Source organism: bacterium (assembly GCA_023150945.1).
Taxonomy (GTDB): Bacteria; Zhuqueibacterota; Zhuqueibacteria; order Zhuqueibacterales; family Zhuqueibacteraceae; genus Coneutiohabitans.
In genome coordinates, this window is sequence record JAKLJX010000010.1 from 57,672 (window position 1) to 235,695 (window position 178,024).

At 59.1% G+C, this 178,024-nt stretch carries 132 protein-coding genes, 1 tRNA gene and 1 pseudogene (1 of these 134 running past the window's edge); 53 read left to right on the forward strand and 81 right to left on the reverse strand.

Annotation, left to right across the window (positions count from 1 at the left end):
• Both L6R21_14290 and L6R21_14295 read right to left on the reverse strand, forming a co-directional pair.
• A protein-coding gene (locus tag L6R21_14290) for a glycosidase (protein MCK6560361.1) crosses the window boundary here: on the reverse strand, positions 1–2,536 show its 5' portion. It extends 635 nt beyond the left edge of the window; only the first 2,536 of its 3,171 coding nucleotides appear in the window; it begins with the start codon at positions 2,534–2,536; its stop codon lies beyond the left edge, outside the window.
• 346 nt (positions 2,537–2,882) lie between these two features.
• Entirely contained in the window at positions 2,883–5,627 is a 2,745-nt protein-coding gene (locus L6R21_14295) for an ATP-binding protein (protein MCK6560362.1), read from the reverse strand.
• A gap of 180 nt (positions 5,628–5,807) precedes the next feature.
• Between L6R21_14295 and L6R21_14300 the strand changes: the two genes are divergently transcribed.
• The 5 genes from L6R21_14300 to L6R21_14320 all read left to right on the forward strand — a co-directional run bounded on the left by L6R21_14300 (position 5,808) and on the right by L6R21_14320 (position 14,538).
• Positions 5,808–6,230: a hypothetical protein gene (locus L6R21_14300; protein ID MCK6560363.1), complete on the forward strand. Its 423-nt coding sequence runs from the start codon at positions 5,808–5,810 to the stop codon at positions 6,228–6,230.
• Between the two features lie 9 nt (positions 6,231–6,239).
• A complete protein-coding gene (locus L6R21_14305; GenBank protein MCK6560364.1) occupies positions 6,240–7,088 on the forward strand; it encodes a hypothetical protein in 849 nt (282 codons plus the stop codon).
• 550 nt (positions 7,089–7,638) lie between these two features.
• Positions 7,639–8,652 carry a medium chain dehydrogenase/reductase family protein gene (locus L6R21_14310; GenBank protein ID MCK6560365.1) on the forward strand — a complete coding sequence of 338 codons (1,014 nt, stop codon included), beginning with the start codon at positions 7,639–7,641 and terminating at the stop codon, positions 8,650–8,652.
• A 92-nt stretch (positions 8,653–8,744) separates the two neighbouring features.
• Positions 8,745–10,883: a T9SS type A sorting domain-containing protein gene (locus L6R21_14315; GenBank protein MCK6560366.1), complete on the forward strand. Its 2,139-nt coding sequence runs from the start codon at positions 8,745–8,747 to the stop codon at positions 10,881–10,883.
• A gap of 349 nt (positions 10,884–11,232) precedes the next feature.
• Positions 11,233–14,538 carry a carboxypeptidase regulatory-like domain-containing protein gene (locus tag L6R21_14320; protein MCK6560367.1) on the forward strand — a complete coding sequence of 1,102 codons (3,306 nt, stop codon included), beginning with the start codon at positions 11,233–11,235 and terminating at the stop codon, positions 14,536–14,538.
• A 510-nt stretch (positions 14,539–15,048) separates the two neighbouring features.
• Here L6R21_14320 and L6R21_14325 read toward each other — a convergent pair.
• Positions 15,049–18,018 carry an Ig-like domain-containing protein gene (locus L6R21_14325; protein MCK6560368.1) on the reverse strand — a complete coding sequence of 990 codons (2,970 nt, stop codon included), beginning with the start codon at positions 18,016–18,018 and terminating at the stop codon, positions 15,049–15,051.
• A gap of 618 nt (positions 18,019–18,636) precedes the next feature.
• On the opposite strand from L6R21_14325, the gene L6R21_14330 reads away from it, so the two are divergent.
• The 7 genes from L6R21_14330 to L6R21_14360 all read left to right on the forward strand — a co-directional run bounded on the left by L6R21_14330 (position 18,637) and on the right by L6R21_14360 (position 27,141).
• Positions 18,637–19,773: a P1 family peptidase gene (locus L6R21_14330; protein MCK6560369.1), complete on the forward strand. Its 1,137-nt coding sequence runs from the start codon at positions 18,637–18,639 to the stop codon at positions 19,771–19,773.
• A complete protein-coding gene (locus L6R21_14335; protein ID MCK6560370.1) occupies positions 19,763–20,788 on the forward strand; it encodes a P1 family peptidase in 1,026 nt (341 codons plus the stop codon). Before L6R21_14330 ends, L6R21_14335 begins: the two co-directional genes overlap by 11 nt.
• Positions 20,789–21,036: 248 nt before the next feature.
• Positions 21,037–22,194: a M20/M25/M40 family metallo-hydrolase gene (locus tag L6R21_14340; GenBank protein MCK6560371.1), complete on the forward strand. Its 1,158-nt coding sequence runs from the start codon at positions 21,037–21,039 to the stop codon at positions 22,192–22,194.
• A 73-nt stretch (positions 22,195–22,267) separates the two neighbouring features.
• Complete coding sequence (locus L6R21_14345; GenBank protein MCK6560372.1) at positions 22,268–23,629, forward strand: aspartate aminotransferase family protein; 1,362 nt, start codon at positions 22,268–22,270, stop codon at positions 23,627–23,629.
• A gap of 223 nt (positions 23,630–23,852) precedes the next feature.
• Positions 23,853–25,424 (forward strand): aldehyde dehydrogenase family protein, encoded by a 1,572-nt coding sequence (locus L6R21_14350; GenBank protein MCK6560373.1) that lies wholly within the window; start codon positions 23,853–23,855, stop codon positions 25,422–25,424.
• A gap of 147 nt (positions 25,425–25,571) precedes the next feature.
• A complete protein-coding gene (locus tag L6R21_14355) occupies positions 25,572–26,492 on the forward strand; it encodes a CoA transferase subunit A (GenBank protein MCK6560374.1) in 921 nt (306 codons plus the stop codon).
• A 160-nt stretch (positions 26,493–26,652) separates the two neighbouring features.
• The gene (locus L6R21_14360; protein ID MCK6560375.1) at positions 26,653–27,141 is read left to right on the forward strand and encodes an SRPBCC family protein; all 489 of its coding nucleotides are present in this window, start codon (positions 26,653–26,655) and stop codon (positions 27,139–27,141) included.
• Here L6R21_14360 and L6R21_14365 read toward each other — a convergent pair.
• On the reverse strand, positions 27,138–28,100 hold the full coding sequence (locus tag L6R21_14365) for a phosphatase PAP2 family protein (GenBank protein MCK6560376.1): 963 nt from the start codon (positions 28,098–28,100) through the stop codon (positions 27,138–27,140). The two genes, L6R21_14360 and L6R21_14365, sit on opposite strands and share 4 nt — an antisense overlap.
• A gap of 155 nt (positions 28,101–28,255) precedes the next feature.
• Between L6R21_14365 and L6R21_14370 the strand changes: the two genes are divergently transcribed.
• The 11 genes and pseudogenes from L6R21_14370 to L6R21_14420 all read left to right on the forward strand — a co-directional run bounded on the left by L6R21_14370 (position 28,256) and on the right by L6R21_14420 (position 40,573).
• Positions 28,256–29,362, forward strand: coding sequence for a tryptophan 2,3-dioxygenase (locus tag L6R21_14370; GenBank protein MCK6560377.1), 1,107 nt, complete (start codon positions 28,256–28,258; stop codon positions 29,360–29,362).
• A gap of 99 nt (positions 29,363–29,461) precedes the next feature.
• Complete coding sequence (locus tag L6R21_14375) at positions 29,462–30,916, forward strand: aldehyde dehydrogenase (GenBank protein MCK6560378.1); 1,455 nt, start codon at positions 29,462–29,464, stop codon at positions 30,914–30,916.
• A 19-nt stretch (positions 30,917–30,935) separates the two neighbouring features.
• Positions 30,936–31,352 (forward strand): Rid family detoxifying hydrolase, encoded by a 417-nt coding sequence (locus L6R21_14380; GenBank protein MCK6560379.1) that lies wholly within the window; start codon positions 30,936–30,938, stop codon positions 31,350–31,352.
• 81 nt (positions 31,353–31,433) lie between these two features.
• Positions 31,434–31,958 (forward strand): annotated as a pseudogene (locus tag L6R21_14385) (3-hydroxyanthranilate 3,4-dioxygenase).
• 186 nt (positions 31,959–32,144) lie between these two features.
• Positions 32,145–34,565 (forward strand): prolyl oligopeptidase family serine peptidase, encoded by a 2,421-nt coding sequence (locus L6R21_14390; protein MCK6560380.1) that lies wholly within the window; start codon positions 32,145–32,147, stop codon positions 34,563–34,565.
• 51 nt (positions 34,566–34,616) lie between these two features.
• The gene (locus tag L6R21_14395) at positions 34,617–35,648 is read left to right on the forward strand and encodes an amidohydrolase (protein ID MCK6560381.1); all 1,032 of its coding nucleotides are present in this window, start codon (positions 34,617–34,619) and stop codon (positions 35,646–35,648) included.
• On the forward strand, positions 35,645–36,463 hold the full coding sequence (locus L6R21_14400) for a cyclase family protein (protein MCK6560382.1): 819 nt from the start codon (positions 35,645–35,647) through the stop codon (positions 36,461–36,463). Before L6R21_14395 ends, L6R21_14400 begins: the two co-directional genes overlap by 4 nt.
• 123 nt (positions 36,464–36,586) lie before the next feature.
• Positions 36,587–37,855, forward strand: a complete 1,269-nt coding sequence (gene kynU / locus L6R21_14405) for a kynureninase (GenBank protein ID MCK6560383.1) — start codon at positions 36,587–36,589, stop codon at positions 37,853–37,855.
• A gap of 24 nt (positions 37,856–37,879) precedes the next feature.
• Positions 37,880–39,247 carry an FAD-dependent monooxygenase gene (locus tag L6R21_14410; protein ID MCK6560384.1) on the forward strand — a complete coding sequence of 456 codons (1,368 nt, stop codon included), beginning with the start codon at positions 37,880–37,882 and terminating at the stop codon, positions 39,245–39,247.
• 6 nt (positions 39,248–39,253) lie between these two features.
• Positions 39,254–40,108 carry a carboxylating nicotinate-nucleotide diphosphorylase gene (nadC, locus tag L6R21_14415; GenBank protein ID MCK6560385.1) on the forward strand — a complete coding sequence of 285 codons (855 nt, stop codon included), beginning with the start codon at positions 39,254–39,256 and terminating at the stop codon, positions 40,106–40,108.
• Between the two features lie 24 nt (positions 40,109–40,132).
• Positions 40,133–40,573: a membrane dipeptidase gene (locus L6R21_14420; protein MCK6560386.1), complete on the forward strand. Its 441-nt coding sequence runs from the start codon at positions 40,133–40,135 to the stop codon at positions 40,571–40,573.
• A gap of 38 nt (positions 40,574–40,611) precedes the next feature.
• Here the strand turns inward: L6R21_14420 and L6R21_14425 are convergent, their stop codons facing one another.
• The 4 genes from L6R21_14425 to L6R21_14440 form a co-directional block, all read right to left on the reverse strand.
• Positions 40,612–41,886: a GWxTD domain-containing protein gene (locus L6R21_14425; protein MCK6560387.1), complete on the reverse strand. Its 1,275-nt coding sequence runs from the start codon at positions 41,884–41,886 to the stop codon at positions 40,612–40,614.
• 15 nt (positions 41,887–41,901) lie between these two features.
• Complete coding sequence (locus L6R21_14430) at positions 41,902–44,976, reverse strand: BamA/TamA family outer membrane protein (protein ID MCK6560388.1); 3,075 nt, start codon at positions 44,974–44,976, stop codon at positions 41,902–41,904.
• A 249-nt stretch (positions 44,977–45,225) separates the two neighbouring features.
• Positions 45,226–46,701, reverse strand: a complete 1,476-nt coding sequence (locus L6R21_14435) for an HU family DNA-binding protein (GenBank protein MCK6560389.1) — start codon at positions 46,699–46,701, stop codon at positions 45,226–45,228.
• Positions 46,698–46,988, reverse strand: a complete 291-nt coding sequence (locus tag L6R21_14440) for an HU family DNA-binding protein (GenBank protein MCK6560390.1) — start codon at positions 46,986–46,988, stop codon at positions 46,698–46,700. The genes L6R21_14435 and L6R21_14440 overlap by 4 nt, the downstream gene beginning before the upstream one ends.
• 194 nt (positions 46,989–47,182) lie before the next feature.
• Between L6R21_14440 and L6R21_14445 the strand changes: the two genes are divergently transcribed.
• The 5 genes from L6R21_14445 (at position 47,183) to L6R21_14465 (ending at position 53,458) form a co-directional block, all read left to right on the forward strand.
• The gene (locus L6R21_14445) at positions 47,183–48,790 is read left to right on the forward strand and encodes an AMP-binding protein (protein ID MCK6560391.1); all 1,608 of its coding nucleotides are present in this window, start codon (positions 47,183–47,185) and stop codon (positions 48,788–48,790) included.
• Between the two features lie 69 nt (positions 48,791–48,859).
• Positions 48,860–50,992 carry an elongation factor G gene (locus tag L6R21_14450; protein ID MCK6560392.1) on the forward strand — a complete coding sequence of 711 codons (2,133 nt, stop codon included), beginning with the start codon at positions 48,860–48,862 and terminating at the stop codon, positions 50,990–50,992.
• Between the two features lie 8 nt (positions 50,993–51,000).
• Complete coding sequence (locus L6R21_14455; protein MCK6560393.1) at positions 51,001–51,501, forward strand: HIT domain-containing protein; 501 nt, start codon at positions 51,001–51,003, stop codon at positions 51,499–51,501.
• Positions 51,502–51,603: 102 nt separating this feature from the next.
• Positions 51,604–52,314: a site-2 protease family protein gene (locus tag L6R21_14460; GenBank protein ID MCK6560394.1), complete on the forward strand. Its 711-nt coding sequence runs from the start codon at positions 51,604–51,606 to the stop codon at positions 52,312–52,314.
• A gap of 175 nt (positions 52,315–52,489) precedes the next feature.
• Entirely contained in the window at positions 52,490–53,458 is a 969-nt protein-coding gene (locus tag L6R21_14465) for a 2Fe-2S iron-sulfur cluster-binding protein (protein MCK6560395.1), read from the forward strand.
• A 1-nt stretch (position 53,459) separates the two neighbouring features.
• Here L6R21_14465 and L6R21_14470 read toward each other — a convergent pair whose 3' ends face one another.
• Positions 53,460–53,825 carry a hypothetical protein gene (locus tag L6R21_14470; protein ID MCK6560396.1) on the reverse strand — a complete coding sequence of 122 codons (366 nt, stop codon included), beginning with the start codon at positions 53,823–53,825 and terminating at the stop codon, positions 53,460–53,462.
• A 28-nt stretch (positions 53,826–53,853) separates the two neighbouring features.
• Complete coding sequence (locus tag L6R21_14475) at positions 53,854–54,126, reverse strand: hypothetical protein (GenBank protein MCK6560397.1); 273 nt, start codon at positions 54,124–54,126, stop codon at positions 53,854–53,856.
• Between L6R21_14475 and L6R21_14480 the strand changes: the two genes are divergently transcribed.
• Complete coding sequence (locus L6R21_14480; protein MCK6560398.1) at positions 54,109–54,681, forward strand: sigma-70 family RNA polymerase sigma factor; 573 nt, start codon at positions 54,109–54,111, stop codon at positions 54,679–54,681. The genes L6R21_14475 and L6R21_14480 overlap by 18 nt on opposite strands.
• A 17-nt stretch (positions 54,682–54,698) precedes the next feature.
• Positions 54,699–55,247, forward strand: coding sequence for a hypothetical protein (locus L6R21_14485; GenBank protein ID MCK6560399.1), 549 nt, complete (start codon positions 54,699–54,701; stop codon positions 55,245–55,247).
• A 192-nt stretch (positions 55,248–55,439) separates the two neighbouring features.
• Here L6R21_14485 and L6R21_14490 read toward each other — a convergent pair whose 3' ends face one another.
• The 19 genes from L6R21_14490 to L6R21_14580 form a co-directional block, all read right to left on the reverse strand.
• Positions 55,440–55,901, reverse strand: coding sequence for a dTDP-4-dehydrorhamnose 3,5-epimerase family protein (locus L6R21_14490; protein MCK6560400.1), 462 nt, complete (start codon positions 55,899–55,901; stop codon positions 55,440–55,442).
• Between the two features lie 216 nt (positions 55,902–56,117).
• Entirely contained in the window at positions 56,118–58,247 is a 2,130-nt protein-coding gene (locus tag L6R21_14495) for a GWxTD domain-containing protein (protein ID MCK6560401.1), read from the reverse strand.
• A 271-nt stretch (positions 58,248–58,518) separates the two neighbouring features.
• Positions 58,519–59,418: a hypothetical protein gene (locus tag L6R21_14500; GenBank protein ID MCK6560402.1), complete on the reverse strand. Its 900-nt coding sequence runs from the start codon at positions 59,416–59,418 to the stop codon at positions 58,519–58,521.
• Positions 59,419–59,775: 357 nt separating this feature from the next.
• Positions 59,776–62,487, reverse strand: a complete 2,712-nt coding sequence (locus L6R21_14505; GenBank protein ID MCK6560403.1) for a hypothetical protein — start codon at positions 62,485–62,487, stop codon at positions 59,776–59,778.
• A gap of 583 nt (positions 62,488–63,070) precedes the next feature.
• Positions 63,071–66,064, reverse strand: a complete 2,994-nt coding sequence (locus L6R21_14510; GenBank protein ID MCK6560404.1) for an IPT/TIG domain-containing protein — start codon at positions 66,062–66,064, stop codon at positions 63,071–63,073.
• Positions 66,065–66,172: 108 nt separating this feature from the next.
• Positions 66,173–71,038, reverse strand: coding sequence for a VWA domain-containing protein (locus L6R21_14515; protein ID MCK6560405.1), 4,866 nt, complete (start codon positions 71,036–71,038; stop codon positions 66,173–66,175).
• Between the two features lie 136 nt (positions 71,039–71,174).
• A complete protein-coding gene (locus tag L6R21_14520; GenBank protein MCK6560406.1) occupies positions 71,175–71,540 on the reverse strand; it encodes a hypothetical protein in 366 nt (121 codons plus the stop codon).
• Between the two features lie 493 nt (positions 71,541–72,033).
• On the reverse strand, positions 72,034–72,291 hold the full coding sequence (locus L6R21_14525) for a hypothetical protein (protein MCK6560407.1): 258 nt from the start codon (positions 72,289–72,291) through the stop codon (positions 72,034–72,036).
• Between the two features lie 163 nt (positions 72,292–72,454).
• On the reverse strand, positions 72,455–72,907 hold the full coding sequence (locus L6R21_14530; protein ID MCK6560408.1) for a hypothetical protein: 453 nt from the start codon (positions 72,905–72,907) through the stop codon (positions 72,455–72,457).
• Positions 72,908–73,069: 162 nt separating this feature from the next.
• Positions 73,070–73,477, reverse strand: coding sequence for a YbjN domain-containing protein (locus L6R21_14535; GenBank protein ID MCK6560409.1), 408 nt, complete (start codon positions 73,475–73,477; stop codon positions 73,070–73,072).
• A gap of 146 nt (positions 73,478–73,623) precedes the next feature.
• Positions 73,624–73,929 (reverse strand): hypothetical protein, encoded by a 306-nt coding sequence (locus tag L6R21_14540; protein ID MCK6560410.1) that lies wholly within the window; start codon positions 73,927–73,929, stop codon positions 73,624–73,626.
• 466 nt (positions 73,930–74,395) lie between these two features.
• Positions 74,396–74,620 carry a hypothetical protein gene (locus L6R21_14545; GenBank protein MCK6560411.1) on the reverse strand — a complete coding sequence of 75 codons (225 nt, stop codon included), beginning with the start codon at positions 74,618–74,620 and terminating at the stop codon, positions 74,396–74,398.
• A gap of 19 nt (positions 74,621–74,639) precedes the next feature.
• The gene (yidD, locus tag L6R21_14550) at positions 74,640–74,969 is read right to left on the reverse strand and encodes a membrane protein insertion efficiency factor YidD (protein MCK6560412.1); all 330 of its coding nucleotides are present in this window, start codon (positions 74,967–74,969) and stop codon (positions 74,640–74,642) included.
• 26 nt (positions 74,970–74,995) lie between these two features.
• Complete coding sequence (locus L6R21_14555) at positions 74,996–75,277, reverse strand: hypothetical protein (GenBank protein ID MCK6560413.1); 282 nt, start codon at positions 75,275–75,277, stop codon at positions 74,996–74,998.
• A 51-nt stretch (positions 75,278–75,328) separates the two neighbouring features.
• Positions 75,329–75,655, reverse strand: coding sequence for a hypothetical protein (locus L6R21_14560; GenBank protein ID MCK6560414.1), 327 nt, complete (start codon positions 75,653–75,655; stop codon positions 75,329–75,331).
• A 75-nt stretch (positions 75,656–75,730) separates the two neighbouring features.
• Positions 75,731–76,228, reverse strand: a complete 498-nt coding sequence (locus L6R21_14565; protein ID MCK6560415.1) for a hypothetical protein — start codon at positions 76,226–76,228, stop codon at positions 75,731–75,733.
• Complete coding sequence (locus tag L6R21_14570; GenBank protein ID MCK6560416.1) at positions 76,209–76,652, reverse strand: hypothetical protein; 444 nt, start codon at positions 76,650–76,652, stop codon at positions 76,209–76,211. Before L6R21_14570 ends, L6R21_14565 begins: the two co-directional genes overlap by 20 nt.
• A 341-nt stretch (positions 76,653–76,993) precedes the next feature.
• On the reverse strand, positions 76,994–78,367 hold the full coding sequence (locus L6R21_14575; GenBank protein MCK6560417.1) for a sigma-54 dependent transcriptional regulator: 1,374 nt from the start codon (positions 78,365–78,367) through the stop codon (positions 76,994–76,996).
• Between the two features lie 169 nt (positions 78,368–78,536).
• Entirely contained in the window at positions 78,537–80,882 is a 2,346-nt protein-coding gene (locus tag L6R21_14580; protein ID MCK6560418.1) for a RecQ family ATP-dependent DNA helicase, read from the reverse strand.
• A 252-nt stretch (positions 80,883–81,134) separates the two neighbouring features.
• Between L6R21_14580 and hflK the strand changes: the two genes are divergently transcribed.
• Positions 81,135–82,124 carry an FtsH protease activity modulator HflK gene (gene hflK, locus L6R21_14585; protein MCK6560419.1) on the forward strand — a complete coding sequence of 330 codons (990 nt, stop codon included), beginning with the start codon at positions 81,135–81,137 and terminating at the stop codon, positions 82,122–82,124.
• Positions 82,121–83,077 carry a protease modulator HflC gene (hflC, locus tag L6R21_14590; GenBank protein MCK6560420.1) on the forward strand — a complete coding sequence of 319 codons (957 nt, stop codon included), beginning with the start codon at positions 82,121–82,123 and terminating at the stop codon, positions 83,075–83,077. Before hflK ends, hflC begins: the two co-directional genes overlap by 4 nt.
• A 702-nt stretch (positions 83,078–83,779) precedes the next feature.
• Here hflC and L6R21_14595 read toward each other — a convergent pair.
• The 16 genes from L6R21_14595 to L6R21_14670 all read right to left on the reverse strand — a co-directional run bounded on the left by L6R21_14595 (position 83,780) and on the right by L6R21_14670 (position 104,817).
• Positions 83,780–84,841, reverse strand: a complete 1,062-nt coding sequence (locus L6R21_14595; GenBank protein ID MCK6560421.1) for a N(4)-(beta-N-acetylglucosaminyl)-L-asparaginase — start codon at positions 84,839–84,841, stop codon at positions 83,780–83,782.
• Positions 84,842–84,932: 91 nt separating this feature from the next.
• Entirely contained in the window at positions 84,933–85,355 is a 423-nt protein-coding gene (locus tag L6R21_14600) for a GNAT family N-acetyltransferase (protein MCK6560422.1), read from the reverse strand.
• Entirely contained in the window at positions 85,352–86,752 is a 1,401-nt protein-coding gene (locus L6R21_14605) for an aminopeptidase P N-terminal domain-containing protein (protein MCK6560423.1), read from the reverse strand. Before L6R21_14605 ends, L6R21_14600 begins: the two co-directional genes overlap by 4 nt.
• A 129-nt stretch (positions 86,753–86,881) precedes the next feature.
• A complete protein-coding gene (locus L6R21_14610; GenBank protein MCK6560424.1) occupies positions 86,882–88,882 on the reverse strand; it encodes a S9 family peptidase in 2,001 nt (666 codons plus the stop codon).
• 81 nt (positions 88,883–88,963) lie between these two features.
• Positions 88,964–90,256 carry an amidohydrolase family protein gene (locus tag L6R21_14615; protein MCK6560425.1) on the reverse strand — a complete coding sequence of 431 codons (1,293 nt, stop codon included), beginning with the start codon at positions 90,254–90,256 and terminating at the stop codon, positions 88,964–88,966.
• A 30-nt stretch (positions 90,257–90,286) separates the two neighbouring features.
• A complete protein-coding gene (locus tag L6R21_14620; protein ID MCK6560426.1) occupies positions 90,287–91,705 on the reverse strand; it encodes a DUF6029 family protein in 1,419 nt (472 codons plus the stop codon).
• Positions 91,706–91,708: 3 nt separating this feature from the next.
• Positions 91,709–92,197, reverse strand: coding sequence for a TlpA family protein disulfide reductase (locus L6R21_14625; protein MCK6560427.1), 489 nt, complete (start codon positions 92,195–92,197; stop codon positions 91,709–91,711).
• Positions 92,198–92,228: 31 nt separating this feature from the next.
• Positions 92,229–93,446, reverse strand: coding sequence for a PEGA domain-containing protein (locus L6R21_14630; protein MCK6560428.1), 1,218 nt, complete (start codon positions 93,444–93,446; stop codon positions 92,229–92,231).
• A 38-nt stretch (positions 93,447–93,484) separates the two neighbouring features.
• Positions 93,485–95,641, reverse strand: a complete 2,157-nt coding sequence (locus L6R21_14635) for an Omp28-related outer membrane protein (protein ID MCK6560429.1) — start codon at positions 95,639–95,641, stop codon at positions 93,485–93,487.
• A gap of 59 nt (positions 95,642–95,700) precedes the next feature.
• Entirely contained in the window at positions 95,701–96,459 is a 759-nt protein-coding gene (locus L6R21_14640) for a hypothetical protein (GenBank protein ID MCK6560430.1), read from the reverse strand.
• Positions 96,460–96,517: 58 nt separating this feature from the next.
• Positions 96,518–98,218 (reverse strand): transglutaminase-like domain-containing protein, encoded by a 1,701-nt coding sequence (locus L6R21_14645; GenBank protein MCK6560431.1) that lies wholly within the window; start codon positions 98,216–98,218, stop codon positions 96,518–96,520.
• Between the two features lie 38 nt (positions 98,219–98,256).
• Positions 98,257–98,475, reverse strand: a complete 219-nt coding sequence (locus tag L6R21_14650) for a type II toxin-antitoxin system HicA family toxin (protein ID MCK6560432.1) — start codon at positions 98,473–98,475, stop codon at positions 98,257–98,259.
• Positions 98,475–98,717 (reverse strand): type II toxin-antitoxin system HicB family antitoxin, encoded by a 243-nt coding sequence (locus L6R21_14655; protein MCK6560433.1) that lies wholly within the window; start codon positions 98,715–98,717, stop codon positions 98,475–98,477. The genes L6R21_14650 and L6R21_14655 overlap by 1 nt, the downstream gene beginning before the upstream one ends.
• Positions 98,718–98,742: 25 nt before the next feature.
• Positions 98,743–100,128 carry a cysteine--tRNA ligase gene (gene cysS, locus L6R21_14660; GenBank protein MCK6560434.1) on the reverse strand — a complete coding sequence of 462 codons (1,386 nt, stop codon included), beginning with the start codon at positions 100,126–100,128 and terminating at the stop codon, positions 98,743–98,745.
• Between the two features lie 270 nt (positions 100,129–100,398).
• On the reverse strand, positions 100,399–103,224 hold the full coding sequence (locus L6R21_14665; protein MCK6560435.1) for a phosphoesterase: 2,826 nt from the start codon (positions 103,222–103,224) through the stop codon (positions 100,399–100,401).
• Between the two features lie 267 nt (positions 103,225–103,491).
• Positions 103,492–104,817, reverse strand: a complete 1,326-nt coding sequence (locus L6R21_14670) for a cytochrome c family protein (GenBank protein ID MCK6560436.1) — start codon at positions 104,815–104,817, stop codon at positions 103,492–103,494.
• A 482-nt stretch (positions 104,818–105,299) separates the two neighbouring features.
• Between L6R21_14670 and msrB the strand changes: the two genes are divergently transcribed.
• The 10 genes from msrB (at position 105,300) to L6R21_14720 (ending at position 119,370) form a co-directional block, all read left to right on the forward strand.
• Positions 105,300–105,758 (forward strand): peptide-methionine (R)-S-oxide reductase MsrB, encoded by a 459-nt coding sequence (gene msrB / locus L6R21_14675; protein MCK6560437.1) that lies wholly within the window; start codon positions 105,300–105,302, stop codon positions 105,756–105,758.
• 185 nt (positions 105,759–105,943) lie between these two features.
• Positions 105,944–106,543 (forward strand): peptide-methionine (S)-S-oxide reductase MsrA, encoded by a 600-nt coding sequence (gene msrA / locus L6R21_14680; protein MCK6560438.1) that lies wholly within the window; start codon positions 105,944–105,946, stop codon positions 106,541–106,543.
• Positions 106,544–106,608: 65 nt separating this feature from the next.
• Positions 106,609–107,577, forward strand: coding sequence for a glucokinase (gene glk, locus L6R21_14685; protein MCK6560439.1), 969 nt, complete (start codon positions 106,609–106,611; stop codon positions 107,575–107,577).
• A gap of 119 nt (positions 107,578–107,696) precedes the next feature.
• Positions 107,697–108,887, forward strand: a complete 1,191-nt coding sequence (locus tag L6R21_14690) for an MFS transporter (GenBank protein ID MCK6560440.1) — start codon at positions 107,697–107,699, stop codon at positions 108,885–108,887.
• A 698-nt stretch (positions 108,888–109,585) separates the two neighbouring features.
• Positions 109,586–110,260: a PorT family protein gene (locus L6R21_14695; protein ID MCK6560441.1), complete on the forward strand. Its 675-nt coding sequence runs from the start codon at positions 109,586–109,588 to the stop codon at positions 110,258–110,260.
• Positions 110,261–110,465: 205 nt separating this feature from the next.
• Positions 110,466–111,083, forward strand: coding sequence for a hypothetical protein (locus tag L6R21_14700; protein ID MCK6560442.1), 618 nt, complete (start codon positions 110,466–110,468; stop codon positions 111,081–111,083).
• A 345-nt stretch (positions 111,084–111,428) separates the two neighbouring features.
• A complete protein-coding gene (locus L6R21_14705) occupies positions 111,429–114,257 on the forward strand; it encodes an FAD-binding oxidoreductase (protein MCK6560443.1) in 2,829 nt (942 codons plus the stop codon).
• A gap of 76 nt (positions 114,258–114,333) precedes the next feature.
• A complete protein-coding gene (gene gltS / locus L6R21_14710; protein MCK6560444.1) occupies positions 114,334–115,545 on the forward strand; it encodes a sodium/glutamate symporter in 1,212 nt (403 codons plus the stop codon).
• 90 nt (positions 115,546–115,635) lie between these two features.
• Positions 115,636–118,443: a bifunctional transaldolase/phosoglucose isomerase gene (locus L6R21_14715; protein MCK6560445.1), complete on the forward strand. Its 2,808-nt coding sequence runs from the start codon at positions 115,636–115,638 to the stop codon at positions 118,441–118,443.
• Positions 118,444–118,494: 51 nt separating this feature from the next.
• Positions 118,495–119,370, forward strand: coding sequence for an SDR family oxidoreductase (locus L6R21_14720; protein ID MCK6560446.1), 876 nt, complete (start codon positions 118,495–118,497; stop codon positions 119,368–119,370).
• A gap of 101 nt (positions 119,371–119,471) precedes the next feature.
• Here L6R21_14720 and L6R21_14725 read toward each other — a convergent pair whose 3' ends face one another.
• Positions 119,472–119,894, reverse strand: a complete 423-nt coding sequence (locus L6R21_14725; GenBank protein ID MCK6560447.1) for an Hsp20/alpha crystallin family protein — start codon at positions 119,892–119,894, stop codon at positions 119,472–119,474.
• Between the two features lie 792 nt (positions 119,895–120,686).
• Between L6R21_14725 and L6R21_14730 the strand changes: the two genes are divergently transcribed.
• Positions 120,687–121,049 (forward strand): DUF971 domain-containing protein, encoded by a 363-nt coding sequence (locus L6R21_14730; protein ID MCK6560448.1) that lies wholly within the window; start codon positions 120,687–120,689, stop codon positions 121,047–121,049.
• Positions 121,050–121,171: 122 nt separating this feature from the next.
• Here L6R21_14730 and L6R21_14735 read toward each other — a convergent pair whose 3' ends face one another.
• On the reverse strand, positions 121,172–124,636 hold the full coding sequence (locus L6R21_14735) for a T9SS type A sorting domain-containing protein (protein MCK6560449.1): 3,465 nt from the start codon (positions 124,634–124,636) through the stop codon (positions 121,172–121,174).
• Positions 124,637–124,984: 348 nt separating this feature from the next.
• Positions 124,985–128,371, reverse strand: a complete 3,387-nt coding sequence (locus tag L6R21_14740) for a T9SS type A sorting domain-containing protein (GenBank protein MCK6560450.1) — start codon at positions 128,369–128,371, stop codon at positions 124,985–124,987.
• A gap of 484 nt (positions 128,372–128,855) precedes the next feature.
• Between L6R21_14740 and thiI the strand changes: the two genes are divergently transcribed.
• The 4 genes from thiI to L6R21_14760 are packed head-to-tail and all read left to right on the forward strand — an operon-like array spanning position 128,856 to position 132,662.
• Positions 128,856–130,106 carry a tRNA 4-thiouridine(8) synthase ThiI gene (gene thiI, locus L6R21_14745; protein MCK6560451.1) on the forward strand — a complete coding sequence of 417 codons (1,251 nt, stop codon included), beginning with the start codon at positions 128,856–128,858 and terminating at the stop codon, positions 130,104–130,106.
• Positions 130,103–130,999, forward strand: a complete 897-nt coding sequence (locus L6R21_14750; protein MCK6560452.1) for a tRNA (adenine-N1)-methyltransferase — start codon at positions 130,103–130,105, stop codon at positions 130,997–130,999. Before thiI ends, L6R21_14750 begins: the two co-directional genes overlap by 4 nt.
• Complete coding sequence (gene speY, locus L6R21_14755) at positions 130,983–132,092, forward strand: deoxyhypusine synthase (GenBank protein ID MCK6560453.1); 1,110 nt, start codon at positions 130,983–130,985, stop codon at positions 132,090–132,092. Before L6R21_14750 ends, speY begins: the two co-directional genes overlap by 17 nt.
• A 6-nt stretch (positions 132,093–132,098) precedes the next feature.
• Positions 132,099–132,662, forward strand: a complete 564-nt coding sequence (locus tag L6R21_14760) for a DinB family protein (GenBank protein MCK6560454.1) — start codon at positions 132,099–132,101, stop codon at positions 132,660–132,662.
• Between the two features lie 109 nt (positions 132,663–132,771).
• On the opposite strand, the gene L6R21_14765 is transcribed toward L6R21_14760, so the two are convergent.
• The 5 genes from L6R21_14765 to L6R21_14785 all read right to left on the reverse strand — a co-directional run bounded on the left by L6R21_14765 (position 132,772) and on the right by L6R21_14785 (position 139,839).
• A tRNA-Pro gene (locus tag L6R21_14765) sits at positions 132,772–132,846 on the reverse strand.
• A gap of 30 nt (positions 132,847–132,876) precedes the next feature.
• Positions 132,877–133,554 carry a glycosyltransferase family 2 protein gene (locus L6R21_14770; GenBank protein ID MCK6560455.1) on the reverse strand — a complete coding sequence of 226 codons (678 nt, stop codon included), beginning with the start codon at positions 133,552–133,554 and terminating at the stop codon, positions 132,877–132,879.
• A gap of 102 nt (positions 133,555–133,656) precedes the next feature.
• Complete coding sequence (locus L6R21_14775; protein MCK6560456.1) at positions 133,657–135,804, reverse strand: OmpA family protein; 2,148 nt, start codon at positions 135,802–135,804, stop codon at positions 133,657–133,659.
• Positions 135,804–136,172, reverse strand: coding sequence for a hypothetical protein (locus L6R21_14780; protein ID MCK6560457.1), 369 nt, complete (start codon positions 136,170–136,172; stop codon positions 135,804–135,806). The genes L6R21_14775 and L6R21_14780 overlap by 1 nt, the downstream gene beginning before the upstream one ends.
• 184 nt (positions 136,173–136,356) lie before the next feature.
• The gene (locus L6R21_14785; protein ID MCK6560458.1) at positions 136,357–139,839 is read right to left on the reverse strand and encodes a DNA polymerase III subunit alpha; all 3,483 of its coding nucleotides are present in this window, start codon (positions 139,837–139,839) and stop codon (positions 136,357–136,359) included.
• Between the two features lie 204 nt (positions 139,840–140,043).
• Here L6R21_14785 and L6R21_14790 point away from each other — a divergent pair, with 204 nt between their 5' ends.
• Both L6R21_14790 and L6R21_14795 read left to right on the forward strand, forming a co-directional pair.
• Complete coding sequence (locus L6R21_14790; GenBank protein MCK6560459.1) at positions 140,044–140,208, forward strand: hypothetical protein; 165 nt, start codon at positions 140,044–140,046, stop codon at positions 140,206–140,208.
• A 513-nt stretch (positions 140,209–140,721) separates the two neighbouring features.
• Complete coding sequence (locus L6R21_14795; protein ID MCK6560460.1) at positions 140,722–142,896, forward strand: TonB-dependent receptor; 2,175 nt, start codon at positions 140,722–140,724, stop codon at positions 142,894–142,896.
• Positions 142,897–143,242: 346 nt separating this feature from the next.
• Here the strand turns inward: L6R21_14795 and L6R21_14800 are convergent, their stop codons facing one another.
• The 7 genes from L6R21_14800 to ribD form a co-directional block, all read right to left on the reverse strand.
• Positions 143,243–144,187, reverse strand: coding sequence for a tetratricopeptide repeat protein (locus tag L6R21_14800; GenBank protein MCK6560461.1), 945 nt, complete (start codon positions 144,185–144,187; stop codon positions 143,243–143,245).
• 92 nt (positions 144,188–144,279) lie between these two features.
• Complete coding sequence (gene recN / locus L6R21_14805; protein MCK6560462.1) at positions 144,280–146,004, reverse strand: DNA repair protein RecN; 1,725 nt, start codon at positions 146,002–146,004, stop codon at positions 144,280–144,282.
• A gap of 416 nt (positions 146,005–146,420) precedes the next feature.
• Complete coding sequence (locus tag L6R21_14810; GenBank protein MCK6560463.1) at positions 146,421–148,733, reverse strand: hypothetical protein; 2,313 nt, start codon at positions 148,731–148,733, stop codon at positions 146,421–146,423.
• A 106-nt stretch (positions 148,734–148,839) separates the two neighbouring features.
• Positions 148,840–149,313 carry a 6,7-dimethyl-8-ribityllumazine synthase gene (gene ribE / locus L6R21_14815; protein MCK6560464.1) on the reverse strand — a complete coding sequence of 158 codons (474 nt, stop codon included), beginning with the start codon at positions 149,311–149,313 and terminating at the stop codon, positions 148,840–148,842.
• 112 nt (positions 149,314–149,425) lie between these two features.
• Positions 149,426–150,682 carry a bifunctional 3,4-dihydroxy-2-butanone-4-phosphate synthase/GTP cyclohydrolase II gene (locus L6R21_14820; protein ID MCK6560465.1) on the reverse strand — a complete coding sequence of 419 codons (1,257 nt, stop codon included), beginning with the start codon at positions 150,680–150,682 and terminating at the stop codon, positions 149,426–149,428.
• Between the two features lie 99 nt (positions 150,683–150,781).
• Positions 150,782–151,447, reverse strand: coding sequence for a riboflavin synthase (locus L6R21_14825; GenBank protein MCK6560466.1), 666 nt, complete (start codon positions 151,445–151,447; stop codon positions 150,782–150,784).
• Between the two features lie 56 nt (positions 151,448–151,503).
• Positions 151,504–152,625 carry a bifunctional diaminohydroxyphosphoribosylaminopyrimidine deaminase/5-amino-6-(5-phosphoribosylamino)uracil reductase RibD gene (gene ribD, locus L6R21_14830; GenBank protein ID MCK6560467.1) on the reverse strand — a complete coding sequence of 374 codons (1,122 nt, stop codon included), beginning with the start codon at positions 152,623–152,625 and terminating at the stop codon, positions 151,504–151,506.
• Positions 152,626–153,393: 768 nt separating this feature from the next.
• On the opposite strand from ribD, the gene L6R21_14835 reads away from it, so the two are divergent.
• From L6R21_14835 to L6R21_14850, 4 genes are all read left to right on the forward strand, one after another.
• Positions 153,394–156,240, forward strand: a complete 2,847-nt coding sequence (locus L6R21_14835) for a vitamin B12-dependent ribonucleotide reductase (protein ID MCK6560468.1) — start codon at positions 153,394–153,396, stop codon at positions 156,238–156,240.
• Positions 156,241–156,323: 83 nt separating this feature from the next.
• A complete protein-coding gene (locus L6R21_14840) occupies positions 156,324–156,860 on the forward strand; it encodes a hypothetical protein (protein MCK6560469.1) in 537 nt (178 codons plus the stop codon).
• Entirely contained in the window at positions 156,847–157,866 is a 1,020-nt protein-coding gene (locus L6R21_14845; GenBank protein MCK6560470.1) for a hypothetical protein, read from the forward strand. Before L6R21_14840 ends, L6R21_14845 begins: the two co-directional genes overlap by 14 nt.
• A gap of 6 nt (positions 157,867–157,872) precedes the next feature.
• Positions 157,873–158,631 carry a hypothetical protein gene (locus L6R21_14850; GenBank protein ID MCK6560471.1) on the forward strand — a complete coding sequence of 253 codons (759 nt, stop codon included), beginning with the start codon at positions 157,873–157,875 and terminating at the stop codon, positions 158,629–158,631.
• Positions 158,632–158,923: 292 nt separating this feature from the next.
• Here the strand turns inward: L6R21_14850 and L6R21_14855 are convergent, their stop codons facing one another.
• The 21 genes from L6R21_14855 to L6R21_14955 all read right to left on the reverse strand — a co-directional run bounded on the left by L6R21_14855 (position 158,924) and on the right by L6R21_14955 (position 177,940).
• Positions 158,924–159,346: a HEPN domain-containing protein gene (locus L6R21_14855; GenBank protein ID MCK6560472.1), complete on the reverse strand. Its 423-nt coding sequence runs from the start codon at positions 159,344–159,346 to the stop codon at positions 158,924–158,926.
• The gene (locus L6R21_14860) at positions 159,339–159,656 is read right to left on the reverse strand and encodes a nucleotidyltransferase domain-containing protein (GenBank protein MCK6560473.1); all 318 of its coding nucleotides are present in this window, start codon (positions 159,654–159,656) and stop codon (positions 159,339–159,341) included. Before L6R21_14860 ends, L6R21_14855 begins: the two co-directional genes overlap by 8 nt.
• A 480-nt stretch (positions 159,657–160,136) precedes the next feature.
• Positions 160,137–160,643 (reverse strand): biotin/lipoyl-binding protein, encoded by a 507-nt coding sequence (locus L6R21_14865; GenBank protein MCK6560474.1) that lies wholly within the window; start codon positions 160,641–160,643, stop codon positions 160,137–160,139.
• A gap of 125 nt (positions 160,644–160,768) precedes the next feature.
• Positions 160,769–161,323: a hypothetical protein gene (locus L6R21_14870; protein MCK6560475.1), complete on the reverse strand. Its 555-nt coding sequence runs from the start codon at positions 161,321–161,323 to the stop codon at positions 160,769–160,771.
• 63 nt (positions 161,324–161,386) lie between these two features.
• Positions 161,387–162,502 (reverse strand): glycosyltransferase family 4 protein, encoded by a 1,116-nt coding sequence (locus L6R21_14875; protein ID MCK6560476.1) that lies wholly within the window; start codon positions 162,500–162,502, stop codon positions 161,387–161,389.
• 139 nt (positions 162,503–162,641) lie between these two features.
• On the reverse strand, positions 162,642–163,226 hold the full coding sequence (gene nadD / locus L6R21_14880) for a nicotinate-nucleotide adenylyltransferase (GenBank protein MCK6560477.1): 585 nt from the start codon (positions 163,224–163,226) through the stop codon (positions 162,642–162,644).
• Between the two features lie 8 nt (positions 163,227–163,234).
• A complete protein-coding gene (bamD, locus tag L6R21_14885; protein MCK6560478.1) occupies positions 163,235–164,086 on the reverse strand; it encodes an outer membrane protein assembly factor BamD in 852 nt (283 codons plus the stop codon).
• A gap of 32 nt (positions 164,087–164,118) precedes the next feature.
• Positions 164,119–164,757, reverse strand: a complete 639-nt coding sequence (locus tag L6R21_14890) for a hypothetical protein (GenBank protein ID MCK6560479.1) — start codon at positions 164,755–164,757, stop codon at positions 164,119–164,121.
• Between the two features lie 17 nt (positions 164,758–164,774).
• Positions 164,775–165,875, reverse strand: coding sequence for a hypothetical protein (locus tag L6R21_14895; protein MCK6560480.1), 1,101 nt, complete (start codon positions 165,873–165,875; stop codon positions 164,775–164,777).
• Positions 165,814–166,548: a hypothetical protein gene (locus tag L6R21_14900; GenBank protein ID MCK6560481.1), complete on the reverse strand. Its 735-nt coding sequence runs from the start codon at positions 166,546–166,548 to the stop codon at positions 165,814–165,816. Before L6R21_14900 ends, L6R21_14895 begins: the two co-directional genes overlap by 62 nt.
• Positions 166,545–167,555: a Gfo/Idh/MocA family oxidoreductase gene (locus L6R21_14905; GenBank protein MCK6560482.1), complete on the reverse strand. Its 1,011-nt coding sequence runs from the start codon at positions 167,553–167,555 to the stop codon at positions 166,545–166,547. Before L6R21_14905 ends, L6R21_14900 begins: the two co-directional genes overlap by 4 nt.
• Positions 167,556–167,565: 10 nt before the next feature.
• On the reverse strand, positions 167,566–168,012 hold the full coding sequence (gene ruvX / locus L6R21_14910; protein ID MCK6560483.1) for a Holliday junction resolvase RuvX: 447 nt from the start codon (positions 168,010–168,012) through the stop codon (positions 167,566–167,568).
• Between the two features lie 52 nt (positions 168,013–168,064).
• Entirely contained in the window at positions 168,065–168,508 is a 444-nt protein-coding gene (locus tag L6R21_14915; GenBank protein ID MCK6560484.1) for an integration host factor subunit beta, read from the reverse strand.
• Between the two features lie 46 nt (positions 168,509–168,554).
• Complete coding sequence (locus L6R21_14920) at positions 168,555–170,738, reverse strand: bifunctional (p)ppGpp synthetase/guanosine-3',5'-bis(diphosphate) 3'-pyrophosphohydrolase (GenBank protein ID MCK6560485.1); 2,184 nt, start codon at positions 170,736–170,738, stop codon at positions 168,555–168,557.
• Between the two features lie 199 nt (positions 170,739–170,937).
• On the reverse strand, positions 170,938–172,362 hold the full coding sequence (dnaB, locus tag L6R21_14925) for a replicative DNA helicase (GenBank protein ID MCK6560486.1): 1,425 nt from the start codon (positions 172,360–172,362) through the stop codon (positions 170,938–170,940).
• Between the two features lie 78 nt (positions 172,363–172,440).
• Positions 172,441–173,643, reverse strand: a complete 1,203-nt coding sequence (gene coaBC / locus L6R21_14930; protein MCK6560487.1) for a bifunctional phosphopantothenoylcysteine decarboxylase/phosphopantothenate--cysteine ligase CoaBC — start codon at positions 173,641–173,643, stop codon at positions 172,441–172,443.
• 35 nt (positions 173,644–173,678) lie between these two features.
• Entirely contained in the window at positions 173,679–174,002 is a 324-nt protein-coding gene (locus L6R21_14935; protein MCK6560488.1) for a DNA-directed RNA polymerase subunit omega, read from the reverse strand.
• Between the two features lie 72 nt (positions 174,003–174,074).
• On the reverse strand, positions 174,075–174,707 hold the full coding sequence (gmk, locus tag L6R21_14940) for a guanylate kinase (protein MCK6560489.1): 633 nt from the start codon (positions 174,705–174,707) through the stop codon (positions 174,075–174,077).
• A gap of 4 nt (positions 174,708–174,711) precedes the next feature.
• The gene (locus L6R21_14945) at positions 174,712–175,578 is read right to left on the reverse strand and encodes a YicC family protein (protein ID MCK6560490.1); all 867 of its coding nucleotides are present in this window, start codon (positions 175,576–175,578) and stop codon (positions 174,712–174,714) included.
• Between the two features lie 348 nt (positions 175,579–175,926).
• On the reverse strand, positions 175,927–177,198 hold the full coding sequence (locus L6R21_14950; protein MCK6560491.1) for a DNRLRE domain-containing protein: 1,272 nt from the start codon (positions 177,196–177,198) through the stop codon (positions 175,927–175,929).
• Positions 177,199–177,385: 187 nt separating this feature from the next.
• Positions 177,386–177,940 carry a hypothetical protein gene (locus tag L6R21_14955; protein MCK6560492.1) on the reverse strand — a complete coding sequence of 185 codons (555 nt, stop codon included), beginning with the start codon at positions 177,938–177,940 and terminating at the stop codon, positions 177,386–177,388.
• Positions 177,941–178,024: the final 84 nt, after the last annotated feature.

Consider the following 178,024-nt stretch of genomic DNA (forward strand, 5'->3'; position numbering starts at 1 on the left):
CCGGCGTTGGATCGTAATTGATCAGCAACTCGCCGGCAGTGGTCTCGCGATTGCCGCGGACCGCAAAGGGATCATCGAGAATGTTGCGCGGCCTGCCCGGCGCGGGCACCTCTCTCGGCACCGGCCCTTCAACCGGCTTCTGCCAGAGAAAGTTGGGCGCGATCTGCCAGTTGCCCAGCGTGACGGCCAGGCCCGTGAGGGCATTCCACTGGTTACCGCTGCCACTGTCCTTGAGCCGCCAGCCGGTGAAGGTAAGGGCAGAACTTGGACCGCCATCTGCCACCAGGCCCATTGCCGCGCCTTGCGCGTACCAGTTCCAGCGGCCTTTGGTCAGGGTGACTTTGATTTTGCCGCCGTAGGTGTCGGAAGGTTTGATGCGGTCCTGCAAAATGCGATAGTTGCCCGGCGATCCATCAACGATTAGGAAACTCTCATCGATCTTGGTGTTGCCGGACCAGATGCCGCCGAGCTCCACGCCGAGCAGCCCGCGGCTGGCCGCGAGATGGAGGGTGGCTTTTCGGGTGGGTGGCGCCGGCACCGCAAACGAGCTCACCGTTGCAGCCAGCCTGTCGATGTCTTCTTGATAAATCGCGGTGGCCTGGAAGGGACCGACATGCCGACGATACTTCACCAACACGGCAGGGTTGGCGCCCCACCACAGCTCCGGCCCGAATGCGACCTTGAGGCCGTTGAGAGATTTCTTGCCCGCCAGTTCGAGACCCAACGGGGCATCGGCGTTGTAGAGATCAATGTTGGGTCCGTAGTTCGCTTCCCGATAGAGTCCGAAGAAGTCGCCTTCATATCCCCAGTGATAATGGCCGGTGCGATAGAATCCATCCAGCTTGAACCAGCGATCATCCCAAGACAGTTGAGCGCCATAAACCTTCAGCCGTTCGATGCCGCCCAGTTGCAGAGGCCCATCATCCGTCAGCACCGTGCGCGTGCGGCCACGATTCTCATAGAAAATTTCGTTGATGGGATTTTCCGGGACATGCCCGAGATAGTTGAGCGAAAGGGTGCCGGAGACATTTTCGGCGGGGCGAGCTTCGAGAGTGGCATAGTATGACTGCAGGTGATCAAAGCCGCGAAAAGCCGGCCTGGTGGTGGTGCCGGGGATCAGGTCTTTCGGCGTACTGATGCGGTTGCCGCCCGTGCTGTACGTCTCCAATTCGACTCGCATCCCGCTCACCCGCACGCGCTGGAGCGTTTCGGCCTGCAGGGCCGCTTGGTCGCCGCGCGCGATCAGCGCAACCGCCATCGGCTCGATCTTGCCGAAGTGCGCCCGGATGGCGGCGCGATCGGTTCCCGCGGCATATGGTTCGAGTGTGTATGCCCGTTGCAGCGCATAGTAGGCGGCGCGCGGATAGAGTTCGTAAAGCCCACGTTGATCGGTCGGGCCTTTGGCGCAGATGCCAAACCACTCTTCGTTCATATTGTTTTCCCCCTGCTTGAAGTCTTCCAGGTATCCGCCGTTGGCCCATGAGGCATTGATGTCATGGACGTCGAGGTTGGATTCCTGGCCGAACTTCCACCAGCCATCGCTGAACTGAAATGTGAAACCGCCGATGGCATTGCCCACCTGGCCTTTGCCGCTCGATTGCTCGTAAATCTCCTGCCAATTGCCGAGCACGTAGCGCGCCTGCGCGATCTGATCTTCCCGCATGTCCCTGGCATTGAAGGCATCCGCGCCAAATTCGGTGATCATGAGCGGCAGGCCGAGTTTTTCCTTGACCTGCGCAAAAGCGTCACCGAAGGAAATGCCACGGTACATGTTGGTCCCAAACACGTCGAGGCCATGGATTTCTTTGGCAATGATGTCGATGAACAGCAGGTCGCCGTTGCACATGGCAACCGGATGGTTCGCGTCACGCGCCTTGATGGCTTGAATGGCTTCATTGAAGAGGGAATACATGTGCCGGGCGCGAACCGATTCCTTTGTTTCACCAACAGGAATGTCCTCGGTTTCGGCGCCGCCCCAGAAGAGACCGTAGTTGTTTTCATTCCCCAACAGCCACATCAACACGCCGGGGACATTGCGAAACTCGTCCACCATTTTTTCGACTTCGGCAATGAGCACCTTGCGCGCGCGCGGATCGGCGTAATTCGTATTCTGGACGTAGACCCCGTCCAGCGTGACGCCGTAACGGCCGAACGAGTGGTTGAGCACGGTATAGATGCCATGGCGTTCGTAAATGTACTGCACCCAGCGCGGCGGAACGCCGACGTATTGGCGGATCGCATTCACGCCCAGGATCTTGAGCAGCGGCATTTCCCGGTCGAGCGCCGCCTTGATGACCTCGTCGGACTGCTGCCAGAGGCTGTAAGTGTAGGTTGTGCCGATTGGGAAGTAGTCCCAATTCATTCCGAGGATCATGAAGTCCCTGCCCTCCACCTGCAGCCGAGCGCCGGCGTCATCAGAAACGACTTTGACTTTGGCGACCTGCGCTGTTGACGGGGCGAGCGGAGCCAGCGCCATCATCGCAGCAAGCCAAAGCCCGGCAGCGAACCGGAAGGACTGGATTTGGATCAAAGTCATACGAGCCTCCTTGAATTTCATTGGTGCAAAGCGTGAAAGCGCGGCCCTGGGGACTCAACGTCAGGCGACGTTGTGTACAATGGCCATTTTGGCATACGTCGCGCTTCTGTTCAGAGCAATCACCTGCACGAACCAAATCACCCGGCAAAAATATAAACATTCGTCCTGGTTTGCTCGGCTGCCAGTAACAAAACATCGGATTAGAGTAACACCAGGCCGCAAGTTGCTTGGTCGCGTTGGGAGTCTGGCTGGCCCGCGCTGGTGGGGCAGGCAGGCGTGTCCGGCAGGGGAGAGAGTCCGGCGGGCGGGAACGGCCCAAAGGAAAGGGTGAGACTTCTTTGGCTGCTCAGTTGATGGTGGAGATGTATTCCGAAGGTGATTTCTTGTACAGTTTTCGGAAGCAACGTGCGAAATAGGTCAGGTCGCTAAAACCGACTTCATATGCCACTTGCGTTATGGTCATCCGTCTCGCTTCGAGAAGCTGCACGGCTCGCTTCAGGCGAATGCTCCGGATGAACTCATGAACGGTCTGGTCGGTCAAGCCGCGGAGTTTGCGATACAACTGCATCCGGCTAATCCCCACTTTTTGGCTCAAGGCTTCGGCGTTGAATTTGTCATCAGAAATGTGCTGCTCGATCGTCTCCATGATCCGCTGCAAAAGCTTTTCATCGATATCGCTAATCGCGATTTTCTTGGGTCCCAGCAGGACTTCGCGACTGAACTTCTCGCGCAGTTTTCTTCTGGATTCCAATAGATTGACGATATGCGCTTCCAACAAATCGAGGCTGAACGGCTTGGCCAGATAGGCATCGGCGCCCCGGACCAACCCTTCCAAGATGTTCTCCCGGGAAGAATAGGCGGTCAGCAGTATGATGGGAATATGACTGGTCTTTTCATCTTCCTTGAGTTGGTTGCAGAGTTGAATCCCGCTGATTTCAGAGATTCCAACGTCGGCAACCACCAAGTCCGGGATCATCCGCACCGCTTTCCTGAAGCCTTCCTGCCCGTTTTCGGCAACCAGAACGCGATACCTTGTCTCCAGTGTGCTTTTCAAGTAATCCCGCAATTCCCTGTCGTCTTCGACAATCAGGATAACTGGAACATTTGCGTCCGGTTGCTGGAGCTCGGCGGCGCCGGCCACGTCAGACTCTTCAAATGCCAGGCCGCGGTTGACGGAGTTGGCCGGGGAAGCAGCCCGGAATTCGCCGACCAGTTGGTTTTCTTCCAGGTATTGTTCATCAATGGGAATTTGTATGGTGAAGGTGGAACCCTGCCCGGCGGTGCTGTGAACGGAAATTTCACCGTGGTAAAGCTGGACCAATTCGTGTACAAACGCCAGCCCGACACCGCTGCCCTCGTCATGATGCCCCTCAGGATCTTCCAGGCGGTTATAGCGCTGAAAGATATGTTCGATTTTATCCTGCGGAATACCGATGCCACTGTCCTGCACGCGGATTTCGAGGTACCGGCTCGCCCGGTCTTTGCGTTGCTGGGAGTCCGCGGACTGTTCGACAGACAATATCGCCACCGCCACCGTGATGTCGCCTTCATCCGGCGTAAATTTGAAGGCATTGGACAGCAAATTGTAGACGATCTTATCCAGCTTGTCGGGATCAAACCAGACGAGCGCCTCCTCCGGGTTCGCGCGAAACTGCAAACGGATGCGATGTTCTGTGGCATAATCTTGAAAGGAATGCACGATCTCATTCACAAAATGCACCACGTTTCCGTGCGAGAGGCTGAGCTGCAAATCACCGGTCTCGAGATTCTGGAAATCTTTCAACTGGTTGGTCATGCGCTGCAGCCGTTTGGCGTTGCGCTGTATCAGCAGCAACGTGTTTCTGATTTTCTCTTCCACGGCGGCAGAAGTAATCAACTTCTCCAGGGGGCTCAGGATAAGCGTCAGCGGTGAATGAAATTCGTGCGCGATATTGGCAAAGAAGCGAGTTTTTGACTGATCCAGCTCGTACATCTTTTCCAATTGCAGATGCTCGATTTTCAACGCACTGCGCAGGCGTTGCCGGCCGATAAAATGGTTCAGCACGAAGGAGACCACGGCAATCACCACGAGCGCTTCAAGCAGATACGCCCACCACGTCCTCCAAAACGGCGGAGTGATGGTGATTTTCATCGAGGCGCCGGCTTCATTCCAGAGACCGTCATTGTTCGAGGCTTTGACCCTGAAAACATAATCTCCCGGATCCAGGTTGGTGTAGGTCGCGGTTCTCTTGGAGCCGACATAATTCCATGCGGACTCGAAACCCTCCAGCAGGTAGGCATATTGGTTCTTTTCCGCCGAGACGTAGCTCAATGCCACAAATTCAAAAGAGAAAACCGCGTCGCGGTGGGAGAGTACAAGCTTCGGCATCCCCTCGCCTTGTTCTTGCAAGCGGGAATGCTCGCCGCCGATCGCAATCGACTTGTTGAAGATCTTGATATCCGTGATGACAACCGGAGGAACATGGGGGTTGTCCTGCAAATCACGTGGCTGAAAAATATTGAATCCGCTGTTCCCGCCGAAAGCGATTTCACCACGCGCCGTCCGGCACCCGCTGCGGGCATTGAACTCGTTCCCCTGCAAGCCGTCGGCAACGTCGTAGTTCTTGCAGGTGGCGGATTTCGTATCGAACCGCGCTATGCCTTTGTTCGTGCTCAACCACAAGATGCCCGGTTCGCCTTCAACAATACACTTGATCTCGTCATTCGGCAGGCCCTCGCGTGTGGTGTAACGGATGAACGCATTCGCTGTGCGATCGAATCGGTTCAGCCCGCAGGTGGTACCAACCCAGATCGTCGCATCGCTGGTCTGGATGATGGAATGAACAAACCCCTTGCTCAAGCTGCTTTCATCCTGCGCCTCATGCTGGTAGCTGGTGAAGGTTTGGGTTTGTGGATTGAAGCAGTCCAGCCCGACATCCGTTCCGATCCAGAGCAGACCGTCATCGTCTTGCCACACGACGCGGACGTCGTTGTCGCTCAATCCGCTGTTTCCCTTGTCATAGACGCGCACCGTCCGATCGTCGGGATTGAAATACGTCAAACCGCCCCAGAACGTGCACAGCCACAAGCCCCCGGCTCGATCTTCCAGCATGTGCAAAATTCTGTTGCTCCCCAGGCCATGCTTTTCTTTGGAGTAGCGCGTGAACCTCCGTGCCTGCCGGTCGAACAGATACAATCCGTCCGCCCAGGTTCCGACCCAGAAACGGCCGCGGCTGTCTTCGAAGAGACTGACGATGACGTCCGTGCCGAGGTTGCTGTTGCGGCGATTGAAATGGAAAAACTCGCGGCTTTGCTGCTCGACCAGACTGATCCCGCCACCATCCGTGGCAATCCACAAATTGTCGTTTTTGTCGGCAATGATTGCGTTGACCATGTTATGGCTCAGCCCGCCGACGTTTCCGGGATGATGGGCGTAGTGTTGAAAACGGGGCTTGCGGTAGGCCAGAAAATTGACGCCGTAGGCATAGGTTCCCACCCAGATATTCTCGGTCCGGTCCTCATAGATCGACCAAATGGAATTATGATTCAGACTGGATCGATTGAAGGGATCATGCTGACAGTGCTGCCAGGTGCCGGTGGCGAGGTCGAGTATATCGATGCCGGCATCCTCGCTGCCGATCCACAGGCGATTCTGGCTGTCGAGCAGGAGACTCAAGATGGTATTGCTGCTGAGTTGGTTTTGGGCAGCGGCTGAACTCGAATAATGCGCGCGCGCAAGCACCTCGCCGTTTTCATGTTCGAGCCGGTAGAGTCCGTCACCCTGGGTGGCGACCCAGATGATGTTCTCCGGAGATTCGACCATGGCGGTGATGGGGGAATCCGTCAATTTTTTCCCCTGAATGGACAACTGCCGGAAGGCATTGCGGCTTTCATCGCTGAGGTCCAGCGCGCCGTTCCAGTGCGCGATCCACAGATTCTGGTTGCTGTCTTCAAAAAGCACGCGGATGAAATTGCTGCTCAAGCTCTGCGGGTCATTTTGCTCATGCACCCGGTGAGTGAATGTTTCCGTTTCCGGATCAAACAATTCGAGTCCGCCTTTGCGCGTGCCGATCCAGAGGCGGCCTTGGCGGTCTTCCAGAATGGTTTCGATCTGATTGTCGCTGATGCTGTGCGGGTCGTCAGCCTGATGGAGAAAACGTTGAAATGCATTGCTCTCATGATTGTAGCGATTCAGCCCGTCGCTCGTCCCGACCCACAGATCGCCGCGTTGATCTTGACACAGCGCCGAGATGTAATTGTCGCTGAGGCGTTGCGCCTCACTCGCGCGATCATGGAACACCTCGAAGCCATAGCCATTATATCGATTGAGGCCATTGAAGGTGCCAAACCACATGAATCCCTTGCTGTCCTGCAGAATACAAATCACATTGGATTGGGACAGGCCGTTGTCCGTGGTGAGATGGGTGAAGCGAAAATCGTGGTTCTGGGAGTGGGCGGGAGCAGAGCAGAAAGCAAGACACGCAAAAACGGCTGCGCGATTGGCAGTCTTCAAAATCATAAACGATCAGTCGATGATTCCATGCCGGCTAGATTCGCATCCGTGCTGCTTTGAGTGCTCAATATAGCCGTGCAAAACCAAGAAGCAATCGTTTTCTGAGCAACGCCGCCAGGTCGGCCGCGGTTTGCGCCTGCAGGGCTTTGCGGCGATCCCCCTTGCGCTTGCAGGCCATCGCGTTAGGCGACGATGCGGCGTTGTTCGGCGCGAGCAGGAAGAGAAATCGGTTGAGTGCTGATTCGTTTCTGGCTCACGACCGGCCGGGCGGCGGGCTTGGCCTGTTGAGGCAAATCAAGGTGGGTTGGAGTCTCCACGGTCCCAAAGGCCTTCCGACTCGACGGCGCAAGCCCTGAGAGAATCAGACAGGATTGACACGATCAACTGTATTGATGCAATTTGGATTTATTTTGCGAAGATGGCCCATTTGCACACCAACTGTTTTTTGGGCTTTTGTCGCCGCTGCCGCCGTCATTGGGGTCCTTCTGTCAGCCTCATTTCCCGTCCCGGGCCACTCCGCGAAATCACCGCTTGATTTTTGCCAATACTTTCCTATGCTTGCGGGCGGCGCTTGTGCACGAGTCCAAAAGCAAATGATCAGGGAGCCAACTTGAAACAAGTTTTCATTACCAAAGCCGGCAGCTGTGAGGTGCTCAGGGTGCTGGAACGTGAAGCGCCTGCGCCCAAGCGCGGCGAGGTGTCGATTCGCGTGAAGGCGGCGGGCATCAATTTCGCCGACCTCATGGCGCGCAAGGGCATCTACCCCGATGCCCCCAAGCCGCCGTGCGTGATCGGCTATGAAGTTTGCGGAACCATTGAAGCCGTGGGTGAGGGCGTCGATTCCAACGACGTGGGCCGCGAAGTAATTGCGCTGACGCGCTTCGGCGGATACTCGGAGAAAGTGAGCGTGCCCCGCAGCCAGACGTTCGCCCAACCCCGCCGGCTGAGCAGTGCAGAAGCCGCGGCGCTGCCGGTGGCTTATCTCACTGCCTATCAAGCGGTGGTGGTGATGGGTTCGCTGCAAGCCGGTGAAGCCATTCTCATTCACAATGTCGGCGGCGGGGTGGGGCTGGCGGCTCTGGATTTCGCCCGGAAAATCGGCGCGACCGTTTACGGCACCGCGAGCGCGGGCAAGCACGAGTTTCTCAAACAGCGCGGGTGCGATTATCTCATCGACTATCGCACGCAGGACTGGCAGAAGGAGCTGCAACGATTGACCGGCGGCCGCGGCGTCGAGTTGATCATCGATCCTTTCGGCGGCCGGCATTGGAAAAAAAGCTACGACGCGCTGCGCGCCACCGGCCGGCTGGGCATGTTTGGCATTTCGATCGCGACTGAATCGCGCGTGGGCGTGTTTGGCCTGCTCAAGCTGGTTACCAAGATGCCGTGGTTCAATCCGGTCTCATTGATGAACAGCAACAAAGCCGTGTTCGGCACCAATCTCGGTCACATGTGGCATGAAGGCGAGAAGGTCACGGGCTGGATGCAGAAAATTCTCGCGGGCGTGGAGGAAGGTTGGGTGCGGCCATTTGTGGGCAAGACTTTTCCCCTGGAACAGGCTGCGGAGGCGCATCGCTACATCGAAGAGAGGAGGAATATTGGGAAGGTGGTGCTGGTGATGTAGGCAAGGGGCAGGGGGCAAGGCGGCAAGGAGACAGAGTCGGTGGGCGAGTGAGGGTGATGCGGTTGTTCATTGCGGCTTGGGAGAGCGTGCTCATGCGTGTACATGCCCGCGGGCTGGGCTGGATGGCGTTTTCGCCGGCATACTGCGTGTCGGCCGGATTGCTTGTGCTGCTGCTGCTGCTGGGTGGCCAGTCAGCGGGGCGGGCGCAGCAATTCGAGCGCGTGGTGACATTGCCGGTGGAAGTGAGCGGGCAGCCGTTGGAATTCCCCTTTCTCGGCGGGCTGGATTTTTTCATTCCGCAATTCGTGGATATCGACGCGGATCGCGATTTCGATCTTTTCTACTTCACGCCCACGGAAAAGCGTCTGCTCTTTCTGGAAAACATCGGCGATGCTCAGGTCCGCCGATTCCGCCTGGCAAACGATCGCTACGGCGATTTCGAGATTCGCAGTTGGTTCTGCCTGGTCGATATCGATGCCGACGGTGATTTCGATTTCTACCAGGACAACAATCAGGGCGGCTTGGCGTTTTATCGCAACATCGGTTCGGCGCAAGTCGCGCGTTTCACCCTGGAAACAGAGGCGGTGACGCAAGTCAGCGGGGAGGAGGTGCGCATCGATTACACCAGCGCGCCTGCCTTCGCAGACATTGATGCGGACGGCGATTATGATTTCTTCAGCGGCAATATTCTGGGCTACATCGAATTCTATCAGAACGTCGGCAATCCTGCGTCGCCGGTGTTCCAATTCGAAACCAGCACCTGGCAAAACCTGCGTATCATCTCGGGCGGTGCAGTGGCGCCGGCACGGGGCTTGGCGGCCTCCCGGCACGGTGCCAACGGCATCGATTTTGTCGATTTCGATGGCGACGCCGATCGCGATCTTTTCTATGGCGATTTTTTCCACCCCGGCGTTTATTTTCTGCGCAATCAGGGCACGCCGGCCAGCGCCCGCATCGTGATTGCCGACAGCGCCTTCCCGGCCGGCCGGCCGGTGCACACGCTGGGCTACAACATTCCGCGCTTCGCGGATATCGACGGCAACGGCGCGGTGGATTTTTTCGTCGCCTGCCAGAATCAGAATCTCAACAATTTCATCTTTTACCAAAACACCGGCACCGCCACGTTGCCGCAGCTCAAAATCGCGGCGAACAATTTCCTCACGCAAATCGACGTGGGCAGCAACAGCGCGCCGGCGCTGGCAGACCTCGACCGCGACGGTGATCTCGATCTGTTCCTGGGCGATCTCAACGGCCGGTTGCACTTGTTCGAAAACACCGGCTCGGCGTCCGCGCCGGCATTCCGCTGGGTGACCGACAACTTTCAGAACATCAAGCTCAATGCCGTGTCGGCGCCGGCGTTTGCCGATCTTGACGGCGATGCGGATTTGGATCTGGTGATCGGCACCGTGACGGGGAGCGATTTGGTGCTGTTCGAAAATATCGGAACGCCCCAAGTGCCGAACTTCGTGCTCGCCGACCCGAATTTTCAGAATATCGATCTCGGCAGCTACAGCTCACCCTGTTTTGCCGATGCGGATTTTGATGGCGACCTTGATTTGTTCCTGGGCGAATATGCCGGCGCGGCAGTGGCGATTTTCGAAAACACCGGCAACGCGCGCCAGCCGGTGATGCAATTCCGGAAAAAGCTTCGTCCGCCGCTGGTACGCGACTATGCCGCACCCTGCCTGCACGACGTAAACCGTGACGGTTTTCTCGACCTGCTGGTGGGCACGCTGGAGGGCGAGATGCTGCATTTTCAGGGCACCGCTGCGCTCGATTCGTTTGTCCTGGTTGATGCCAGATTCGCCGGCCTCGGCATCGGCGCGTACAGCAAACCCGTGCTGGCGGACTTGAATGGCGACGGGGCGGTCGATTTGCTGGTGGGTGAAGGCGACGGCGGCCTCAATTATTTTCAGGGCACGGCCGCCAATGACGTGACCCAGCCGGCCCGGCTTCCTGAGGGATTTGAACTGCAGACTCATCCGAATCCGTTTTCCGGGTCTGTGCAAATCTCGTTGCGCGCACCAGGCGGCCGGGGAGAGTCGCCGAGAGTGATGCTCTTCAACTTGATGGGCGCACGGATCGCAGAGATGGCCATGCAAACGGTGGCGCCGGGCCAGTGGGTGATTGACTGGTCACCCGCGGCGCTCGATTTGGCGCCCGGGGTCTACTTTGTGATGGTGAAAATGAAAGGAATTCAACTAGTGCGCAAGATCTTGCATGTAAAATAGAGAGATAGCATTGAGATACGAATGTGTCATCTCTGAAAAAACTGTTGCCTTTTCGAATTAAATTTTCCATATTCGCCCCGCGATTTCAGGTCGAGGAGAGGAAAAATGTCCAAGCATTGTCTGACCTTTACTGAGATTTCCAGAACTCCAGGCGTCGCAGCTTGCGCTGATGACGCCTTTTTCTTTTGCAGTGATCTCGGGGCGGCAGAGTTGATCCATTGCTAAGAATAAACTAACCCTTTCTTAACATTACCTGACTATCTTCCCGAGGAGTGCGAGGAATACCTTTGTACGGCAGAGGCGAACAACTTTCAATCACTGTTCAATTAACTTAACGGAGGGTTTCAGGATGCATCGCAACAGATTCGTGCAGACTGTGAGCCTGTCTGCTCTGGCGTTGCTGCTGGTTTTCGGTTTTACCGGGTCAGCGTACAGCCAGGGCGTGACGACCGCGGCTTTGAATGGCGTGGTTGTCGATCAGAACGGCCAGCCGCTGGTGGGCTGCAGTGTCGTGGCAGTTCACACCGCGAGCGGCACGATATTCGGCGCGGCGACGCGCAACGATGGCCGCTTCAACATTCCGGGCGTGCGGGTTGGTGGCCCCTACACGATTACGGCGACTTTGATCGGCTACCGCAAGGAGAACGTCGAGAACATCTTTCTGGGTTTGGGCGAAGACCGCCGCTTGACGTTTACGCTGGTCGAGGAGGCTCTGCAGGCGGCCGAGGTGACGGTGGTCGCGGAGCGGGATGCGATTTTGAGCGCCTCGCGCACCGGAGCGGCCACGGCGGTGAGCAGCGCGGCCATTCAGATGCTGCCGACCATCACCCGCAACATCAGCGATTTCTCCCGTTTGACGCCGCAGGCGAGTGGCAACTCGTTTGTCGGCCAGGACAACCGCTTGAACAACGTCACGGTCGATGGCTCTTATTTCAACAACTCCTTCGGCCTGGCCGGCAGCCCCGGCGAACGGACGGGTGTGGCACCGATTTCCCTGGATGCCATCGAACAGATTCAGGTCAACATTGCGCCGTATGACGTGCGCCAGGGCAATTTTGTCGGCGCGGGCGTCAACACGGTGACCAAGAGCGGCACCAACGAATTCACCGGCTCGGCCTATTACATCTTCCGCAATGACGGCCTGTATGGTGAGGAAGCCGGCGACGCGAAGTACAACCCCGGCAAGTTTGACTACAAGCAAATCGGTTTGCGCCTGGGCGGTCCGCTGATCAAGAACAAACTTTTCTTCTTCGGCAGTTTCGAGGATGATGAACTCACCAAGCCGGGCACGGATTTCACCGCCAATCTCGGGGGTGAAGCGGTGACCGGCAACAAGACGCGCGTGCTGGCGACTGACTTGAGCCAGCTCAGCAGCTTCGTGAGCTCGAAGTTTGGCTACCAAGCCGGCGGCTTTCAAGGCTATGACTTCAAGACGCCGGCGCTGCGGTTCATCGGCAAGTTGGATTACAACCTCAATGACCGCAACAAGCTGAGCTTGCGTTACAACCATTTGGACTCGGACACGGATGTCTTGATCTCCAACTCCTCCTCGCTGGGCTTCGGCAACCGCAGAACCAACACCAATGCCTTGAATTTCCAGAATTCGAACTACAAGATTCTGGAGAACATTCGCTCGATCGTCGGTGAGTGGAACTCGATCCTGAGCGACAACATGTCCAACAACCTGCTCGTCGGCTACACCCACAACGATGAAAGCCGCGAAAGCGTCGGCACCTTCTTTCCGTTCGTCGACATTCTCAAGGACGGCTCCACCTACACCTCCTTCGGCTTCGAGCCTTTCACGCCGAACAATGAGCTGCGCTACTGGAGCTTCCAGGTGCAGAACAACTTCACCTATTACCGCGGCGATCACAACTTCACCTTCGGCTTGAGCGGCGAGCGCTACGAGTCCGAGAACGTCTTCTTCCCCGGTTCGCAGAGCGTCTATGTGTACAATTCGCTGGATGATTTCTATGCCGATGCCAACGACTACTTTGCGAACCCCGGCCGGACCACCTCGCCGGTCACGCTGCGCCGCTTCCAGGTGCGCTGGGCGAATATCCCGGGCCAGATCAAGCCCATCCAGCCGCTGGAAGTGCTGTTCGCCGGCTTGTACGGCCAGGATGAATGGCAGGTTAACAAGAATCTGAGATTGACGCTCGGCTTGCGGGTGGACGTGCCGTTCTTTGGCGACACCGGCTTCAAGAATGCGCAAGTGAACGGCCTCAGCTTCCGGGAAGAGTCGGGCAGCACCGTGAAATACGCCACCGACAAGCTGCCGGATGCCAACCTGCTGTGGTCACCGCGCTTGGGCTTCAACTGGGATGTCTCCGGCGATCGCACCACCCAGGTGCGCGGCGGCACGGGCATTTTCACCGGCCGTCCGGCTTACGTGTGGATTTCCAACCAGATCGGCAACAATGGCGTGTTGACCGGCTTCGAGCAATTGGACAACACCACGGCCCGGCCGTTCCACCCAGATCCCAATCACTACAAACCCACCAACGTGACCGGCGCGCCGGCCGCCAGCTATGAATTGGCCTTCACCGATCCCAATTTCAAGTTTCCGCAGCTCTGGCGCAGCAACTTGGGCGTGGATCGCAAGCTGCCGTGGTGGGGCCTGATTGGCACCGCCGAGTTCATCTACGGGCGTGATGTGAACGGCATCTACTACATCAACGCCAACCTGGCACCGGCCAACACCAACTTCGTTGGTCCCGACAACCGTCCACGCTGGACCACCGGCAACCGGATCAACAGCAACATCTCCAGTGCGATCGTTTTGAAGAACCAGAACGACGGCTACTCCTGGAATTTGGCGGCGGCATTGGAAAAGCCGATGCAAGACGGCCTGTACGGCAAAGTGGCGTATAGCTACGGCGTTTCGAGGAACACGGTTGATCCCGGCTCCATCGCCTTTGGTTCCTGGAACAACAACCAACATTCCGGCGACCCCAATAATCCCGGCGTGGCATTCTCGATCAACTCCCCCGGCCATCGCGTCTTCGCGGCGCTGTCCTACCGCAAGGAGTATTTCGACTTCGGCGCCACCACCGTCTCCGTGTTCTGGGAAGGTGCGCGCAACTGGCCGGCTGACCCCTTCGCCTTTGCCTCCCGCACGGCCAGCTACACCTTTAGCGGCGATTTGAACGGCGACGGCGGCACCAGCAATGATTTGATCTACATCCCGCGCAACAAGTCGGAGATGAACTTCGAAGAGTTCACCTCCTCGGGCAAGACCTTCACCGTGGCCGAGCAGCAAGACGCTTGGGAAACTTTCATTCAGCAGGATCCCTACCTGAGCAAGCATCGCGGTGAATACGCCGAGCGCGGCGCCATTTACTTGCCGATGGTTTACCGGGCTGACCTCAGCATTACGCAGGATCTGTTTACCAACGTCAGCGGCAAGCGCAATGGCCTGCAGTTCCGCGTCGATTTGCTCAATGTCGGCAATCTGATCAACAAGAACTGGGGCGTGGGCCAGCGCCTGGTCACCACCCAGCCGTTGATCGCCCGCGGCGCCGATGCCGAAGGCAAAGCGCGTTACCGTCTGCGTAACATCGGCACCTCGTTGATCTCCAAGACCTACGAGCCGACTGCCACGGAGTATGACGTGTTCAGAATTCAGTTCAGCTTGCGTTACAGCTTCAACTGATATCACCTCAACGTTGTGAGAGCCGCCTCCGGCGACGGGGGCGGCTTTTTTTGTTTTCCGTCAGAAAGCATGACCTTTCGCTGAAAGTGTTCCCGCAACGGCTGGGCCGTTGCCTCAGGAACCTCAGCGTTTCCGCGGAGCCCGCAGGATTGGAAACCTCGGCTCAGCCGAGGTTGGAACACTCTGAAAAATGTTCTCGCAACGGCTGGGCCGTTGCCTCAGGAACCTCAGTGTTTCCACGGGGTCTGAAGGATTGGAAATCTCGGCTCAGCCGGGGTTGGGACATTTTTCTGTTTTTCGTCCTGTACACCCGCAAAGAAAAAGGCCGATGCTGCGCGCATCGGCCTTTCGTTTTCTGCCAATCTGAACTGAGACACCCGAGTACACCCTGCAGGAATCACCCCAGAGTCGCAGAGTTCGCCGCGTGAGACCGTCGCTATGCTCGGCGGATTCCGCAGTGAGCCTGACCCCCTCGAATCGTCTGCCTGCCGAGCGCTGCGGCAAGCGCTGTCACCGCTGCAGGATCATGCGCTTCACCTTCACTTGACCGCCGGACTGCAACCGCATGAAATACACGCCGGTCGGCACCTCGTTGCCGAATTTGTCCCGGCCATTCCAGCTTATTTGTCGAAAACCCGCCGGCTGCAATCCGTCAACCAGCTTGCGCACCACCTGGCCGGTGAGATTGTAGATGATCAAGCTGGCCGGCGCGGCTTCCGGCAGGGCAAACGTGATGTTCGTGTGCGAATAAAACGGATTGGGATGATTGCCCACGAGTTGCAGGCTGGCGGGCGGCCGCTGGGCAGTGGCCGCTGCCAGCGTTTGAGTCGTCGTGCCGGTTGCAGTGTTTGCCCGCGGCAGCGCGCTGCTGCCGAATTCGACGATGAGCTGCGGCGGATTTGCGCCTTCGCGGCTGCTGCCTGCGCCCATGACAGGCGTGGTGTTCAAGATGCCGAAACTCACTGTGCCGTTGCCGCCCACTGCCGCAGTGACCTCCCATTCCCGCCAGACATTGCTGGCCAACGGGCCTTGCGTAGCGAGCGCGCCGCCACTGCGATCAGCGTTATTCCAGGTCAGGCCGGACTCGGTCCACGGCGTGCTGGTCCCGGCGTAGTTGTTGGAAGCGGAATAGACCGTGACGTTGTCATTGCTGCCGGTGGTGACATACACCCTCAGCTTGGCGCTTTGCACGCTGCCGGTGATGCCCGTGACTTCGAACTTGAGGTAGCTGATCAACGTCAAGCTGCTGTAGCGGAACCGCAATTCCGTGTCGCTGCCGTAATTGTTGTCCGGCTTTTCCGCTGAGGTGAAAGCATCTGCAATGGGCGTGAACGTGAGGCTCGAAACGGTGCTGCCGGTGACTGTGATCGCCACGGTGGCGAGGTTGGAAACCGCGCCTTGATTATCAGTCACGGTGTATCCAAAGCTGTCATTTCCTGAGAAACCGGCATTGGGCGTGTAGGTGATGGCCCCATTGCTGGTGTTCACCGAAGTGGTGCCGTGACCGGCAGCAGTTGCCACAGTGACGCTGGCGGGATTGAGCGAGCCGTCGGCATCCGAGTCATTCGCCAAAACGTTGATGACCACAGCAGTTCCGGCGGTAGTGGTCGCGGCGTCGTTGTTGGCAACGGGCGCCGCGTTGGCCGCGGTCACCGTGATGTTTACCGTCGCGGCATTGGAGGTGGCGCCGGCATTGTCTTTCACCGTGTAAGTGAAGCTGTCATTTCCTGAGAAACCGGCATTGGGCGTGTAGGTGATGGCGCCATTGCTGGTGTTCACCGAAGTGGTGCCGTGACCGGCAGCAGTTGCCACGGTCACGCTGGTGGGATTGAGCGAGCCGTCGGCATCCGAGTCATTCGCCAAAACGTTGATGACCACGGCAGTTCCGGCGGCGGTGGTCGCGGCGTCGTTGTTGGCAACGGGCGCCGCGTTGGCCGCGGTCACCGTGATGTTTACCGTCGCGGCATTGGAGGTGGCGCCGGCATTGTCTTTCACCGTGTAGGTGAAACTGTCATTTCCTGAGAAACCGGCATTGGGCGTGTAGGTGATGGCGCCATTGCTGGTGTTCACCGAGGTAGTGCCATGCGCAGCAGCAGTTGCCACAGTGACGCTGGTGGGATTGAGCGAGCCGTCGGCATCCGAGTCATTCGCCAGGACGTTGATGACCACGGCAGTTCCGGCGGCGGTGGTCGCGGCATCGTTGTTGGCAACGGGCGCCGCGTTACTGCCGGCCGGCAAATACTCTATCACAAGCTGGGGCGGATTGGCACCTTCCCGGCTGCTGAGATACCCGCTCTCCGAAGTCTCATTCAGAAACGAAAAGCTGTATGTGCCGTTCCCACTGATACCCGCTGCGACATTCACTTCCAACCATGAGTTGGTGATCACCGGCCCATTGGTGCCCAGCAATCTGCCGCCGCGATCGGCATTGTTCCACGTCAGGCCTGTTTCCGTCCACGGCTCCGTGCCGCCGGCGTAGGTGTTGGATGCCGCATACGCCGAGGCGTTGTCATTCGTGCCTTCGGTGATAAAAAGCCGCAGTTTCGCACCTTGGAGGGCGCCATTGAGACCGTTCACCTCGAATTTGAAGTAGCTGGCATAGCCGGAAGTCGGACTGTTGCGGTAGCGCATGGCGCTGGCCGTGCCGTAGTTGTTCGTGGGCTTGGATTGCACGATGTGGGCATCTGCCAGCGGCGCGAAGGTCAGGATAACCGTGCCGGCCGGTGTGGTCACCAGAAAGTCGCTGGCGCTGAAGGCGGTAGCGCTGGCGTTGCTGACTGTGATCTTGCCGGTGGAGGCGCCTGGCGGCACCGTGGCTCGAATTTGCGTGTTGGAATCAATCACAAGACTTGCAGCCGCCTGGCCGTTGAACGCGACTTGGGTGACTTGGGAGAAATTACTTCCGGTAATGGTCACTTCCGTTCCAACCGGCCCGCTGGCCGGCGTGAAGGAAGTCAGCACCGGCGGCGGCAGCACGGCCAGACTCGCCAATGTGCCGGCCGCGATCTGCGTTGCGTTGTCGTCACTGAAAACGTTGACGGCATTGGGTGACACCGTCCGCCATCTCAGGGTGTCGGCCACGTTGGGGTCGTTGATGGTGAAGCGAATGGTCACCACGTCCGTGAAGGAGGTGCCCACGCTCGTGCCGCTGCCCGCACTGCTGTTGTATTCGAAATTGGCAGAAACCCGTCCGCTGGCCGGCTCGGTCACGGTCGGCGCAGTATACCGGCTGCCGTTGAAAGTGTGCGCGGTCAGCAGAGTCGGCTGGGAGAGCCACGCGGGATTGTAGGTGAAGACAAGATTGCCTGAGCCCATCCGGAAACCCGTACCGTTGGCTTTCATCTGCACCTTGAGATCCACGTTGCCGCCGGCGACGCCGTCATTTTTGACTCTGACAAGCTGCACTTCGAAGATCTGCGCCCAAGTCGAAGTCGCGATGAGAGCCGTCGCGATGGTGAAAGCCAGGGCCTGCTTGCGCATCCGTCACCTTTCTGAATTTATCCGCCTGGAGAGACGATGGTTGTGAACGGCCGCTCGCACTTCAGCGTGAACGGCCTGTTTTGAGATCGGGGATTAGCGATGAAAACGTGCAGGTGTGCGGCCCAGCCGCGTCACCGGGCGAGAGTCCGTCCTCACAATTGAGGTGGCTGCAGAGTCGAAGAGAGTAGGAGGGATTCCTTTCCCGCAGAAGAGCAGTCCGATCCGCGGGCACGGGCTGCTCGCTGATCTTGAGACGAGCACATATACCGGCAAATCCTCCAGTTCGCAGACGCCGCGGCCGTGAAGTCGGCGGAAGCGAAAGCAGTCCCGCGGAAAGCGACGACCTGTTGCGGCGAAACGAAATCGCTGCCGTTTGGGTTGCAATGCCGTCGCGGCAGCGGCACGCCGTATCATCATCGCGCCCGAGCTGTGCGGCGTGGCGTGCAGGTCTCAGCCAAAAACACCTTGACACACCGCAGCGGCCATGCTATATTGCGTCGCATCATTTTAACGAATGCGCGGCTGCCTGCGAGTACTCGCTCTTCGATCCTGATGATCTCCAGCTCAACTGCTTACCTGCCCATCTCACGCCGCAGGTTTTGCCGGCAGATCGCCGGCTTGGCCCTGCTCACTGCCTGTTCTCCCTCGCATAAATATCTGGCGGCACCGCCGCAGCACCGGCGTCGCCTGCGCGATTTGGGCATCGTCATCGGTGCGCTGCCTACCGGCGCCGGTAATGCCATCACGGATGTGGCCGGCGTAAAAGTCGGGCACTGCACTCTCATTGCCGGCACCGGCGCCTTGATCGTGGGCCAAGGCCCGATCCGCACCGGCGTGACCGTCATCATGCCAGGTGATGAAGTTGTGGTTGAGCATGTCACGGCGGCGCGCTTTGTGATGAACGGCAATGGGGAAATGACCGGCCTCGGCGCGGTCGATCAAACTGGATTGCTGCAAACCCCGATCTTTCTCACCGATACTTCGAACGTTGGCCGCGTGATGAACGGTGCGCTCACCTGGCTGCTGCAAGCCTATCCTGAAATCGGCGATACTGCTCCCGTGCCGGTGCCGGTGGTGGCGGAGACCTGGGCCGCGTTTCTGCATGATGCCGAAGGCCGGCATCTCGAAGAGGAACACGTGCAGGCGGCCATCGCGGCGGCAAAGTCCGGCCCGGTGGCTGAAGGCGCGGTGGGCGGCGGTGTCGGCATGGTGAGCTTCGATTTCAAAGGCGGCATTGGCACTGCCTCGCGCGTGTTGCCGGCGGCGCTCGGTGGTTACACGATCGGCGTGCTGGTGCAGGCTAATTTCGGCGAGCGCGAGCAGCTCACCATCAACGGCGTGCCGGTGGGCAAAGAAATCACTGATCTCATGCCGATGGTCGGCCGCAAAGCAAAATCCCTGATCTTGATCGGCGCCACGGATGCGCCGATGATTCCGGCGCAATTGCAGCGCTTGTGCAAGCGCATGATTCTGGGCATGGCACGCACCGGCGGCCAGTCGAGTCATGGCTCGGGAGATCTCGCGCTTTTCTTTTCCACCGGCATCAAGATTCGTGCGGGCGCAGCCTTCACCGACATTCACATTTTCAATGATGAATGGCTGAGCCGCGCGCATCAGGCAGCCGGCGAGGCCGCGGAAGAGGCGATCTTGAACGCGTTGTGCGGCGCCGAAACCACGGTGGGCATCAACGACAACACTGCATTTGCCCTGCCGCTGGCAAGATTGCCGGCCATCATGAGGAAATATGGGCGCTGATTCGCATCCCGACTCGCACCGTTCTCCCGGCAAGGAGACGGCGTGGGCCGGCGCGCAGGAAAGCCGGCGGAGTTCCATCACTGCGGTGCCCGGCGTCAGCGTCGGCCACTTGACCCTCGCCGAAGGCGAAGTGCAAACCGGCGTCACGGTGATCCTGCCCTATCCGCTGGCCGTCAGAAATCGCAAGCTCTTCATCGGCAGCTTTGCCGGCAATAATTGGAATGAATGGACCGGCTTGCACGTCGCGCAGGATTTTGGCACGTTCTCTTCTCCGATTGTGCTGTGCAACGCGACAGCGGTGGGAACGGCCTACGATGCGCTGATCACGTTCGGACATCAGCGCCATTTCGAGCTTCCCATCGACAACGCCTGGCCGCCCATCGTCATCGGCGTGGATGATGGCTACCTCAACAATCTGCGCGAGCGCCGCCTCACCGGCGAGCAGGTACTTGCGACGATTCACGCCGCCGCGCCGGCGCCGGCGTGCGGCAGCGTCGGCATCGGCCGCGGGTTGTGCGCTTTTGGTGGAAAGGGAGGGGTTGGTGAGGCGGCACGCTCTCTGGTTGTGGCGGACGAGCAGTTGATCGTGGGCGCGCTGCTGGTCGCGAACGGCGGCCGGTTTTTGCATCAATGTGAAGCCGAGTTGCCGTCCTCGCTGACGCCAAGCTTCGTGCTGATCCTGGCCACCAGTGCGCCGCTGCTGCCGCAGCAGTTGCGCCAACTCGCGGAAGCCGGCATGCGGGGCTTGGACCGCCTCGGCCTGTGCCTGCAAAACGAACAGCGGCTGGCGCTGGCTTTTTCCACCACCAACACGGTGGATGGCGCATTCGAGGAGAAACTCCAACTTTTCCGCGAACGCTGGTATGGCGCGGAAACCATTGCGCTGCTGTGTCAGGCCGCAGCCGAAGCTGCGACGCAAGCCTTGCAACGGGCGCTCCAGCAGACCGAAGTGATCACCGGCAGAAAGGGCCGGCAGCTCCGGCCGGTTGATTTGACACATCTTGTCGTGGAGTGAGCGCGCTGCTTGCGGTTGAAAATATCAGCTTGGCAGAAAGACACTCCGCTTTTGGCAAAACCGAGTGTCTATAATGCCGCCCCTGCAGAGCTAGAAGCGATAGATTTTTTCGATTCCCTGGGCGCTGCCCGTGGGCGAATACATGCGACCCTGTTTGGAGCCAAGCTGGCCTTCCAAATGATGAGAGTGTATGCTTATCGTTGCAGTACTAAAATTCCGCCGGCAGTGAAATCACGGGGAACGGTTCGATGCAGAGAAAAGAAGCGCACGCGGCCTGGCAGAGACTGCTCGCGGCGATGGTGTTGATCACTCCGCTCGCGATCTTCGGTCAGGAGCTGGATGCTACGGAACACATGCTGCGCGATCTCAGCGAAGCGCCAGGCGTGTCCGGCTATGAAGAGCCGGCCGCGCAAGTGTTCATGAAATACCTCGCCCCGCACGTGGACCGTTTGCAGCGCGATCATCTCGGCGGCGTGATCGGCAGCAAGCAGGGTAGCGCGCCCTCGCCCCGCGTGCTGCTGGACGCGCATCTCGATGAAATCGGCTTCATGGTCAAGCGCGTGGATGAAAACGGCTTTGTCAAGTTTTTCCCGCTCGGCTGGAACTTCCCCCAGCAGTTGCTCGATCGGCGCGTCCTCATTCACACGCGCAGCGGCACCGTTCTCGGTGTGCTCAACACCGGTCCCGATATTCAAGAGGACAAGCTCATTCCCCGCGAAGAGATGTGGATCGATGTCGGTGTCGCCAGCCGCGCCGAAGCTGAAGCCCTGGGCATTCAGCCGGGCGATCCCATCACTCACCAGAGCAGCTTTGCGCGCATGGCGAATCCGAAGTTTTTGCTGGGCAAGGCCTGGGATGATCGCGTCGGCCTGGGCGTCCTCATTGGCGTGATGAAAAACCTGGCGCAGTCGCCGCATCCCAACACCGTCTTTGCCACCGGCGCCGTGCAGGAAGAGATCACGCTCGCGGGCGCGCGGACCCTGGTGGCGGCGGTGCAGCCGGACATTGCCATCACACTCGACATCGACGTCACCAGCGATTTGCCCGCGAACACCAGCGCGGACTATGCCCAGCCCGTGCTCGGCAAGGGCGTGGTCATCATTCTCCACACCGCGGAAATGCTGCCGCATGTCAAACTGCGGCAGTGGGTGCAGAGTGTTGCGGATGAGCTTGAAATTCCTTATCAATTCATGCTGGAAGAAGGCGGCGGCACTGATGCCGGCCCGATTCACAAGTGGAATTTGGGTGTGCCCACGCTCGATCTGGTGATCCCGCAGCGGTACTATCACAGCGCCAACGGCATCATTCACCGCGATGATATCGACAGCGCCGTGCAGTTGATTACGGCAGTGATCAAAAGGCTGGATCGCAAGAAGGTGGAGGAGTTGAGTTTCAAAGCGCGCTAGCGCGCAAGAGCGCTCGAAGAAATCAAATCCGCTCGAGCAGACTGCTTGCTTCTATAGTTGGAGCCGACAGAGCATGAATTCCAATCTTCGGTTTTCCCATCCGCACGGCAACGTGCTTTACCGCAAGCTGCGCTATGAATTCCCAATGATGGTACGCGGCGAGGGCGTCTATCTCTATGATGCCGGCGGCAAACGTTATCTCGATGCTTCCGGCGGCGCGATTGTCGCCAACCTCGGCCATGGCAATCAAACTGTCGCCGAGGCCATCGGCCGGCAAGCAGCCCGATTGGGTTATGTCAGCGGCCTGCAATTCACCCATGAACCGGTGGAAGAGCTTGCCCGCGCCTTGTGCAGTGTTGCGCCCCCAGGATTGACCAAGGCGTTTTTTCTCTCCGGCGGCACGGAAGCCACCGAGGCCGCCATGAAGCTGGCCCGGCAGTACTGGATGGCCAGGGGCGTCACCACGAAGTATAAAATCATCAGCCGCCTGCCCAGCTATCACGGCAACACCTTCGGCTCGATGGGCGTAAGCGGCCGGCAAGCCTATCGCGTGCAGTTTCAGCACATGTACGTCGATCACCCCAAGATTCCGCCGCCCATTTGCTACCGCTGCGCTTGGGGCAAAATTTTTCCGCACTGCGACTATGAATGCGCGTCCGAGTTGGAGTTGGTGATTCAACGCGAGGGGCCGGATACGGTCGCGGCATTTCTGGCGGAGCCGGTGCTGGGCACCACCGGCAGCGGCATGGTGCCGCCGGCAGAATATTATCCGCGTGTGGTCGAGATTTGCCGCAAGTATAACCTGCTGTTCATCGCCGATGAAATCCTGTGCGGCATGGGTCGCACCGGCGATTGGTTTGCGATCACGGCCACCGGCGTCACGCCCGACATCATGCTCGCCGGCAAAGGCCTTACCGGCGGTTATGTTCCGCTTTCCGCCATGCTGGCGCGCGGCGAGCTGGTCGAGGCGATCTACGCCAGCGGCAGTGATTTCCTGCACGCTCAGACTTTTGCTCATCATCCGGTGGCCTGCGCCGCTGCGCTGGCAACGATTCGCTATTTGCAGGAACATCAACTCGTCGAGCGCTGCCGCGAGATGGGCGTCGTTTTGCATGCGCGGCTGCAACGCCTGCGCGCTCATCCTTTGGTTGGTGATCTTCGCGGCCGAGGCTTGCTGGCGGGAATCGAGCTGGCCGCCGACAAGAGCACGCGCGCGCCCTTTGCTCGCAGCCTGAAGATCGTCGAGAAGATCGCCGCAGAAGCGCTCAATCGCGGCTTGATCATTTGGACCAACGCCGGCCACGTGGACGGCAGCAATGGCGACGGCATTCTACTCGCGCCGCCGTTCATCGTGAGTCAGGAACAGATCGAAACGATCGTGACGCTGCTGGAGCAGAGTCTGGATGCCGTGGCCGCGGCTTTACGTTCGCCATGAATAGACACTTGATAACGCCGCTCGCGTTGTTAAGCCGCTTGGTCTTGTGGAGAGCAATTCTCCCGAGCGAGTGCTCCCGTATGAAAACTGTCTTGACGCAAAACTGCGCCAATTTTCCGGCGCAGCTTGCAACCGACAATGCGTCCGCCGCAGGTTGCAGCGCCTTGCCGGCGCCGGCGCGCAAACAAATCCCATGAAATTCATTTGAGAGAGGAGAGTGGGCATGGCAGCGAAGAAGCAGTTCAAAATCACCTACGCCACCCTGGGCGCGGACATGGACAAGTTTCATCGCGATTTTGATCGCGCGCTCGCACAGGTGCGCCAGAAAATCGGCCAGACGCATCCACATGTGATCAACAACCAGCATGTGCCGGGCGCCGGCGAAACGTATGCCAGCTTCAGTCCGGTGGACACGCGCATGGCCTTGGCCTATTTCAAAGCTGCGACCAATGATGAAATCGATGCGGCCGTGACCGCGGCTCGAGAAGCTTTCCCCAAATGGGCGGCCACCGATTACCGCAAGCGCGCGAAGATCCTGCAAAAGGCTGCCGGCCTGGTGCGCAAGAATCGCTTCGAGCTGGCCGCCATCATGTCGCTGGAGGTGGGCAAGAATCGTCTCGAATCCATGGGCGACGTTGAAGAATCAGCCGACCTGATGGATTATTATGCCAAGCAATTGCTCGATGCCAAAGGCTTCACGGTGCCGCTCGCCCGGCTGTCGCGTAAGGAAGACACGCGCTCGGTGCTGCGGCCTTATGGCGTGTGGGCCATGATCGCGCCCTTCAACTTTCCGCTGGCCCTGCCCTCGGGCATGAGCGCCGGCGCCATTCTCGCCGGCAACACGCTGGTGTTCAAGCCCTCGGTGGATACGCCGTGGACCACCAGCCGGCTGCAGGAAGTTTACGTGCAGGCCGGCATGCCGCCCGGCGTGGTGAATTTTCTCGCCGGCGACCGCCGCATGGGCGATGTCCTGATCCATCACCCGCAACTGGACGGCATCGTCTTCACCGGCTCCAAAGGCGTGGGGATGAAAATCTTCCGGGAATTCAGCCAGGACTTCATCAAGCCCGTGATTCTCGAAATGGGTGGGAAGAATCCCGCCCTCGTCATGCCGAGCGCGGATCTGGAGACCGCTGCCGAAGGCGTCATGCGTTCCGCCTTCGGATTGCAGGGCCAGAAATGCAGCGCTTGCTCGCGGGTTTATGTTCATCGCCAGGTGAAGGACAAATTCATCGATCTGTTGCTGCGCAAGACGGCAGCCCTGCGCATCGGCGACCCCGTCGAAAAGGACGTCTTCATGGGGCCGGTCATCAACCGCAAAGCTTATGACAAATTCCAGGCGGTGGTGGAGGAAGCGCGGCGCGACGGCACCGTCTTGACCGGCGGCAATATCCTGCGCGAGGGCGATTTTGCCAACGGCTATTTTGTTGCACCCACGATTGTCACCGGCCTGCCGGCCTCGCATCGTCTGGTGAAAGAGGAACTCTTCCTGCCGATCCTCATCGTGGACGTGGCTGATTCTCTGGAAGAAGCGGTTCGGCTCGGCAACAACGTCGAGTACGGTCTGACGGCCGGCATTTACACCAAACGCAAGCGCGAGTTGGATTACTTTTTCGATCACATCGAAGCGGGCGTCACTTATGCCAATCGCCGCAGCGGTGCGACCACCGGCGCCTGGCCTGGGGTGAATTCGTTCTGCGGCTGGAAAGGCTCGGGCAGCAGCGGCAAAGGCGGGTGCGGGCCTTATTACGTGCAGCAATTCATGCGCGAGCAAAGCCGGACGATCATGCAGTAGCTCGCGGCTGCCGCCTGCGGGAATTTTCATGCCTCACAATCGGCCGCGTGGTTGCTGGTTGCCTGCCGGTCATCGGCAAGGCGGCGGCAATCGGCAACGCGCGGCTGGCGGTCGATTTTCTCTTCACGCTTGGAAAGCGCATTCGCTATGACCACATCCACTTCCAAAGTCATGACCATGGCCGAGGCCATTCGGCAGAACGTCCGCCCCGGCGATACCATCACCATCGAAGGCTTCACCCATTTGATTTGTTTTGCCGCCGGCCACGAGATCATCCGGCAGGGACTCACCGATTTGACGGTTTGCCGATTGACGCCGGATTTGATCTACGATCAAATGATCGCGGCCGGCTGCGTCAAGAAAATGATCTTCTCCTGGGCGGGTAATCCCGGCGTCGGGCCGTTGCATGCCTTGCGCCGCGCCGTGGAAAAGGGCAGACCCCAACCCCTCGCGCTGGAAGAGTATTCGCACTTCGGCATGGCGCAGCGATTGGCCGCCGGTGCCTCTCATCTTCCTTTCCTGCCGCTGCGCAGTTACAAGGGAACGGATTTGCCCAAGGTCAATCCCCTGATCCGCACCGTGACGTGTCCTTACACCGGCGAGGAGCTTTATGTCGTGCCTGCGCTCAATCCCGATGTCGCCATCGTGCATGCGCAGCGCGCCGATGCCGAGGGCAACGCGCAAATCTGGGGTTTGTATGGTGTCCAAAAAGAAGCGGCTTTTGCCTCGCGCCGCGTGATCGTGGTGGTGGAGGAGCTGGTCGATGAAAGCATCATTCGCCGCGATCCCAACCGCACCGCGATCCCCGGCATGATTGTGTCGGCGGTGGTGGTCGAGCCGTACGGCGCGCACCCCAGTTTTGCCCAGGGCTATTACGATCGCGACAATGATTTCTATTTGGCGTGGGAGCAAATCTCGAAGGAGGAAGCGCGGCTGGCGGATTATCTGAAGGAATGGATCTATGATTTGCCCGATCGTGCTGCATACTGGCAGAAGCTCGGTCCGGAAGTGCATGCGCGGCTGGACGTGCGGCAACGCCTGAGCGGGGAAGTCAACTACGGCTTTTAGAACCGGGAAGAACAGCCCGGGAGTCCTGTGCTGTCGAACCCACCGATTGCAGCCACCCAACCGGAATCACGAGAGTGCGGGATTTTCGGAAGTGGCATGAAACCCGCATAAACACAGGCCGAAATGGCATTCATCGAACGAGTCTCTGCCCGAGGTGCATGTGAACGTTGACCGTCATCTGCATGTTTTGAAAACGGCGATGCGCCTGCCGTTGCCCGTTGCCAGCGTGTTTCCCTTTTTCGCGGAGGCCGCCAATCTCGGTCGCATCACCCCGCCGGAGATGCACTTCCACATTCTCACGCCCCAGCCCATTGTCATGCAAGCAGGCACGATCATTGATTATCGCATCCGGCTGTTCGGCATTCCCATGCGCTGGCAATCGCTGATCTCGGAATGGCATCCGCCGCACGTTTTTATCGATGAGCAACTGCGCGGCCCGTACGCGGTGTGGATTCACACGCATCGCTTCCGCGAGCAGGCCGGGGAGACCATCATCGCAGACGAGGTGCAGTACCGCCTGCCGTTGGCGCCCTTCGGCGAAGTGGCGCTGCCGCTGGTGAAGCGGCAGCTTGCCAGAATTTTTCAGTATCGCCAGCAGGTCGTGGAGCGGATTCTGATGGCCGGGGCTGCGCAGCCCGCGCAGCACTAACCTTCGGCTATCGGCGCAAGGCGCTTGGCAGAATTCGTGTGCTGCCGAGACAGGGGATCCTCGCCGCGGCGCTTGAGAATGGCCAAACCCGCGGCATAGGCGGCAAACGCCAGCAGAATGCCCACCAGCGGATCAAGCGCATGATGATAGCCCAGATAAACCGTGGCCGCGGCAACGCCGAGCGCCAGCGGCAGCAGGACGTAACTCACGCGGCGGTTGAAGCGCCAGGTGGTGAGCGCCCAGGCCATCGCGCCGGAGACATGCGTGGAAGGAAAACAGCCGCCGGCAATCGCGCCTTGCGACTGCAAATGTTGCGTGATCGGTCCGAAGAAGTAGCCGGTGTACTCCGTGGTGCGCAGGGCATTGAGGGAATCGATCATGCGCGGGCAAAGAGAAGGGAAGGCATAGAACAGCACAAAGTTGGCGCAATAGGTCAAGGTCACGATCGCAAAGGCCGCCATCGTTTCCGCCCATTTACCGCGCAGGAAAAGCGGCAGCGTGGCCAGCGGCAGAAACAGGTAGTACGAGACATAAAACACATTCATCAGCTCGTCCAGCCAGGGACGGTAGAACTGTTGCGCCCAAATCGTGGGGTGTACGCCGAACAGCAGCTTGTCGAGCTGCACCAGCGGATCCATGGCCCAATAGTTTCCCGTGAACATGCGATTCATGTGATTCATCTCGAAGTAGCCATAGAACATCACCACCAGGGGGTAGAACGTGCGCAAAAACCAGAGCGCGGGCCGGCGCGGATGTTTTTCACCGGCGCGAATGATCTCCAGAAAGAGCGCCGCCAGCACGAGATGAATGGCAACATCTTGCGGCCAGTTGGGAACATGATGATGGAAGAAGGGGAGCAACACAGCCAGGAGGGCGAGATAGCCAATTGCCAGCACATCCATGAGCCGAAAGTGGAGGCCGCCGTAGCGCTGCCGCCACCAACGCCTGAGCGAGGTCATAACGGACACGTTGTCTCCTTGAGCAAGTAATTTGACGCGGCAATATAGCGAATCGCCCGCTCACTTTCAAATCGAAGCTTGACTTTGGAAACGATTTCTTTATCTTCTGCCCATTCGAACGGCATCCACAACCAACTTCCTGCCATTTGAGGGACATGGCTGAGAATCCCAAGCCCGTCTACTATTCCGATTACTTGCAACTCGACCGGTTGCTCACCAGCCAGTCACCCAAAAGCGTCGAGTCCGGCGCGCCGGCGCATGATGAGATGCTGTTCATCATCGTGCATCAAGTCTTTGAGCTGTGGTTCAAGCAAATCCTGCACGAGCTGGATGCCGTGCTCACCCAGTTCAGAAACGAGTACGTCGATGAACGGCAGATCGGCGTGGTCACCTCGCGGCTGTTGCGCATCACCGAAATCCAGAAACTCATCAATGATCAGTTCCGCGTGCTCGAAACCATGACGCCGCTGGATTTCCTGGAGTTTCGCGGTAAATTGGCGCCGGCCTCGGGTTTTCAAAGCGTGCAGTTTCGTCTCATTGAAAACAAGCTCGGCTTGCCGCCGCAGCGCCGCATGCAGTTCGACAAAGAGGCCTACACCTCGCATGTCTCGCCCGAGCATCGCGAGCTCATTCTCGCCGCTGAAGCCGAGCCTGCCCTGGTGCTGCTCGTCGAGCGCTGGCTGGAACGGACGCCCTTCCTCGACTTCAACGGATTCAACTTCTGGGCCGCTTATCGCCAGGCCGTCGAGCGCATGTTGCAGCACGATCGCGAAAACATCCAAAACAATCCCCACCTCTCTGCCGCGGAGAAAGCGAAACAGCTTGAAAGTTTGACGGCCAACGTTGAAAGTTTCAACGCGCTGTTCGATGAGACCATGCACCGCCAGCTCATGGCCAAAGGCAAACGCCAGTTTTCCTACCAGGCGACCCAGGCGGTGCTGCTGATTCAACTCTACCGCGATGAGCCGATCTTGCATTTACCCTTTCGCCTGCTCACCGCGCTGGTGGAAATCGATGAGCTGTTCACCACCTGGCGCTACCAGCATGCGCTGATGGTGCATCGCATGATTGGCACCAAGATCGGCACCGGCGGTTCCGCGGGCTATCACTACTTGAAGGCGACGGTGGACAAGCACAAGCTCTTCCCTGATTTGTTCGACTTGTCCACGTTTCTGATTCCCCGCTCTGAACTGCCGGAGTTGCCCGAAGAAATCCGCAGGAATTTGGGATTCTATTACTCCGCCCACTCGCAGTTGCCGTGACGAGCAGCTCCATCGCCGCGATCGTTCTGCCCGCGTTCAGTCAGGGCTTGGGCGGCGCGCCAGATGCTTCACAAGATTTTTCCGCAAACACTGCGTGGCATGGAAGAAATCAAAAACTACATCAACGGGGAATTGCTGCCAGCCGTGAGCGGCCGCCGGCTCGACAACTTCGCTCCGGCAACCGGTGAAGTCTATTCCCACCTGCCGGATTCCGGAGAGCAGGAGGTTGCGGCGGCGATTGTCGCTGCGCAAACCGTCTTTCCGCAATGGTCGAGCCTGGCGGCGGAAGAGCGCAGCCGCTGCTTGTTCCGCCTCGCTGATCTGATCGAACAGCGCGTCGAGGAACTGGCGCTGGCGGAGTCCATCGATACCGGCAAGCCCGTTGCATTGGCACGAGCTGTCGACATTCCGCGCGCGGTGAGCAACTTTCGTTTCTTTGCAGCGGCGGCCACGCAATTTGCCAGTGAGAGTCACGCCACCGGCGTGCAAGCGATCAACTACACCTTGCGCCAACCGGTGGGCCTTGCCGGCTGCATCTCGCCGTGGAATTTGCCGCTTTACCTGTTCACGTGGAAAATCGCGCCTGCGCTGGCCGCGGGCAATTGTGTCGTGGGCAAGCCTTCGGAGCTTGCGCCCATGACGGCCTATCGGTTGGCCGAGATTTGCCGCGCGGCGGAATTGCCGCCGGGCGTGTTGAACATCATTCACGGCACGGGCGAGCGCGCCGGCGCCGCGCTTGTCGCTGCACCGCAAATTCCCGCGATTTCCTTTACCGGCGGCACCAAAACCGGCGCCGCGATCGCGGCGGTGGCGGCGCCCCGGTTCAAGAAACTCTCGCTGGAGCTGGGCGGCAAGAATCCCGTGCTGATCTTCGCTGATTGCGATTATCCCGCCATGTTGCGCACCACACTGCATTCGTCTTTTTCCAATCAGGGCGAGATTTGTTTGTGCGGGGCGCGGTTGCTGGTGGAGGCTGCGCTCTACGACCAGTTCCAGAAAGATTTTGTCGCGGCTGCCGGCGCATTGCGGGTGGGCGATCCACTGCTGGCGGAATCACACCTCGGCGCCGTGATTTCGCGCCAGCACCTGGAGAAAATTCTCTCCTACGTTGATCTCGCGCGGCGAGAGGGCGGCCGCGTGTTGTGCGGCGGCCATTCCGTGAAAGTGGCAGGGCGATGCGCGCACGGTTGGTTCATGGCGCCGACGGTCATCGCAGACCTGCCGCCGGCGTGCCGCACGAATCAGGAGGAAATCTTCGGACCGGTGGTGAGCTTGGCGCCGTTCGAATCGGAGGAGGAAGCGCGGCAGCTCGCCAACAATGTGCCCTACGGCTTGGCCGCGGTCGTTTGGACCGAGAATTTGACGCGCGCGCATCGTCTGGCGCACGGCCTGCAAGCGGGAATTGTGTGGATCAATTGCTGGATGCTGCGCGATTTGCGCACGCCCTTTGGCGGCATGAAAAATTCGGGGGTGGGCCGCGAAGGCGGCTGGGAGGCGCTGCGCTTTTTCACTGAACCCAAAAACATCTGCGTGAAATTGCGTGAATCGCCCTAGTCAGGGAATTTTCCGAACCATGACTGACGCCATTATTTCGTCGCGCGCGCCCGCGCCGGTTGGTCCGTATCCCCACGCCCGCCGTGCCGGCCAGTTGCTGTTTCTCTCCGGCATCGGGCCGCGCCAGGCCGGCAGCTCGGAGATTCCCGGCGTCGAGCTGGATGAACGCGGTGAAGTCGTCTCCTACGATTTCGCGCTGCAATGCCACGCCGTCTTCCGCAACATCAAAGCCGTTCTCGCAGAGGCGGGCACGAGCTGGAATCGGATCGTCGACGTCACGGTGTTCCTGACCGATATGAAGAAAGACTTCGCGACTTTCAACCGCATCTATGCCGAGTATTTCACTGAGCACCAGCCTTGCCGCACCACGGTCGAAGTCAATCGCCTGCCCACGCCGATTGCCATTGAATTGAAAGTGATTGCCACGATTGAGTGAAGCGGGCGCCGCCCGGCAGGGAGGAAGGTGCCGTCGCAAACCAGAGCAGCAGTCGTGAACCCCAATCACCGGGAGGGTGCCATGGACATTCGCGCAGCGCAGAAGCCGCTCGAGCCGTTTAGCTTGATGGGTTGGATCGAGAAGAACAAGGATCGCTTACTGCCGCCGGTCGCCAACGAAACCATCTTCAAAGGCAATGACAACTTCATCGTCATGGTTTCGGGCGGGCCGAATGCGCGCAAGGATTACCATTATAATGAAAGCGAAGAACTCTTTCTGCAGCTCAAGGGTGACATCAAAATCAAACTCTATCAAGAGGGCCGGCATTGGGAGGTGACGCTGCGGGAAGGTGAAATGCTGCTCATTCCGCCGAAGGTGCCGCATTCGCCGCAGCGCTTTGCCGGCACCTACGGCCTGATCATCGAGAAGCACCGGGTGCAAGGCGAGCAGGACGGCTTCTTGTATTTCTGCGAGAAGTGCGGCAATCTGCTGTATGCCGAGTATTTCTTCCTGGAGGACATCGTCAAGCAATTTCCCATGGTCATGCGCAATTTCTACTCTTCGCTCGAGCGCCGCACCTGCAAGAAATGCGGCCACCTCATGGAGCTGCCGCCCAATTGGGAAGACAGCATTACCCGCCGCAGCGCAAACAATGAATATGCCGAAGATCCCTATGCGCAAGTGCACGGCAAATCCTGGTGAGCGGCGAACCAACGGCAAACAGGCGGCCCGGCGCGCGGGCACAGCAGTCTGGAGCGGCCGCGGCCATTCGTCAACCTACAGGCATTTGAGATGAAGAACGCGATTGTTGTTGTGGCAGTTTTGGTGCTCGCTTCGCTCGGTTTTGGACAGATAACCTACAAAACACCGCCGCGCGAAGTGGTTGACATTCTCGATGCGCCGCCGACGCCCACCGTGGTGATGAGTCCGCGCCAGGAGGCGCTGTTGCTGGTGGATTTCCGGCCGCATCCTGCGCTCGAGTTGCTGGCGCAGCCAATCTTGAAGCTGGCAGGTGTGCGTCTCAATCCCAACCTCGGCAACCGCCAGCGGCTGTCGCAATACACCCGGCTTTCCGTGAATTGGCTGCAACGTGGCAGGACGGTAGTGATCGACGCGCCCGCGGACGGCCGCATCGGCATGCCGCAATGGTCGTACGACGGCACCCGCCTCGCTTTCACGCATGATCTCACTGACGGCGTGGAGCTGTGGATTGCCGAGGCCGCAACCGGCAAGGCCAGGGCGCTGCCGGCCGTGCGGGTCTGTGATGTTTTGACCGCGCCGTTTCGCTGGACGAGTGACAACGAGCATCTGCTCGTCCTGCTCGTGCCGCCAGAGCGCGGCGCGCTCCCGCAAGCGCCGTTGGTTCCCGCCGGACCCGTCATTGATGAAACCGCCGGCAAATTCGCGAAGGTCATGACCTTCCAGGATCTGCTGCGCAATGCACATGACGAGCTGCTGTTCGAGCATTTCGCCACCACGCAGTTGGCGCTGGTGCATGCCGTTACCGGTGAAATCACCGCCATGGGCGCGCCGGCCATGATCATGCGCGCGGAGTTTTCGCCGGATGAAAAATTCCTCCTGGTGACCAAACTCAAACGGCCGTTTTCCTATCGTGTGCCTTATTTCTATTTCACCCGCTCGACCGAAGTGTGGGATCGCACCGGCAATCTGGTCGCGACGGTCGCGGATTTGCCGATCGCGGATGACATCCCCACGCAGGGCGTGCCGGTCGGGCCGCGCGAAGTGGAATGGCAGCCGCTGCATCCCGCCAAGCTGCTGTGGGTCGAAGCGCTCGACGGCGGCGATCCGCGCAAAAAGGTTCCGCAGCGCGACAAACTCATGGCCTTGGCTGCGCCTTTCACCGCAGCGGCGACGGAAGTCATGCTGATTCAGCATCGTTTCGCCGGAGTTGACTGGATGGCGAAGCGCGATGCAGTGCTGCTGACCGAATATGATCGCGATCGGCGCTGGCGCACGACGGTATTTGTCAATCTGGCGAAGCCGGCAGCGAGCCGCAAAGTCATCTTCGATCTCAGCGTCAATGATGACTACGGCGATCCCGGCCGGCCGGTTTACGAAACGCGGAAAACCGGTGAATCGGTTGTGCTGCAGGACGGCGATTGGCTCTACCTGAATGCGCGCGGTGCCTCACCAGAGGGCGCCCGGCCCCGCCTCGATCGCTTGAACGTGAAAACGCTGGCCAAACAAACGCTGTTTCAAGCGCGCGGCAATTCCTTCGAGCCGTTCCTTTCCTTCATCGGCGGCAACCGCAACCTCATTCTCACGCGCTATGAATCACAAAAAGAGCCGCCCAACTATTTCATCGTCGATTTGAAAAAGAAGACGCGAACCACGCTCACCGATTTCAAGGATCCGGCGCCGCAGCTTACTGGCTTGCGGAAAGAGCTGGTGAAATACAACCGGCCCGATGGCGTGCCGCTCTCCGGCACGCTCTATTTGCCGCCCGGCTATCAAGCCGGCACGCGACTGCCGCTGCTGATCTGGGCCTATCCGCTGGAGTACTCCGACCCCGGCACCGCCGGCCAGGTGCGCGGCTCGCCGCATTCATTCACCTTTCTGCGCGGCGCTTCACCGCTGTTCTTTCTGACCCAGGGCTACGCCGTTCTGCTGGACGCCACCATGCCGGTGGTGGGTGATCCTGAAACCATGAACGACACGTTCGTGGAACAGATCGTCGCCGCGGGCCGCGCCGCCATCGACAAGCTCGATTCCATGGGCGTGGTCGACCGCTCGCGCGTGTGCGTGGCCAGCCACAGCTATGGCGCTTTCATGGCGGCCAATCTGCTGGCGCATTCCGATGATTTTGCCGCCGGCATTGCGCGCAGCGGCGCCTACAACCGCACGCTCACGCCCTTCGGTTTTCAAAGTGAGCGGCGCTCGTTTTGGGAGGCGCCGGAGGTTTACCTGAAGGTTTCGCCATTCACCTACGCCAACAAGATCAATGAGCCGCTGCTGCTCATTCATGGCGAGGCGGACAACAACCCCGGCACGCATACCATGCAATCGGAGCGGCTGTTTCAAGCCATGAAAGGCAATGGCGGCACCGCGCGGCTGGTGTTGCTGCCGTACGAAGGCCACGGCTATGTTGCCCGCGAATCGGTGCTGCATACGCTGGCGGAGATGTTCGAGTGGTGTGACCGCTTTCTCAACAAACATGACCCCGGCCCGCACCGCGAAACGCCGCCGCAGTGAGGCCGGATTGCTGCGCCGGCCGTCACGTGTTGCGATGCTCGCACCCTGTCCATGTCAGTGCAACCTTTCTTGAAAATCGACATTCACACGCATATCCTGCCGGAATCCTGGCCGGATCTGAAGGAGAAATACGGCTACGGTGGCTTTGTGCAACTGCACCATCATCAGCCCGGCTGCGGCCGGCTGATGATCGACGGCCGGCTGTTTCGCGAGGTGAGCGCCAACACCTGGGATCCGCACGAGCGCTTGCGCGATTGTGACGCCAGCGGCGTGGCGGTGCAGGTGCTGTCAACCGTGCCGGTGATGTTCAGCTATTGGGCGAAGCCGCAAGACGCGCTGGATCTCAGCCGCCTGCTCAATGATCACCTCGCCGGCGTCGTGGCGCAATTTCCCCGGCGCTTTATCGGTTTGGGAACGGTGCCGCTGCAAGCGCCCGAGCTGGCCATCAAGGAAATGAGGCGCTGCAAGAACGAACTCGGACTGGCCGGGATCGAAATCGGCACACACGTGAATGACTGGAATCTCAATGACGAGCATCTCTTTCCCGTTTTTCAAGCAGCGGAAGAGCTGGGCCTCGCGGTCTTCGTTCATCCCTGGGATATGATGGGCAAGGAGAGGATGCCGAAGTATTGGCTGCCGTGGCTGGTGGGCATGCCCGCGGAAGTTTCACTCGCGATTTGCTCAATGATTTTTGGAGGCGTGTTCCGGCGCCTGCCCCGGCTGCGCGTTGCGTTTGCGCACGGCGGCGGCGCGTTTCCCGCCACCATTGGCCGCATCGAGCACGGCTTCAAAGTACGGCCCGACTTGTGCGCCGTCGACAACGACGAGCCGCCCCGCGCTTATCTCGGGCGATTCTACTTGGATTCTCTGGTGCACGACGCGGAGATCCTGCAATACCTCCTCACATTGGTTGGCGCCCACCGCATTGCGCTGGGCTCGGATTATCCCTTTCCGCTCGGCGAAGCCCGGCCCGGCGCGCTGATCGAGGCGATGCCGGAACTCGACCGCGCAACCAGGATGAGGCTGTTCAGCGGCACCGCGCTGGAGTGGCTGGGATTGAACGCAAACGATTTCCTGCCGTGAAACTCGAATTTCACCTCGCCGAACAGGCTTACGCAGTCAACCTCACCGCGCCCATCGATCTGGCCATTCCGCTGCATTTCAATGGCGCGCAGCCCTGCTTTTTCGAGGCGCCGGCCGCCACCGCACAGCCGTTCGTCAGCGGCGGTTTCATCGGCGACACACAGCAGGGCGGCAGCAGCAATGTCGCCACGGTGACCTTGACGCCGCACTGCAACGGCACGCACACCGAATGCGTGGGCCATCTCGCCAATGAACTCATCTCGCTGGAAGGCGTGCTGCGCGAGGCGTTCATTCCCGCGACGTTGATCACCGTTACGCCCCAGCCCGCTGCCGCGTGCCGCGATACCTATCTCCCGCCCGTTCAAAAAGAAGACTTGCTTATCACCCACGACCAGTTATCTTCTGCCTTGCCGCGCAATGCCGGCGCATTCCTGCGCGGCTTGATTCTGCGCACGCTGCCCAATGCGCCGGCGAAAACCACCCGGCGCTACGCGCAACAATTGCCGGCTTACTTTTCCATCGAAGCCATGCAGTTGGTGACGCGGCTGGGCGTGCAGCATTTGCTGGTGGATTTGCCCTCCGTTGACCGCACTTTCGATGAAGGCCGGCTGACCAGCCATCGCCTCTTTTGGGAAGTTCCGCCGGAGAGCCACGAGGTCGACCCCACTCGCCATTCCGTGAAGACGATCACCGAAATGATCTACGTCGACACGGCCGTGCCCGATGGTTTCTATTTGCTCAATCTGCAGATTCCCAGATTCGTGGCGGAAGCTGCGCCCAGCCGTCCGCTGATTTTTGCGGTCACGGCAAAATGAATAATTGACTGCTGACGCGCCGATGCGCTGAGGGATGTCGCGCAATTGGTTCGTTCGCTGTTTGGCAGACTGCGTTGCGCCATTTGCAGAAGCAGATCACCTCCAACCTCTTGATGCTGACGAATGATTGATTATCAAACCAACCGCCATTTTGCCCTGGCGATGGATGCCGAAGATCCGCTGGCGGAATTTCGCAATCGTTTTCATCTACCCAAAACCAGAAGCGGCGAAGATTGTGTTTATCTCTGCGGCAATTCACTCGGCCCGATGCCGAAGACGGCCAGGGCCCACGTGGAGCAGGAGCTGAGCGACTGGGAGCGTCTGGCGGTCGATGGTCATGTCAAAGCAAAGAATCCCTGGACGACATATCACGAGCGGTTCACGCGCCAGCTCGCGGGCCTGGTAGGCGCCAAACCCGTGGAGGTGGTCGCGATGAACACGCTCACCGTCAATCTGCATTTGATGATGGTGTCCTTCTACCGGCCGACGCCGCAGCGCCACAAAGTGGTGATGGAAGCCAACGCGTTTCCATCCGACCAATATGCCGTCAGATCACAAATTGCCGTTCACGGGTATGATCCGGCAACGTCGTTGGTGGAGCTGCACCCGCGGCCGGGCGAAGCCACGCTGCGCACGGAGGACATGGAGGCGTATCTGCGCGAACACGGCGAGAGCGTTGCGCTGGTGTTGCTCGGCGTGGTGAATTATTACACGGGGCAGGCCTTCGACCTGCAGCGGTTGACGCAGGCGGCGCAGGCGCGGGGCTGCGTGATCGGCTTCGATCTCGCGCATGCGGTGGGCAACCTTCTGCTGCGGCTGCATGAGTGGCAGGTTGATTTCGCGGTGTGGTGTTCCTACAAATACCTGAATGCCGGCCCGGGCGCAGTGGCCGGTTGCTTTGTGCACGAACACCACGGCGACGCGCGCGATTTGCCGCGCTTCGCGGGCTGGTGGGGGCATGATCAGAGCCGGCGTTTTTTGATGGAGCCGGCGTTTCAACCGATTTTCGGTGCCGAAGGCTGGCAGCTCAGCAATCCGCCTATCCTGTCCATGGCGCCGTTGAAAGCTGCACTCGACCTCTTCGATGAAGTCGGCATGCCGCGCTTGCGCGCCAAGAGTGAACTGCTCACCGGTTATTTGGAATTCCTGCTCAATCAGTTTGGCGGAGACATGCTCACCATCATCACGCCGGCAGACAAGGCACAGCGCGGGGCGCAGCTTTCCCTGCGCGTGCGCAACAACGGCCGCGCGTTGTTTCAAGCCCTGCTGGCGCGCCATTTCATCTGTGATTGGCGTGAGCCGGATGTCATTCGCGTGGCGCCCGCGCCGCTGTTCAACACCTTCCTCGATGTGTATCGCTTTGCCGGCGCCGTACGCGGCAGCCTGCTTTGAAAAATCCACCACAGGAATGCCGGCATGCGAACAACCCCTGCATCCCCCACAGTCACCTTGATTGGCGCCGGCCTGGCCGGGCCGCTGCTGGCCATCTATCTCGCCCGGCGCGGCTTTGCCGTCGAGGTTTATGAACGCCGGCCGGATTTTCGTCAGGTCGCTTTGCGCGCGGGCCGTTCGATCAACCTCGCGCTATCGGTGCGCGGCTTTCATGCGCTGGCGGAAGTCGGCATCTCCGACAGCATCATGAAGATTGCCGTGCCCATGCGCGGCCGCATGATGCACGCGGTCAGCGGTGAGCTGACGTTCCAACCCTACGGCAAGGATGAGACGGAAGTCATCTACTCGGTCTCACGCGCCAATCTCAATCTCACCCTGGTCAATGAAGCCGAGAAGTTCGGCAACGTCACGTTTCACTTCGCGCAGCGCTGCCTGGGCATGGATTTCAAAAAGAGCGAACTGAAGCTGCGCCACGTACCCTCCGGTAGCGAATCCCTGCTGCCGGCGCAGCCGGTGATCGCCACCGACGGCTCAGCCTCCGCGATTCGGCTGGATATGCTGCGCTGGGGCCGATTCAACTATTCGCAGCAACACCTCGAATATGGCTACAAGGAACTGACTATTCCTGCCGGGCCCGGCGGCGCCTACCGCCTGGAGAAGAACGCCCTGCATATCTGGCCGCGGCGCACCTACATGCTGATTGCGCTGCCCAACCTCGACGGCAGCTGCACCTGCATTTTTTTCTTTCCCTTCCGGGGCGAGCCGAGCTTCGCAAGCCTGAGCACGCCGGACCTTGTGAAGGATTTCTTCGCCGCGCAATTTCCGGATGCGGCCGCGTTGATGCCGAATCTCCTCCACGAGTATTTCGCCAATCCCACCGGCAGCATGGTCACGATCAAATGCGACCCCTGGTATGTCGAAGGCAAGATGACCCTCTTGGGAGATGCGGCGCATGCCATCGTGCCGTTCTTCGGTCAGGGCGTCAATTGCGCCTTCGAGGATTGCACCTACTTGAATCAATGCCTGGCGCAATACGGCGCTGACTGGGCACGCGTGTTCGCCGAGCATCAGCGCTTGCGCAAAGCCAACACCGACGCCATCGCCGAGCTGGCGCTGGAGAATTTCATCGAGATGCGCGACCTGGTCGCAGATGAAAGATTTCTGCTGCGCAAGAAGGTCGAGCAAGCGCTGGAGAAAAAGTATCCGGACACATTCGTCCCGAAATACTCGATGGTCACTTTTCGCCGCGTGCCCTATGCCGTGGCCTTGGCGCGCGGAAAGATTCAAGATAAGATCCTGCTGGAATTGTGCCGCGCCAGCACGACGGTTGCGGAAGTCGATTGGCAGCACGCCGATCATCTGATTCGCAGCCGGCTTTCACCATTAACCTGAACGGCAATGTCCTGGGATAAAGTCAACCTGTCACGCGTGGACGAAATTCTGGCGCAGGCGCTGGCAGAAGATCTCGGCCGTGGCGACTTGACGTGTGCGGCGGTGTTGCCACCAGGCGCAACCGCGCGTGCCAAAATTCTCAGCAAAGACACCGGCGTCATTGCCGGCCTGCCGCTGGCAGAGCGCGTGTTCCGCAGGCTGGATCACAGCATGGCGGTGAGTACGCTTTGTTGCGATGGTGATCGGGTCAGCCCGGGTGCGACCTTGATGCGGCTGAACGGGCAGGCCGCGGCGATTCTGAGCGGCGAACGCACGGCCTTGAATCTGCTCGGCCGCTGTTCGGGAATTGCCACATTGACCGCCCAATTCGTGGCCGCCGTGCGAGAATACCCCGTCAAGATTCTCGACACGCGCAAAACCGCGCCGCTGCTGCGCGAGTTGGACCGCTATGCGGTGCGCCTCGGCGGCGGCGAGAATCATCGCATGGGGCTTGATGCCATGATTCTTCTCAAGGAAAATCATCTCAAACAGGTGGGCGGTATTGCCAGTGCGCTGCAACGCGTACTGCGCTGGCGCGCGCAGGCGGGGTCTCCGGCCAAGATCGAAATCGAGGTGACCGATCTTGGTGAACTGGAAGCAGCGCTGGCGTTTCCAGTCGATCGCATCATGCTGGACAACTTTTCGTTCGAGCGGATGGCGCAGGGAGTCAAGCTGGCTGCCGGCCGCGGCGAATTGGAAGCCTCCGGCGGCGTGACGCTGCAGAATGTCGAGAAGATCGCAGCCACCGGCGTGCAGTACATTTCCGTAGGTGCGTTGACGCATTCGGTGAAGAATTTTGATCTCACCCTGCTGGTCGGTTAGGCGCTACTCTTGCAAGGAGGGAGGTTGAAGTTCAAGCAAGCGGTCAAAGTGGGGGTTGGGACGGGCCTCGTCAGCGATGACCTCACCTTGCTGGCGCTGGCCCAGCGCTGGCCGGTTGCCACCTGGTTCAATTGGAAGGTGCGCAATCTCAGCGACGATCATCTGCGCCGCATTGCAGCAACCAGCGGCCTTATTGGTGTCGGATTTTGGGAGACGGCCTGCTGCGGCCAGGATCGGCAGCCATCGCAGCGGCCGTGCGTTACGCCGCAGACCTCGCGGGCGTTGATCACGTTGGCCTGGGTTCTGACTTCGACGGGCGCCGTGACCATGCTCTGCGATGCCAGCGGCATGGCGCAACTGACCGCCGCGCTGCTGCAGGAAGGATTCAATGCAGGAGAAATTCGCCAAGTGACGGGCGGTAACCTCAAGGAGCTGTTGCGCAACTGCCTGCCGGACAGCTCATGAATCCGCGCCGGTGATTGGCCCGCTTCAAGTGCCCTGCCTCACAAAGCCGAGCTGACCAGATTGGCGTTGGTTTGCCGAACCAGATGGAATCGGCCGTCACCCTGCTCATCGTAGAACACGAACTCGCGCGCGGGATCTTCGTAGCGCCAGATTTCAATCGTGCGGCCGTAGCGATCATACTGCCGGGCAATTTCATCCGGCTGGCCGTAGATGACGTAAACCCGCCCGCGATCGGTCGTCCAGCCCTGGCTTTTTCCCCACGGATAACGCGAGTTGACCTCTCCGACACGCCAATAAAACTCCTCTTCCAACAAATTGGCGCTGGCCTCCGGATTCGGGTTGCGTTCATGCCAGAATTGTTCCAGCAGGCGGCGCTGTTCTTCCGGCGCAGCGTTCTTGACCTTCTTCCATTGATCACCGGTCATGATCAAGCGCAGCGGCTCAATGTAGTCATCGAATGCCTTGTTGTTTGCTGCAACCGCGGGGCGGTTGGCCCAGCGCACCAACAGGCTGCGTTTGGAGACCGCCGTGCGGCTGTCGGAGGTCACCGTCATGCTGATCTCCAATGGTCCCAAGCCGAGTTGGGTCGGGGGAATGGGAAAGATGATGTTGACGGTTTCCTGGCTGGCGGTGGTATCGATGTCGGCGCGGTTGCTGTTGCCGGTTTCCTCGTGGCCGATGCGCAACGTAGCCTGCAGCCGGCCGCCGGCGCGCACGTGCCGCGCTTGCGCAAAGGCATAGATCACCTTGTTGAATCGTTGCCGAAAAGAGGGAATCACCTGCTCTTGCCGGGGGAATTCGCGGGGCGGGCTGTCGAGCAGAACTACGTCGCTCAACGTCAAGTCTTCGGAGAATAGATTGCGAATCACCACGGGCACCACCATGAAGCCGCGGCCTTTGGAGACACGGTCGGTCACCATGACTTCCAGCTTGTATTCGCCCGGCGGCGCGTCGAGAAAGTAGGCCATGCGCTGATACAGCGAGTCCGGCTGCGTGCTGTCATAGCTGTCAACGGTGACGGAGCGGGAATCATCGATGAGCTGGACCGCATGGCCGCGATCGTCACGCAGCGCCAGGGTCAGCTCGAACTGCGCGACGAAGTTGGGCGTTTTGCGCTCGAACTGCAGGCTGCGATGCGGCACATCCAAAATCGTCCACAAGCGGTTTTGCCGCGACGGGTCGATTATGTTGGCGGTCTGCACGCCGAATTTCAGCACCCCGATCGACTGTTGGCGGCCGCCCAAACGATGCGACTGGCCGCCGGCGCATCCCAGCAGAATGATAAGCGAAAGGCTGAGCCAAGTGTATTTCATGGAGTCGTGTCCTTCTTAGAAGTCGGTGCCGAGCGAGAACAGATAGCGCGGTTTGGTGTATTGCTGCAGATCGGTGTTCCAGGCGGCGTCGATGCGCAGCAAGCCGATTGGGCTGTAAAAGCGGATGCCGTAGCCGAAGCCGGCGAGGACGTCATCCAGCACGCGCTCGTCGAAGCGGTTGCGTTTGAACAGGCGGAAGCCGCTGCTCTCATCCCACGCGCTGCCGGCGTCAAAAAAGATCGCACCGCGCACCTGCTGGAAGAACAGCGGAATCGGTGCCTGCAACAGCAGGAACCGGATGAAGGGAAACCGGATTTCCGCGTTGAGGAGGGCGTAACGCGTGCCGATCTGTTCATAGTAGTTGGTGCCCCGCACCGGATAGACGAACTGGCTGAAAGTGAGATCATTGATATCATCCGTGCTCAACCCGCGGGCGAATTCACGGTTGAGCCAGTTCGGAATGCCGCCGAGAATGAAGTGCTGCGGTTGCTTGCCGAAGCTGGCGCCGCCCGAGAGCCGCCACGCCAGGCTCCATTCCCGCGACAGCGCTTTGTAGCGGCGAAAATCGGCTTGCATCGTGGCAAACTCGCGCGGAATGCTGCCGATGCCCGGGCTGACCGAGACCATCAGCGAGCTGCGCCGGTTGTCATCCGGGCCGTAATAGCCCCAGCGCGTGTTGTCGCGCGTGTACTCCAGTGAGAAAATCGCGGCCGAGCTTTTCAGCGAGGGAATATCGATGTAAGTCAAGTTGTCCTGAATCGTGTACAGATACGCCGCGGAAAAATCAATGCGGTCGAAGCGTGAGAAGGGGTAGCTCACGCCGCTGAGCAGGCTGATGAAGCGGAAGCGTTCGATGCTGCCGAACAGGTCGAAATCACCCTGCAGGTCCGAGAGGTAGAAGCTCACCTGCTGGCCGAAGGCGAAATAGACATTGGGCCGCCAGCCTTGATACATGTAGCTCAGGGCAAAATCGCTGTTGGCGATGGAGCGGTTGAGATAAGCGCCGATGCCGATTTGATGATTGCCGGTCAAGTCGGAAAGGTACATCTGCCCCAGGCCTTGCAGCCCGAAGAAGGGGTCATAGCCGGTGACGCCGCCGACATAGTCGATGCTGAAGCGCGGCTTGTAGTCGCGGACGATGAAACTGCCGTCGGACTGCAAATTATCCTTGGGTGTTTCGATTTCTCCGCGCGTGACCGTGCCGTTGGTGATGATGCCGCGGGTGAAGTCGCGATCAAAGGCAAAGCTCTGATACGGCCGGCCCTGGGTTTGCTCATTGCTCAGGCTGGCAAGCTGCGGCGCATCCAGACTGTCCGGAGGCGTGGCACGATACTTCATTGCATCGGTCAGCGTGAGCGCGGCATGCTTGCCGACGGCTTCCAGGGGATTGCGCCACAGGTAAATGTCATAACCGCCGCGATAGAACGAAGTGAAGGCGAGACGCTGCCCGCTGTTGGCGATCGAGATTTGTTGGATGCCGACCAGCATGTTGGTCAACGGCAATTCTTCGCCGGTGGAGAGCACGTGAAAATAGACGTTGGAGATGCCGTTGCGGTCGGACAGATACAGCAATGTATCGGCGCTGTGATAGAACTCCGGCGCGGTTTCCGTGCTCGGGCCGGAGGTGATCCGCTGCAGGCTGGTGCCGTCGGGCCGGATCAAGTAGATGTCGCTGTTGCGATAGTCGTGCTGCCAGATGGGGACATCGCCGTTTTCACCGGGTTCACCACGGTCGGAGGAGAAGGCCAGCCAGCGGCCGTCGGGTGACCAGGTCGGCTCAAAATCAGAAAACTCGTCGTCAGTGATCTGCGTGAGCTGCTCGGTTTCCACGTCCACGAGATAGAGATCGCAGCGCGTTTTCGTCATGCCGGTGAAGGCAATGTGTTTGCCGTCCGGCGACCAGGAGGGATTCCAAATGCCCTCGAAGCCCGGCTTGTAGGTGCGTACGATTCTTCGGCGTTGCACGTCAACCACGTGCAGCACATCCTGCCAGCCGCTTTTGGCGGCGAAAACCAAACGGTTGTTGTCGGGCGCCCAACTGATGCCGGGCCGCAACCATTTCAATTCTTCCACGCCGGATTGCTTCTGGCCGCTCACCAGCTTGCCCATGTCCTGCCCGGTGATGGCGTTGAGCAAATGAATGTCGAACAGCCCGGAGCGGTCGGTCAAGTAAGCCAGGCGCGAGCCATCGGGCGAGAGCGAGGGGCTGTTGTTGATGTAGTTGGAAGTCTTGCGGTGATCGGTCAACGCGCTGGCCAGATCGGTAGGAGTCTGCCGCCGCTCGATCTCCGGCCAGTACCATTGCTTTAGTGTCTTCTGCCACTGCTCGGAGACCACTTCGAGGTTTTCGCCGAGGGCGTTTTGGAACGCGACGTTCACGTTGCGCGTGGTGCGCAGTTCCTGCAGCAGTTCCGTCACCTTGGCGCGGCCGTAGCGGCGTTCGATCCAGTAGTAGAAGCTTTGCCCGCCTTGATAGGCCATGTACTCGAGCTGGCTGAGGGGCGGGAGATAGTCGTTGATCACCGCATCGCGAATCATGTTGTCGGCGTTGGTATCCCAATGTTGGGATTCATACTCGCCCAGCCCCTCATTGAGCCAGAGCGGCAGTTGGAAGCGCGTGATGCCGCGAATCACAGCGCCGGCGCCCGCGCCATAGAAATACTGCAACAGGACCGCATGCAGCAGCTCGTGGTGAACCACGTGCCGGAACAGCTCATTGGAGCCCTCGTAAGGCAGCACGATGCGGCCTTTGAAGAATTCCGTGAAGCCGCCGACTGACTCCGGCTGAATGCCGGGCGTGACGTTGGTTTCTTGAAAATCGTTGTGGGAATTGTAAACCAGGAAGGGAATGCGCGCGATCAGTTCGAACTGAAAAGTCCGCTGCAGCGAGACCAGCGCCGACTCCGCCACGGCACTGGTGAAGTTGGCAATCTGCTCGCCGCCCTCATAGAAGTAGATGTCGAGGTGCTCGCTCTGTATGTATTTCCAATCCTTGGTGGCATATTGCACTTTGTTTTGACCGAAACTCTGGGGCCAGGCCAGGCTGGGCAGAAGAACTGCGGCAGTCAACACACTCAAGAGTCGTTTCATTAAGAGCCTCTATGGGTAAATGTTTTTTGGCCGGATGACTATCTTACGCCGGAAGACAGACAGCGGATTCCCATTTTATCGGGACGCGCACTAAATAAGAAATTTTGCGGATAAAGCAAAGAAAAACTATTTGAGTGGAAGGCGGCCTCGGGTGAGTAATAAGGAAGCGGCGGCGAGCGGCCCGCACCGGCAACCGGGAAGGGACGACCGTTGCAGGGGCTGGTGCCTGCCGGTGATGTGCCGAATGGATCAACGCACGGCCATCCGCCCGGGTTCATGCGCATCCAAGAACGCCAGCTCATCCGCGGTAATCTGGTCGCGATGCGTTTCCAGCAAGGTGGGATCAAACTTCACCGCCGCCCACAAGGCAAATGGCGCCAGATGCTTGTCCGCAGACTTGCGGTAGTAGTTGAAAACCTGGAAATAGCCGGCAGCCAGATTGCGGCGATCCTCCGGTGTCAATTTGCGCGGGTGGCCATAAAGCTCGGGCAGAGCCAGAAGCTGCGCTGGTTCGAGGATATCGGGATTGGTGACGGTCTCAGTATTCACACGATAGATGTTGGGCCACAAGAATGGGTCGAGGTAGTAGTAGCCAGAAATATTCCACAAATTGTCGCCGGCAACCACGCGATGGCTGCCGCCCGGGAAAAACGGCGCGGGCTTGGCAGGTTCGGGCACGACGGTCATTGCCGGTGATTTGCCATTTGCCGCTGGTTCGGTGGTGGTCGAGTGCACAGCCTTTTCTTTCTCACCGAGAGGCGAGACGAAGACAGCCAAAAGGAGCAGCAGCAAAGCCGTCAGCGTCCCCAGCAGCCAGAGAAACTGCCGCGGCCGTTTGCGCGCCGGAGCTGCCTCACGAGCCGCACTGCTCGCGGTGGCATACTCGCGGGACCGCCCACGCGTATGGTTCGGTCTGGCCTCGGAGAAGTCCCATTTCATGCGTCCTGGCTCCACTTGCGCTGCCGGCAGAGTACGGTGGCGCGGGCCGGGCGCCGGTTCGCTCTGAACGAGACGCTCACGCTCTCCTGGCCGCGTGACGGGCGTGCCGACCTGCTCTTCCCAATCAGAAGACGGGGCCTGATTTGCCGAGACAGGCGCTGTCACGTCATCCCGCTCGGTCGTCGCATGGCCCGCTTCAGCGGCAAAGTCAGACTCTCGACTTTGGCTTTGCTCGGTTGCCGGCTCGTCCACCAGGCTGCCGACCAGAATCGCGCCGGCAGCCGGTTCGGCATCAATGTCTTCGGACTCGGCAAGATCAAAGCGCAGGCGCGAAGGCTGAGGCGGTGATGGCGGAACGAGATCAACCAGCAGTTGCTCGATCTGCGGGGTCAAGGGCCGCGCAGTGGTTGTGGGTTTCTGCGGTTCCGACGCTGTGGGTTGGGCGGGGAGAAGAGTCGGTTTGAGATGGGCAAGCTCTTGATTTGCCAGAAGCTCGAGCTTTTGGGCCGGTCGGAAGACCACCCGGTTTTGTCCCGGGATGATGATCGCTTCACCGGTGTTGGGATTGCGGCCCCGGCGCTCTTTGCTCCACTGCAATTCGAACGTGCCAAATTCATGAATGCGCACCAAGCCGTCCCGCGCCAAACCTTCTTCGATGAGCGCAGTAGCTTCGCGCACGAATTCACGCAAGAATTCCGGCGAAGTGTGGTCAGGCTTCAGGCGAAATCGTTTGCGCTGATACGGTCCCCGGGCGGCAAGCTTCAAATAGCGGACTTTCGCACTCATGACCGTTTGCTCCGCTTTGCCATCAACTGTTTCAGGCGCTCGGCAGGGCGGAAGAAGAGGACATCCTTTGGAGGCAGCAGCATGTGGCGTCGGGCGGCAGGATTGTAGGATTTGCGCGCAGCGCGGCGGCGGATGCCAAAACTGCCGAAGCCACGCACAATCACCGTCTCTTTGTGCGTCAAGCTCCGGGTGATGGTGTCGCACAACAGGCGCAACAGTTCGCGGGCCTCGCGCTGTGACACTTGCATCCGTTGGGAGAGAGTTTTGGTAAGCTCAGTCGTCGTCATGGGCTGGCCTCGTTGCGCTTGTAAACGCTTTTGAATATAACAAATGGCGTACCAATGTCAACCGAAAACTCCCGCAGATTTTTCGCTTGACTATTTAGGCCTTTTGTTTTATCGTCAAGCCTTGTCGAATCTTAACGACGAAAAATTCGCCCGCCTGCTGTCTTTGATCATCGCCGTGGCCCTGGTTGACACCTATGGTTGCACGCTCGCTGTTCGACTTTCTGACAATCTGCGCCAACCGCTATGCCGATCGCGACGCCTTCGTCTTCGCGGAGACGCGCTGGAGCTACAACCATTTCCACACTATGGTCAACCGGCTGGCCAGCGGCCTGGCAAAGCTCAATTTGCTGCCCGGCGACCGTATCGCCCTGATGCTGCCCAACCTGCTGCAATTTCCGGTCGCGTATTACGCGCTGCTCAAGCTCGGTTTGGTGGTGGTGCCAATCAACATCATGTTCCGCGAGCAGGAGATTCACCACGTTTTGCAGGATTCCGGCGCCAGGGGCTTCATCGCGTGGAGCGGTTTCAGCCGCTATTTGATGGCCGCCGTGCAAACGCTCGATGAGTGCCGCCATCGCATTTTCCTCCAATATCCCACCGACGCCAGCAATGCTGCCGCGCTGCCTGCCAATACGCTCGATTTCGATGTCTTGATTGCCGAGGCGCCTGCTGCGAAAGATGCGCCGAGTGTCGCCGCCGGCGATGATCCCGCGATCATTCTCTACACCGCGGGCACCACCGGTTTGCCGCGCGGCGCAGTCTTGACACACGCCGGCGTTGCCGCCTCGGTGCTCTCCTGCTGGGAAGCGTTCCGCATCGATGCCCATCACCGCTTCGCCGCGGCGTTGCCCCTCTTTCATGGCATCGGGCAGATGTTGACCATGAACGTGCCGCTGGCAGCGGGCGCCTGCTGCGTGCTCATTCCCCGCTTCGATCCGCTGCAGGTGCTGCAGACCATTGCGCACGAACGGGTATCGCATTTTGTCGCGGTGCCGGCCATGCTGCATCATCTGCTCGCAGAGATTAAAACCATTGAAGAAGGCGCCTCGACTGCCGGCGGCGAAGCGCCTGCCAGCGATACTTCGCTGGCCTCGTTGCAGGCCTTGATCGTTACCGGCATGCCGGTGGAAGACAGCCTGCGCCAGGCGCTGCTGCAGCGTTTCGGCGTTGCCATTTTCGAGGGCTATGGTTTGGCGGAGTGCAGCCCACTGGTAAGCGCCAACCGGCCGGACATCACCAACAAGCACGGCTCGGTGGGCAAGCAGCTTCCCGGCCTGGAAGTCACGATTGTCAATGAGAAGGGCGAGGAGCTGCCGCCCGGCGAGATCGGTGAAATCGTCGTGCGCGGCGCCGCCGTGATGAAAGGCTATCACAACCGCCCCGAGGAAACCGCGCGCGTGCTGAGTGAAGGCTGGCTGCACACCGGTGACATTGGCCGCACCGATGAATCCGGCTATCTGTATTTGGTGGACCGCAAAAGCGAAGTGATTCGACGCGCGGGCTTTTCCGTTTTTCCCCTGGAAGTGGAGCGCTGCCTGCTGTCGCATCCGCAGGTGGTGGAATGCGCCGTCATCGGCCTGCCGGACGGCACGCTCGGCCAGGAGGCGCGGGCGTATGTGGTGCTGCGGCGGCCGCACGCCGCCACCGCGGAGGAACTGATCAAATTCTGCCGGTCGCAACTGCCGGCCTACAAATGCCCGCGCACCATCGAATTCTGTGCCGAGTTGCCGCACGGGCCCACCGGCAAGATTCTCAAACGCTTGCTGCGGGAGCGCGTCGCACCGGCGCAAAATCGAAATTGAGAAATCTCCCTGCACTGCGATGACAAGCGCAATGACGCAAACCTTGATCCCCTTTTATGGAGGAGTGCCGTGAAGGAATTTACCACTGATCGTATTCGCAATATCGGGCTGGTTGCCCATGCCACTGCCGGAAAGACTTCGTTGGCGGAAGCCATGGTTTTCGTTTCCGGCGGCATTTCGCGCATGGGCTCGGTTGATGAAGGTTCCACCTTGTCTGACTATCATGCCGATGAAATCAACCGCAAAAACTCGATCATCACTTCGCTGCTCCACTGCTTGTGGAAGGAGCACAAGATCAACGTGATCGACATGCCGGGCTATCCGGATTTCATCGGCGAAGTGCGCGGCGGCTTGCGCGCGGCTGATCTCGCGGTGCTCGTGCTCAATGCCCAGGCGGGGGTCGAACTGGGTGCCGAAACCGCCTGGCAAATTGCGGACGAATACGGCCTGCCGCGCATGTTCGTGGTGAACCGGCTCGATAAAGAGAACACCGATTTTGACAAGGTCGTTGCCGGCGTGCGGGAGGCTTTCGGCAACAGCGCCTTTCCAGTGGTGCTGCCGGTGAATGCCCGGGATTACGTCGATATTCTGCAAATGAAATTGATCTCCTACAGCGAAGCGGGCAAAACCAGCGTGAAAGAAGTGCCGGCCAACCTGCAGGACATGGCACAAACGCTGCGCATGCAATTGATGGAGCAAGCCGCCGAAGCCGACGACAAGCTGCTCGAAAAGTTCTTCGAAGCCGGTGCGCTTTCGCTCGAGGAGGTGAAACAGGGGTTGCGCGCCGGCATCGCGGCCCGCAAGCTCTTTCCCATCTGGGCAACGGTGGCCACGCAGGCCGCCGGCATTGCCGGGTTGCTCGATTTCATCGTCGAATACGGCCCGGCGCCGGACTACTGCCGCGAAGTGGAAGGCACCGTGGAGAACAACAGCCAAAAACAGAAACGCGCCATCTCCGACGACGCCCCGCTGGCCGCGCTCGTGTTCAAAACGGTTTCCGAAGCGCATCTCGGCGAGCTGTCTTTCTTCAAGGTCTACTCCGGAAAGATGCACCCCAACTCCGAAGTCTACAACGCCCGCCAGAAGCAGACTGAAAAGATCGGCCAAATTTACTGCATGAACGGCCGTAACCGTTCGGAAGTGGCGCACTTGCATGCCGGTGACATCGCCGCGGTGGTGAAACTGCGCTACACCCACACCAGTCACACTCTGTGCGACAGCCGCCAGCCGATTTCGCTGCCGCCCATTGTCTTCCCCAGTCCGCTCATGACGATCGCCATCGAGCCCAAATCCAAAGGCGATGAGGACAAGATGTCTTCCGGTTTGCATGCGCTGGAACATGAAGACCCCGCTTTCAGCATGCGCGTCGATCCCGAGCTGCATCAGGTGTTGTTGATGGGGCAGAGCGAGCTGCATCTTGGCATGATCGTCAAACGCTTGAAGGAAAAGTATGGCGTGGAGGTCAACATCGTCGAGGCCAAGATTCCGTACCGTGAGACTATTCGGGGAACAGCCAAGGAATTCTACCGCCACAAGAAACAGACCGGCGGCGCGGGACAATTCGGCGAAGTGCACTTCTACATGGAAGCCCACCGGGAAGGCGCGCCCATGCCGGATGAATACAACGTGCGCGACGTCGACCTCAATGACTTGCCCTGGGGCGGCAAGTTGGAGTTTGTCAACGCCATCGTCGGCGGCGTGATTGATGCCCGCTTCGTGCCCGCGGTGAAGAAAGGCATTCTCGAAATCATGACCTCCGGCGTGGTGGCCGGCTATCCGGTGACCAATGTGCGCGTCATCTTGCATGACGGCAAGATGCATCCGGTCGATTCCAACGAAAATGCCTTCAAGACTGCCGGCCGCATGTGCTTCAAGGAATGCTTCCAAAAAGCCAGGCCCATCATTCTCGAGCCGATCCTGGAAGTGGAGGTCACGGTACCGGATGAATACATGGGCGATGTCATGGGTGATTTCTCCGGCAGCCGCGGCAAGATCCTGGGCATGGAAGGAAGGGGCAAGAACCAAGTGATTCGCGCGCTGGTGCCGCAGAAGGAGATGGCCAAATACTCCAACAAGCTCCGTTCGATGACGCAGGGCCGCGGCATCTACAGCCAGAAATTCGCCCACTATGAAGAAGTGCCGCGTGAGCAAGCGGAGAAATTGATGAAGGAATACGAGGAAGCGCGCGCACAAGGGAGTTGATCCGGCAAATGGCAGACGCGACCGCATCGCAAATCCTGTGGGCGCCCTGGCGCATCGAATACATTCTCAGCCCAAAAGATTCAGGCTGCATTTTTTGCGAGAAACCCAGGCAGTCCGATGATCGCGATAACTTCATCGTGCAGCGCGGTGAACGCGCCTTCGTGATCATGAACAAGTTTCCCTACAATAACGGCCACCTCATGGTGGTGCCCTATCGCCATGAGTCGGCGTTCGACCGTCTGACTGCCGAGGAACTGGCGGAAATGTCGGTTCTGCTGCAGCAGTCCACCAAAGTTTTGCAGCGTTTGATGCGGCCGCAAGGCTTCAATATCGGCATGAATGTCGGTGCGGTGGCCGGCGCCGGCATCGATGCGCATCTGCATTTTCACCTTGTCCCGCGCTGGGGCGGTGACACCAACTTCATGCCGGTGGTCGGCCACACCAAAGTCATCTCGGAAGGCTTGTGGGAAACATGGGCGAATCTGCGGGAGGCGTTTGCCACGTCTTGAACAGCTGCCGGCATTGACCGCAGGGCACCTGCGGCCCGCGGTTCGCCGCAGCCTCATTCGAAAACTTTCAGGTTCACTTTTCCAACGCGCGGGACAACGCCGATGCTGGAGGATTATCTGGCCCTCGGGCCGATCTGGTATGTGATTTTTCTGCTGTCGCTCACTTGCCATGAAGCGGCGCACGCGCTGGCTGCCAAGCTCGGCGGTGATCTCACTGCCTTCGCCGGTGGACAAGTCACGCTCGATCCCATTCCGCACATGCGCCGGGAGCCGATCGGCACGATCGTGGTTCCGATTGTTTCATTTTTGTTGAATGAGGGCCGCTGGATGATGGGCTGGGCGAGCGCGCCCTATGATCCCCTGTGGCAATTGCGCCATCCCAAACGCGCCGCCTGGATGGCGCTTGCCGGGCCGCTCGCGAATTTTGCGCTGGTCCTGATCGCGGCACTCGCCATCCGGGTAGGCATTCTTGCCGGCTTTTTCGAAATACCCTCCTCGCTGAGCTTCACCCGCATGGTGGGCGCCACCGGCGGCGGTGTGGCCGAGGTGCTTGCCACCGTGGTCAGCATTCTGTTCTGTCTGAATCTTCTGCTCATGGCCTTCAATTTGATGCCGGTGCCGCCGCTCGACGGCATCACAGTTTTGGGACTGTTCATGAGCGTACCGCTGGCGCGGCGCGTGGCGGAATGGAGCCGCAGCCCGCTGGCGTTTGCCGGTTTGATCGTGGCCTGGAAGATGTTCGACTACGTCTTCCCGCCCATCTTTCGGCTTGCCATTGGCATTCTGTATCCTGAAGTGCGTTATGGGTGGTAGTTTTGCCACTCTGCATGAACCCGCCGCGGCATTTCCCGCCAACTGACCTTTCGCAATTCCCCTCCGAATCGTGCTTGCCCATTTTGACCGCCTTGTCAGTATATACTTGCATGTGAATTCGCCCGGTCAACGTCCGTGATGTGCCGAGTCGATTGCCAAGCACAGGAGCCTTCCCATGGCCACAAGCATTATCTTCAACAAGCTGGGCCGGTTTGAAGTTGAACCCGGAACCACCATTCTGCAGGCGGCACAGCGTTATGGGCTGTTTCATGCACACGATTGTGGAGGGCAGGCGCAATGCACCACTTGCCGGGTGGCGGTGCTCGCCGGCGAAAACAATTGCTCGCCGATGGCGGAAGCCGAGCGCGGAATGCTTCAGAGCAGACACTTCGCGGCGCCGATTCGGCTGGCCTGCCAGACCAAGATTCACGGCCCGGTACGGGTGCAGATTCTTTTGCGCGATGAAATCGATGCTGAATTGGCGCGCGCTTCGGAGGCCGCGCCACTGTTGCCGGCTGCCAGGCAGCAAGCCGTGGCCGTGTTGAGCGCAAGCCTGCAGGGCTTCGATCAGTTCGCAACCCAAGTCTCGGCTTACGACGCCATGCAAGCCTTGAATCGCTTCTACTTTTTCACGCGCACGGTGGTGCAACAGGGGGGAGGTTCGATTACTGCCTTTGGCGGCGGCCGGATGACGGCCATATTTGGGATGAGCGGGAAGATTCGCGCGGCAGTGCTCAACGCCGTGAATGCCGGCCGCGAAATGGCGAATATCGGGCTCGAGCTGAATGATTATCTCAGCCGGCACTTCGAAACCGAATTGCCGTTCAGCGCCGGCGTGCATGCCGGCCTCGCGACCATCGGCATGCTTGCTTTTGAGGGTGAACGGCTGCCCGTGGCCTTGGGGCGCACGCTCACCTCCGCCCGGGAACTGCGCGACCTCGCTCGCGCTGCCGGCGCCGCTTTGTTGATTTCACAGCCCGCGTTTGCAGCAGTCCGCGAGCAAGTGCCGGTATGCCGCGCATTCCAGGCGCGCGGCGCAACCAGCGTGGAGCTCGAGTTGGTGTTTGAAGTGCCCGCAGCGCACAACGGCCACGGGCACCACAATGAGGCAGACTTGGGCGCAGCGGCAGCCGCGCCGGCCTGAGCTATTCCGCGCTGCGCCTGAGGCTGAGATCGTTTTCTTTTTCACTGCCACTTGCACCCGCCTTGCGGCTCATCAGCGTGTGAATGATGAGCGCCGCCCCCACGAAAATCGATCCCATCGCAAACGTGTCTTCATTGCCCCAACTGCGAAACATTTCCTCGAAGACCTGGGAGATGAAGATCGCGAGACCCAACGCGATCGCAATCAAACCGAATCGCATCGAGTTGCTCACGCTGGAAGTGATGGGCGGCAACTCGGTGGTGGCCATGCCCTTCTCGATCAGCTTCATGCGCTGGCGATGATGCAGATACTGCACGAAGACATAGGCGACCATCGCAAATGCGCCCAGGGGAATAAGTTCTGCCATTTTGGGTCTCCATTGGTTGAATTCCGCTTCATTCTTTCGCCGCGTCCGGCACGGTCTTGCCGAGCGGCCAACAATTCAGTGGCGAAACCGGCGAAATTGATTTATCTTTGGCGGCGTTGGCGAAAGACCGCCCAACCTTCCTGGTATTGTTTTCGACCGGTTTTGACCGGAACCGCCGCGAAAATGTTTCAGCCGGCAGCAGGAAAAAAGTGCCGCGACCGCAGTGAAACCTTTTCTCGAACCACCCGGTCAAAAGCAGGGAAACGAAAAAACAAGGCAAGGCATGATCGAGCCGGATCACGAGTTGGTCGCACGCGTGCGCGCCGGCCAGCGCGAGGCATTTGCGCATTTGATCACACGCTATCAGGCGCGCATCTTCCACACCACTTTTCGCATGCTGAAAAACCGCGAAGACGCGGAAGAAGCGGCACAAGACACGTTTGTGCGCGCCTATCGCGGCCTGGCCAAGTTCCGCGAGGATGCCACCTTCTCGACCTGGCTCTACCGCATTTGCTACAACGTCTGCCTGAATTATCTCGAGAAGAAACGCACGGCCCGGCCGCGGCCGGCTGCCGTTGCACTCGAACATTTGCCGGCGGCCGAAGCGCCCGATCATGACTTCGCGCAGCGTGAGCGCGCGGCGTTGGTCGAGCAGGTGATGACAAATATGCCCGACCATTTTCGCAACGTGTTGATTCTCTACCATACCCAGCAGCTTCCCTATCAGGAGATTGCCGAAATTCTCGGGTTGCCGCTCAACACGGTGAAGACGCATTTGTTTCGCGCCCGCGCCATGCTGCGCCGCCGCATGCTGCAAGCCATGCCGCAAGAGGAAATTCTGTCTGAAGTGATGTAAAAAGGTGAGAAGGTAAGATGAGGACCAGCGATTGCCAGGCGTTCCGCCGTTTTCTCGATGAAAGCGCTGAGCATCAGGCTCTGCCCGCCGTTCTGCTCGCGCATGTCGACCTTTGCGCCGCCTGCCGGCGTGAGTGGGCAGCACACCGTGAGATGATGGCAGCGTTGCAACCCGGGCCGGTTCCCGAGTTGCCGCCGGATTTCGCCGCCCGCGTAATGACGCGGTTGCCGCAAGCCCCGCCGCCTGCTTCCCGCGTGGATACGGAAACGATGCTGTTGATCGTCATGCTGCTGGCCGGCCTCCTCACTGCCTGGATTTCACTGCCGCCGTCCTTCAAAGCCGTGCTGGCCTATGAGCGGATTGCGCCTTATCTCGATCCCGCCCGCGCGTGGCTCAGCCGGATGCTTGCCGGCGTTGTCGCCGCTTGCAACAAGGCTTTGCCGGAATCTCTCGGCGAACAGTTTTTCGCGCAGAGTTGGAAGCTGGTGTTCATCTCGCTGGTCACGCTGCTGGTGGCGAAGATTGCCTTGCTGTTCGAACACCGGCTGAGACGGCCGCTGCGTTGAAGTGCAGCCTCCTTCCTGGCCGCAGAGAAAGCCGCACGGCGGCAAGCCAGCAACCTGGCATTGCCTCTGCAACCCGCGCGCGCTGGAAACAAAAATGCCGCGCCGCGTGGCGAACACCACCTGCGGCACGGCCATTCGAATTGATCAGGCGCCAGGGCAAGATTGCCGGCGCCTTTTCCTTTTCACTGCCGGTTATTTGATCTCGGGCCCGGCCGTCCAATCATAACCGATGGTCGGATCATCGTGATTGATGCGGCCCTCATCATCGGGGTTGTAAACGTTGGAGGTCACGTAAAACAGATGCGTGACGCCGCCTCCCAGTACTTTACAACCGTGCGCCACGCCCGCGGGAATCTTTACGACCTTGGCGGGATAGTTCTCTCCCATGAAAATCGTTTGCAGCTCGCCATGCGTCGGCGAATCAGCGCGCTTGTCATACATCACCAGCTTCAAATTCCCCACCGGCACGTACCACCAATCGATCTGCTTGCGGTGAATGTGCCACGCCTTGGCCACGCCCGGATACATGGCGGAGTGGCTGAGTTGTCCGAACCCTTCCGGGAAAAAACCGTCTGTCCGCCGGATGATCTCTCGAAAAAAGCCGCGTTCATCGGGATAGGTCGTGAGTTCTTTGATGACAACGTCTGCAATCATGTCTGCTTCCTGTGCTCGTGGAGGGAATGGTGCAACGCGACAGACAACCGCGGCCGGTGCCGGCCCGAACCCAACTTCTGCCCGCTTGGGTAGCGCAATCGGTTTTGCCTGCCCCGGCATCTGCGCTGACGATGAACCGTTGGCAGGCGCCTTGTGGCTCACAAGGCGACGGCGAATGTAGAGATTCGGCGGGGTGAAGTCAACTTCTTTTTGGGTTCAGAGAATCTCGAAAGTGACGGCACGCGTCGCGCGCTGGTTGCGCTGCAGGTCAATTACCGTGAGCGTGAGACGGTATTTACCAGCTTGGGCTTCCAGCACTTGAATGCTGTGATGCAAATTCTCCTGGCTGCTCGTGCCTTGTGATTCGAACGCCGAGGTGACGGCCACCGGCTGCTTGCCCAGGCCCAACAGCCGGCCGAGCGAACGCACTGCGCTCGCAACCGGCGAGCGTTCCGGGTCGTCGCGTTCCACCGTGGTTTCGATGCGGAAGCTGGTTGCGCCGGTCTCATCCTGGCCGAGATTGTAGATTTCGTAGTAGATGTAAATCGGCGCCTGCGCCCGAAACCGGCGTGCCAGCGAGGGCAGAATGCCGAGTTCACCCTTGTTGTACATCAGCAGCTCATCGCTCGCCGGTTCCACTGCCTCCGCCAGCAGAATCTGGCTCACCGCCAGCCGGCTGCCGGAGAAATCTTCGATGGCAATCTCATCCCGCACCACACCCGAGTGGCGCGAAGCCAGATCCAGCGTTTCCAGGGAGAAGTTATAGGTGCCCGGTGGCGCAGCGAGTGTCCAGCGCTCGATCAGGACTTCCTGTCCCTTCGGCGTGCCGGCAGCGGCAGTGAGAACTTTGCGATCCTGCCGCCAACTATGTTGCGGCAACCAATCCGGCGAGCACAGGAAAAAGCCGCGCGCGAGTTGATATTGCCGCTGATCCTGCTTGATCGCGGCAGGCTCCAAATCAGTACTGAACAAACCGTAGTAGATTTCCAGCAGCGTGCTGTCGGGCTGGCCGGGGGCGCGAAACTGGGCAATGACGTGCGGCAGCGTCAGCGGCTGGCCGCCATGCGGGAAGTCAAAGCGTTCCGCTTCGCGCTCGACTTGGCGCTCGAACAAAACCTTGCCGTCGCCCTCCGGATCCAAATTCCATGCAAAAGAATAATTGCCGTTGAGAAAGCGATCGTCAAAGATCATGTGAAAGTCGCCGTAGTCCCACACTTCTTTGGAGGCGTTGAGCGTGACGTGGCCGGTGGGTGTGGTGCCGAGATCTGCGCGGGTCCGCAGCCGCTGGCGCGGGAATCCGAAGCGAACCAAAACGCGGCCGCGATCGGTTTGCCAGCCGGCAACGCCTTTCTCCGGAACGCCGTAGCGCAGGCCGGCATAAGCGATGCGGCTGAAATGCTCCAACAAGCGTTCGTTGGCGGAGGTGAGAAAAAGCGGGTCGCGCGCCTGCCAGAAATGCTGTTCCTGTCGCCGCCGGCTGAGTGTGTCCAAGCTCGAATAGGATTCCAGCGCCGCCGGGGAGAGCACGGGCGCCAGCGAGGAGAAGAAGGCCCGGTGCTCCGGCGGCAACAGCGCGAAGGCGGCCGCATAAGCCGCGGCTGCTGCTTCCGGATCGTGGCGGCGGGTGTGCGCCAGCCCCAGCCATAGGTGCAAATCGGCAAGCGCGGGATTGGCGCCGGCTGTGCAATTGCCCACGCCGAGGCCGGCCTGCAACACCGCAGCCATTTCATCATACTGCTCGACTTCAAAGAACAGCGCCGCCAGCCGTTGGCGCGCCGGCAGCATGCCGGGATCCAGCGCCAGCGCCGTTTCCAGCAAGCGCTTGGCTTCCTCGAAATCCTTCTGCGCAAACTCTTGAAACGAGATCGTGGCATTCTCGTGCAGACTCACCATCTCGCGGTAATGCAGCATGTCTTTCTCTTCGTACAGCGCGAGATGGTAATAGGGGCGGGGATCAGCGGGATCGGTTTTCATCATCTGCTTGAACTGGCTGCGGGCCTCGCCGTCAAAGCCGCGCTCGATCTGCAGCAACGCCAACTGGTAGCGATACTCCTGGTTGCGCGGTTGCAGCGCGATCGCGCGCAGGAATGCCTCGACCGCGGCGCTGCGGCTGCGAATGGTATTCTCCTGCTGCCGCGCCAGTCCGAGCTGATAGTAGGCCTCGGCGAACTTGGAATCGAGACGCGTGACTTTTTCCAGGCGGCTGACCAACTCAGGCAACGCCAAGCCCGGCCTTTCTGCAAGCGTTTGCTGCAGAAGCTGCTGTGCCCGCTCACGCTTGGTGAGCTGGGCCTTGCCATCCGCCAGCGGCAGCAGCACAAGCAGGATTGTGATCAGAAGAGACATCAGCACGATGAATGAAAACGCCGTTTGCGTTACGCTCCGCCCGGGAAAATCGCTCCCGCCATTCGCTGCTTGCGGGGGCCACTTTCAACGCTGGGCACGAGAAGGCCACCAGCTCGTTTGGCAGAACGGCAGGGCGGAGGCAGGTAAAAAACCAGACGCCCTCAGCGGCCAAACGTTGCAGCACCTGCCGGTTCTTGCTTCTGGCGCAGTGCCGGTTGAGATTGCAGCATCCCGGCTGCGCTAACGCGAAGCCAATGCTTTCGCCCGAATTTCAACGATCGATGATGACCATTGCGCTGGGGAAACTGCTCGCCGCCACATTTTGCATCGGCGCTGCGGTCTGCGGCCCCGCCGAGTTCGGCTCGATCCTTTCATCCTTCAGAATGACGAGATAAAACGGCTGGCGTGAGTTATCTGGCACGGGTTCCAGTGTCACCAGCACCGCCAAACTGCCGTTGTCCAACGGTGGCGGCAACGGTATGCCGAGTGCTTCCCGCACAAAATCCTGGCCTGGAAATGGCAAGCCGGTACCGCCGCCGGCAGTCAAACCGGCACCATCCGCGTCTGCGCCGATGGCGGTCAAGAACGTGCCGGTGGAATAGTATTGCGGCTGCGCGCCGGATTGATCGACCAGCCAGCCTTCATAGTTCCAACCCGAGGTGTCGGTCAGAGCGGGCAGATTGCTCAAACCGGCGGTTTCATTCGGCCTCATCCACCACAGGCCGCGGTTGAAATCGAGCGTGTCAGGCGTCGAGGGCGTCTGCAGGAGGTAGCTGCCGCTGCTGCCGGTAAAATCGAAACCCACGGCATCCTTGCTGTCAGCTCGCAGTGTCGCGGTTGCCCGTCGATCGTTGCCGGTGAATTCACCGCCGAGCAGGCGCGAGCTGGGTCGATTGTCAGTGTCGCTCTCGCGTTCGACCGAGAGCACGGCATCGACCGCGAGATTGATGTCGATTTCCACGCCGGGCTTGGGCGCGAAGACCATCGCCTTGCCGTTCAAGTCCATCAGTTGGCCGTTGCCAGTGGCATTGAACTTGCCGAAACTCACGTAGGCTTCATCGCCATGAACCGGCTTCTGCAGGCGCAGCTCGTCTTGGGGAAAACTGATCCACAGCTCGTAGTGGCCCTCGCCGGCAGCCAGCGGCGGGAGGGTGGCGGCGCTCAATGTCACGTTGAACGTTCCACTCTCGGTCGGGTTATCATTACAGTTCCATAAGAAAGCCGCGGCAGCGAGCGCGGCGCACAAAGCGTGACGACATCTTTTGCTGGGCATCATTGTCTGGTAAACTTCAACGGAGCGAATTTACCTGGGCACGCGACCAACGCCTGGTAGCACCGAGTCTGCGCCTCGAATTGTGGTGGCAGTATAAGCAATTCCCAAAAGAATTCAACCACCTTTTTGACGACTTTCAAAACAAAGAAGCCTGAGCCTCATGTCGTGAAACATGAGACTCAGGCTCATGGCGGGAGGTGGCCAGATAATTCTGGTGAACTCAGGTTGCTTCTGTTCAGCTTTTTTCGACTCCCGCTACCGCGACAACACCATCTTGCGCGTCTGGCGGAACGTTGCTCCGCTGCTGCTCGCGGCGGTCAATTCATAGAAATAGATGCCCGAGCTGACGGCCACGCCCAACTCGTTGCGGCCATCCCAGGTTTGGGTATACTTGCCCGGCAGCAGCTTGCCGTCCACCAGCGTCTTGACCTGGCGGCCGAGAATATCGAAAACCACCAGCCGCACCGAGCGGCTGCCGAGATCATCCAGCGGCACCTCGAACACGATGCGCGTTTCAGGATTAAAGGGATTGGGGTAATTCTGCGACAGCGAATAATGCCGCACCGTCGTTTCGGCAGCTCCAGCCTCGGTCACGGCCGTCGGCCCGCTGAGGTTGGCTTTGAGCACATGCGGGTTCAGCTCACGATTGCCGAATTCATCCACGGCCTCGGCCTTGAGGGTGACTTCGCCGCCGCGCAGATTGCTGAGGCGCACCTGCCACTGCAGATAATTATCCGCCAACGGCCGCGCTTTCACGCCATTCACCGTGACGGAGGCAATGCTGCTCGCATCAAAGCAGGTGCCGGTGACGATCAGATCGCCGTTGGGCCGCGTGGCCACGGTTTGATCCGCGGGCGGATAAGTGATCGCGGTTACCGGCCCCATGCGATCCATCGGCTTGATGGGATTCTCCGGAAACGGCACGTTGACTTCCGCGACTTTGACGTATTCCTCGAACGTCGGCGTCATGACCTGATAGTTCAAACCGTCGCTGCGCGTTTGATTCCTGGGAATCACTTTGGCATCGCGGTTGGGTCCGAAAAAGTCGTGCAAATAAAGCGTCAGCTCCGGCGTGGCTTTGGCGTGGTTGGTCTCACTGCCGGCGCCGGTCTTGTTGTCTTCCACGTTGGTGAGCGTGTAATTGCGCACGTGGATTTCGCACGGCTCGCTGCGGCCGTCGCGGCCGGTGATGCGAAACGGATACTGCCCGACTTGATCCAGCACCAGGTTTTCGAAGGTGTGCAAGCCTTCCGGCTTCTCGTAGAACTCCAGCGAAACTTGATTGAGTTCTTTGCCCTTCATGCCCACCAGCCTGACGTTTTTCGCAGCAGTGCCGTAGAAACCATACGTCGCCTGCCAGGCATTGTAGTCCTGCACGAAAGTATAATTGCCCACCGCGCGCAAACCATAGCGCACCTGCCAGCTCTTGTGATTACTGATCACGAAGGGATTGTCGGGCTTGGCCTCGCCTTCGCCGCTGAAACCGTACATCATCATGCCGTGGGCCTCATTGCCGTCGAAGCGAATGAAGGGCAGCGTGTTGATTGGGACATTGTCCCGCATCGAGCCGTCCGGCTGCTGTACGCTGTTGCGAATGTCCGGCGGAATTTCATAGAGAAAACCGTAGCGGTCGCATTCTGCCGCAACATTGTTGACGAAGCCGTTCATCCCGTTTGCCCACCAAAAGCCGGCGCCGGCATTCTGATCGTAGGCCAGCGCCTGATCGGGCAGCGGCGCATGGTTGTAGCCCAGCACTGCGAGATTGTGATCCAGCAGGTTGAACACCTCACTCGCATCCTCCATGAAGAAGCCGTGTCCCACCGACTGATAGCCGACACAATCGCGCACGACGAGATAATTGGTGCCGTGAATGGTGAGGAAGCGATTGTGGGAGTCCCAAATCGAAGCGCCGATCACGCTGGCGCCGCGGTGCGAATCACCCAGCACGTGGAAGTGAATCGGGTAGCGCGCGAGCGTGTTGAGCTTGCCGAGATGGGCGAATTCCGCGTAGCTGATGCTGCCGCGGCTGTTGTAGTGATAAAGCGTGTGGCCGCGCACGCCCTGCGGATCTTTCGACACGATGATGACGTTGCGCGACAGGTTGGCGACTTCCGCGCGAAACTCGCCTGTGCCGAGATGGGTGCGGCGCAGCGGGGTTTTCAGCGTGATGACTTTGCCGGAGGGCGAGACCGATTGGATGTAGTTCTCTTCGGTGTGGGCTTTGTCCTTGCCGCGAAACGTGTCGCCATTGCCTTTGAAGCTGTCGAATTTGTTCGTGCCGGTGACGATGAGATGATCGCCGGGCCGCCAGTTGACCGAATCCGAGAGCACGAGGGTGGTGGTGCCGGCAGTGGCGGTTTGGCCGAGCTTCACCCAGGTTTTGTTCAAGGGCGCGCCGTGAAAATCCATGCGGCCGCCGTAGCTGATAATGCCCGGGCCGCAATCGTCGCGCATGTCGGCAAAATCCACCAGCCGGATGCGCGCCGTCAGGTTTGCCGGCATCGGCTGCTGCGGCGCGCCGACTTCGAGCGTTGGCCGCGGTTCACCCAGGTACACGGCTTCGTGGCGCACGCTGCAGTGGAAATTCTCATCGACGGTGTCGCTGTTCTGCAGAATGATCATGCCCACGTCGAGCTGCGTGTTGCTCACGCGCGAGAACACCAGCCGGCCGCGCACGTGAATCAGCCGGATCGCCTCTTCCGAAACGAGATCGTAGGTCACCGTGTGGCCGCGATCGATCAACACCTGATCCCCGCGCGCAGGAATCTTGCCGCCGGACCAGGTCGTGGCCTCCGACCAATTGCCGCTGCGTACGCTGCGCACATTGACCGAGGAAAACACCAACGGACCGTCGTCACTGGCGAGCAGCACTTCAATGGGAAGCAGAAGCGTGGCGAGAGCCAGACGGAAAACGAAGAGACGATGGAGCAAGGCGCGAACGCAGAATACCGGACGCAAGGTGTGCACCAGCCTTCCTTTGATTTTTTTTCACGGCCCACCGCGCTGCAAAACGGTTGAGGAGAGTCGGAGAAAACCGGTTCGTCTCCCGACGATCGCCAGGTGCCCGGTGAGAATCTCCGCTGGGCGCCCGGGAATTGACTCGCAGCAGAAACGGGCCTGTGGCGAGGCCTGGTTCAGGGGACCTTCAGAACAAGATGCCGTCCGCGACCGCTTCCTGCGTCACGGACGGCATTGGGATTTGGGATGGGCCCGATCCTGGCCCTCTCTGGTGCGTTGGTTCATCAATTCGCGTACCAAAATGCGCGGTATCAAAACTGTAATCGGTTAGCCGTCGAGAAATGCAGAAGCTAGCAGCGATCGGGCGGGCGCTGCGACATGAGCAAAGAGGGGAGAAGAAGGAAAGGAGATTACAGCTTGGGAATGCGATTCATACGATTTGGGAGAGGAACGGCGGCGGCGCAACTGCGCCCCCGCCGTTCATTTCATTCAGATTGTCAGCCCGCCTGCACGGGGAGCAACCCTGCGCGCTGCCGATCAGCGCGCAGGGACTTGTGTCACCGGGCGATTTCTCCGGCGATTCGGGAGGGTACTATTGAATGAGCAGCAGCTTGCGCACCTGCACGAATCCTTCGGCCTGCATGCGATAGAAGTACAAGCCGCTTTCCGCCCTCCCGGCGTGCCAGGCCGTTTGATAGCGGCCGGCCGCGAAATGCCGATCGACCAGCGTGGCCACTTCCACGCCCAGCACGTTGAACACCTTGATGGTGACACGGCCGGCATGCGGCACCGCAAACGCAATCGTCGTTGCCGGATTGAACGGATTGGGATAGTTCTGGCCCAGCTCGAAGGAATTCGGAATCTCAGCGGCCGGCTGTTTCACCGCCGTTGGACTTTGAATCGTGATCGCAGCCGCCGCCCACGCTGCCGGCAAGTCCGCCGCCGCAGTATCCACGGCTTCGCGCGCCACCACCGCGTCATCAAAGGCGATGGTGGTTACCGCCGAGGTGTTCGGCATAACCGCGAAAGCCAGCGTGACTAGCTCGCGGCCATTTGCCGAAAACGTTTGGCCCGCGGGCAGCGCCATGACGATTCCCACGCGGCCACTCGCCTTCAGACGATCGTTGACATGCAGCGTGGCGGTGGTGGCATCAGCGCCCAAGCCGGCATTGAGAAAGGTCAAAAGCCCGGGATCGAAATTTACGCTGAAGGCCACGGCGTTTTCGTTGCCGTCGGCTGCGAGCCGGATGGTGAGCGATCCCGTTCCTCCGGAAATGAAAGTGTCATTCAACGCGCTGACGGTACGGTCACTCGCCGCCGCCGGCTCGGCGCTGTGCTTCGCCGCGGTGGAATCGTTCGGTCCACAGGCGGCTGTTACTGTGTCAAAACCTGCGGCATAGCGTCCGGCCTGCACCCAATCGGCGAGCGAGAGGCGGCCGTTACCGCAGCTTCGCGGCGAACAGTCGATGCGCTGAAATTCATTGGTGGCGGTTTGCGGCGTGTCCAGCGCCGCGATAAAGCGCCCCACTTGCATCCAATCTTCCAGCGTGACGGTGCCATCCCGGCTGCCGAAGGGCCGCGGCATCACGTCAGCTTCGTATCCCGCCGACAAAGCTATCGTAACCGGCGTCCAAGTAGCGGCAAGCGGCTGGGCCGTCGCATCCAGGATGTCGCGGGCCACCGGTTGATCGCCGAAGTCAATCGTTGCGCTTGGCGCCAACGGTGTGACTCCAAAGTTCAGAGTGAGAATTTCGACCGTGCCGGCTGCGAAGCTTTGCCCTGCCGGCAGCGCCAGGAAGATGCCCAGGCGTCCGGCACCAACCTGGCTCGCATTCACGTTGAGTTGGGCAGCACCGGCGCCACTACCTAGGCCGGCTTGCGGCGAGTGCAGCAGAGCAGGATCAAAAATCACGCTGAAGCTCAGGGCGTTCTCATTGCCTTGGGCCAGCAGCTCGATCGCAAGATTCACGGTACCAGCGGTGCTGCCGCGACTGACGAGCCTCACTTCACGCGGCGGCAATACCGTGAAATCCGCAGTGACCACGTCAGAGCATCCCGCCTGCGTCAACTGAATCGGCCCGCTGACACCAGCAGGAGGGACGACGGCGTTGATTTGTGCCGCATTCACGACGGTGAATGAAGCCGCGGCATTGTTGCTGAAGATTACGCCCGTCACACCCGCGAGATTCGCGCCGTTGATCGCAATCGTCGCGCCGGCAACGCCGCTGGCCGGCGCGATTCCGCTCACCGTCGGGCACAAGAGAGTAAAGGCCGGAGTCAGCACGTCACTGCAGTCAGGCTTGCGAACAGTGAGCGGGCCGCTGCTGGCGCCGGCCGGCACGGTCACCCGGATTTGTGTTGCCGTCACCTGATTGATCGTTCCGGTAACGCCGTTGCTGAAAAGCACAGCAGAGACACCGGTGAAATTGTTGCCGGTGATCGTCAACTCTTCTCCCACTCCAGCGCTGGCCGGCGACAGGCTCGCAACCACCGGGCAGGTTCTCACAGTGAACGTGCCGGTTTGCACCTCCGGGCAGCCGCTTTTGCTCAACGTGAGCGGGCCGCTGACGGCGCCGGCCGGCACGGTCGCCGTGATTTGGGTTGCGCTCATCAGGTTGAATGCAGCCATCACATTGTTCGAAAATTTCACCGCGGACACGCCGCCAAAGTTGGCGCCGGTAATCACCACGCTGCTGCCCACGGCACCGCTGGTGGGAGTGATCGCCGCAACCGAGGGACATTGCCCGATGGTCACGGTCAGCACGCCGGGATTGAGTTCGACCGGATTGCCATCGGCATCATTGGCGGTGACGTTGGTGAGGAAATAGTCGACGCGCGTGTTGTTGGGCGTGGTGCTGAGCGAGGTGAACCGCGCCTCCATGATGACGCCGTGGCCGCTCACACCGCCCTGACCGGCCTTGCGTGACATGCCCACGCTGATGTTTCCGGCGGCCTCATCGAGGTAGGAAAAAAAGAGGAGATCGTTCCCCAAGAACGGTCCGGCAAGTACAGAACCAGCAACCACATCAAGGCTGGCGGTGTTGGTGAAATTCAACTCGAAGCTCAGGCCAAATAGATTGCTCACCGGATGCGCGCTGTCGCCGACGCTGACGGTCACGAGGAACTGCGCGCCTGGCGCCTGCAAGCCCGGACTGTTGGCCACCAGCAGCGGCCCGGCCGTCATGACACTGTCTTGATCAAAATACGACAGCGGCACCTGGCCGCCGCCCGCCGGCACCACCAGAGCGCGATCGGCAATGCTCTCGCCCACGCCGCGGTCGCCGTGCTGATAGAAATATTCAAATAAAATCTGGCTGCCGGCCAGGCCATCGGCAAGATTCACCTCCGTAGCGTAGATGCTGTCGCCGTCGGCATCCGTCAGCAGATGCACGCCCTCCGCGAAATCGTTGAAACTGCCGCGTACGCTCAGGCGATCTGTTCCGGGCACAAACTTGCTTTCGAGAATCTGCACGGACATGTCAACGCGAAAAGTGACCGGGATGGCGGCGTTGGTTGATGCTTGCCTTCCCCACGCCGCCGCCCACAGTCCGATCAGCATCAAGAAAAGTTGAGCCGTTTTATTCATGCCATCCTCCACTTGATTCGAGAATTGGGAACTGGCGCATGGCCGTTGCCGCGCCAGTTCCGGCTTTCCTGGTTGTCAAACGCATTGGGTGAGACGGGCCGGCTGGCCTCATTGCACCAATGCCATCTTTCTGATCTGCACAAAGTCGCCGGCTTGCAGGCGGTAGAAGTAAACGCCCGAGGGCAGCACCTGGCCTTGCCCATCCCGGCCGTCCCAGCGGATTTCATAGGCGCCGGCCGTCTGCACTTCCTCGAACAAGCGCCGCACCTCCTGGCCGACGGCGTTGAAGATCCGCAGCGTCACCATTCCCGGCTGCAGAATGTCGTACTGAATCATGGTTTCCGGATTGAAGGGATTCGGGAAATTCTGATAAAGACGATATTCCGTTACCGTGCGGCTGCTGCGTTGCATGGCCACATTCGCTGCGCCGCCCACGGTGAGCTGCAGCGAAGAATTGGCCAGCGCGGCCTGCTGACCTGCAGCTTCCTGCGCGACGATGTTCTGCAGAGAGAGGGCGATCACTTCGCCGAGCGGGGCTGCACTGGAAATCCGGCCGCGCAGACGGAGCACTGCGCCCTCGCCATGCCAGCCGGTCTGGCCGGCTTTGCGCGAAATGCCGATGCCGGTGGTGCCGTTCTCAGCGAAATGCGCATAGAACAAAGGCTCGTCGCCGAACAAGGCCTGCGGCTCGGCCGCCAGAATCTGAATCCAATCCGGCCGCTCGCTGCGCAGCTCGAAAGCCAGGCCGAAGAGATTCTCTGCTCCGGCCGCCAAAACCCGCAACTCGAACTCGCGGCCCGGCGCCAACGTGCCGGTTCCGGCTTCGAGATCCAAACTTGCCAACACCGGTTTGGCCAGGGCATTCGCTGCCAGATCTTGCGGCAGAGTGGTTGCAGAGGAATGTGTGCGATTCCAATTCAAGCCGATGCACAGCACGTCCGCTTGATTGACCCGGCCGTCGCCGTTGGCATCCGCATAAGTGGCGGCCACCGGCGACCACGGCGTTGCCAGTTGACCACTCCAGTTGCAGGAGCCGCCGGCGCGGGCCGGGCCGGTATAGTTCCAATAGAGTCCGAGCGGCAAAACGTCGGCTTGGTTCACAATGCCGTCGTTGTTGGTGTCGCCGGGCCACACCGTAATGCCGCAGCGCAACGCCGTGCTGGCATTCATGGACGTCAGGGTAATCGGGTTGTTTGCCGGATCATTGGCAGTAATACTTTGCAGCGAGAAAGTCACCGGCGTGTTGTTGGGCGTATTGGATGGGGAAGTGAATTTCACCCGCACGACAACACCGCTGCCGGTCGATCCCGGCTGACCGGCCTTGCGGGTAATGCCAATGCTGACTTTTCCAAGGGGGTCCTCCGGCGCCGGGTAGAGCAGCAGGTCGTTGCCCAGGAAACCGCCGTTTTCCGTGCTGACATAATTGACGTAAGCGGTGTTGGTGTAGTGCAGCTCAAAACTCAGGCCGAAGAGGTTGACAACGTTTTCAACGCGGATATCGACATAGTATTCGGCACATGAAGTGACCGGGTTGGGCACGACCGGCTTGATCGCGCCCGGCGGCGGCAGCACGGTCAACTGCGTGTTGGTGCGCAGGGAATTGTCGTCCTCGTTGGTTTCCTGGTTGTGGTTGTCAACGTCAACGTTCATCCAGAGGTAATAAGTGTCCGGCGCGGTGCCCGGCGGAATGCTTCCCACTTCGCTGAAGTTCCACACCGCTCCGGCCGGCAGCGGCGGAATCAGGAAGGAGTGAACCAGCAGCGTGTAATCCGGTTCGGTGGGGCTGTCGGTCAGGAAGAGATTGATGCGAATGTCATTCACCGCCGGTGCGGCGCCGTTGTTGATCACCGTGCCGGTAATGTTGATCGGCTCGCCGGGCCGGAAAGTGTCGGGACTATAGGCCAGTGCCGTGGCAGTGAGGTTTGGCAGCCCGCCAACCGTGCAGCCGCTGACCACGACATTGTCAAAATATCCGGAATCGTTGAAAGAACCGACGCCGATTTGGCCCTGGCCGAAGAAGCCGTCATTGCCGCTCAAGATCAGGGCGCCGTCGAAAAAAGCCAGGATTTGCGTTCCCCGGCGTTCGATGCGCAGTTTGTGGTAGTTGCCGTCGGTGAACGTTGGCGCGTTGTAAGTCGCCAGCGTGACGCGTGGCCCGCCGTCGTGAATGCGGTGCATCTCGGTGAAGCCGGGCTCGCGGTTGTAGTTCACGTAGTAGTAGCTGTCGAAATCCTGATAGCCGAATACCACCGACAAATCTGCGCCGGAGTTGCCCACCGCGGCGTCGGCGCTTTTGGCGTCACACTCGAACACGAAATCGCCCCAGGCATTACCGGCGATCAGCGAAAGTTCGCCCAGGCGTTTGTCATCCGGAGAATTGTAGTCCGACGTGTTCAGGAAGTAGCGCGGGCTGCCGGCCTCATTGCTCACCTGCCAGCGGCTGGGCGTGAGTGGCTGCCAACCGTTGGCGTTGCCGTCGTTGAAATTGTCGCTGAAGGAGTTGCCACCGGACGTGAGCCCCACGTCATCGAAGCAGGCCGTGCTTTTGAAGGAACCGAAACCAATGTAGCCGGAGAGAAAGGCGGTCTCGTTGAGGTCGAGCAACAACACGCCGTCGCCATAGGCCTTGAGATTCGTGCCGCTGCGTTGGATGTTGATGTGGTGAAACGCATTGTCACTGGCGAAATCAAGCGGATGTGAGGCGATGACGGTGCCGCTGTTGGCGATGATGCGATAGAGGCGGACGCCGAGCACGCCGAACTGCAGGTAGTAGGCGTCGCGCTTGGGCGCACCGAGATCTTGCACGCCGAACAGGATGAAGAAGTTTTTGTTGTCGCTCGCCGTGGTCTTGGCGCTCAGCGTCAGGGAGAAATCGCTGACGCGATTGCCCGGCAGCACGGAAAACTCATCGCTGACCGCGTCGGCAATATACAGGCAGTAGGCCGGATCACCCTCGACGTTGGTGACGGTCCACTGTGAGGGCGTGTCCGGCTGCCAGCCGTTGGCATTGCCGTCGTTGAAGTCATCGGTGAACGTCACGCACGGCGATTCCGGTGCGATGATATGTGGACCGTGAACGCTGGCAACGCCATGATTATCCACCGCCCGAATGAAGTATTGCAGGCCGTCGTTCGTCATTTCCGCGCCGGGAATGGTGGCGGCGTAGGTGTTGCCGCCGTTGGGATTCATGGCCGTATTCTGATAGAGCAGTGTGCCAAAGCGGCGATAGTAAAGCGTGACGCTGCTCAGAAAGTTGGTGTTGTCGGTGACTTGCGCGGAGATCGCGATGCTCTGTCCAAGGGGCGCGGAGGCGACCGGCGTGTGCACGATCTGCGGCGGCTGGTTGGGCAGAACCGCGATCTGGTAAGGCACGGAGGCGGGATCCACCGCGGGATCGGAGGTGGTGACCTGGCCGTCCGTGGCCGTAATGTAGTAATCGATTCCCGGCGTTTGTACCGAGCTGCCGAAGATGACAGCGGAATAGACATTGCCGCTGGTGAGCGTCATGGGCTTTGAGGTGTACGTCGCCGTGCCGGTTTTGCGATAGTAGAGCGTGACGCTTTGCACAAACGGAGCAGCGGCATCCGTAATCTCCGCGGCAATGGTGAGATTGATGCCCGCCACCTGGGCGGTGTTACTGAGATTGACGGTCGCGGGGGTGCGGACGATTTGAGGCGCCGCGCCCGGCGTGTAATAGCCGATCACGAAGTCAGACTCGCCAAAGGCGTTGACGGTAATGCGAACCTCGCGCTGGACGCCATCATAGACAGGATTGTCCGTACGATAGCGCACGATATAGGCGTTGCCGATCAGATTTGTGAGCGCGTTGAGAATGTCACGGTAGGGGCCGATGACGTTGAACAATAGGCCATTGGTGGCATCGCGGATGCTGTTGGCATTGCAGTAGTGGATGTTCGAGGCCAGCGCGTTGCAATCGACCGCGGTGTGCACCGTGACGTCGTTGTTGTGGCACGCGGCAATCGCCTGCGCCAGCGTGCCGCCGCCATTGTTTTCTTCATCGGTAATCAACAGAAAGTGGCGCTGGCTGCCGGTTCTGAAGCTGTATTGCGTGGCGGCCCTTTCCACCGCCAGCAGTCCCGGTTCGATGCCGCCATCCGTGGTCATCTGATCCAGCCAGGATTTGAACTGGTTCACATCAGCGGTCATGACGCCGTTGTTGACCAGAATCGGCTGGCCGCTGCCGGCGGCTTGCCCAAAGCGAACCAGCCCCAGGCGCAAGTCGATGTTGCGCGCTACCAGGCTGTCAACGAAAGCCTTGACGTTATCCCTGACCTGTTGCTGCTCCGGGCCCATGCTGCCGCTGTTGTCGATGAGAAAAATGAAGTCCAGGATGCCGCCTTGTTGCGGTGCCGTCACGTCAAAGAAGTCGGTTTGCAGGCGGCCGTCTTCGTGTGCGGTGAAGTAGGGCGTCGTCAAACCGCCGACTGGCTGGCCGCCGGTATCAACTGCCACGGTGGTGTAGATGAATGGGAAGTTATTGCTGGCGAGAGACCGCAGGGTGACGTCGAGGTTCGGGACCGCGGCGGCAGCCGCAACCGCGGCCTGTTGTTGCTCCTGCGCTGACCGCCAGCGGCTCACCGCTCCCAACCAGTCAGTCGTTGGCGAGGTGGCGAGCGTTTGCTGCAACTCATTCACCGCGGTAACTGAAATGTGGTAGTCGCGTTCAGAATCTATTCCGTCCAGGATGAGCTGGCGCTGGTCGGAAACCGCAATGTTATTCACCTTGCCGCTGCCGTTCTCCCGGTAGTGAATCACAAAGTGCCGGAGTGTTGCGGGCGCGTACCAGGTCAAGGTGAGACTCCCGCGTTCTCCCGGTGTCTCTTTGACCACGAGATCAATCACCGTCCCATCGGTGGAATTGGCGGAACCTGGCTGCGCCCAGCTTGCTCCTGCCAGAATGAAGCAGAAAAGCAGGCACAGCAGGCGGCCCAAAAGTCTGTCCTGTTTCATCATGATACCCCTCCATGAAGGTTGTGAGTGTGGAAGATTGGGTTGGTCGTCGTCGCTCCTGGATGTCTCAGAGACAATGCGGCCCTGGACCAGCCAAGGTTGGGACGAATTCTCGAGAAAAAAATGGCGAAATTGGAGGTCAGGCTTGTGTTTTCCAACGCCGCAGCACGGCGATTGCCTGCCACGGGTGTTTGATGCCCGCCCAAAAGATGCCGCCCAAGGTGGTGAGGCAGACGCGTCCAAGCAACATAAGTGTCGCACCCAGCCACCGCCTACGCAAAAGAGTGTGAGGCCGGTTGAACCACTCCGGCAGGTTGGCATGCCAGCCCCAAAAGGTTGCCCACGAGCAATAGCCGCCGATCAAGCCGGCGAGCGGCACGCGTCCGGCGTGTTGTGCCGGCGCCGGGAGCAGCCACATCGCAAGCAAAAGGCCGAGCAGCGCAAAGTTCATCGCTTTGCGCAGCCGGCGTTTGGCAACGGCAGCGCCACAGCCCAAGCAGAGCAATTCGCTTTCCTGCCCGGCTTCGAATGCGGCACAGATGCGGCAGAAGATGGATCTGCAACTTGCGCAAATGCCTGTGATTTTCTCAGAGGGGTGTTTGGGACAAGTCATGGGAGCAGCCAGAGTCTGTGCAGGAACCCCCGCCCACGCCTCGGCAACTCCTGCCTGAATGTTTGCAATCCGGCGTGTTTGTTGCCGCCAAGGCCTCAGCCGATCACAGCGGGCCAATGCGGGCAGTAAGACGTGCCTGGTATTGGAGCCAGACGGCAACCGCGCAAAGGTAATTCTCGAAGTTCGCGCCTCCTGAGGTTGTGAACTGCCAAGCTGCAAGAAAAGCCACCGAGCCGTCCCCCTAGCGGCTCGGTGAGTCGGCGGCTATTCCCCGCGGCGCCGATGGGCTGGAAGATCTCACCGGCGACGGCTCAAGGTAAGTCATCTTGTGATCTTTTTGCCAGCTTGACAACGTTGTCAAAACTTTGCCGCAGCGGCTGTAGACTTACTGGTCCTTCGCCGGAGGCCGTGACTGCAAATGGGTGTTGCGTTCAATCACGTTCAGCCGCTTGATGATATAGCCAATCAGAATCAACAACAGGCCGAGCGGCGCCAGGGAAAAACCGCCGACCAGCAAAAAGGCCAGGTTCATGGGATCGGAAAAGCCCAGCACCAGCAGTATGATCCCCGCGAAACTTGAGGCCCCTCCCGCCACGATGACCCACCAATCAACCGGGCGCCGGTGTATGTGATCAGCCGCCATGAGACCTGGCCTTTGTTGCGAGGTGATGCGACAGCGTTGCTGCTCAATGAAAATGCCACAGCCCCCGCCTTCTTGCATGAAATTGCTCCATCACGAGATCAGGCAGGATCGGAACCGGAAGTGCAGCCTGCCGGAATTGCGGGTTGACTCGATCTCGACGAGCCTACGCTACTTCGTTGGCGGTCGCGGCACGCGCCAGCAGGTAACGTTGATTTTTGGCCGCTTCAATTTGATCGATGAGCTGCCCGGCATCCTGTTGCTCCGTTTGCTGGCGCTGCAGGTTGATTTGGGCGGCAGCAGAAGCCAGTGATATGACTTCCTTGCGAGTGGCAAAGTAGATGGCCAGGAGAATCCCTGCAAAAACAAGTGCCGTTATCAATCCGGAACTATCCCGCACGAGGTTGGATGACAGCAATCCAGCCACGGCAATCAGTCCCGCCAGGATCAACAAAAAGGGATGGCTGGTGAATCGGGTTTCGCAGGAGCAGAGTTCTTCCAGCATGATGCTGGTGATTTGCATCTTGCCGCCGCGCTCGGCTTCCGACCGTACGCGGTGCGTTGTCAAAGTCAACCCGCCGGATCGCAGCAGTATTCTTTCGTCGGACATCGAGGTCATGGGGAAGCTTCCTTTCACATTGTTCAAACTGATTCAAGAACAAGGTATGGTGCGACGTAGTTGGCCGTGATCGACTCGACTTTGAAATCAAGCCGAAACTCGACCTGGCATGCCGAATCAGTGTAGACTGGAGCAGCGAAAAGTGGCAAATCGTGCCATCTGCTATCGAATCAGGTTGAGCCCATGCTCCTGAATAGCGTTGATCGGAATTGACAAAAAGCGTTTTGTAGCAAGGACAACGGCCTGCTTGGTAATTCCGCCTTTAACCGGGATGTCGTAGTCGAAGCTGATTGTTGCTCCCTTCCCGGCAACAGTCACTCGAACGATAATGTATTGATCATTGACACGATTGGCGAATTCCAGTAGTTCCTGGCGATTCGCACCATCCTTTGTCCGAAAAAGGGTCATCAGCCTGATACGGTCCTCACGGGCAAAAACATAGCACCCGATGCCATCTCGTACTTGAAGATCTCCCTCCGCATCGATCGAGGTTTCCATGAAAGCTGCCTCGAAGATCGATTTCAAGAGCTCTTTTGACAGATTCTCGGGGGTAATGATGTCGCTAGACATAATGGATTCTCCTATGGCAATTACGAAAAGGTGAAGTTGAAATCGTCGACACTCCAAGGAACCGATTTCTTTGACAGCGTTTGGCATCACCGGGCGGCTCTTGCTTCTGCCTCAGGGCTACCCAGAGTGAGGCCTGGCTGCGAACTTCAGTATGCTGCCTGCACAGCCGCCGCATGTGATTTGTGAAGCCGAATGAGTTTCACCGCCTGCACCGTCCGATAGATGGCGCCGCCATACATGCCGATTGCCGCGGCGGCAATGAATCGAACAAAGAATGCAATCAAGCTTCCGATCCAGTGGCCATCGGAAAGCCTATCCAGACCATTGTACAGCCAGCCCCAAAACTTGCCGCCAAAATGCCAACCCCAATACACTGCCCAGAAGGCATACCCATAGAAAACGATGGCCAGCGCCCGGCTCATTCCCGGCGGTTGTGCGCCGCTCGACACCATCCAGGCAGCTCCCGCGACTCCGAGCGTTGCTGCTATGATCGAGTTCCTGAGCTTTCGCTTGGCGAATGCAACCCCGCAATCCAGGCACACGAGCTGTTCCTCTTTGCCGGTGAATTCAATGGCGCAATCATCGCAGAAGGTGGATTTGCACCTCGAGCAATTGCGAACTCGTTGCGCAGACGGATGATACTTGCAGCTCATATGCAGCCTTTCGAAATATGCACTCTCCCCAATACCATTTGCGTTTATCTATGGCTTCGAAACTCTGCCGTATGTGTCTCGTGAGGTGCTCTTGCAGGCTGGACAATAGCGCGCCCCGTTGCTGCCACGGCATTTGAAGCAATATTTCTCACCGCAGTCGCGGCACTCGTACACATCGAAGTAGGCGGCCGACCAACCGATGTCGTTCTTGTCGGCCCCGCAATTGGGGCAGGAATGGATATAGTTCGGCATTTGCGCCTCCTCACTAAATGTAAACCACCACCCGGCCGGCAATATGGCCGCGGTATTTGGTATTGCCATCGACATACACTTCGCCCGTGCCCGGCTCGGCGTCGAAGTGGGCTTCGCCATCGCTGTCGGTGTATTCGGTACTGGTAACGCCGCGCGTGAAGCCATCGAAGCCGATCACGACCCGTGACCCTTTTGCCGGTTTGCCGGTGTCGCGCCATACAACCTTGACGGTGACCATGGACCTTTCTCCTTTCTGCTCAGTGATGATGTTCGTTGGCAACCAGATGCGCGCGCACGACCTGATATTCCGCTGCCAGGTGCGTCGCCGCATGAGCTGGTGGAATTTTTGAGCCGTCGGCGCACACCAAGAACCATGTACCGGTATCTGCCTCCCATTCGAAGCCATAGCCCGGCCGGCAGCGCCGCGCGCGGGCGAGAAAGGCCTTGAGCGCGGCAAGGCCGCCCTGCTCGCGCGCGATGCGTTCGACGTGCTGCGAGCACGATTCCCGAAACAGGCAGCGCCGGCGCCGTTCGGGAGGAATCACGCGGCGGTAATACTGAATCGCATGAATGATTAGGCTTCGCATATTTCGCCATTGACGCCCAAGGACACTCATGTCTCGCGATAGAAGACCGCGACGTAAACCTGGACTGTACGCGTTGTCTCCGGCCGGCCGAGAATCGGCTCTGTAGCACCGAAACCGAGACACCCGGATTTCCCGGGAATTGTCGGTGTTGCCGGCGTGGTCACGTCCGTCACCAGCGTTTCCAGGCCGTGGTACTTCCAGCCTTCTGCAACGTTTTGATTGATGAGCGTTGCAAGCTGTTCTGCGGCTTTGCGCGCGCCTTCAGCTTCCATCACATCCGCGCGAAACGGCACGACTTGGTACTGCATAGAACCCTCCTTGTGCAAATGCCCGTCTGAAGTTCTCATCTCCGTAATGAGTCAATCCCTGGGAGGATTGATGCGAACTCGTTCTCCCTCTGGTGAAATAATGTCAAAAGACCCGTCCGCGTACCATGCAAAGCGTTCGAGATAGGTTTGAAACCGGCAGCTTCCATGTTCTCCGAAAACGCGAACGTACAGTTTGCCCACGTGGTTTTCGCCTGTTTCCTGTGGATTGGCGGAGGCATAAAGGCGAATCACAACTTCGTGGTGGTCTTCTCCGCCGTGCAGGCTGGCCCGCACCAGACCGCAACTGATTGCCAAAGCCGTCTGGACGATTCCGGGAAACTCGAAGGTCACGTCTGGGAGGCCTTCAAAGGTCAGCATCTTTTCGGTTTTGGGAGTGAGGAGAAGCTGCAAATCATTCAGGCGATATCGCATCGCCAACCTCCGCACCATCTTTTACGTCGTTTGCCCTCTGGCTTCAGGTTTGCTTTGGCTCAAACTGATAACGGCCTGAATCGGGATCATCAGCAGCGCAAAGGGCAACCGGAAGACAATACTGATCAACATGCCGCCAACAAAGCCGCCAATCGCACCGAAGCACCCGCCTTTTTTGCCGGTTTGCTTATCCACATCGTCATAGCCGTAAGACGCTGCCTCCAAGCCGATCTTGAACACGTCACCAAGTTGCTTGACGATGTATGGACCGGGACTGATATACCAGGACCACCCACAATCTGGATGGTTCTGTTTGCCTAGAAAATGCCATTTGTATTCGCCTGCTGCCGTGCAATTGGGGCAGATATCCGTTCGAAATTTCTCCAAACCCACAGAAAGCGCGACAGCGCTTCCCTCCCGCTCCAAGCGCTCCTTGAATTCACCCACCATTTCTGCGGGAATGAACTCGTGGGTATCGCAATAGTGGAAAAATCCCCGCTCAGTTCTTGTCAATGACATGATTGCTCACTCCTTCAAGATTGACCGACATTCCGCGTTCGATTTTCGTGGGTTCGCATGCCGCTTCGTTGCAAGCTGTCCGCGTGGTGCCATTTCCGCACACCTGTCCAACCGAAAGCATCAAGTTTCCACTCTGAATGGTGGGAGAATCGGTTTCACAATCCTTCAGCCCTGGGGTGAGTTGCATCAGCGTCTCACAAAACGCATGCCATGGCTCAGCATGCGTGCCGGTGAAATCTTGCAATGAAAAATCAGAAGTTGCAGTAATTGGATCGCGGGGCAGAGAAGGGGAGTGGCAATATCTTGTTGCCTGCAGGCAACAGTGCTTCGAACAAGAGGCGAGGGATCCCCATGAAATCAAAAAGCTTTGCCTTGTTGCATCCGTGCGCCGGAAATAATTCCAATCCTGTGGTGTGGCCGCCATGTGTTGCTTGCGATGGCGCGAGCGGCTGCAGGGAAACACGCCAAGAATTCATTTAGTGTCCATCCGAAAGCACCACCGGCCGGGCGCTTCGTCATGAGCAAAAGCAAGTTCTATTCGAGTTGTGGACGCTTCGGAGCCAGGTCCCCGGGCGGTTTCTTCATTCCTGGACAGATACCAGTGGGGCTCTGTCCAAGAATGTTCCAACCTCGGCTCAGCCGAGGATTCCAAAAACTTCACGCGTCGTGGAAACTCTGATGATTTTGATGCAACGGCCAAGCCGCTGCGGGAACATTTTCTCGAACGCATTCTCGAGCATGAAGGCGACCAACTGCCTCTGAAACTCACGCCTCGCCTGGTGCGCCCAGAATGCGATAGACGGTGGCCCGGTTGACGCCGGCTTCTTCCGCGGCACGGGAGTAGTTGCCCTGGTGCCGCGCCAGCTTCTCGCGAAAGTAGGTGTATTGAAATTGCTCCAACAGCCGCTCTTTCGCCTGCTCGTAGGGCAGCTCGAAGAGTGGCAGGAACAGATCCGGCGGCCGGCTCGAAGCCGGGGAAAGGCTGCGCAGCCGGGAACGGTCGATCCGGCCCTCCCGGCTGTACAAGACCACACTTTCGATTTCACTGGTCAATTCGCGGACGTTTCCGGGCCAATCGTATTCCACCCAAGCCTGCATAACTTCCGCGGGAATCTCCGGGACGGTGCGGTGCAGCACCTGGCTGAAATAGTCGAGATAGTACCGGACCAGCAGTGGAATGTCCGTCCGGCGCTGGCGCAATGGCGCCACTTCCAGATGCAGGCGCTGCAGACGATAGAAAAAATCATGCCGCAGCCGGTCTGCGGCCACATCTTTCTGCAAATCGTGATTGGTGGCCGCGATGATACGCACATCGGCGCGCTGCTCTTGCCGGCGCCCGAGGCGGCTGAAAGTTCCGTGCTCGAGTGCCCGCAGGATTTTGGGCTGGGATTCCAGCGGCAGGTCGCCAACCTCGTCCAGAAACAGCGTGGCGTGGTTCGCCTCTTCGAACAGTCCGCGCTGCGGCCGGTCGGCACTGGTGAAGGCCCCGCGTTCATGTCCGAAAAACTCGCTCTCGAACAGCGTTGCGGGCAGGTTGCTGCAATTGACCACCAGCAGCGGACGCTCCGCGCGCAGGCTCTTACGGTGAATCTCGCGCGCCACCAGCTCTTTGCCGGTGCCGGATTCGCCGGTGATCAACACCAGACGGTCGGTGGGCGCGATGAGATTGATTTCCTCCTCGAGCTTGCGCATGGCCGGACTTTCGCCGATGAGCGGGGCATATTGCCGGCGCAACTCGTCGCGATACGCCCGGCGCCAGGCCAGGTTCTGCAGATGCTGCTTGAGATGTGCGCGCAGCTCTTTGAGATTGGGCGCCTTGCTGCAATAATCCAGCGCGCCGAATTGGCCGGCTTGATGCGCGGTTTCCCAGGAAGCGTGCTCGGTGACGATAATCACGGCCACGTCGGGATCGAGGCGCTTGAGGCGGCGCAGGGTTTCGATGCCATCAATGCCGCGGCCGAGCTTGAGATCCACCAGCACTAGATCGACCGCGAGCTCTTGAAACCGGCGCAGACCTTCTTCGCCGCTGGCGGCGTCCACCACTTGAAACTCGTCGCCCATGAGCAGGCGGAAATCCTCGGCGAATTGCGGCTGGTCGTCGATGATGAGAAGGGTGTGTGTTTCGGAAGAAGCGTGCATGGCAGACCCCAAAGAGTGAGATTTCCACCACCGGCACCGCGAAGTCGCAGCGAACGCTGAGCAAGCCTCTTTTGAGGTCACAACTCAGCGATCGCCGCGCCTTCGCGGTTCCAATGTTTGCCTGGTGTTGCGAATTGTTTTCGAGGTTTGATTCGGCAATCCGACCGCATCAAAGCGCCGCGCCTTTCTCGTGAACGCGCAGCACCGCAGCCACGAGATAGACTTTCCCGGGATGGTGTTGCGGCAGACTCCGGTGAATAAGCGCGCTATCGAATTCTCTGTGCTTGCGCAGAAACCTCTCGATTTCAGCGAATTCGCGTGCCGGAATGATCTTGTCCAGCCGCTTGATTTCTCCGGCCAGCGCCAATTCCCGAAGATGCACCCAGACCGTGCTTTCCTTCAAATCGCGCTCTGCCGCGATCTCTGCTACGGTCAATCCTTGCTGCACAAGCTGCAGGGTTCGCGCCGGACTTCTGCCCTTCACTTTGAACCTGCGGAGGGCCGTGGCCACGGGTTTTGTTGGCTCGGGCAGTGCGGCTTCGCGCTGGCCGCGCAACACCTCCCAACCGCTGGCCGTCACCTGCAAGACCGGATACTCACCGGTGTCGCGTTGGAGATAGCCAGCGGCCACCAACCGGTGAATGTCCGTGATGATCTGTTTCAAGGGCTGGTCACGCAGCAGGCCGAAGGTCGACAAGTGTGCGAAGTTGCGGCTGCGTTCCGTATCCTCGCCTTTGAGCACCTCCGCGACCGCCGTGGCGCCGAAGCGTTCTTTCATGCGCACCACGCAGCTCAGAATCTTCTGCGCCAGCACCGTGGCGGCGCGGGAAGACAACCAGATGACTGCGCAATTGTCGCAGTTGTTGCACTGGCGCGCGGCGTGATTCTCTCCGAAGTAGTCGAGGATGAAGTGGCGCCGGCAGGTGGCGCGTTCACAATAGCGTTGCATCTGGCGCAGCTTGGCCAATGCCTCGGCGCGGCGCTCGATGAGAATGCGGGCGTCGAAGCGCAGCGCCTTTTTTCTGTCGCTCAGCAGAATGCCGCGCCGCAGAAACGGTCCAGCCAACTGCAGCAGGCCTGGTTCGGCCAGCGCCTGCAGTTGCAGCTTGAGCTGCGCGGGGTTTTGGCGCAGTGCATTCGCGGCCTCGCGCAGATCGAGCCTTTGCCAGCCGCGCTGGCCTTCGCACAGATCCACGAGAAAGGGCCACAACTCGCCGGCCGGCGGCGGGGCCTTGCGGGACAGCTTTTTCAGGTAAACCACGTCCGGCGAGGGCGTGACCAGCGTGAGGTATTGGATCTCAGCGAGAAACAGCAGCGCCGCATTCACCACCGAGCCGGGCAATTTGAGGTCGAGCATGCGCACGATTTCGTCGCTCTGCAACTGAATGATTTCGCCGGCTGCGAGGTCAACTTCACAGAGCACGTCATAGACGTCTTCTACCACTTGTGGCTCGGGGTTGTCGCAGTCGATGAAGAATTGCTGCAGATACAGATCTTGCGGCGAATAGAAGATGATACAATCCGCCGGTTGGCCGTCACGGCCGGCGCGCCCGGCCTCCTGATAGTAGGCTTCCAGCGCGCCCGGCATGTCCGCATGCAGCACGAAGCGCACGTTGCGCTTGTCGATGCCCATGCCAAAAGCATTGGTGGCGACGATGCAGCGGACTTTCTCCTGCACGAACATCTCCTGCGCGCGTTTGCGCGCCGGGAGGTCCATGCCGGCGTGATAGCCCACCGCCTTGATCTTTTCCTGCTGCAGGACGGCGGTCAGGCCTGCGACCCCCTTGCGCGTACCGGCGTAAACGATGCCCATGCCTTGCGCGCGGCGGAGATACTCGCAAATCGGGCCGGTCTTGTCGCTGGTCTGCTGCACCGCCAGGCGCAGATTGGGCCGATCGAAGCCGGCAACGAAGACCCTGGGTTTCTCCAGCTTGAGCTGGGTGATGATGTCGCCGCGCACACGCTCGGTGGCCGTGGCGGTGAGCGCGAGAATGCGCTGCGCCGCCAGCGTGTCGATGGCGCGGCGCAACTGCAAATAAGAAGGCCGGAAATCGTGTCCCCATTGCGAGATGCAATGCGCTTCATCGACGGCAAACAGGGAGACTTCCAAGCCTTGCATGTGCTCGATGAAGTAGCCGGAGTGGAAGCGCTCCGGCGCGACGTACAGCAGCTTGATCTCGCCGGCACGCACGGCGCGCAGCCGCTGGCGGATCTCCTCCACGGGCAGCGTCGAGTTGATGAAACTGGCAGGGTAGCGGCGGCGCTGCAACTGATCGACCTGGTCTTTCATCAGCGCGATCAGCGGCGAGACCACCAGCGTGATGCCCTCGAACAACAGCGCCGGCAGTTGATAGCACAGCGATTTGCCGCCGCCGGTGGGCATGATGGCGAGCACGGGATCGCCCTGCAAAACCGCCGACAGAATTTCTGCCTGGCCCGGCCGGAATTGCTGGTGCGCAAAGACCGCGTGCAAAAGCTGTTCGGCTTGCTGGAGGAGTTGCTGGTGATCGTTCATGGCGTGTGCCCCGTCGCGCATTTGCGCAAATGATGTCAAAAGTGCGGATGAATTGCAAGTTGAATTTGCCGCGGCGGAAAAGGCCTCGCTTTCTCGAAGGCTTGTCTACTGCCTGCCGTGTCCTGCCGCGCCGGATGTCGCCCAACTATTTGACTGGCGCCGGCCAAATCGCTTGCACAATCCCCAAATTCTTCTAGCTTGCTCACATGTTCCACAAAACACGTTCGAATTGCAGAAAGGAGGCTGGGCGCTATGGCGCGTATGGTAAACATGAGCGGCAAAGTCGTCGAATTGCCGCGCTTTGAAGGCCGCTGGCTGCGTTGGATCGCGATCGGCGCGGTGGTCGCATGGTTTTTACTCTCGTCATTCTACACCGTTGATGCCGATGAAGTCGGCGTGATCCAGCGCTTTGGCAAGTATGTTGAGACGATGCAGCCCGGGCTGCACATGAAGATCCCGTTTGGCATTGAAACGGTGAAAAAGGTGAAAGTGCAGCGGGTGCTCAAGGAGGAATTCGGCTATCGCACGCAGGCGCCGGGCGTGCGCTCGACCTACGATCAGGGCGATTTCAGCTCCGAGTCGCTGATGTTGACCGGCGACCTGAGCTGCGCGCTGGTGGAGTGGATCGTGCAGTATCGCATCAAGGACCCCAAGGCCTATCTCTTTCATGTGCGTGACATCACCGGCACCATCCGTGACCTGACGCAATCGGCGATGCGGCAGGTGGTGGGCGATCACAGCGTCGATGAAGTCATCATCACCAACCGCCAGGAGATTTCGCTGGAGGTTCGCGATCTGCTGCAGCAACTGCTCGATCACACCGAAACCGGCGTCGATATCGTGACCGTCAATCTGCAGGACGTCAACCCGCCCGGGCCGGTGCAGCCGGCGTTCAATGCCGTCAACGAAGCCAAGCAGGAACGCGAACGCATCATCAACGAGGCGCTGGAAGCTTACAACAAGGTGATTCCGCAAGCCCAGGGCGAAGCCGAGCAACTGCTGCGGCAGGCGGAGGGTTACAGCGTTAATCGTGTCAACCGTGCCCGCGGCGACGCCGACAAGTTTCTCGCGATTTGGCAGGAATACAGCCGCGCCCGCGACGTCACCCGGCGCCGCATGTACCTGGAAACAATGCTCGAAGTCATGCCGCGCGTCAAGGAAGTTTACATCATCGATGACAAGCAAAGCAATTTGATTCCCCTGTTGCAGTTGCGCGGCTTGGAGAAAGGAGGTCAGCCATGAACTTCCGTCGCGTATTTCTGCTGCTGGCGGTGTTCGTGCTGGTGTTGGTGGCCGGCGCTTCCTTCTACACGTTGGGTGAAACGCAGCAGGCCATCATCACCCAGTTCGGTGAACCGATCGACCAGCCGATTCGCGAGGCCGGCCTGCATATGAAGGTGCCCTTCATCCAGAAAGTCACGATTTTCGACAAGCGCATACTCGAATGGGACGGCGCGCCCAATCAAATTCCGACGGAGGACAAGAAGTACATCTGGGTCAACACCTTTGCGCGCTGGCGCATCGTTGATCCGCTGAAATTCTACCAATCCGTCAACAACGAAACCGCCGCGCAAAGCCGGCTGGATGACATCATCGACGGCGTCACCCGCGATATCATCACACAAAGCCCGCTGATCGAAATCGTGCGCAACAGCAACCGCGAGATGACCACCATCGTCGAGGGCGACTCCGGCACGGTCGAGCCCACGGTCGAATCGCAGGAAATCGAGAATATCACCAGCGGCCGCAGCCAAATCATGGATCGCATTCTCGCCAAGGTGAGCGAGATGGTGCCGCAATACGGCATCGAAGTCATCGACATCCGCATCAAACACATCAACTACATCGATGATGTGCTGCGCAAAGTCTACGATCGCATGATTGCCGAACGCAATCGCATTGCCGAGAAATACCGCTCTGAAGGCCAGGGCGAACGCGCCAAGATCGACGGCCAGCGCGAGAAGGATTTGCAGACCATCACCTCGCAAGCCTACAAGCAGGCGCAGCAGATCAAAGGCGAGGCCGATGGCCGGGCCGCCAAGATCTATGCCGACGCCTACAATCGCGATCCGGAGTTCTATTCCTTTCTGCAGACGCTGGATTCGTATCGCACGACGCTCAACCAAAACAGCACGCTGTTCTTGAAGACCGATTCGGATTTCCTCAAGTATCTCAAGAGTACCGCGCCGCGCTGACGGAAACGGTGCCGGGCCGCCGGCAGCACACGGCTGTTGCCGGCGGATTTCCTGGCGCGCAGTGGAAGTTCCACTCGCGGCTTTTCCCGCGGAGATCACCTTGGCAGGGGAGATCCCGGAACAGAGGGCTTGTAAGAACTCCGAAGATTTCGATGCAACGGCCAAGCCGTTGCAGGAACATTTTTCCCCGACGAAAGGGTTCCAACCTCGGCGCGCCGAGGTTTCCAAGACTTCGAGGGCGGTGGGAACTCTGATGGTCTCGATGCAACGGCCAGGCCGCGGCAGGAACATTTTTCCCCGGCGAAAGGGTTCCAACCTCGGCTGCGCCGAGGTTTCTGAGACTTCGAGTGCGGTGGGAACTCTGCGGATTTCGAGGCCACGGCCAAGCCGTGGCAGGAACATTTTTCCCCAACGAAGAGGTTCCAACCTCGGCGCGCCGAGGTTTCCAAGACTTCGAGGGCGGTGGGAACTCTGATGGTATCGATGCAACGGCCCAGCCGTGGCAGGAACAATCTGCGCCAATGAAAAGGTTCCAACCTCGGCGCGCCGAGGTTTCTGAGACTTCGAGTCCCGCGGGAACTCTGAGAATTTTGGATGCAACGGCCCAGCCGTTGCAGGAACATGCTGCAAAGTAGTGATGCCGGCGCGGTGAGGTTCACCGGCCGGCATCAGCTTGTCGAATTCGAAGAATCTTCTCAGCCCTCAAGGCTTCACCAATTCGCCCTCCATCGCGGTGAAGCCGTCGGGATTGGTGAAAGCCACTTCATGCTTGCGACCCTGGGGATAGGCAATCGCGGCACAGCCCACTTCGCCTTTCTTGTTCACCGCCACGAATTTGTCATAAAAATCGATGGGGGTGCCGAGCTTTTTGTTGATCTCGATAATCCGCCGGCACGCTTCCACGCACGCCTGCGTCGGCGACAGGCCCTGCCGCATCAAAGACACCACATAGAAACTCCCGCACGTGCGAATCACTTCCTCGCCGCGGCCGGTGGCGCCGGCGGCACCGACTTCATTGTCGACATACAATCCCGCACCGATGATGGGTGAATCGCCAACCCGCCCGGAGATCTTGTAAGCAAGCCCACTGGTGGTGGTGATGCCGGCGACATCGCCCTTGTCATCGACGCCCAGCACGTTGATGGTGCCGTTGGTGCGGCCGGTGCGATCACGATAGATGCCATCGGCCGGCGGCAACCAGTCGTCTTGATCGCTGTGGGTCTCCTTCCACTTGAGCCAGATCAAGCGCGCCTGTTCAGTGAGCAGATTTTCAACCTGAAAGCCGTGCATGATCGCAAAGCGCTGTGCGCCGGGTCCCACGAGCATCATGTGATCGGTGCGTTCCATCACCAAGCGTGCCACACTGCTCGGCGTTTTAATGCCTTCCAGCGCGGCCACGCAGCCGGCCTTGTAGGTCGGGCCGTACATGCAGGAGGCATCGAGTTGCACCACGCCGTCTTCGTTCGGCAGGCCGCCGTAGCCCACGCTGGTATCCTCAGGATCAAGCTCGGTGACATTCGCGGCTTTCTCGACCGCATCGAGCACGTTGCCGCCGCCGCTGAGAATTTCCCAACCCGGGCCGTTGGTTTTCCGGCCCCAATCCTCGCCGCGGCTGCAGACCAGCACCGGCAGTTTGCCGCCGGGCCGCGTGAGCCTTCTGGTTTTGCTCGTGACAATCGCGGGAAAACCCGCCACCGCGGCAATCGCCGCGCCCACGCCGGAGGCGGTCTTGATGAAGTCGCGCCGTGACAGCTTGTTGCTCATGTTTGGCTCCTGGGAATTGATGACTGATGCGAAGCCGCGGGCGCACAGAACGCGCCCCACCGAATTCTGTGACGGCCATGCGGCTTCTGCTTCATGATTGGGTTCGTCGCATAAACGCCAACTTGTCCGATTGACTGCTGAATCCCCACTTTTCATAAAAAGGAACCAATTCCGGCAGGCAGTACAATTCGAGGTGTCTCACCTGTTGCAGGTCGGGATGCTGCACGATGGCCTCGAGCAGGGCGCGGCCCGTCCCCGATCGGCGGTAGGGCGCCGCCACGATGACATCAAAGATGAAGGCCTTGTAAACGAAATCCGTAAGCACGCGGCTGAAAACCGCCAACTTTCTGCCTTCTGGTTCGCAGAAAGCGACAATCAAGTCGCACTGCTTGAGCATGCGGCGCGTATCTTCCAAAGTCCGGCCTTTGGTCCACCACTCTGCTTGAAAGAGCTGATGCAGTTCTGAGCTTTGTGCCTCATCGAGTTGATCGATCTGTTGGAGTTCTGTCTTCATTCCGCCAGCTTTTCGAATTGGCCCCTTTGCGCCATCAAAGCTTCAATCTCAGCCACGCCCCGCGGCGCGCCGGCCGAGAGGTTTTCATAACCATTCTCCTTCACCAAAATGTCATCTTCGATGCGCACGCCGAGATTGGCGTAGCCCTCCGGTAAACCATGCTTTTTTGCGGTGGCGGCAGATATGTAAATGCCCGGCTCGATCGTGAAGACCGTGCCGGCCTGCAGCGGGCCGTACGTGCCGGCGTCGTGCACATCGAGGCCGAGGTAGTGGCTCAGGCCATGCGGGAAGAAATCACGATAAGTTCCGGCTTGCACGTTTTCCTCGACGCTGCCTTTGAGAATGTCGAGTTTGATCAAGCCGGCGACAATCACGCGCACGGCGGCGGCGGTCAAGTCGTGGAAGCGGACACCGGGCTTGACCAGCGCCATGGCCGCCTCTTGCGCAGCCAGCACGATATTGTAAATCTCTGCCTGCTCGTTGGTGAATTTGCCGCTGATCGGAATCGTGCGCGTGACGTCCGCAGTGTACATGCCGTATTCCGCGCCGATGTCGATCACCACCAGATCGCCGGCTTGCACTTGGCGGTCGCCGGCGCGATAGTGCAGGATGCAGGAGTTGGGCCCTGCGCCGACGATGGAGGGAAAGCCCAGACGCGGGCTGCCGTTTTTGGTGAAGACGTACTCGAGCATCGCCTGCAATTCATATTCGCGCATGCCGGTTTGCGCCGAGGCCATTACTTCGCGCTGCGCCGCGCAGGTGATGGCAATCGCGCGGCGCAACAGCGCAATTTCCGCGGGTGATTTGACTTCACGCAAGCGCTGCAGAATCCTGCCGGGATTCTGCAGCTTGACGCCCAACAGCGTCTCCAGCGCGCTGTGCGTGGAATCAGCCGCCGGTGAGGTGCGGCGGTGTTGTTCCGCGCGGCCGGTCTCCAAATACAACGTATCGGCGGCAGCCAGCGCAGTGCGATAGATCCGGTCGAATTCCGCCATGCTCAAAACCACGCGGAAGCCCAACGCACTCTGCGCGCCTGCCACGCCCAGGCGCGGGCCGTCCCACATTTCGGCGTGGGGATACCGCGGCCGCACAAACAGGATTTCAGTCGCCGGCTGGGTGTGTTCCGGCACGACGAGGCCGGCCGGCACCAGCAGCAGTTTCGTATCTGGCTCAGTGCCTCCGGTGAGATAGTAAAAATTGCTGTCCTGGCGGTAATCGTGTTCCACATCGCCGTTGCGAATGACTTCCTCACTCGCTTTGAACAGGGCAATGCTTTTGGCACTGAGATGCCGCATGAAAGCGGTGCGGTGCGCCTGCCAGTGCTGTGGCGTTTGCGCCGGGAGGGAGGACGAAAGGAGAAGAATTGAAAAAAATGCTGCGGTGTGCTGCCATTTCATGAACGCGATCCTCTGAGATTAAACAGTCGTCCAATTTTGATCATGCAACGCAGAAATGCCGTAGCGCAGACTTTCCCCGGCAGGCCGGCAGGGTGTCTGCGCTACGTTGTCATCCTGCGGAAGATTGCCTCACGGCACCGCCGGCCCGCTGGTGGCGCCTTTCACGTATTTTTCAAACCACTCGAGATTGCGCTTGATGGAGAAGAGTTGATGGTTGGCTTCGCGAAAGCCGTGCGCGGCGCGCGGGTAGATGTCGAATTCCACGGTCTTCCCCAGCATTTTGAGTGCGGTGTAGATTTCCCAGCCTTGCGTGAGCGGTACGCGGTCGTCCTTGTCACCGTGCGAGATGAGCAGGGCAGTCGATGACTTCTGCACATGCGCCATGGGCGAGGCCAGCCATGCCTTTTCCATGTTTTCCCACACCGGCAGATTCCAGTGCACCATCGAGTTTTCGTAGGGAATGTCGGAAGTTCCCGTGAACGAAACCCAGTTGGCGATGCCCGCGCCCATGGAGGCGGCCTTGAAATGTTCGCTGTAGCGTGTCGCTGCCAGGCCGGAGAAATACCCGCCGTAGGAAAAACCGCCCATGCCGACGCGGTTCAAATCAATCAGACCCTGCCGATCGAGATGCGCCAGGCCATCGAGCACGTCTTCGAATTCACGGCCGCCGAGGTCTTGGTGATCGGCCTTGGCATAGGCCACCCCGCGGCCGGTGCTGCCGCGATAGTTCGGACTGAACACCACGAAACCATTCGCCGCCAGCAGCTCGCCCCATTGCACATAGTTGGTGCTCCAGCCGTCCAAGTAGGCGCTTTCCGGACCGCCGTGAATCTGCACGAGGCAGGGATAGCGCTTGCCCTTCTCGTAGTTCAGCGGCAGCATCAGCAGTCCGGTAATTTCCAAGCCGTCGCGCGCAGTCCAGGAAATTTCTTCGCTGCCGGCGAGTTGCACATTGGCCAGTTCGGGATTGCTGTTGGTCAAACGGGTGAGCTTGCCGGTGGCCAGGCTGCCGCTGAAAGCTTCGTTGGGGTGATTGTCGGTGTTGGCCACCAGCGCGAACGATTTGCCGTCTCTCGCCAGCGAAGCCGCATTGAACGTGAACCCGCTGGTGATTACAGCCGTCATTCTTCCGCCTTGCGCCGGCATGGTTTTCAGCACGGTGTGACTGCGCTCGACCGCGGTGAAGGCCAGCGTCGTGGCATTGATCCATTCGACCCAGGTTGCCGTGCCTTCATAGTTTTCGGTGATGTTCATCGCGGTGCCGCCGGCCGCGGCGACGACAAAGATGCTGCCATGGGCGGGATCGCTCTCGTCCACACCCGCGAGAAAGGCCAGCCGTTGGCCGTCCGGAGACCAACTCATAGCGCCGAGCTTGCCTTTGGTCTCGGTCAGCAGTTTCGCCTCGCCACCCGTGCGATTCACAACATAGATCTTCTTGAACATGTAAGAATCGTCAGTCTTGGGCGTCGCGCTCGCTTGCAGGACCAGCTTGCTGGCATCCGGCGACCAGACAAAACTCCACACCGCGATTTCGCCGGTCAGCGCTTGGGCTTCGCCGCCGGCCGCCGGTTGTACGTAAAGGCGCGGGAATTTGAAACTCTGGTCGACGGTTCGAACGTCCTTGCCGACCTTGGCATTCTGCTTGTCCGCTGCGGTTTGGACGTCGGTCATGAGGTAAGCGAGCCACTGGCCGTCGGGTGAAAGGAGATAACTGGTAATGTCGCTCGCGGCCTTGGCAACCAACTGGGCTTCGCCGCCATCAAGCGCGATGCGATAAACTGCGTTGCGCTCACTCTGTTCCTTGCGCAGCGCGGAGAAATAGAGCCACTTGCCCTCCGGCGACCATTGCGGCGCGCTGACGCCTTGTGGTCTGAAGGTGAATTGCCGGGCCGCACCGCCCGAGACCGAAGTGACGAACAACTCGCTGTAGCGGCCCCCCGTTTCTTCCTCGGCGGCGCGAGCGGTGGTGAGCACATAGGCAACGTTCTTGCCAGTTGGATCGATCTCTGCGGCGCTCACGATTTTGAGATTCACCACCATCTCCGGCGTGAGGCGGTTTTGCGCGAACAGCATGGTTGCGCTCAACAGAACCAAAAGGGAAAGCACATGCACTTTCTTGCTCAACAACATGGAAATCCTCCTCTGCGATTATGAATAGTCATTGACACAACGTCCCAATGGCCAATATTGGTCTTGCAAGTAAAGAGACAATCATCTCCCACCCGGCGAGATTGATCTCGCCTCCTGCCGGTAGATTTTCCCCTCCTTCATTACGAATACCACCTTGCGCACATAGCGAATATCCGCCAGCGGATCGCCCTTGACTGCAATGACGTCTGCGAGCTTGCCGGGCGCCAATTCACCGATTTGTTCGGCCATGCCGAGCAGGTGCGCGGCGTTGATGGTCGCGGCTTGCAGCGCCGCGTGCGGAGACATGCCGTATTGCACCATGAGCTCGATTTCCCAGGCGTTCTCGCCGTGCGCGAACACGCCCACGTCACTGCCGCACACGATATTCACACCGAGCCGCACAGCACGCGCGAACATCTCTTTTTGCTCGGCAACGCGGCGCTGGCGTTCTGCGCGTTCCTGCGGTGCCGCATAACCTGCAATCGCCTCCACCGCGGCCAAAGTCGGACAAAGAGCGACCTTGTGTTCGAGCATGAGCTTCAGGCTCTTCTCATCGGCCTGGCTGCCGTGTTCGATGCTCTTCACGCCGGCCAGCACCGCGCGGCGAATGCCTTCCGGAGTGTTGGCATGCGCCACCACCGCATGTCCGGTCGCAGCCGCTTCATCAACCGCCGCCTTCAACTCGTCGAGCGTAAACGTCGGCGCGTTCACACCGCCGTGGCGATAATCCGCATAGACTTTGATCCAATCCGCGCCGTGGCCAATCTGGCGGCGCACGACGCGGCGCACGCCGTCAACACCATCCGCGATTTCCGCGCCCTGCGGCACTTCCCAACGCGGATCGAACCCCGCCGGCCCGTAGCCGCCGGTGATCACGATCGCAGCCGTGGCCACCAACAGTCGCGGTCCGGGAATGATGCCCTGCTTGATGGCATCACGAATGCCGACATCAGCATAAGCCGCGCCCTCGGTGCCGAGATCGCGCAATGTTGTAAAACCAGCCAGCAAAGTTTTTTCAGCGTGAACCACGGCACGCGCGGTGCGCAGTGCCAGCGATTCCTGCAAGACTTGATCATTCCACGATGCTTCGTTGTAGGGATGGAGGAACAGATGGCTGTGTGCGTCGATCAAGCCGGGCAGGAGGGTGGCCTCGCCCAGGTCGAGGCGCTTGACGTTCACCGGCAACGCCGCGGCCTGGTCTTGCACCGCGACGATGCGGTCTCCCTGCACCAGCACAACGCGGTGTGGCAATAGTTTTCCGGTTTGCGCCTCGAAGAACCGCGCCGCGGTGAGCGCGAGAATCGGCGCGGGTTCCTGCGCGGCCACGAAACCAGCACTCAGGCACAGCGTCAGAAAAATCGGTTGCAGGCGCATCACAGTCTCCTCTGAAGTGATCAGACTGCCTCAAAAACGCGTGATCAGCGTCGCTTCCACACCTTCCAGCTCGGGCTTGATCACGCACACGCCGCCAACGCAAATTTTGCCCTTGCGTCGCGAGCCCGCAACCAGCGACAGATCGAAGTTCTTCCAGAAATTCACATCGACCTGCACGGCGGCCCAGAGCTTTTGGCTCAGGTCCTGCTCGGTGGTGCGCTCGGTGAGCAGCGAAACCGTCCAGTTGGGCGCATGACTGAGCCCCAGCGTCACCGCCTGGCTGTAGAATTGTTGATCGTTCAACAACCGGCGTGTGTGTTGATGCTCGACAATGGCTTTCACCGCGTAGAAGTCCGTCACCTCCGCGGCGGCACTGCCGACGAGATTGAGATAGCGCGCTGACGCATCCTGCTGGCGGCTGGCGGCGCCGAACAATTCCCAGTCGAAGGGCGTGGTCCACTCGAACTGGCTGTAGAATTCTTCGAAGAGTCTTTCCTGTTGATGATTCTCGGTGCGGCTGTAGTGCGCGGTGAGCACGCCGTCTTTGATCACCGGATAGGCGGCTTCGCAGGCATAGCCGGTTTCATCGTTGGTGTTTTGCACGAGTTGATGGCGGTTGAGCAGCGTGTAGAGATGTTCGCGCGCGACCAGCGGCGGATTGTTGAAATAGACGCCTTCATATTGCTCGAAGCGATCGTAGTCTTTGAATTCCGCGGTCAAGCTGAAGGCGCCCAGCAAGGCATTGGCGTTGAGATAAAGCGCCGCGCCGGATTTCGTTTCATTGGGATTGTCTTCGCGGGCATATTCGAGATAAAGGCTGCCGTGCGGGAGATTGATTTCGGAAAACAGCGAGCCCCAGCTCACGCGCTGCTTGCCGTCAGGATGCGTGGTCACGGCAGTCGCGCCGGCATGAACTTGTTTGAGCGGCTTCAGGCGCCATTCCGCGCCATGAAAGATCTTCTGCCGTTCATTCTCGCGATTGATCGGCTGGCCGGAGAGCAGGGTGAGATCGAAGTTCGCCTGGCGATAGGCAACCGTGAGGCCATCGAGGCGGGTGTCGTAGCGCAATTGCCGGTTTTCGAAGAAGCGCAGCGTCAAGCCGCGGCCGAGCAAGGCATAGTTGTGGCCGGCGCGCACGTTGAGCGTGCCGCTGTCATACTCCAGAAAGCGTTGGGCGAATTCAGCCTTGCGAATGGATTGATCGGGCGCATAGATCTGCGGTGCGTTGTGCATCTCCAGCCGCAGGCCGAGACGAAACTGGCGATAGCGCAAGTTGCCTTCCGTCCAATTCTCAAAGAAATCGCGGCGAGCCGGTGATTGCAGCTTGACGTCGGCGCTGGCATTGTGCGCATATTCAAGCTGGTTGTTGCCGGAAACTTGAACCTGCGCCCGCACCGCAGCAATGGGCAGGAGGGAGATTAGAATCAGGCAGGTGGTGGTCAAGTGCACGGTTCACTCCGGTGGCAGCAGCCGGACAATCTGCTCCGCCAGTTTTTTTTCATCACCTTTGCGATAGCCGGTGTGTGTGTAGACAATTTCGCCGGTCTTGTCCAGCAACACCGACAGCGGCGGATTCGAGCCTTGATAGAGCTTGAACACCTTGTTGTCGGTGTCCAGCAGGAAGTGAAATGGGTAGCGATGGGTATTGACAAAACTCTTCACTTTGCCGACGGTCTTGGGATCGTCAATCGCAATGGCGAGTATCGTCAAGCCGCGCTGGGCGTATTGCTCGTGAATCTCTTTCAGCTTTCTCATCTCGGCGTGGCAGGGCACACACCAGGTCGCCCAGAAATTGATCAAGATCGGGCCTTTGCCGAGATGCTCGGAGAGCTTGTAGTTGCCGCCGGCGAGATCCGGCAAAACAAAATCAGGGCCGCGTTCGGGCCGCGCAAAGCCGAGCAGCGCCAGGCTGAACACCATCACGATTCGTGCGGGCTTCATGGAAAACCTCATGTCCGAATTTGTTCGTGGTTCAATCACTCGCGGACCAATGCGCCTGCAACACCTCGCCGGTCACGCTGTTTTGCACAAAGGCCACCACCTGCAACTCACCGGTCCAATCCGCCCTGCGCGCAAACTCGAAGTCAAAGACGGCGCTCCCGCCCGGCGCCAGGGCGATGGCTCTGCCCTCGGCGCTGGGATAAAGCGCGCGCATGACATCGAAGAAACGCTTCTGGCCGTTGGAGCCGGGCGCCACGGGATAGACAATCTCACGCTCGATCAAAGCGAGCTGCAGAACCGCGTCTTGACCCGCCCAATCCGTGAGCGCTTCGACGCGCACTTTGCCGGTAATGGCGCGCGCGGATTGCATCACCTCCGCGAATTCCTCAAAATCCAAAACCACCGTGGCCTGCCGGCCGCTGCGACCGGCCAGCGCGCTGCGAAAGCGCGCTTCGAGATTGGCGGTGCCGGCCAGCCGCCGGAGGCCGTCGACCACCGCGAATGGCAAGGGCGGCCGGCCGTAGAAACCGTAGCGGCTGAGATTCTCCGTTTGCGCCGCCAGAAAAAACGGATCCTGCCGGCCGGGGAAATCGGGATGATAGGAGATCACGGCCGCTGAATCAACACCCCTTTCGACCAGCACGGCCTCGATGATGCGATCGGCCTCCGGGCAGGGCGCGCAATCGGTGTTGGAGAAATGCTCGACCAACGTCAATGCCGGCCGCAGCGCCAGGGCTGGCTGAAGCTCGGTGGTTTGATTGGTGCGAATGCGAAATGACTGGCGCACCGGTTCATATCCGCCTTTGTGCAGAGCCAGCTCATGATCGCCGCTGGCCAAACCGGCGATGGTCAAAGGCGTGCGGCCGAGCGGCAGGCGGTTGACTCGCACGAGCGCGCCCGCCGGCGTGGAATTCACCTGCACATTGCCAACGCTCGAACTCTGCCGCAGCTCGAATTCCACCAGCGCCTCGGCGCCGGCGCTGAGGGAAATCACCTGGGAATCCGGAATGACATTGTGCCCGGCGAGAAAGAGATGCACGACGTGCCGGCCCGGAGTCAAGTCAGCAATCAGTGCCGGCGCCTCTTTGCCGGTGTCGCGATAATCGACGAAAATGCGGCCGCGGCCGAGGCTCGTCTGCACCACCAGACCGCCGGCGCCGGGCTCGAACGAAACCAGATCGCCGTCTTTGGTGGTGCAGGAGAGCAAGCTGCAGCACAACAGCAACGCGAATCGAAGGGATTTATTCATGCGCGAATTCGGTTGAGGCTCAGGGCAGCGCGAACGGCTCAATGCAAAAGGATCATCTTGCGCGTGTCCTGAGCTGCGCCATGGCGCAGCCGGTAGAAATAAACGCCGCTGCGCACTTGTCGGCCCTGGTCATCGCGGCCGTCCCACGTCACTTCGTGGCGGCCGCTGCTTTGTTCTTGCTGGACCAGCGTGCGCACGGTTTGGCCCAGTTGATTGATCACCACCAGCGAGGATTGCTGCCGGGCACCGGCGGGCAAGGTGTAGACAATGCGCGTTTCCGGATTGAAAGGATTGGGATAATTCGCTGCCAACTCGAAGCGGTAGACTCGGCCGGGTTCATCCGGCGCAGCGAGGCCGGTGGGAAGCGCCAGCCAGTTGTTGATTTTGCCGAGCAGCAGGTTTTTGTCTTCCACGCCGTCGATGGTCTCGAAGCCGAAGGTGGTGAAAACGACGCGGCCATTGCCGTGCGTGCCGTAGTGCACCGCGCGAATCCCGGAGACGGCGTCGGGCGTTTGGAAGAAGCTGAAAATCGCGTTGCTGTAAAGCCCCGCCGGCGCGATTTGATTGGCGAATCTGCCCTCTGCCGGATTGACCGTGCTCGCGCCCGTGCCACCGGTGATGAAGAGCAGCGGCAAGCTCTCCGAAATCGGATCACCGGCAATGCCTTCCACCACCGCCGGCGTGTCGTTCCGTTTCACGAAGGAAGCATGCAAATACTTGGTGAGGAATTCCAGGCTGCTCGCCGAGTAGTACGGGCTTGTTGGGTCGCCGAGTTGATAGGCGAGATCAAGGCCGTTCAAATACAAGCGGCCGCCGTGATCGAGATAAGCCTTGATCAGCTCCTGTTCCGCCGGCGTCAGCCCGGGCCGCGAGAGTGCCGTCATCCACAGAATGCTTTTGAAGCTGTAGAGATCATCTCCGGCTGCAGGCAGCGAGCGGCTGGAGATGGCGCCGTAGTTCTGGCCGGATTGGTCGAGCGCAGGCAGCACGAAGGATTCGTATCCATTCTCCTCATCATCCACCAGCAACAGATCCAGGCCGTAGGTGGTGAGGCGGAATTCCAACTGCTCCGAAGTCACATTCGAAGAGGAGAATCGCAGCCGCGCGAGGCCTGTGCCGTTGATAGAATTGGCGTTGACGTTCACCGTCAGCGTGGCGGTTTCTTCCGATTGCAGCGTCAAAGCCTCGGACTGCCCGGGCGTGAAGGTGCCGTTTTTGGTAGTGAATGATGCCGACCAGCCCGCTGCGCCGGCGAATTCGAGATTGAGGCTATAGGTGTCGGCGAGCAGGCCGCTGTTGGTCAAAAGCGCCGAGAAACTCGCCGGCTCGGTGCTGCGGCCCAGCGCCTCTCTGGTCGTGGCGGTGAATTTGGCCTCGTAATCCGAGAGCAGCGGCCAGCGTTGCGCTTGCTGAATCTCGCTGTTGGCCGCGAGCGATGAGCCAACTTTGTAGACCTTCACCACCACGCTGCAATTTTCCGGCACGATGGCCGGCGCAGCGGCGGAAACGGTGTACTCGAAGGTTTGGGAAATCGTCTGATTCTGATTCCACGCACCGTTGACGATTTGCTGGCCGAGCGCGCCGTTCATCATCGCGCGCACGGTCCACTCGTGCACGTAATTCGGCAGGGTGGTGCGGCCCGGCGTGCAGGTGGTGTTGGAAGTTTGGGCGTAAACCTGGCCGTCTTCGACCAGAATCGCGTTCCAGCGGTATTCGCCGTTCAAATTCTGCAGCGCGGTGAAATCGACGCTGGCGGTGAATTTGCGCGTGGCGCGATCGTATTTTCTTTTCATCACCATGCTCACGGTCGCAGGCAATGTGGCGCGGTTGCTGATTTGCTGTGGCCAGAGATTGCGGCTGATGATGCCGGTAGCGCGATCAACGATGCCGGTGGGATAGGCGCTGAAGCCGAGGGAGTTGATGATCGAGCTGCCGGCGAAGTTGGCAAAGGGATCGCCGGCGCCGGTGGGGCCGTGATAGGCCAGCACAATGGTGTTGGGATTGCTGGCCAGGATGCTGTGCACGACGTCATCGCCACACGGACACCACTGGCACCAGGTGCCCGTGCAAAACTCGAGCACCGGGTTGCGCTGCGTCTGACTCAGTGACAAAGATGGAATCGCAAGATTGAGCGCCAGGGCCAAAACGAGCGTCGCGGCGGCGACGGAGATACGAAGCCAGTTGATGCGCTTCATGGTTGCCCTCCAAAAGTGGATGATTCCAGCAGCAGCCTGAATTATCAGGCCATGAAAGTTTATTGGAGCAACAGCATTGCTCGCGTTTGTCTGTATGCGCCCACACGCAATTGGTAGAAGTAGAGTCCGCGCGGCGCGGGTCTGCCGGCGTGATCGCGTCCATGCCAGGTGACTTCACGGCGGCCCGGCGTCACCAGCCCGTGCCACACCCGCGCCACTTCCCGGCCGAGCAGGTTGTAAACCAGCAATTCCACCGGCACCGGCCGGCCGCCACCGATTTCAAAGGGAATCGTGGTTGCAGCGCTGAAGGGGTTGGGAAAATTCGCCAGCAGTTTGAAGTCCGCGGGTCCGCCTCGCGGCATCTCTGCCACGGCGGCAGGCTGCGTGCTGGCCGTAAAGGTCAACTCGGAGAATTCGGCGGCGTTGTTGATGTTCTCAACCCGAATCGGCACTGCGGCAATGGCGGTTTGGGTGGGATCGGTGGTGAAGTTCAAATGAAAATCCGAGGTCTCACCCGGGGCCAGCGCAGGAATCCCGAGCGCGGTATCGGGAATGGTGTAGAAGTTCAGGAACGGCGGGAAACACAAATCTCCGCTGCACAGCGAAGTGCTCCAGCCCGCGGGCAGGTCGTTTTGCATGCGGATGACGCGAATCTGCAACTCCTGCGCGCTGAGGTTCTTAATGCGGCCGTCGAGAATGATCAACTCCCCGGGATTGCCGCGGCGGGCCAAAGTGTCAGCCGTGAAAGAAAAGCTTTGCGGCAGCGCGGCGGCCGGCAACAGCGCCAGCGCCGCCGCGCACAGGCAGATCTTCTTCATGAACGCCTCCTCACAGCAGGGATCAGCGCGCGGTGGGCAACCGCGAGCATGATCGGCCTCACGGTGTGGTTTTGCCTTCCACGCGATAATTGAACTCGAAGGACAGGCTGTTGCTCCAGTCCTCATCGAGAATGGTTTTGTAGCGGGTGCCGTCGCTGGGGCCCACCGGCTTGCCGTAGGAATAGAACCAATTCACCACCGGCGTGCCGCTGAAGCCCAACGCAATCCAATAGCGGCCGGGCGCCAGCTTCACGTTCTTTTGAGTGAAATCGAAAGGTTGCCAATAGTAACCCGGACGGTTGGAAAGATCCGTCATCGCCAGCAGCGGGCTGGTGGCAATGTTTTCGCCGGGTTTGGAATCTTGATCCTGCAAAATCTCCATCCACAAGAATCCTTCCCCGCCGAACTTTTGCAGCGCCAATGCGATCTTTTCCACGCTCACCGGCTGATCGAGTACGAACATCTGGGCATATTGCGCCGAGCGCGTGACATATTCCGCGGTTTCCACCAGAAAGTTTTTGCGCAGCTCCTGCGCGCCGCCGGCGCCGGTTGCCACTTCGCGCGTGAAAGCGAAATTCACGCCCTCGGGAAATTCGAGATTGCCGAACACAAACGGCTTGGTGTAGGCCGCTTTGCCGGGTTCGGCGGGAACCGGTTTCGGCGGCGGGGGCGGAGGCGTTGCGGCTGCGACATAGGGCACAAACGTCGCTTTGACGTCCGGCGAAAGCAGCAAGTTCTTGGGGCCGTAGGCCTGGCGCTTGGCCGTGATCATGGTTTTGTCTTCGGGGAAATCGGCGTTAATGGTCTCTTCGAATTCCGGTTGCGCCTTGGTGCCGCGCGCCACGGTCCAGCGCACCAAACCATCCTGCGTGGTTTCTTCATTGTCGAGGCCGACTTCGATGCGCACGTAGCGGTTGCTGGTGAAGAGCTGGCTTTGTTGCGGATCGAACGGCACCCAGCCGAGATCGGGAAAATAGACATCGATCCAGGAATGACGGCCCTGCGCCATGCCCAGCGTCAGGCGGCCCTCGCCGGTGGTGGCATCGTAGGAACGATTGAGGGTGACGCCGTTGACGATGCGCACCGGAATGCCGACCGCGCGCAGCAACGCGGCAGAAAGATGGGAATAGTTCTGGCAATTGCCCTTGCCGGTGTTGAACGAGTAGATCGCATCATAACTGGGAGGCGTCAAGACATAATCGACATGATCGACGACCCAGGAGAGAATGCGTTGAACCGCATCGAATTCGGTGGTCACCCCGCGCGTCAGCTCTTTGGCTTTTGCTGCAATCAAGGGATTGTCCGCCGCCACTTGCTTGGTCGCAGCCAGATAAGCGGCTTCCGGGCCGGTGAGCGCGGTGAGCGGAAAGGGCGCAGTGGTGTTGATCGTGGCCAGCTTCACCCAATTCGAGGCGGTCAGGGAAACCGAGGCCACGATCGTTGCCGAGGGTTGCCGCCAGGTGGCGGTCACCACTTTGTTGCCGCGGGCGTCGAGCTTCTCTTCTCGGTCGCTGGGCGGCGGATTGAACTGCAGGTTGAGATTCGAAATTTCCTGGTTGTAAGTCGGCGAGGTGAAGGAGGCGGGAATCACCGTGCTGACGATGAGCAAATTGATGCCCGGCGCAGGCACCAGCCGCTGCGAGAGCGTATAGTTGATGCGAGAAACCTGGCTGCCATTGAGGGTATAGTTTTCTTTGCCGGCCAGTGAGGTGGTGACTGCCAGCGAAAGCAGAGTTACAAAAGCTTTTCCGCGGCGCATAAGACTGTTCTCCTGAAGTATCGAAAAAGTTGATCCAGTTAGAGTCGTTCCCAAGTTTCTCGATCAATGCCGGCCTGCCGTAGAATTCGGGCAAGCAGATCGCGGCTGATATCGCTCTGATGTGGATTGGGTATCGCCAGCTTCAGTTCTCCTTTGATCATGTATTGATGCTTGCCGCCGGCATATGGGCCTTCAAAACCCAAATCCCTGAGATGGCGAATCAAATCGATTCTCTTGATGGGGCCAAAGCCTGGCATTACGCCATTTCCCGTTCAACCGAAAGCTGGATGCCTTCAACCTCGGGGAACTGATGTCCCATGCGCAAACCCAGCACGATCCAACCTTCGAGAACTTCCTGCAATTGCTCGCGGCATTCTTCCAGGGTTTTGGCGCTGGCATATACGCCTTGAAAACCGGGAATTTCGCCATAGAACATGCCCTCCGGCAAAATCTCATAAGTCGCACGGCGCAAAGCAGCATGAATGTAATTCGTCAGCATGATGGCTCCAGAAATTCACAAGCATTCAGACTTTGGATGATTGCCGGCGCAGTTTCGGCCCTTGCGGCGTGTCTTCAATCTCCCAGCCCGCTGCCTTGATTTGGTCGCGCAAGGCATCGGAATCCTTCCAGCGTTTTTCGCTGCGCGCGAGCCGTCGCTGCTCCACGAGCATCATGATTTCGTTTGACACGGTTTCTTGCTTCGGCTGCCAGTCTGCCAGGCGCAGCCCCAGCACGCGATCGAATTCAAACAGCGTCGCCTTCTTGGCAGCAGAGGGCACCTCGCTCTTCACCAGTTCCCAGGTGACCGCAAGCGCACGCGGCATGTTCAAATCGTCATTGATCTGCTCGAGAAATCTGCGGCGATAGTTTTCATCGATGACGCCGGACGCCTCCCACTCATGCATCGTGGTGCGCAAGCGCTGCAGGGCCGTGGCCGCGCCTTCCAGGCTCTCCCAGGTGAAATTCAGTTTGGTGCGGTAGTGTGCGCCCAGGCACAACATGCGATACGCCAGCGGATCGATGCCGCGGTCGATCAGCGTCTGCACCCGCAGAAATTCGCCGGTGGATTTTGCCATCTTGGCGTCCTCGAGCTGCAGGAAGTAGCCGTGCATCCAGAAGTTGGCGAGACGCGTGCCGTGGCAGGCTTCGGTTTGCGCGATCTCGTTGGTGTGATGCACCGGAATATGATCTTCGCCGCCGCAGTGAATGTCGAAAAACGGGCCGAGGTATTTTTCCGACATCGCCGAGCACTCGATGTGCCAGCCCGGAAAGCCAATGCCCCAGGGGCTGTCCCATTCCATCTGGCGCTGCTGACCCGCCGGACTAAATTTCCACAAGGCAAAATCGGTGGGATTGCGTTTTTCGCCGACTTCGACGCGGCTGCCGGCCTGCAGGCCTGCGATGTCCAACCGCGCGAGATAGCCGTAGTCCGGCAGTTTCGAGGTGTCGAAATAGATGCCGTCCGAAGTGCGATAGGTGAAGCCCTTGGCTTCGATGCAGCGGATGGTATCGATTTGTTCGCGAATGTGATCGGTGGCGCGGCACCAAATCGTGGGCGGCAGAATATTGAGATGCTGCAAATCTTCCTGGAAAACGCGCGTGTATTCTTCCGCGATTTGCCAGGCGGATTTGCCGGTGCGGCGCGCGCCTTTTTCCATTTTATCTTCGCCGGTGTCGGCATCGGAGACGAGATGGCCGACGTCGGTGATGTTCATCACGTGTTTGACCGCATAGCCGTTGCATTCGAGTACGCGGCGCAGAATGTCCTCGAAAAGGTAGGTGCGCAGGTTGCCGAGGTGGGCAAAGTCATAAACCGTCGGGCCGCAGGTGTACAAGCCGACTTGATTCGCATTGAGCGGCTTGAACTCACGAACTTCGCGGGTATAGGTGTCGAAGAGGCGCAGGGTCATATGAAAGTGATTTCTCTAAAATTCAGAAGTTTCGGCAATTGGGCTGCCACGATTGCGTTCATTATCCCGGGGGAAATGCTGCCCGGTTTCTGAACGAAGCGCTGCTTGTCAACACCCCGCAGTGGCAGGACATCGACAGCACAGGTATTTGTCAACCCGTTTTCATTGTCCGGCGTAACTTTGATCTGCCAAAGATCTTGGTCAAAATGATCCTTCTCTTGTTTGCACGTGTGAATGAGTGTTTGTTTCCGTTTTGGGTCGCGAGAATTTTCAAAACCCATACTTGGCGCGGCGCAGCTCGAAGGCGCGTTGTCCGCCCTCCAGCACTTGCTCGACCAGCAGTTTCACCGATTCACGATCGATCGCGCCGACATTGCCCTCGCGAATGACCGCGGTGTTGGATTTGCCCTCGCCGCCCGTTTCCAATGCGATGATCAGCTCGGCGTCGCCCAGCACCGGAATGTTGGCGTTGTGCGTCGCAAACAAGAACTGGCGCCGCCGTTTCTCCTGCCGCAAGGTCGGAATGATGGTGTCGGCGATGAAGCGATTGTCCAGATCATCCTCGGGTTGATCGATGACCAGCGGCGTGCGGCTTTCGGGAAACAGCAGCAACAAAATCGCGGTGGCTTTCTGGCCGGTGGAAAGATCCGGCAAGCGGCGCCAGCGCGGCGCTTCGTCCGGCAGCGCCACGTTCAGCTCGATGGTGAGGCGATCGGGCAGATCCAGCTCTTCGAGTTCCAGCAAAGTCCCGGCTTCGAGATTGGCCAGAGTCTCGGCTTGGCGGTCGGTCAATTGGTAGCGGGCCTGCACCGCCGCTTTGCCGGCGCGCAAATGCTGCATGAAATCCGTCTGTGAAAAGCCGGGCGTCGCGGCCAGGCGCTCGTAGAAATCTTCCTGAAAGCGCTTGCGCAAGCTGCGCAACTTGCCGAACAGCAGTTCGCAATCCGCCTCGCGTTCGAGCGTGACCCGCAGCCGGCCTTGCAGCAGCCGGTTCACCCGCGCGACCGCCTTCTGATCGAGGCCAAACAGTTTTTTGCGATCAGCTTGCCGGCGCTGCAGCAGCTTGTGCCGCTTCTTTTCGAGTTGCCGGCATTTTTGCTGCAACTGTCCGTGCTTGAGGCGCAGCGGCTCCAGGCGCTCGATTTCCTGGCGCAGCCGCAAGAAAGCGGCGCCGTCGATTTCTTCCTTCTGCAGATCCATCAGCGTGCGTTCGTAATCCTTCTGGCGCGCCTGCCGGCGGTTCTGCCATTTTTCCATGATCACCAGCAGCTCGCTTTGCGTGCGGCCGAGGGCTGCCGCCAGGTCGGCCAGACGCGCGCCGAGTTCCTTTTCCAAATCCTCCAGTGCGGTTCGTGCTTCCTCGATGAGATCGCCATTGGGCAGCGCCGGCCCGGCCGGCAGCGAGAACGGCTCCACTTCCAGGCGCTTGCGGGCCTGCTCGATGACGCGCTGCAATGATTGCAGATGTTCGCGGCCGCTGTGTAGCATTTGCTCTTCGCGGGCCAACAGTGCCTGCTCGCGCAGCTTGGCAGCGATGCCTTTGTTTTCGAACAATCGCAGCTTTTCCTCCAGCGCCGGCAATTGGCTGAGTTTTTCCTCGAGGTCGCGCAATTCGGCCAGGGCCGCCAGCGAATGTTCGCGGTTGGCCTCCAGAAGCTGGTTGCATTCGCGCCGGCCGGCCTCCAGCGCACCCGCGTTTTCCGCGCGGTAACGGCTGAGCAGATGTGCCTGCTTGGCGGTGTCGCGGGCAATCTCGGCGATTTCGTGCTGGCCGAAAATCTCAACGCTGGGCACGATGTCGAAGACTTGCAAGCGGCGGCGCTGGCCGGTTTCATCATAAATCGCCGGCTCGCCGGGATAAAGCCGCTCGATCAGGTAGTAACTCGGCGAGGGTTGATTGGTGCGCACCAGCAGTGAAATCTTCGTGCCGCTTTTGACGACTTCCGCCAGAATGCTCTCGTGCGTCTTGCGCGCCAACTCGCCGAGCGGCGGTTGGTCCAACACGTAACGCAGGCTTTCGATCACCGTGGATTTGCCGGTGCCGCGGCCCCCGATCAGACAATTCAGATTCTCATTGAAGTGAATGGCGCAGCCGTGCAGAAAACTCGCCTCGCCCTCCCAGGTCATGGCCACCAACTCGACATGGGCGCTGCGGCGTGCCGGCCGCGCCGGCTCATGCGCTCTTTCGGTGAGCAGGTCGAGGCGCGATTCCGGATCGAGAAAAGCCTGCCACAGGGCCTCGATGCCGGGCGTCGACATCTTAATGATGGTGCTGCACGCCGGATTTTCGATGTCTTTAAGATTGTACACATCCAGGCAATTCACCAGGGCGAGCGGCCGTTCCCGGCGGTAATGATTCAACTCGCCGCTCACGATCTTGCGCTCGAAGGCGCGCAGGTCGGCGCGCGCGCCGGAAATCTGTCCGGCAAGCAGATTGGGATCGGTGAAATATTGCACGCGGGTGGTTTTGGCGCATTCGAACAACAGCCCGTTTTCGCGATCAATATGCGCCGCGATGCAAATGCCGCGGCGGTCTTTTTGGATAATCTCGAGAATCTGCGGGAAGGATTTGGGGGATTGCTTCGGCGCCAGGCCGCGGCCGGTCACCCAGCGGCCCTTGGGAGGCAGGCCCAGCTCGGTCAACACATGATCCAGTTCCTCGACCGGCGCGTTGAGATCGAACAAGCAGAGCACATGCAGCCCTTCCGTGCTTGCCACTTCAAAGCCGGGAAAGACCAGAATGCCTTCCTGCCTCAGCTCGCGGCGCACGATTTCCACATACTCCACGCTGTTGTGATCGCACAGGCCGATCGCATCGATGCCGGCTTTCTTGCAGCGCTGGGCGAGCGTCAGCGCAAAATCCCGCTGGTAAGGCTCGGTGTCCTTGCGGTATTTGGAATCGAACCCCTTGAAGCGGTCTTGCATCGGGGTATTCACTTGCAGCGCGCAGCGAAAATCCCGTGCGCCGTGCGATTGCTCGAGCGCATGCGCCACGGCCTCGGGCCAATGATGTGCCCACGGCACAGCGAAGCGCGTGCCGTTGCGCTCGCGCGGACGCGTCAGGATAACCGTTGAAGCTGAGGCATGTTCGCTCATGAGATTCCTGCTGCCTGCCCGCCGGCGGTGTGCGGGCGTCGTTCTCTCCAATGCGAGAAAACGTGGATGCGAAGGGCAACGCCCTGGAGAGTTTGCAATTCTGAGATGACGCCAAGCCTTGAGCGCCGCTTGCTGGAAATCCGCGTTCTGTCAGCTTACGAACGCCGGGGTTATGAATGTGACGATGCCAGGGTCAGTCAAGGCCGCAGAAAGTAAACTTTTTTCCGAGGCGATGCAAGGTGAAATTGCTGTGCGCCACCGGCAGGTTCAATCAGCTCGGGAGGCAATGGGGATTTGCCGCTGTTCTGTTGCCATATCGACGATTGGAACTTTGGCAACCAGATCACCCAGCCCCAACGCCCGCAGAAAATAGGGCGGCAGGCTGCGAAAACGCAGGCGCACGTCGAGATTGATCGCGCCGCGGAGACCGGCGGGAATGGCGATGCGATAGCCGGCAGTGCGCGTGGCGAGGAAGGGAATCATGTTGTTCTCCACGGTCTTGGCTTCGAAGAAGAACAGCACCTCGCGGCCGTCGATCCCGCGCAGCGTTTGGCGGAACACGGTAAGATCAACATCGGTATTACGGTCAAGCTCGCTGTGCTGATCCCGCAAATCGCCGTTGGCATCCAGCGCGCCGCTTTGGTACAAGAGATTGCCGTTTTGATCGGCCGCGCTGATCGCAATCCACATCTGCCGTTCTGCGGCCACGCCGGAGGGCAGGGAATGGCCGGTCCTGTTGTTGAAGATGCTCACCTGCACTTGCAAAGTGTCACCGGCGCGAATCGTGGCAGGATGCGTCACCCGCATGCTGGCGGCATTCTGCAGCAGTTTCTCGCTCTCCCGGCGCTGCAAATCTGCCCCGGGAAAATCCACCAGCGGCACATCCACGCCGACGAAAGTGTGGCGATGCACTTGCTCACGCAGGGGACCGTCAACCGCAGCCTGGCCGGCGTACACCGACATGTGGCAGTCCTGGCAATCGAACGACATGCCGGCGAGCGCGGCTGCATTCCATTCGCTGAACGTTTCCTCGACCGTGGTGCCGAGAGTGTTGATCACTTCGTGGCAGCCGCCGCAAAATTGCGAGCGGTCGAACAGCGGGTTGAATTGCGATTCATGAAACGAGTTGGTCGCCGGATCCGCCAGGCTGCCGTATTTGATCTTGCCGGGCTTGAGCTCGATCTCGGCATTGAAAGGCTGATTGATTTTGGTGATGGAATGGCAAACATCACAGCTCACGCCCTGCCGGGAGATGGGCGAAAGGTTTTGGGGATCGAAGAAAGGCGGCGTTTCGCCCGTCAGGCTCGCCACCGGACTGTGGCATTTGGTGCAGAATTGATCGAGCTTGCCGCCGGTTTTCTGCTGGCCCACGGCATTCATCGCGAAAAACACCGGATCCGTGAACGCATAGGCGTGCATGGAACTGCGCCATTCCGCATAGTGATTGGGGTGGCATCCCTGGCAGGTTTCCGCCGAGGCGAAATCCGCAACTTTGAATTTGGGCGAATCACCGGCCGGCGGCTGCACGGGATCCGGATTGCTGCAGGCGGTCAGGAGCAGGAGAGAGGCAAGCACAAGCAAAGCGTTCTTCATGGCGTCTCAGAGTCAGGCGTCGCGGTTTCGGTTTGCCCGGCAGCGGGCACGCAGCCGCGAAGCGGTTTCACGCCGCGCGTGGGCGCCGGTCAAGGTGGTTCGAATCTAGGCAGATTTTTCAAATAATCAAGCTTGCGGAGAATTGACTTTGCCTTCGCTGCAGCCTATATTGCGCAGGCCATGCGACATGTCATAAAATTTCGACAGGCGCGGGCCAGCCACGGCTGCAACAGAAACCGCCGGCAGTTGGAATTTATTCGGGCGGTTTGCCGTTTGAACCAGAGACATTCATCTGCCCGGTGCGGCCGGGCAAGCCGCAACCCTGCGGTTGGTTCAAACTCGCCGCCGTCCGTTGGTTCGGCGGGATTCTCAGGCAAAACGCATTCATGAGGTGCAAAGCAATCATGCTGAATTCGCGATTCATCATTTTGACTGCCGCCGTGTTGCTCACGGCCTGCATGGCCAAAGGGGAGAAACCCGAGATGACCAACCACCTCGCAGTTGCCGACAGCAGCCGCACCATCAAGCCGCTGAAAAAGACCCGCGAGCAATGGCGCCGCCTGCTGCCGCCGGAAGCGTATGGTGTGCTGTTCGAGGAAAACACGGAATATCCCTTTACCAGCCCGCTCAACCGGGAAAAACGCAAAGGCACTTTCATCTGTGCGGCGTGTTACCTGCCATTGTTTTCTTCCGAGGCCAAATTCGAAAGCGGCACGGGCTGGCCGAGTTTCTTCAAGCCGATTGATCCTGCGCATATCGGCTCCAAAACCGATCACAAGCTGATGCTGCCGCGCACGGAGTATCACTGTGCGCGTTGCGGCGGGCATCAAGGCCATGTGTTTGATGATGGTCCGCCGCCCACCGGCCAGCGCTGGTGCAACAATGGCGTTGCGCTGAAATTCATTCCCGAAGGTGAGCCGCTGCCGGCGCTGCGCGACTAGCCGGCGCCGTTTCCCAAATCACTTACAGTCGCAGCGCTCCAGCAACGGCTTGACCGTTGCAGCGGCGGCCGCGTTGCTACTCTCGTCCGCGACCCGCGGCGCGCTGTCGCCGCTTGCGACTTCAACCCTGGACCATAATCTCGCGAGTCGATAAAATGAGAACACTCTTTGCAGCAGCCGCACTGATGCTTTTCTCCTGCCAATCTTCCGGACAGGACAGTCACGAGGCTGCGCCGGCACCGGCGAGCGCAGTGCCGGCACAACATCTCGCCCGGGCAACATTTGCCGGTGGGTGCTTTTGGTGCATGGAAGCGCCGTTCGATGAAGTGGCGGGCGTGGTTTCCACAACCTCGGGCTATGCCGGCGGCAACAAAATCAATCCGACCTATGAAGAAGTCTCTGCCGGCGGAACCGGTCACGCCGAGGCGGTGCAGGTGGCGTATGATTCTACCCGCATCAGTTATGCCCAACTGCTCGCGGTGTTTTGGCGCAATATCGATCCGCTCACACCCAACCGCCAGTTTTGCGACAGCGGCACGCAATACCGCTCCGCGATTTTTTATCACAATGAGGAGCAGCGCCGCCTGGCAGAGGCCTCGAAACAGCGCCTGGCAGGCCGCTTTTCGCAGCCGATCGTCACGGAGGTTGTCCCGCTCCAGACTTTCTATCCCGCCGAGGAGTATCATCAAGATTTCTACAAGAAGAACCCGCTGCGCTACAAAGCTTATCGCAGCGGCTGCGGGCGCGACCGGCGTCTGCAGGAGCTGTGGGGCGGGCAGAAATAAGTGTGTCTCGAGCATGGTAAATGGGCAGCGCAGTCGCCGCTGAAATTCAATTGAGGGAGAGTGGCATGATCCTCGCTGGTGATGTTGGCGGCACCAAAGCACGTCTGGCATTGTACCGCATCGTGCACAACCAGCTTGTCCGCGAGAGTACCGCAACCTTTGCGGTGCGCGAGCACGGCAGCTTGGAGGAAGTGGCGGCGGCATTCGTGGCCCGCCAGCAAGCGCGCGTTGCGCAAGTCTGCATCGGCGTACCCGGGCCGGTGGTGCAGGGTAGATCCCGGGCGGTCAATCTGCCCTGGCTGCTCGATGAGCAAAGTCTCAAACAGGCGCTTCGCCTCGAGGGCGTGAAGCTGGTCAATGATCTCTTCGCAACAGCCGCGTCCATTCCTCTACTCGCAGCCGATGACTTGATCACGCTCCATCCGGGTGAGGCGCCGGGCCCGGAGGCGACCTACGCTGTGCTGGCACCGGGAACCGGCTTGGGGCAGGGATTCTACAGCAGCCTCGCCGGCGTGCTGCCTTCGGAAGGCGGCCATGCTGATTTTGCTCCCACCAATGAAATCGAAATCGAGCTGTTGCGCTTCTTGCGCACCCGGCTGCGGCGGGTGAGCTACGAGCGGGTGTTGTCAGGCCCGGGTTTGGTGAATATCTATGAATTTCTGCGGGAGACCGGTCGCGCGGCTGAGCCGCCGGAGTTGCGCGAACGTATGCAGCGCGACGATCCGGCAGCGGTGATCGCAACCGCCGGCCAAGCCAATGAATTCCCAATTTGCGCGCAAGCCCTTGACCTCTTCGCTGCCATCCTTGGCGCGCAGGCGGGGAACCTGGTGCTGCATCTGCTGGCAACCGGCGGTGTCTACTTGGGCGGCGGCGTGTCGATGAAAATCGCCAACAAGCTCAGGGACGGCACAGTGGTAAAGTCTTACCTCAACAAGGGTCGGCTGTCGGACTTGGTGAAGAAAACGCCACTGCACATCATCCGAGACGATCATGCCGCGCTGCTCGGTGCCGCATCATTGGCCCGCAACTTGTAGCGTGGCTCGCCCTGTCTGCGACGGCCGCAGGGGAGAAGCTTCTGTTTCGCAATGCCGCCGCAGCGACCTCTTCGAATTTTGTTCCGCACTCGCAGCAACTACAATCACACAAGGAAAACATGGCGTGGAATCCCTGGCGCGGCCTGGGGAATTTGCCGCGTGAAGTCTGGTGGCTTGCGTTGGTCACCTTCATCAATCGCGCCGGCATGATGGCCCTGCCGTTTCTTGTTCTGTACCTGACCAAGCATCGCGGCTACGCGCCCACCACCGCCGGCTTTGCGCTCACGCTTTACGGTTTCAGCGCGCTGCTCTCCGCGCCTTTTGCCGGCAGGCTCAGCGATCGCATCGGACCCTGGCGCCAGATGGAACTGTCCCTGTTGTTCTCCGGCGGTTTGCTGATCCTGTTTCCGTGGGTGCGGAACTTGGAGAGCACGCTTGGCCTCATCGTTCTGTGGGCGGTGGTCAGCGAAGCCTTTCGGCCGGCCAGCCTGGCTGCGATTGTCGATCTCGTGCAACCCGAGCAGCGCAAGGCCGCATATTCTCTCAACCGCCTGGCGATCAATCTGGGCATGAGCATCGGCCCGCTGGCCGGCGGTTTCATTCTTCTGGTTTCGTATCCGCTGCTCTTCTGGGTGGATGGCGCCACTTCGCTGGCCGCCGGATTGTTTCTGCTCTCCAAGCGCCACGTGCGAGCGCCGCACACGGCACCGGCAGCCTCTTCACCCTTGCGGCTGCAATCCTTGCGGGATACACGCTTGCGGTATTTTCTGTTGGCGATCGTGCCGGTGGTACTCGTCTTCTTTCAGCACAACGGCACACTGCCGCTTTTTCTCGTGCGCGATCTGCATCTGCCGGAATCGGCGTACGGCATGTTATTCACGGTGAATACGCTGCTCATTGTAGCCTTGGAAGTACCGCTCAACCTGGCGATGACCCATTGGCCGCATCGCCATGCGCTGGCACTGGGCGCTTTTCTCATCGCCGCCGGTTTTGGCGTGACGGGATTTGCCGGCGGTTTCGCGAGCGCAGCGGCTGCCGTTGCGGTCTGGACTTTCGGCGAGATGATCTTCTTGCCCGGCGCGGCGGCCTACATGGCGGAAATCGCGCCGGCCGCACAACGGGGTGAATACATGGGAATGTATCAAATGACCTTCAGCTTGGGCTTCACCTTGAGCGGCGCCTTGGGCACATTCATTTTCGAGCGACTTGGCGCCGGCAATCTGTGGACGATTATGTTTCTCGCGGGCAGCTTGTCGGCTTGCCTGCTCAGGCAAATCAAATCTCAACCAAGCCGGCCGCCTCATGCCTAGCGCAGTCTGCCAACCTGCCAGCGAACCAAGCTGGAAGAGACTCCGCCGGCGCGCTGGTTTTTCCAGAGCAATTCTCTCCGCCAGTATTCAGGTCAATGAAAACCGGAGCCCTTGGGCGGCAGTGGAGAAAATTCCAATCAAAACCACGATGGGCAAGACCACTATCGATTTCATCCTGCCAGGGATCCTGTGAAGATTGGGGCACCCGCCTTCGCCATTCGCCTCAAAAGCTCACCGCCGAGACGCAGAGACCGCCGAGAAGGACTCTCTTGATTCTAAAACTCTGCGCACTCCGCGGTTCCGCGGTGCAGGCGTTTGCTTTGTGGTCAAGAATCTTTCAGAATTTTGTTCTGACTTCGCGCGCCTTACGGCCTATTGAGGACAGGACTCTTGCTTTTTGCGCCTTCGTACCTTGGTGGTTCAAGCGCTTTGAGAATTTTACTCTATGTTAGAATAGGCAGCCTGCATAGGGACGCAAATTGCCGCAAACAAATTCGTAGTGAACAAAAGTCTGCACCGGCAGTTTTTTTTTCAGAGACTGCATCCCAACGCGGGAATCGCCCGTAAGAGTTGCGCTGCTTTTTGATGAATTCTTGGCCATCAACAAGCGTACAGCTTTCAGCCAGGAGCGGAGGCGGTGGTGAGGCACCGCCGGTTTATCTTTACATCCTTACTCATATTTCAGGAGGTTTTGATTTATGAAGCGATTTGGTGTGATGGTTGCGCTCTTGTCCGTGCTGGGCTTGACCATTCCTGCAAGTGCCCAGGTCCAGGTTGGTGTGATGGGCGGCCTGAACTTGGCCAAACTGAATGTGGATCCCGATATGGGTCTTGATATCTCCAACCGCACGGCATTTGGCGCGGGTGGTGTGCTGCAAGTGGGTCTGGCAGAGAATCTTTCGCTGCAATTGCAGCCCATGTATTTGCAGAAGGGCGCGAAAGGCGAAGGTGAGTTTTCCGATCCGGAATCCGGCCTGTCCGGCAAAGCTGAAACCACGGCCAAGGCCGCTTTCCTGGAAGTGCCGGCCATGCTGAAATTCAACCTCAGCTCCGGCAATACCAAACCCTACATCATGGCCGGCCCGATGATCGGCTTCCTGCTGAGCAACAAGCAAGAGATCAAAATCACCGGCAGCGGTTTCGAGGACTACAGTGAAGAAGTGGACATCAAGGATGAAACCAAGAGCATCGATTTTGGCCTCGGCTTTGGCGCCGGCGTCAGCTTTCCGGCGGGCAACAATTCGCTGTTCGTTGAAGGCCGCTACGCTCTCGGCTTGACCAACTTGAATGATGATCCCGAGGATTCTGAAACCTCGATCAAGACTCGCGGCATTCAGGTGATGGCGGGCGTGACCTTTCCGCTGGGCCAGTAAGCATTACCGCATTCCGCAATCAAACAAAGGCATGGCTCTCACCGCCATGCCTTTGCTATTGCCTGCCGCTGCAGCGACTGCAAGGCCAGGCCCCACCACCGCCCCGCACCGCGTGACAGAGATTTTTTCTTTTTGTTGGCTGTATGCCGTTGCGTTCCGATTCAATCCAATTGGAAGTATTTCATCTCAACGCAAGGAGGCAGTCATGCGCAAAAACCGTTTGCTCCTGCTGGCTGGTGTGTTGCTTCTCGCTGCCACGGCTTCGGCTCAGGACCAGGAACCGTCAAAAGCAGTCATGCCGATGACGCCCCCGGGGCCGCTGACCGACGACCTCATGCAGTGGATGGTGGGTGAATGGGAAGGCTGGAGCTCGACGCCAGTGGGCAAATCGCAAGACTGGCAAAAGATCGAATGGGCGCTCGACAACCAGTTTCTCCTGATTCATTTCACTGGCAAAACCACGGAGGTCAATCAGCAAGCCAGGCAGGCCATGGCCGAGGCCATGAAGCTGTCCAAAGCAGACATGGACAAAATGCAAAACATGGTCTACAAAGGCATGGGCACGATAACGTTGAACCGCATGACCGGCGAGGTGATCGCGTCCTGGTTCGACAACTTGCGCGGCGTTTATACTGCAACCGGCCGGCGGGAGGGCAACAAACTCATCACCATTTGGCCATCTCCCATGGGGCCGGAAACTCGAACCTTCGAGAAAATCAGCGACGACAAAATGGTGACGACATTCAAAGGCAAGGATTTCACCGGAAAGGACGCCGAGGCGCGCGGCGAATACACCCGCACAAAGAGCGCGTTGAAAAACTGAGGATCAATCCTTTATCCTCGCAACGCAGCCTGCCCGACTGCGGCCGAACCGGGTTGGAATAGGCTTCGCGGGCGCGTGAGTGGTCTGTTACCACGAAATGGAGAGCTGCCACCAATGTCATCCTGCCAGGATCCTGTGAAGATTTGAGCACGCTGCAATCGTTTTGTCTCAAATGATTTTGATACCAAGGCTTTCATAATTTTCTTCTGACTTTGAGCGTCTGATGGCACAAGAGGCCGGTTTACACCGGCCTTTTGTGTTTCTTCCCGCCACGCCTCTCTTGCCTTTTGCGAAAAGTCTGCTTTATTGCTGGGGTGCCGTTGACCGGTGAAAGGAGGAGAGGAGATGGATCTGCATGCCGCTTTGGTCGCGCTCCTGGAGCCTGGCCGCGTTTTGACTCGCCCGCTTGATTTGATTGCTTATGCCAGCGATGCCAGTTTCTACCGTCTCATCCCGCAAGCTGTGGTGCTGCCCAAATCCCTGCGTGAAATTCAAGCATTGTTTGTTTTTGCCCGCGCCAACCGCGTCCCCTTGACGTTTCGCACGGCCGGTACGAGCCTGTCGGGCCAAGCGGTCACCTCCGGCATTCTGGCGGAGGTGGCGCGCCATTGGAAGGGCATTCAAGTGGAAGCAGAAGGCCGGCGCGTGCGGGTGCAGCCCGGCGTCATCGGCAGCCACGTGAATGCGGTGCTCAGGCCCTATGGCCGGCGCCTGGGCCCGGATCCGGCTTCGATCGACGCCTGCATGATGGGCGGCATTCTCGCCAACAACGCCAGCGGCATGTGCTGCGGCGTGGTGGAGAATTCCTATCACACCCTGGCCGCCATCACCTTCGTGCTGCCCAACGGCGTGGTGGTGAATACCGCCGAGGCCGGTGCCGGCGAACGTCTGCGCCAGCAGGCGCCGGCGTTGCACCGCGGCATTCTCGAACTCAAACAACGCGCCACCGCGGAGGCCGGCTTGCGCAACCGCATTCGCGCCAAGTACGGCATGAAAAACACCACGGGCTATTCGCTCAACGCGCTGCTCGATTTCGATGATCCCGCCGACATTCTCGGCCATTTGATGATCGGCTCGGAAGGCACGCTGGGATTCATTGCCGAGGCCGTGCTGCACACTCTGCCCGCTTATCCCCTGCGCTACACCGGCTTGCTCTTTTTTGCCACGGTGCAGCATGCCGGCAGCGCCATTGTGCCGCTGCGTGACTCCGGCGCCCGCGCGCTTGAAATCATGGATCGCGCGGCCCTGCGTTCCGTGGAGCATCTGGCCGGCGCGCCCACCATTCTGAAATCCCTGCCGGAAAGCGCTGCCGGGCTGTTGGTCGAGTATCAATGCACCACACTGGAAGAACTGCAGCAGGCGCGGGAGGCGGCACAACGCGCGTGCCGCGCACTCGCGCTGCTTCATCCGCCGGAGTTCACCGAAGAGGCCGCCGCACAGGCCTTGTTGTGGAAACTGCGCAAAGGCCTGTTTCCCTCGATTGGCGCAATGCGCCGGCAGGGCACGACGGTGATCATCGAAGACGTGGCCTTCAAAGTGGAGCGGCTCGCGGAGGCCATCACCGATCTGCAAGCGCTGTTTCGTGATTACCATTACGACGAGGCGATCATCTTCGGTCATGCCAAAGACGGCAATCTGCATTTTGTGATCACGCCCTCGTTCAACACCGACGCGGAAATTGAACGCTACGAGCGTTTCATGGCCAGCCTGGTAAAGCTGGTGGTGGAGAAGTATGACGGCGCCCTGAAAGCAGAGCACGGCACCGGCCGGAATATTGCGCCCTTCGTCGAAGCGGAATGGGGAAGAACGGCCTTCGCGATCATGAAGGAACTGAAGCGGCTGGTGGATCCCGATGGCTTTCTTAATCCCGGCGTGATCATCAATGACGATCCCCAGGCGCATGTGCGCAACTTGAAGACGTTGCCGGTGGTGGAGGCGGAAGTGGACAAATGCATCGAGTGTGGCTTTTGCGAGCCGCAGTGTCCGAGCCGCCGCCTGACCTTGACCCCGCGGCAGCGCATCGTCGTGCGCCGTGAAATGGCGCGGCTGCGAGCGGCCCCCGGCCAAGCGGCCTGGCTGGATTCACTACTCGCCGACTATCCGTATGCCGGCCTCGATACTTGCGCCGTTGATGGTCTGTGCGCCACCGCCTGCCCGGTTGCGATCAATACCGGCGAGCTGGTCAAACGGCTGCGCGGCGAAAGTCATTCCCGCAAAGCCAGCCGCCGGGCGCTGCGCTTGGCGCGCAGCTTGGCCGGGGTGGAGAAGACGGCGCGCTTCGCCAGCCGCAGTGCTCACTTGGCTGCACGGTTGTTGGGCGCTGATTCTCTCCGGAAGATGACGGTGGTTGCCGAGCACGTTTTCAATACACGCCTGCCGAAATGGAATCGCGCCATGCCTTCGCCGCCGCGGCGCCTGCCCAAGACAGCACAGGTGGGGGCGCACGCGGTTTACTTCCCCGCGTGTCTCTCGCGCATCATGGGACGTTCGCAAGCCGCAGGTTTTTCTCTGCCTGAATTGCTGCCATTGCTGGCCGAACGCGCCGGCCTGCCGGTCTGGATTCCCCCCGATGCAACGGGGCATTGTTGCGGCATGCCGTTTGGCTCGAAGGGATACACCGAAGCCTTTCACGAAACGCTTCATCGAATCATCGCCAAATGCTGGGACTGGTCGGAGGCGGGCCGGCTGCCGATCGTGATCGATGCCAGTTCCTGCGCCTACACGCTGCGCGCGTGCGAGCATGACTTGGAAGGGGAAGATCTCTTGCACTGGCGCCAACTCACAATTCTCGACAGCGTGGAATTCGTGCACGATCGGCTGCTGGCCCGGCTGCAGCCTCGTCGCCTGCCCGAAGCCGTGGTGTTGCATCCCAACTGCGCGGCCCGCAAACTGGGCCTCACGGACAAGCTGCAAAACCTCGCGGCCGCCTGCGCCGAATCGGTCACCATTCCGGAGCATCTCGACTGTTGCGCCTTTGCCGGCGACCGTGGTTTGCTGCTCCCGGAGCTTACCCAATCCGCCACGGCGCTGGAGGCCGCGGAAGTCAAGGCGCGCAGCTATGACGGCTACTATTCCAGCAATCTCACTTGTGAAATGGGCATGACGCTCGCAACCAATCAACACTATCAGTCGATTCTTTCGCTCGTCGAACGCGCGACGCGGGCGGAAGGATGATCACAATGCGAGCGGCAAACCCGAGCGCGCAGACCGCATCGGCGCGGCGATGGCGCGGCGCAGTTGCGGAGACGACATGCTGAAGCTGGATTTGATCCAAACCCTGGCATTTGCCGGCTTGGCATTGTATGCCGGCCATTTCCTGCGGCGTCTCGTCCCGCTGCTGGCGCGCTACAACCTGCCGGCGCCGGTGCTCGGCGGTTTGCTGGTGGCCCTGCTCGTTACCCTCGGCCGGCGCTTCGAAGTGACCTTCTTTGCATTCGACACGACGCTGCAAAGCCCGCTGATGATTGCGTTCTTCACCGCCATTGGCTTCGGCGCCAGCATTTCCCTGCTCAAGCGCGGCGGACCGCAGGTGATGACCCTGTTTCTCTGCGCCAGCATTGGTGCGGTGGTACAAAACATTCTCGGCATGGCGCTGGCGCAGCCGCTGGGCGTTCATCCCTTGATTGGCGTGATCGGTGGGTCATTGACTCTCGCCGGCGGCCCGGCAACAGGATTGGCGTTTGCGCCCCTGTTCGAGCAGGCGGGCATTCCCGGCGCCGCCACGATTGCGATTGCCGCCGCCATGGCCGGCATCATCGCGGCCAGCGTGCTGGGCGGGCCGCTGGCCACTTCTCTGATCGAACGCTTCCAGCTCAAACCCAGTCGCCGGTCGCTGGAAAACGACGCTGCGTTGCAGCCGGAAGCACCGGCGCCTGCCCGGGCGGTGACAGCGCAAAACACGGAAGCCGCCGTTCTGCTCAAGAGTGTGACCATGCTGCTTTCGGTGATGTGGTTGGGCGCAGGGCTCAGCGCCGGCTTCAAGGCCATGGGCCTGACGCTGCCGGCTTACATCGGCGCGATGGTGGTGGCGGCGGTGGTGCGCAACCTGGATGATGTCACCGGCAAGTTCGGCCTGCCGCACCGCACGCTGGAGGCGTTGGGCACCGCCGCGCTGACGTTGTTCATCGTGCTCGCGCTGATGACGCTGAAACTGTGGGAACTCGCCGACCTGGCGCTGCCGCTGCTCGTGATCCTGGCGGCGCAGGTGGCAGTGATGGCGTTGGTTTGCCTGTGGCCGATGTTCCGCCTCATGGGGCGTGATTACGATGCTGCCGTGATGGTGAGCGGCTTCTGCGGCTTCATGCTCGGCACCACTGCCAATGCCATGGCCAACATGGAAACCCTGGTCGAGCGTTATGGCCCGGCTCCGCGCGCCTTCTTGGTGGTACCGATGATCGGCGCATTCTTCATCGATTTCAGCAATGCGTTGATCTTGACCACTTGTATCAATCTATTCAAATGAAGGCAAGTGGCAAGTTTCACGAGTTGAGCCGCCTGCTGCGAACGCTTTCATTCTCAACAATCTTCACCGACAAGTCAATGAGAGAGCCTCATGTCCAAACTGCACGAACTTGCCGAAGCTGGTCAATCCATTTGGTATGAAGGTTTCCGCCGCGCCTGCTTGACAGCCGGCGAGCTGGGCGCCTGGTTGCCTCGCGGCGTGCGCGGCCTGAACTCGAATCCAACCGTGCTGGCGCACACCCTCGCCGGCAGCGCTGATTACGATGCTGATCTGCAGCGCCTCCTCCCGGCGAAGGAGTCACTTGAAGAAATTCATGCCACACTGGTGCGGGAAGATGCCATGCGCGCAGCGGATTTGCTGCGTCCGGTTTATAACGCCACTGCGGGCGGCGATGGCTACGTCTGCCTCGATCTTGACCCGGCGTTGACGCACGATACCACCGCGATAATCGCCGCGGCCCAGCGCCTTTTCGGTTTGTTGAACCGGCCGAATGTGATGATCAAGATTCCCGCGACAGCGGCGGGGTTGCCGGCAATCATCGAGTTGATTGCCGCCGGCGTGAACCTCAACGTGACCTTGATTTTCAACCTGCAGACCTACGAGCAGGTGGCAGAGGCTTATCTGGCGGGACTCGAGCAGCGCCTTGGCCGGGGAGAACCACTCAATTCAGTGGCGGCAGTTGCGTCTTTTCATGTCGGTGAAATTGACGACGCACTCGCGCCGTTGCTGGCGGCCAAAGGGCAAAGCGCTCTGCTGAACCAGCTCGGCATTGCCTCAGCCCGGCTGGTCTATGCCAAATTCCAGGAGATCTCGCAAAGCCCACGCTGGCAGAAACTCGCCGCCGCCGGTGCCGCGGCGCAACGGCTGCTGTGGAGCAGCACCAGCATGAGCCATCCGCTGTTCCCTGATACTTTCTATGTTGAAAACCTGATCGCGCCGCAAACCGTCTGCAGCGTGACGCCCATGACATTGACCGCATTTCTCGAGCACGGCAAGCTCGCACCGACCCTGGCCTTTGATGCCGGCGAAGTAAGGGAGCAGCTCGCACAATTGCCCAGCCTGGGCATTGACCTGAACGTCATCGCCCAACAGCTTGTGCAAAACAGCCGGCAGGCATTCTCCGAAGCATACCGCAGGTTGCGCGAGTCTCTCGCGGACAAGCTGCAGCAATTGAGCAGCGGGCAGACGCGCCACCATTTCTTTTTGGGGAAATATGAAAGCGCGGTGGCGAGTGCGCTGAAGGATTTGCATGATCACACCGTTCTCACGCGCATTTGGCAGCACGATCACACCGTCTGGAAACCCGATCCCACTGAGATCACCAATCGCCTGGGCTGGCTGCACAGTCCGGAAGTGATGCACGCGGCCATTCCCGAAATCAGCGCGTTTGTGGACGAAGTGCGCGCCGAGGGCTTCTCGCACGCCCTGCTGCTCGGCATGGGCGGCTCGAGCCTCGCGCCGGAAGTCTTTCGTTTCACCTTGGGTGTGCGGCCGGGCTTTCTCGATCTCGCCGTGCTCGACAGCACTGATGCTGAGGCCGTCGCCGCGCACGCGCAGCGACTGAATCTCGCCAAGACGTTGTTCCTCGTTTCGACGAAATCCGGCGGAACGGTGGAGACGTTTTCGTTCTTCAAATACTTCTACAACCTCACGGCGCAACGAGTCGGCAGTGACAAAGTTGGCAGGCACTTCATCGCGATCACGGATCCCGGCAGCGGGCTGGTGGATACGGCCCGAAAGTACGCGTTCCGCAAAGTGTTTTTGAACGATCCGAATATTGGCGGCCGGTATTCCGCGCTTTCCTGCTTCGGTTTGGTGCCGGCCGCGCTGCTGGGCGTGGATTTGCGACTGCTGCTGGAGCGCGGCGCCATCATGGCGTGCAACAGCGAAGGCTGCAATTCTCCTCTGGAGGGAGACAATCTCTCTGCACAGCTCGGCGCTGTTTTAGGGGAAATGGCAGCAGCCGGCCGCGATAAGGTCACGCTGCTGGCCTCTCCGGCCATCCGGCATTTCGGCGCCTGGGCCGAGCAACTGATCGCGGAAAGTACGGGCAAGGAAGGCAAAGGCATTCTGCCGGTCGATGGGGAGGAGGCGGCTACGCCGGCAGCCTATGGCGACGATCGCGTCTTCGTGCATCTGCGGCTGCGCGATGACCGGACTCACGATTCCGCAATCGCGGCGCTGCAGCAAGCCGGGCATCCTGTGCTGCAATTCACCTGGCAGGATGAGTATGATCTCGGCGGCGAATTCTTTCGCTGGGAGATGGCCACGGCGGTGGCGAGCCGGCGGCTGAGCATCAATCCCTTCGATCAGCCGGACGTGGAATCTGCCAAAGTACTGGCGCGGCAGATGGTGGCTGCCTATCAACAGTCGGGCCACTTGCCCGAACCCGCACCAACGTTGCAGGCGGAGGGCATTGCGGTCTACGCGGATTTCGCCGCCGCGAGTCTGCGCGCGGCCTTGCAGCAATTTCTCGCGCCGGCGGAGAAGTCCGGCGCGACCGGCCCGCGAGCTTATGTGGCATTGCAGGCTTATCTGCCGCCCACCGCGGAAACTGAAGCAGCGTTGCAGCAGATGCGCAGCCGGATCATGCGGCGTTGGCGCTGCGCGACCACGGTCGGCTATGGCCCGCGCTTTCTGCATTCCACCGGCCAGCTCCACAAAGGTGACGCCGGCAACGGCCTCTTCATCCAATTCACTTCCGACCCCCGCCAGGAGGTGCCGATTCCTGATGAGGCTGGCAGCGCAGCGTCAGCCATGACCTTTGGCGTGCTCAAGCTGGCGCAGGCGCTCGGCGATCAGCAGGCATTGCGCAATGCCGGCCGGCACGTCATTCGTTTTCATCTGGGTACTGAAGTCGTGCAGCAGTTGCAGCGCCTGGCCGATCTGCTTGCCTGAACGCAGAGGTCCGGCAGCAGGTCAATATTCTTTGCATTGTGAGATGGATTCATGAATCGCATTTTGATTACCGGGGCCAGCGGCTTTCTGGGCGGGCATCTCTGTGGCCCAGCCGCCAAACGGCAGCAGGTTTACGGCGCCTACAGCCGCCATTCCGCGCTGCCGGCCGAAGCGACGCCGGTTTTGCTGGATTTGGCGGAAGGCGAGCGTATTCGGCCGGTGCTGCAAGCCGTTGATCCCGACACCATCATTCATGCCGCCGTGCTGCAAGTGGATGAATGTGAAGCCCAGCCCGAGCTGGCGCGTTTAATCAATGTCGAGGCCACGCGCGTGATAGCCCAGTGGTGCCGCGAGCAGGGGCGGCGCTTGGTGCACATCTCCTCTGATCTCGTGTTTGATGGCGCGGCGGGCTGGTACGAAGAGACCGACATTCCCAAGCCCATCAGTGTGTATGCCGAAACCAAACGCGAGGGTGAGTTGGCGGCGCTCGCCCACTGCCCGCACGCGGCGGTCGCGCGCCTGCCCTTGCTTTACGGCTTGCCGTCTGCCCGGGGCTATTGTTTCTTCGCCGGAATGCTCGAGCGTCTGCGCCGGGGCGAGCAGGTGACGGTGTTTCACGATCAATATCGCACGCCCGGACTGGTGGGAAATATGGCCGCGGCGATTCTGGAACTGTCGGAAACCGGGTTTTCCGGCATCATTCATTTGGGCGGGGCGCGGCGCTGCAGCCGGTTCGAATTCGCCCAGACACTTTGTCGAATGGCGGGTCTCTCTGCCTCTCTGCTGCGGCCGGTTTCGATGTTCGAGGTGCAATTGCCGGCGGCGCGGCCGCGTGATGTTTCTCTCAAAAACACGATTGCGCCAAGTGTGCTGCGGACGCCGCTGATCGGTTTTGAAGAGGGCCTGCGCACATTGGTCGGCCGCTGAACGACTACAGCACCGGTTGCCCGCCTGACAAAAAAAAGCCGGAAGTGCGATTGCACTCCCGGCTTTTCATTTATGTCAAAATGCTAGCGCGCTGCGGCTGCTCAGCTCACCGTGATGCCGATTTCGCGGCTCATCGCTTCCTTGCTCTTGGGGAGATGGACGGTGAGCACACCGTCTCTGTAATCCGCTTTGATGCTGTTGCGATCGATGCCTTCGCCCAGGCGGAAGCGGCGCTCGAAGCGGCCCTGGCGCGTTTCGCGCAGGCGGTAGGCTTTCTGTTCGTCTTCCGCTTGCACGCGCTTCTCGCCGGTCAGCGTCAACACGCCATTTTCAAGCGTGATCTTCAGCTCGTCTTTCTTCACGCCCGGCAATTCGGCGCGCAGGAGGAAGCCATCCTTGACCTCCAGTACATCGACTTCCGGCACAAAGGCGACCTGGGTGTCGTTGCCGTTGAACCAATCGCGGAGCAGAGTATTCTCCAACTCAGAGAACACGGTCGCAGCAGGATGCCATTTCACCAACATAGTCAACTCTCCTTCGGTTTTGGGTTATCAGTAAGGTTTTGTTTGTCATCGTTTGCCCCTTCCAAAAGCAATGCTTGTGCCACTCATATTTTCGGCCAGATTTGCAGACTTTACTCTGGTTAACCTGATTATCTGGCAGCGTGTGTCTTCGCTGCTGCCGAATTGGCTACATCTGCTCTGCTGCTGCTGTCAAGAACGTGAAATCTTGTCAGCACGACGTGACTCAAGAACGAAATTAAAACCAAATGAGCCGAATCGGCGGGGTGGAAGTCCGCACAGCTTTCAAAGCGAGGCAAAGGCCTGGCCTTTTCGCGTCGCATGCAGGCCGGACCTGCGCTCACCACGAAAATGGTGTCCGTCCGCGAGTGTAGCTCTGCTCACCAAGATGTTCCGGCATCGGCCTGGCTGTTGCATTTGCAGCGGTTATCAATTGGATGAGCAGGTTTGCAGTCCCCGCCCCTCGTGGGCGGCTGTTAAAGCCAACAAATTCGCGGTTGCCACAGTGCCCCACGAGAGGGCAAGACTACGATTCCTGCGCACGCATTTGAAAAACGCTATATGATCACAGAATTGCCACGACGCTGGAAGTTTTGGAGACCCTGGCTCAGCCGAGGTTGAAGTCGGAGCCGGCAGGTACAAATTAGGATTCCAAAATAAGCGTTGAACCCCGGCCCGCGCGCCAGGAATGCCCGGCGCGCACGATAAACTTTCGAAATTGCATTCCTCGCCCGGGTTGCTTATCATGCGCTCGTGAGTGAGATCGAATCCGGATTTTTTGCGAGGAGATACAGCATGCCAACTCGTCCCGTTGACCTGAAGAAGGCCGATGAGCAGACTCTGCAAATTGATTGGGAGGACGGCGAGACCAGTTTCTACCCGCTGGCTTTTCTCCGCCGGCGGTGTCCCTGCGCCTCCTGTGAGGAAGCCCGTCATGCGAAGACTGCCAGCAACCCGTTCAGGGTATTGCAGCCGCATGAGATCATCACCGATCAAGTCACTGTGGTGCGCGCCGAAGTCGTGGGGCGCTATGCCCTTCATTTTGACTGGAGTGACGGGCATCACGAGGGGATCTATACGTTCGATTTTCTGCGGGAACTGGCACAGGAAGAGGTTTGCCGCAAGCTCAAGGAGGAGAGGGAGCAGACAAAGGGTTAGCGGCCTTCGCCGGCGCAGAAACACAAAACGCCACTGGTTCCGGCAGGAAGCCAGTGGCGTTTTGCTTTTGGAGGCAAATCATTCCGGCGGCGCCGCGGGCGCAGCCGGATACCGCGGCAGGGTTATTTGATCAGTTGCATTCTGCCGGTGGCAATGCGGTCGCCGACCTGCAGACGGAAGATGTACGTTCCGCTGGAGACTGGAACACCTGCCTGATTGCGGCCGTTCCAGCGGCGATGATGCTCGCCGGCGTTCAGGTCGTTGTTGATCAACGTCCGCACCAACTGGCCGCTCACGTTGAAGATCTGCAGCCGCACCAGGCCGGGCTGATCCAACCGGAAGCGAATCGTGGTTTCCGGATTGAACGGGTTGGGATAGACTTCCGCCGCCAGTTTGTAATCACTGATCGGCGCTTGCGCGGCTTCGGCCCACGGCGCGCCGCCCGAGCTTTTCGGAAGTGCCGCCAGCGTCAGCAAGTTGTACCACACTTCATCGCGGGTGACGTTGGACGATGTAATCATCAAGTTGGAGGCGCTGGTCACGTTGTGCGCCGGACCCGAGGAATCGAAGAAATCATCGAGGTCGCTGTAGAACACCGTGTCAACGGGCGCCGCGAGCAGGTCGTCATAGTCGCCGAAATGGACGCGTTTCATCTCGCCGGTTTGCAGGGTCCCTTCGCGCGTACCGAAGAGATAAAGCACGCTGTTGGTGACGTCGAGCGTGATTACCGGCCGGGTCCAGCCATTGCCCTCGATGACGGAGTACAGCGTCCAGTCGCCGTTGGTCTCGCGATGGTACAGGCCGTTTTTCAAGGTGGAGGCGCCGCCGCCGCCTTTGGTCTTCACCGCCATGAAAACCTCGTTGTTGTGGGTTGCCATCGCGATGTGGTTGTCGGCAAAGGTGCCCGAAGGTTGTTCCAGGCTGCCCGATTCATCGATCCACAGCGTATCGTGGTCGCTTTCGCTATGCCGCAGGAATCCAAACTCCGAGGCGCTGCTGCTGCTGTTTTCCGCGTAGCCCACACCAATGCTATTGACGCCGCCGTTCTGGAAGGCGACGGCATCAGCAAGGCCAACTGCCTGATTGAGATTGCGCTTGATGGTGATTTGCGCAGACCACGAGGAGCCTTCGTTGGTGGACTTCTGCCCGCTCAGGGTGGAGTCCTCCATCCAGAAGACCCACAAATTGCCGGACAAGGTGCGCGTCAGCACCATGTTGCTCTCCTGGACGGAGTTGACGGTCTTGGGATAGCCACTGTCAATGCTCCAGTTGCCGCCACTGAAACCCAGCCGCAAGAGCTGGGTGGTGGAGGGACCGGGCAACAGGATATAGGCCTTGTTGTTGGCGCTCGCCAGCACCACGTCGGGCCGGGCCTTTTGCGCTGCGCTGATCAGAATGCTCTGCGTCCACGTCAAACCGTCGAATTTCCACAGGTACCACCTTTTATCTGACTTCGCTTCGGCGGCCAGCCACCAGAAACCGCCGTGGTGAAAGACTTTGCTCTGGTTGGCGTTGTCGAATTTGCTGTTGGTGCCGGGCACCGGTGCGCCAAACAAATTGCTCGGCGCGATGTCATAGGCCTGGGAGGCAACTTGCGTGGTTTCGACACTGGTTGAAACGAACAAGGTGTAGCTGCCGTTGACCGCGGGATTGCGCACTGCCGCTTCGGGCAAATAGAGCGTGATCGAGTCGTTGTTGGCGGTCTCGATCGCAGCCGGCACCTGAATCTGAATGGTGCGCTGGGCGCTGTCGCCGGCGGCCGTGGCCGGCGTGCTGTTGAGTAATACGCCGCTCAACGCACCCTGCGTGACTTTGGTCGCGGTGTTGAAGCGAACCCGCACGGTATCCGCGCCTGCCAACATGCGGCCGTGGTTGCCGAGGCGAAAGCCGATGGTGTAGTTGGCAGTTGAATCAGGGTCGGTGGGCAGCGGGGTCACCCGGGCGGCGGTGACTTTGGTGGTGGCGCGCACCAGATTGAAGGCCGGCGAGTATACCGGGGTTGACTGGGCGCTGGTCCAGGCCTGCAGTGAGTCCAAACCAATGGCGGTCTTGCTGTAGACGCTGGCAAGCGTGTCGATCACCACGAAGGCCGTGTCCCCGCCTGGAATCGTCACCGGAGTAGTGATGGTGATTTCACGCAGATTGGCGTCGGTCACCACTGCGCCGGCAGCCACGCCATTGACTTTCACGTGCGCCGGAGTGATCGCCGCCGGCACGTAAGTGTTGAATGGAAACCGCAGCGAAATCGTGCCGACACCGGCCGTGAGCGTGCCGTTGGTGGTGTCGGTCAACACGACCGGCACGGTGTAACGGGCGCGGGCATTCACTTCGTTTGGCGCCACTGTTACCGAATCCAATGCGATGCGAGGCCCAACCGTGGTTTGCAGCAGATTGAACCACATGTCATTGGTCGTCGTGTTGCCGGCGCAGACCATCGTGCCGATGGTGCTGTTGACGTATTGCTGCGGCATGGTCACGTGTTGCAGGGCGTTGCCGTTGGCGAAGATCAGCCGCTTGGCGGCGACGCTGCTGGCCGTGCCTTCGTTGCCGATGGTCACGAGTTTGTATTCGGCAAAGCTGCTGTCCGAGCGAATGCCGGAGAGGATCAGGGCGCTGCTGGTGGTGTCGATCGCCAGGGTTGGCGAAGTCCAACCGGCATCCGGGCTGAAGAAGACCGGATTTCTCGACCAAGCACCAGCGCTGCTGCGCTTGTAGAGCGTGTTGCGCGGCACACCGTTCGCGCCGGCAAAAGTGCGCGTGATGAGATAGATGTTGTTGGCCGGATCGACCGCCATGCTGAGTTGATTGTTGGCGTTTTCATTGCCCTGATAAGTGAGCAGGTGGGATTCATCCGTCCAGACGCTGTCCGGATCGCCGTCCAAATGGTGCAGAAAACCGAAGCGGCTGGTCTCACCGGAAACGCCTTCTTCGCCATAGGCCACGCCGACATAGCCGTTGCCGCTTTGCGTGAAGGCCACGGCATCGGTGGTGCCCCGGTCTTGGTTGAGCGAAGACTTGAGGGTGATGGGCGTCGCCGACCAGGTGACGCCACCGTCGGTCGATTTCTTGGCCTGCAGCGTTCCGTTGTTGATGCGAAAAGCCCACAGGTCACCGTTGGGGGCCGCCGTGAAGCTCAGGGGATTGCCATCGTCACTGTTGCCAAAGCCCAGGATGCTGACGCTGAAAGCGGTATTCCAGGTGCCGGCATTGTAGGTCAGGCCCCAGAATTTAGCAGCATTGGTGTGGGAGCGCAGCACACCGAGGTGGCCGAGATTGCTGTCCAGCAGCAAGTCATAGCGATTCTTCGCGCTTTTGTCCAGCGCTTTGTTGCGTGCCCACACACCTCCGCCGTCGTAACGCCAGATGTACCAGCGTTTGTTGGTGGCGTCCAGCGCAATTGCCCACCATTTGCCGCCGTGATAAAACGTTTTACTCTGGTTGGATTTGGCGGAATTGGCGACCGTATTGACGTGCATGACAGCGCCCGGTTGTGCGGCCGCGTGCGGCGCCCACCCCAGCCCTGACAGCAGCAGAGCTCCGAGCAAACCGGCGCGCATTCGCAAAAACCGTTTGACTAAAAACTTCATTTCTGCACTCCTGATGATAGTGAAAAGCCTGTGCACTCTGTCCGAATGTTAGCCCGATTCTTCATGAGCCTCGTCCATGGAAACTCTGCTAGGGAAGAAGGAAGCGTGGGAGGACAACCAAGTCTCAACGTGAGGTAAAAGTACCTCAGCGGCGGGGAACTGCGGAAATCCTGCTGCAAAAGTGGCGCTGCGCCAAGGGCTTCGCGAGGCGCATCAAACAAGAAACACCACCTGTTCCGCATTGGAACGGGTGGTGTTTCTTGGGAATCATCGTGGCGTGTGGTTGTTCCGCGCCACACTGCCAACCGGCACCTGCCTACAGGTGCTGACAGCCGGGCGCGCGGCCGCTCACTTAATGAAATGAAGCAGCCCGGTTCGTGCCTGCCCGTTGAATTGCAGCCGGTAGAAATACGTGCCGCTGGCCACCGGCTCACCGAGCTGATTGCGGCCATTCCACCTGCGTTCGTGCGTGCCCGCCGGCAGGTCGCCGTTCACCAGCGTGCGGACCACCTGCCCATTGAGGTTGAAGATCTGCAGCTTCACGCTGGCCGGACTGGTCAGGCGGAAACGCAGGTTGGTTGCGGGATTGAAGGGATTAGGATAGGCAGAAATGACGGTTGCATCGTCGATTTCCACCGCGCGCGCGGTTTGCCGCCCTTGTTCTTGCGAAATTTCCGGCTTGGTCAATGTGCCGTCGGGCAAGATGAGGTATTGCGACCAGGTCTCGGCGCGCGTGGTGTTGCTCGCCAATATCATCAAATCACTGGCGGAAGTCAGAGTATGATGCGCGACTGACAAGTCGAAGAAGTCGTCCCCGGAGTTCTGGAAGATCGTGTCGACCGGTGCTGTCACCAGGTCATTGTAGCTGCCGAGGGCGACTTGCCTCATCTGCCCGATTTGCACGGCGCCTTCTGTTGTGCCCATGACATAAAGCACACCGTTGCTGGCATCGATCGCGCCCACCGGCCGCGTCCACCCACCGCCGATGGTGATGGGGTAACTCGACCAATCGCCGTCGGCCTCGCGATGCATCAAGCCGTTCTTGGCCGCTGAGGCGGTGCCACCGGCAGTTTTCACTATCATGAAGATCTCGTTGTTGTGTTCCAGCATGCTGATGTGATCATCCGCATCGGTGCCATCGAACTGCTCGAGGTCGGAGGTTTCATCCGTCCAAACCGTATCGGGATCGGCGTCACGGTGGCGCAGAAATCCAAAGATCGCGCCCGACCCGCCGTCTTCTGCATAGCCAAGGCCGACATAGTTGTTGCCCGCGTAAGTAAAGGGGACGGCGTCGGTCAATCCCGTCTGGTCGTTCAGGCTGCTTTTGATGACCACCGGCGATTCCCAACTGTCACCATTGTCGCTCGAGCGGCGTCCGTGGATGGCACCAGCGCTGATGAAGAAGACCCAAAGATCGCCGTTCTTTGCGCGTGCCAAATTCATCGTGGCTTGTTGCGCGTTCCACACGGTTTTGGGATAGCCGCTGTCGATTTTCCACGTTTGACTGCTGTAGCTCAGCCGCATGAGATAAGCGGTGCTGGCGCCCGGCAGCAGGATGTAAACGCGGTTGTTCGGGGCATCGAGAATGCAATCAGGCCGGGCTTTGGAGAGATTGGTGATCAGCCGCACGGCTGTCCAGGTTGTGTCTACCCGTTGGCACAAGTACCAGTTCTTCGACGCCTTGTCTTGCAGCATCGCCCACCACGAGCCGCCGTGATAGAAGATCTTGCTTTGATTTTGGCGTTCGAGGTTGTGTGTCGTCGAGCCAATGGGCCTGCCGATGCGAATATCATATCCTTTCGATTTCACCAAAGTCGGCTCGACGCTGGTCGCAACGTGCACATAGAAAGTATCGGCATAGGAGGGGTTGGTGATCACGGTCTGCGGAATAAACAGCGTGACCGAATCATTGTTGTTGATCGTCACGGGGGCCGGCAGGGTTATGGTGACGGTGCGGTTGGCGCTGTTGCCGGTGGCGGTCGCGCCCACCGCATTCACGGTCACCCCGGTCAAGGCGCCGTGCGTGATGACGGTGGGCGAAGGAAATTGCACGGAAAACGTGCTGGTGCCGCTGAACATCCGGCCCGCCGCGCCCACACGAAAGCCGATGGTGTAGTTGGCCACGCTATCTGCTTCCGCGGGGAAGGGAGAGACGCTCGCCGCGGTGACAGTTGTGGTGGCTGCGAACAGATCATAACTCGGCGAGGTCACCGGCGTGGGTTGCGCGCTGGTCCAGGCTTCGAGTGTGTATCCGCCTGGCTGCGTCGGGTTTGCCAGCCCGGTCGCCAGTGTGACCTCCACGGTGACGATGGAGGCCGGTGGAATGTTGACCGGCGAGGTGATCACCAGTTCGCGCGTAATCGAATTGGAAGAAGCTGTGGTCGCCGGCGTGCCGTTGATCAGGATATTCGCAGCGGTGATGCTGCCCGGCACCAGCGTGTTGTCCGGAAAACGCAGATTGATTTCACCGGCACCAGCGGCCAGGGCGCCGCCCGCCGAGACGGCCAACTGGATGGTGTAGGCGGCATAGGCGTTGACCGTGTCGGGCGTGACGGCAACCGAATTGATGTTCAAGTTGCTGCCCGCGCTGATCGGCAGCTTGTTGAACCAAACGTCATCGTCGGTCGTGTTGTCGCCCACCACCATCAGGCCGGTGGTTGAATTCAGCAGGCCGGCCGGCACGCTGAGATTGCCGAAAGCATCGGAGCCGGAGGCGAGAACCGTGTCAACCGCCGCGGCGAGCAGGGTGCTTTCCTGGCCGATGCTGCACATTTTGTACTCGACCATCGCGGAGACGGTGTTGCGCCCGAGCAGGTAGAGCACCTGGTTCTCGCCATCAAGAGCGATCGCTGGCGAAGTCCACAAGGGGCCGGTGCCGACGTTGTTCACGGCAAACGCCGTCCACACGCCGGCCGTGTTGCGGCGGTAGAGTGTGTTGCGCGGATCGCCGTCATTGCCGCCGGCCGTGCGCACGAACATGTAGATCTGATTCGAGCCGTCGACATTCATGCAAATGTCATTGAGGCCGACCTCGGTGCCGAGCATCGTCAGTTGGTTGCTTTCGTCCGTCCACACCATGGGGCCATCGCTGTCACGATGATACAAAAAGCCATAGCCGCTGTTGGCGGTGTTCTTTTCCGCATAGCCGACGCCGATGTAGTTTTGGCCGCTGAGTGTGAAGGCTACGGCATCAGTCGTACCGGTGGAGACATTCAGGCCGGCTTTGATGGTCGTGGCGGGGCTCCAAGTCACGCCCATGTCGCTGGAGTATGTCGCCTGCAAATTGCTGCTGCCGTCGACGCGAAATACCCACAAGGTTCCGTCTTTGGCCAGCACCATGCTCACTGGGTTGGTCTTGTCGGGATGGACGAAATACTGAAACGTCGATTTCTCCAATTCCTTCACCCACGTTCCACCGGAGTAGCCGTATCGCCGGAAGCGCGGCTTGGTATGATGCGAGGCAAACGAGTAAAGCTTGCCGTTGACGGTGTCCACTACGGCATCAATGAAGTAGCTGGTGGTGGCTTCCTGTTTGTTGGTTCTTGTCCAGGTGGTACCGTTGTATTTCCAAATGTACCACTTGGCCTGCGCTTCATGGAAGCCGTAGGCCCACCAGATGCCGTCGTAGAAGAAGACCTTGCTCTGGTTGGACTTGCGATACTCGGCGGTGGTGGTGGTGGCGAGCGGCGAACCCGGCTGAGCGGAGAGAGGGGTGGTGCTGACGAGGAAGCTCATGATTACAAATACCACTCCCCGAAGCCGCGAATACTTCGACGTCGATAGCATGTTGGTTGCCTCCAAAGAAATGAAACGAAGATTGTATGGTGAGGCCTGATTCGAATTGGTCTGCAAGTGGCAGGCCTGTGATTGGCAAGCGTTCACGAGCTCGGCAGTAACTCATTCCTTCCAGTCGGTGACCGGCCGGCGTATGTGACTGGATGGTTGACCTTTCAACACTCGTCGACCCTCCTCACAGTCGGGAGCAGCGTGGCCAGGCCCTCTGCTGGTCAGAATGCAGGCGAGAATGGGCAAGGGCTGATTCTTTCTGTCATCCATTACTACGCCAGGTATGCGGAAAATGCGGAATCTGGTCTCAAGACTTTGCAGCGCCGGGGTTTATCGCCCAGCTTTTGCTTGCTATTTCTAGGCAATTTTGCTAAGTTCGTGCCTGCCCGTGAAAAAACATTGCCGCCGCATCATGATCGCAGTTGAGCGCAACATGCAAACAACTCTCCCGGCGAGGATGGCCGCGACCGCTGTGGTGATTCACTACCATGAGATTGCCCTTAAAGGCAACAACCGGCGTTATTTCGAAAAGAAGCTGCAACGCAACCTCATGCGCGCCACGGCGACGCTCGGCATGCTCGAAGTCCGGCGCCTGCCGGGCCGGTTGATGGGAATTCTTTCTCCTCAGGCGGACTGGCCGCGTTTGAGCCAAGCCTTGCGCCAGGTGTTTGGCGTGGCCTATTTCGCGCCCACGATCAAAACGGAGCAAAATCTCGACGCCATCAAGAATGCCGCGCTGGAGTTGTTGCGGCCCAAGGCCTTTGTCACTTTCAAAGTGGAAACCAAGCGCGCGCAAAAGGCATTCGTCTTGACCTCGCCGCAAGTCAACGCCGAGGTGGGGGAGTATGTGCGCGCGCAGTTCGCGGCGAAGGTGGATTTGACTCATCCCGAGGTCACGCTGTGGGTGGAAATCGCCGATGACTACGCGCTGCTCTATTGTGATCGCATGCCGGGCCCGGGCGGCCTGCCGGTGGGCACCAGCGAGCGCGCGGTTTGTCTGATCTCCGGCGGCATCGATTCACCGGTGGCGGCTTATCGCCTCATGCGGCGCGGCGTGAAGCTGATTTTCGTGCATTTCCACAGCGCGCCGTTCACCAACACGGCCTCGCAGCGGCTGGTCGAGCGCCAGGTTCAGCTTCTCACCCGTTTTCAATTCCTGTCCTCGCTCTATTTGGTTCCGTTCGCCGAGGTGCAAAGACATTTGGTCGCGGTTTGCCCGCCGAGCCTGCGGGTCATTCTCTATCGCCGGGCGATGCTGCGCATGGCGGAGCGCATTGCGCAGCGCTATCATGCACCGGCGCTGGTCACCGGCGAAAATGTGGCACAAGTGGCCAGCCAAACGCTGTCGAACATTCATGTGATCGGCGCGGCGGTGGCGCTTCCGGTAATTCGGCCACTGGCCGGGGAGGACAAGCAGGACATCATCTCCCAAGCGCGCCAGATCGATACCTACACCATCTCCATCGAGCCGTACGAAGATTGTTGTTCCCTCTTTGCCGCCCCCAATCCTGAAACGCATGCCAAGCTCGAAAACGTCAGGCGTTTTGAGATGATGTTCGACCTCGAGGCGGAACTCAGCAAAGCGCTGCAACAGGCCGTGGTCAAACGTTATCGATTCCGCCGCCAGGTTTGCGAAGAGCTGCCGGCGCCGGCGATTGCAGGACATGACCCGGAGCAAGATTGACCACAATTCCCGACGCCTTCATGAAAAATCCCAGCCAAGCGTTTGCCGAAAATGATCCGGTGATCTTCTATGACCGCAAAGAGCGTCTTTATTATGACGTCTTGCGGCCGGGCCGTCAAACCAACATCCGCGGCGATTTATTGCCGCATGATCAAATCATTGGTCGCTGCGAAGGCTTCATTTTGCGCTCGCAGCGGGACAAACCGTATTGGGTTTTCCGGCCGACGCTCAACGATCATGTCGTGCACATGCGGCGCGGCGCAACTGTGATCTATCCCAAAGACCTGGGGCTGATGCTGCAATACGCGGATATCTACCCTGGCGCCACCGTGGTGGAATCCGGGTTGGGCTCGGGCGCGCTTGCCACCGCGTTGTTGCGCATGGTCGGGGCGGAGGGGAGGGTCATCAGTTACGAGATTCGACAGGACTTCATCAATCTTGCGCAGCGCAATCTGCGCGTCTTTGCCGGGGAGACGCCCAACCACACGGTGCGGGAGCTTGATATCTACGAGCGGTTTGATGAGGAGGAGGTGGACCGGCTCCTGCTGGATGTTCCGGAGCCGTGGCGGGTGTTGCCCGGCGCCACACCGAAATTGCGCGCCGGCGCCATTGTCTGCAGTTATTCGCCGACCATCATTCAAGCCAAGTCATTTGTCGAAGCCTTGCGCGCCGAGCACTGTTTCGTCGCCATCCAAACGTTGGAAGCGATGCTGCGGCCATGGAATATCGCCGGCCTCTCGGTGCGGCCGGCGCTGCGCATGGTGGGACATACCGGCTTTTTGACCTTTGCCCGCAAGACCGAGAAGTCAGCTTTTGTCCCGGAAGCCCAACCGGAAGCCGACACAACCGATGCCGGAATATCAAGTGAGGAGGAGCATGAAGCACAAGCATGAGTTTCTCACCGGACGCAAGATTGCGCCCGCGGCGATTCGGCCCAACATGACAATCGCCGAGTTGGTGGATCAGACTTTCTTTGCCTACAATTCCGCGCGTTTGCGCGAGGCCTGCCGCTTGTTCACGGAAAAGATGCTCGAACCGGAGGTGACCATCGGTATGAGCTTGACCGGCGCGCTGTCACCGGCGGGCTTGGGAATTTCCGCGATCATCCCGCTCATCGAAAACGGTTTCGTCGATTGGATTGTTTCCACCGGGGCCAATCTCTATCACGACACCCATTTCGGCCTGGGGCTGTCAATGCACCAGGGCACTTATCTCGCCGATGATGTGGCCTTGCGGGAAAAAGGCGTGGTGCGCATCTATGACATCTTCTTCGACTATCACGTCTTGCTCGACACGGACGCATTCTACTACCAAATCATCGCGAGTCCCGAGTTCCAACGAACGATGAGCACGGCCGAGTTTCACTATCTCGTCGGGAAGTATGTTGCCGCGCGCGAGGCCGAGCTTGGCCTCCGCAACCACTCGATTTTGGCGGCCGCGTATGAGTATGGCGTACCGATTTACACCTCGTCGCCGGGCGATTCTTCCATCGGTATGAACGTTGCGGCCAAAGCGCTGCTCGGCAATCGTTTGCTCATCGATGTCAATGCCGATGTCAATGAGACTTCCGCCATTGTGTTGGATGCCAAACGCAACGGCGGCAAGAGTGCGGTCTTGATCTTTGGCGGCGGCTCGCCGAAGAATTTTCTGCTGCAGACCGAACCACAGTTGCAGGAAGTGATGCAGATCGCGGACAATGGTCATGACTATTTTCTGCAGGTCACGGACGCCCGCCAGGACACCGGTGGGCTGTCCGGCGCCACGCCTTCCGAAGCCGTTAGTTGGGGCAAGGTCGATCCCGACAAACTGCCGGGCACTGTGGTTTGCTATTGTGACACCACGATCGCCATGCCGATGCTGACCGCCTATGCGATTTCCAAGCACCAGCCGCGCACACCCAAGCGGCTGTATCACCGCAGAGCAGAGATGCTCGACCGACTGAAAGCAGAGTACTTAAAGACTATTGAAGAAGAGCAAGGAGAATGACCGGCCATGGTGACCCTTGAGACAGCATCAGAGGACAAGACGCATCTTGTCCAGGCTCTACAACAGAGTCTCGAACGTGTTGAAAAACTGATATTAAATCTTACACCGCAACAATGGAACTTAAAGCGTTCCTTTGAGGCTTGGTCCGTGGCAGAGATTGTTCATCATCTCATCCTTGTCGAAGTGCAACGGCTGCAGCAGCTCAAAGAATTGCTTGAAGGCAAACGCGAAAGCGCGGTGGCAAGACTTGAAGGTGGCAGGCCGGATTTCTCGGGCGTTCGCGCTGGGCTGAACCCGGTGAAGGCGAGAAAAGAAATGGAGCCGACGTCCGGAATTCCGTCGAAGGTATTGATCGCAGGTTTGCGCAGGGCTCGCACCGAAACGATCGAGTTTCTTCTTGCTGCAGACTTGGGGCGGCTTGAGGAAGTATGGATCAATACGGTTTCGCTGGGCGCAATTAATGGCATTGATTTTATTGAGTTTCTTTCTGCACATACGGAGAGGCATGCAAAGCAGATCGAGGAGACGTTAGGGAAGGTAGGTAGTAATGACCAAGAAAGGGGTCGCTAACGAGATATCGAAAAGAACTCGATTCTGTGTTATGTCAACCGAAGAGAATTATAAAAAAAAATCCCCCCCTTCCTCACCCAATCTTATCACACTTCTCAACGAAATCTAGTCGGGGCGAGAGGATTTGAACCTCCGACCTCTTGGTCCCGAACCAAGCGCGCTAGCCGACCTGCGCTACGCCCCGATTCCTTGCGAACATCTCAACATCGCACAGCTAACTTTTCAAGTAGAGAGCCACAAACCGGCGGATGTCCCGCAAGCCGTGAATGTGACTCTTTTCACCGGCATAGACTGTCGCAATCGGGTGGAAATGGATGCGGTATCCGGCGCGGCAAGCCTTGATGAGCATCTCCGATTCCGTGTCATACCCTTCTGTTTCCAGATGGATCTGCTTGAGCAACGCTCTGGAGTGCAGTCGATACCCGCATTGACTGTCTTTGATTTCGACACCCAGCTTGCGGGAGAGCAACGCACTGGTGATGCGATTACTCGCAATCCGCGCCAGCGGCATGACCCTGAAATCGAATGAACGGTACCCGATGATGAGATCCGCCCGCGTTTCACAAAAAGCACGAATGAATCCCGGAATTTCCTGCGGCGGATGCTGGCCATCCGCATCGAGCGTAATGATGGCCTGACTGGAAGAGTGGTGCTTGAGGAAGTCGAACGCCGTGCGCAGCGCCGCGCCCTTGCCGCGATTGCGATCATGCCGCAGGACTGCGACACCTGCTGCTGCCACGCGTTGCCGCAAACCGTCGGTTGAGCCGTCATCAACCACCAGGATGTGATCCTTCGCAAGATACTCACTGACCTCTGCCAGCACCTTGCTGATTGCGCCACCGGGGTTATAGGCCGGCAGCACTGCCGTCACCTCCACCGCCGAGGAATTCATTGCATCTGTCTATGCCAAAAAACGGTCATCACACCAAAAGCGGCTCCTACAATAGAGAAAAAAGAGTTCTTTTGCAAGCATTTTGTTGTCTCTCTTCGAAGCTCAGTTTCTCCCAGCCTCGCCCACGTGCCGAATGTGAACTTCCACGCGCCGGTTGAGCATGCGGCCTTCGGGCAGACGGTTGTCGGCCAAGGGCCGGCGTTCTCCATAGCCTGCACTTGACAACCGCGAGCGGTTGACGCCCAGCCGCACAAGCTCGGCCAGGACATTGTTGGCGCGCCTGGCGGAAAGCTGGGCGTTGTGCTCCTCTTCTCCAATTTCATCGGTGTGGCCGTAGAGGCTGCACGTTGCGGAAGGCTCGGCGTTGAGCTTGCCAGCGATTTGCTGCAGCTTTTTCCGCAGGCGCGGCGAGGCCAGATCCACCCGATCATCGTCAAAGCCAAACAAGATGATTGGAATCTTTTCGATACGCAGTTCTTCCATCTTTGCCTGGCGGCCGGTGATGGTGCGGGCCGGCGTGTCGAACACCTGGCCGCTGCGATCGTACAAGCGCAGCGTGTACCGCAATTCCCGCCAGAAGCTTGTCCGCCGGTCCGGATCGAACCGCCAATCCCAGGTCAGCGTATCGGCCACGCGGCCACGGCCTCTGATCACATCAACGGTGTCCTGTTCGGCCAACAAGGCTAGAGACCACCCTGCCAGGCCGGCGCCCGGCGCCACTGCGGAAACGATAAAACTGCAAGCTCGCGGAAGGGCGTCGATCTCCTTTTTGAACGACATGATCGGCGCGAGAATGGCCTCCTCAAAGCGCGGATCAACCAACACCTCGGCACGCTGCAGCTCTTCCAGCCGTTTGGGATCGTGACTGCGGCCCTCGTTCAATTCCGGCTTGCCGAGCGCAATGCTCACCTGCCGTGCATCCACACGCAGGTTTTCGACGAGATGCTTGCGCACATAGTTGGCACGTTTGAGGGCGATGCTCTCCGGCGCCTCTTCCACCGGCAAACCGGGACTGTATCCGTGTATCTGGATGCCCGCCTCCGGGTTGGTGCGCAGGCGTTCGGCAATGATGTTCAGCAGATTGCGATATGCGGCATTGATTTCCCGCACATTCAGCGCCGCACTCAGCGGCTGCCCCTCTTGCAGCAAATCATAACGCGATTCCGCCAGCACCGCCGAGTTGCGCGCGAAGAAGACGCGCGGGATCAACGGCAATTCCTCCTGAATCTGCCGCGACTCGGTAATCATTACTTCCTCGGCCAGCGCGCGGATTTCCGCATAAAGCCTCGGCAGCTTGTGCTCCTTCGGCGGTGTCGACACGGGCGCGCGCTCGGCCGGCTGGGCCTCTCCCCTGCTCATTTCTCGTTTCGCTCTGAAATCATACACCAGCCCAAGCTCATGCGAGCCGGCACTGACCAGTCCCAAATCACTGGCGGGCAGGTTGAAACTGTAAAACAACGACGTCTGGTTGCGCAAGTTGAGCTGACCGTCCACATGCACATTGCGCAGTGCATAGCCCAGGCGCACGCGCCCCACTGGTGATCCGAGCAATTCTGATCCCACTTGCAGCCGCCAGCCATACTGCCAGTAATGCACGCCCAGATCCACCTGCACAAAATCGTGCGCGACACCCATGCCAATTTGGTACTCAGGCAGCGTGCGCATTTTCTGACGGCCCAGGGCAATGTTCGGACGCAAAAGGTGATGCGCAGCAGCGCCCAACGTCATCTTTTCGGTCAATCGATACAGCGCCCCAATGCCGGGATCAAATACCGTGACGCCGGTGCGCCCCTGAAACACCGGATCATTGGCATCCACCAAATCAAAATTCTCAGAAGCGTAATTGCGGCCGTGGAGTGCAAGCTCCACCCCGGTTGATATCCGCTCCGTCAGGTCTCTGGCCGCCAAAATGCCGAGCCGGTATTCGCTGAACAGCGGCGCGGTGAAGACGCGCGTGCTCAGGCCGGCAGACCAACCAGTGTTTTTGAGATTGGAGAAAGCCAGATTGCCAAGCGAGGCCTTCATGGCGAAGGCATTGTTGCTGATGGCGCCCGGATAGATCAACTTGAGGCCGAGGTAGGCGCGCGCCAAACCGCCGGAGATCGCGGCCGGATTGGCGAACAGCACATGAGGATCATTCCTGTTCGCGGGGTTGGCGGAAATCGCCAGTTGCGCGTGCACCGGCAGGGCGCATACCAGCCACAACAGGCCGCAGCCCGCCAGCACCCAACGGTGAGATAATCTCATCATCAACTCGTTTCGAGAGGCTCCTGCGCAGCCAACTGATTGAGCGCATCGACAGCTTGATAAAGAAAGGCGACATACTGCCGCCGCAGGAACGCCAGGTTTTTGATCCGGCCGAGTTTGCTCAGCGGTTCATATTCACATTGAATATTGACGGCGGTCTCCGTCGCCGAATGCTCGCTCAAATCGACGATGAGCTGAAACAGCTCGATGCCGTAAAACCTGCCGGTTTGGCGAACGGGCTTGAGGCTGAAGCGTTCGCCAGCCAGCCACTCCGTGATCTCAAGCTCAACGACTTGCGTGCCGGCTTCCGACTTGATTTGGAAACGCCATTGGCCGCCAATGCCCGCCGGCTGGCCCCGCAAAAATTGCATGCCTTCAATGCCCGTCACCCACTGCCCTGCCCGATTGAAATCAGCCCCCACCTGCCAAATCTGCGCGCGGTGAAGTGCCAATATCTTGGAAATGGAGAGTACCGTCATCGTTGCAGCCCATGTCTTTGAGGTTGACCAACCTTGTCAAGTACCTCCACCCTCTCCGCCAAACCGCGTTCTGCCATCATGAAAATGGCGCGCGCCGGCGCGAACCCGCGGTGCTCTCCGCCGGGATCGCAATCTCAAAATGCACGGCCTCCGGCCCGAAATTCTCCCGCACGAAATTCACGAACTCCGCATTCGGCCGGACTTTCATGGAGCGGGATTGAAACTCATAAAGTGGCAGCTCCCGGCCGCTGATGCGAAAATACAAGCCGCACGCGCCTTGATTGATGCGCACCATCTGCGACAGCCGCTGCAGCAACACCTCGTTGAGCTTCTCGACCGGCACGTCCAGCATGACTTTCTTGGGTATCATCTGCCAGGCTTCATCAACACTCAGGATCTTCTCGACCATGATTTTGGCCGGTTCCTCCTCCTCGCGGCTGGAGGTGCGCCCGATCACCACGATGGCATTATCCACTTGCAGCAGCTCGCGATGAGCTGCCAGGGCATCGCTGAACACGATGGCCTCGGTGCTGCCGGCATAATCTTCAAGGGTGACAAATGCCATTTGGTGGCCCTTGCGGTCAAGTATCGTCTTGACGTTGGTGACCAAGCCGCACACCATCACCTGCACGCCGTCGCGCATGCCCTCCAAATCCTGCAGCCGCTGCTTGGAAAACAGATTGACTTCCAGCGCGTAGCGATCGAGCGGATGACCGGAGAGATACAGGCCCAGGAATTCTTTCTCCCGCTTCAGGCGTTCATCCGGCTTCCAGTCCGGCACCTCCGGCAGTGCCGGTTCGATCTCCATCTCTGCCGGCGCTTCGTCGAAGATCGAAGCCTGGCCGCGGAAGCGCTCGTCTTGTTGACGCTGGGCATGAGCCGTCGCGGCATCCAGCCCGAGCAGCAGTTGATTGCGATTTGCCGAAATGGAATCAAAAGCGCCGGCCTGCACCAGGCTTTCCAGCACCTTTTTGTTGACCGTGCGCAAATCCACCCGCAGGCAGAAATCAAAAACCGAGGTGAACCTCCCCCCTTTCTGCCGCGCTTTGATGAGGCTCTCAATCGCGCCCAGGCCGACGTTTTTGACCGCGCCCAAGCCGTAGCGGATTTTCTGATCGACCACCACAAACTCAGCCATGCTCTCGTTGACATCGGGCGGCAGGACGTCCACGCCCATGCGCCGGCATTCGTCGATCAACGTCACGATCCGCGCGGTGTCGCTCATTTCGCTGGTGAGCGTGGCGGCCATGTATTCGGCGGGATAATGCGCCTTGAGATATGCCGTTTGATACGCCACCAGCGAATAGCCCGCCGCGTGCGACTTGTTGAATCCGTAGCCCGCGAATTTGTCCATCAAGTCGAAAATCTGATTCGCGATTTTCTCCGGAATGCCGCGGGCGGCCGCGCCTGCAACGAACAGCTTGCGTTGCTGCTGCATCAGCTCGACGATCTTCTTCCCCATCGCGCGGCGCAGCAAATCGGCACCGCCCAGCGTGAAGCCGGCGAGATCGCTGGCAATGCGCATCACCTGCTCTTGATAAACAATGATGCCGTAGGTTTCCTTTAAAACCGGCTCGAGCAACGGATGCAAGTACTCGATTGGTTTCGTGCCTTGTTTTCGCGCGATGAAATCGTCGATCATATCCATCGGCCCGGGGCGATACAGCGAGTTCATGGCGATGAGATCGTCCAGGCATTGCGGCTTGAGCTTTTTGAGGTATTCGCGCATGCCCGAGCTTTCGAATTGGAACAGGCTGATGGTCTCGCCGTTGCCGAAGATGGCGTAAGTGGCGGCATCATCCAGCGGAATCCCGTCAAGATCGAATTCAACGCTGCGCTCTCTGAGCATCTTCAGCGTCTTGTCGATCACCGTCAGCGTGCGCAGGCCGAGGAAGTCCATCTTCAAAACGCCGATGGTCTCCAGCGCCTTCATGTCATATTGCGTGGTGACGTCGCCGGTGTTGGACTTGTACAAGGGCGTGTAATTTGTCAGCTCGTCGGGCGTGATCACCACCCCGGCAGCGTGCGTTGAAGCATGGCGGGCGAGGCCTTCGAGCACTTTGGCGTATTCGACGAGCTGCTTGTGAGTGTCATCGCTTTCCACGAGCGTGCGTAGCTCGCCGACTGTTTCCAGCGCTCTGTCCAGTGAGATGCCGACGGTGGCGGGGATCATCTTGGCGATTTTGTCGACGTCGCTATAGCGCATCTTCAGCACCCGCCCGACGTCGCGAATCACCGCGCGCGCCGCCATCGTGCCAAAGGTGATGATCTGGGTGACGTTCGCTTCGCCGTACTTCTCCCGGACATATTTGATCATCTCCTCGCGGCGTTCGTAGCAGAAGTCGATGTCGATATCCGGCATCGTGACGCGCTCCGGATTTAAGAAGCGCTCGAAGATCAAGTTATACTTGATGGGGTCGATATTGGTGATCCCGATGCAATAGCTCACCAGGCTGCCGGCTGCCGAACCGCGGCCGGGGCCGACCGGAATGCCCTTGGCCCGCGCCACGCGCGTGAAATCCTGCACGATCAAGAAATATCCCGCGTAGCCGGTTTGTTCGATCACGGCCAGCTCATGGCGCAGGCGCGCTTCCAGCTCCGGCGTCACTTCCGCATAACGTTGCCGCAACCCTTGGTAGGCCAGCGTCTCGAGATATTCATCCAGCGTCTTGCTCTGCTCTTCCGATGGGATCGCGAAGGTCGGCAAATGCACCTTGTCAAAATCCAGTTTGAGATCGCATTTTTGGGCAATCTCTTCCGTGATGCTCAACGCCTCGCTCTCCTCCGGAAATGTATTTTGCATTTCCTCCTGCGACTTGAAATAGATCTGATCGGTGGTGTAGCGCAGGCGATTGGGATCATCACGGTCTTTGCCGGTTTGCAAGCAAATCAACACATCATGCGGCAGAGCATGCTCACGTTTGAGATAATGCGTGTCATTGGTGACCACCAATGGGATGCTGAGCTCGCGGCTGAGCGCCTTCACTTTTTCGCGGACGAGATCCTCTTCCGGAATGCCGTGTTTGTGAATTTCCAGATAGTAGTCGTCGCCGAACAGCTCCCGGTATTCCAGCGCCACCTGCCGGGCCCCCTCCTCGTTGCCGGCGAGCAGGGCTTGCGCCACTTCTCCCTTCAAGCAGGCGGACAGCACAATGATGCCTTCATGATACTTCTGCAAAACCTCGCGATCGATGCGGGGCCGGTAATAGAAGCCTTCCAAATACCCGATCGAAACCAGGCGCATGATGTTTTGGTAGCCCTGCAGGTTTTTGGCCAGCAGCACGAGGTGAAACGAAGTGTCGGCCATCCCGGCTTTGGAGGCGGACTTCTCTTTGCGACTGCGCGGGGCCATGTAGGCCTCGACGCCGATCACCGGCTTGAGATCGGCTTTTTTGCAAGTTTTGTAGAATTCGATGGCGCCACACATGTTGCCATGATCGGTGAGCGCCAGAGCGGGCATGTGATTGCGCTTCGCGGCGTCGACCAAATCCTTGATGCGGCAGGCGCCGTCGAGCAGGCTGTAGTGCGAATGGTTGTGGAGATGAACGAATCGGGACATGGGCGCGGAGGTGTAAAGTGATGAGGTTGAGCAGTACCGGTCAAGCCGACGGCGAAAATAGAAAACTGAGGACGCAATTGCAACAGGATTTCCCTGCCGCCGAAATTTCTTCATGATCGAGTGCTGCATCTCCGTTGCTTCAGACTCGATTCTTCACGAGGGCACACAAAGCCGGAATGACCGCCAACGTGAGCAGCGTCGCGCTTGCCATGCCTCTATCCGGGAACGGGCGCGGGTTTCTACCGGCCGTTGGCGGTTACCGTGATCTTCGGGCTGTTATTTGCGGCCGCGCTGACGCTGGTGGTGGTACCGGCGGCAGTGTGGGTGATGGAAGGAAAAAGAAGTTATGCAGTCTCTGTGAATGACTAAAGGCGTGCTTGCAACTGTCTAGCCGAACCGGACGCCGCGCTTGTTGAACAACTGCACTCTTCTACCAGACCCCCCGCCGCCGCCGCTCCCAAGTCAAATCCCTCCAAGATTTTTTTCGCGTTTTTCGCTTTTCTTTCTGCCTGAATTCTGGGCCAAGCTTGACCGAATGAGCCAAAACGCGCGGCAGCAACAACGCCGGGAGCGGCTCTTGGGTCTATTCAGCTTGCTTTACTTCTGCTCCAAAGAGGAGGCCGCTGCCGTCCCTGTTGCTGAAGCAATGGCTTGGAGCACCTGCCGTTTCGGATTGAAAGTCTGGATCGCCCTCCCGCCAACCCCTCCTCCCGAAGTCTGAGCCTTCACGAAATTCCTGTTGCCTCTCATTCTTTCGTGACTATCCTGTGGTGTGGGGCCGCTGGCATGGGACCAGAGGCCTGCACGGTCCGGCAAGCAAGGCCTCCGGAAGGAGTGCTGCTTTCCCGTGAACAGACCGACTTCTGACAAGGAGATCACGCCATGTGTTTCGCTAAACCTGATTGGCGGTGTATTGCGCTCGCGCTGCTCGGCGGCTTGGGAACAAGCGCCCTGGCGCAAGGCGAGCGGGATTTCAAAAACACGGCCGACAGTACCGTCTACGAATTCGAACAAGTGACCGTCACTGCGCTGCGTGCCCCGGAGCAGGCGATCAAAGTGCCGCTTGCCGTCAGCGTGGTCGGGCTGGAACGGCTGCAGAGCACGCGCGGCTACGGTATCGAAGAAGCGCTGAAATTCGTGCCCGGTGTGCTGGCGCAGTCACGCGCCGGCAATCAAGACGTGCGCCTCACCATTCGCGGCTTCGGTGCCCGCGGCGCGGGCGATCGCTCCAACGCCGGCACCTCGCGCGGCATTCGCATACTGCTCGACGGCGCGCCGCAAACGGAGCCGGATGGCAGAACCGCCTTCGATTTGATCGATTTGAGCCTCGCGCAGCGCATCGAGGTAATTCGCTCGAACGCTTCGGCGGTTTGGGGCAATGCCTCAGGCGGCGTGATCAACATCATCTCGGCGCCGAAGTTCGATGCACCCTTTGTGACGCCGCAGGTGTTGAATGGCAGCTTCGGGCTGCAGAAATATACGCTGCAGACCGGCGCCACCCTGGGCGAAGCGCGGCTGGCGCTGGCGCTCAGCAACACCTCGTTTGAAGGCTGGCGGCAAAATTCTGCCAGCGAGCGGACGCTGGTGAGTATCAGCTTGCTGTCCAATCCCGGTGAGCGCACCAAGGTTGGCATGTATCTCGCCGGCGTGAAGAACAGCTTCCTGATTCCCGGCCCGCTCTCGCCAGCACAATTCGAGAGGGCTCCGCAGCAGGCCAGTCCTACCTATCTGCAACGCAATGAACGGCGCTACAACCGGCAGGGCCGCATTTCGGTTACATTGGATCATGACCTCAACGACCGTCATGGGTTTTCCGCGCTGGCCTTCGTCGAGCCGAAATACTTGCAGCGATCGGAGCGCGGCACCTTCCGTGATTTCAACCGCTACCACGTCGGCGGCAACGCGGCGTATCGCTACCGCCAGGATTTTTCCGCCGCCGTGAGCAGCACGATTCAAATCGGCGCAGATGAGGCCTACCAGGATGGCGCGATTCTGTTTTACAGCCTGTCGGCCACGAACGGCCGCGGCGAGACGCTGCAGCAGAACAAACGCGAGGGCGCGAACACGTTCGGCGTCTTCCTGCAGGAGGAATTGAGCTGCGGCGAACGCGTGAACCTGCTGCTGGGCGCGCGCTACAGCGAGGTGACCTATCACACCCAGGATTTCATCAATACCGCGCTCAATTCCAGGAAATCCTTTGCATGCTGGACCCCGAAGCTCGGCATCAACTATCTCGTGTCGCCGGCGCATAGTTTCTATGCGAACCTGGGCGGCGGCATCGAAGTGCCGGCGGGCAACGAAACCGATCCCGCTTCGACTTTCGGGCAGGACAAGGTTCATGCGATCAATCCCCTGCTTGATCCCATCCAGTCGTCCACCATGGAAATCGGCACCAAGCACGTCATTGTTCCTGGGGCCGGCGGCTTGCTGCATGCGCTGTCATATGACGTGGCCGCATACCGCATCATTATCCAGAACGATATTATTCCGTATCGCGGCGGCAGATTCTATTTCACTGCCGGCAAGACGCGTCGCTATGGCCTGGAAGCCGGGATCAAGGGGGAGTTTGGCGCCGGTATTACGTTGCAGGCAGCATGGTCCTATGCCAGCAGCAAATACGTCACTTACCAAGTCGATTCGGTGCACTATGGCAAGCCGGGAAGATTCGCGGATTACAGGGACAACCTGGTTGCCGGCATGCCACAGGCCTTCTACAATCTTGCGCTGCGTTGCGCGCCTGCTCAGCTCGCCGGATGCTATGCTGAAATCAATCTGCAAGGCATCAGCAACTATTTTGTGGATGACGCCAATCGCCTCAAAGTGCCGGCCTGCAGTCTGCTGAATCTCACGGTGGGATTAGGCCAGCCGGTGCAGCTCACGGAGGAATTGGGACTGCATGCCTTTGTCGGTGTCAACAATCTTGCTGACAAGAAATACGCGGCCTCGGCCTTCGTCAATCCGGACATTGTGAACGGCGCGCCGGTGTACCTTGAGCCGGGTTTGCCGCGCAATTACGTGATCGGCTTGTCTTTCACCGGTCGCAAGGCGCAGAAGTGAGCCGGTGGCTTCCTCCGATCGTGTGACTGGTGTCAAGTGCTAAAACGTTAAGTCGAATTCTACTGCACAGACAAATAGAAAAGAAATCCGCAATCAGGAGAAATCACCAAGCGCCATAGAACCACGTCAGGAATATCGCCCCTTCAAGGCTAAATGCGACAAATCCTATCGGTTCCCAGGGCGCTGGCCGTGGGCTATTCCATGCGACCCCGTCGGGGTCAACCCGGCCTTCTAAACGAGGAGAGTGTATACCTGACGTTGTAGTACTAGCCAGAATTGGAAAACCGCCCAAAACAAAAAAGCCAGGACGATTTGCCCTGGCTTTTTTCATGCGTTCGGATAAGAATCACGCGCCGAGTTGCCGCAGATACTTCATGGCCTTCTTGGCGGAGCTGGAGTTGGCGGCAAAGGTCATCAAAGCATTCAGCTCCGAGCGCGCCAGCTCGGTCTCGCCGGCTTTCAAATAGGCGATGCCGATCATCAATTGCGCGTCGTTGGCCTTGTTGGTGCCGCCGGTCGCCAGGACTTTTTGAAACTCGGCAATGGCCTGGTAGTAGTTGCCCTGGGCGAAATAGGCCTCGCCGATCCAGTATTGGCAGTTGTCGGCCAGTTCGGCGCCGCTGCCGCGCGTGATCAGCTCGCGGAATTTGCGGATGGAGCGGTTGTAGTTGCGTACGTAGTAATCATCCAGCGCGTCCTGGTAATAGGCGCCATATTCCGAATTGTAGGCGCGGGAGTCGTCGACAATGGTGGCGGGCAGGGACGGCGAAGAGGCATTGCTGGCGATCTGCTGCGTTTGCGAGGTGGTTTCCAGCGCGGTGATCTGATAGTTGACGTTCTTCAGCTCGGTGCGCAGGCTGTCAATCGTGCGATCTTTGCCGGAGGAGATCGAAGAAAGCTCTTCCACTTGCGCGCGCATGCTGTTGAACAGCTCGGGCGTCAGGAAGCTTTCGGCCGAGCCTCCGCCGCTGCCGCTGTTCGACTCCGGCAGGTCGGTGAACATGCCGCTGGCGGACTCCGAGTCCGGCGCCTCCATGCTGCTGCTGTCTTCGCTTTCCAGCATGTCCAGCCGGCTGAGCACATCGCTTTGATCCGTCACTTCGCCTTCCGGTCCGAAAGTGTCGTCGCTCTGTCCGAACTCGCCGGTTTGCTCCATGCTTTCGGCATCGTCACCGAATTCGTCTTCGAAGCCGACATTCTGCATGCGGCCGCTACAAACCACGAACAGGCCGACGACGACCAGCAGCAGCGAAAAGAGTGAGGTTCCGAAGATCCTTTGTGTCTGCGTCATGATGTGTACTCCGTGAAACGAGGGTAAGGTCAAAGATGCGGTGCCTGTTCATCATCCAAAACGTCCTGTAATGACATCAGTCACGCGATCGTCTATTGCTGGGAAACGGGGTTACCGGCCTCCGCCAAAAGTTCCTGGGCGCTTTTCAAATGCGTCGCGGTGATCTTCTCTCCCCCCAACAAGCTGGCAATGGCATTCACGCGTTCCGGCGCGGCCAGCCGCCGCACGCTGGTTTGCGTGCGGTCTTTCCGGACTTTCTTTTCCACCAGAAAGTGATGAGAACCTGTACTGGCAATCTGGGGCAAATGCGTGATGCAAAGAATCTGATGCGAAAGTGCCAGCTTCTGCAGCCGCCGGCCCACGGCCTGCGCCACCCGGCCGGAAACGCCGCTGTCAATTTCGTCGAAGATCAGGATCGGGATGTCATCGCGCTCCGCCAGGATCGATTTCAGCGCCAGCATGATGCGGGAAATTTCGCCGCCGGAGGCCACTTTGGCAAGCGGCGCGGGCGGCTGGCCGGGGTTGGTCGAAATATCGAATTCCACCACATCAATGCCGTCACGCGTGGCGCGGACCTGCTGCTGCTCCACCTCCACGAAGCCGTCAGGTTGCGGCTGGTATTCCAGGCGAACGGCAAACTTGGCCGCGGGCAAGCCCAGCTCTTTCAAAACTTCAGGAACGGCGCGCTCCAACTCCCGGCCGGCCTGCCTCCTTTTCTCGGAGAGCTGCAGACAAAGCTCGGCGCAAACGCGCTCGGCGGCTTGCCGGCGCTCGGCCAGCTCAGCCAGCGTAGCGTCGAAATTTTCGAATTCCGCCAGCGCGCGTTCGAGTTTCTCGAGATGGGCGACCACTTCCGCGAGCGTGCCGCCATATTTGCGTTTGAGGCGCTGCAACTCTGCCAGGCGCTGCCGGGCTTGTTCGAGGCGGGCGGAATCGAATTCGATCCGCGCTTGATAGCTTTGCATTTCAACCGCAGTTTCGTGAATGGTCACCTCGGCAGCTCTGAAATCGGCGAGCAGGCGGGCCAGGCCGGCATCGATCGCAGTCAGATCGGCCAACGCCTCCGCTGCGGCCCGCAGATGCACTTGCACGGCGTGCTCGCTCTCCGCGAGTAGAGTGACGAGGCGGCCGGCAAGCTCGGCGCGCTGTTCAGCGTGCCCCAACAATCTGATGTCTGCTTCCAGCTTCTCTTCCTCGCCGAGCTGCGGGTTGATCTGTTTGATCTCCTGCAGTTGAAACACCTCGATCTCGGCGCGCGCCTTGATCTCCTGCTGCCGGTTCAATAAATCCTGATACTGCCCGCGCAGCGTGCGCGCCTCTTCCCAGGCGCGGGCGACCTGCTCGCGCAGCCCGTCCAAGCCGGCGAAGCTGTCCAGGAAGCGCAGGTGCGTTTTGGGCCGCAGCAAGGATTGGTGCTCATGCTGGCCGTGCAAATCCGCCAGCAAATCCGCCAGTTCCTCGAGAATGGTCGTTGCGACCGGCGTGTCGTTCACGAACACGCGGCTGCGGCCGGTCGGGTGAAATTCGCGGCGCACCAGAAGCGAATGATCCTCCGCGATGTCAATTTCATGCTGCCGCAGCAGGGCATTGATCTGTGGTTGCGTGCAGTTGACAAAGAGCCCTTCAATCACCGCTTTGGTCTCGGCTTCGCGTTGGGGATTGAAGGCGGCTTTTTCGCCCAGGAGCGCGGCAATGGCGCCGATCAAAATCGATTTGCCGGCGCCGGTTTCACCGGTGAAAATGTTCAAACCATCACCCAACTCCAGCTCGAGCCGATCAGCGAGAGCATAGTTGGAGAGTGAGAGTTTATGCAGCATCCGCTTGACCCTCCGTAAGCCAAGCGCTACCGGCGAAAGCTCCGCAAAAAGCCGCAGTTGCGCTACTTGCAAAGCTCATGCCTGCCAGCGCTTTGGAATTGTCCAGCCAGCGCTGCACCGCAACGGGAGCAGCAACGGCAACGGCCGCAGCGCTGATGAGGCTAAGTCTGGCAAAACTGTGAGATGGAAATCGAACTTGGGCAGGAACAGCGCAATAGCACGACGGGTGCAAAGGCTTCACGATCCCAAACCAACCTTCGGTGATGGACTGATTGTGCTCTCCTGAGACATGATTTTGCCGGCCACGTACAGAATCGTAAGCAAGCGCGTGACCCGTAATTCATTCATTCCAGCCCTCTCGCAAGGGGCTTGTGATGTGGCAGGCGTAATGCTCAATGCTTGTCTCGTCTTGCCCCCTACCGGCGAATGACGGCAACTTTTCCCACGGCGCTGTTGCCGGTTTCTTCGATATAGGCCATGAAGAAATAGACGCCGCTGGGCACGAGTTGATTGCTGCTGTCGCGCCCGTCCCAAATCACCTGGGCGCCCGGGATTTGCTCGCGCGAGAAGGTGCGGATCAACTCACCGGAGGCGCTGAAGATTTTGACCGCGCTGTTCTCGGCGAGATTGCTGATCACGAAACGGCCGCCGGCCTCGCCCAGGCGAAAGGGATTGGGATAGCCGGTGAGAAATTTGAGATCGGCCTTGGGTGCGGTGAAAGGCGTGCGCAAGCGCGAAATGCCGTTGGTGGTGGCGATCCACACGTCGCCATTGTCCGGATTGAAGGCGAGGTCGGTGATGGATTTGGAAACCAGCCGGCTGTTCTCGACTGTGATGGCGGTGAGTGTAAAATTGTCATCTCCGGAAAGCACCGAGATGCCGGCATTGGTGCCGATCCACTTGTTGTTGCGCGGATCGACTTTGATCACCTGCACGTTGTCGCTGATCAGACCGAAGCGGCTGCCGACGGTGCCGGCAAACCAGTAGTTGAGGCCCAACTCCGTGCCGAGCCAGATGAAGCCGTCGCGGTCTTGCGCGAGCGCATTCACATCGACGCTGAGCAGGTTGTCGTCTTCATCCAGCTCGCCGGAGAGATCGTCATCGTTCTTGGTGTCAAGCGTGCCGTTGTAATCGATGACGCTGACGCCAGCGTTGTCCGTGCCCACCCAGATGCGGTCGGCAGTCGTGGTTTTTTCGATTTCGACCGCAACCACAACGCCGCTTTGGATGCCATCGGAAGTGGAGAAATAACGCCACTCTTCCGCCGGCGTGTGCACCGCAATGACGTTGGAATTGACCGCCGTGTAGTTGCACACCCACACGTTGCCGGCATCATCCTGCTTCATGTCGGGCACGCACACGTAGTTCGGGTCGCTCAACACCGCGCTCGAGAGAATGTTGTTGGTGCGGTCGATTCTCTGAAATTCGAGATTGCCCCATTCGCCGCGCACGATGGTGATGCCGCCGCCCCAGGTGCCGATCCAGCGCTCGCCGTTTTGCAGCACGATCACCTTGCGGCTGTCGTTCCAAATCGCCGGATGATCCTTGGCGCTGAACGTATGCCAGCGCTCGCCGTCAAAAACCGTGAAGGCAACGTTCAAATCGGAAAAACCCGAGGTGCACCACAGGTTGCCTTGTTGATCGAGCGCCAGCGAAGTGATGCTGTTGCTGCCCGGACCATCAGGCTCATGCCATAGCCATTCCTGGTTCGCGCCCGCCGACTCGTACAACCCCGCATTGGAAGTCGCCAGCCACGGTTTGCGATCAGGATCAACCACGACACCGGTGACCGAAGCAACGCTGGTGCCGTAGCGCTGCCAGCTCCCCGGCGTGGTCGAGGTGAAAAGCCCGCTGCTCGTCGCCGCCAGCAACACCTCGCTGCCGCCGGCGTCACGGGTCACGGTGATTTGTTTGACCGAGGGATCGGCCAGGTCACCGTTCAGGCTGATCCAACGGGTGCCGTCGAATTGCGCAACGCCACTGCTCAGCGCGACGATGATTTGACCCTGCCATTTGGTGAAGCCGAGCACGACGTTGGAGGGCAGGCCTTCGCTGGTGGTGTAGTTGGTCCAGCTCTCGGGCGCCAGCAGGTTGGGCAGAGTCAAGGACGTCTTGGCAATGCCGCGATCGGTGCCGGCCCACAGGTCCTCGCCGTCGAGGAAGATCGTGCGCACCGCGGTGCCGATCTCCAGGCGCTGGCCCAGGTTCTTGTAGGTTTCCTTCACTTCCTTGCGATCAACGCGATAGAGGCTGACGCCGATGCTGAGCGCAATGTACATGGAATCGCCGCGCGCCACGAACTCGCTGATGCCGAGCGTTTTGAAGTCATTGATCTGCGCAAAGAAATTGCCGGCGGGATCATAGACATCGATCATACCGGAAGCCTGTCCCAGCCAGACCCGGTCGCGGGCGTCGAAGCCCAGTGCAGTCAGTTCATTCTGGCTGAGGCCGTCCGTGTTGCGGAAATAGCGATAGGCCTTTTGCTGGCGATCCCAAAACAGCAAGCCGCCGGTGGTGGCCGCCCAAATGCCGCGGGCATTGCTCTTCGCCGCCTTGAGGTTGCGCATGTTGGTGAAGGATTCCCAGAGATTGTCGGAAAGGTCGATCGCTACGCCGGTTTGGGCGAAGGCGAAGAGGGGCAGCAAGAGGAAAGCGGCGAGAGTGGACAACAACGCTTTGATCATGAGAGATTCAACCTTGGCAATTTTATCCTGCTTGACTTTCAGCACGCGCCTTCCGGCGCATTCACAACGGCGGCAACACTTTGCTGGGCGTGGGAATTTTCCGGCGGCCACTTGTGGCCTTAGGTGGAGGCTGCAAAGTTAAACCGCGGCCTCAACGTGAAGTTTCCAGGTTGGCAAGGAGACCGGCCATCTCGATCGCCGCCAGGGCGGCGTCCCAGCCCTTGTTGCCGGCCTTGGTGCCGGCGCGTTCGATCGCCTGCTCGATGGTATCGGTGGTCAGGATGCCAAAAATCGTGGGAATGCCGCTGGACACACTGATTTCCCCGATGGCCTTGGCAACGAACCCGGCTATGTGATCGAAATGCGGCGTGGCGCCGCGAATCAGCGCGCCCAGGCAAATGATGGCGTGCGGCCGGGTGGTTTTGGCAAGCTGCGCCGCCAGCAGCGGAATTTCATACGAGCCGGGCACGCGGTAAACCGCGATGTTTTCCTCCGCCGCGCCGTGGCGCAGCAGGCAATCCCGCGCGCCCTGCAGCAATTGCTCCGCGATGAAGCTGTTGAAGCGGCTGATGACGATCGCGAACGTTTTGTGCTGCGCGTTGAGTTGTCCTTCGAAAGTTGGCATGATGTTTCTCGGTCAATCCCGATCTGGTTGAGAATCTTTTCGTGGTTTCCGGAAGCCGGCGTGAGAAAAGCACGGCATGACGCGGGCGGACTGCCGGCGGCATGAATTCACGTTATTTCAAATCCCACTCCGCCAGCGCAATCTCTTCGCGGCCATTCTCGGAAAAGCCGTTGAGGATGAGATGCCCCAGCTTGTCACGCTTGGTTTCGAGGTATTTGCGATTGATGGCATTGGCGGGGATTTCGATGGGCACGCGCTCGACGATCTCCAAACCATAGCCCTCCAGCCCGACGATCTTCTTGGGATTGTTGGTGAGCAGGCGAATCTTGCGGATGCCGAGATCATGCAGAATCTGCGCGCCGATGCCGTAATGCCGCAAATCCGCCTTGAAGCCGAGCGCCTCGTTGGCCTCGACGGTATCGCGGCCCTGATCCTGCAGCGCATAGGCCTTGACTTTGTTGGCCAGGCCGATGCCCCTGCCCTCCTGCCGCATGTAGAGCAGCACGCCCCGGCCGGCGCGTTCGATTTGAATCAGCGCCTGCGCGAGCTGCTCGCCGCAATCGCAGCGCAGCGAGCCCAGAATATCGCCGGTCAGGCATTGCGAATGCACCCGCACCAGCGTGGGTTCGCCGCCGGCCACCGTTCCCTTCACCACGGCCACGTGATGATTTTCCTCGATGTCGCTTTCATAAACGTGCAGTAGAAAATTGCCGTACTTGCTGGGCAGATTGGTGGTGGCGATGCGGCGCACCAGCTTCTCGTAACGGCGGCGGTATTCGATGAGGTCACGAATGGTGATGATTTTGAGATGGAAGCGTTCCGCCATCTTCAGCAAGATGGGGACGCGCGCCATGCTGCCGTCTTCATCCATGATTTCGCACAGCACGCCGGCGGGATAAAGCCCGGCGAGGCGCGCGAGATCGACCACGGCTTCGGTATGCCCGGCGCGCGTGAGCACGCCGCCGGGTTGCGCGCGCAGCGGAAAAACATGCCCCGGCCGCGCCAGATCCTTCGGCCGCGTTTCCGGCGCAATCAACTGGCGGATGGTTTCCGCGCGATCCTGCGCGGAAATGCCGGTGGTGGTGTTGCGTTTGGCATCGACGGAGACGGTGAAGGAAGTGCCCAGGCTGGCGGTGTTCTCCGCCACCATGGCATGCAGATCAAGCTCATCCAGCCGCTCGTGCGTGAGCGCCACACACACCAGGCCGCGGCCGTGGGTGACCATGAAGTTGATATGCTCCCGCGTCACTTTTTCGGACGCAACACACAAATCCCCCTCGTTTTCCCGGTCATCATCATCCACCACAATCACAATCTTGCCGTCGCGAAAATCGGCCAGGGCCTCTTCGATCTTATTGAATCCACTCATGATCAAGTCGAATCTTCAGGAATGATTTTTTGCAAGCATCTGTTGGTTGTTGCCGGCATGAAGTGCAAACGTTCGCAAACCGTGTGACGGCGTGCGCTCTCACCCGCCGGAGGAATCTTGTTGCGGCGTAATATAGCCCCAGGCTCGCAATTTGTCAATAAGCGGCATGGCATCAGGCGCGGAAGTCAGGAGCTTCTCGAGATGTTTTGCGAGCAAATCGGTTTCAACATTCAGCCAATCGCCGGGCTGGCGCTGGCCCAACGTGGTCCAGGTCAGCGTGTGGGGAATCAAGGCAAGGGTGATCGTACGCGCATGCACGCGCGCCACGGTCAAGCTCACGCCGTCGAGCGCAATTGCGCCCAGCGGCACGACGTAGCGGGTCAACTCCGGCGGCAATTCCACCTGCAGGAGCTTGCCGGCTGCCTGCGACTCCCACCCCGTCACGCGAGCGACGCCATCCACGTGGCCCTGCACGAAATGGCCGCCCAGGCGGTCGGTCGGCCGCAGCGCGCGCTCGAGATTGACCCGGCTGCCCATTTGCAATTGCCCGAGATTGGTTTTGCGCAGCGTTTCGTCCACGGCCTGCACCTCGAAGGCCTCCTGAGTGTGGCGAATCACGGTCAGACAAACGCCATTCACACAGATGCTGTCATCGATCTTGAGGTCGCTGAGCACCTTGTGCGCCGCGATCGTGAACTGCCGCGCCGCGCTGATCGCGCGCACGGCTTTGATTTGACCAATCTCTTCGACTAATCCGGTAAACACAGGTCGCGTTCTCCTCGAAGCATTCGTCCTTCGCGGGCTGGCCGTCGCCCGGGGCCTCAATCGGCGCGGGGATAAGTGATCTGCCCCGTCACCAGTGCGTTGTCGCCGATGATTCTCCACTCCGGTTGGTCGAGCGTGATCGAATGCGTGATGCTGGCAATGGGCAAATCCCGGAAGGCAACGATGCCTTCGCCCAAGATTTTGGGGGCGATGAAGCAGGCCAGCCGGTCGGCATGCTTTTCAGCGAGCAGCGTGCTGAACACCCGGCGGCCGCCTTCGACCAGCACCGAGGCAATGCCTTCCTGGCCGATGCGCTCCAGCACGCGCGTCATCTGCAGGCTGCCGGAATGCGAGGGCTGCACCTGCCACACCCGGGCGCCGCGCTGTTGAAGCTGCTTCTGCTTTTCGTATTCCTTGCACTCGCTGGAGATGATGATAATGGTCTTGTCCACGAAATTATCGTTGAGCACTTTGGCCTGCAGCGGCACGCGCAAATGGCTGTCGAGCACGAGACGGCGCGGCTGCGGACCGTCTTCATGGCGCACGGTGAGCTGCGGGTCATCGGTCAGCACCGTGCCGATGCCGACCAGCACCGCATCGTTTTGCCAGCGCCAGCGGTGCACCAGCACGCGCGCGCGCTCGTTGCTGATCCAGCGCGAATGGCCCTTGGAATCGGCGATCTTGCCGTCGATGCTTTGCGCGATTTTCAACGTGAGGAAAGGCAGACGGGTGGTGATGTATTTGAAGTAGGATTCGTTGAGGCGGCGGCAGATATCTTCCAGCAAGCCGGTTTCCACGATCAGGCCGCGCTCGCGCAGAATCTTGATGCCCCGGCCATTGACCAGCGGATTGGGATCGACGCTGCCGATGATCAACTTGCGAATGCCGGATTCGATCACGCGATCGACGCACGGCGGCGTTTTGCCGTAGTGGCTGCAGGGCTCGAGCGTGCAATACAAAGTGGCGCCCTGCGCCAGATGCCCGGCTTCGCGTAATGCTTCAACTTCGGCGTGATCCCCGCCGAATTTGCGATGATAGCCCGTGCCGACAATCTCTCCCTCACGCACCACCACCGCGCCCACCATGGGATTGGGGCTGACGAATCCGCGGCCCCGCGCCGCGAGATCAATGGCAGTCTTGAGAAATTCCTTGTCCGAGTTTGAGAAGCGATGTTCCAACGCTAAATCCTTGTTAATTCCCGCGCAATATAACCTCCATCTGCCAAGCTGTCAAGCGCTTTTTCCGGCAGATTCCCGCGCATCACGGCCTCACTGAGTAACTATTAGTAGGGTGAACGAAAAACCCAAATACAACATATCGAAACTTTTGCTTGACTTCTTGCGAGCCAGAGGTTATATTGGCGGCGTTTTGTGCCGGGCAGTCTGTCGAATCCAGCAAGCAGATCAAGCAATAAATCGATTTGCACTCTGATTCTGACGGCACAAAATGCAGTGCAGTCACACCCCCCTCACGGCGCGCCACACCTCATCGGAAGCATGATGGAACTGGGGCATTAGCAATTATTGGCATCCGTCCCTCAGGTTGAAATCTGAACGACTTGTGCCAGGGAGGCAACGGAAAATTCTCAGCCCGAAAGCCATTTGAGAAATTCGGGCCGTGATTTTTTCGTGAAAAGCCAGAGATTCCGGTCCCGCCCTTCGCTCAGCCTGATCTTGATCGGCTGTCATTTCCGGCGCTGCCAGCAGCAGACATTCCTTCGGTCGTGGCGATGACGATCGCCAAATCCCAAGCCGCTGCAGAAATTCTCTCTCAGGCTCCTGCCGGAGCAATGCTGATCGTGCGCTGATCCGCTCTCTGCACTTTCGCGTCCTGCCCCGCTTGCCGCGTGCAACTGCATGCGTGGCGCAGAGGCAGTTTGGCAACCAGGAACGGTTCCGTCGTTGAAAAGTTGTGCCGTTTGATCACCCACATCATGGAGGAACAACATGGCCTCAAGAGCAACAACCTTGAATGTCCCCACGCAACCGAAAACCTCGAATGGCAACGGCCATCCTGCCGCCCCCGTTCCGGGTATTGGCGCCGCGCCGGCCAGCCTTGCCGAGTCCGGGCTTGCCATTACGCGTTACTTCACCGACGGTAAACAATCTCCCTTCGAGCAGGTCCAGTGGGAGCGCCGCAGCGCCCTCATCTCCAATGAGAAAGGCGAAACCGTTTTCCGGCAGGATGAGGTCGAGGTGCCGGCCTTCTGGTCGCAAACCGCGACCAATGTGGTGGTCAGCAAATATTTCAACGGCAAGCTCGGCACGCCGCAGCGCGAAAACAGCGTGCGCCGTTTGATCGACCGCGTCGCGGCCACCATTCGCGACTGGGGCGCCGCCGGCGGTTATTTTGCCGGCCCGGCGGAGGCCACGGCCTTCTATGATGAGCTGGTCCATCTGCTCGTGCAACAGAAGCTCTCCTTCAACAGCCCGGTTTGGTTCAATTGCGGCATCGAGAAGAAACCGCAGTGCTCGGCCTGCTTCATCAATTCCGTGGAAGACCGCATGGAATCGATTCTGGAGCTGGCGAAAACCGAGGGCATGCTGTTCAAGTGGGGCTCGGGAACCGGCTCCAATCTTTCCCCGCTGCGCTCTTCCAGGGAAAAGCTGTCGAGCGGCGGCATCGCCAGCGGCCCGGTGAGTTTCATGCGCGGCTTCGATGCGTTTGCCGGCGTGATCAAAAGCGGCGGCAAAACCCGGCGCGCCGCCAAGATGGTGATTCTCAATGCCGACCATCCCGACATTGTCGAGTTCATCAGCAGCAAAGCCAACGAAGAAAAAAAGGCCTGGGCTTTGATCGACGCCGGTTATGACGGTTCGTTCAACGGCGAAGCCTATCATTCGATCTTTTTCCAGAACGCCAACCACAGCGTGCGCGTGACCGACGAGTTCATGCGCGCGATCGAACGCGACGGCGAATGGCAAACGCGCGCCGTCACCACCGGGGAAGCGGTGGAGACTTTCCGCGCCCGCGATTTGATGAAGCTGATTGCGGAAGCGGCATGGCTGTGCGGCGATCCCGGCATGCAGTTCGACACCACCATCAATCAGTGGCACACTTGCTCCACTAGCGATCGCATCCACGCCAGCAATCCCTGCAGCGAGTACATGTTCCTCAACGACACCGCCTGTAATCTCGCGTCGCTCAATCTCATGCGCTTTCGCCATGCCGACGGCAGTTTCGATCACGCCGCTTTCACCCACGCGGTCAGCATCGCGATTCTGGCGCAGGAGATCATCGTGGACAACGCCAGCTATCCCACGCCCAAAATCGAAAAGAACAGCCACGAATACCGGCCGCTGGGCCTGGGTTATGCCAATCTGGGCGCGCTGCTGATGGCCTCCGGCCTGCCCTACGACAGCGACGCAGGCCGCGCCCATGCCGGCCTGATCACGGCGCTCATGCACGGCCAGGCCTACAAAACTTCGGCGCTCATCGCCAGCACCATGGGCCCGTTTCCGGGTTACAGCCGCAATCGCGAACCCATGCTGCGGGTGATCCAGCAGCACGCCGCGCATGTCGATGCCATCGATCAGCGCCTGGTGCCCTCTTCCCTGTTTCAGGTGACCAAGAACGTGTGGGCGGAAGCCTACGAGCTGGGCCGGGAATTCGGCTACAAGAATTCCCAAGTCACGGTGCTGGCGCCCACCGGCACGATCGGGTTCATGATGGATTGTGATACCACCGGCGTGGAGCCGGACATTGCGCTGGTGAAATACAAGAAGCTGGTGGGCGGCGGCATGATCAAGATCGTCAACCAAACCGTGCCGGAGGCGCTGCAGAAGCTGGGCTACAGCGCCGAGCAGCGCAAAGCCATTTTGGAATACATCGATCGCAATGACACCATCGAGGGCGCACCCGGCCTGCACGAGGAGCATCTGCCGGTGTTCGATTGCGCCTTCAAGCCGGCGCGCGGCCAACGCACGATTCACTACATGGGCCACGTGAAGATGATGGCGGCGGTGCAGCCCTTCCTTTCCGGCGCGATCTCGAAGACGGTCAACATGCCGCATGAAGTCACGGCCGATGACATTGCGGCAACCTATCTGCAGGCCTGGAAAATGGGTTTGAAAGCCATCGCCATCTATCGCGACGGCTGCAAGCGGATTCAGCCGCTGGTGACCAGCCTCGAGGAAAGCAAACCGGCAAAGCCGAAAACGGCAGCCGCAGAGGAGTTGAAACCCGTGCGCCGGCGCCTGCCGGATGAGCGGCAATCCATCACGCACAAATTCAGCATTGCGGGACATGAGGGTTATCTCACCGTCGGCATGTATGAAGACGGCACCCCGGGCGAGATTTTCGTGGTGATGGCCAAGGAAGGCTCGGTGGTCTCAGGCTTGATGGATTCATTTGCCACCGCGATTTCCTTGGCGTTGCAGTACGGCGTGCCGCTGCAGGTATTGGTGCGCAAGTTCCAGCACGCGCGTTTCGAGCCGTCGGGCTTCACTACCAATCCCCAGATTCGCATGGCGAAGTCGATCACCGATTATATTTTCCGCTGGCTGGCGCTGAAGTTTTTGCCGGATCAGGAGATTCCCGCCAACGGCCACAGCACCGGCATGGACGCGGATTTCGGCATCGACAACGCGGAGAATGGCGCTACGGGGAATGGCGCCGCGGGCGCAACGCCGGCGGATCACAAGCTGGCCATGGCGCGCGCCTCCCAACTCGAACACAGCACCTACCAAAGCCAGGCCGATGCACCGCCCTGCCACGAATGCGGCAGCGTGATGGTGCGCAGCGGAAGCTGTTACAAATGCTTAGAGTGCGGGGCAACGAGCGGGTGTTCGTGAGGTTTGAATCCAACTTTCCCCCAACAAATATTTGTTGGGGGGATTGCTTTTTTGATAAAGATAGTTCAAAGCAGAGTCAAACGATGAAAGAATTATTCTCAAATCTCTCTCTCATTCACTGGCTATTCTTGCTTTTTTTTCAGTTTTTTACGGTAGGAATTTTAGTCTTTTTATTCATGAAATGGTTTTTACGTAAAGAGTTGAGGTTGTACCGAAATCTGAAAAGGCCAGTGATGATCATCACGCCGAGTAACTCGCAGGGCGTAAAGATTGAGAGTACCGAAATGGAACTTGAAACAAGAATGCTTGTAAAAAATGGATTTTTTCGGATTGACAATGAATCGACTGATTTTCGGTCCTTCAATCCACGCAGCAATCATTGTCTTGTCGTTCTTGGCTATCATCCAGACATGCACGGTCTCGATGAGGTGCTTACCAAAGTCAAAATGTTGCAGATCCCTTTAATTGTTTTCACTTACGGTAAAAACATTAACGCAATTGCTCAAAGGGACAAAACAAAACTGGATAGCTACCCTTTGACGTTGTATGCGAATTTTCAACTCACATTACTCAATCACATCTTCACAACTTTGGCTACGTATCCATATGAACAGAAATGACATCAACCGAATTATCGTCGATTTTGCGAAAAATAACCTTTCTCCGCAAGAAACTGAACGGCGAGAAATAGCAAAAGAATACGAAAAGCTTAAGACGTTTCTCGATGGAAAGACACTCCAAAACGGCTCATATGCTCGTTTTACGTCAACGACTCCGGTTCATGATCTTGATGTGATTTATGTTTTACCAGAGGAAATCTCAGCCCCTCTTAAAAAGATGATACTCATGGAATCAGGACCGCTTGATATTAGCAATATCTTGGAAAGTTTGGCTGAAAAACTGAGACACGATTATGCCAGCCAAGCGCGCGTCAAAACACAACCTCACTCGGTGGGCATTTATTTTGGCAGCGATGATGATTTTTCCATAGACGTCGTGCCTGCGATACCCATTGAAAATGAAATGTTCAGAGTTCCAGAGTCTTCGCACTTATCAATCCCAAGGAGAAGAAAGCTATATGAATCAAATCCTACCCTCAAATGGATAAAATCAGATCCGAAGGGATATATCAAGGACGCCTCGAATGTCGATGAGCGTACAAATGGTTATTTTCGTAAAACAGCAAAGTTTGTGAAAAAATGGAAAAACAGATGCAAAGAAATCGATCCAAACTTTCGGCTAAAATCATTTCACCTTGAATTGGTCGTGACAGAATTTTTCCAAAATGCTCCCGCACTGATCTGCTTCGATGTTGTTGAGAAGTTTTTTATCAATCTGAATCAAAAAGTTGAAAAGCCTCAAATTCCAGACAAGGCTGACAAGAACATGTTTGTCGACCAATATCTTGTTGATCTGACCGAAGATGAGCGCTCAACGATTCTGAAGTTCAGAAATGAGGCACTCTCATATATTAAAGAAATGGAAGTCGCTCAGTCGGAAACCAAGTGCCTCGAACTGATCAAAGCACTTTTATTCAATTCTAAACAGGGAAATGCTCCCAACGTGATTTCAAATGGAGCAACTAGATTCAGCCCTGCATATTCAAAGCCATATTGTATCATCTGAAGTACTATGATTATTACGGACGATGACCACGCTTGGCTTGCTCAAAACTACTCTAGCTTGAAATACAGTATAGATGGCGAACTTGTAATAATTGAGGGACAATTTGATTTCATTGCTGCGTATTATGAGCAGCAAAAAAGATACGTTATTAATCCGAACAGTCAGCATGAAGCGTCGCCCATCATCCAAGATAGCTATCAAATCAGAGTCACCTTTCCTTCAGGAAAGCCGGAGTATCCAAGAGTTTGGGAAATTGGTGGAAGGCTTCAAGCTGTCGCAAAAAAATCTGGAAAAAAGCCAGAAGATTTGCACATCATTCCTGCCGACGACTCCCTTTGTTTAGTGGGGCTTCTTGATATCCAATTCGATATCACTTTGCAGGAGTATTTTGACGGTCCGTTGCTGCAGTTTTTTCATGATCAAAGCTATTTTGAACGATACGGGAAATGGGTCAGAGGTGAATATTCTCATGGTATGCTCGGTGTTATCGAAAACTATTGTGACAAACTTCAGGAAGGCGTACAACTTGCGGATTGGTGTTTGAAAATCCTCCTTGACAGTAAAGCCGTGAAGCTTCTCAAACTCATATTCAAAAAAAATGGACTTGCTGGGCATCATTTGTGCATTTGTGATGCTGGAAAAAAGTTTCGGCATTGCCACACAAAAGTTTTGCAAGGGTTGCGGCACTTACAAAACTACGTGAAGGATGATCCGAAAATTCGCTGTAAGGATATTTATGAAATTCTTGTCAAGCATCATGAATGATAATTGTTACTTAAACGAAATACAAAGGGCATACTCATTCGAGATGTCCTTTGCCATTTTAACAGATACGCCGCAGGCGTTCCACACCAAAACCGAGGGTCGCGCGCAGCGCACCCTCGGGAAACGGCCGTGCTCGCAAGAATCCTGAAGGGATTCAACAAGATGATGCCGCTATCTTGTTAATGCCCTCAGCGTCGAGTTTTTTGAATCTGTAAGGGCTTTGCGACGCGCCGAAAGCACAAAGGGCATCCCAATCGAGATGCCCTTTAGTGTTCGTGCGCGAAGATCGACTCTATTTGATCCGTGGCCGGGCTGCTTCCGGCAAATGATCGCGAATGAAATCAAATATCTGTTGCGCTAACTGAATTGCCTCGTTGACTTCCTGTTCGTCCGGGTCCGGCTCAAAAAACTCATTTGGGTAACGATATCCGGTTGCATAGGGAGTAAGTGTCGCGGCAGCATCATCAAAGAGTTGAAAGGATGGTTCGATTCCTTTGCACAAATCGACCAGGATTGAGAGATTGTGGTTTTTCTCGAATTCAATATCGTGACAAACCAGAAATCCTTTTAGCGCCTTCTCTGCCGCTTGTTGGCAATGATAAATCGCGATATCAAGATACGGTTCGGGATCGCTGGCAAGCCGGCGAGCAGAACCCAAGTCGTTTCTCGCCTTGGTGAGCCACGACTGCACGAGCTCATTCTTGGGATCATCCATAGAGAACCTTCCCCTTTTCCAGGATTCTTCGAGTCAATGAAGCCGGTACGGAACGATAGCGCTCCAGCTCCTGGCTTGTGCTGACAATGATTTCCGCAGGAATGCCAAGGCCTTGCAAACAGCGATAGGCGCGCGCCGCCCTCCGTGTCGGCGGCACATCGGCAGATTTTACAATGACGAGAATATCCACATCGCTGTGCCGGTGCGGCGTTCCCCAGGCGTACGAGCCAAAGAGAATGATTTTTTCCGGATTGAATTCTCGTACCAGCCGATCCGTCATTGTTTCCAGGGATTTCTTGATCTGCAGCATTTGCCAACTCGTGCGGTAAAGTAGATCTCATCTTTGCTACTGTCAACCTACTCAACTCTTTCTCAAAATGCAAGTGTCGCATCTGAGATGCCCTTAGCCTTAGCCATTTTAACAAATACGCCGCAGGCGTTCCACAACAAAACCGCGGGTCGCGCGCAGCGCACCCTCGAAAAACGGCCATGCCCGCAAGAATCCTGAAGGGATTCAACAATCGGCGTTGAGTCTTTTGAATCTGTGAAGGCTATACGACGTGCCGAAAACACAAAGGGCATCTCAATTCAAGATGCCCTTTATCGCTTTGGATGTTTGGTGTGCCGTTGCTCTGATTTGTTTGGGCTGCTCATTTTATATATCATCCCGCTGTCATTCCGCAGGGACTTTGTGAATAACTTGGGAGTGTGCCCAGTTCTTCACAGGATCCTTGCAGAATGACAGTGGCGGCGAATATCCTTTTCAAGAAAACAGCGCACCAATTTTCCCCTACCCCGCCTTGAGGGTGAGCAAAACCGCGCCCTTTTCCACCGCGGTATGCGCTTGCGCCGTCACCGCCGCCACCACGCCTGCCACCGGTGATTTAAGCTCGTTCTCCATTTTCATCGCTTCGATGACCACCAGCGCCTGCCCCGCGGTCACCGCGTCCCCGGCGTTTACCAAAATCCGCGTAATCAGACCCGGCATGGGCGCCTTCACCGTGGTTTCGGCGGGGGCCGCCTTGACCTGGCGTTGGAGTGCGCGCAGCGCCAGGCTGCGCTCGTCTTCCACGCTGGCGGTGTACACGTGCGGGCCGATGCGGACTTCCTGCTCGGGGTTGGCGCCGCTGAGTTGTACAGAATAAGCCTGGTCATCGATCAAGATCGAATACAAATCGCCGCGCACGTGGCGAAAGTCGAAGCGCACCGGTTTGCCCTCCAGCTCGGCAATACCGGCGGCCGCATCCACCACCCGGACCGCAACGATCCGCTCGCCAATTTTAACCTGGTAGTTCATCAAGCTGGCCCAAAAAAAGAAAAGCCGTTCACACGGCTTCTCAACAATCGCGTCATTGACGGAATGGAAGAATCGCTGGGCTGCACGACGGCGCCGGTGAAGCGCTGCCGGGCGGCGGTCAAGCTTCAGTTCCACTCTTCCCGGTCACCCCAGTCAAAGGAGTCTTCATCTTCATCGGGGTTGTCTTCGTCGTCCCAATCTTCTTCCTCCTCCCAGTCATCTTCTTCTGCTTCTTCGTCTTCTTCCTCCTCCTCCTCCTCCTCCTCGTCTTCTTCCTCTTCCTCTTCTTCGTCGGCGTCCTCCCAGTCTTCTTCATCGTCCCATTGTTCTTCGTCATCCCAGTCTTCGAAGTCGTCGAGTTCTTCTTCGCCTTCTTCGTCGATTTCTTCGAGGTCGGTGTCTTCTTCTTCGCCTTCCTCACCTTCCCCGCCTTCCCCGCCTTCGGGTTCGTCTTCGTCCGAGTCTTCGTCGTCCAAATCCTCTTCCTCCTCGTCCCACTCTTCCTCGTCCTCTTTGGGGCCAAGCTTGATGGTCTGCAAATCGAGCTCGCCCATCGGTCGCTGGTCAGTGTGTTCGAGGCGGAAAAGCGAATGGCCTGCCGCAATGCTCATCAGCTCAGACAACTCGCCGGTGAAGACACGGTCTGAGCCCAGGTCTTGCGTATTGGGTTTCGGTTGCATGCTCATCTCCTTCAATGGTTTCAAATTCGCTGTGTCCGCCCAGAAATGACTATGGGCCTGCGCTCAGGAATAACAGATCGCTGCTCCGGCGTCGGCCGTCATGCTTGCAGTTTCGCCGGCGAGCTGATGATAGACTGCTTCAGTCGCCGCGAGCATTTTCGGCAGAGAGAACGACTCCGCCGCGTGACGCTCAGCCGCGGCGCCCAGCCGCCGGCGCAGGGGAGCGTCTTCCGCCAGTTGCAGCGCCGCCTGCGTAAGGGCCTCGACGTCTTTGGGCGGCACCAGCAGGCCGGTCTGCCCCGGCTTGACGATGTCAAGTACGCCGTCGCAATTCGAAGAGATCACCGCTTTGCCCATGGCCATGGCTTCGATCAACACCAAGCCGAACGCCTCGGCGTGCGAGGGAAAAACAAACACATCGAGCGCGGCAAGCAGACGGGCGACGTCTTGGCGAAAGCCGAGGCAGATGGTCACCTCCTGCAAGCCCGCAGCGGCGATGCGATCAAGGATGAGCCGGGCTTCTTCTTCTTCGCCCCGGCTCGGTCCGCCGATCAACACAAAACGGGCGTGCGGCAGCCGGGACCGCAGACGGCGTGCCATCTCCAGGAACTCCAGATAGCCCTTGCTGATTTGCAGCCGGCCGACGATGCCGAAAACCAGATGCGCGGCGGACACGCCCAATTCCGCGCGCACCGCATCCGCCTCAAAACGTTCCGGGGAAAATTCCTGCAGATCGACCCCGTGGTGAATGACGCCGACTTTGCCGGCGGAGACAGGATGGGTCGCCAACAGATTGCGCCGAATGACTTCGGAGATGGCGATGAGGTAATCGACGCGGCGATAAAGATAGCGATGTAAAAGATCGCGTTTGGGCTTTTGCGTCCCGATGTGCTTGGTTAAGACCAGGGGAATTTGCGGCACGCCGGGATGCGACAGCGCCGGAACCAATGTCCACAGGTCGCGAGAATAGTGGGCGTGGATGACCTCCGGCTGTTCTTTCAGCAAGAGTTTTGCTAGCTTGAGAAGCGCTCGAGGATGGAAATATCCTCCCAGGCTCAAATCGTGCGGTTGGAAACCGCGCTTCTGGAAATCGGCATAGAGTGGAGAGCCGGGTCTACACAACGGCAGAATCTTGTGCCCGCGGTTCGCCAGATGCTGAGATAGATAGCTGACATGCATCTCCATACCTCCCCACGACGGTGAGGTACAGATCTGCAGGATTTGCGCCATGATGGAAACGAGCTAAGTCCTTGTTCTCGCGCCTACCTATCTTTTTTGCAGGGCGCAAGATAAACCATCGACCTTCAAAAAGCAAGCACTATTTGTACAGGTCGTGCGCGCGAATGTAACCTCGGACCACCTCGGGAACCAGGTAGCGTATCGATCTGTTATTTTTAACCTTGAGACGGATGGCAGTAGACGAAATTCCGATCAGATTGCCGCTGAGTTGATGATCGGCTTGAGTCAACGCTGCGGCCTCGGATTCCGATTGTTTTTCGGGGCGAGGATAAACCGCCAACTGCGCGAGGCTGCGGATCGCCTCAGGTTCACGCCACTTGTGAAATTCCGACAGACTGTCAGCGCCAATGATCAAATGGAATTGCGCACCGGCATATTCCGGCCGGCGACTCAGGAGGCGGAGAGTCTCAACGGTGTAAGAAGGCCCGGGCCTCTCCAGTTCCACGGTCGAGACTTCAAAGCGAGGATTGCCGGCAACAGCAGCACGCAACATCGCCAGGCGATGCGCGACCGCGGTGAGTTGCACGGCGTTCTTGTGGGGAGGCTGCGGCGCAAGCACAAATAGGACGCGCTCGAGCTGCAGCTCTTCGCTTGCGCTTTCTGCAATGATGAGATGGCCGTAGTGCACCGGATCAAACGTGCCGCCCAAAATGCCGACTCGCATGCGCTTCTCTAATTCCTGGCCTGGCCGTTCGTGGCAAGTTTGTCTTCCAGCATTTTGAGCAGTGTCTCGGCCCGTTGCCGGTATTTTTGCTCCGCCAAGCCGGCATTATTGGCCTCGGCCTTCTCTTGATCCTGGCGATACTTGTCGAGAAGAGTTCGCAGGCTTTCCCGGGCTTCGCTGTAGCGCTCCAGCTTGGTGAGGGCTTCGGCTTTGAAGAAAAGCGCCGGCTCATAGTACCGGGTATCATAGAAGCGGTTGAGCACGCCGTCGTAGTAGATCAACGCCGATTCGTAGTAGGCCATGCGGCGATAGAGGTCAGCGGTGCGGTACTCTTTCTTGGCGAGTTTATCGCGCGTGAGGTTGAGCTTGCTGACCACCTCCTGCCGCAAATCGCTGGTGGGATAATCATCCAGGAAGCGCTGAAACTCCTCGATGGCCTGCCAGGTGTATTTTTGATCGAGATCCGCTTTCGGCGAGAGTTGATAGTAGCACATGCCGAGTTTGTATTGCGCGTCGTCGAGGTATTCGCTTTGCGGGTAGAGGCGCAGGAGTTTTTCGTATTCCGCCGCGGCCGTGATGAATTCCTCCATGCCGTAGTGGCACTCCGCCAGGTAATACTGCGCCTCATCGACGAAGGTGCTGCCCGGCGCGTTCAGCGTCACGATGCGAAATTGGGTGCGGGCATCGTAGTAGTTCTTCTTGCGGAACAACTCCATGGCATAGGCCAGACGCTCTTCGTTGGTGAGGTTGGCGCGCAGCTTGTTGCTGCCGCAGGCCAGCAGCCCGGTGAGCACGGCAAGGCCCGCCAGCAGGCAAATACCGCCTCGCCGCAAGTGCAGGGAAAGACGGTTCCGGTTCATCTGAGTTTTCATTGGCACCTTGGTATAAGTTCCTATTGACTTCGCAGCGAATAAAACGCATAGACGATGGCGCCGGTTGCGGCGACCAGCACCGCTGGTTCGAGCCAACGGTGCGTGCGTTCCCGCTCCACCCAACGTCCGACGGTCATGGGCACGGCGGTGTTTTCCAGTCCGGCAATCTGGCCGGCTTGCACGGTATCGCGGTGCACGATCTGCACCAGTCCCTGAAAATATATCTCGCCGGTGGATTCATGGTGAACATCAAAGTCGACCGCCACCTGCGCCGACCGCTGTGCGCGCGCCGTGCGCAGCCAGCCCAACCATCCGCCCGGCAGCCGGCTGTAGGTCAATTGCGCTTGCACGACGGCATAATTGACCGCAATACCCTTTCTTGAGACGGTTTCCCGGTCAAAAACGCCTTGCCGGTTTTGCGCGCGAATGATTTCGGTCAACGCGTTTTGCAGCAGCCGGCCCGGGCTTTCGGCGCCGGCCGGCACGCGTGCGATCACAATCAGCGAATCAGGCACAGCCGCGAGCGTGGCAACCGGCTCCGCAGCACAGGCTCGCAAGGCTGCCTGTAGGAACTGCAGATTGCTGGGCGGCAGTTGCGCACCGGCCGGCGCAAATTCGAAAAAGAAAAATGCCGCAAGCAAAATCCTGGCTGTCTTCAACTGAAGCTCGCTTCCGGTTAAAGGCGAAGGATCGTGGTGAGCGCGTGGATTTTGCGGCGCCCGCCGGCTTCGATCACCACGCCGTAATTCAACAGCCAATTGGGCGAATGGCCGCGCCGGCCCGCAAACAGCAAGTCGGCGGTGTTAAACAGCCCGCAGCCGGCAGTGAATGCCATCCGCTCTTCCTGGCCCATCCAAAACGCACCGCCGCGCAAGGCGATCACCGAAAAGAGTTGCTGCTCGAATCCGACATGCGGCTCACGCACCATTTCCGTGTTGTCTTCTACCAGGTTGCGCACATCCAGGGCCAGCAGGGTGCCCGGCCGCGGCCTGGCACTCACGCCGAGATTAACGCTGCCATCCACGAAGCGTTCCGGATGGTCACGATAGCCCTGGCCGGGCTGCGTGGGCAGGGTGAGATAGCTGACGCCCACCAGCACGTTTTGCCATGGCGCCACCGTGATTCCATAGGCGGCCCGCATCACCCATTCCCGCCGCTCCGGCGCCGTGCTTTGATAATAAAGCCCCAGGCTCCCTCCCATCGCGACCCTTTCGGCAACCCGCATGCGCACCGCGAACACGCTGTATTGATTGTCGAGATATTCGTCGACCTCGCCCCACCCGGTGCGCGCCAGCAGCGCCCAGCGGGTGGATTGTTCCGCGATGAGGGCGGCGAAATCAAAAGGCCCGAGGCGCAGCACCATGCCCTTGATCAACAGCCCGGCAGTGGCGAGCGCCCGCGCGCTCGCACTGGTGGACTCGTTGAAGAAGCGCGCCGGTCGCGCCGCCGCCCATGCAGGCGTCAAGGGATTGAGAAAGAGCTTGAAAACCGGATCGCGTGCGCTGCGGCTGCCGAGATTGGCGGGATTGTACAAACCCGCCGCCAGTTCATCGTGTACCGCGACGAACGCGCCGCCCATGGCCAGCGGCCGCGCGCTCAGCGTATTGGTGGTGAGGTATGCCTCCTGCGCCCACGCGCCGGTGGCGCTGAAAAAAATGATGAGTGCGGCTCGCGCCGCAGCCAGACGGTTGCAAAATTGATTTCGGCATATCCATTCAGACCAGGGCAGCGGCTGGGAGCATCGTGGTTGATTCGGGGAATGGTGCAAGAGTCGCAAGAGACGATACACTTGTTTTCGCTTTTCTGAGTAGTCGAACTTCGATCTTCGGTTCCTCAAACTGCCGCGTATTCGGAGTGATGAGCCGGCTGAGAGCAAACGGCAAGGCAAACGCGAGCAGCAGCACTGCGCTCAGGCCGGTCAGCCAGCGCGGTTCATGCCGGCGCAGCCACATGCCGAGCAGCAGCGCGTTGAGCGCAGCCACCCAAAGCGAGACGGCATAGACGCCGAATGCAGGTGTGTACAGGATCATTTGCAGGTAGTAGTTCTGCGTATAGCCCAGGGCAAAGGCCTGAAAGTCGGCCTGCACCAGTGCTTTGCCGGCTTCAATGGCCACCCACAGAAACGGCACCGCGAGCAGATAGCCGCGCGGCCACCACCGCCGCAGCGGCAGCAGCAGCAGCGCAAACAAGACATAGAACGAGGCATGTACCGCAATGGTGTACATGTTGGTGAAGGGCCCCATTCGTCCGGAGGCCAGGATCGCGAGCGCCGTCAGCAGCAGCCCGAACAATGCGCTCCAGCGCACGGTCTCCGCCGGCGCTTTGTCCTGCAACAGCAGCAACAGGGGAATCAAGCCCCAGTAGGCCAGAAATCCCCAACGATAGGGCGGGAAGGCCAGGGTCAGGGCCACTGCCGCGAGCAGGCAGAGCAGCAGATTACGTGACCTCAAAGCTCGACCTCTTTGCCGCGGCGCGCGGATTCGTACATGGCTTCGATGATGCGCATGCGATCCAGGCTCTCTTCACCGGTGGAGAGCATGGGCGTGTCGTCGCGCAGGCATTTGATGAAGTGCCGCAGTTCGTTGCTGTAGGAGCGTTTGTAGCGCGACATGGGTTTGTCGTCGACGTGCGGGGTCAGATTGGTGAAATTGCCGTGCACTTCTTTCATCACCCGCAGGGGGTTGGTCATGGCCCAGCCTTGTGTGCCCAGCAAGTTGGTGTAGAGTTCGTCCTGGGCGGTGAGGAACGTCCAGCTCACTTCCAGCGCCAGAGAACTGCCGTCTTCGAGGTGCACGAACGCCACCGCGGTGTCTTCCACCTCGAGTTTGGAGACTTTGTTGTAGAGCGTGGCTTTCACGGCCTTGGCTTTCTTGTTGCCGAAGAGCCACAGTGAGAGGTCGAGCATCTGGATGCCCAAGTCCATCAGCACGCCGCCGCCGGAGTATTGCTTTTGAAAAAGCCAGGAGTGTTCCGACCATTTTTCCTGGCGGCGCAGCCAGCCGCAGCGGGCGTAGAAAATGTCGCCCAGTTCGCCGGCTTCGATGAAAGATTTCAGGTTGATGGCATCGCGGCGAAAGCGCACGTTCATCGCCACCATGAGTTTGCGCTGATAGCGCCGGGCCGCCTCCACCATGCTGCGGCCTTGTTCCAAGCTCAGCGCCATGGGTTTTTCGACCAAGACGTGCTTGCCGGCGGACAAGGCGGCGAGGGCGAGCGGCATGTGCATGTGGGTGGGCGCGCAAATGTCGATGGCGTCGATATCGTCGCGCTTCAGTACGTCGTCATCGCGGGTGTAGTATTGTGGGATGGCATAGCGCTCGGCCACGGCCTTGGCACGAGCGAGATTGGTGTCGCATACCGCCACCAAATCGACACCGGAGAGTTTTTTCCAAATGGGAATGTGCGCAACTTGTGCAATACCGCCGGCGCCGATGACGGCGAGTCTGATCGTTCTCATAGCCAAGGTTTCACTGAAGTGAGTGCAAGCGGTCCAGGTAATTTTGCAGAATCAAAATGGCCGCCAACTGGTCGATTTTTTCTTTGGGTTGCCGCCGGGCGCCGGTCTCCGCCAGCGTGCGTTCCGCCTGTTTGCTCGACCAGCGTTCATCCCAGGCCACCACCGGCACGGTCACCTGCTGCTCGAGCTCACGAATGAAGGCTTGCACGGTCTTGGTCATGTCGCTGTCGTCACCGTTGAGGTGGCGCGGCAGCCCCACGACGATCAAGCCGACCTCTTCCTCCTGGAGGAGCCGCCGCAAGCGCGCGAACAACTCGCCCTTCCCGGTGAAGGGCAGCGTGTCACGGCCATGCGCCAGCAGATGCAAAGCGTCGCTCACCGCCACGCCGATGCGGCGCCTGCCGTAGTCCAATGCGAGAATTCTCCGGCCGGGCGGCGCGGCCTGCACAGTAGCCATAGGCAAATCAGTGTTGCTGAACAAGCGTGAGTGACTTTCTCGAGGAGGCGCGTCACGGCGTCTGGCGAGGTTCCTTTTCCCCATCCTCTTGCTCGCCGGCTTTTTCCTCGTCGCCCTCCTCCTCATCTTCCCAATCCTCATCCCAGTCTTCCCAGTCGTTCTTGCCGTCTTCGTTGCGCGGCGGTAGATCGGTGAGCGGCTGCTTCAATACTTCTTTGAGCAGCTTGCCGGCCTTGAAGTGGGTTTTGCGGCGGGCGGGCACGTAGATGATTTCGCCGGTTTTGGGGTTGCGCGCCTTGGGCTTGGGCTTGGTGGTTTTCACCTCGAACACGCCAAAATCGCGGATTTCGATGCGGATCTCCGGGTTGGCTTGTTCCATGAACTCGCGCAACGCGGTGAACACGCCATCGACGACCTTCTCGGTGAGATAGATCTTCTCGTTGACGATCTTCGCGGTTCGTTTGGCAACGTCTTTCTTGGTAATGGTGCTCTTCATGACCACGACTCCTCATTTTGCGTTCATACGGCACTCGCCGGAAGATTCAGAGAACTTCCTCCTCCGCGATCAATTCGTCGGTCCCGCCGACCCGCTCGACGCTGAACACGCCGTTGACCTTGCTGATGCGGCCGATGACCCGGGTGAGATGCTGCAAGTTTTTCACTTCAATGATGATGTTGCTGTGCACTACCCCGTCTTCCGCGCGCATCTCGATGCTGACGATGTTGGTGTCGGTTTGCGAAATGGCGTCGCTGACATCGCGCAGGAAGTGCTTGCGGTCCGTGCCCAGCAACTGCAGCCGCACGGTGAAATGCTTGTTGGGCTCGACGTCCCACTGCACTTCCACCCGGCGCTCCGGGTTTTCCAGCAGCCGCAGGATGTTCGGGCAGTCGGTGCGATGCACCACCACGCCCCGGCCCTGCGTCAAAAAGCCGAGAATGCGGTCGCCCGGCACCGGCTGGCAGCATTTGCCGAAATTGATGAGCAAATGATCCAGGCCCTGCACACGCACGCCAATGGCCGAGCCGCGCGCCTTGTCGATGATCTTCTTGAAAAAGCCGGGCTTGTCGTTGCCCTCCGGCACTTCCGGTAGAATCTTCTGGATGACACTCTGCGCCGCCACGTCGCCCCGGCCGATGGCGGCATGCAGCTCGACGGCATCCGCCAAACCCAGAAGCTGCGCCACTTCATTGACGTCGATCTCGTCCCGGTTCACGTGCGCCCGCTTGAAAGCCTTCTCCAAAATCTCCGCGCCGAGCTTCTGGCTTTGCTCGGCCATGGATTCTTTCAACCAGCGCTTGATCTTGGCGCGCGCCTTGGAAGTTTGCGCGAACTTGATCCAATCCTTGTTCGGTTTCTGATTGGCGCTGGTGATGATCTCGACCGTGTCCCCGCTCTTCAGGCGATAGTTGAGCGGCACGATGCGGCCGTTCACTTTGGCGCCGATGCAATGCAGGCCGATGTCGGTGTGCACTGCAAAGGCGAAATCCACCGGCGTGCTGCCCACCGGCAGCTTGTTGAGCCGGCCCTTGGGCGTGAACACGAACACCTCATCTTGAAACAAATCGATCCGCAGGTTCTCCATGAACTCCTTCGGATCGTTGGTGTCGTGCTGCCACTCCAGCATCTGGCGCAGCCAGGCAAGCTGCTTGTCAAGCTCGTCGGCTTTCTGCTTGCCTTCCTTGTAGCGCCAGTGCGCCGCCACGCCCACTTCCGCCGTCCGGTGCATGTCCTCGGTGCGGATTTGCACTTCCACCATCTTGCCTCCGGCGCCGACGACGGTGGTGTGCAGCGATTGATACAGGTTGGATTTCGGCGTGGCAATGTAGTCTTTGAAACGTTCTGCCACGGGCGTGAAGAGATTGTGCACGATGCCCAGCACGAAGTAGCAGTCTTCGGTGCGCTTCACGACGATGCGCACGGCGAGCAAATCGAAAATCTCTTCGAACGATTTGTCGCGGCTCAGCATTTTCTGAAAAATGCTGTAGAGATGCTTGGGCCGGCCGGTGATCTTCGCCGGCAGGCCGGCGTCCCTCAGCGCGGCCCGCACCGGCTCGGTGAAGCGCCGGAGATAGGCCTCCCGCTCCTCCCGCTTCTCGGCGATCTTGTTGACGAGATTCCAGTAGGCCTGCGGCGCCAGGGTTTTGAACGCCAGGTCTTCCAGCTCCCAGCGGACTTTGCCGATGCCCAGCCGGTGCGCCAACGGCCCGTAAATTTCGCGGGTTTCGAGCGCGATGCGCCTTTGCTTCTTCTCCGGCAGGTATTCGATGGTGCGCATGTTGTGCAGCCGGTCGGCAAATTTGATCAGGATGACGCGAATGTCCTTCACCATCGACAGCAGCATCTTGCGGAAGTTTTCCGCCTGGCGAACTTCCACGCTGTCGAATTTCAGCTCCGAGATTTTGGTCACGCCGTCCACCAGGCCGGCGATTTCCTCGCCGAACTTTTCCTGCACCTCTGCGATCGTCACGCCGGTGTCCTCCACCACGTCGTGCAGCAGGCCGCCGACGATGGTGACGTAGTCCATGCGCAACTCGCACAGGATTTTGGCGACCTCCACGCAATGAACGAAATAAGGCTCGCCGGATTTGCGCAACTGGTTGCGATGCGCCTCTTCGCTGAAATGAAACGCCTGCGCCAGCAGCTCATGATTGATGGGATGCTTGCTGTAGCGGTGCAGCCGGCGCACAATCCGCGCCAGCTCCTTGTCGAAGTCGTATGTTGCCATGATGCCCGTTCGTGCCAGTCTGTCCCGTCTCGTTGCCTTCGCCACCCGACCCCGGCGTTCATCAAAGCTCACCGTTGCTCTTTCCTGCACAGGAGCGCTCACCTCATCTCACCTCGCTGCCTCACTGATTCCTCAGCCTGCTGCCGCCGCGCTGCATGTCTCCGGTCGCGCCCGTCGGCATGCGCGGCAGGGCTTCTACTCAAAACGGCGCGCCGCTGAAACTGTTTTCCGTATGAAAGCGATCAATGTCCGCAAAGCGCACATTGTCTTTGTGGAACAGCAACTCCACCGTGCCGGTGGGGCCGTTGCGCTGCTTGCCGATGATGATTTCCGCGGTGTTGTCGTTCAATTCCCGGGTGTATTGCCCCGGCCGGTAAATGAACATGACGATGTCGGCGTCCTGCTCGATGGCGCCCGATTCCCGCAAATCCGAAAGCTGGGGCCGCTTGTCGCCGCCGCGCTGCTCCACCGCGCGCGAAAGCTGCGAGAGCGCGATCACCGGCACATCCAGCTCCTTCGCCAGCGCCTTGAGCGATTGTGAAATCAATGAAATCTCAATCTGCCGGCTTTCGGCGCTGCGCGGGCCGCGCACGAGTTGCAAATAATCGACGATGAACATGCCGACATGCTTCTCCGCCGCCAGCCGCCGCGCCTTCGCGCGAATCTCCATTACCGTCAAGGCCGGCGAGTCATCGATGAAAATCGGCGCCTCCGCCAGCCGGCCGACCGCATGCGCCAGCCGCGCGAAATGCTCGCGCGGCAGCTTGCCGGTGCGCACCTGATGCGAGTTGACGCGCGCCTCACTGCACAACAGCCGCAGCGCAAGCTGATAGCTCGCCATTTCCAGCGAGAAGATTCCGACGCCGACTTTGTGATCAATGGCGGCGTTGCGCGCGATGTTCAAACAAAAGGCGGTCTTGCCCATCGAGGGCCGGCCCGCGATGATGATCAAGTCGGACTTCTGGAAGCCCGAGGTCATCTCATCCAAGTCTTTGAAGCCGGTGGCCACCCCGGTGACGCTGCCTTTGCGTTGATGATAGGTTTCGATCGTCTCGAAGGTGCGGTGCAGCACCGGGTTGATCGACTCGAAGCCCCGGCGCAGCCGGCGTTCCGACAGCGCGAAGATGCGCTGCTCCGCCTTGTCCAGCAAATCATCGACCGGCTCCTTGCCCTCGAACGCCTCGCTGGAAATCTCGGTGGCGACGCCGATCAGCCGGCGCAGAATCGCCTTCTCCAACACCAGGCGGGCATGATACTCGACATTGGCGGCCGAAGGCACGCTTGCCACCAGCTCGGCGAGATAGTAATTGCCGCCGGCGCCATCGAGATGCTGCTGACGTTGCAATTCCGCCGACACCGTCAGCGTGTCGATCGGGTGATTGCGATCGAACAAGGACTGCATTGCCTGGAAAATGTACTGATGGCTGCTGGTGTAGAAGCACCAGTCTTCCAGCAATTCGATCGCCTTGCTGACAGCATTGCTCTCCTGCAGCATGGCGCCGAGCACGGCCTTCTCCGCATTCAAATCCTGCGGCGGCAGCCGGTCGATAATCTGATCGACAGTCGGCCGCCGGACATTCTCGTCGTGCTGCGTTTTGCGCTGCGCTGCCGGATTTTCCAACATTTCTTTGTCTGGTTGGCGCCGGATTGCCGAGCCGCCGCACGTTCACGTGCCCGGCTGCTCTGCGCCCGGCGCGGTTTCTCAACTGGTAGTGCGGGCGATGCTTGCCTGCCCGGCCGCCGGGAGGGCCAGCACGGCCTGCCAAATTTCAAAGGCCACTTCACTTTTGGACAGCAGCGGCAGCCGGGTGATATTCCCGGCGGCGTCGATCAGCGTGACGCGATTGGTTTCCCCTTTGAAACCGGCGCCAGCCTCGGTTGCCTCATTCAGCACGATCAGATCGAGCGCTTTTTCCCGCAGCTTTTGCTGCGCATGCGGCACCGCGTTTTCCGTCTCCAACGCGAAGCCCACGTGCACCGCCGCGGTTTTCTGCCGGCTGAGCAGGCGCAGAATGTCATCGTTCGCTTCGAGCTCGAGCACAGTGGTGGCGCTGCTCTTCTTGATTTTTTCCGCGGCTCGCTGCCGCGGCCGATAGTCGGAAACCGCTGCGGTCATCACCACCACCTGCGCTCCGGGATAGTGCGCCAGCACGGCTTCGCGCATGTCATTGGCGCTCACCACCGGCACGGTTTGAATCTTGTAAGGCGGCGGCAACTCGGTCGGGCCGTGCACCAGCACGACTTCCGCGCCCAGCACCCAGGCCGCCTCCGCGACCGCGAAGCCCATGCGGCCGGAGCTGGGATTGGTGAGCATGCGCACCGGATCGAGATATTCTTCGGTGCGGCCGGCGGTGACCAGCACTTTCATGCCCTGCAGCGGTTGGCTCGGCTGCGCCGCGGCCAGCGCCGCGGCCAGTATCCACTCCAGTCGCGCCAGCCGGCCCCAGCCCGCGCCCTCGGTGGTGGTCGCCAACTCGCCGAATTCCGGATCAACGCAGCGGTAGCCGGCCTGCCGCAGGCGCTGCAAGTTGCGCTGCACCAGCGGATCCTCCCACATCGCGGCGTTCATGGCCGGACACAAAACCACCGGCACGCGCGCCGCCCGGATGGTGGCGCTCACCGGTTCATCGGCAAAACCGTTAGCCAGCCGCGCCAGCGTGTTGGCGGTGGCCGGGCACACGATGATGAGATCGCCCCAGCGCGACCAATTGATGTGCGCGATCGCCGCGGTATCGGCCGCCGGGAACAGGCTGGTCAGCACGGGATTCTCGCTCAGCGCCGCAAAGGTCAGGGGCGTGACGAATTCCCGCGCGCTCGGCGTCATCATCACGCGCACGGTGGCGCCCCGGCGCTTGAGCTCCCGCACCAACTCGCAGCTCTTGTAGCAGGCGATTCCGCCGCTCACCCCCAGGAGGATTTTTTTGCCGTTGAATCGCAGGGTCAGTTCTCCCGATCTGCGGGTGCCTCCGCATAATCGAAATTCAACTTGCCGCCCATCATCTCATCGAGCGAGATGGAAGTGGGCTTGGGCAGCTTGATCAGCTTCACCGGTGCCTTGGCGCGCTCGTCACGCACCTCTTCCACGTCGTCATCGCTGTCATTGGCGTGCACGTTGTCCAGGGCGCTGTCATAGCCCAGCTCCTGCTCGATGTAACGTTTTTGTTCGTCGTTGATCTGGCGCGCCCGCTTGGCGATCACCACGATCGCTTCATACAAATTGCCGGCGTGCCGCTCCAGTTCTTCCAGAGGTACAGTGCTGACCATGAAATTATCTCCGATTGATCGATGCGTTATGTGAATCTGATTGATTGCCAAATTGCCGCGCCCGGCGGCAGCTCAGTTGTCTTCCGCCGGCGCCGTTTGCCTGCGATAGCGCGCAATGATCTCCGCCACCTGCCGCACGGTATCATCCAAATCGAAATTCGTCACCACGTGATCATACTGTTCCTCAGCCGCCATTTCCTGCTCGGCGGCTTGCAGCCGGGCGGCGATTTCCTCCGCCGAATCGGTGTTGCGGCCGTGCAGCCGCTCGCGCAACAACTCCAGCGAGGGCGGGCGGATGAAGATCAAAATCGCGCGCTCGCCCATCAGCCGTTTGATGTTGAGGCCGCCCTGCACGTCAATGTCCATCAGCACGAATTTCCCCTGCGCCAGCCACTGCTCGACGTTTTCGCGCAGCGTGCCGTACAGGTTGCCGTGCACCAGGGCATATTCCAAAAAGCGGCCGCGGTCGATGCCCTGCTGGAATTCCTCCGGGCTGAGGAAGAAATACTCGCGGCCGTGGCGCTCATTGCCGCGCGGCTTGCGCGTCGTCGCCGAAACCGAATAACAAAAATCCGAATTGTTCGTTTGCAGCAGCCGTTGCAGAATCGTGGTTTTTCCACCGCCGGAGGGCGCCGATAACACCACCAAATATCCGGAAGCAGACGTTTGCCCGTCCGTAGTTGCGCGTGCATGATCCAGGGGCATGGCGTTACTCGATGTTTTGAATTTGTTCGCGGAGCTTTTCCACTTCCTCTTTGATCTCGACCACGAGATGCGCGATCTTGGCATCATTGGCTTTGGCGCCAATGGTGTTGGCCTCGCGATTCATCTCCTGCAGCAAGAAATTCAGTTTGCGGCCGGCCGGCGCCTCTTCCGCCAGTGCCTCCAGAAACAACGTGTTGTGGCTGCGAAAGCGCGTGCATTCCTCGGTGACATCGACGCGATCGGCAAGCAGGGCCACCTCCAGCTCCAGGCGGTTGGGATCCAATTCCTTCGTCTGCACCATCTCTTTCACGCGCTGATACAACCGCTGAAACTCCTCCCCGCGCCGCGCCAGCGAGCGCGCCTCGATTTCCTCCAGCCGTTGCTGTAGCGCTTCGAGGCGGCGGCGCAAATCATTGGTGATCTCCAGGCCTTCGCGCTGGCGCATGTCGTTCAAGTTGCGCATCGCCTGCGCGATGGCGTTTTCCACAGTCTGCCAAACCTCCGCCGGGAGCTGGTCATTACTGTCGGTGGTGAGAATCTCGGAAAAGTGCAGCAAATGGTCGATGGTAATCTCGCCGGCGAGGCCGAGATCGTCCCGCAGTTTCTCCAGCAATTGCTTGTGGTGCGAGGCCGCCTCCATGTCCAGCCGCAGCCCGAGCCCGGTGTCACGCTCGCTCTTGAGGGTGACGACGAGATTGATCCGGCCGCGCGATACGTATTTGCGCACCATCTCTTTCACGGTTTCTTCGTAGGCGCTCAATGCGCGCGGCAGCCGCATGGTCACATCCAGAAAGCGATGGTTGACGGCCCGTACTTCGACAAAGGACTCGTAACCATCACTCTTGAATTCTCCCTGGCCATAGCCAGTCATGCTTGTAATCATCAGTGCGCTTCGGTCATGTTTATAGTTACGCCCGATTCAATTTTGCAATAAGTTACAATTTACAAGCGGTTTAGATTTTACGAAAGCCGCTGCTAAGATACAACACAATTTTTGGGAAATTTTTTCTGAGTGAAAGGAAGAAAGATCAACGAGATATAACGTGGAGTGAACGCGGGGCTACCTGGCACTTGCCACGGATGGGAAAGGGTGTTGTCATTTTGTGATCCTGTTAGACTGGGCCGGATTGTGGTCAGCCTGCGGTCCGGAACAGAAGCGCAATGAAATGGTTCCGTTGATCCTGCCCGAGCAGGGATAGCGCTGCTGTTTAGGCCAAACTTACGGCCCTCCACCACAGGACATCGGTCGCGCGGGTCGAGTCAAGCTGGCCTCATCACACAATAACGTCTTCGGTTGGTTCGACCAAACCACATCCAATTTGGGCTTGTTAGTGTGCTCCGAAGAGCGGAAACGCATGTCGTAGCCGTCCAAATCCTCATCCGGCGTCCACAAAATCACGCCATGGTTGTTATTAGGATCCGCCAGCCAATCTTGCACCGCGTTGGTCAAAGTCCAGCTTTTCCAGGTGCCGGTTTCGCTTTGCTTAACCTGCACCGTGCTTTCCATCGTGGCCAGGGCATCGGTGCCATTGATCGCTGCACAGGGCGTGTTCCAGTTTACGCCCGTGAGGCGAACATCGCGTGTGGCTTGGGCTTCATGCCCGGGAACCAGCATACGATGCGCCTGCACCCAGCCATTGGTCGGAACTTGCGAGCCGCCGCAAGATGTTCCGGCCTCGGCGGCGTAATACCACAAGCTCATTTGCGCATTCAAGATCGTGGCGTTGGTGGGAATGCCTACCCCGCACACATTGAACTTCACCAACGCACGTTTCTTGTCCGTACACTGATACTTGCCCACGAACAATTGGCTGTTGTTGATGTTGGAGGCGCCGTACAAATAGGTATCATCGCTCGCCGTAAGGTTGGTGGTGGGATCGATGATCAGCGGCCCGGGCGTCGCCTCTCGCACCCAGCGCCACGGCACACCGATGAGCAGGTAGTTTTTTCCGCGCTCGGAATAAACAATGCGCCGCACCGGTATACGATCTTCTTCATTATTTACCGCCCAGGCGACATCTGGCGGAAAAAAGCAATAAAGATCCTCTGTGTCGTATTCAAAGTCGAGGCGGCTCTCACCGTCATAGGCAAAGCGATTACCTGGATTGATGGGATTTCTGCCGCCAACGCCATGGGCAAACACCTTCAGGTTATTGGGCGATAAAGAGAATTCTGCGGCGAACACCAAATACGTATGCTCGGGCGAGAGGCGAAACTGTGTCGGGTCGGGCAGGGCCTCACGCGCGGCCTGGGAGATGGCAAACTCTTCCTTAAGCTGGCTGGCGCCGCAGGTGTAGCGCGCCGTGATGCCCTCGAAAATTTGCGGGAAATTGATTTCATTTTCAGAGGCAAAGGGTGTTGTTGCTCTGGCGTTTTGCAGGATTTGATAGACATAGCTCAAGCGGTCAAAATAGCCAAAGCTCAGCAATTGCCAGCGGAGCTGCATTGCCGGCAGCCGCGGCGAGGCCGGGCCGCGGAATTTTTCGTGCACCGGGCGGGGAATTTCGAGTACCGCGGCATATTCGTCATTTTTGCCCTGAAAACGAACCCTTTACAGGGCGTCGGAAATGTCGTAGACACCTGGTTCATCGGGTCTCAAACTCGTATCGGCCTGTTTGAAACACCCATCAGCAGCACAGAAATCGACACGGCTAACACTGATGCTGGGCACAAGCAAGCTACTTCAACCATCTAAACTCACCGTTCTCCCATTTGGCGCTCGGATAGGAAGCTTCGGAAAAATACCAATACCCAACAATATACTTGTCTCGGTCAAATCCCAATTGTCGAAAGTCATATTCAAACAATTGTGATATCCCAACATCAACAATGGCCATACTCTGTTCAATCAACTCTTTCTGCTCATCCCGAGACAATTGACGATCATTAAAGCGCCCTCTGATTCTAAAAACAACCTTTCGCTTATCGCTGCGTTTAGAAACAGCTCCAAGACTATCACCTATTTCAATTGATACGGGAAAACCGACGCTGCCCATATCTAAAATATAGAAGCTACCACACGACATTTGTGCTGCTAAAATCTTCAATCTCAAATCAAGAAGATCCTCGAGCGTTAGTGTCACTGTTCGCTGCAATTGTTTCGTGTCAAGTTGCGCATGGCATGTTCCGTAACAACTCAACAAAAAGATTGAAATAAAAAAGATATTCTTCTTCATCATTTCCTCCAAAAGGAAAAATTTTACTGCTTGGATCAAAGCCAACTGGTTCTTCAATTTCTATCAGTACTGTCCGGTTAAAAGTCAAATAGATTCAATTGGTTCTGAGCAATCGGCTGTTCTGGAATGATACTGGTCTCT

What these genes read in the sequence shown, in the direction of transcription:
- nadD (MCK6560477.1), bottom strand. Translation starts at nt 163,226, where the DNA reads ATGCGAGTCGGCATTTTGGGCGGCACGTTTGATCCGGTGCACTACGGC.
- L6R21_14625 (MCK6560427.1), bottom strand. Translation starts at nt 92,197, where the DNA reads ATGAAGCCCGCACGAATCGTGATGGTGTTCAGCCTGGCGCTGCTCGGC.
- L6R21_14845 (MCK6560470.1), top strand. Translation starts at nt 156,847, where the DNA reads ATGAACAGAAATGACATCAACCGAATTATCGTCGATTTTGCGAAAAAT.
- yidD (MCK6560412.1), bottom strand. Translation starts at nt 74,969, where the DNA reads ATGCGAAGCCTAATCATTCATGCGATTCAGTATTACCGCCGCGTGATT.
- L6R21_14640 (MCK6560430.1), bottom strand. Translation starts at nt 96,459, where the DNA reads ATGAAGAAGATCTGCCTGTGCGCGGCGGCGCTGGCGCTGTTGCCGGCC.
- L6R21_14485 (MCK6560399.1), top strand. Translation starts at nt 54,699, where the DNA reads ATGAGGACCAGCGATTGCCAGGCGTTCCGCCGTTTTCTCGATGAAAGC.
- L6R21_14575 (MCK6560417.1), bottom strand. Translation starts at nt 78,367, where the DNA reads ATGCACGCTTCTTCCGAAACACACACCCTTCTCATCATCGACGACCAG.
- L6R21_14305 (MCK6560364.1), top strand. Translation starts at nt 6,240, where the DNA reads ATGCGCGCGCGCAAGCACCTCGCCGTTTTCATGTTCGAGCCGGTAGAG.
- hflK (MCK6560419.1), top strand. Translation starts at nt 81,135, where the DNA reads ATGGCGCGTATGGTAAACATGAGCGGCAAAGTCGTCGAATTGCCGCGC.
- kynU (MCK6560383.1), top strand. Translation starts at nt 36,587, where the DNA reads ATGATTGATTATCAAACCAACCGCCATTTTGCCCTGGCGATGGATGCC.
- L6R21_14340 (MCK6560371.1), top strand. Translation starts at nt 21,037, where the DNA reads ATGCAGAGAAAAGAAGCGCACGCGGCCTGGCAGAGACTGCTCGCGGCG.
- L6R21_14560 (MCK6560414.1), bottom strand. Translation starts at nt 75,655, where the DNA reads ATGCTGACCTTTGAAGGCCTCCCAGACGTGACCTTCGAGTTTCCCGGA.
- dnaB (MCK6560486.1), bottom strand. Translation starts at nt 172,362, where the DNA reads ATGTTGGAAAATCCGGCAGCGCAGCGCAAAACGCAGCACGACGAGAAT.
- L6R21_14425 (MCK6560387.1), bottom strand. Translation starts at nt 41,886, where the DNA reads ATGAAATACACTTGGCTCAGCCTTTCGCTTATCATTCTGCTGGGATGC.
- speY (MCK6560453.1), top strand. Translation starts at nt 130,983, where the DNA reads ATGAAGCACAAGCATGAGTTTCTCACCGGACGCAAGATTGCGCCCGCG.
- L6R21_14605 (MCK6560423.1), bottom strand. Translation starts at nt 86,752, where the DNA reads ATGAAATGGCAGCACACCGCAGCATTTTTTTCAATTCTTCTCCTTTCG.
- L6R21_14705 (MCK6560443.1), top strand. Translation starts at nt 111,429, where the DNA reads ATGGATCTGCATGCCGCTTTGGTCGCGCTCCTGGAGCCTGGCCGCGTT.
- L6R21_14695 (MCK6560441.1), top strand. Translation starts at nt 109,586, where the DNA reads ATGAAGCGATTTGGTGTGATGGTTGCGCTCTTGTCCGTGCTGGGCTTG.
- gmk (MCK6560489.1), bottom strand. Translation starts at nt 174,707, where the DNA reads ATGCCCCTGGATCATGCACGCGCAACTACGGACGGGCAAACGTCTGCT.
- L6R21_14295 (MCK6560362.1), bottom strand. Translation starts at nt 5,627, where the DNA reads ATGCTGGAAGATCGAGCCGGGGGCTTGTGGCTGTGCACGTTCTGGGGC.
- L6R21_14465 (MCK6560395.1), top strand. Translation starts at nt 52,490, where the DNA reads ATGGCCACAAGCATTATCTTCAACAAGCTGGGCCGGTTTGAAGTTGAA.
- L6R21_14545 (MCK6560411.1), bottom strand. Translation starts at nt 74,620, where the DNA reads ATGGTCACCGTCAAGGTTGTATGGCGCGACACCGGCAAACCGGCAAAA.
- L6R21_14595 (MCK6560421.1), bottom strand. Translation starts at nt 84,841, where the DNA reads ATGAGCAACAAGCTGTCACGGCGCGACTTCATCAAGACCGCCTCCGGC.
- L6R21_14760 (MCK6560454.1), top strand. Translation starts at nt 132,099, where the DNA reads ATGGTGACCCTTGAGACAGCATCAGAGGACAAGACGCATCTTGTCCAG.
- L6R21_14740 (MCK6560450.1), bottom strand. Translation starts at nt 128,371, where the DNA reads ATGAGCTTCCTCGTCAGCACCACCCCTCTCTCCGCTCAGCCGGGTTCG.
- L6R21_14715 (MCK6560445.1), top strand. Translation starts at nt 115,636, where the DNA reads ATGTCCAAACTGCACGAACTTGCCGAAGCTGGTCAATCCATTTGGTAT.
- L6R21_14650 (MCK6560432.1), bottom strand. Translation starts at nt 98,475, where the DNA reads ATGCCAGGCTTTGGCCCCATCAAGAGAATCGATTTGATTCGCCATCTC.
- L6R21_14380 (MCK6560379.1), top strand. Translation starts at nt 30,936, where the DNA reads ATGACTGACGCCATTATTTCGTCGCGCGCGCCCGCGCCGGTTGGTCCG.
- L6R21_14935 (MCK6560488.1), bottom strand. Translation starts at nt 174,002, where the DNA reads ATGGTCAGCACTGTACCTCTGGAAGAACTGGAGCGGCACGCCGGCAAT.
- L6R21_14720 (MCK6560446.1), top strand. Translation starts at nt 118,495, where the DNA reads ATGAATCGCATTTTGATTACCGGGGCCAGCGGCTTTCTGGGCGGGCAT.
- L6R21_14600 (MCK6560422.1), bottom strand. Translation starts at nt 85,355, where the DNA reads ATGAAGACAGAACTCCAACAGATCGATCAACTCGATGAGGCACAAAGC.
- L6R21_14470 (MCK6560396.1), bottom strand. Translation starts at nt 53,825, where the DNA reads ATGGCAGAACTTATTCCCCTGGGCGCATTTGCGATGGTCGCCTATGTC.
- L6R21_14335 (MCK6560370.1), top strand. Translation starts at nt 19,763, where the DNA reads ATGGGCGCTGATTCGCATCCCGACTCGCACCGTTCTCCCGGCAAGGAG.
- L6R21_14395 (MCK6560381.1), top strand. Translation starts at nt 34,617, where the DNA reads ATGTCAGTGCAACCTTTCTTGAAAATCGACATTCACACGCATATCCTG.
- L6R21_14495 (MCK6560401.1), bottom strand. Translation starts at nt 58,247, where the DNA reads ATGTCTCTTCTGATCACAATCCTGCTTGTGCTGCTGCCGCTGGCGGAT.
- L6R21_14795 (MCK6560460.1), top strand. Translation starts at nt 140,722, where the DNA reads ATGTGTTTCGCTAAACCTGATTGGCGGTGTATTGCGCTCGCGCTGCTC.
- L6R21_14855 (MCK6560472.1), bottom strand. Translation starts at nt 159,346, where the DNA reads ATGGATGATCCCAAGAATGAGCTCGTGCAGTCGTGGCTCACCAAGGCG.
- L6R21_14480 (MCK6560398.1), top strand. Translation starts at nt 54,109, where the DNA reads ATGATCGAGCCGGATCACGAGTTGGTCGCACGCGTGCGCGCCGGCCAG.
- L6R21_14410 (MCK6560384.1), top strand. Translation starts at nt 37,880, where the DNA reads ATGCGAACAACCCCTGCATCCCCCACAGTCACCTTGATTGGCGCCGGC.
- L6R21_14785 (MCK6560458.1), bottom strand. Translation starts at nt 139,839, where the DNA reads ATGTCCCGATTCGTTCATCTCCACAACCATTCGCACTACAGCCTGCTC.
- L6R21_14865 (MCK6560474.1), bottom strand. Translation starts at nt 160,643, where the DNA reads ATGAACTACCAGGTTAAAATTGGCGAGCGGATCGTTGCGGTCCGGGTG.
- L6R21_14635 (MCK6560429.1), bottom strand. Translation starts at nt 95,641, where the DNA reads ATGAAGCGCATCAACTGGCTTCGTATCTCCGTCGCCGCCGCGACGCTC.
- L6R21_14510 (MCK6560404.1), bottom strand. Translation starts at nt 66,064, where the DNA reads ATGAATAAAACGGCTCAACTTTTCTTGATGCTGATCGGACTGTGGGCG.
- L6R21_14535 (MCK6560409.1), bottom strand. Translation starts at nt 73,477, where the DNA reads ATGTCTAGCGACATCATTACCCCCGAGAATCTGTCAAAAGAGCTCTTG.
- L6R21_14630 (MCK6560428.1), bottom strand. Translation starts at nt 93,446, where the DNA reads ATGAATAAATCCCTTCGATTCGCGTTGCTGTTGTGCTGCAGCTTGCTC.
- gltS (MCK6560444.1), top strand. Translation starts at nt 114,334, where the DNA reads ATGCTGAAGCTGGATTTGATCCAAACCCTGGCATTTGCCGGCTTGGCA.
- L6R21_14735 (MCK6560449.1), bottom strand. Translation starts at nt 124,636, where the DNA reads ATGAAGTTTTTAGTCAAACGGTTTTTGCGAATGCGCGCCGGTTTGCTC.
- L6R21_14375 (MCK6560378.1), top strand. Translation starts at nt 29,462, where the DNA reads ATGGAAGAAATCAAAAACTACATCAACGGGGAATTGCTGCCAGCCGTG.
- ruvX (MCK6560483.1), bottom strand. Translation starts at nt 168,012, where the DNA reads ATGGCTACTGTGCAGGCCGCGCCGCCCGGCCGGAGAATTCTCGCATTG.
- ribE (MCK6560464.1), bottom strand. Translation starts at nt 149,313, where the DNA reads ATGCCAACTTTCGAAGGACAACTCAACGCGCAGCACAAAACGTTCGCG.
- L6R21_14300 (MCK6560363.1), top strand. Translation starts at nt 5,808, where the DNA reads ATGGAAAAACTCGCGGCTTTGCTGCTCGACCAGACTGATCCCGCCACC.
- L6R21_14435 (MCK6560389.1), bottom strand. Translation starts at nt 46,701, where the DNA reads ATGAGTGCGAAAGTCCGCTATTTGAAGCTTGCCGCCCGGGGACCGTAT.
- L6R21_14945 (MCK6560490.1), bottom strand. Translation starts at nt 175,578, where the DNA reads ATGACTGGCTATGGCCAGGGAGAATTCAAGAGTGATGGTTACGAGTCC.
- L6R21_14615 (MCK6560425.1), bottom strand. Translation starts at nt 90,256, where the DNA reads ATGCGCCTGCAACCGATTTTTCTGACGCTGTGCCTGAGTGCTGGTTTC.
- bamD (MCK6560478.1), bottom strand. Translation starts at nt 164,086, where the DNA reads ATGAACCGGAACCGTCTTTCCCTGCACTTGCGGCGAGGCGGTATTTGC.
- L6R21_14860 (MCK6560473.1), bottom strand. Translation starts at nt 159,656, where the DNA reads ATGCTGCAGATCAAGAAATCCCTGGAAACAATGACGGATCGGCTGGTA.
- hflC (MCK6560420.1), top strand. Translation starts at nt 82,121, where the DNA reads ATGAACTTCCGTCGCGTATTTCTGCTGCTGGCGGTGTTCGTGCTGGTG.
- L6R21_14365 (MCK6560376.1), bottom strand. Translation starts at nt 28,100, where the DNA reads ATGACCTCGCTCAGGCGTTGGTGGCGGCAGCGCTACGGCGGCCTCCAC.
- L6R21_14445 (MCK6560391.1), top strand. Translation starts at nt 47,183, where the DNA reads ATGGTTGCACGCTCGCTGTTCGACTTTCTGACAATCTGCGCCAACCGC.
- L6R21_14570 (MCK6560416.1), bottom strand. Translation starts at nt 76,652, where the DNA reads ATGGCGGCCACACCACAGGATTGGAATTATTTCCGGCGCACGGATGCA.
- L6R21_14700 (MCK6560442.1), top strand. Translation starts at nt 110,466, where the DNA reads ATGCGCAAAAACCGTTTGCTCCTGCTGGCTGGTGTGTTGCTTCTCGCT.
- L6R21_14565 (MCK6560415.1), bottom strand. Translation starts at nt 76,228, where the DNA reads ATGTCATTGACAAGAACTGAGCGGGGATTTTTCCACTATTGCGATACC.
- recN (MCK6560462.1), bottom strand. Translation starts at nt 146,004, where the DNA reads ATGCTGCATAAACTCTCACTCTCCAACTATGCTCTCGCTGATCGGCTC.
- L6R21_14390 (MCK6560380.1), top strand. Translation starts at nt 32,145, where the DNA reads ATGAAGAACGCGATTGTTGTTGTGGCAGTTTTGGTGCTCGCTTCGCTC.
- L6R21_14555 (MCK6560413.1), bottom strand. Translation starts at nt 75,277, where the DNA reads ATGCAGTACCAAGTCGTGCCGTTTCGCGCGGATGTGATGGAAGCTGAA.
- L6R21_14690 (MCK6560440.1), top strand. Translation starts at nt 107,697, where the DNA reads ATGGCGTGGAATCCCTGGCGCGGCCTGGGGAATTTGCCGCGTGAAGTC.
- L6R21_14875 (MCK6560476.1), bottom strand. Translation starts at nt 162,502, where the DNA reads ATGCATGTCAGCTATCTATCTCAGCATCTGGCGAACCGCGGGCACAAG.
- L6R21_14670 (MCK6560436.1), bottom strand. Translation starts at nt 104,817, where the DNA reads ATGAAGAACGCTTTGCTTGTGCTTGCCTCTCTCCTGCTCCTGACCGCC.
- L6R21_14665 (MCK6560435.1), bottom strand. Translation starts at nt 103,224, where the DNA reads ATGAGCGAACATGCCTCAGCTTCAACGGTTATCCTGACGCGTCCGCGC.
- thiI (MCK6560451.1), top strand. Translation starts at nt 128,856, where the DNA reads ATGCAAACAACTCTCCCGGCGAGGATGGCCGCGACCGCTGTGGTGATT.
- L6R21_14655 (MCK6560433.1), bottom strand. Translation starts at nt 98,717, where the DNA reads ATGCTGACGAATTACATTCATGCTGCTTTGCGCCGTGCGACTTATGAG.
- glk (MCK6560439.1), top strand. Translation starts at nt 106,609, where the DNA reads ATGATCCTCGCTGGTGATGTTGGCGGCACCAAAGCACGTCTGGCATTG.
- L6R21_14730 (MCK6560448.1), top strand. Translation starts at nt 120,687, where the DNA reads ATGCCAACTCGTCCCGTTGACCTGAAGAAGGCCGATGAGCAGACTCTG.
- L6R21_14525 (MCK6560407.1), bottom strand. Translation starts at nt 72,291, where the DNA reads ATGGCGGCTGATCACATACACCGGCGCCCGGTTGATTGGTGGGTCATC.
- L6R21_14870 (MCK6560475.1), bottom strand. Translation starts at nt 161,323, where the DNA reads ATGCAACCGAAACCCAATACGCAAGACCTGGGCTCAGACCGTGTCTTC.
- L6R21_14770 (MCK6560455.1), bottom strand. Translation starts at nt 133,554, where the DNA reads ATGAATTCCTCGGCGGTGGAGGTGACGGCAGTGCTGCCGGCCTATAAC.
- L6R21_14355 (MCK6560374.1), top strand. Translation starts at nt 25,572, where the DNA reads ATGACCACATCCACTTCCAAAGTCATGACCATGGCCGAGGCCATTCGG.
- L6R21_14835 (MCK6560468.1), top strand. Translation starts at nt 153,394, where the DNA reads ATGGCCTCAAGAGCAACAACCTTGAATGTCCCCACGCAACCGAAAACC.
- cysS (MCK6560434.1), bottom strand. Translation starts at nt 100,128, where the DNA reads ATGACCCTGCGCCTCTTCGACACCTATACCCGCGAAGTTCGTGAGTTC.
- L6R21_14315 (MCK6560366.1), top strand. Translation starts at nt 8,745, where the DNA reads ATGCGTGTACATGCCCGCGGGCTGGGCTGGATGGCGTTTTCGCCGGCA.
- L6R21_14580 (MCK6560418.1), bottom strand. Translation starts at nt 80,882, where the DNA reads ATGAACGATCACCAGCAACTCCTCCAGCAAGCCGAACAGCTTTTGCAC.
- L6R21_14780 (MCK6560457.1), bottom strand. Translation starts at nt 136,172, where the DNA reads ATGCAATTTTTGCGGGGCCAGCCGGCGGGCATTGGCGGCCAATGGCGT.
- L6R21_14645 (MCK6560431.1), bottom strand. Translation starts at nt 98,218, where the DNA reads ATGCGCCGCGGAAAAGCTTTTGTAACTCTGCTTTCGCTGGCAGTCACC.
- L6R21_14440 (MCK6560390.1), bottom strand. Translation starts at nt 46,988, where the DNA reads ATGACGACGACTGAGCTTACCAAAACTCTCTCCCAACGGATGCAAGTG.
- nadC (MCK6560385.1), top strand. Translation starts at nt 39,254, where the DNA reads ATGTCCTGGGATAAAGTCAACCTGTCACGCGTGGACGAAATTCTGGCG.
- L6R21_14345 (MCK6560372.1), top strand. Translation starts at nt 22,268, where the DNA reads ATGAATTCCAATCTTCGGTTTTCCCATCCGCACGGCAACGTGCTTTAC.
- L6R21_14820 (MCK6560465.1), bottom strand. Translation starts at nt 150,682, where the DNA reads ATGAGTGGATTCAATAAGATCGAAGAGGCCCTGGCCGATTTTCGCGAC.
- L6R21_14915 (MCK6560484.1), bottom strand. Translation starts at nt 168,508, where the DNA reads ATGAAGAGCACCATTACCAAGAAAGACGTTGCCAAACGAACCGCGAAG.
- L6R21_14725 (MCK6560447.1), bottom strand. Translation starts at nt 119,894, where the DNA reads ATGTTGGTGAAATGGCATCCTGCTGCGACCGTGTTCTCTGAGTTGGAG.
- L6R21_14325 (MCK6560368.1), bottom strand. Translation starts at nt 18,018, where the DNA reads ATGCGCAAGCAGGCCCTGGCTTTCACCATCGCGACGGCTCTCATCGCG.
- L6R21_14490 (MCK6560400.1), bottom strand. Translation starts at nt 55,901, where the DNA reads ATGATTGCAGACGTTGTCATCAAAGAACTCACGACCTATCCCGATGAA.
- L6R21_14850 (MCK6560471.1), top strand. Translation starts at nt 157,873, where the DNA reads ATGATTATTACGGACGATGACCACGCTTGGCTTGCTCAAAACTACTCT.
- msrA (MCK6560438.1), top strand. Translation starts at nt 105,944, where the DNA reads ATGCTTTTCTCCTGCCAATCTTCCGGACAGGACAGTCACGAGGCTGCG.
- L6R21_14800 (MCK6560461.1), bottom strand. Translation starts at nt 144,187, where the DNA reads ATGACGCAGACACAAAGGATCTTCGGAACCTCACTCTTTTCGCTGCTG.
- L6R21_14430 (MCK6560388.1), bottom strand. Translation starts at nt 44,976, where the DNA reads ATGAAACGACTCTTGAGTGTGTTGACTGCCGCAGTTCTTCTGCCCAGC.
- L6R21_14775 (MCK6560456.1), bottom strand. Translation starts at nt 135,804, where the DNA reads ATGATGAGATTATCTCACCGTTGGGTGCTGGCGGGCTGCGGCCTGTTG.
- L6R21_14350 (MCK6560373.1), top strand. Translation starts at nt 23,853, where the DNA reads ATGGCAGCGAAGAAGCAGTTCAAAATCACCTACGCCACCCTGGGCGCG.
- L6R21_14610 (MCK6560424.1), bottom strand. Translation starts at nt 88,882, where the DNA reads ATGTTGTTGAGCAAGAAAGTGCATGTGCTTTCCCTTTTGGTTCTGTTG.
- L6R21_14460 (MCK6560394.1), top strand. Translation starts at nt 51,604, where the DNA reads ATGCTGGAGGATTATCTGGCCCTCGGGCCGATCTGGTATGTGATTTTT.
- L6R21_14515 (MCK6560405.1), bottom strand. Translation starts at nt 71,038, where the DNA reads ATGATGAAACAGGACAGACTTTTGGGCCGCCTGCTGTGCCTGCTTTTC.
- L6R21_14370 (MCK6560377.1), top strand. Translation starts at nt 28,256, where the DNA reads ATGGCTGAGAATCCCAAGCCCGTCTACTATTCCGATTACTTGCAACTC.
- L6R21_14840 (MCK6560469.1), top strand. Translation starts at nt 156,324, where the DNA reads ATGAAAGAATTATTCTCAAATCTCTCTCTCATTCACTGGCTATTCTTG.
- msrB (MCK6560437.1), top strand. Translation starts at nt 105,300, where the DNA reads ATGACCAACCACCTCGCAGTTGCCGACAGCAGCCGCACCATCAAGCCG.
- L6R21_14540 (MCK6560410.1), bottom strand. Translation starts at nt 73,929, where the DNA reads ATGGTGTCGAGCGGCGCACAACCGCCGGGAATGAGCCGGGCGCTGGCC.
- L6R21_14905 (MCK6560482.1), bottom strand. Translation starts at nt 167,555, where the DNA reads ATGAGAACGATCAGACTCGCCGTCATCGGCGCCGGCGGTATTGCACAA.
- L6R21_14320 (MCK6560367.1), top strand. Translation starts at nt 11,233, where the DNA reads ATGCATCGCAACAGATTCGTGCAGACTGTGAGCCTGTCTGCTCTGGCG.
- L6R21_14455 (MCK6560393.1), top strand. Translation starts at nt 51,001, where the DNA reads ATGGCAGACGCGACCGCATCGCAAATCCTGTGGGCGCCCTGGCGCATC.
- L6R21_14530 (MCK6560408.1), bottom strand. Translation starts at nt 72,907, where the DNA reads ATGACCTCGATGTCCGACGAAAGAATACTGCTGCGATCCGGCGGGTTG.
- L6R21_14920 (MCK6560485.1), bottom strand. Translation starts at nt 170,738, where the DNA reads ATGGCAACATACGACTTCGACAAGGAGCTGGCGCGGATTGTGCGCCGG.